The organism is Dyadobacter sp. SG02, assembly GCF_900109045.1.
Taxonomy (GTDB): Bacteria; Bacteroidota; Bacteroidia; order Cytophagales; family Spirosomataceae; genus Dyadobacter.
This window is the reverse complement of record NZ_FNYL01000005.1, coordinates 57,672-288,357: the sequence shown is the minus strand read 5'-3', so window position 1 is coordinate 288,357 and position 230,686 is coordinate 57,672. Positions and strand designations below refer to the sequence as shown.

Sequence of the window (230,686 nt, the reverse complement as noted above, 5' to 3'; positions counted from 1 at the left end):
GACGAGTTCTTTCACTGGGAAATGTAAATCGAAAAATGGCATGTGGCCCGCTAATGCTATCGAAAATGCTGGCAAAAACTTGAATTCATAGCCCAGCTGCAACGAGGTATTATTCAGTATTTTATCGTCCCGTAGCGGAAATGCAATCGCCTGGTAATACTGCGACAGCCCGATTTTGAACATGTGCCGCGTCGGGACTTTTGTCATAAATACATTCTCATATCGGTCCAGAAAGCGCTGTTTGATCAGCGTGTCGCTCTCTTCGGAATATGATATGCTCACGGTATCCTGCGCTTTGGCCGCAGAAATGGCACAAAGCAGCAGGAGCATCAGTACGCCTTTTTGCATTGATTTACAATCGGGATTAGGATGAATTAATGTAAATGTGCTGTCAAAGAGGCGTCGGTATGTTGAGGTTTTGGTTGAGTTGAGTGAGCTGAGGAATGAGGAGGGTTATTTTACTTTCATGACTAATAGTTAAGCACCCGTTTTATTTAATCGTAACCCTTCCGAACTCGGCGTTGATGTCGACGCTGGCGAGCTGGTTGCGGGAAAAAAATGCTTCTTTAAAATCGGCCGTATTGCGCTTCCATTTGAAACCGTTGGGAAGTTTCATGGTGGCATACGCGCCATTGATGGTGTAATCGAAATGCTGCCAGTTCTTTGCCAGAAGCGTTACTTCGGCCTTTTTGGAATGGATTCCCAGGCTGGTGAGGCCCACGGTAGGGAAAATTTCGACGTTACCATATGAGGCGTCGATGCGGATCGCCCCGGCGATCTGTTCGAGACGGACGTTGGTATGGTCGCTTGAAAAAGTAAAGGTACCCGCCAGTTCGGTGCCGGAAAGCACACCGAATGTCGTTTGGAGGGCCCCTTTACCGCTCAATCCAGTCAGGTTTGTTGTACAGAAATCCGCTTTGAGGTTCAGTTGGTTGGTAAGCCCGCGCAGGGTGATCGTGCCGAACGAATTTTTGAGATCCACGGCGCAGGATGGGGGCAAATGGATCGTATAGCGCGCTTTCAGGTTCGAAACGGGCTTGCTTTCACCATCTTTCAATACAATATAATTGCGCAGGAAATAGTCCTTGCCGTTACGGTCGGCGATATACTGCAATTTGGAAAGGTCCTGCGTAGCCGTGGCGCGGTCGGGGTGGCGGGCAGAAAGCTCCATGATCACCGTAATATCGGCATTGTCCCAGGTCACAATCTCGATATCGGCCTTTTCGGCGCTGATGTACAGCGTGCGCACGGTCGGCGCACTCACCGTCTTTTCGATCCTTTTCGTGGCCACCTGCAATTTCCCCTGCGCGTACGCGGGCAGATCCCCGAGCGCCCACGCAAGCAGTGCGAGCAACGGTAGTTTTCGGATATTTTTAAGGTACATTTTCATTGTTCTGGTGCTTAAATCATTTTGGCCATTGCATTCAGAATGTCCGTTTTTTGTCTTTCAATTTCATTAAACTGCCTCAGCAGCTCCGGCTCGGTGTTGTAATCGCCGATCGCCTGCGCCAGCAGGTCCGACGCCGAGCTCAACCGTTCGTATTCCTGCTGCAACGACCGGTACTCGGTGCTGTTGCATACCAGCGTCTCCGTTTCACAATAGGTTTTCAGGACGCGGTACTGCTGGTCGGTCTTCACCTCGCCGTCCATTTGCAGGCGCTCGTCGACGGCTTCCTGCGAGTAGGCAATGCGTTGCGGGCCGCGGGGTAGTATCATCCAGGAAATGCCTGCTGCCAATGCAAGAATGGCTGCCGCGTAACCCCATTTCCAGCGCCGATGCCGCACATTTTTCCGGTCGATCAGTTCCCAGAGCTTATTGTCGGGCTCGTAATCAGGCATTTCGGAAAGCGCCTCGCGCAGCGGTTGCGCCAGCAGGTTTTCGTTGATAGTATTCCAAACCTCGTTGCCCGGTTCGTAGGCGGGGAAGCGGCGGATCGCATTTTGCAGGTTTGTATGATTCTTTTCCATTGGAATCGGTGTCAGTTCGCCGAAAGCATCGCGCGGAGCTTTCTTTTGGCATGAAATAATTGTGATTTCGAAGTACCTTCCGAAATATTGAGCATCACCGCGATTTCCCGGTGCGTGTAGCCCTCGACTTCGGCCAGTACAAAAATGGTCCGGAAACCGTCCGGCAATGATAAGATCGCCGTTTCAAGATGCGCCGCATTGATCTCCGATTCGCCCCAGTCGATCCCTTCGCCCACATAATCGTCCACATTCTGCCATATCACCACCCGTTTCTTCTTCGTCGATTTTCTGACCACGATCTGTTTGACCCACGCACCGAGTGTCGACTCGCCCCGGAACTGGTTCAAATGTTTGAATACTTCCAGAAACGCGTCCTGCAATACATCGTTGGCATCGTCGAAATCACCGGTAATGCGGTAAGCGAGGGTGTACATCGCTTTTTTGTAGCGGTCGTACAGCTGTCGCTGGGCAATGCGGTCATTTAAAAGGCAACCAGTGATTAAATCGGCTTCCGAAGTCATGCGGGGATTTTTAGCGTATTCGTATCAAAGAGGCCGCAAGATGCGGAAATGGTTGTATGGGAGAAGAAAATTTGGACGAAAGTTATTTGCTGACGGCGGATAGTCGCGGCTTTGCAAAGTATTAGATCGGTAAATAAAAACTATTTTGACATTTGATTGAATTGTGCTAAGATTATGGTATTTACAACCTTACCTCTTATGGCGCGATATTTACTCCTCCTGGTTTTGTTCTTTGTGTTCTCCTGCAAAAAGGACAACGATCCCGCTCCTGATCTAACCCGTGACCTTGTTGGCGTTTATCAGACGACGAATTCTCAGGAGATGATTGACAAGATTATCGTGACGATCACGGTTCGTTGGACAATTGATAAACTATCCGAGAAAAAGATTAGGCTGACACACGACGAGGAGACACTTATTGAAGGAGAGGACTGGCAGGATTTCATCGATTCAATACCGCCCAGGAAGGTGATTTTCGACAACATTGAATTGACTGAACCCAACAAATTCCAGGTAAAGCAGAAGATAGAATCGACGATCGACGGCATTCTTCAATCCTCGGATGTCGAAATCAAAGCCGAGCTCGCAGGCAAGCATTTAGACGTGAACATCAAAGAGACATTCGAAGGTGGCAGTTATCAGGGCGATGTGTTGTTGAAAAGGCAGTAGGGTAGTTCGCAGTCATTGCCGCGCATTCCTGAGCCGGTATACAAACCAGTACCTTGCGATCTTCCCGTTGCGCCGCTGCGTTATGGTTCCGGCCTTTTCAAACCGTTCGAATTGTCCTTCATATAGCTCCGCAGGATCGCTGAAATTGTTGGATGGGGAAATGTACCAGGCGTCCGAACCGGCCGCGACCTGGCCGTAAATCCGGTTCAGCCAGGCAAACTGGTGAAGATCTTCCAGCTTCCCGACGCCCACCGTGCGCATCCCGAGCGGGTAAGCGACGTGGTAGTAAATATGCGAGCCCGGAAACCATTTATGCACGACCATCGGCGCATCCGGCGCCATTTTGCCGGCGGCGATGTCGTCGTTGCGCAGCTTCTCGAATGCGGGTAGCAATTGTTCCCAGCCGGTAATGTCCAAGGTAGCGTCGCCCGCGCCCGTATGGGGGGAGGGTTTGGAACTCATGGTGCCGGGGTAGCAGCGGATAAGGAGCGGCCCGGCCGTGAAAACGAACAAGATCAGTCCTGCGGAAGCTAAGAGCAGCTTTTTGGGGAGGTTATGGCGGTTTGGGGAAATAAATTGGTCGGTCCAGGCTGCCCCTAGTAACATGAGCCCCAGGAAACCGGGTCCGCTCCAATGCGGCAGGGTGTCACGAAAAAGCGAAATGAGCGTGGTACAGACGATAATGGGCAAGCTGCACCATAACAACAATGCCGCTGAGGTAGCGTCGACGGCCGTGGCAGTGTGAATGGAAAGTCTCCGCGCTATTGTTTTGCCGGTTAGTATAAATAGGACAATCTGGAATGGATTGGCATACAAAACCTGCCCGATGGTTGTCCTGAAAAAGGATTTGATATTCATGCCGCTGTCGCTCACCGTCACGCGTTCGCTGTGAAACCGCCAGGTAATGAAGTCGTTGCCGATATTCCAGAACAATATCGGAGAGGCCAGTAACACGGTAAGGCCGATAGCCAGGTATAAATAAGGACTTTTGAGCAGCCCGCGGCGATCGGAAACGATAAATCCCAGAAAGCCGAACCATAGAAATACACCATGCACTTTGCTCATCGTTGCAAGGCCGATAAAAAGTCCGGTAAGCAGCAGATACCGGCGAATGTCGGTCAGCGCTGTGGCTTTGATGCAATGCAGCATTGTGTATAATGCGGCCAGCCAGAAGGTGAGCTGTACGGAGTCGGGCAGGATGAAAATGCCGGAAAGAATGCTGGTGTAAACAGAAGAGTTGTAAAGTATGGCAGCGATGAGACCCGTGTTCCGGTTTTTGATGGAGGCTCCCAGCCGCGCTATGAGCCAGGTATTGATGGCCGCCGCGACAATGCCCGGCATGCGCACGAACACCTCGGCATTACAATGCAGGTTGAATGTAAAAAGGCGGATGAAAATCCCGACCAGCGGCGGGTGATCGAAATGATTCCAGTCGGGCAGGACGGCGTAGGTGAAGTAATACACCTCGTCGTTGCCGAGGTTGATCAGGTTGGCGATGAGGAGGCGGATGATCGTAAAAACGACCACCAGCACGGTTACGGGGTGTTTTTGGAGATGTTCTATCACCATGAGAGTCTGCGTCGGCCGTAGCGCTGCGGCCGTTGGCCGGTTATCAAACGTACCACCAGCAGCAGCCACACGCCCAGGATGCACGTGCCTATGCTCCGAAAAAACATCGTCTCATTGAAATCCTCATAAACGGGCATCGGCTGATACCCGTTTTGGGGCGTGAAGAAAACCGGGTTCAAGAATATCTCCGTCCCATTCGCATACTTGAACGTCGCCCGCGCGTAACGTTCTTCGGGCGTAATGCGGTGGCTGATCCGGTCCGTGTGGCGTGCCAGGGCGAGTACTTTGCCGTTCTGACCGGTTAGGGTCACTTCGCTGGCGATGTGCGTCATGAGGGCGGTAATGGTATCGTTTCGTACCGAAAGACTTATCAGCTGCGGGATGGAATCGTGCCTTTGGTTTTCGCCGATGATCACCCCATAACTTTGCCCGGTTTTCAATGCGCGGATTACCTCGCGGGCCGAGTTGTTTCGGACATTCACAAACGTACACCTCGTACCGAGCCGCTTTTTGGAGATCACGTCATGAATATCGTCGTCGCCTACGATAAATACCCGCTTACCGGCTGATAATGCGGCATCCCATTGTGCGGTGGAGGTAACCGACGGGTTCAGTACTTCCATGCAGTCGTAATGCGTGAGCTCGGCGAGGTCTTCGGCCGTATAACCGTTTTTTAGGGCAGGATGGTTGAGTATTACCACATTATTAGGGCCGTTGAGGTGGCTGAGTACGTGCTGTTTGTTATGGGTTGTTTGCGGAAAAAGGTAATCCAGCCATTGCACTTCGTTGCTTCCCAATACGAGCTGGTGCGTTTTTCGGATATTATAACCGTGCTCATAAGCCGACAGATAATTGGCGCTGGTAGAATGGGTAGTGTCAATGTGGTGATAGTTTGACACGCAATGCACGCCGTAATGCAATGCTTTATAAGCATTATGAATGTCGGCTGCCGTTCCGTGACCATTCGTAACGCCTTCCCATGCGTGCGAATGGGCGTGAAAGTTGCATTTGACCCATGCAGTTTTGGCGATCGAGTCGTAGGGGTTGTAAAGAGCGGCCCCCTCGAATGGAATAGGGGCGTTGAACTGGTAGCGGGGGCAGAAGAAGAACTGGGACACCAGCAGCCAGATTACCCAGGAGGAAAACGCGAGCAGTATTATGCGGAGTATCTTCATATGTGCCGCAAAGATGCCCCGTCGGTGTTAAGTCATTATTAGGGGAATGAAAAGTTTTGATTTGTTCTCAAATACTTAACAATGGTCGTCGCTGCCGTGCACGGCGCAGTCCGATATGTCAAGAAGTCTTGCGGCGGGCTCTAAAAGTTAAATATTAATTAACATTAAGATAAATTGTTTCTGGTGGCTTGCAAATATCTTTGTATCGTAAGGCTGAAATATAGAGTATTTGTAAACCTTCAAAGATGTGGTCGAGCACATTTGGCAAAATTTTGAGATAAATATTGCAAAATCCTTTTGGATTGTTTAATTATACTTTACTTTTAGGTTTCAGCCGCAGAATGTTTTGAAGTTAGTGCTAATCTAAGATTGTTTAGTATTTGTTCACAAGCCTGACTGTACATGAAATAACAGCAAACCTTTATTCTTGAACAACGCAGCAAGGATCTGATACCTCGCCGCTTCGGACGTCAGCCGTCAGCTAGTACTGCCCCGCGCACATTTGCAAAAAAGGCCTTTCCGCCTTTCGATGGAACCGTATTGACCTTGAAATACCAGCTAATTAACAATCACTTATGAAAAAAAACATTACGTTTTTAGAACGGAAGCGCCCCGGAGGGTGCTGGTCTGTTGCGCTCTCGCTGTGCCTGGGGCTCTCGGCAATGCTCCCCGGTGAAGCGCATGCCGATGTAACCGCGGCTATGCGGGGAAAAGCCTTTGCCAACGCACATACGTATAAACTTGTACGTTCGACATTTAATGCGGCCGAGAATGAACGTACTATCAGCGGGAAAGTAACCGAAGGCGCCGGAAAGGAAGGGCTCGTGGGTGTGAATATCCTCATCAAAGGCAGCTCGCGCGGGACGGTTACCGATGCGACGGGTAACTATGTTCTGAGGGTTGATAGTGAGAAAGATACACTGGTATTTTCCTTTCTCGGCTTCCTCTCGCAGGAAATGGCCGTGGGGAACAGGACGGTGATTAATGTTGCATTGACAGCCGATCAGCGGCAGCTCAACGAGGTGGTAGTCACGGCGTTGGGTATCAAAAAGGAGAAGAAGGCCGTCGGATATGCGGTGTCGGAGGTGAAAGGTGCTACCATGGTGAAAGCGCGGGAACCGAATGCGATCAGCTCGCTGACGGGTAAAGTAGCGGGCCTCACGATCGCACAGAGCCCCGATTTGCTTTCGAGCCCGCAGGTGACGCTGCGCGGCCGGGACAGGGTGTTGTATGTGGTAGACGGCGTACCGATGAACACCGATTCGTGGAACCTCAGCCCGGATGATATCGAGACCTATTCGGTACTGAAAGGCGCGAGTGCGGCGGCATTGTACGGTAACCGCGGCCAGAACGGGGCGATTATCATCACCACCAAAAAGGGCAGCGGCTCGAAAAAAGGCTTCACAGTCGATTTCAATTCCAGTACGCAATTGCAAACGGGTTTTAATGCAATCCCAAAATATCAGTCGGAATATGGCCCCGGCAGCGATTATGAATATGCATTCAAGGACGGTCGCGGCGGCGGGATCAACGACAACGACTACAATATCTGGGGCCCGCGTTTCGAAGGGCAGCCCATTACCCAGTACAATAGTCCCAAAGACCCGCAAACCGGCGAACTGGTGCCCATTCCGTGGCTCGCGAGAGGCAAGAACAACCTCACCAACTTCCTCCGCAACGGCTTGCTGAGCACCAATAACCTGGCCATTTCCAGCAAAAACGATTTCGGCGATTTCCGCCTCTCGCTTTCGCAGACATTCCAGCGCGGCCAGATGCCGAATACCAAGCTCGGCGGCACCAATGTGAACATTTCGGGAGGGATCAATGCGGGTAAAAAAATGCGTTTCGACGCGAGTATCAACTACAACCGTCAGTACTCGCCCAACTACCCGACGCTCGATTACGGCCCTGCAAGCCCGATCTACATATTTACCGTGTGGGGCGGTGTGGATTACGATGTGAACGATCTGCGCAACTATTGGCAGCCGGGCAAGGAAGGCGCACAGCAGTTCAACCGCGAATATACCATTTACGATAACCCGTGGATGACCGCCTACGAAGCATTGAAAACCTATTACAAAAACGATGTTTACGGCTTCGCGCAGATGAATTACAAGATCAGCGACAAGCTGACCTTCAATGCCCGCACCAATGTGAGTACCTGGAACCGCAACCGCAGCACGCGCGCCCCGATCTCGTCTAACCTGTACAACTTTGGCTTCCCGAACCAGGCGGGCGGCTATTCCGAAACGTATGATACATTCTTTGAAAACAACACCGAAAGTTCATTGAAGTACGAAAACCGTTTCGGCCCCGATTTCGGATTGAATGCCTCGCTTTACGGTAACCTCCGTTCGGTCAAAGTGACGTCGCTTACGGGTAAGACCACCAAAGGGCTGCTCGTGCCGGGTGTATACGATCTTTCGAACTCGGTACAGCCTTCCACTTCGACCAACGACTATGCAAAACGCTGGGTAGGAAGTGTGTACGGTTTTGTGGATATGGATTACAAAGATTTCCTCTTCCTGAGCCTTACCGGCCGGGTCGACCGTTCGAGCACGATGCCGAAGAAGAACAATACCTATTTCTATCCCTCTGCTTCGTTGAGCGCAGTGCTTTCGGAGGTGATCGATTTGCCGCAGGCTGTCTCGTTCGCGAAGCTGCGCGGTTCTTACGCCAACGTAGCGAGCGATTTTGTGGATGAGAACTTCCAATACGACATTTACAAACTGCTCCCGACCTACACGAGCTCCGCACCCTGGAACAACTCCTACACCGGCGTGAGCTACACGGGCACACTTTACAGTGATAATCTCGAAGCGGCGCGTGTGAAAACACTCGAACTTGGTTTGGAAATGCGTTTCCTGCACAACCGGTTAGGCTTTGACGCGGCGGTGTTCCGCAATGTCGAAGGGCCTGGCATCGTGAGCGTGCCTACGTCCGTGACCTCGGGTGTGTCGGGCGTGCAGCGCAATGCGTTCACGTATGTACGCAAGGGAATCGAGCTGGGAATCGACGGAACGGCTGTGAAAAATGCGAACCTCACCTGGAACGTGTCGGCCAACTGGTCGGTGAACCACAAATGGCTCGACAAGATCGACGGCGTGCAGCAGCGCGACGGCAATATCCACGTCGGCGAACGGGCGGATGCCTATTATATCAAGGATTTCCAGCGCGACGAAACCGGCAGCATTATCGTAGGCTCCAACGGGATGCCGGCTTACAATCCGTACAATTCCAGGATCGGCTATTACGACAACAACTTCACCGCGGGAATCAATAACACCTTCACGCACAAGTCGTTCACGTTGAGCTTCCAGGTGGATGGGCGCTTTGGTGGAAAGGTTAATAACTATATGTATACCAAGCAGTTCGGTAGCGGAACGGCACCGGAATCGGCGAATGAATACCGCCTGAAAGACTGGCAGAACCGGGATAACTCGGATTATAAAGGCTCGGTAATGACCACCGGAAAACGCATCGTAAAAGGCCAGCTGAATACCGATCAGGATGGTAATGTGATCTCGGATACCCGCGAATTTGCGGCGAACGACGTGCCGGTACTTTGGCAGGCATGGGCGACGAACTACTATCAATCGAATTACATCGCTGCCAAGAACCGCACTTACGTAAAGCTCCGCGAAGTTGTGCTAACCTACAATTTCCCCGCGAAACTGCTTTCGAAAACCCGTTTCGCATCAGCCGCCAGCCTCTCGCTCGTGGGACGTAACCTGCTGTATTTTACGGGAAAATATACCAAAAACATCGACCTCGACCAGTTTACAGGCACGATCACGAGCTTCCAGACGCCGTCTGTGAAGAGTTTCGGGGCCAATTTGAATGTGACTTTCTAACCGGAATTACCAATGAAAAAGATCAGATACATGATATTATCGCTGGCGCTCGGCCTGGGAAGCTGCCAGGACATCGACACCCTGCAAAAGGACCCCGGCGCGATCACCAACCCGTCCGCGGACCTCATCCTCACGGGCATTCTCACCAACGCATGGGACGCGCCTTGGAGCACGGACCACCGTCATAACCAGTTCATGACGCAGAATGAGGCCTATTACGACGGTCAGGCCTACGGCTGGACTACCGGTTCGTACGACACTTACTACAACTCGCTCCGCAATGTGAGCCGGATGGAAATCGAAGCGGCCAAAACCGGCGACGTAGGCACGCATTACCTTACGCTCGCGAAGTTTTTCAAAGCGTATTTTTACAGCCGCGCTACCGAAATGTTCGGCGACGTGCCGATGTCGGAGGCGATCAAAGGCGTAAGCGACGAGGTTTTCAAGCCTAAATATGACAGCCAGAAGGACATTTACATCCAGGTTTTGAAATGGTTGGACGAAGCCAATGCAGAAATGCCTGCATTGATCGCGAAAAAACCGGCGATTTCGGGCGATTACCTCTACGGCGGCGACCTCGTGAAATGGCAGAAGCTCATCAACTCGTACCGCCTGCGCGTGCTGATCAGCCTTAGCAAACGTGCCGACGACACGCCCGACCTGAACGTAAAACAGCAGTTCGCGGCGATTGTGAACGATCCTGCCAAATACCCGCTCATTACGACGAATGCGGACAATTTCCAGGTGGTTTACAACACCGTCAACACTTACCCGCTTTGGCCGAGCAATGGGGTTGTGGTGAAAAACGATAAGCGCAACACCCTGGGCGCCACTTTTGTAAATATCGCCAAAGCCACCCGCGATCCACGGCTACTCGTGGTTGCATTGCCCGCCGATGCATTGAAGGGTAATGCCGACCAATACCTGCGCTACGGCGGCGGGAAAACCGGCGACCTGCAATCGACATTGCTGGAAGATGCAGGAAAAGGGTTACTTTCGATGATCAATTTCGATTATTGGGAAGCGTCGGCCGCCGGCGTGCCTGCGATTCAGCTCGGTGCGCATGAGGTCAATTTCAGCATTGCGGAGGCCATTAACCGTGGCTGGCTCACGGGCAATGGAGCAGATTATTACAACAAGGGTGTTACGGAGTCGATGAAGTTTTACAACATCGGCCAAACGGAAATCGACAAGTTCCTTGCTGCTAACCCTTATCCGGGCAATACCGAAAAAGGTTTGCAGAAAATACTCGAACAGAAGTATATGGCATTCTTTGAAAACTCGGGTCGCCAGGCATTCTACAACTACCGTCGCACGGGCATTCCGGCATTCGACATCGGGCTATCCAATGCGAATAACAACCAGATCCCCGTCCGCTGGGCCTATCCGACCGCGGAATACACGACGAACGAGGTGAATGTAAAGGCCTCGCTTAAAACGCAGTTTAATGGTGCGGACACGCAGAATGGCGTAATGTGGTTGATTAAATAGATTTTTCGTTCTCCCGGGGTAATGCTCCGGGAGCTTTTTACTTTTCCGGCTCTTAACCTTAACATCATGAAAACCTTTGTACTTACCTCGATACTGGCGGCCTTATCCACCGCTCTGAGCATTGTGGCAGTGGCCCAAACCAAAACCCAAAATGTAGTCATGATCTCCGTCGACGGCTGTCGCTGGCAGGAAATCTTCCGCGGCGCGGATTCGGTTTTGTTTTATACCAAAAAATACCGCCAGCAGGACTCGGCAGCGATGAGCACGAAATACTGGGGCAAAACCGTCGCCGAACGCCGCAACAAGCTGATGCCGTTCTTTTGGAATACTATTGTTAAACAGGGGCAACTTTATGGTAACCGCGATTTGGGCAACCTGATGAATGTGCGGAACAAATACTGGTTTTCCTACCCCGGCCGGAGCGAAACGCTTTGCGGCTATTACGACGAGAAAATCAACAGCAACGATTACCCCAACAACCCGAACGAGAATGTGCTCGAATTCTTCAACAAACAAAAGGGGTTCGAAGGTAAAGTGGTGACGTTCGCTTCCTGGGACGCGCTTTCGCGCATTCTCAACCGCGACCGTAACGGCATGCTCGTCAACATTCCCGGTGAAAAAGTGAAGGCGGGTAAACTTACCGAAGCCCAGAAACTGGCCAACGAGCTGCAAAATTACCTGCCCGAATATTTTGGAAAAACCGTCCGATTCGACGCCCATACGTACGCGCTCACGCGATCATACATAGAGGCGAACCACCCGCGCGTGGTGCATATCGACTTCGCGGATATGGACGAATTCGGTCACCACGGCCAGTACGACTCCTTCCTCGACGGTGCGCATTACGTGGACGCGATGGTCGAGAGCCTCTGGACATACATGCAGGCCGATCCGTTTTACAAAGACAAAACGACCATTATCGTTTACCCCGATCACGGTCGCGGCCTCGGCGACCGCTGGACCAGCCACGGTACCTCCGCACCCGGCTCCAACGAAACCTGGATGGCGATCATCGGCCCGGACACTCCGGCAAGCGGCGAAATGAAAAGCCAGTCGCAGCTGTATCAGGACCAGTTCGCGCAGACGGTTGCGCAGTTAATGGGATTCAAATTCACGGCAAACCATCCCATAGGCGAACCGGTTAAAACTGTTTTTAAATAATGCAGCGAAGAGATTTTTTCAAAAATCTGGGGGTAGCGGCGGGAAGCGTCGCTATTTACCAGAACTCGTATTCGATCCCCGCCACGGGTGCCGGCCGTGCACAGAAGATCCGTTTCGGCATGATTACCGACCTGCATCATTTGCAATTCGGGCAGGAGGAAGTGAGGAGGCTGGGCGGGTTTATGGATGATGTAGTTAAAACGAACCCGGACTTTATCATTCAATGCGGTGACTTTTGTCGGCATACCCGCTCCGAAGGCATTATGGCGCAATGGAACCGTTTTAAAGGCCCGAAATACCATGTGCTCGGCAACCACGATATGGACTATTGCAGCAAGGAAACCATCATGGAATTTTGGGGTATGCCGAAGCGGTATTATTCGTTTGATCAGGGCGGCTTCCATTTCGTGATCATGGACCGCAACTTCCTGAAAGAAGACGACGGCCGCCTCACGCATTACGACACTTCCAACTGGGGCAAACTCCCGTCGCCCAAGCGCAGCTTCACCGACCAGGAACAGCTCGACTGGCTGCGAACCGACCTGCTTCAAGCCCGGTTCCCGGTGGTCGTATTCATGCACCAGCCCGTTTACCTGACTGATTTTTATGATGAAATCGGCAATGCGGACGAAATTTTGAAAATTTTCGATGAGGTAAATTTCAAAGCATCCCAAAGCGGAAGCGCGGCAAAAGTAGTGACGGTATTCATGGGCCACGACCACGACGACCGCTACGGCCAGCGCAACGGCGTCCATTATTTCATCGTTAACAGCGCCACGTACGTCTACACCAAAGGCGGGGCCTACTACTACAAAGACCCACTCTACGCATTCGTAACACTCGACACCACCGGTAAAATGACCCTCGAAGGCCGCAGCACCATTTACGCCCCCGCGGCCGCGGAAAACGTAACATCGAGGTTCCCGACGCGGATTAGCGATCATGAGGTCAGGTTGTAAGGGATTGTTACCGTTTATTCATTTATGCCGGGAGTTTGGTAAGTATGCGTTTTTCGGGTGAATGTTTTTGGTGTTGAATGTCTTATTTTTGAATATTCAATAACAAACGCTGTCACGATGAAGTACACAGGTAACACAATATCGAAACCAGTGGTGGGAAAAGAAGCAAAAGCGTTGGTGAAAGCTGTAAAGTCAGGCGGCTATATCGCAAATGAACAGGGCATCGCCACTGCAAAAAGAATTGCTGAACAGATTGTTAAGAGAGAAACCGATGCCGGAGACAAGATTTGAAGGAGTAGACTTTTCCACTTTTAACGTGGTAGAAATGAACCCTGACTTAGAGGAACTAGGTCAGGGTTTTAAATGCGTCAGAAATGACTTTGCTACCTATATTAAAGGAAGGAAGATCCGACTTGAATGCAAATCCCTCACCAGCAAATGCTGGGTTATCGAGCATGAAAATAAAATCGCCGGTTATATCACATTGATGGCAGACAAGTTGACAACCGATTATCCGCTGCTTAAAGATGAAGGGGTAGGATATAACACCTTTCCGGCGATAAAAATAGGATGGCTTGCCGCCGACAAGCGGGCGAAAGGAGCCGGGCGCAGGCTATTGGAGTGGGCTTTGGACTATGTAACAACGAATTTGGTCAACCGAGTAGGAGCGCGTTTTGTAACAGTCGATGCCCTTTACGATGCCGATACAGGTTATGATATTGCCGGATATTATGCGAGGTTCGGCTTCAAATTTGTTGATCCCTTCGAAGCAACACCACCAACATGTAATTTCAGAACTATGTATTTTGATATCAAAATGATAGTCCAAGAGCTGCAAGCATTGCGACACGCACAGTCTAATTAATGCAAATTTTACAGTTCCAAGCTCCTTTTTTGCTAGCTTGCCATCAGTAAGATACCAAAAGGCTGATAAATGGCAGCCAACCGTAATGAAATCAGATTTTTTCAAGAAATTCTCCAAACCCGTTTTCAAAAGAGACGTTCCCGACGATAGCTTCAAGTACCTGCCTGCTCCGGAACCGTCCGGGAAATATCCTTATCATTTAGACCTCGAAGCCATTGATCCGGTGCCGGATCAGCACAAGCTCGCATTCCATATGGTGGGCGATACGGGGAGCATTCGAACGCCGGATTTTCAGAAACTGGTCGTGGGAGAGATGGTGAAGCAGTTTGAAGCAGCCGAGAAAACCGGCTACGAGCCGCAGTTTCTCTTTCACCTGGGCGATGTGGTGTACAACCACGGCGAAGCGAGCCAATACCAACGGCAGTTTTTTGAACCCTACCAAAAATATCCCGGCCCGATTTTCGCGATACCGGGCAACCACGATAGCGACATTAACCCCGACAGCCCCGTGCGTTACAACAGCCTGGACGCATTCAAGGCTGTTTTTTGTGATACCGAACGCCGTACGGTTTCTTTCAGCGGTAATGCGGCGCGCAAAAGTATGGTGCAGCCCAATGTGTACTGGACGCTCCTCACGCCGCTCGCGAATATGATCGGCTTGTATTCCAATGTGACAAAATTTGGGGCGGTGACCGACGAGCAGCGAAAATGGCTGATCAACGAGCTCAAAAGGGCCGATAGCGAACGTCCAGAAAAAGCCGTGATCCTTTGCCTGCACCATTCGCCCTATTCGGCCGATATTAACCACGGGTCGAGTATGCCGATGATCGAGTTGCTGGAAGGCGTTTTTGAAGAAACCGGCATTTATCCCGATATCGTTTTCAGCGGCCACGTACATAATTATCAGCGTTTCGGCCGGCATTATGGCCACAATGGGCGCGTGTTGCCATTTATAGTGGCCGGTAGCGGCGGTTACGACGAGCTCCACCCGGTGGCTTACACGAACGATTACCGCTTCGACAGCAATTTGCCCGAGTTTGAAGGAATCAACCTCGAACACAGCTGCGATACCAAACATGGCTTCCTGAAAGTGCTTCTCGAAAGGACTTCGGGCGGCATTACGATTACGGTGGAATTCTACACGCTCCCGCACGAGCGACGCGTGGAGGCAGGTGTGAACGCAGCGCTGGAAGACCGGCTAGTGCTGAAAATTTGACCTATTTACCCATCCAAACCTTAAAATCGCCTACTTTTTCCCTGCTCACGAGCGCTTCTTTGTTATGCGCGGGGCGCAATGTAAGTGCGAGGCGGTTGCCGAAATAGGGGTCGATTTTGCCGACTGAGCGGTGGGTGACCATCATGCCGCGGTTGATCCTGAAAAACCGCGCTGGATCGAGGGACTCGGCGAGTTCGTCGAGGGTGTAGTCAACGAGCATTTTCTGGTTCGAATCGGTCATGAAAAAGCTGTATCGGTCGTCGGTGAAGAAGTAGGCGATCTCGCTGACTTCTATCGAAAGCATTTTTTGCCCTTGCTTCACTAAAAAACGTTGGCGATACTCGACCGAAGATGCTTTTTTGAAATCTTCGAGCAATTTCCGGATACCGGCCAGGGATTGGTCACCCGCAGGTTGCACCTTCATTTTTTCGTATTTCTGCAATGCCCGTTGGAGGTCGTCGCGGTGCACCGGTTTCAGGAGGTAATCGATGCTGTTGTGTTTGAATGCCTGCAATGCGTATTCGTCGTAGGAAGTAGTGAAGATGATCGCGCTCGACACTTCGATACGGTTGAAGATTTCGAAGCTCTGGCCATCGGATAATTCAATATCGAGGAAAATCAGGTCCGGGTCGGCTTTACCGGCGGCGCGGTTTTCAAGTACCCATTCGACCGTTTGCTCGATACTGTCGGTGACACCTGCAATTTGCAGCGACGGTGCTACTTCTCCGATCATTTTTTTGAGGCGGCGGACCGACAAATCTTCATCTTCAACGATAAGCGCATTCATGCTTTTCAGGAAATCAATGGTAAGGTTACTGTAAAAAACTCGTGGTTACTTTCGATCAACGGCTCGGGCAGGCCCGGGCGGTACTCGCTCAAAAGCTGGTATTTGGTGATGATATTGATCAGCCCTACGTGGGTGGATTCGATGTTCTCGGCACCGGCGGTCAGGTTTTTCTTCTGCAAATTATTGCGTACCATCAGTTGCCCGTCCACTGTACTTAATATAAAAATCGTGAGCGGCCTGCTGGCTCGTATCACATTGTGTTTCACTGCGTTTTCAACCAATAGTTGCAATGTCAACGGCGGAATGCGGCTGTCCAGGAAGCTTTCTTCCACATGAATGTATAGCTTCATACCGTCGCCGTAACGCGTTTTCAACAGGTGTCCGTATGATTCTATGAACGACAATTCTTTTTTTAACGTCGTTAACTGCCCGAAATCGCCCTGATCAACCGACGAATGGTTCGTTTGCAAAAGGTACCGGTACACGCGCGCCATTTCGTCCACAAACTGTTCGGCTTTCTCCGGGTCTTCACCGATCAACGCGGAAAGGGAGTTTAATGTATTGAATAAAAAATGCGGGCTGACCTGCGCTTTCAGGCTTTCGAGCTGGCCATTGACATTCTCTTTCATCAAGCGTTCGGTGTTGATCTCGTGCTGCCGCCAGCGCGCCAGCGCGTCGAATGTCTCCCAAAGGCCGGTAAACAGCACAATAGCCGACAGATTTACAACATAAACAATCACCAATGTATGAACGGTCAGTGTGGAGCCGAAGAGCCTTTGATCGATATAAACCCAGGCCGTCAGCAGTACGAAACAGCCGGATACCAAAGCAAGCGCGGAAATGGTCAACGCGACACGGATAAGCGTTTTCTGTAACTCGCCATAATGCGTTGTAATGTAGCGAGTCACGCGCGATTGTGCGTAACAGGCGCTCGCGAGAATGACGGCATTCAGCAAGGTCGCTCCCAGGAAAAGGATCAGGTCGCCGAATGCATGTACGCCGACTGTTATATAATTGAAAAACAGCAGGAACACCAACGCAGCTACGGCGTAAGCGGGCGTGCTTGCCGAAGGGATTTTGTCCGGAAGTTTTTCAAATAATGCTCTTTTCTTCATGGTTAGGCAGCCGCGTGTTCCGTGCGGGCAGCGGCAATTTCATTGCGACTATTTCCAAAATTAGGGTAATGTGCGAAACGGCAAGCGCCGAAGTTGCACCAACTGTATTTTTATTGGCATGAATTGTCATTGCACTGGAACCTGGGCGGGCATTGCGTCGGGCAGGAGCGGGATGGTCACGGAGAAAATATCGTTGTTTTCCTGAATGGTCAATTTCCGGGGAGTAAATGTGAGCAGCTTGGCCGAAAGTCCCCGCAGGCCCGTTCCGGTAGCGCCGAGGGTGCGGTGGCGCATTTGAACATTGTTGGTAACCCGGATGGCCCGGTCGTCGGTAAGGGCGATCGTTACGATAAGCGGGCGGGTGGCCGATAATACATTGTACTGCACCGCATTGTCGACCAGTATCTGCAACATCAGCGGCGGGATCGTCAGCTCGGGCGGGCAGCGATCGGGGAGGTGCACGACGAGCGCATCGTGGTAACGCACTTTCAGCAATCGTACGTACACTTCCAGGAAACTGAGCTCGGATTGGAGCGGTACCAGTTCGGTGCGGCCGCCTTGCAGCATATACCGGTAAATGCGCGCAAGGTCTTCCACAAAATCCTCGGCCTGTTCGGGATCGGGGCCAATGAGCGAGGAAAGGGTATTGAGACTATTGAATAAAAAATGCGGATTAACCTGGCCTTTCAATGCATCGAACTCCACTTCCAGCGACTGCCGGGCCAGTTTCTCGTCGTCGGCCTGATCGTTTTTCCATTGCTGCAATGCGTAGAACAAACCGAGCAATGCACAAATGAATGCGTCGCATAGCAACCCCACCAGCACCATCGGCCCGATTTTCGACCAGCTGAAATCCACATCGAGACCGGGCACGAGGCTGTACATCCAGCTGTCGAACAGCATCAGTACGATCGTAGCCGCCGCCAGTTTCCAGAGCATTTTCAGCATCTGTCGGGTAATGTGCCCCTCTGCCGAACTGCCTGCGGTTTTGCGGATCACGACCGTCAGTATAACCACCGAAAACCAATAGAGCACCGACGCGAGTGCCGTGGCAACAAGGAACGTGGGCAAATGCAGAAAGTATTGTTCGCCCAGCAAATAGTAGTTGCCCAGCGCGAAGCAGACGGGCATCATCGCGAGATGGTACCACCATTCATACTTTGAAAAAAAGGCGGGCTTCATGGTTTGGCGTCGGGTAATGGGCTGAACAGCGTGCAAAATTAAAAGAAATAGGAAAGCGGTGGGCAATACGGTTTTGCCAGCTAGTTTCCGGTAGCCGGCAATTCCCTATTTTTATTTTGAATGAAAATAATCAGCATTGCGCGGTTTAATAATTTGTAATTAAACTAAATAGGGTTTTTCTTTGCTGCAAAAGCGTTCAGATACGTTTTTGAGCAAATCAAGCGCCTTTTTGGCGGCTATCAAACCCAAACTGATTCATGTCTCAGAAAAAGACAGCCCTTGGCAAGCTTATCGGAACGTTACACCTCTGGCTGGGGCTGGCGTCCGGGATTGTGATCATCGTCATCGGTCTCACCGGCGCCACTTACGTGTTTACAGATGAGATCAAACCGTTGGTTTACCAGGATCGTCTTTTTATTCAACCTGAAAATAAACCCAAACTGCCGTTGAGCCAATTGCAGGCCGCCGCACAAAAAGCGGTAGGAGAAAAGCGGCCCGTTACGCGGGTTGAAATATCCTCTCAACCCGACCGGACGTACATTTTCAGGGCTTTGAAGGTGGATAAGGAGGGTTTTTCGCATTGGGATTACTACAAATATTACATGCGGTCGTACGTGAACCCGTACACCGGCGAGGTAGTGAAACTCGAAGATTCGAGAAACGAGTTTTTTACGCTCGTGCTCGGGTTGCACATGCGGATGTTGTTTGGCGAAAAGATTGGCCATACGGTGGTCAGTTACTCGGTACTGGCCTTTGTATTGATCCTTATTTCCGGGCTGGTACTTTGGTGGCCGACCAAATGGAATAAGTCGGGCACGGATAAGAGCTTCAAAATCAAATGGAATGCCAAATTGAAACGCGTGAACTACGACCTGCACAATGTGCTGGGCTTCTATGCGTGCGCACTCTTGTTCATGAGCGCGGTTACCGGGCTGGTATGGGCGTTCGACTGGTTTGAAAAAGGGGTTAAAACAGTCGCCGACGGCGGAAAGCTGGCCGATGTACCTGCCGTTTTCTCCGATACGACGCAGAGCAGGGACGTGAAGGCCGTCGATCGCGTATTTGCCACCTTGCGAGCCGACCAACCCAATGCATATGGCTACCTGATCAACTTCCCGGTGGCTGGCAAATTGCCCATCAATGCGACCACTTATCTGACCGGAAGCAACCGCTACGACCGTATTCAGGGTCAATACGACCAGTTTAGCGGCACGAAACTGCGTTCGCGTTCTTTCGTAGAACTGACCAATGGAGAGAAAGCCTACGCCATGAATTTCGACCTGCACGTAGGCGCCTGGGCGGGTTTGCCGAGCAAGATACTCACTTTCTTTGCGGGGCTCATCTGCGCCAGTCTGCCCATTACCGGTTTTGTGATCTGGTGGGGACGCAGGAAAAAAGGGGGAAAGGGAAAACAGGGAGAAAAGAGTGGGAATGGAGTGGCTCTGCCCCGGAAGACGAGCGTTTCCGTGAAGGCAAAGCCTGTTTACGCATCCATATCATCCCGCCTGTCCGAGGAAGAAAAATAAGCCGATTACAGCCGAAGAAAATATCAGCCAGCCCCAGAACAGTCTCGCGGGCGGCATGCTTCCGTGTGCGAGTACCCGTACGCCCAGGGGCAGGAGCGCAATGCAAAGGCAAGCCGTAGCGATCACCGACATTACGGTTCCGCCCTTCAACACCCCGATCATCAGCGCAGACATCATGGCCAGTGCCACGACCTGAAACGGCCGCAATGTGCCCGAAATCCAGGCTCCCACCGCCAACACTGCCCAGCCGAACAAGATAGCGCCGGAAAGCGTCGAAACGATGTGAAATGCACCGTACGATTGCGCTACCACTTCCGTGGCTTTCGGCAGGGTCAGGATATTGACGAGCTGGAATGCCAGGTGGTTGATCCCCGAATGGAAAGTCCGCGCAAAAAGCCCGAATAGTACCAGACTGCCGCCCCATACCGCCCACACAGGCTTTGTGCGCCCGATGAGGTTTGCGAGAGTGATAATGGCCGGCCAGAGCAGCATATTACCGGCCAGGAACAGGCTATAAGCGGTGAACATCAATGTAGGATGGCTCTGATACGCCCTCAGTTGCTCCGGAAAGAAAAAATCGAACCGGAATTTCAACAACTCGCCCGCGAGCAGCAAAACGGGCGCCAGCATAAGCGAAATACCGCCTAGCCAGCGCCCGGGAAATGGTAATTGATCTTCTTCAAAAGTGTTCATGGCTAATGTTTTTTACAAAGCTATGTAATGTTAGGTACTATGCATTACATACTACATGATTGGTGCTATAAATGTGTGTACGGCAGGACAAGGCACTGCCGACAAAACAAAGCAACCGCATCCCGTCAGTTTTGCCAAATATTGTAGATCAGCAACAGAAATAGTAGATAACCGCTCACTGCCGCCGTAGCCGTACCAAATACCCGCCGCCCGGTGCCATACGGATTTTCAAATTATCTCCTGGGGTGAGCAGCGCTTCGGAAAGGCGGTAATCGGCGGGGTAGCGATCGGCGTTGACCCCGTCCTCACAGATGGTAGCCTGGTAATTGCCCGCGGGGAGGAAATCCAGTGGAATGGCGAGTTCTCGGGCTGTCGAGTCATTCAATGCACCGATGTACCATTCGGTGCCCTTTTTTCGGGCTGTGACGACATAATCGCCCAGACGCGCGTCGAGGATGCGGGTCGTGTCCCAGACGGTCGGTATACTGCCGAGCAGCTCCATGAATGCAGGTTCGTTCATGCCCTGCGAGGGATTACCGGCGAAAAACTGGATCGGGCTTTCATATACGAGGAACATGGCCAGTTGCTGCGTCCGTGTAGTAAGCGACATCACGTTCTCGGGCATCGCGTGGAAGCCTTTGGGTGTCGCGTTGTTGAGCATTCCCGGCTCGTAATCGAGCGGGCCGCCGAGCATGCGGATGAATGCGAGCAGCACATTATGCTCCGGCGTCGCTTTGGCGCTCCACATATTGTATTCCGATCCCAGCACCGCCTCGCGTGCGATCGCGTGCGGGAACGTGCGGTTGAATCCGGCGGGTTTGAATGCCCCGTGAAACATGAGCATGATCTTATGCCGGGCGCAGGCTTCCGCTATTTTGTAAAAGAACTGCACCGCTTTCTGGTCGTCGCGGTTGATGAAATCGGTCATTATGAAGTCCACGCCCCATTTGCTGAACTGTTCCAGGGCCGGTTCGAGCTGCTTGTCGAGGGTAAGCGCGAGCGTCCACATACTCACGCCCACGCCTTTGCTTTTGGCATAGGCCATGATTTCGTCCATATCGATGTCCGGGTTGATTTTGAACAGATCATTGTTGTCGCTCCAACCGGCGTCCATCATAATGCGTTCGAAACCAAATCGTTTGGCAAAATCGATGTAGTATTTGTAGGTGGCGGTATTGATGCCGCTTTTGAAAGGCACATTGAAAATATTGGAAGTAATGATCCACTCGTCCGTTGCCTTGCCGGGCCTCACCCATGATATATCCGCCACGCGCGACGGGCTCGCGAGCCTGTAAACCAGGTCGTTACCGGGTAAGTCCTTGTCCTCCGGCGCGATGATCAGCACCCGCCACGGAAATGCCCGCGTCCCTTTGGTTTTTGCGAGAAAATCGGCCCGTTTGGACACGTAGCGCGTGGAGTAGAGCTCTTTCGTTTCCGTTTCTTCGGCCGGGTAGGGGGCGAAATGTCCGAACAGCGCCTTTTCCGCATTGCCGCTGAGGAACATGCCGGGATAGTCTTCGAGGTCCGATTCGGTAATGCCGATTTTAGGCGAATCTTTCGGTGCAACGAGCACCGGGGAGAAGAGCAGATTCTTCGAATGAATGTGTTCCAGCGGCTTGATCGTGTACGGTTCTTCGAAGCTCGTATGGTAAATGTCCATGTTCGACGGCGGGGCCACTTCCGGGAAATACACCGGATGGTTGGCCGGAAAACGGAATGCTGCCGTTTCGGAGCGAACGGTCATGTCGCCGGGGAGCAAAGTGGCAATGCGATAGGCAACCCCATCATCGTACACCCTGAAAATGACGGCGAATCCATTGCGCAGGGTGATTTTGAGTTCCTTGTAGCGGTCGGGAATGCGGATGCGCTTCTCGGGTACCGGCGAAATAATAGTTTCGTTAACACTCCTTTCCGCGAATTGCGGCCTGGAAAGCCCATTCGAAAGTTTCTTGCCATCGCTGAGCGCCATGTCGATTTCCGACGGCGAGAGGATCAGCCGGTTTTTGAAATAGACACTGTACCGGAGCTGGTCATTCATATAAGCCACGAGCCGTATGGTGCCGTCGGGCGAGGAAATCTCACGCGTAGCCTGTGCACGAACACAGGTGAATAAAAGCGACAGAAAATGGAGGAGTAGCAGTTTTTTCATCGACTGTGATTGGGGTTGGGCAATTGCAATGTACGCGATTAATGCGCCCGACGAAAGTTTAGAAAGACTAAAAATCGTAGCTAAGGCATTTGAACCGTGTAATAATAATTGCTACAAGTAACTGTTTAAGTACTTATTGTAACCGATACGTAAAAATGAAAACCGGTTAATCCCACGCTCCAATTATTTTCGTATTAATCATTGATGGAGAGTTAGTTTTCTCTCTGCCCGTCCGGACGCATTCGATTTTTTAGGGAGATATAATTAATATAACTTAAATCTTAGGTGAAATTGTCTCCGCCCAACTACTTCTACGGTCGATGAATCGGCCGTGTCGTTATTTCTTACGATCGGTACAAATACCGGAATAATCGTTTTTTTTTACCCAATCAAATGGGGACGTATAACCGGTTAAGCCGGCAGGGATTGCTAATTGCAAATCTAATTTTGTAACCGTATGAGACATATTTATTCTCAAAGTGGATTTTCAATAGGAAGGGAAAACCCTGATTATTTGCACCGCATTAGCGCGGGGCCGGTAGGAAGCCGGCACTTCAAGATCCGATCACATATTGGAAATAGACGGCAATTGAACGGGTGTTAAAAACGGTGGCGGGTTAGGTTTTATTTAAAATTGATTTCGAAATCCGGGCGGGAAAAACGTTTAATAAAAATGGCACCACGGGTATTAACACCGTAATTTTTTTTCACGAGTTTTAGCCCATTATTTATTATGGAAAGTATTTTAATAAAATGTTAACTTCATTACTTTTGCGAAAGTAATAATCCACCAGCAACCCGTAATTTATTTATGAAAGCAAGAGCAATTAAATTCTTTTCTCCCGAGGATAATGTTTCGGTAACGAAAAAACCCCAGGAGCAACCAAAGCCTACCGGTTATGTTTCCTCTTCGGGCAAGCTTGTTCTTCCTCCAAAAACTTTGGAAGAATTAGGTATCGAACCTGAAACAGCCCGATTTAAAATTGGAGCACAGCAAGGAAAAAGAACCTTGAAACATCTTTATCTGATCCCGAGCTCGGATGAAAACGGAACATTTGTCCTTACCAGAAGCGGCCGTGGATATTCTATCCCACTGGAACTGATTCTTCGTAAAGGCGGTGTGGATTTTGAAAGTACGAAGTATATTTTTGAGGTAACCCTTTTCAATTATGAAGAAGGCGTTGTCGGTTTTGAACTCACTTTGGGAACAGAAGAACCCAAGCCGGCGTACACGGGCAAGCCCAGAGGCCGGAAGCCGAAGAATGCAGTGGTTGCTTAATAATACAAGAAAGGGTCCGCAAAACGGACCCTTTCTTGTTAAGTACTGGTAAACAGGAATTCACGCGTCAGTTGTTCAATGCATTCCGGACAAGCTCCGGTATTCCGAACAGATTTTTACGGCTGTCGGTCGCGAAACGCCGCTCCGCAAAGCCGGCAACCACCAGCCAGTTGAGCGATTCGTAAACAGTCGCAGGACTGATTTTAATCCCGCGACTGCGCATGTCGCGCCATAATTTATCACCATCTGTAAATTCGTTCGCCACCAGCAATTGATCGGCCACGATCACCCGCTTTTCGGCCAGCCTAATTTTGTGACGGATGCAATAGGCACTGATTTGTTCGTACAGGGACATGCAAATGAATAACGCTTTGAAAGACTATTTTCCAACTTCTACGAGCAAAGTAGCGCTACGCCAGAATGCTTTGTATTCTTTTCCGTTCAGGTTTCCGGTTTCTTTCCAGCTTTTCGATGCCTCGATGTAATAGGTACCCGGCCAAAGCGGAACGAATTCGGCCAATCCTTTTTCGTCGGTACTGATTTGTTTGCTCCATCCCGATGGCGAAGCCACCGTCACGTAAAGCTTTTCGTTCCCATTATTCTTGAAGAGTCCGCGCAGGTTGAGGGCACTGTTTACTTTATAAGCTTTCGCAGGGTCTGCAAAAACGTTCAGTTCGTTGGCATTCGCGCCCGGATTGTTGCCCGCATCGGCCTTGCCGACAGTTACTAATGCGCTGGCATTGAACTGATAAACCGTAGTCCCACCCAGGTCTTTCGACGTGTGGCCTACCGATAGCGTGTATACGCCCTGCTGGTCGGGTGTGAACTCTGCCGTAAAATGATCTTCACCTGCAACCGTGGCCAGTTTGGTGCGTTTCTGGTCGGGAGCGGTAAGCCAGAGCTCAAAATCCTTCACGTCGGAATACCATTCGCCCAACTTTTCAGGCTTGTCGCCGGGCTCCGCATAAATGATTTTAACGTCCTGTTTCTGACCGGCTTTGCCTTTCGGGGCAGTCTGGATCCAGAGGGCATGAGCAAAGAGTTGCGCCGAGCAGCAAAGCAGGAAAGCGGCGATAAGAAGTTGTTTTTTAAACATGATTTGAGAAAATGAGTAGTAAAATGCGAGCTGCAAATATAATTTATTTATAATAAGTCCAAATAATATTTAAACTTAAATTCTAACTGAAAAGCATTCCTGCGTCACTTTCGGGCACAAAAAAAGCCTCCGGAGCGATCCGGAGGCTTTTGAATACCAAATGGTCGTTTAATGTTTGACCGCAATTTTGCTGGTGGTTACGGAGCCGTCGGTATTTGTCACAATGATCAGGTACAAACCGGCTTCCAGGCCGCTGACATCGAGCGATCCGCCTTCCAGCTTACGCGTGCCGAGTACGTGTGCGCCCGAGAGGTTACGTACGCTCACTTCGCGAATTTGCGCGGCGTTTTTAAATGTAATGAACGCATTGGCCGGATTGGGATACACCGGTACAAGGTTGCCCTCGCCGAATGTGAGGCTTTGCAGGCTGCTATATGCGAATGTGCCGTCAAAATCGATCATTTTCAAACGGTACAGGTTTTCGCCGGCGGCCGGATTAGCGTCGGTAAAATCGTACCGCACCAGCACCGAACTTTCGCCTCTTGAACGTTTGGTCCCGATTTTAACCCAGCTGCGGCCATTCTGGCTGCGCTCGATCTCGAAACGGTCGCTATTCGTTTCCATGGTCGTTGCCCAGTTGAGCAAGGCGGTTTGTCCCTCGGCTTTCGCCTCGAACGACACGAGCGTGACAGGCATCGGGCATGCCGTGGTTACATTGATCGTCGCATCCGTGGCAAGGCCATTTTCGTCTTCCACCGTGTAGCGTACCGATGCCACGCCGTTGAAACCATTGAATGGCGTGAATCTGACAACCCCGGTAGCGGTGTTCACTTCGAATTTGCCACCGGCAACATCCAGTGTGGTCACGAGCACGAGCGTTCCCGGTGTGATGAGGCGTACCGTGGATGCCACGAGCGGACTGCTGCCCGGCTGATCGTTGGAAAGCACGTTAACGTCGATCGCCGAACAGGTTGTATTTACATCGTCGTCCAGCGCACCCGGGCCGACCGCCGAATTGGGGCAGCGTGCGCCGTCGTTGATGCTCGACAAATCCAGCTTTTTGAATGGCGTCGCCACGGGCGCTTGTGTGAACGGATCGGGGATTTTGTACATCGTCTGGTTGTCGTTGTTGCCCACATACATATTACCCAATGCATCGAAGAAAACGGCGCCGTAGTTGCCGGAGGGCAGATTGGTAACCGTTCCGAGGCTGGTGCGAACGCCATTGGCGCTGTTATGCTTGTATAATGTGTTGCCAATAACCGAGTAAAGCTGGCCGTCGGCGGAGTTATAGGCCCAGTCGTTTCCGGCCTGCGAGGCAGGGAAGGAGGTTACCTGGAGAAAGTTCGGCCCAGCATTCAGGTTGACCTTCTTCATCGTGCCGGATGCATAATAGAGGTACATGAAGCCGTCTGTACCGACGTCGCCGGTAAAGCTGGTTTGGTCGGAAGGTAATGCGGGAACGGCGTAAGTCTGTGCCGAACCGTCCGCGCCAAGTCGTACCACACGGTTACTGTTGCTGTAAACCTTGCCCCACAGGTAGTTATCGACCACATTGTACCCGAATGCATTCACCATTTTGCCCGAACCTACATTAATGGTCGATACGAGCGTGTTTTCTCCCGTGGAAATATCGAGGCGGTACAGGTTGGTGGCGCTGATGATGTACGACATACCGTCCTCGCAAGTGAGTGGGGCGGGGGAGTCGATGAGCGCGGACGGGCAGCGCGCGCCGTCGTTGATGCTCGCCAGGTCCAGGTTACGGAACAATGTCGCCGATAATGTGGCGCCGTCGGGGTTCAGGATTTTGTAAACGTTCTGGTTGTCGTTGTTACCGGCGTACAAAGTACCGTTTGCGTCAAAGAAAATCGCCCCGTAGTTCCCGACTGGCAATCCGGACACGACACCGCGGGTGGTCCGCGTACCGTTGATCGGGTTGTGTGAGTATAGTGTATTGTCAATCACGGAATACAGCTGGCCGTCAACCGGGTTGAAACCCCAGTCGTTACCCGACGCGGGCGAGGAGAACGAGGTTACCTGCAGGAAATTAGGCCCCGCGTTGAGGTTTACTTTCCGCATAAAGCCGGAGTAATGCAAATACAGGAAACCGTCGGAACCCACATCGCCGGTAAATGCGGTGGCGTCGTCGGGCAGGGTAGTGGCAAAAGTCTGCGTAGAGCCGTCGGCACCCACGCGGGCGATCTGGTTGGTGTTGCTGATCACCGTTCCCCAGATGTAATTATCGACCGTATTGTAACCCATCGCATTCAGGTTATTCCCGTCACCTACCACGAGCCTTTTCACGAGCGACGTGGTACCCGAGGTCATATCGAGCTGGAACAGGTTGAAACTATTGAGCACATAGGATACGCCCGGTTCGCAGGTAAACGGCACCTGGTCGGTAATGGCAGGCAATGCACCGCGGCAGCCGGCGCCGTCGGCAGGAGCGGTGATGGTGCTGTTGCCGGACGAATATACCGTTGCTACTTTGTCGGTATTGCTGGCGACACCGGTGATTTTGTAGGTAGCTTCCGTGCCGGAGGCGTACATATTGCCCGCCGCGTCGAAGAATACATTCGAACCGGCATCGCCCGTCAGGCCAGCTACGGCGCCCACCAGCACCCTTGTACCGTTTGCCGGGGCGTAGCGGTAAAGGTTGCCCGCAATGATCGAATAAAGCTGGTTATCGACCGGGTTAAAGGCAACGTCCTGCACGGCGCTGACAACGGATGACAACACCGACAGGCGTTGCGGAGTAGTTGCCGGAGGCGTCGGAGTGAGGTCTACGCGCTCGATATCCCCTGTGGCGGTGTTATACAAATACATTACACCACTCGGAGTCACATCGCCGGCTACATAGGTCGCCGCGGGCAGACCGGAAATGGCAAATGAATCATAAGTACCATCGCTGCCGATCCGGACGATTTCGTTGGTCCCCGACCGGTGCGCCCACAGGTAATTGTCGTGGACATTGTATCCGAGCGCGCTCAGCGCGGTATTGGTAACACCGGAGATGATCTGGTCTTTGATCAGCGTGGCGGTACTGGTCCGTGGGTCGTAGGAGTACAGCGCCGACGGCGATCCCTGGATCATGTAGAAGGGCGAATTGCCGTCACAGGTGAACGCGGGCGGCTGCGCTTGCGCGCGTAAAGCGGTGAGGAGGCATAGGACTATCAGCCAGGTAGAAAGTTTCTTCATGTTTAACAGATCGTTATGTATGTATTGATTGGCATTCCCGGTGCGGTATGAAAGAGGAGGTTCGCCGGGGAACAATCAAAGCTATACACAACCTTAATCACGCATTGTACACGCGTGATATGATCCTTGAAGAAATATTTCTACAAAAAAAACGGATGCCGGTTATCGGCGGGAGTATTTAATTTACTATTTGATACACAATTCCCAACCGCAGCGCGCGAAGCCCGCTCAGCCCCTGCAAATCTTCCAGTTCGAGCTCTTCGGTAGCCTGTTCGAGCGCTTTGGTTTCCTGCAAATAATGAATGAAAGGCAGGTAATCCTCGATGTCGCGGTGGTGCAGGTAAATGAGGGCGATCTTGTCGGGCTGCGTGAGGCGCTCCTGCGAATTCTTGATCCGTACCTTGTCTATGCGCTTCTTGATCATCTGGTAGCGGATATTGTAGGCGCCTTCCACGTCAAACTTCCGCTCATCGTTGCGGAAACTGATGTCGATCATGTGGTTATGGACAAAAATCAGTTGGGTGGTATGCAGCTCCTTCGGCATTTCTCCCAGCAGTCCGCGGGTAAGTTTCGCCACTTCGATCATGGACGACAGTTGCCACAACCGGAGGTTTTTGAGGTGGAAATGGTTAAATGGCTTGTCCGGCGCAATGGATTGGCCGATATAAATATCGTATTCAATCCCGTCGGTCCTGAACTTCTCGAAGTAGCAGGGGTACGAATCCTGCAGCGTATCTTTCTGGTCTTCAAAATACCGGTTCACCGCCTCATTAATCAACTCCATGGAGCGGTCTAGCTCCTGCCGGTGCCGGTGTACCTCGCCCTGTACGGGGTGGGTAATGCCAATGTATTCGTCGATCAGCGGCGTAGTGCGCGCGTCCTGCTGCGATAAATGCATGAGGTACTGGCGGGCATCCTCATTCAGGAAGGTATTCAGATTGTTCTCCGAAGTGCTGTTCAGCTCACCCTGCGTGACGACCTGCTGCCACTTGCTACAATGGAACCGCAGTTCCTGCATGAGCGAAGAACGATCGAATGCCGCCAGCGCGTTCAATAGTTCGTCCAGTAAATTCAGGTAATGGCCAAGGTCGGCGCGGATGGATGTGTTACGTTCATTGGTAGAATTCCGGATATCGATCGCGCCATACAGGGGATACACGTCGAAAAACGCGATGTTTTCGTTCACTTCGGGCAGGCCTTTCTTCCTGCGGTGCAGGTAATGCCAGGCCGCTTCGTTGAATTTCCATTGCACGGCGGGCTGTATGGAGGTGAATTTCTCCTTAATAATGCCTTCCAGTTGCAGGTTGAATTCCTCTATATAAATGTTGAGCAGCTGAGCCACCGGCGCGAATGCCATTTCAAGTGAAGCCATTTTCTTTTCGTCGAAACGTTCGTCTTCCCAGGTATGCATGCAAAGCACGCCCACCATTTTCTGTTCGTAAAACAGTGGTACCAATGCCAGGGAGCGCACATTGAGGTTGCGGAACGGTGCCAGCCAGCCTATCTGCTGTTCATCCTCCCCCTGAATGTCCGGAGAAAAGAACGAGTTGGGATTAGCCGCATAGCCCTCTGCCTGCCGCCGGAATTCTTCGGGCGTGAGCCGGTTTTCGCCCCAGATCTGAAAAAGCACACCCGTACCCGTCTGCCCGTACCCGTACACCGCCTGCCCATTCACACGTACGATCGGGAACAGGTCGAACTCGATGCGGTTGTTCTGCACGAGGGTTTTCAACGATTGGATAATGCGCTGGTAGCGGTTCGGACTATCGCCCGGCACCCGGTTGAACTGTACCTTTTTGATATTTTCAACCGCCATTCTGGCCGTCACGTCCGACACCGTGATCACCGCAAAGCCCCGGAACCGGAACATATGGAGCGGCAGCACCTTTTGCAGCTGCAAATGCCCGTCTTTCTCGCTGAAATGCGCATATATTTCCACGAAATTGAGCTCCGGCAAATCTCCTTTGGCCGTCACTTCCACGAATTCGGGGCTCACGAGCACTTCGTAGTAGCGGTACAACCCCGTTTGGGTGTCGGTCCAGGCATGGTACTGCTGTATTTTCACCGGCACCTGGAAATTGTAAAGCCTTTGCAGGATCAATGTGTAAATCAAATGCAGTCGCTCGCGCTGGTAATCTTCCGGACTTTTTTGAAGTTCAAACTGCGTCTCGGCCGGCTTCATATTCAGCATTTCGAAAAGGAGGTCGGTACCGTAGAAAATATGCGGGTACAATGGCTGGCACATACCCCAGGCGAGCTTATGCTCCGATGCGAGCGGGGCCGAAAGGCTGCTGTAAATGTATTCGAGAAAATCGCAGTAGCGGTGCGCTTCATCGAGCGGTATATCTCCCTCGGGCAGCTGGTGCTCGTGGAAATAGGTGAGTATATTCTTGTAAAACGTGGATTTCAACGTCTTCTCTTCGGCCACACGCTGTTCGAGAAAGCGGATGTAAGGCATAAAAGAAACGGCGGAGTCAAGGTCGAGGGGCAGTGCCCTCATTCCGGAGACGTCGAGTACTTCGTTTTTCATGGTGCTATGGCTGGCAATGGAAGCCTAAATATACGACACACCGTTTGAAAAAAGTGCGCCCCCGCACGGTAGCCGGGACGCACTCGCAAATTCGATCACCATGTCACCTGGTAATCAGCCCCGATCTTCGCGGAATAGCCCCGGTTCCATTTTGATATTGAGCTTTTGCAGCATTTCGGCACGGTTGAACCCGGTCCGCTGGTTTTCGGCATTCACCGCCTCCCTGGCATTGCCCACCGACTCTTCACTGACCCAGGTGGCGATGGTAATGTATTCGGTATCGCCGGTTTCGGTCACGCGCTCGTACGCGTGGCTGCTGATGAGGCCATCCAGCTTACGAATGAATGCCGCCGCTATTTGCTGACGTTCGAGAAAGGGGGCTTTGGAGGCCGCGGGAATCAGGTATTTGCTGATGAATGCGATCTGGTTGTCTGGTTGTGGTTCCATGATTTTTGAATAGAATGTAAAAACAGCTTTTGGTTTTGGTTGATACAAAATTCCAAAGCAGCTGCCCGCCATTCTTGTAAAAAATCATTGATTTACCAGAGCACCGGAGACTTGAAGAACTCGGTAGGAGTGACGCCGGTGAAGAGTTTGAAGTCCTTATTGAAATGCGGCTGATCGAAATAACCGGCGTCCAGCGCTATTTGGGCCAGCGTCCTGCCGGCCCGGCCATTTGCCACTACCGACTTCATTTTAACAATATAAGAGAATTGCTTGGCAGAAAGTCCTGCCACCCGCCTGAAACGCTTTTCAAATGCATCCTGACTAACATTGAGCGACGCGGCCAATTCTTTGATCCGCATTTGCCCGCCTGCCCCGTGAATCTTTTGAATGGCCGCCAATACCATATGATCGGGCGCCTTACCGCTCAGCCGATCGAGCAGAAAGCGTTCGATCAATGCAATGCGCGCTTCGTGCGAGGGCTGCTCCGCCAGTTGCTCTTCCAGCAGGCCGGTATGCTGAAAACCGTCGAGACTATCCATGGGAATATTCGTATCGCTCAGCTCATGCAGCGGTTCGCGGACGAACGGCGCAATGCCGCCCTCCCGGAATGTGGCCAGAATATTAATAGTACCCGACTCGTACTGCATTGCCCGCCCCGACTTCCGCAAACCTGAAACAGTAATCGGTTCAAGCGCACTGATACCGCCGTTGTAATTGACACAAACCTGCCCGCTAAGCCTGAACACCATCACCGGCGATGTTTCGGGCAGCACATGGTTCACCACCTCCGCAGGCGTTTCGATCACCTTGTAGGATTTGATAAACGGGCTGAGCTCCGGCGTCGGAAAAAAGGTTTGAATAGTCATTAATCCCGCAACCGCGATGAGGTGCTAACGGTTCCCGCGGACCTGGAAACCGCTTGAACGGAACTACGTAAAACTGTATCGCATTTCCGGATTTTTGTATAAGTCGCCGGCGGGAGCGACCCGGTAAATTTGTAGCATCAAAACACCAAAACAATTGTCAATCATGTCAAAAACAATTTTTATCACCGGCGCTTCCAAGGGATTCGGCCGTATATGGGCAGAAGCTTTTTTGAAAAGAGGGGACAAAGTAGCGGCTACCGCCCGCAACACTGAAACGCTGAAAGACCTCGCAGTGCAATATCCCGACACCCTTTTGACTATTCAACTGGACGTGAACGACCGCGCGGCAAGTTTTGCCGCCATAGAGCAAACCAGCAAACATTTCGGTCGCGTAGACGTCGTGATCAACAATGCAGGTTACGGCTTGTTCGGCGCGATCGAAGAAACCAGTGAAAAAGAAGCCCGCGACCAGATCGAAACCAACGTTTTCGGCTTGCTATGGGTTACACAAGCTGCCATTCCCGTGATGCGGGCACAAGGCGGCGGCCATATTATCCAGGTTTCCAGCGTGCTGGGCGTGGCTACACTGCCGGTACTGGGCCTTTACAATGCTTCCAAATGGGCTGTTGAAGGGCTGAGCGAAACGCTGGCTTCGGAAGTGAAAGACTTCGGCATTAACGTAACGATCGTAGAACCCAACGGCTTCTCGACCGACTGGGGCGGCGCTTCGGCCATCCACACCGAACCTAACCCATTGTACGACGGCGTGAAGGAAGCGCTTTACGCAGGCTTAACCCCCGACACCATCGGCGATCCGCAGGCGACTCCCGACGCGATCCTGAAAGTGGTCGACGAAGAAAACCCGCCATTGCGAATTTTCCTTGGTAAAGTTGGGTTCCCTTGGTTGAACCAGGTATACGCCAACCGCATTGCGACATGGGAAGAGTGGAAAGAAGTTGCTGACGCTGCGCACGGTACTCAGGTTACTGCTTGATTTTAGATAAATTTGATTAGTTTGTTGTCAGCCTGAGCGGCCCGGTCCGCTCAGGCTGACAACTTAACCGTTTTCAAAACCATGGATCATTACAAAACCATCAGTGAGTTGCATCGCGCCAGTAATATGCCGGCGCCGGAGCATCCGATGATCAGCATGTTCACCTGCGACGACCTGAAAAGCTGTACGCTGGGCCGCCGGGAGTTTACGACGGATTTTTACATGATCGCATTCAAAAAGATCAGGGCCGGGCATATCCTCTACGGCCGTACGAAATACGACCACGAAAATGGCTCGATGATTTTTTCCAAGCCGCGACAGGTAATTGAAATCAATAATGTGGAGCTGGAAGAGAAGGGATTTATGCTTTACGTGCACGAGGATTTCCTGAACGGCCATCCGCTGCATGCGGAAATCCGCAAATATGGTTTCTTCGATTATGAAGCGAATGAGGCGTTGCATTTGTCGGAACGCGAGGAGCAGATTATCTGGGACCTTTTCACCCGCATTCAAAGCGAATATTTCAATAACACCGACGAGTACAGCCGCGACATCATGCTCACGCACCTGGATTCGATGCTGAAATATTCGCAGCGCTTTTACAAACGTCAGTTCATCAACCGAACACAGCTTTCCGGCACCACGGTTTCGCGTTTCAACGCAAGCCTCGCGACCTATTTCGAAGATGGCAATTTCCAGGAAAAAGGACTGCCGTCCGTCAAACTGATGGCCGATCTGCTCAATACCTCGCCACGTTACCTGAGCGACCTGCTTAAACAGGAAACTGGCAAAACGGCCATCGAGCTGATCCACATTTTCCTCGTTTCGGAAGCTAAAAATATGCTGTTGAGCACGGACAAAACCGTCGCTGAAACGGCCTATCTGCTGGGATTCGAAAACCCGCCTTACTTTTCGAGATTGTTTAAAAAGGAAACCGGTTTCACCCCGAACGAATATAAGAAGCGGATTGAATTTTCGGGGCAACCGGGCATTGCTTAGGTAACTGAACGGTTTTGTTGTTACATGCCTACGGCATTACCGTTGACTATCAACGTGCTACCGATATGACACGCGATTCAGATAAGCCCCGGCTATGGACGCAAAGACACAGTGCCGTTAGGCACGCAATATTTGTAGCAAACGAGTTCACGGTTGTAGTGAAGTCCCGTCGGGACGCAACAACAAAATAGTTCGGATATTTTCCTCCAAAAAATAGCAAATACAGCCCCATTCACGTTCTAATAGCTGATTTGTGGATCAAATTCGTTTATTTGGTCGGTTTATTGGACGTTACTCTGGAAAATACATGATTCAATTCAAACCCGGGAAATACCGGCGTCGCATTCTTTTACTCTGGCGTGCCTTCGGCATTGGGGTGGCCCTGCTGATATTTTATATTGCTGCCGTCAACTACAATTTTTTCTGGCTTTTCGGCGGGATGCCCGATCTGAAAGCATTGGAAAACCCTAAAAGCGAGATCGCTTCCGAGCTGATTTCGCAAGATGGTAAGTCGATCGGCAAATACCTCATCGAGAACCGCTCACCAGCTGAAATCTCCGAAATTTCGCCTAACCTTATCAATGCATTGCTGGCTACGGAGGATACCCGCTTCATCAGCCATTCGGGCATCGACCCGCGCAGCCTTTTGCGCGTGGTGAAGGGTATTTTGACGGGCAATTCGAGTTCGGGAGGCGGTAGTACCCTAACACAACAGGTTGCGAAAAACCTGTTCAATACGCGTTCGGAAGAGTTTGAAGGCAGTTTAAGCAAGATCCCCGGCGTGCGGATCGTGATCGCCAAAACCAAGGAGTGGATTCTTTCAATCATCCTCGAACGGAAATATACCAAGCAGGAAATCATGCAAATGTACCTGAACACGGTATCGTTCGGGAACAACGCGTATGGTATAAAGGTCGCTTCCAAAACGTATTTCGATACCGACGTGCGTGACCTGGATATTCCGCAGTCAGCATTGCTGGTAGGGATGTTGCAAAATCCGACGATTTATAACCCGATGCGGTTCCCGCAAAATGCCCTTAACCGCCGTAATACGGTGCTGGCGCAAATGGCGAAGTATAACGATATCACGGAGGACGATTTTAACCAGCTGAAAGAGAAACCTTTGGGGTTGCATTTTGCGATGGAAACGCATGCCAATGGCCCGGCACCGTACTTTCAGGAGTCGATGCGCGGGTACATGAAGGCCTGGGTGAAACTGTACAACGAAGAAAACGGCACGGACCTGAACCTCTACACGAGCGGCTTGCGCATTTACACGACCATCGACTCTCGCATGCAGGAGTACATGGAAGAGGCGCTTACGCGTCACATGAGCGAACAGCAGAAGACTTTCAATGCGCACTGGAAAGGCCGGAACCCGTGGATCGACGAGAACGGGAAGGAAATTCCAGGTTTCATCAATACGGCCGTGCGTCGTCTGCCGTATTTCAATGTTTTGAAAAGCAAACTGGGCGAGGAGGAAGCCTGGAAAGTGATGAACAGGCCCTATAAAATGAAGGTATTCTCGTGGGACGGCGAAAAAGAAGTGACCATGAGCCCCATCGATTCCATCAAATACTACAAACGCTTCCTGCGTGCGGGCATGATGGCCATGGACCCTCGTAACGGGCACGTGAAGGCGTGGGTAGGAGGGATCAACTTCAAATATTTCCAGTACGACCACGTGAAGCAGGGCAAAAGACAGCCCGGCTCGACGTTCAAGCCGTTTGTTTACACGGCAGGTTTGGACAAAAACTTCATTACCCCTTGCGAGAAGATCATGGATTCACCCGTGACTTTCCAGGCAGGTATCGACGATGTGAACGAAGATTATACGCCCAAAAACTCCAATGGCGTCTATTCCGAGCAGCCGCTGTCGCTCCGGCAGGCATTGGGGAAATCGGTGAACTCGGTGACGGCGAATATCATGAAAATGGTGAAAGCCAACACCGTGGTCGATTACGCGCATAAGCTGGGTATTACCAGCGACTTGCCCGCCACTCCGGCGCTTTGTCTCGGGACGGGCGACGTGTCGATCTACGAAATGGTATCGGCCTATTCGTCGTTTGCCAATGGCGGGTACAAAGTAATGCCCATGACGATCCTGCGTATCGAAGACCGCCACGGCAAGCTGCTGGCCGAGTTTCACGAACAGCAAAGCCAGGAGCTCAGCGAGAATATGGCCTACAATATGCTATACCTCATGCGCGGCGCCGTGGAAGATCCGGGAGGTACCGCCGGTCGATTGCGGCAATACGGCGTTACAGATGGCAATGAAATCGCAGCCAAAACCGGTACTTCACAAAACCATTCCGACGGCTGGTTTATGGGTATGACGCACAACCTCGTTGCAGGTGTGTGGGTAGGTGGTGAGGACCGCAGCATTCACTACCGGAGCCTCGCGCTCGGGCAGGGCGGGCGCGTAGCCATGCCCGCATGGGGCGCGTTCATGCAAAAGGTTTACAACGACCAAACCCTCGTTCAATACCGGAAAGGCCCGTTCCCACGCCCCGAAGGCTACACCGGCGAATGCGCCACCGACTCGACCCAGGTTTCCGAGGATGTGTACACGCCTCCGGCGAAATCGGATGATGAAGGGGTGTTGTTTTAAAAGATTGTCAGCCTGAGCGGACCAGGCCGCTCAGGCTGACAGTTACATTACGCCGGTTTGATATTCTGATTTACGCAGAACACATTATCCGGGTCGTATTTGGTTTTTATCCTTACGAGCTTTTCATAGTTACTTCCGTACGTTGCCTTCACGCGGTCGGCGCCTTCTTCCATCATGAAATTGATATAGGCCCCGCCAGCTCCGTGGGGGTGAAGTTCCTGCCAGTAATCGCGGGCGAAAGTGGTAACCAGTTCTTTTTCCGCAGGATCAGGCGAAACACCGGCGATCACCATCGACCAGGTGGCATCGCGGTAGTTCCAGGCGGTAGCGTCGTTCGGGACCCTGCCGGCGGCGCCATTGATGGGGTAGAGGTGCATGCCCGAGAAGAAGGTGGGGATTCTCTGGGCGTGCTTGATATGCACATCGATGACTTCGGAGGTCAGGTGTTTCACAAAATCACCTTTCCAATACCATTGCAGGCCGGGCACGAAAAGATCGTCGAACATGGTTTGCAACGCCGGAATGGGCAGTGGCCCCACGGCGTCGATCAGCGGCGTGCGGAATTTGCGTACCAATTCAAAGACTTCCGCTGCTTCGTCCTCGTCGACGCAGCACCAGACAATGCCGCACATCAGGTGAAGATGGTATTGCTCGGGAAATATGGGGGCAGGAGGAATTTTGTGGAAATTGAAGAAACCACTGACGCTGTCCGGTGCCTGCTTGATAAAATCCTGGTACCATTCCATCATGGCCTTGGCGTCGTCCATGTGCCAGAACATCGGTCCGCCATAGACGGTGTGCACGCTATGCGCCCGGAAAAGAAAGGAGGTAACCACGCCGAAATTGCCCCCACCGCCGCGGATAGCCCAAAACAAGTCCTCGTTTTCGGTGGGCGATGCTTTGACCAGTCTGCCATCAGCCAGTACCACATCCGCTTCGAGCAGGTTATCGATGGTCAGCCCGCCGAAGCGCGTCAAATGCCCCAAACCTCCTCCAAGGGTAAGCCCTCCGATGCCCGTGGTGGCATTGATACCCGTGGGCACGGCCAGCCCGTGCGGGTGGCCGGCTTTGTCCAGGTCGCCCAGCAGGCACCCGCCTTGCGCACGGATCGTTTTGGCTTCGGGATCGACGCTCACGTCCCGCATGGCAGCTAAATCAATGACTAACCCTCGGTCACATACGCCGAGGCCGGCGCCATTGTGGCCGCCGCCGCGTACGGCAACCAGCAGATCGTTTTCGCGCGCAAACTGAATGGCTTTGACGACATCTGTCTCGTCTGCACAACGTACAATGAATTCGGGGCTTTTGTCCACCATGCCATTGTGGACTTTTCTGGCGGTTTCGTAGTCAGCATCACCGGGTGTAATAACCCTGCCCTTGAAATGGGGGATTGTTTTTGAGGCACTGTTTGCTTCCATCTGAAAAGGAGTTAAAATGAAACAAGAAAATCTTGCCGGCCCGGGGCAGGCCGCCTTTCAGTTGTTTGTGGTGTAGCAAAGCGTAAGAATGCGCAGTAAGCCGGGATTTACGTGATTGGGCGTATGGAACTTCCGGCGATTATAAATATAACATATATTTGGAATATTAATCGCGTTCCTCTCTAATCTGCCGGTATCCAATTGAAAAATCCTTCGCAATGGAAATGGTTCCGTCCGCTCGTGATCCTGGTGTGGACATTTTTGCTGAACCTTTTTCTTGTTCAGAAATTTATCGGAAGCAACTGGAAGAGCCTCACCATCACGCTGGCATGGCTCGGATGCACCCTCATTACCTGGCAATTGATGGCGCTATGGAGTGAGAAGTGGCGCGCACGGTACCCTGATATTATGCAAACCCGGCAGCGCATTCTCGGGACTTTTTCCGGTTACCTGGTGATTGAAGTGCTCAGCCAGGCATTCTTTTTCCTGCTCATGTATTTCGCACGCTGGGACTGGGAGGTTTTTACATTGAAAGAATACAGCATTTACATTACCCTCTGCGTGGTGACGCTCTTCGCGGTGGGTGCCATTTATGAGCTGATCTACTCGCTGAGCCAATATGGCATTGCATTGCAGGAAGAGGAAGCGATTAAGAAAAAGGCATTGCAAAACCAGTTTGACAACCTCAAAAACCAGGTTAACCCGCATTTTTTGTTCAATAGCCTCAACTCCCTCTCTGCGCTTGTCGAAGAAGATCGTGTGCAGGCCGGGGCGTTCCTCGACGAACTTTCGAGCGTTTACCGCTATTTGCTCCATACCAGCGAAAACGGGCTGGCGTCGCTTAAAAACGAAAGCGAGTTTATCCATTCCTATCTTTTCCTGACGAGCACCCGCTACGGTTCGGCGATCCAGGTGGAAATGAATATCGACGACAGCTGCGCCAATTGCCAGGTACCGATGCTCACATTGCAGACGCTGGTCGACAATGCGATCCGGAACAATGTGGTGATGAAACAAAAACCGCTGAAACTGTCGATCACGACGCAGGGCAGGCAGCTCGAAGTCCGTAACTCTATCCAGCCGAAGCAGGTAAATGCGGCCCGAGAAGGCCTGGAAACGCTGATCACCCGCTTTCGTGACCTGAACCTGGAAGAGCCCATGCTTTTCGACGACGGGGAGACATTCACCGTCAGAATACCCGTAGGAGCACCACGCAACCAGTTCGAAACGATATGAAGCTGCTGGTTACCTACACCAAACAGGACATCTGGATCGCCCTCGCGCTCCTGCCGGCGTACATTCTCCTGATGAATTACCTGTTGGTGGGTAATATTTATTTCTCGGATATCTCGGTTTTCGCGAAGGCGACGATTGTGTCTACGGTCGTTTTCGGGCTTGCCTATCAGCTGGTCCATGCCCGCATCGGTTTCTGGTTCCGCAAGCAGTATTCGCATTTCAAACAAACGCCCAAACGGATGCTGCTCATGATCCCGGCGCATATTGTGTGCAATGTAACCATTATCAGCGGACTGTTTTTCTTCTACAAAGCAGCAGGTTTTCGGGGCTATGTCTACGACCTTACGAGCTTCGAATGGGCGCTGGGGTTGGGTGCGCTCATGAACATCGTGGTTACGTGCATACACGAAGGCGTGTACGCGTTCGAGCTGTGGCAGCAAAAACTGGTCGAAACCGAGAAGCTGCGCAAGGCCAACCTGCAAAGCCAGTTCGAAAGTTTAAAGCAGCAGATCAACCCGCATTTCCTGTTCAATTGCCTCAACTCGCTCTCTTCGCTGATCGAGGAAGATGCCGAACTCGCCACGCAGTTTATCGATGAAATGAGTAATGTGTACCGGTATCTGCTGCGGAGCAACGAGTCGGAACTCACGACGCTGGAATCCGAGCTGAATTTTGCAAGTTCCTATTTTCACCTGCTCAGCACGCGGTATGGGAGCAATTTGCAGTTGGAGGAGGAAATCGATCCGGCTTACCGGGGCCATATGTTGCCGCCGCTTACATTGCAGTTGCTGATGGAAAACGTGGTGAAGCACAATGTGATCATGCCGCAGCAGCCGCTGTACATTCGCCTCAATACCACTGCCGAAGGAAGGCTCGTAGTATCGAACAACCTGCAAAGACGCTCGGTCAAAATCCCTTCCAGCCGCATTGGCCTGGCCAATATCGCCACGAAATACAGCCTGCTGGGACAGGGAGAGATCCATATCGACGAAAATCCGCAGACTTTTTCGGTGAGTTTGCCGCTGCTGGAATCGGCCTAATGACTTGTTTGCCGGGCGGGTAGCGGGCCCTGCCGTTTCATTGCCCGCAAATACCGTTTGATCATGCGTTTATGCGTTTCCGTTTCCCGCGGGTTTCGGGAATTGGTTATCTTGACCTAACTTTTGACCTTAAAACATGAACAGCAAAACCGATTTATGAAGGTATTATTGATTGAAGACGAGGACCTGGCCGTTCGCAAGCTTTCCAAACTACTGACTGAAATTGACGGCAATATAGAAATCGTGGGAAAGGCCGCGAGCGTGCAGGAATCGGTGGATTTTTTGAAAGAAAATGACGTTCCGGACCTGATCCTGATGGATATCGAACTTGCCGACGGACAGAGTTTCGAGATTTTCGACCAGGTGAAAGTGGAATCGCCGGTGATATTCACTACGTCTTATGATGAGTACGCACTCCGCGCATTCAAAGTCAATAGTATCGATTACCTGCTTAAACCGATCAAACGGCAGGAACTGGAAGCCAGCCTGGCAAAATACAACCGCCTTACGAAAGGTGCCGATAGCGAAGCGTCCAAAAATGCCGCTAACGTCGACCGCGACGCGATCGATTCGCTCGTGAAACAGCTCCGGCAGCAGATGCAGCCGGTGGAATACCGCAAAAGGTTTCTGGTTAAACACGTACAACAATGGGTGCCTGTGGAAGTGAGCGATATCGCCTATTTCTATTCGGAAGAGGGTACAAGCCTTTTTAAATCGAAGAATAACCAGAAATACCCGGTTGATTATACCCTCGACGAGCTCGAAAAGATGCTCGACCCGGACTGCTTTTTCCGCGCGAACCGACAGTTTATCATCAGCGTGCATTGTGTACAGCAGATTAACCCGTATTTCAACAACAAAATCAAACTCTCGCTCGCGCCCGTTCCTGAAAGTGAGGTGATTATCAGTCGCGAAAAGGCGATGGACTTCAAAAAGTGGCTTGGTAAATAGCTTTTTGCAATTCATGCAGCTAATATGACGTTTCAGGGGATTTGACAATGGAAATAGCTGGCCGACGGGGCATTTTTGCAACGTCGGCATTGCCGGCAGTTTTTTCAACTGTTATTTTCAAAAGCCATGTTAAAGAAAATCCTGAAATGGACCGGCCGTGCGCTGCTGGTCGTGCTCCTGCTTGCCATCGGTTATTACACCAAGGCCTACATTACGATAGGCAGCCGCAAAAACAAAGTGTATGCGGTAAAGCCCGTCAAACTCGACATTCCAACCGATTCCGCCACCATTGCCATGGGTAAGCGCCTGGTGACCGTCAAAGGCTGTACCGATTGTCACGGCAAAGATCTGGGTGGTAAAGTCCTTTTCGAACAAAAAGGAATTGGTCGGCTGACAGGCCGGAACCTGACCAAAGGAAAGGGCGGGGTACCCCGGGATTTCGATACCGAAGACTGGGTGCGGGCAATCCGCCACGGCTTGCAACGGAACGGTACACCGCTTATCTACATGCCCTCGGCCGGTTTTAATCAACTTAGCGAAACAGATTTGAAAGCGGTGATCGCTTATTGCGCGCAGGCGCCTTCGGTAGACCGCGAAGTTCCGCCGAGCGAGATTGGCGTCGGCGCAACCATTCTCGCCGACCTCGGAGAACTGGAACTGTTCGAGGCCGAAAAGATCGATCACACCTTGGCACCTCCATTAGCGATCCGCGAAGGAGTTACCGCCGATTTTGGGAAATATGTGTCACAAATCTGCACAGGTTGCCATAAGCCCGACATGAAGGGTACGCCGGGAGATGGCGGAACGCCTAACATCTCGTCTTCCGGCCCAAGCGCGCACTGGACCGACGAACAGTTTTTCCAGACGCTTCGCACCGGGAAGCGTCCCGACGGTACCGAACTGAAAGCGCCTATGCCCTGGCAGATGACCGCCGCATTTTCAGACACGGAAATGCGTGCATTGAGGGTTTATCTGAAAAGCATCTGATCGCAGGTACGCTAATGCAACACCGTCACAACCCCTTGCCGGATCAGCTTGCCTTCTAACTGAACTTTGTAAGGATAGGAGCCCGCCGCGACTACTTCGTTCTGGTACGTACCTTCCCACGGGGTTTGATAGTCGTTGGAATGGAAAATTATCTCGCCCCACCGATTGTAAACCGTTACGCTAAGTTGCGGCAGTGATTCGGCATTGAAGAATTGCCAGTTATCGTTTTTACCATCGCGGTTCGGTGTGAATGCCATAGGAATAATCAGTCGCCCGTGGTCGACGGGCGGCTGGCAATTTTTGATCATGACCGTTTTTTCAGCCGAAACCGGTTTTGTCGGAAAGCATGAATTTTCATAGGCAATATCCACGGTTACCTTCGATTGATAACTGCCAGGCTGTTCGGGCCATTTGAAGGTAAAATGCGGGTCGGGGCCGGATGCTTGTGAGATACCATTTACTTTCCAGTTATAAACTGCGGGAGCGCCGTCGGCTTCGGCCGTAAAGGATACGTCCGCACCGGCGCAGGGATTGTCTTCCGAGGCGATGCGGGCGGAGCCGGCAGGGATATCCACGGAGCCTGCGTACAAGGCCTGCACTTCATCGGAGGTAAGTGGCCTGTCATACAAATGGACGTCGTCTATCGTTGCGTCGATACCTCCTCCGAAGTTGTTTCGCGAACCGATCGTCGCATGCACAGTACCCATGCCATAGTACGCGGACGAGCCGTCGGTTGAATTTGTACAAATCCGTTTCCCATTGATATAGAAATAGTAGGTGCCCGCATCTTTGACCAGTACCAGGTGGTACCATTTCGATAAAGCCGGGATTTGTCCGGTCATGCATCTGACATTGTAATCATAGCCCATATAACTGCTATGTCCGAAGCCATTCATAACATTCCGGGCATAGTTCCATGCGAGCATCATATGCTGGTCGCCATGTGTGCTTCCCACCGAAATCATGAAGAAGGCCTGATTCTCGCCGGGCGCAACCCGCGGGTAAACCCATAGCGAATAGGAAAATGCATTTCCCTGAAGATCGGCCGGGTCTATTTCAATATAGTCGTCGATTCCGTCAAAGCTATAAGCGGAATTGGGGGTGCCGAACCGGTCTTCGGCAAGAGTGGCGCCATTTACGCGGCCGTGGTTTTGTTTTTCGCTCAGGTCGCCGGCGTTACCGGAGAAAGGGTAGCAGCCTACGAGACCGTTTTCGAGGTTTACCTGGGCGGATGCTGGTTTGCAGGAAAAAAGGGTAATGAAGAATGCTGATAATACGCTGGTTACAAATCTCAGACGTAAAAATAGAATCATACTGATAATGCAGAACTAGATAACTGTGGCGGAAATAAGGCCAAAGGCGCAAGATAAATTATCAGCCGGTATAATCAGGACAAATACCGGAATATTCTTTCCTTTTTAACCCATATGGTACGGCCTCGAAGCCGTTGGAGTTTTCCCGAATTATTTGGAAATTGAGCGCTATCCTACTCAAATCGTTCTTCTCATTACTTAACCGGTCTCTCGAAATATATCATTCACCGGATTACTTCTATGAGTAGAATCAAATGCTTGATTATCGACGACGAGCCGCACACCGCGAGCGTGCTCGAATCCTACATTGGCGAGCTGGACAAGCTGGAACATGTAGGGACTTTCTATCACGCCATCGACGGGCTGATGTACTTGCAGCGGAACAAGATCGACCTCCTTTTCCTGGACATCCTGCTTCCAAAAGTGACGGGAGAGGCTTTCCTGCGGATGTTGCCTTGCCGGCCGAGGGTCATTTTACTGTCCAACAAGAAAAGGAAATGGGTGCCGGGCGATGACGACTATATCCTTGGCTGCCTGGTGAAGCCCGTAGCGTTCGAAGATTTTCTCGAACATATCGAAAGGTGCTTTGCGGCCATACCGGCAGTGAAACGGAGCTCCCGGACAAGAGGCAAGCGGAAAGCGGCAGACCGCGGTCCGTTCATTTTTCTTTTCTCGGGCAAGTCGGTGGTGAAAGTATTTCTTCAGGAGGTGATTTATATCGAAGGCGTGCGGAATTTTGCGAAGATCAGGACCGCAGAAAAGGAGATCACGATCTACCAGGGCATGTCGTCGATCGAAACGCATTTCGCCGGGAAGGGCTTTATGAGGATTCACCGGTCGCTGATCGTCGCGATCGACCGGGTGACGGCATTTTCCGGGCAAACGATCGAGATCGGGACGCATATCCTGCCCGTGAGCGCGCCTTACCGCGAGCGGGTCGCCCGGACGATCCGTGCGGGCCTGCGAGACGTATAGCGCAATTTCGATAACGTATAGGTTTGCATTAAGAAAAGATAGTCGTACTTTGAAAGCCTAATCCAATCTTTTCAAACATGGGAAAATTCGTAATTACAAAAAGGGCCAACGGAGAATTTCAATTTAACCTGAAAGCCGGAAACGGCCAGGTAATCCTCGCAAGCGAAGGTTATACGACCAAAGCAGCTTGTGAAAACGGTATCGAGTCGGTAAAAAAGAATTCGCAGGACGATGCCCGTTTCGAACGCCTTACTTCGAAAAATGACAAATTCTATTTCCTTTTGAAAGCTACCAACGGGCAATCGATCGGAAGCAGCGAAATGTACGAAAGCGTAGCAAGCCGGGACAACGGGATTGAATCCGTGAAGAAAAATGCGCCGGAGGCAGAGGTAGATGATCAATCGGCGGCATAAGCCGTCCAGAATATACGGAAAAGCGCAGGATGTCTGGATGTCCTGCGCTTTTCTTTTGCCTTTTGGCGAGTGGTACGATAATTGCATTACGTATATTGATCAAATATCAATATTGCATGGTCCCGGACTTCAACAACCGCATTCGCCAGGTAGCCTTTCTGCTGATTGTCACGGCATTGGCACTCATCGTTTTCAAGCAACTTTACATTTTCTTCCCCGGCTTTCTCGGGGCGCTCACACTTTACATATTATGCCGGAGGTATTACTTCCACCTCACCGAACAGCGCAAGTGGAAAAAAGGCCTCACCGCTATTCTTTTCATGGTGCTGTTCATGGCCTGCATTGTAGCGCCGGTTTATTTCGCATTGCAAATGATCTTTCAAAAGGTAGAAGCGATTGTAGAAAATCCTGAGCAAGTCAATCAGGTGATCGATGCGATTTCCGCCCAGCTCCGCGAATGGACCGGCCAGGACCTCCTTACCAAAGAAGCTACGACCGATATCCGCAAAAAGGCCACGAGTTTCATCCCCGGAATTCTCAACAGCTCTGCGACCATGCTCGGTAACCTGCTGATGATCCTTTTCCTGGCCTTTTTTATGTTCAAAAACGGCCGGTTGATGGAAAAAACGCTGGAACACTACATTCCCCTGAAACATAAGAACATCCAATCCCTGGCCGATGAAACCTGCGGCATGGTCCGCGCGAATGCGCTGGGCATACCGCTCATTTCGCTCATCCAGGGGCTGGTGGCATTGCTGGGTTACTGGATCGTCGGGATCGACGATTTCGTGTTGCTCGGCCTGATCACCGGTTTGTGTGCATTCTTCCCGGTGATCGGTACGGCGATGATCTGGCTCCCGCTGGTGATCTTCCTGTTTTCAAAAGGTGAAAGTGGGAAAGCGATCGGTCTGGCCGCGTACAGCGTAACGATCATCGGAAACATCGACTACGTGGCGCGCATTTCATTTTTACAGAAAGTCGGCAATGTGCATCCGGTCATCACCATTCTCGGCCTGATCGCAGGCCTGAGACTGTTCGGTTTCTGGGGTTTTATCTTCGGCCCGCTGCTGATCAGCCTCCTGCTGCTGCTGGTGAGGATCTACCGGAATGAGTTTGGCGGAGCGGTCAAATCTCCGAGTCCCCCTTCGATTTAATCTCGTAATTGTGATGCCCGTCGGGGTTGTCGGACCATTTGTATACTATTTTCTTAAACCGCAGGTCGCTTGCGATCCCGTAAATATTCTTCATGAAATCTTTCCGGACCTGTTCCGGCTGGAACATCTGGCCTTCGAATGTCAGCACATCCTGATGGTCGCCGGTAAGGCCGATTGCTACGTGCTGCTCGTCGAGCGCTTCCTTCTTGGATTCCACATAAGCGGTGCGCAATTCGGGGAAGTCGCGCTGCTGTACTTGCACCATTTTCTTTTTCAAGACCTCGCGTTGCTGCACGATCTTTTTGTCGGAATTATCCTTTGCCTCGTTGTATAATGCCGTGTTCGACTTGTGCCACGAAAGCCGTGTCGCGAGGTCGGTGTTGTTGTCACCGTTTTTAAGTTTCAGATCGATGTCGCTGATCGTGTTTTGCAGGAAAAGCGACATATTCTGGTTGGCAGCCTTGTTCACCGGCTTGGGTGAATAGAAGTAGAAGCTTATACCCACGGCGATGGCGGCAAGTACTGCATACACGATGTATCTGGCGCGGTTGCGGCTGCGATGGGTGGCCAGCTCCTCGCCGATGATTTTTGCTTGTTGTTGATGATGGATTTCCATGTCTGTTGGGTTTTTTCCTTAACTAAATGGGAAAAAGAGGATCAAAAAATATGCCAGCGGGCTTTGGAACAGATTTTTTTCGCGAGGCGGGTATTTCAGCAATGCATTTAAATCATGAAAATTCAGCAATTTTATAACAAGGCTTACACATGGATATTGGAAACCGGGCCTTCCGTTCTGTTAGGTATAGGCATATTGATAGCGGGCTTCTGGCTCATCCGCCTGCTCTCGCGCTGGCTCAATGCACACATGTACAAGCGCGACATCGACCCGTCGCTCACGCCCTTCCTCCTCAGCCTGGCCGTGACCACGCTGCGGGTACTGCTTATCGTGTCGGTAATGCAGATCGTAGGCATCCAAATGACCGTTTTTGCGGCGTTAATCGGTGCCATCGGCGTTGCGGCGGGTTTGGCATTGTCGGGGACTTTGCAGAACTTCGCAAGTGGGGTACTTATCCTGATCCTCAAACCTTTTCACGTCGGCGATAACATCGTGGCGCAAGGGCAGGAGGGTACCGTGGAGGCGATCAAGATCTTTTATACGGTAGTCAAAACTTACGACAACCGCATGGTGGTGATCCCCAACAGCAAGCTATCGAACGAGGTCATCATCAACATCAGTGGTTCGGGCAACAGGCGGCTCGATGTGGAGATGAAATTCAGTAACGCCATCGATTTCACGGAGGTTAAAAACATCGTCAACAGTGTCCTCGATCATGCCCAAAGTGCCCTTAAAGTCCCCGCAAGGCGCATCGGAATATCATCTATCGAGCCGGATGGCTACAAAGTAATGGTGAATGTGTGGCTCGATGCGCACGGTTTCGTAGATACTAAAATGGAGATACAGGAGAAACTGATGGAGGCCCTGAAAGGCTCCGGCCTCAAACTGCCCGGCATGGGTTAGAATTTTTTTTCGCCCGGTGCAGCGGTTTTGTTAGCCTGCGTGTCTTCCTGCTTGATTTCTAAAAAGAGCCCCGTCGACAGGGCAAATAAATTGAATCTCAGATGGTAATGAAGCATGGAAAAGCCGGTCGCGAACGGCAATTCGGGATGTGCTTGATGAACAGTCTTCTGTTTGTTACGCTTGCATTGTTATCCTGTGGTACGGATAACGAAATGAAGCCGGTGTCTGGTCAGGGCCTTACCAAGGCCGAGTTTCTGGGCAGAATGATCGTACAGGAGAGGTATTGGCGCATCGAGGAAATAACCCGTCAGGACGAAGATCAGATAGCCACGGTGAACGTCAGGGAAAAACCCACGTTGCTGAACAGCCATTTTCTGAACGACGTGATACCGTTCGTAGCGGTGCAATTCGGGCGGGGGTATTTTGGCAAAGGTACCGTCACCGAATCGCAAATGACCGGCGCGTATGGCAATGTCCCTTTTGGTGAGTTTAAATGCACCGTCATGCTGAAATCCACGAAGGAAAGTGGCGAATGGATGTGGGACAACGACCGCAAAATGATGAAACTCCCTTTGCCGGAAAGTATCCAGTCGCTTGCGGCGGCGCTGTCGGGCACCGACTGGCGGCCGGACACCGGCTACGTGGCCAGCGAACCTGCTCCGTTGTACAGGGGCGTCGAGGAAGCGCGCAGGGCCGCGAGTGCAGAGCGGATCAGGATTGTGGCAGAGGAAAAAACGGCGGATGGCAAAATAACTTACGCTTTTATCATGCGGGCAGCCTGGATCACCGATGTCGAATACCGGGATGCGGACCACAAACTTGGAGTATCCTTATATTAAATACATAACTGGCACCCCGGCGATCAATGATTTGATGCTATGAATGAAAAAACGTTTACTGACAAATTGCTGCTTTTAATTGTTTTGGTCCTTTTTCTGAATGGATGCAGCAATTATAAAGATCAACAGGCGGCCCCGCAGGAAACATTACCGGAATCCATTATCAAGGTAATGTCGAGTGCCTATCCGGATGCTACCGATGCCACTTTTCAAGCCATAGAAAAGGATAAGCTTTATGAAGTTTATTATAAATTGAACGGCAATCCTTTTTACGCAGCTTTAAATACCAAAAAAATATTGAGCGTGTACCGCATGCATGGCGGGCTGCCCGATTCATTGAAACAGTCACTGCCCGTAAGGAGCGTGAGTGGCGGGGAGGTTGATACCTTTAAGGAGTCGGAACCCAGGGTGGTTAATCCCAAAGTGTTCTTTGCCAGGTATATATGGAATAGTCGCGATTATCTGCTGACGTGGGTGGAGCATGTTCCAGTCAATGACTTCTCTAAATATGCTGTGCAGTTGGAACCTTATTTCAAGTTTGCCTATATTATCGGAAAAGATGATTTGAGTGCCTTACCTGCTCGTGCGGGCAGTTTTCTGGAACGGGAAAAGCTGCGGTTTGCTACTGCCAGGATTTCGGTTAATGAAAAAAATGAAAAAGAATATAAAGTAAATGCCCTTACCGCATCGAGTACGAGTTACGATTTTACTTTCGATGCGTCGGGCAATCTGATCAATACGATTTACAGGGCCGAAGCATTTTATTACAATATTGATGAATACCCTGAAAAAATACAGAACTTTGTAAAGAGTTCACCGGCATTTGCTTCGATGAAAATATTGGAAGGATATAAGTTTTCGGACCCGATCGGGACTGGCTATGGAATGACTTTGCAGGGGACGAATGAAAATTGCCAGTTGGTTTTCGATCAGGGTGGAAATTTTGTGAGCATGACTTACAATACCACGATATTGCGATGAACGGGAAATAATTATTTCAACGATACACTTCATATCCCCTCTGAATGACCTTTTTCCGCAATAAAAAATACAGTTCGCTTGCCGATCTGGTTCGGGCCTGCCAGGCCGGCGATCCCAGGGCACAAACGGCATTCTACGAACGGTACAAATCCAGGTTGCTGGGGCTTTGCCTGCGCTATGCGAAAACCAAAGCGGAAGCGGAGGACATTTTTCAGGACGGGTTTATCAAGGTTTTTAAGAATATCAATGAATTACGGAATGTGGAGGTGATCGATGCGTGGGTGAAATCGGTGGTGATCAGGACAGCGATCAATTATTATCACCGGACTACCAAGGAACAGCAGCTCCACTCGAACCTCGAAGATTTTCAGCGGGAAATCGATTCGGGGGATTACGGAAAGATTATCACGCAGATAGACATGAACGTACTGCTGAATGTGATCAATACACTGCCGGACGGATACCGGATGATCATCAACCTGCATTTGATAGACGGTTATACCCACAGCGAAATCGGCGAAATGCTTTCGATCTCCGACAGCACTTCCCGTTCGCAATTTTTAAGAGGAAGGAATTTATTAATGAGGAAGTTACAGGAAAAAGGAATTACGCAATATGAAATCTTCTGACGAGCAAATCGACGAGGAGTTGCGTAAAGCTCTCCGGGAACGATTCGATAATTTTGAAAGGCTACCCGACCCGAACCTGAGGGAAAAAATCTTCAAAGGGCTTGGCGGAGGGACCAGCATGGTGCAAACGGGCCTCGTTGCGGCGCTGTTGCTGCTCATCACGCTGACGGCCGCCGTGTACATTGTATCGTACTCGTTGCAGCAGAAAAAAGACATGGTAACCAACGTGCGCCAGGCTACGCAAGCTTTTTCAGAGGCTATGGCGGCTAAGCCTGGTTCCGAAGTGCAGGAAGAAGGTCAGCCGCCCGCGGCCCGGCCGATCGCGGCCCGGCCTGTCGCGGCCCGGCCGATCGCGGCCCGGGCTGTCGTGGCCCAGTCAGTCGTGACCCGACCAGTCGTGGCCCGGCCGATCGCGGCCCGACCATTCGTGGCGCGGGAAGGCGATGTGGTTAATGCTGAAAACCTCGGTAATGCAGTGAATGCCGGTAATGTCGGGAATACGGGTAATGCGGAAAATACAGGCAATGCGGATTTGATAGCACCGAAACGTTCTCCGGCAGCCGCTCCCCGTCATGATAGCCCGGAAGTCGTGCCTGCGCGTACCGTACGCGCAACCCGCGCGGTTGTGCAGCCGTATAGGTATAAGCGAGCGGACGTTGTGAAGTTGATCGAAATGATCCGGTCGAACCCGTCCTCTTTTGGTTCGCTCTGGATCAGTGATGACCAGATGTCTCCGGCCGACAGGGCATTTCTGGACTCGGAATTGGAGAAAATGGACTTCGGGAGTGCAGTACCCGACAGCGCAGAAAACAATATCAAGGAACTGGAAGGGCCCACGTTGGCCGATCAAGACATCGGGGTGCTGGATCACAGGCCAATGGCCCTTCCACATTATAACTGGCAGCCCGACAGCCTCATCACGCCCGGCGAACCCCAAAAACGTTACGAATATCTTTTCAAAGAGCATTGGACCTTTATCGCGGGGCTTACACCTTTGCGCACATTCCAGATCCTGACCGTGAGGCCGGGCAATGGTGTCGTTTACCAGAATTTCGTATTACCTGCCAAGATCTCGGCGGCAACGGTCGGATACAAGTTCTCGGCCGGTGTAGAACGTAAAGGTTTCCAGCTGTCGCTCAACTATGGCCAGTTCAAGCAGTCGTACCGTTACGAGATCGCTACCAGTGAATTTACCGTGGGGCCGGACCTCACCGGGAACTACCAGGTCGTTCGGAAAGGCATCCCGCAGGAAGAGAACAGCACGGTTCGATTGGTCGGAATGGCTGTGAAAAAGCATGTGGTACGCCGCTCGCATTTCCTGCGTGACTATTACGGGGATGTCGGTGCGGAATACAGCCGCGATCTCACTTCAAAAAGGAACCTGGTTTGGTTGAATGCAGGTTTTGGCAAAGAGCTTTTTGCGGGTAACAATGTGGCGATGACCGTCGGGCCGTATTTTGAATACAGCCTATCGAAACTACGCAATCCCGATAACCCTTTTAAAATACAACCGTACCAGATCGGGCTTTCCGTGGGATTGCGGTATACTAAAAAATAAGGTCTACACTTCCGATTTGAGGATATCCGCCAGTTCCCGGCGGAATTCCTCCCCGTAAATGTTGTTGTACTCGCGCGTAAAGCTCTCAAACGTACTTTTGGCGAGTGAATGCTTGCCGAGCAACGCGAACGACTTGCATTTAAGGATCATCGCTTCTTCATTGGCCGGGTCGAAATACGAAATGTTGCCGGCCAGTCGGATCACAAATTCAGGATCGTCGGATACTGAAATGCTCCCCGCGTAATTCAGGAAGGTATTGACCACGATATTCGAAATCTCCGATTTGAAAGGGTCGAGCCATTCGAATTCCAGATTGGATAAAAAACTTCCTTTGTTGGTAATGCCGATCAGCGCCTCGATCATCGGCCTGTCTATGATTTTGGAAGAAGTGATATTCATGAAATCGAGGTAATCGACGTGTACTTCGTTTTCGTCGAAATCCAGCTTCCAATGCCCGGCATTCATCACGATCTGGCAATGCGGCATTTTGGTAAGGATCGCTTTCAGTTTCGTAAGGTTCACCGACCGGTTGTTCCGCGCACTCTCCGCCGTTTTATCCGACCATAACAATTCCCTCAGTTTATCCGAATTAATACCCCTTTTCCAGCGGATGGTGTACAGTAAAATGACGAGGAAAAGCTCCTTGATCAACGGCGTCAGCGCCTGGGTAATGTCGGTTCCGCTGTTATCGACAAGCTGTAAATCTCCAAAAAGGGAAATGCTGTTTTTCTCCTGCGGCGGCGCCTGGCTGGTACTTTTGCGTAGTGGCGCCAGGGCCGGATGCGCTTCCGGCGCCGGCTCGCCCTGCGGTTGGGAAGCGGTCGTCTCCATGCCCCGTCGGCGAAAATACAGCCATGCCGCACCCATTAGTAAGCCGGTGCCACCTGCTACAAACGGCCAGACTGGCAACGGCTCGCTTTCGGCGGTTGCCACCTCTGCATGCGCCTCGCGTACGGGCGAGAGCAATGTATAAACTTGCATGACCGTCTGCTTATCGTCTTCGGCGCGAGTCATGGTGAATGCTACCAGCTGCTTGCTGTCGGGGCAATAGAAAAGATCGGCGAAGGAATGCGTATCGTGAAAAGAGTAGGGGATCGGGGTCGCCATCGCCTTGAATTCCGGTTTATCGAGCGAGCCGCGTACGAGTTGCAACTCGGAATTGTAGCGGTTTTTAGGAAAACTCAATGCATAGAAGTAACCGTCCGGGAAAACCAGCGAGTTGGCAAAATTCAGCTGGGCAAGGTCCGTACCGGTGTCGTATACTTTCTTCCAGGTTCTTGTTTTGGGATCGAAACGCAGCAAATCGTTCCAGTTTCTGGGGTTGAGGATTTGCTGGCCCGTAAGGCTGCCGTAACCACCGAGTACGTACATACCACGCGGCCCCACACCGCCTGCGGCCAGGTATCGGGGTGTGTAAATGCCCGCTATGGCCGCTGTACTATCGACTGCCCATCGGCCGGTAGGCAAATGGTAGCGATGCACCTTGTTTTTGTAAGTCAAATGCCCATAGCCTCCGAAAATGTAAAGAGAGGAATCGGCGGCGGAATAAAACTTGTTGGAATGCCAGTATTCCGTAGAGCTTTCGGGAATAGGGAAAATAAAGTTGTTGTCCCATTTCCGGCTGGCAAAATTGAAGCGTGCAATGCGTTGCTGGTCAGCATTGTAAGTATACAGGTTGCCCGAAACCGTATCTACGAAAGCCTGATTACCTTTCGCTAAATGCAGCCTGCCCGATTGATAAGGATACGAAACGGTTACCTGGCTCGCGACCGAGTAGGTATGGAGGCTGTCCTCGCCGATGAGGTAGAGCATTTCGCGCTTCTGATCCAGGGCCGAGCAGGCAAAACCGCTGGTAACCATTCGTTTGCGCGGTTGCCATGCCTCATGCAGTTTTTCGATCCAAACCGGATTTTTGGTTACCGCAGTTACTTTGCCTTTCTGGTTATGTGCCGTTTCCCCCGAATGCTCGTCCAGCGGCCAGAGCCCGGCGGGCTTGCCATCCTGCGAAAGCTGAATATTGGCCAGGTTCATCGGCGGTACGTCCGTCGTTTGGAAGGACTTGTGCTGGTTGGCCCCGAAAAGCAGCTGGTAGCACCCACCGGGCGCAATATCCAATGTGTGCGTGTAGGTCTTACCGCCTGCGGTAATGCTCAATTTCCGGCTTTTCGCGTCCAGTTTGACGAGGAATTTGTTCCAGCCGGCAAAAAGCGCCTGATCGGAAATATTGAAAGCGATTCCGGAGAGTTTATCGCCCGCAATGACCCGGAAACGACCATTGGCCGCGGCGATTCCATTGTCATAAATGAGGTCGATATTGTTTTTATCGTCGCCGATCAGCCTGAAAATATAGCCGAAATAGGTTTTTTGTTTGGGTACAAAGGAAAGATCGAATGCGAATTCGAGGCTTTCCGAAATGCAAACGGGCTTCGCCGGCGTTAGGTCCAGCGTGGTCCGGTGGTCCTGCAAGGCCTCGTAGCTCGCAAAGCGCAGGCCGTACGATTGGGCATTTGCCGGGTTGTCGGCGGTAATGGGAATAACAAAAAGGAATGTCAGGAGGAAAAAAGGCAATTTCATCGGCCCGGTTCAGGTATACGCAGTCAGTAGTAATAATTTACAAAAGTTAAAAAAAACTTGAAATAATATAAGGTCGCGCGTGCCGGGGCCGTAAAAATATGCGCCCCGGCCGTTTCCGACCGGGGCGCTGTTTCAAGTAATATGCCGAACTGGATTTAAGGTTTTACGATTTTTCGTTCGACGCCGTCGACCTTCACAACATAAATCCCAGAAGGCCAGGTGGCAATATTCAACTCAAAACTCGGCTTGCCGGGCGTGGATGAATGCATCTTCCTTCCCGCGGAATTTACGATATCCACCTGCAAAATGCGCGCATCGGACTGGATAGCAAGCACATTCGCCGCCGGGTTTGGAAATACGTTCACAGCGATCGATCTTTCGATTTCCACTGTTGCAATGCTGCTGTAAGCAAAAGCGCCGTTCGCAGAGTGCCCATCCGACGGTAGGTCGACCATTTTCAAACGGTAATAGAAACGCCCCGCGGGCAGGTTGGTGTCCGTATACCGGTAGTCGTTGTTCGCATTGGAATTTTGGTGTGAATTGATTTTTCCAATAGTGATAAATGATTTGGCGTCGGCACTCCGCTGTATTTCAAAATGCGAGCTGTTGGTTTCCTGTGAGGTGCGCCAGGTTAGCAATGCATTATTCTGCTCGGTGTGGGCGGCGAAGCTCACCAGTGTAACGGGTAACGGCTGACCGGCCGTGGTACTCAGCGCATTCGGGAATAGCGGAACCGACAGGCTGTTTGTCGCTTTTCCTGCGAGTACTTTTTTGGTATAACCGGCAATGCCCATGTACCAGTCGGGCGTAAGGTCGAAACCGTCGGCGTCGAGCGAGAGGAACCAGGTATCGCCGCCTTTCGGGGTGTGGTCGGCGAATTTCTCCATTTTGAAGAAAGAAGTCGCCTCGTCCACTTCGTCGAACATCGCCAGGTAAATCATATTCGCGCCTTCGTTGATCACATTCTGGGACTGTTGCCACAAAAAGCTGCCGCCATTGCGCGGAATGGAGTTTTTAATGGCCGCCGACGGGTTGTTCCGAACGGTTTGCAGGTTAAACCAGGAAAAACCCGGGAAGATAACCGGCATGTAATCGATGTTTTTAGGCTGCAAATACGCCATATCCGGCCGCACGGAGTTGATCGCGAATGCATTGGCGCCGCTTTCGTTGCTGTACCGTCCCACCGACCACGGGCTGATCACATCGAGCTGGTCGTATACCGCGAGCCATTCTGCGGTATGTGTGCGCCAGTTATTGTTGAGGCCGCCCATGATGGTCGCACGGTATTTGGGATCGTCGGTCGGGTCGGTAGGATCGCCGTCGCGGAACCATTTCACGAGCTTGTCGGAACGTTCCGCGGTGGCGTCGGGGCTGGAAGCCAGGCCGAGGCCCCACAATGCTACCAGCGGACGGCCCTTGTGCCAGAGGTAATTGCTTTCGGAAGTGACGCCCATTTCGTCCACGAGGCGCTTCCAGTCGGCGATCACGGCCTCGGTAGATGTCGCGTCCGCGCCCGAGAGGTCGTACATGATCGCATACACGCGACCGTATTTCAGGCTGGCGGTCTGCACGTTTTCAATCACTTTTTCGAAATGCCGTGGTACGCGCGAATCGCCTGTGCGGAAGTTTTGGAGAAACCGCTGCTGGAAAACGCCGTCGACTTCATGCTCGCGCATCCATTTGAAATGCTGGTCGACGGTATTGTAATTGTAGCTCGAAAACAGCTTCGCGGGCGAGCCGTTGCTATACACCATATTCGTCGCCACGAGCTCACTGGAAGGGTAATCGCCCAGGTAAGGCCACATATCCACGGTTGCATTGGCATGGTCGGGCGCGCCGCCGAACCAGTGCAGCCACCAGTTGTGGGTAGGGCTGCCGTCCGTCGGAAGTCCGAACCAGCCCTGATAACCGAACATCACCTTGCCGTTCAATGTGTTGGCCGATGGGACGGGCGTGGCAACGTCGGCAGGTTCGTAAAACTCGATCTCGTCGACCCGGGCGGTAATAGACGCGCTTAGCGGCTGGCTGATCTGGAAGAAATTAATGGCGGACAAATTCGGATTACCTGTTTTTACGGCACCCGGCAAATGCAGGATCACGTGGTTCCATCCATTTTGTATTTTCTGGTTGGCCAGGTTCCAGCGATATTCGTCCGTCCCCGCCTGGCCCGAAGACGAGAACACAATGCTTCCGCTACCGTTCATTTGGGACGCATCCGAAACGAAAAGCCAGAATTTCACGATACCATCGGCTTCCGTCACAGTAGTATTGAATGGCGCGGGATTGAATGTAAACCAGTTGGTACCCGAGCCGGTTTTAACGATGGACGCGCTGCCGAGGATCTTGTTGCCCGTATCGGTGCCCGGCGCGTCGCTCCCCGACCAGCCGGTAGCATCGTCGGCCGCGCTGAAAATGTGCGCACCGCTGAGCACGCTGCCTTCATAGCCTTTTGTAAAACGGACATTATCGATCTTGATAATCACCGATTCACCCGCATTAATAGGCTTGTAATACCTGAAAAAATTAATGGCCGCCAGGTTCGGGTTACCCTGCTTGCCCGCCGCGCTCAGGCGAAGTACCACGTTGTTCCAGCCATTGCGGAGGTTCACACTCGCCGTGCCCCAGTTGTACTCGTCGGTATCCGGGTTGCCCGAACTGGTAATTTCGAACTGCCCGCCCGAGGCGCTGAACTTCGTAACGTCCGAAACGTAGAGCGAGAATTGCAGGTAGGCGATATTCAACTCCGTGGGGCCGATGCCGGTGTTGATCGGCGTGGTGAATGTCCGGCGGAGGCGTTCGGTATTGCCGCCTTCGGATTTGATCGAATAGGTGCCCTGCACGGGCGCATCGCTGTCGAGGCTCAGCGCATTGCCGCCACCGCCCCAGCCGGTAAGCGATTCGCAGTCGTCGACGGGCGTCACCTGCGCAAGCGAGGGCAGGGTCGCCGCCAGTAACAGGAGCAACAGTAAACAGTTGGTCTTCATTCAGTTTTGGATTAAGGTGAAAAGATTTGAGTAAAAGCCCACGGTGCCGGGAGTGGCTGGCGGATTGGTCCAAAACTAGACGGGCACCTATAATTTTAGATTAACTATGACTTAATAAAGAATAAATGGGAAAAAATGTCGGCTAAAAAGCGGCAATTAAGTCCAAATTAAGTCTGCGTTAACGCCCTGCACGTTACTTAGCACCCGGATTTACAATTACCTCCGTGTAACTTTTTCTTTCAAAAAAACAATTATGAACAAAACTCTATCCATCCCCTTATGGGCGATGAGCATGGCATTGCTGTGCCATTTCAACCCACCTGCGTATGCGCTCGGGAGTGGCAGCCGACCAGCCGGGGACCCGCCCGCTGCTAACCGGCCACCCGCCGCCACCGATGTTTCAGGAACAGTTAAAGATGAAAAAGGCGAGGGTATCCCGGGCGTGAATGTGCTCGTGAAAGGTACCGCCACGGGCACGACCACCGATGTGAATGGCAAGTTTTCAATCCAGATCGGGTCGGCGGCTGATGTGTTGGTCTTTTCATTTGTAGGTTATGCCAAACAGGAAGTCGCGGTGGGTAGCCAGACGACCATTAACATTACCCTGGCCGAAGACAACAAGAACCTCGACGAAGTAGTGGTGGTAGGGTATGGTACCCAGAAGAAAGTGACGCTGACGGGAGCCGTCGTTTCCGTGAACAGCCAGGAGATCGTCACTACCAAAAACCAGAACGTGCAGAATATGCTCACGGGCAAGCTGCCGGGCCTGCGGGTGGTGCAGAAATCGTCGGAGCCGGGTGATTTCAACTCCAACCAGTTCGATATCCGGGGCTTTGGTAATCCGCTGATCGTGATAGACGGCGTGCCGCGCGACAATATCTCCCGCATCGACCCGAATGAAATCGAAAGCATTTCCATTCTGAAAGACGCCGCGGCGGCCATTTACGGCGTGCGTGCGGCCAATGGCGTGGTGCTCGTGACGACCAAACGCGGCGCGAGCGGACGGGCGAAGATCGAGTATTCGATGTATTACGGCAGCCAGACTGCATTGGGTTTGCCGAAACCCGTGGGCGCGATCGAACGCTACACGCTCATGAACGAGAAGAGCATGCACAATGTGAACAGTCCGACGATCCGCTATTCCGAATCGGATTTTGCCCCATATCGTGAAGGGAAGCTGCAAAGCACGGATTGGTACGATCTCGTGATGCAGAAACGCGCACCCCAGCAACAGCATAACCTCAGCGCGAGCGGCGGTACTGCTGACGGCAAGATCGATTATTTTATCAATATGGGTTATATGTACCAGGAAGGTTTCTGGAAAAGCAAGGATCTCAATTATGATAAATACAACCTGCGGTCGAATATTAATGCGCAGATTACGAAGCAGTTGCGTGCCTCGCTGAAACTGAGCGGTATTATCGATACCAAAAACAACCAGCAGGCGGGCGGTATGCACGAAATATACGGGCCGCTCTGGCGCGCACAGCCGAACGAGACCAATTATGCCAACAATAATCCCGATTACCTTTTCAAAATGGCCGCCGGGCACCCGGTTGCATTGACGACCGCCGATATTTCGGGTTACCAGCAGGACAATAACAAATGGCTCCAAAGCCAGTTTCAGCTCGAATACACGGTGCCGCAGGTAGAAGGGTTGATGGCGAAAGGGATGTTCAGCTACGACACGCGGATCAACTCCAACACCAATTATAAAAAGTCTTACAATTTGTACGATTACAATGCGTCCAGCGACACCTATGCGCCGTTCGCGAACAACCTGCCCGACCAGCTGACCAAGACTTACAATATGCTGCCGTCCACTTTGATGCAGGTTTCATTGAACTATAACCGCTCTTTCAAGGAGACGCACAATGTGGGCGCATTGGTACTTTATGAAGAAAGCACCCGCAGCAGCGACAACTTCTTCGCGAGCCGCGAGCTGGGGATTCCGATGGAGTATCTTTTTGCCGGAAAAGCGCAAAATCAGGTCGGGAACAGCAATATCAACAACATCTGGAAGAATGCGAACAAAGGGCTGGTAGGGCGTTTGAACTACGATTTCAAGGGCAAATACATCGCCGATTTCAGCTTCCGCTACGATGGTTCGTCCAAATTCCCTCCCGGCAAGCAGTGGGGTTTCTTCCCGGCGGTTTCGGCTGGCTGGCGATTGTCCGAGGAAGGTTTTATCAAAAACAATGCAGCCTTCCGTTTCCTGGATAACCTGAAAATCCGCGGTTCTTATGGAACAATGGGGGATGATGGTGCTTCTTCCTACCAGTTTGTGTCGGGTTATGACTATCCGTTCAATGGCAACAGCCAGGCGCTGGCCGGCGGGTACATGTTCGGCGGGTCGTTTGTGAATTCGCTGGGCTTCCGCAATTCGCCGAACCCCAATATTACCTGGTATACCGTGAAAACTGCCAATGCGGGCCTGGACGCAGGTTTCTGGAATGGTTTGGTGGAGGTTACCTTCGATATTTTCCGTCGTAACCGCACCGGTTTGCTGGCAAACCGCCTCATGTCGCTCCCCGGTACATTCGGCGCGACGATGCCGCAGGAAAACCTGAACAGCGATCAGACAAGCGGTTTCGAAATTTCAGTTTCCCACCGCAAGCGAATCAATGAGATTCGATACAATGTGTCGGGTAACCTTTCGCTCACCCGTACCCGCAACATTTACATCGAAAGAGGCCGGTCCGGTAACTCCTACGACGACTGGCGGAACAACCGCAGCAACCGTTACAACGACGTATGGTTTGGCTGGGGTTACGAAGGCCAGTTCCAATCCTATGAGCAGATCGCCCAACACAACGCATTCGTAGGCCGTGCCACATTACCGGGTGACTACATCTACGAAGACTGGAACGGCGACGGTACGATCGACGACATGGACCGTCATCCGATTGCGACCACCATTAACCCGGCCAGCACCACCACCGTCGGCGGCGATGCGAAAAAGAACCACCCGCTCATGAATTTCGGTTTCTCAGGCTCTATCGATTACAAGGGATTTGACTTCAATATCCTCTTCCAGGGCGCGGCGCTTTCATATGTCGCTTACGGCGAACAGCTGCGCGAACCGCTGGCCTGGGATGGTAATGCATTGGAATTCTTCATGGATCGCTGGCATCCCAACGACCCGACGGCCGACCCTTACAATCCTTCAACCCAATGGACAAAAGGTTACTATGCCTACACCGGCACCACGGCCGACGAAAACTCGGCCCGTAACATTCAGAATGGCGCTTACCTGCGTCTGAAAAGTGCCGAGATCGGCTATTCGTTGCCGAAGGATTTGCTGAAAAGGGTAGGCGTGCAGGGGCTGCGCGTGTATGTGAACGGCTATAACCTCCACACATTCACAAAGGTGAAAGGGCTCGATCCGGAGCACCCTTCGGAGTTGTACGGGTATATGTACCCGATCAACCGGACGATCAATGTGGGCGCAAGTATCAGTTTTTAAATCAGATTCAGAATGGTATTTCAAATTAAAAATATAAAATATGCCCTCGCGCTGATGCTGCTGGGCGGCACGTATGCATGTAACGAACTCGATATTCCACCGATCAACGTCGTACAGGACAAGGATGCATTCACCGACGCCGGTATGCAGGCCTACATGGCCGCATTGTACAGCCGGATGCCGATCGAGGATTTCAAATACAGCGCACAGGAAGGAACCGAAGGGTTTGATACCTGGAACAACATCGCGACCCCGGCGCTGAATACCGGCGAAAATGCAAACCGGAATAATGGCGGCTTCGTGAACCCGGCGCGGGGTTACTGGAAAAGCGGCTACCAGGTGATCCGCAATGCGAATTACCTGATCCGCGAACTGCCGAAATATACGCCGTCGCTCACCCAGCCGAAGGTCGATAAATGGATCGCGGAGGCGCGTTTCGTCCGTGCATTCACCTATTTCGCATTGGCGAAGCGCTATGGCGGCGTGCCTATCACGCAGGATGTGCAGTCGCTGGATGGTACCACGCTCGAATCGCTGCAAATCCCGCGCAGCAGCGAGCAGGAGATTTACGATTTCATCCTCGCCGACCTCGATTTCGTGATCGCGAACATGCCGGAAGCGAGCGAGCAGTCGGGCAGGGTGAACAAGAACATCGCGGCCGCATTCAAATCGCGGGTGGCGCTCACGGCCGGTTCCATTGCACGTTATGCCAATCCGTTTATAAAAGACGGGGTAATGATTTGTGGTATTCCAAAAGAAAAGGCTAACGACTATTTCAAAGCGGCATTTCAGGCGGCGAAGTCGATCGAGGGAAAGTATTCTTTATATATGAAAAAATGGTCGGCAAGCGATAAAATCTCAACCGCCGATAACTACGCCGACCTTTTCCTCGACACCAGCAGCCCTGAAACCATTTTCGCCAAAGGTTATTCGTACCCCGAATCCGTGCACAGCTTCGACGCCGTGTATGCGCCGCCGCACATGACTTCCACCTACGGCGACCGCTTCAACCCGACGCTCGATTACGTGGAGCTTTTCGATGGCTTGCCCAAGAATGCCAAAGGTCAGCTGAAAACGACCGATGACAAAGGCAACTACATCGTGTACGATTACGTGGAACAACTTTTCGAGAACTGCGAACCGCGTCTGCGTGGAACGGTACTGCTGCCGGGTCAGCCGATCAAAGGTGTCCGCACCGACCTGCGCCGGGGTACGTTGGTTGAAACTGTCGATCCAACGGTGCCTATTCCGAAGTTTATCCCGGAAGACATGACTAGCGGTTACAATTCCAATGCGTTTTATAATTCCAATGTAAAGCAATCGGGTACCTGGAACAACCAGACGCCCATTGTGCTCTCGAATGGCCAGTCGATCAACCCGAGCGGGCTGGACGGGCCTACTTCCGCCAACAATGCCACTATTACCGGCTTCCATGGCCGCAAATGGCTGATGCCGAACCTCGCTCCGTCGGCCACTGCATTGCACCGCTCGAACCAGTCGTGGATTGAAATGCGGTATGCCGAAGTGCTCCTGAACCGTGCCGAGGCTGCATTGGAACTGCATCAGAACGGGGTTACCGAGGTGGATGGTACAGCATTGCTGAACGACGCATTCGAAAATATCAACCAGGTTCGTAACCGTGCAGGCGCTGTGTTGCTTAAAACGGCGGCAGAACTTTCGTCCGCGCAGCCGCTCGCACCGGGTACGGGTGTAGGCGCGTACGTACTCGCACCTACACGGGGGTTGCAGCTCGTGCGCATCGAGCGCAGGAAGGAGCTGGCGTTCGAGAACAAGCTCTGGTGGGATATGCTCCGCTGGCGCACGGCAGATGCCGAAGTGAATGCGCGTATCTGGCGCAAATGCAACCCGTTCCTGTTCGCGAAAGGCGCCATTGCCGAGAGCAGCGATTACGTCCGGGGCAAATACATTTTCGACTGCCGTTTCGAGGAAAGAAGTTCGCGTTTTACCGTCGCCACCAAAAACTATTACGAAGCCATTCCGGGCGCCGAGCTGATCGCAAACCCGAAACTGGTTCAGAATGAGCAATATTGATCACTGAAAATGAATCTAACAATGAAAAGTCTTTTGTATATTTTAATAATTCCACTAATGCTTTGCGCCTGCAAAATCGACGACGTGGATGCGCCGGATTCGACATTCGAAGGCCGACTGGTGGACGCAAGCGGCGCGGGAATCCAGCTCGAACAGGGTGCTTCCAGCGCGCGGCTCAAAATGGAGGAATTGAGTTGGAGCAATACACCGCTGCCGCTTTTCCTCAACCTGAAACAGGACGGATCTTTTATCAATAACAAACTCTTCCCGGGCAACTATAAAGTAACGCCGGTCGAAGGCCCGTTCTACCCGGTAGCCGAGAAGGTGCTCGACATCAAAGGCGCTACGAAACAGGATTTTACGGTAATACCTTTTCTGAATGTGGAATGGGCGGCCGAGCCGGTGATCAATGCCGACAAGAAGCTTTCGGTAAGCTTCAAATTCACCAGCAATGCCGCGCCGGAAGGCCTCACAAAGCCCAATCCGCTCGATTACCAGCTGTTTATTTCAACCAATCAATATGTGGGGAATAATAACTGGGACAATACCGCAGTAGGAGCGGTGGTGCCGGTAACGGTGGATAAAGAAGGGCAGGACATCACCATTTCGTCGTCCGTGCCTATGAAATACAGTACCACTTACTACGTGCGCGTCGGCGTGCGGGTGAATGATACTTATAAAAAGTACAACTATACGACGATCAAGACGGTGACAGTTCCATAATGTACGAAGCGCGGGATCTGCGATATTCATGAGAACGGCCAAATGCCGTCAGGCATGTTCGTCGGCCATCGTGTTGCTACCGATGTTGCATCGCTACGTGATTGGGATGCCGGATTTTCCGGACCCTGCCAATCTGGAAAATAGCGCGAAACTTTATACGCAGAGGTAGTGTGAGCCCCCGGGACCATTGGTCTTTTGGGGGCTTGTTTTTTAGAGCGTGTTGTCGTCGCGGATGTAAAGGAGGTAACGCGGTTCTACGACGGCGCTGCGTTTTTTTTCATCCAAAAAACCATATTTCAATTTCGTGACGTGGAAATGCTGGGGCGAAGCCTGCACTTCCGCGTCGACGCCCGAGCGGATGAGGCTGTCGGCGATGGCGGCAGTGGTGTACAGGTAACAGGGCGCGGTGTCGATGAAATCGTCGAGATATTTGCCGCTTTTGATCAGTTTGACTTCTCCCGGAGAATAGAATTCGAAGCTGTAAGAGAACGAGCCATAGGCCGCCACGGGCAAGTGGCTGTTCTTTGCAGATATGACCCTTGCGGCCTGCATACCCGATTGATATTGTAGTAAAAAAGGGTAAAAGAACTGGAACAGGAAGATATACAGGATCGCGGCCATCGCATATCCTTTGAAAAGGAGCTGCTGCATGGCGTTGCGGTAATGGATAATGCTCGTCGCAAAAACAATCCCCAGCGCGATGACCGCCGCGATAATGCCGTTTTCGATACGGGTAATGTAAAGCAAGCCGGAAATGAACACCAGCGCGACGACGAGCAACACGGTTTGGATCGTAACGAAATGGTTCAGTTTCGACCGCCTGGCCAGCTCGGTAAAGAAGTAGGCGGTGATCATCGAGAAATAGGGGAATTCGATGACGAGGTAATGCGGGAGCTGGAATTTGGATAATGAAAATAAGAGGAAAGTTACCAGCGTGCTGCCATAAATTACCCAGCGGATCGCGTCGCGGTTTTTCTCGAAGCGGAGCAGGTATATGATGCCGCCCACCAGTCCCACGGACCACGGCAGGAACGCCCATAATGTCGTATGCAGGAAGAAAGTAACATTGCCACTCCCTTTAATAGGCCCCGTGTTGAAAAACCGGCCGAACTGGCTGTCCCAGAAAAAGAACCGCAGCCCGGAGACGTTCGTGCGGCCGAATACCACTTTCTCGGGATGCAGATCGAATTGTACGTACAAGCTGTAAAGTTCCGGCAGGATGAATACGAAGCATAATACCAGTACCAGCCACCAGCGGTAGTTGACGAACTCGCGGAACTGCTTCGTAATGAGCCAGTAAATGACCCATCCGCCGCCGAGGGTTATGAGCACGAAAACGCCTTTCGTCATGATAGCGCAGGCGGCAAACAATGCGGCCCATACAATATGCGACCAATGTGCCCGTGCATGTACGCGCAACATATGCCAGGCCGAGCCGGTAATGCAGGCCGTGAGGTAAGGTTCGGCACGCACGTCGAAGTTAGCCAATGTACTGTGCAGGGCGACCGTGTAGATCAGTACCGCTATTTTGGCCACGTCTTCATTGTATAAATCCCTCGCAATGAGAAAAGTATATCGCAGGCTTAACAGCCAGAAAAGAAATGCGGGCAACTTATAGGCAAAACCCGTGATCCCGAATACCTTATAGCTGATCGCGGCCATCCAGAAGGGGAAATGCGGCTTGTCGAGCCAGTCGTGGCCGTCCCCATAGAGATTTACCCAATCATTGTGCAACACAATGTGCTTGGCGATGGTGGCGTAAAGCGCGCCGTCGGGTTCGATGATATCGAGCCAGAGGCCGGGGATGTTGAGCAAAATACCGGCCAGCAATAGCCAGGGGAAATAACGGTGCAAAAACGGGTCACGGTTGTTCATAACGTTGCGTATTTCGGGGATGCGGCAACAGGGCCAATATGATGCCTGCCAAAACCGATGTACGCACGAAGGTTTGAACTTGTGTCGGGTATACGCTGTAAATGCGTGTTATTTAATTGTTAATATCGGGCAACGCACCTTTCTTTTTTCGGAACCCGGGCGGTTTTCGGCGCCCCAGTCGGTGAGGATGTTGATCACCGGTTCGAGGCTTTTGCCGAGGTCCGTAAGCTGGTATTCAACCCGCGGCGGCACTTCGGGGTACACTTTGCGGCTGATGAGCCCGTCGCTTTCCATTTCTCGTAATTGGAGGATCAGGATGCGCTCGGATACGGCCGGAAGGCTGCGGCGGAGATCGCTGTACCGCATGGCGCCGTAAGCCAGGCGCCAGAGGATCGAGGGCTTCCAGCGGCCGCCGATCAGGTCCAGGGTGTAAGCCATGTCACAATTTCCATTGATCATTATTTCGTTTTCAAGGTTCGTGGAGCTCTGTTTTCGCATAACTTACATTTATGTTAGTACTTGATAATTATGTTAGTACCTGTAAAATTATGAGTAGCGGGGTAATTTTGCAATGAAATCAAAAACCAATTTATCATCATGCAAAATCTGAAAGACAAAGTCGCATTCGTAACAGGCGGTAGCCGGGGTATAGGGGCAGCCATTGTGAAAAGGCTGGCAGCCGAAGGGGCGAAAGTGACTTTTACTTACGTCAACAGCAAAGATCAGGCGGACGCGCTCGTGAGCGAGCTCGCGCAGGAAGGACTGAATGCCGTAGCGATTCAATCCGACAATAGTAAGGAAGGCGCGGTTTCGGCGGCGATAGACCAGACGATCGGGCATTACGGGAAGCTGGACATCCTTGTAAACAGCGCCGGTGTGTTTATCGGCGGCAAGGCATTTGAAGAGCACACGGTGTCGGAATACGATTACGTCATGAATGTGAATGTAAAATCCGTTTTCGAGGCATGTCTGACGGCTTCGCGCAAAATGGAGAATGGCGGACGTATCATTACCATCGGCAGCTGTATGGCCGATCGCTCCGCGGTACCGCAGGCGACATTGTATTCGGCGAGCAAATCCGCATTATCGGGTTTTACAAGAGGGCTTTCCCGCGACCTTGGGCCGAAAGACATCACGGTAAACCTGATCCAGCCCGGCCCGGTGGATACCGACATGAACCCGGCAGATTCGCAGTACTCCGATTTCCAGCGGGGCATGATGGCGATCCCGAAATACGGCCGTCCGGAGCACATTGCCGATGCGGTCGCATTCCTGGCCAGCCCGACCAACAGCTACACCACCGGTTCGGTGATCACCATCGACGGCGGCACGCTGAGCTAGTTTCGGATCGTACCGGTAGGATCGGATCGATTAGTTTCCAATATTTGCCGCGACACCAGTTCGCGAAATCCATTGGAAAAAGACCCTGCATTGCAAAGGATGATCCTCGACCATGTCCTGCGCCGCATCGAGCTCACGGCGGCGGAACAGGCCCATTTTGTTTCTCTTCTGAAAGTCAGGAAGCTGCTTGCGCGGCAATACCTCGTCCAGCAGGGCGACGTGTGCCAGTACGAAAGCTATGTCTGTAAAGGATTTCTCCGTTCATTTTTTGTGGACGGGAAGGGGAACGAGCATACCCTGCATTTCGCGATGGAAGACTGGTGGATCAGCGATTCCACCAGTTTCCATTTACAGGTTCCTGCCACACGGAACATCGTGGCGCTCGAAGCGTCGGTTTTATTACAAATAGAAAAGAACGACCTCGAACAGCTCTACAAAGACATTCCCGCATTCGAACGTTTCTGGCGCATTCTCGAACAAAAGAGCGGCATCGCCCAGGACCAACGCATCCTGAACGCCATTTCCATGACCGGCGCCGAACGGTACGAAGCGCTCATCACCAAATATCCCACCCTGGAACAGCGCATGCCCCAACGGTATATCGCGTCCTATTTAGGCATTACCCCGGTGTTTCTGAGCCAGATACGGAAGCAGTTGTCGCGGCCACCGTTGTGAGATCATTACTAATGTTAAACAACTTTAAGCCCTTTTATTAAAATACTTATACGCCCCGTCCCTGACCGTCCCGGTACTTTTGTAAGCAAAAAACAAAGTATGGAAACGATCAGCAAAACGATATTTGACGCCACGGAAATACGGGGGAGAAAACTGGCGAACCGCCTCGTGGTGGCGCCTATGACGCGTGTGAGCGCGACGGCTGCGGGTGTACCTACGCAGGAGATGACCGATTATTATGAAGCATTCGCAGCGGGCGGCTTTGGAATGATTATCACCGAAGGCACCTACACCGACGCGCTTTTCAGTAAAACCAATCACCACCAGCCGGGCATTGCCAATGGGGAACAAATGAATGGCTGGAAGCGTGTGGTGACCGCCGTTCATCGTCATCATGCACTTATTATAAATCAATTGATGCATGGCGGTGCATTGTCCGAGCGCAGTGAGGAAACGATCGCGCCTTCCGCGGTACAGCCGATCGGTTTGCGTTCGACGGATAGTTCCGTACCGGCCAGTGCGTTTCCAATGCCGCGCGCAATGGAGGCGGAGGATTTTGAGCATGTGAAAAGCGGCTACGTCAATGCCGCATTGCTGGCGTACGAGGCGGGGTTCGATGGGGTGGAGCTGCACGCAGCCAATGGTTACCTGTTCGACCAGTTTATTACGCCGCATACCAATCTTCGAACTGACGAATACGGCGGCGACGAGCGGAACCGGCTGCGGTTTTTAATGGAAGTTTATCAAGCCGTGAAAACGGCATTGCCGGACGGTTTTATCGTCGGTATCAGGGTTTCTGAAAGCAAGGTCAACGACCTCGCGTACCGCTGGCCGGGCGGAGCGGATACCGCGCGGCGAATTTTTGAGGTATTGGCCGAAATCGATCCGGATTATGTGCATATCGCAGCCGAAGGTGGTCGCTGGGAACGGGAATGCCGGTACCCCGACGGTACTTCTTCCAACAGCATCGCCAAAAGCATTCTGAAATCGCCCGTGATAGCGAACGGCGGAATGCATGATGTGGCATTAGCCGGGACGTTGCTGAACAGCAATGCGGCCGACCTGGTATCGATCGGCCGCGCAGCCATTGCCTCACCCGACTGGCCGAAATTGATGGCAGCGGGAGAACCCGTGGTACCTTTTTTCAAAGAGCTGATCAAGCCCAGCCTCACGCTTTCGCATACACGGCAGGTACGCGAGCAATGCCGCGAGTCCGCATTGTGCTGATCAGCAGGCATTGTTATTTGGCAGCGAAATCCGGCCGTTCGAAAACTTCATTGACCGGCCGGGTCTCGATCCACCAGATTTCTCTAAGCGAAGGATCGTAATATCTAGCGAGCTGGCCTTTGAGGAGCATTACCCTTTTGACTTCCTGCTTTTCGGGGATCAGGTTGCTGCTGGCGCCGTAAACCTGCCGGAAGCCATCGAGTAGGTAGGGCTCGTTTTTCAAGCGGGCCGGGTCAAAGGATTTTGCATCGATCATCTGCACATTACCTTTTATTAATGCGGCTGGTGGCGCGTCGCGGTAAATTGGGAAGGTGAGGTAAGTTATTTCGGTACAGAAGTTGCCCGGTCCCCAGTTCCTCTTTTCCTGACTTTCGTTAAGGAAATACGGATAGTTTTTGAATGCTTCGTTGATTTCGCGCGGCGTTGCTCGCTTGCCGTCGAGAAAGAGCGTCAACTCGCCTTCATAGCCTACCAGCTGTTTTTTCCGGTCGAAATACCCGCCTTTGTACAAAGTGATTACATCTTTTGACCATCGATGCGTATTGATATAACTCACCCTCAGATCCATTTCCTTTTGATGCGGTGCGAGATTTGCGAACAGATAGGCTTTGAGCTCTTCCCGGGTTTCCGACGGATCGTATCTGTCGTAAAAAGACTTTGAATCGATTGAGTACGAGTGGTTTAGCAATTCCGGGATTGCCCGCTTACGAATAAAATAATACATGAAGCTTTCTCCAAAGTCGAATCCGCCGTGATATTCCTCGCCGGTGTGGAAACTCAGGAAATGCTCAGGGTCCTCAAATCCGATGGAATACCTGTGGGTAATGCCTTTTTCGGGCTTGACAGGCAATTCAGCAAAGTAAAAACCGTCCTTGTCTGTTTTGATAGTTTTGATGTAAATGTCGTCGTGTTTGACTTCCAGTGGCAAACCCGCAATAGGCTTCCCGGTTTCGTCGAGCAGGAGCCCGGCCATATGCAGGAGATTCTTCGGTTTCCTTTTACTTACCTCCACCGGCGTACGATAGAAATTGATCACCTTTTTTCCCTTTCCCGGCACGTCCCACCGGAATGCCGCCAGTGTCACGGTCAGCAGCGGCAGAATGAACAGGAAACACGCCAGCAATACCCGCGGACTCGCATTTTTGTTCATCATCACAAATCTTTGTTTTAAAGAGTGATAACCAAACTGATTCACCAGCGAAAACTCGGGGCCGACGGCCGCTTTCAGGAGCAAATACTGATAGGCTTTTGTGTCCGGGTGGTTTTCCAATACTTTCTGATCGGCAATGTATTCCAGGTTCTGGCGGATGGCGCTGCGGATGAGCCAGGCGAAAGGGTTAAACCAGTTGATAATGCACAATATCTCCGACCAGATCACATCCAATGTATGCCACTGCTGCACGTGAATGTATTCATGCAGGATCATATCCTGCAACTCGTCGGGCTTATGCAGGTGGGGGTTGTAAAATATAGCCTTGCCGAATGAGAAGGGGCTCATTTCGAGGTCGAAATGGAAGATTTTAACGCCGTCGTCATGCGAAACAAGGCGCGATTGCGAACGTATGCGCAAATACGAGCGGACGTGTCCAAGCAAGCGCAATGTCATGAGCGCCGCGCCCGCGAGCCAGAGGTAGAAAATCCATTCGGCAAAGGTTGGTATCCATGGTTCGGAAGCTTCCGTTGGCTTGCCCGGAAAACCCGGAGGGAAGCCCGGATATTCAGGCGCGGCGATGCGGGTAATGGCAGGCACGCTTTGTACGAACGTACGTGCGGGCGTGGGCTCGGGAGCGATATAATGATTGATGTTGATGAGCGGTATCAGGAAGCAAAGCATCGAGTAAAACCGCAGGAAATGCCGGTTGCTGTCGTGAAATGTTAGCTTACGCAGTACCAGGTGGTAAAAAAGGGCGATCACGCCGAGGCTGACCGACAGTTTGAGCAGGTAATCCGGGAATGCCGACATAGCTGGAATAGTTTGGATGAATTACTTCTTTCCTTCGATCAGGCCGATGATCTCCCTCAGATCGTCGGCTGAAATCTTGTTCTTCTGCGCGAAAAAGCTCACGAGCTCCTTGTAGGAATTTTCGAAATAATCCTTCACCACACTTCCCATGAACTTTTGCTTGTAAGCCTCCTCGCTGATGGCCGGCGCATACAAATAGGCGTTGCCGATCATCCGGCTGCTTAGGTACCCTTTCTTTTCGAGGTTTTTGATAGTCGAAGCGACTGTCGTATAGGGTGGGACGGGAGGCGCCATGGCCTCCATGAATGATTTTACGCTTCCTTCGCCGGTTTTCCAGATGGCCAGCATGGCGTCCTGCTCCTGAATGGTCAATTTTTCCATAGCTACGATTTTTTCGTAAGTCTACGAATCTTTCGTAGTTATGTCAAATATTTCAACTAAAAAATTAATTGAAACTTGATAACCCATTAAATGCCAGGATTTTGACTTTTGTAGAACTGGACTTTCTTGAACATTTCGATCAGCGTCGATACTTTCAGTTTTTCGAAAATGCGCGCCTTGTAGGTGCTTACCGAGCTTTCGGTGAGGTTGAGCTTGATCGCGATTTCCTTTGTCCAATAACCTTCGATCAGCATGTCCATTACTTCCAGTTCCCGCTGCGACAGATGTTCTAGCGGGTTTTCGCCGTTGGGTTTGTTTTCGAGGGTATTGCGGAGTAGTTGCTGCTGAACGGCCGTGCTGATGTAGTTGCCGACTTCCAGCATGGACAATATTGCTTTTTTGATCTCCTCCTGGGAAGCATTTTTCGAGAGGAAGCCGTTCGCGCCCGCTTTGATATAATGTAGTGCGTAAATCTCTTCTTCGAGGCTCGAAAAGATCATGATCAAAACTTTGGGCTGTATTTCCCGGATTTTCGGGATCATGTTGAAACCTTCGCCGTCGGGAATATTGATATCGAGCACAACCAGGTCGATCTGGTTATTGGTCAGTTGGGCGAGCGTCTCACTGAAAGAGCCAGCTTCATGAACGACCACCGGGTTCAGCAAATCAAGAATCAAGAACCGGGTGGCGAGCCTGACAATCGCATGGTCTTCAACCAGTAAGATTTTTTTCATTTTTTTAAGGAGGACTTGTATTCAGTTTCCGACCGTATATAACCTTTTGTCATTCAATGGCTATCAAATAAATGCAGTAAATATTGAGTAAAACTCCTATTATTTAATGTAAAACTTATTCAGCGGTCTGTACAAGTTTACAGTTAATTAACCGCTTCGGCAAAAAAAGTTTTATCTGTCGGTGCAAAATTTCTTCTGTAAGAAGCACGGGAAAGGGGTTTTCAGGCCATTTTGGGCGCAGTTTAACGCCCTGTGGTTCATCGGCATTCTCGCGGACAGAAGATTTGAATAGAGTTTGTTTGAGATATGTTAGAGAAATTTCTACATTTACATGTAGCGACAAATGTGTAATATTTATTCTTAAATTTACATCTTTGAATTTCGAACTACTTCCATATTCGAAATAAGCAGAGTTATGACAGTTGTGACAGGGCGCGGATTGCCCTGCTGCTGTCCGCCAATCAGCCATTTTATGAATATACTCATTATCGAGGACGAACCGCTAACCGTGCTGGGATTAAAGCAGAAGATCGGCGAGATCAATCCCGTCACGACGGTGGACAACGCTTCGTCAGTCGAGAGGGCTTATGACCTCGCGAGCCGCAATATTTACGAACTGGTCATTCTGGACATCGACATCAAAGGCAAAGCCGGGGCGGGGGCGGTGGAACGCATGAAAGCATTGTATCCCGGGACGGCCATCCTGGTCATCACCGACCTCGAAGAAGGCATTTATGGTTTGCCCTATATGAAGGCGGGTGCCGACGGCTTTTTGTCCAAACTGGCCTCGTCGGCGCAGTTCGACGAGGCGATCCGCGCCATGATGGTGATGGGTAAGTATGCCAGCACAGCGTTGCAGCAGCAGATCATCCAGGAAAGCCAGATCAGCCGGTCGCTGCGGTACGTGAATCCACTCATGAGTATATCGGAAAGGGAGCGCCAGGTAATGAACCACCTGATAGCCGGTAAATCGACGGGAGAGATCGCGACCATTCTCAATATCAACAAGACCACCGTCGGAACGCACAAGATGCGCATACTTAAAAAGATGCAGGTAAATAGCCTGATTAAGCTGATCGAGAAGGTGACGATGCTGAGCTAAGCGGTTTTGCAAAAGCGCTGCCGTCGGAATATCGATATATTTCTACAAAACGGTAAGAATCTCCTTTCTGATAATATTCCTAATATTGTATGAAATAATATCAAACCCTGTCTATATCGGTTAGCACTTCTATGAAATTTCTATGTATTGAGGACCACCCGCTCATCCTGCTGGGGCTTAAAATGGTATTTGCCGAATTTTATCCCCGGGCCGTTGTAAGTCATGCCGAATCCTTCCAGGGAGCCCTGGCAATCCTGGAAAACGAGCGTTTCGACCTGGCCGTACTGGATATCGACATTCCGGGCGGCGAGAACGTAAGGATGATGAAAATGATGCGCGAAAAGCAGGCCGGTCTTCCGATCCTGATCCATTCAGCATTCGATGAGAAGGTATATGCACTGCCGTACCTCCAAGCGGGCGCGGATGGTTTCATTTCCAAACAGGCGCCGCAGGACGAGTTCCTCGTTGCCGTGCAGGCCATCCTCGACCACGGCCGTTATGTGAGTTACGACGTTCAGCAGATCTTTCTGTCCAGCTTTACCGACGTCAGCGGCCGCACCACAGGCAGTAACCCGATCGTCACGCTCTCGCCCCGCGAGCGCCGCGTAATGCAACTCATGACGGAAGGGAAATGGACGAAGGAGATCGCCGCGATCATGAACCTTAAAGAAAACACGATCAGCACTTACAAGCGGCGCATTTACGACAAAATGGAAGTAAAAGACCCGATCGAATTGTCCAAAAAAATAGCGCTGTTCAGGTGAGCAGCGCTATCGGGTATGGTGCGGATCGGGAAGTTGACCACGGTCAGCGCCGCAGGCGCTACTTCGTCGGCTTCTTGAATATCGCCGGATCTACCGGTGTGTTTACCGTTATCTTGTTCGTAATGAACGACATCGTGCCCATTTGCGCGTTGCTGATTTCCATTGTATTGGCAAATTTCACACCGTCTACTTCCTTGTAGTCGGAAAGGTCGATTTCGCCTTCATTGCCATTCATCGATACTTTCACCTTCGTGACGAGATAGGTGGCTGCATCGACGAACTCGTCGATCACCTGGCCATCGCTCGTGGTGAGTTTCAGGTGGAAAACATCCTTTTTATCGACCTGTTCTTTCCCTACGAGTTCTACTTTATTGCCTTTTTCTTTATAACTCACGAGCCCCCCGAATGGGTCAAGCGAGCTCAGTTGTTGTTTCAATTGGTCGGCGGGCATGTCCTCCGGCTCGCCGGTACCGCCCATCATGGTCGGGCGGATCATCCAGCCCTGGCCGTTATCCACGACCTGCACCATCGTATTGCCCATCACAGTCGATTCGTTGCGAACGGATTTGCCTACGACGAGCGTCGTTTTATTCGGTATTTCCATGCCTTGTACGGCCAGCGAACGATCGGTGACCACCGTGTTGATGGCCTTGATCTTGTCGAGCCCGCCGAGGGCGGCCACGTGTTTATCTACGATTTCATCCACAGTCTGCGCGTAAGAGGCAGCGGAGACGAGCGCCACCGCCATTGTCCAGATTAGTTTGTTTGTTTTCATACCGGAGTTTGAATTTGAGTTTAAACAGGCTTGTGTAAGTTTTTCGATCTATCGCTGCATGAGGAAAGTTACGTCTAGCGGGGCGTGTTTCCGCCGCCGCCCTGGCCGCCACCACCTCCTTGTTGTCCGCCGCCATCGCTTTTCACGTCGTCGTTGTTCACCGATTTGGCCTTTCTTTTCGGCTGTTCCATTGTCATTTTACCGATTTTGTAGGTAAATGTGAGGCGGAAGCCGCGATTGTAAAGATATACGTCATTTACCTGGTTGAACTGCAAGGAAGTCAATTCGGTATGCATTTTAAACCTTTTGCTCAGGAAGTTTTCAGCGGCGAGGCCAAGGCTGGCCTTTTTGTTGGCAAATTCCTTCTTCACGCCGATCGTGTAAAAGCCGAAGCCGCCCTGCTTGCCCTGCAACTGGATCTGCTGGCCCTGCATAAACCCGAAAGCCTGCGCGCCCCAGCCATTTCCGAAGGTTGCCTGGGAAAAAATACCGCCGCTCACGTTCACGCCGTCGTTATCGATTTCCTGCGAAAGACCATTCTGGCCGATTGTCTGGCCGGTAAGCTGGGTATAAAACACGTTCGCGAAAACCCCGAAGTTGATTTTGGAAGTGGCAGCGATATTGGCGAAAATGTTGGCGCCAAATGCGTGCTGCTTACCGATGTTCTCATAGGTGGTCACGATCGCTCCCGCGAGGGTATCCGAGGGCTGGCGTACCTGCGAGATCGCATTGTTGGTGAAACGGCCGAAGAATGTCGCATTCACGTACGTTTTCTTGATATTCTTGCTCAGGCCCAGCTCGTAGTTGTTGGTCAGTTCAGGGCGGAGTTCGGGGTTACCGATGGTGATGTTCTGTGGGTTGGCCGAGTTGAAGTTCGGGTTGAGTTGTTGCAAGCCCGGACGTTGGATACGGCGGTTGTAGCCCAGTTTCACCGTTGTTCCTTTGAATGTCTTCGAAGCGTTCACGCTCGGTACCAGCACACCGTAGTTACCGACACCCACAACGCCTTCGTTGGTACTCGCGTCGATGAACGTGTGTTCGTACCGCAAACCTCCTTTGATCGTATACCGTTTTTTAGTGGTATAGGTATAGGAAGAGTAGGCTGCCGCGATATTCTGATGGTAAGTCAGGTCACCGGCCGGCTGGTCCGTTTCGGGGCGGTAATCTCCGGTTGGTTCGGCGATCAGGAAGCTGTATTTACTTGTAACCTCCCGGAAAATGCCTTTTCCACCGAACTCCAGCATTTGGTTTTTCTTGATAGGTGTCTGGTAATCCGATTGAAACGTGAATTCCTGGTTAATGCTCTTGTTGAGGTTACGCTGGCGCGAAGTCAGTTGTTTTTCCTCGAAAATATCGGCGTCGAAATCGTTGGTCAGGTCGTTGCGGCTGTACAGGGTCGACACGCTCCATTCCTGCTGCGGTTTGAATGTATGCAGGTAATCGACGTTCACGTCCACGGTTCCTGAAAGGTTGTCGGCCGCCACGTTGCGTGCAGAAGTGGCATCCGTAGTACCGGTTTTCATCAGGCGTGTCGCCAGATCCTGCTGGTTGGAGAAGTTTCGCACACCATATTTCACACCGGCCGTGAGGCTCTGATTTTTGGCAATGTCGTAGTCGAAGCCAAGGTTATAGTTTCCGAACAAACCGTGGCTTGAACCATCGCCTGTCTGCTGCGTGGTGGTGGTAATGCCTTCTACGGTACTGGTTTGTTCCAATGTGGTTTTGGTAACCGTGTTATACATGCCGCGTCCGAACCCGCCGATCGTAAAACCGGCTTTGCCTTTGCGGTAACCGCCGTTCAATGCGAGCATCGAGCCGCGGTTGCCGACACCTGCATCGATGTTCAGGTTAAGGCCTTGGAGCGAGTTCTTTTTGGTAATAATATTGATAATACCGCCCGAGCCTTCCGCGTCGTATTTCGCCGAAGGACTGGTAATCACTTCCACCGACTTGATCTGATCGGCCGGGATTTGCTTCAATGCGTCGGCCACGCTGTTGGCGATGATGGTACTGGGCTTGTTATTGATCAAAACGCGGATATTCTGGCTGCCGCGGAGTGATACGTTGCCGTCGAGGTCGACGGTAAGCAATGGTACCTTGCGCAATATATCGGTAGCGTCGCCGCCTTTCGCGGTAATGTCCTTTTCCGCATTATACACCAGCCTGTCCACCTTTTCTTCGATCAATGCGGCCTGGCCGGTTACGGTCACTTCGTTGAGGGTTTTGGTATTAGAGCCGAGGCTGATCGTACCGAGATCCACATCCTGGCCTTTGCCGAGCTTGATGTTGTCGATCGTTTTATTGGCATAACCAATGAAGGAAATAAGTACTTTATAGTCGCCGGCGGCAAGTTTGGTTAATGCGAACTTCCCTTTTTCATCGGCTACCGTTCCGTCCACAGCCTTGTTGTTGACCTTGTCGTACAATGCAACACTCACAAATTCAATGGCTTTCGAAGATGCTGAATCTACAACGGAACCGCTTATCTTGGCTGATCCCTTCGGGCTTTGGTCGCCGGCGGTACCCGGCAGGGCTTTCGGTTGGCTGCTTCCTGCTGCGGGAAACTGGGCAAATGCCGGTGACAGGAGTGAGCTGGCGAGGATGGAAACAATGAGGAGAATTCTTAGCATTTTCATGGTTTTAGTAAATGACCCGACAAAAATGGGTGCGCGCACGCAGGCCTGAAAGGAAAATATGACAAAGGCCGGAATATAGGGGATGGATGAAGGGATCGGCACGATGGGCGAAAAGTGAAACCATTGCCCGAATCCTTCCGCTGACTAAGAAAAGCGGCAACTTACTGAACGGTTTTTCCATTCGTGTTTTAAATTGTAAAACTTGCATCAGTCGAAATAACTTTTGTCCCGTCCGAATCAGGTGGATTTTGTGAAACGTATCTGTGTGAGTCTACTAATGCTGCTGGCAGCACGCTTCGGTTGCTACGGGCAGCTGCCGGGTTTTAATGTCCAGCTGTTGGGCGACAAAAACGGCATCCAGACCGCCAATGCGTCGAGGATCGTCCGCGACCGTTATGGTTTCCTGTGGATTCTTTCGCCCAGGCATATCCAGCGTTTCGACGGGCAGGATGTGCGCAGGATCGAAACGGAGGGCGAAAACCTGCTCGATATCGCTTCCGACAGCTCCGGTACGATCTGGACGACATCGGACAGCGGGATACGGAAGTACCGGATCGGCGACCGCTCGCTCCGCAAGGTACCGACCACAGGCCCTGCCATGGCGCCCCTCAACAAGCTGGCCCGGTTGCAGGTGACGCCCGACAACCAAATCTGGGCCAATGCAGGCCGCGGGCTGTACCGCTACGACCCGCGCACCGATTCATTCCGTTTCCAGGGATTGCCCGGATTGTCCGACCATTACTATTACCGGCGCATTTTCAGCCGGAGGGGTTATCAGTTGTATCTGGCGGACATCAAAACCTTATTTTGTTTTGATACTAAAAATAATCGGGTCCGGCAGGTGCCGCTTGCCGACGTGCGTTCGGTGGTGCCCGTGAGCGAGGACGTGGCCTGGGCGAGTAACAACCTTTTGCAGACATTCGAAATCAATTTTGCTACGGGTTCGGTCACGCGTATAGCGCCCGCAAGCGTGCAAAACCCTAAGGGCATTCCGCTGGCCGAACTGATCAGCATTACACCGCTCGGTGCCGGTCGCAAACTGGTGAATACGACCAAGGGCTGCTATCTGTACGATAATAAAAGCCGGATATTCAGCCGTGCCATCCTTTTCGATTCGGGCAAGGTGCTGCCTAACGATGAAAATTATGCGGATTTTCATGATCATGACGGCACGCAATGGATACTGGGCCAGGACGGGGTATTGTTTTTCAGGCCGCAGGCGCACACGATCGGCTGGCTCAACGGCTTCCCGGGGGCTGACCCGAATCTTAGTAACAGCATTAAATCCATTGCCGAGGACGGCCTGGGCAATATATGGCTAGGCACCGTGCGGGGTGTTGCCGTGCTCGATATCCGTACCGGGAAAATGAGTGCAGTGAGGCCGGCGGCGTGGGAATCGGTGCAGGCGCGCGAGGTGAGGGGCCTCGCTTTTGACGGGAAAAATCTGCTGGTTGTTCCGAGTGGCGATTTGCCCCAAATCCTCGACCCGCTTCGCAGGACATTCACGGGCATGCGTTACCCGGCCGGTGAGGCAGGCGAAGCGCTGCGGAAAAAGTTGATGAATGAGACGATCGGCACGCTCGTTTCCATACCGGGCGGCCATTTCCTGATTACGGGTGAGCTCGGTTGCTACAAAGTGGAGGCAGGCTTATACCGCATTACCGAAATGCCGGTGGAAGGATTTGAGAAATTGATCCAGACGGCAGTGCGCGATGCGCGGGGCAATTACTGGATGGGTACTTACGATGGACTGCTTGTGGCTAGTCCCGGGTTCGGGAATGTGGCTGCCGACAGCGATTTCGCGCCCGGGAAGCTGGTAGGAGCTGTTTTGATGCAAAACGATTCCACGGCCTGGTGCGGTTCGGTGGGTCTTTATGAGGTGGTTAGAAGAGGTAATGTGTTGAAAAAGAAGAAGATCTTCCCGGAATTGGCCAATCAACGCATTTCGACGATTCACCGGGATCAGGCCGGCCGGATCTGGATCGGGGCGGACGACGGCCTGTACCTGCTCAACCGGAACACCAGCAAGCTGCAATGGTTCGATTTCAGGGATAATATTCAAAACAAACCTTTTAATACGAATGCATTACTGGAAGCGTCCGATGGTCGCTTGTACGTGGGCGGGCTGAACGGGTTAAACTACTTTGACCCCAACCTGCTCAAACACCGCGAAGAAAAGCTGAATGTGCTCATCGCCAACGTGCGGGTGAACCAGGACGATTCGCTGCTCACCGAGAACCAGAAGCCGCTCACCTTGAACTGGACGCAAAATTCCGTAGAGATCCAGTATTTGACGCCCTATTTCCGCAACCCGGAGAAACTGATGTACCGCTACCGGCTCACGGGCCTGGATGATAGCTGGGTAGATAATGCACGCAACAGCCGCGTCAGGTTTTCGTCGCTGCCTCCCGGGCAATATGTGTTTTCGGTCGCGGCCAGCCTGGATGGCGTCGCCTGGTCGGAAACGGCGACGCCGCTCTCTTTTGTCATCTTGCAGCCCTGGTGGCAGACGTGGTGGTTTATCGTAACGATCGTGGCCATGGTAACGGCGCTGGCTTACTGGCTTTTCAAACGGCGCGTAAAGGTGATCAGGCGGCAAACCGAGTTGCGCGAGCACATGGCAGACCTCGAAATGCGTGCGTTACGGGCTCAGATGAACCCGCATTTCATCTTCAACTGCCTCAACTCTATTAACCGGTACATTGTCAAGAGCGATAATGCGACGGCGTCGCTTTACCTGACGCGTTTCGCGAAGCTGATCCGCCTGATACTCGATAATTCCAACAGTAAGAAAGTGCTGTTATCGAACGAGTTGGAGGCATTGAGGTTGTACATTGAAATGGAGCGCATCCGCTTCGACAACAAGTTTGACTACCACATGATCGTCGACGAGGACGTCCATACCGATTCGATCGGTGTGCCGTCGCTGATCATCCAGCCTTATGTCGAGAATGCGATCTGGCATGGCTTGCTGCATAAGGAAGGCAAGGGTAGCCTGTGGGTGCGGATACGGATGCTGGACGAGAACACGCTGGAATGCGTGATCGAAGATAATGGGGTAGGGCGGGAGAAAGCCGCGGAGTTCCGGAGCAAATCGGCAACCGGCAAGAAATCGCTCGGAATGAAGCTGACCGAAGACCGCATTGCCGTGCTGAACCAGTATGCGCAAACCAATGCGAGCGTCGAGATCGTGGACCTGGAAGACGATAACCGCGTGGCCGCCGGTACCCGGGTCGTGGTGGTGATTCCGGTGTGAAGATATGGAATGAAGGAAAATCTGAAAAAAGAAAAGATATGATCAAATGTGTTATCATCGATGACGAGAACAATTGTCTCGAAATGCTGGAATGGCTGCTGAAAACCTACGCGCCGTCGGTGTCGGTGGAGGCCATGTGCAGTTCGGCGGAAAAGGGGATCGAGGCGATCCGCGAGCACCGGCCGGAACTGGTTTTCCTCGATATCGAAATGCCCCGTATGAACGGCTTCGATATGCTCGAAAAGTTTGACAAACTGCATTTCGATGTGGTTTTCACGACAGCTTACGACCAGTTTGCCATCAAGGCATTTAAATACAGTGCATTGAATTACCTGCTGAAACCGATCGACCCCGAAGATCTGATCGAAACGATCAGGCGGGTGGACGAAAAGCGGAATGTTCCCTCGCGCGAACAGATCGATCTGCTGTTTCAGAGCATGCGCCAGGTCAAAAACACCCCGCAGCGTATCGCGCTCACAACCGGCGACGGGATGATTTTCGTGCCTACACAGGATATTCTCTATTGCGAAGCCGAAAGCAACTACACGAGCGTGGTGCTCGCCAACGGCAAAAAGGTGGTAGTGTCGAAAGTGTTGAAGGACATCGACGAGGCGCTGAGCGGCCCCGATTTTTACCGGGTACATAACTCGTTTCTCATCAATCTCAACCGGATCAAGAAATTTGTACGCGGCGAAGGCGGCTATGTCGTGATGGACAACGATGTAGCGATCAGTATTTCGCGTTCGAGGCGGCAGGAGTTTATGGAAATGTTCGCGCGTTTTTGACCGGTTAATCAGTTGAATTTTAGTTAACGGTTTTAATTATTCGATTAATAATCAGTGAGTTGTAAATCTGTTTTTGAGCTAAATGCCCTGTTTTTTGCAGGGCATTTTTGGTTTTGGTCGATTGGCTCAATAAAAATGCAGACCACTCAACAACGCGGTGAAGCGGCGGGAGCGAAATATAATTTTGTCGTGTCAGTCAGCCAGAGTAGGCGGCGCTGCAAGTCAAATCAATCCCAATCATATATCCGTATTAGCCATGAAAAATTCAGTGAACAACACCCGTTTAGGCAGCTACGTTTTCGCCATGCTTTTGCTTCTTGTCTTCTCCTGTAAAGACGATAAAGAGCCGGTACCACAGGGGAACCTGCTTTTTTACACCAATTACACCCCTGAAAAATACGACCGTATCGACGTCATTATCGACGGTAAGGTGATGGGTTCGATTTCCGAAACGGCCGCTATCAGGCCGGAATGCAATGCGGCAGGCAGCACGGCGGTGGTGAGCCTGATGCTCCCGGTGGGCACCTACGCGGTGTCGGGAAAACGCTACAAAGGCGGAGAGCAGGTGGGCAACTGGAAAGCCAGCTCGGCGAGCGTCACCGTGGAGGAATGTAAACGTATAAGATTTGTAGAATAGATTAGTGGAAAGGACGGGCGGAACCCGGCAGTTGCATGTAATACAGTCCCGTAGCATTGCTGCGGGATTGTTTATTTTTTGCATTAATCCTGTGTTTTAAGTAGAATTTATTTTTCATTTTTAATGATTTTGTAGAAATTCTGTTAAAAATATTATCCTTTTGTACCAATATTTACTACAAAAGCGATTTCTTTGTGTAACATTACAAAGCACCCTTCACGATACTAATTTCATTGAAATACCCCAAAACAAACCCGGTGGTGAGTTATGATCTTGCAATGGATCTGTGTCATGGTTCTGACAGTGGTGTCGCTGCTGGCTTTCTTTCTGTGGGTGCGGGATCGCTATTTCCGCCTCGACCTTGCCAAAAGAGCGCTTGAACAACAGGTGGAAGACCTGTCGCGCAAGCTCGAATACAGCAATGGGCTCAAACAGAAGATTACGATGATGATCGCCCACGATCTTCAATCGCCCCTGCATTTCCTGAATGTGCTTTCCGATCACGTATCGCGTTTCGCGGCCAACAACCAGCTTCCCGAAGTGAAAGCGGGTACCGAGGAGATCAAAAAGGCGACGGGCAATATTCATGCATTCGTGAAGGAGGTCAACCTGTGGGCGCGCTCGCAGCACGAAAATTTCCAGCCTGCGCAACACTCGTTTTCATTCAACGAGCTGGCAGGCGAGTTGCAACAGTTTTTCGAGGATATGGTGCAGCTCAACAAGAATACGCTCGTGGTGGAATGCCCGGACGACGTCTTTGTGTATACCAACCGCGATATCCTCAAAGCCATCCTGCGTAACCTGATCGACAACGCCAACAAGCATACGCGCGGGGGCGAAGTGCGTCTTATTTTCAGCCAGAATGAAAACGGCCCTATGCTTACCGTTTCGGACAACGGTAGCGGCATGCTGTCCGGAGACCTCCAAAAGATCCGCCGGCGGCTGTCCAACCCGGTGGTGAATGCACCGGTAGAGCCGAATAGCCGCCTGGGGTACCAGCTGATCGCCGACTTTGCGCACACGCTCGGCTTCACGATGGCCATCAAAAGCACGAAAGGTGCAGGCACGTCGGTGAGCATCGGCGGTCTGGTGTGTCACAGCCCGTTTACGACAAAACTGGATCTAGCCGAGGTTATAAGCATCTGCCAGCCTGACTAACGCACTTTTGTTCTCGACATTGAGCTTCTTGAAGATCCTGCGCTTGAAGGTATTGACGGATGTATACTGGACTTGCAGTATTTCGCTGATCTGCGTGACGGAATAGTCTTTGGCTAGGTAAATGGCCACCTGGAACTCCCTGGCCGTAAGCTGGTCGAAAGGATTGCCCGAGCTGCCCCTCAGCGTGTCGTTGATCAGGATATTGGCCAGATTAGGGCTCGCATAGCGTTTGCCGTTCATGATGGTCGTTACCGCCTTCATAAGTTCTTCCGGCGAAGAATCTTTTTCAAGGTAACCGTGCGCGCCCTGTTGCAGCGACCGCTTCCCGAAAATGCTTTCGTCATTCATCGATACGACAAGCACCTTCGTGTCGGTATGATATTCCCTGATCCATTGCAGCAGGATCGTCGAATCCGTCTCAGGCATATTCAGGTCGAGGAGCAACAGGTCGTAGGCATGCATGGCAAACTGAGCCTTGACCGACGCCCCGTCCCAGCTTTCGTCGATCTGACTGTCCTTGAAATAGTTGTGAAGTGCTAATCTAAGCCCATACCGCACCAGCGAATGGTCGTCGGCTATTAATATTTTCATCATTATCGAACGTCGAGAAATTAAAGAATGGCAATATCGCAACATTTCGCGCGGTTCTGCAAATAAACGTGAGCGCGGAAATGGCGACATACGGCTTCCGTGTCACGAATTCTCCCTCGTTTTGGCATGTAATTCCGTCCTTTCATTGTCCGGCCGAAATCCGGAATGTCCGCAAATGAACAGCCAGTTTTTTTAGATACTTTATTTAAATATTTGATTTTGAATAAATTAACTAAGGGTGCTAAAATTGGCTCGACATTTGTACGATAAAATGTAAACAAATAACCCCGCCCATCCTATGCAAAGAGCGTATCCCGGAGAATTTGCGGAAACAGGGCCGGTAATGAGCAGGCCGTCATGAAAAATCACCCGATACCACCACGCTGGGCGCAGCGGCTGTTCCAATGGCTGCACCCCGAAGACACCCGCGAGGAAGTCGGTGGGGACCTCGACGAGCTTTACGATTACTGGTACGCCAGAAGCGGGCGTTTCCAGGCTACGTTGCGCTATGTGCTCAATGTGTTTTCGGTATTACCGCCATTTGTGCGGCGTCGCCGCAGGACCGAACCATATTCCCGATCTTCCAATCTCAGTATGACCATGATCAGCAACTATTTCAAAGTCGCCCGGCGGAACCTCGCCAAAAACAAAATGTACTCGTTCATCAACATCACCGGCCTTGCGAGCGGCATGGCTGTGGCGATGCTGATCGGCCTGTGGCTTTACGACGAGCTTTCTTTCAACCGATCATTCCAAAATCACACGCGTATCGCGCGGGTAATGCAAACCCAAAATCTCGGAGGCATTATTTTTACGCATAACGAGGTGCCCGCGCCCATGGGAAAGGAACTGAGGCTTTCGTATGGAGGATATTTCCGGCATATTGTGAGCAGTACGACGGAGGAAAAGCATATTTTGGCATATAAAGACTTGAAATTCAACAACCCTGGTCGCTTTATGGAGCCGGGAATAGCTGAAATGTTGTCGCTCGACATGATTAGCGGTACCAGGGCCGGACTCTCTGATCCGGCTTCGGTACTGCTGTCCGAATCCACGGCGAAGACCTTGTTCGGAGGTCGCAATGCGCTTAACCAGATCGTTAAAATCGATAACGAACTGGCAGTAAAGGTAACCGGCGTGTACCGCGATTTGCCCTATAACACGGCCTTCGCGAACACCGCGTTCATCGCGCCATGGGAATTGTTCATCACACGCGTGCCATACGGGAAAAAGAACCAGGACCAGTGGAACAACAATTTCACCGAAGTTTTTGTACAACTCGGCGACCAGGCTGACCTGAACGCGGCTTCGTCGGCTATCGGCCCGGCAAGGCTCAACAAGCTCACCGGAACCGACCGTGATACCAAAGCATTGGCTTTCCTGCATCCGATGGACCAATGGCATTTGTATTCCAACTGGAAAGACGGTTTCAATGTGGGAGGGCGCATTCAATATGTGTGGCTGTTCGGGATCGTAGGCGCATTCGTGTTAATCCTGGCCTGCATTAATTTTATGAATCTCAGCACCGCCCGCTCGGAGAAGCGCGCACGTGAGGTGGGCGTGCGGAAGGCGGTAGGTTCGCTGCGCGGACAACTGATCGGGCAGTTTTTCAGTGAGTCGTTTCTCGTCGTTTTTATCGGTTTCGTGATCGCGATCGGGCTGGCCCAGCTGGCGATGCCGTATTTTAATAATATGGCTGATAAAAAAATAGCTATTCTGTGGGCCAACGCTGTGTTCTGGGCATTGGCGCTGGCATTTTGTGTGTTCACGGGCTTCCTGGCAGGAAGCTATCCGGCTTTTTACCTGTCGTCTTTCAAGGCCGTGAATGTGCTTAAAGGCACTTTTCGCGCGGGACGGTTGGCATATATTCCACGGCAAGTGCTGGTAGTGATCCAATTTACAGTCTCGGTAACCCTGATCATCGGTACGGTAATGGTTTTCAAGCAAATCAGTTATACCAAAGACCGTCCCGTGGGTTACGATCGCACCGGACTGGTGATGATCGACATGCCTACGCTCGATATCAACAATCATTTCGAATCGATCCGCAACGAGCTGCTGGAAACCGGCGCCATCGTGGAAGTGACCAAAACGACCACGCCGCTTACCGAGAAACGGAACAATGAAACCGGTTTTACCTGGCGCGGAAAGGATATGAACCGTGACCAGCCGTTTGTGACTTTCGGTGTTACGGAAGAATTCGGCAAGACCGTCGGCTGGAAAGTCAAGCAGGGGAGGGACTTCTCACGGCAGTACTCCACGGACAAACTTGCGGTGATACTGAATGAAGAGGCAGTAAAGTTCATGGGTCTGGAAAATCCCGTGGGCGAGACCGTGAAATGGGGCGACCAGCCATTGCAAGTGGTGGGCGTGGTAGAAGGAATGGTGATGGAATCGCCGTACGAGCCGGTGCAGCATGCCATTTATTACATTGCCCCCTGGCCCGCGCGGGTGGTTACGATGCGTCTGCGCCCGGGCATGAGTGCGCCAGACGCGCTCGCGAAAGTGGAAACGGTATTTCGCAAATATGCCCCGGCGGTTCCGTTCGACTACCGTTTTCTGGATCAGGAGTATGATGCCAAGTTTCGCGCCGAAGAGCGTATCGGGAAACTGGCGGGGTTCTTTACGGTGCTGGCGGTATTCATTTCCTGCCTGGGCCTGTTCGGGTTGGCGTCGTTCGTAGCCGCGCAACGCACGCGCGAAATCGGCGTCAGGAAAGTGCTGGGGGCCTCGGTATGGAACGTTTGGACGTTGCTATCGCGGGATTTTGCGTTGCTGGTGATCGTGGCGATGATCATCGCGTCGCCGGTGGCTTATTACATTCTCACATCCTGGTTACAAAAATACGAATACCATACCGGGCTTCCCTGGTCGGTATTCGTATGGACGGGCGTCGGCGCATTGGTCATTACATTGCTGACGGTGAGCTTCCAGAGCCTCAAAGCGGCATTGATGAACCCCGTAAAGAGCCTTCGGACCGATTGATTTTACGATTAAAACAATGTCCCGGAATAGCTTGAAAACTTCTCGGGCACGTCCGTATCGTCGATCATTTCTTTGAGGTCTATTTCAATATTGCGGATAATGGTGCTGATCGGCGTGTCGTTGAGCAGCCCCTCGAACGGGTTTTCGCTGATATCGCCCACGTATTCCATAAACATGAAAACCCAGGAGACGATCATGTTGAACGGGATCAGCAGGAACATGTATTTCTCGCCCAGGTCGACAAACTGGGGCAGCAAGCCAAAGGGCAGCAATGTCATGAAAACGAATATGAAAAGCGTCGAAGTCGTCGCGTACTGGCGGGGGAAAGGCGTGTTTTTGATCCTTTCGCTCTTGCCTTGCTCGTCGTAAAGCTTGGAGATAAGGTCCTGCAACGCCACGTGCTGGTAGGTATCCAGCGAGCCGGCGCGGCGCAGGTCGCGAATGTGTTGCGATTGCAGGTCGAGGATTTGAGTCGCCTGGTTCTTTTTGTGTTTGATCGATTCGAGGTCTGCTTCCGGCAGGTGTTTCGCAATTTCTACGTCGCAGGGCACTTGTGAGCGACGGAATGCTTTGCGCTGCCGCTCGCTCGCGCGGTCTTTGTGCTCCCAGTTGGTGCGTTGGACCATCGTGTTTTTCAGCGCGTACAGCCACGCAATGTGCCTGTATATGATGATCCGGTTCTCTTTGGCGGCCGAAATATTATCGGAGTCGGGTGAGCAGGTGGTGAACGAACGCACCGCCGCGCTGAACGAGCGGCTATGGTTGGTAATGGCGCCCCACACTTTGCGCGCCTCCCAGCTGCGGTCGTACGACTGGTTGTTCTTAAAACCGACAAAAAACGCGGTAGCCGTACCGACGAGCGACACCGGGAGCCACGGTATCGCCACCCATTTCCAGTCGAGGTAGTCGTACACAAAAATGGCGATGGAGCCAGTAGCGATCGAAAACAGGACCATCCGCCAGGAATAGTAGTAGACGATAATGGGGGAAAGGTAGCGGTTGACGTACATAAGGAGCTATTGAGTGATTGGAGTGAGTAGTTTTCGGCTCCTAAAATGCAAACAAATCGCTTCCGAGGCAATCGTTATCGCGATTCGGCGACTTCTTTCAGCAAATGCAGTGCTGTTTTCCAGTAAAATTCCAGGTGCTTGAAAATCTCGAAGGTTAGCAGATTTTCAATAGTAAGTACTAAAAGTGTCTCATTTTGAGACTCTTGCAGGTTGAAGCGTGCAATGGAATAATTTCCGGGTGTATCGGGAAGAATAGAAAGCGTGCTCCAATGCGTGTATTCCAATGTTTCGGGAGGGTCGAACCGGGTGATTTTTCCTTTGTTTTCAAATGGTAACCCATGTAAATCGCCCCTTTCGAGACGCTTCCCACCCTCGCGCCAGTCCGTCAGGATCTCTACGGGCGTATCGAGCATCCATTGAGCGATCAGCCCGGGTTCGGTGAGCGCGGCCCAAACATTCGTTGCGGACGTGTTTATTGCTATTTCAAGACGAATGGTTTTATTTTCTTGCACGGGTGTAATGTTTGCGGAACCATCCCGGGGAACAACCAGCGAACTTTTTGAATTCCTTAGAAAAGTGGTTTTGATCGTAAAAAGCATTTTCGAAGGCGATTTCAGGCAAGTCCTTGTCCGGTCCGTTCACCAGATCGAAGTAGGTATGGAGGAACCGTTGTTGTCGGGCAAATTCTTTCGGAGATACACCCGTAAATTGTAAAAAATTGCGTTCCAGCCATTTGTAGCTTACGTTGAGCGTTTTCGCCAGCCCGTCGATCTGCACGTTTCCTTTTTGGCAAATAATATTTTGAATGGCTTCTTGCAGCAAATAGTTGACGGTGATATTCGTGGGCCTTTGTTGTAAAATATATTCCAATACCTCCAATTTTTTTAATGGATTCCCGCAAATGTCCGGATCGGTCAGCATTCTCATCAAAGTCTTACCAAAAACTTCCTGGAAACTCCAGATCAACCGATTACGAAGTTTGTGGGTCGGTATCGCGGAAATGTGATTGAAATAAAAAGGATTGAACCTGATTATCAGCAATTCCTCTCCGGGATTGGCAACTTCAAATTGAACATTTTCGAGATACTGCCCGCTCAACCATGCGTATGCAATCGTGTACACCTGCCCACGCGAGCGAAAAGTAGCCTCGCCATAAGAAGTGCCGAGCATTACAGCCGTTGGAATGCCGTCGCTGAACGCCAGGCCGGCCTGCGGAAATGCGGTTGCGCGTACTGCGAAACATTCAAGCAGAATTTCACGGAGTCCCTCCGGTAGCTCCACTTGCCTGCCCAAGGGCATTGAGTCCGGCCTCATTATTATATGTTCAAAAAGACTGATCGGCATAGGCTGCAAAGTTAGCCATTGCCTGATTAGGAGAGCATAAGAATGGGTGTCTAATTTTTACTAAGTAAATGGATTTAACGCCAGGAACTTTGTGCGAAAAAACAGTTATGATATTATCCATTGTCAAATTCGGCGCACCCATTTTGCGCCGACACAATACCTGGGCCGACTTAGCGGCTCCGGGCTTTCAAAATCTGATTGCGGATATGTGGGAAACCATGTATGACGCCAACGGTTGCGGCCTGGCCGCGCCGCAGGTAAATCATTCGATTCGGCTTTTCATTGTCGATAGTATCCCTACTTATTTGCAAATGGAAGAGGCGGATCGGAAAATTTATTTTGAAGGGGATCAGGGAATTAGGGAAGCATTTGTAAACCCGCTGATGATTCAAAAATCCGAACGCACATGGAAGGACGAGGAGGGGTGTTTGAGCATACCGGGCGTTTCGTTACGCATTTCCCGGCCATGGTCCATCACCATTCGGTATTCCGACGCTCAATTTCGGGAACATACGCGCGTCTTCTCAGGCATGACCGCGCGGATGATCCAGCATGAGTACGATCACATTGAAGGGAAATTATTTCTGGATTATCTGGATGCCGGGAAGAGGTTGTTGCTGAAGACTAAGTTGAACAGAATTAAGGCAGGCAAGTGAGGCCGCCCGCACCTAGCCGTTAGCAGTGTTAGGCCGTCCGAAATACAGCAAATATCCATCCGCATCCTTCACCTCAAACCCGCGCAAATTATCGTCATTGTTGCCCAGCGGAAGAAAGAAATCCACGTTCCGCGACGCGAACTCGGCCGCGAGCGCGTCGGGATCGGGGACGTACATATAGGCATCCCAGCGCATAATGCCCTGTTTTACATCTCGGGTATGGTTTGGGACCGGTTCCACGCCGACTGCTTTCATCATGATCATCGCCGCGCCGCGCTCTACAATCCCGAAGAAAATGTCGTCTTCGCTCGGCCCCTGGTAGGTGATTTCAAACCCCAGGAAATCGCGGTAAAAAGCCAATGCCGCCGGAACATCTTTGACGATGAAACAGGGGGCGATACAGTTGATGGCGGGTTTGGACATAGGATTTGGGTCAGGTTAAATTCGTAATCAATTTAGCGTTTTTTGCAGCCAAATCAGATCAAAATACCTGCCATTCTTGTAACCGATCTTTTCGAAATTCCCGCATTCTTTATATCCTATTGTTTTATGAAAGTTTAGACTGGCCACATTTTCAGATGAAATGTTGACGAGGATGTTGGCTATTTTCAGCCTCCTGAGCTCACTTTCCAGCATATTGTAGAGCTGGCTTCCTATATTGGCATTCAGAAACCTATCTTATGCCCGATCAGCTTTTCAACCGCCGCGATCTTATTGCTTATTTCGTCGTGGCCGCTACTGGTGCCGTTTCCAATTTGCTGGTTGCTACAATTTTACAGGAATGGTTTCCCATTTCCTATAAGTCGGCGCTGTTTGCGGGTTACTGGTTTTCATTTGTGGTCGGGTATTTTCTGACAAGACTTTTTGCATTCAATGCCCGGAATACAACGCAGAGCAGGCGACAAATTGTGAAGTTTATAATGGTTTCGGTTTGGTCTTGTCTGATCACCGTTTACGGCTCTGCTATTTTGTATGATATTTCCAATCAATGGCTTGGTACATTTACTTTTCTGATTCCGTTTTCAGTGAAAGAAGTGAATTTGAACAAGCTCTTTTCCCAGGTTATGGCCATGGGGGCCAGCTTTTTAAGCAATTATATTTTACATAAACAATTCACGTTTCGCGATACCGGGTTTTACGTCCGGTTGAAGCGGTTGTTGGGCATTTGACCAGCGTTTCCCTGGCATGTCTGACGGTAAATGCCCCTGATAATCACCTTTAAAGCCCAACGGGTGATGGTGTGCGCGGTCATTTTCTTGCAGGAATGGCAGGGCAACGCCTATATTTATCTCTTCGAACGAACCTTTGAATGGAAAAAGAGAACGAATTGTTCGGCGTGAAGGAAATCGCCAGACGCGCCAATGTCTCCACGGCTACCGTCGATCGGGTGCTGCATAACCGGACGGGTGTTTCGGAGAAGACCAAGGCGAGGATCAATGCGATCATCAAGGAAATGGATTACCAGCCCAATATCCTTGCGAGCAGGCTGGCATCGCGGAAGATCATCAACCTCGCCGCATTGCTGCCCGACGTGTCGGAGGAAACGGATTTCTGGTCGGCGCCGCTGAACGGCATACGTCGTGCGGAGTCTGAAATGAAGCAGTATGGCGTGCAAGTGCAGGTTTTTTTGTTCGATTTGAATGATAAGGACTCGTTCGCCACGCAGATCGGGCACGTTTTGGAGGGTGGTTTCCACGGTATCCTGGTTTCACCTTCGTTCATTGAGGAAACCCGGAAATTCGCTGCGGAATGCTCGCGGCGCAAAATTCCCTACGTTTTTATCGATTCGGATATTCCCGGCCTGCATAGCCTCTCGTACATAGGCCCGCACCTGCGCAAGAGCGGGTACGTGGGCGCGAAACTGCTTACCTACCGCCTCGAACCGGAGAAAAAGGTATTGATTATCAACATTTCGAAAGAGATCGATAATTTCAATTACCTGGAAATCGAGGATGGGTTCAGGGCTTATTTCAATGACAATAACCAGCCGAATGAAATTGTCCGCATCGATATCCGTGAGACGGATTATCAATCGGTGGCGCGGCACCTTACTTATGTGTTCCATTTGAATAAGGATATCGGGGCCGCATTTGTAACCAATTCGCGCGTTCACACGGTGGCGTCGTTCCTGAAAAACAGCCACCGGACGCACGTTTCGCTGATCGGGTACGATTTTGTGAAAGAGAATGTGGATTACCTCGAAGACAATGTGATCGATTTCCTGATCTGCCACCGCCCCGACGACCAGGGATACCGGGGTATGATGGCACTTTACCAGACGCTCGTCGTCAATGCGCCCGTCACGAAGCAGAATTATATGCCCATCGATATTGTGACGAAGGAGAATTACGAGTTTTACCAGAATTAATTTCCATGAAAATAGATTTTAAAAATTCTTTTCTACCTTTACGGGCACGTGCCCGTAATTCCATCATTATTCATATTTCACTCAAACCCAAACCCTTTTACCTTGGAAAACTTTAAAGAGAAATTTCTCAAATGGCTTGGGTCGCTTGGACCCGGCATGATCACGGCCGCGCTGGTATTCGGGCCCAGCAAGATGACGATTACCTCGAAAATGGGCGCTATTTACGGCTATTCTCTGCTATGGCTGGTGGTGGTGGCCATCTTCTTTATGGCGATTTTTACCGGTATGGCGACGCGGATCGGCGTCGCTACCGAGCAGTCGCTGCTGGCGACCGTCCGGCAGAAATGGGGCAAAGGGGCGGCCGTCGCCATGGGTATCGGGGTATTTCTGGTTGCTTCCTCGTTTCAGGCGGGCAATTCGGTGGGAGTGGGCATTGCGGCGGGGGAGCTGTTCCATACTTCGCCGGTGCCGTGGATATTGTTCTTCAATTTGTTCGCGATCGGCCTGCTATTTTTCAGGAGCTTTTATCCGGTCCTTGAAAAAACAATGATTTTCCTGATTGTCCTGATGTTGCTTTCGTTCATCACAACGCTTTTCTGGGCGAAACCGGGTGTCGTGGAGATGTCGGAGGGGCTCGTGACGCCGAGGGTGCCCGATGGTTCGCTCGGGTTGATTATAGCCTTTACGGCGTCCTGCTTCTCTATTGTGGGTGCATTGTACCAATCCTATCTGATTCAGGAACGCATCCGGATCAATCCTGCCGTTCGCAATGGGCGTAACGACAGCAGTACGGGTATTGTCCTGCTGGGCGTGATGTGCCTGATCGTTATCGTTTGTGCGGCGGCGATCCTGAAACCGAAGGGGATCGCCGTCAATTCGGCGTCCGACATGGCCAAGGCACTTGAACCCCTTTTTGGGAGCAATGCGTCGGCTGTTTTCCTGATCGGTCTTTTTGGTGCCGCATTCTCTTCCGTGATCGGCAATGCGTCGGTGGGCGGCACATTATTAGGCGATGCATTGGGTTTGGGTAGTAATTTTTCTTCCAAACAGGTTCGTTACCTGGTGGCGCTCGTGATGGTGATCGGGGCGTTCGTAGCGATCCGCTTCGGAAAACTGCCGCTCGAACTGATCGTTTTCGCGCAAAGCGTGACCATCTTCGTCGTGCCGTTTATCGGTACGGTTATGTACCTGGTGGCTAACGACGCGGGTGTCATGGGCGACAAAGTCAACAAGCCTTTCGTCAAAATTTTCGCGGGGCTGGGGTTGCTGATCATTTTCGCCCTGGCACTGGTCAATGTCAAAGAATTATTTTTCAACAATCCGCTTTTTAAATAAAATGAACGGTAGCAAATCTTTTGAGGAACAGTGGCTTAGCCCGTCCGACGCGCTGATCGGGGATATCAAGCGCATCGATGGCGACATTATGATCCTGGGAGCGGGTGGAAAAATCGGTCCGAGCATTGCCAGGCTTACCATGCAGGCGATCCAACGCGCCGGGCTCGACAAACGCGTAATCGCCGTGTCGAGGTTCAGCGAAGAAGGACTGACAGACGAACTGAATGCGGAGGGTATCGAGACGATAGTGGCGAATGTGCTGGATGACAATCAGTTGCAAGGCCTTCCGGAGGTCGAAAATGTGTTGTACCTGGCCGGTCAGAAATTCGGGACTTCGAATAACGAGCCTTATACCTGGGCGATGAACACCTATCTGCCCGGGCGCGTGGCAGAGAAGTTCCGTAAATCGCGCATTGTGGTTTATTCAACGGGTAATGTGTACCCGTTCACGCCTGTGGGCTCGGGCGGGGCGACGGAGGAAATGCGCGCCGATCCGATAGGGGAGTACGGGCAATCGTGCCTGGGGCGCGAGCGCATGTTCCAGTACTTTTCGTCGGTTTACGGCACACCGATCCTGCTTTACCGGTTGAATTACGCGATTGATTTTAAATACGGCGTATTGCTGGAAGTGGCGAAATCGGTGCTGAACGGCAAACCGCTCGACGTAACAATGGGGCACGTAAATGTAATCTGGCAGGGCGACGCCAACGAAATGGCGATCCGGTCGCTGCTGCATTGCGATGCGCCTTCGAAAATCCTGAACATTACCGGCCCCGAGACGGTTTCGCTGCGCTGGCTCGCGAAAGAGTTCGGACGTATATTCAATATCGAACCGCAGTTTACCGGCGAGGAGCAGCCTACGGCGCTGCTGAGCAATGCGGCAGAATCGTTCCGTTTGTTTGGGTATCCGCGCACGACGTTGAAGCAAATGATTGGTATCACTGCGCAATGGCTGCTGGAAGGCGGGAAGACGATTAACAAGCCGACGCACTTTCAGGAGCGGAAGGGGGAGTTTTGACGGGGCCATGGGGTCAGGTGTTTATTTTATAATAGTTTGATATTTAAGTAGTTAATTTAAATATGTTAAAAGAGAATATAAAAAAGCTGCTGTTTGAAGGGACGGTGATTCCGGCGCATCCGCTGGCGCTAACGCGCGAGTTGCAGCTCGATGAACAGAAGCAGCGCGGGTTAACGCGCTATTATATGGCCAGCGGGGCCGGGGGAGTGGCGATCGGCGTGCATACGACGCAGTTTGAGATCCGCGATCCGGAGGTCAATTTGTTTGAGAAGGTACTCGCTATCGCGGCGGAAGAAATCGATCGCGCCGCATTGCAGCGGCCATTCATCAAGGTCGCGGGCATTTGCGGGTTGACGGAGCAGGCTTTGAAAGAGGCTGAAATCGCCGTGAAATATGGTTATGACCTGGGACTTGTCAGTATGGCGGCATTCAAAACGCAGCCGGAGTCGGAGATCATCATACATGTGAAAAAGGTTGCGGAAGTGATTCCGGTATTCGGGTTTTATTTACAGTCGGCCATCGGAGGACGGGTTTACAGCTACGATTTCTGGCAGCAATTTGCGGAAATACCGAATGTATGCGCCATTAAAGTGGCTGCATTCAACCGCTACCAGACATTGGACGTAGTTCGCGCCGTAGCGCATTCGCAACGCCGTGACGAGATCGCACTGTACACGGGCAACGACGACAATATCGTGGCCGATCTTCTGACGCCTTATCGTTTTGAAATAGAAGGTAAAACCATTGAAAAGCGTTTTGTGGGCGGCCTGCTCGGGCACTGGGCCGTCTGGACCGCGAAAGCCGTGGAACTACTCGCTGCCGTCAAGCACACGTTGGCAACCGGTTATGCCGATAGTGCTTCGATGCTCAGTACGAATATTGCCGTCACCGACATGAACGCCGCGATTTTCGATCCCGCCCACGCATTCCACGGCTGCATTACCGGCGTACACGAAGTCCTCCGCCGCCAGGGCCTGCTGGACGGCATCTGGACCCTGAACCCGGAAGAGACTTTATCGCCCGGACAGTATGATGAAATAACCCGGGTTATTGAGGCCTATCCGGATTTAATTGACGATGCGTTTGTCGCGCGGTTTTTGGAAAATGAGGTGAATGCATTGTGATTCGAATTAAGTTTGCAAGCGGATTTTATTCTTGTAAGTAAAAGATAACCAGCATTATAACTGTGGTTATATTTTCACTTACCTCTTTACTTTCTCGGGAAAGTTTTGTTCGTTTGTGGGAGAACACTGTACCACAACACTATGATCAACCCTCAATCCATAAGGGCAATCGCGAGGCAAAGACTTAAAGAGGCGGTCGTCCTTTACAACGAGCGAATGTTCGATGGCGCCTTTTACCTTGCTGGTTACAGCGCTGAGCTAACACTGAAAGCGAAAATCTCCGAGCGATTCGGGATTCCCAATCTCTTCGATGAGGCTGCTACGCATTCATTGCCAGGAATCAGGGATATTCGGAGCGCGGTTAAAACGCATAATCTGATTAACTTGCTTATTTTTAGTGGGTTGAAAAACAAATTTGAGGAGGGAAAGGCGCTGCATCCGGCGCTTGCCAAAGCAAACGGGTTGCTTTTCGATGCCTGGAATGAAAAGGCAAGATACATGCCGTGCGGGCACGTCGAGGAAGAGGATATGAGAAATTTGCTGAACTTATTGTCAAACCATAACGGAATACTAGCATGGATAGAGCAGAATTGATAAAAGCTTTGAAGCCATTCAGCGTGCGTTGCGCGGAGTTGGGAAGGCCACTGGATAATATCACACTCGAAGAAGCCTATCCCGGCGATTCTTCTACTTCTTATATCGTTCAGGTGGAGGCTGTGTGGGCGAACGGGCGTTCGCTTTGGTATGCGATCGATTTCTTGTTTGACGTCCTTTTTGAAACAGTGTCTTACAAAATGAGGACGAAGGTTTTTACAATTCAGATGATTCGTCAGCAGATTGTATGTCCCGACAGGGAAATCGAACCGATTGATACGCTAATGGCGATGAGCTTTACCGAGTAACCGCCGAGAAGTTCTATTTTTCCGCAATGCATTCCCGCAAACCTTTGCGAAACGCATTGCGGAAATTTTTTAAGTTATTTGTTTGCAGTGGGTTAAATATTGCGGCATATTCAGTTTTCAATCTTCTAAACCTGAATATGACAAAACGATACCTCCGAGGCCTCTTTGCGGGCTTTCTGATCAGCTTTTCCCAGTTACCCGCCTTCGCACAAAATACGTCCACGCCGATTCCGGCGCTGGTTTCTAAAAATGGCCGCCATACGCTGATGGTGGATGGAAAACCATACCTGATACTCGGCGCGCAGATGTGGAATTCCAGCGGGTGGCCGGATATTCTGGATAAAACGTGGCCGCAATTGAAGGAGCTGGGCTGCAATACCCTCGAAGTTCCGATTTATTGGGAGAATATCGAAAAGGAGCAGGGGAAATACGATTTCGCAGACCTTGATAAGCTAATCCTGGATGCCCGGCGGGAGCATATCCGGCTGGTGTTACTGTGGTTTGCTTCGTTCAAGAACGGCAGCTCGCAGTACATTCCGGTGTGGATGAAGGAAAACACGAAGGAGTACCCGCGAATGCGCAATGCGGGTGGACAGCCGATCCAGGTACAAGCGACTATCTCCGAAAGCAACCGCAATGCCGATGCGAAAGCATTCTCCGCCGTAATGGCACATATCCGGCAGATAGACGAGGCACACCGGACGGTCATTATGATGCAGGTTGAGAATGAGCCGGGATCGCTGGGGACGGACAGGGATTATTCACCCGAGGCGACGAAGCTGTTCAATAGCCAGGTTCCGGCCAAGCTGGTCTCCGCATTGAAAAAGAAGGCCGGTACCTGGTCCCAGGTGTTCGGTTTTGATGCGCCGGAGACGTTTTCGGCTTATTATATGGCGCAATACATCAATTACATTACGGCCGAAGGTAAAAAACAATACCCGCTTCCCATGTACGTCAACGCGTGGCTGCGGGAGAACCGTTTCGAGCGGGCGGGCGAGCATCCGAGCGGTGGGCCTACGTCGAATATGATCGACGTTTACAAAGCAGCGGGGCCGGATATCGATTTGCTGGCGGTCGATATTTATAACCGGAATTACGTGCAGTTCAGGGATTTGTGCGAGAAATACGCGCGGCCGGATAATGCGTTGTTCGTGCCGGAAACAGGCAAAGGAATGCTGTTTGCCCGGTTTCACTTTTATGCAATAGGTGATTATAACACCATTGGCGTCGCGCCGTACGGCGTCGATCCGTTCCATGGCGATCCGCACGACCAGCGCGACAAAACGAAACTGGATGAAAAATTCTCCCCCATTGCGGCCAATTACCGGCTGCTGACGCCCGCCATCCCGCTGATTACATCCTTACAAGGCACCGGTAAATTAAAGGCAGCCGTCGAGGAAGATGGGCTGGGAGAGAAGCTGTTGCATTTTTCAAACTATGATCTGCTCCTCACCTTTGGTTTTCCTTCCTATAAAACCAACAAGGAACCCAGTGGCCGTGTATTGGTCGGAGAAACGGCGCCGGATGAGTTTTACCTGATCGGTTTCGATACGAAATTCCAGTTCCGTCCGCGGCTGGGCTCGGGTTTTTCGGCCTCGGAGCTGATTTACATGGAGGAAGGTACGTTCGAGAACGGAACCTGGAAACGACGGAGAATCTGGAACGGCGACGAGGTGTACCATTCGACGCTGACGCCCGACGGCGTGATCCTGAAAGTCAAGCTACGGGGGCTGCAATCGGATCAGTACAATACCAAGCCCAATTTCGAGCAATAGGTTGAATGCCAGGTTTTGCAAGCCTGGCATTTTTGTTTTCAGAAAGGTATGTTTTAAAGAAAATATTCAAAAAGTTATATATCTGTTCAGCCGGGAGTTCGGGTTCCTTTTGGCTAATCCTACCCAAAATGCATGCACGATGAATGCAGGCCGGTTTCTGCAAAGGATTGCGGAAAGGTTTGCGGAAATTTTTTAACTGTTTTAGCAACAGATAGTTAAATATTATTTCATCTTAACATCAAAGTGTGTGATTGACACAATTGATTGCTGGGGCTTTTCCCGGCAGAGTCCAATCATACATCGCCTAGTCCTTATCATTTTTCAAACCGGGGTTTCCAGCCGCAAGCGGAGACCGAAAACCTTCTGTTTATTTATGAATTTAAAAAACTACTCACCAGGAAAACGGGCGCTGTGTTTCGCTTTGGCGGCGTTCGCGGGCTGTCAGACGGTTGTGGCAGCGGCTTCGTTACACGCGGAACCGACCGTCACGCACACTTTGTATGCGGATGCGCAAGTGAAAGGCAAAGTGACTTCCGACAAGAATGAGCCGCTTGTGGGCGTGAACGTGATCGTGAAAGGAACGTCCGTCGGCACTACCACCGATCCGGAAGGGAATTTCAGCCTGGTCGTTCCGGAGAATGGTACGTTAACCTTCTCGTTTATAGGCTATTTGTCGCAGGAAATAGCAGTTGGTTCCCGTTCGGAGATCGATGTCCGGCTGTTGCCCGACACGAAAATCCTCAGCGAAGTGGTGGTGACGGCCTACGCTACGCAGAAGAAAAAGGATATTACCGGTGCGGTGTCGGTGGTGGATGTGAAGAACATTACCAAACAGCCCAGCGGCCTCGTTTCCGGGCTCTTGCAGGGGCAGGCTTCGGGCGTTACCGTCATTTCCTCCGGGCAGCCGGGGGCGGAGCCGCAGGTACGCATACGAGGGATCAACACATTCGGCAACAACACCCCGTTGTATGTGGTCGACGGTGTGCCGACGCAGAACAGTACCAACCTGAATCCCAACGACATCGCGTCCATTCAGGTGCTGAAAGATGCCGGCGCGGCGTCGATTTATGGTTCGCGGGCTTCGAACGGGGTGATTATCATAACCACGAAAAAAGGTACGGGCAAGGTTTCGGTGCAATATGATGCCTGGTACGGCGTGCAGGTACCGAAATCCGGGAATGTGTGGGATTTGCTGAGTCCGGCGGAGGAGGCCAAATTGCGCTGGATCGCGAACAAAAACTCCGGACTGCCGATCAACGATCCGATCTATGGTTCAGGGCCCGAACCTGTGATCCCGGATTACATTTACCCGCTCGGGAAAATGGAGGGTGATCCGGCGGTAGACCCATCCAAATATTACATCAATCCAAACTACAAATCCGACGACGATTACAACAAGTTTTACCGCATAATCCGCGCCAATAAGGCGGGTACCGACTGGTACCACGAAGTTTTCAAGCCTGCCGTGAATACGAGCCACAACCTGTCCGTCAGCGGCGGCACGGATAAGGGTAATTACATGATCTCGCTCAATTACCTCAACCAGCAAGGTACCATGCTTTCGACTTACCTGAAACGCTACAATCTCCGGGCAAATACGCTTTTCAATGTCAATAAGCACATTCGCATCGGTGAAAATTTGACCTACACGATCACCAGTAACCCCCAGCAGACCGAACTGGCTGACCTGAATATTGTTCAAACAGCGTCCCAAATGTCGCCGATCTTTCCGGTACGGGACATTGTGGGCAATTACGCGGGTATTTTCGGGACTGGTTACAATGGGAATAACCCGGTAGGCACATTGGAGCGTTTAAAGGACAACCGTACGCTCGGGAACCGGCTATTTGGCAATATGTTTGCCGAGGTGGATGTGCTTAACGGACTGACATTCAGGACAAATTTCGGGGGCGAAATGTATTCGGGCACCTCCCGCTCGTTCGTGTACCCGACTTTCGAAAACAACGAGAATACCAAGTACAACGCATTCTCGCAGGGTTCTTCGAGCGGTTATGCTTGGACGTGGACCAATACATTGACCTACAAGAGAATGATAGGCAGCATGCACGACATTACCGTGGTATTGGGTAATGAGGCTTACAAGTCCTATTTCGAAAACCTGGGCGGTACCACGCGGGATTACTACACGTTTGACCCCAATTATACGACATTATCAACCGGTTCGGGCATTCAGAGCAATTACAGTGGCCGGAGCTTCGAGTCGCTGAATTCGCAATTCGGGCGGGTTGATTATGCATTCAAAGGTAAATACCTGCTCAGCGGGACATTGCGCCGCGATGGTTCTTCGAAGTTTGTGAAATACCAATATGGCTGGTTCCCGTCGGTAAGTGCGGGTTGGCGGCTGTCCGAGGAAGGTTTTATGCAGGGGATCAAATGGCTGGCCGATCTGAAAGTGCGCGGAAGCTGGGGTGTGATGGGTAATCAGTTGAATGTCAATGCAAACAATGGGTATTATACATTCATTATGGACAAGGCCGCTTCCTATTACGACATCGGGCGGACGAACAATTCCAACCAGCCGGGCTTCCAGGTGGGCCAGATCGGTAACCCGGATGCGAAATGGGAGCGGAATATCAATGCGAATATCGGTATCGACGCGACGTTCCTGAACGGGATGGTCGACGTTTCCATCGATTATTTCAGGAAGGATATCAGGGATTTGCTCTACAATCCGGCCGTTCCGGGGACGCAGGGGCCTGGTACGGTACCATTTGTAAATATCGCGGGTACCACCAACCGCGGTATCGACCTGTCCGCTAATTTTCACAAAATCCTGGCACCCGACCTGCGACTGGACCTTGGCGCCACATTTACCTCGTACAGAAACAAGGTTACCCGCGTGACCGACAACACGAATTATTTCTTCTCCACCGGTCGCGCATTGAACGGCGTTAACTATGTGCGCAATGAAGTAGGCCACCCGATCGGATCGTTTTATGGCTACCAGATTACCGGTTTCTGGAATACCAACGAAGAGCTGGAACAAGCCAACGAGCAGGCCCGGCAAGTCAGCGGTGATCCTGCCAAGGTGTACCAGGCCGAGCAGGCATTGGGCCGTTTCCGCTTTAAGGACGTCAATGGCGACGGCATTATCACCGCAGACGACCGGACTTTTCTCGGAAACCCGAACCCTGATTTCAACTACGGGCTGAACATCGGATTGACCTATAAACAATTCGATTTCAGCGCATTCTTCTACGGCGTGCAGGGGGCGGATATCTGGAACCAACTGCGGTACACGACCGATTTCTACGCTTCGTTTGTGCAGGCGAAAAGCAAGCGTGCATTGTACGATTCATGGACGCCGGAAAACAAAAATGCGACTTTACCGATCCAGGAAACCAAGGCGAGCGTGGCCACAAACACCTCACCTACATCCTATTACGTAGAGGATGGCTCTTATCTGCGGCTCAAAAATATCCAACTGGGCTACAATCTCCCCGCGAAGATGCTCTCCAAAATCAATGTATCGAACCTTCGCGTTTACGTGCAGGCGGCCAATGTGTTTACCATTACCAAATACATCGGGCTGGACCCTGAAATAGGCGGCTCGGCGACGAGTTTTGGCGTGGACAAGGGAATGTATCCCAATGATCGTCAGTTTCTTGGCGGAATTCAGGTTAGTTTCTAATTTTTTTCAGAACCCATATGAAAGCATTTAAAACAATACTGCTGACTTGTCTGGCGGCCAGCCTGTCGCTGCAATCCTGTAAAGAAGAATTTCTTGATTATACACCACAGGGCGCATTAGGCGAAGATCTGCTGGCGACCAAAGACGGCGTCAACTCGTTGCTGATCGGCGCTTATGCGGCGCTTGACGGGCAGGGAAATTACGGCGCGAATATCAATGGCGGCACCGCCTGGGCTGTGGGGCCCGACAATGCGATTTACGGGAGCGGGTACGGCGGCGAGTCGCATGCGATGCCGCTCTCGACGAGCGTCGAGCCGATCAACGAGTTCCTGAACGAGCGCTGGAAGGCCAGCTATGCGGGCGTGAGCCGTTGCAACGCGGTTTTACGCGTGGCGGCAAAAACGAAGGAGCTGAGTGACGCCGAATTGAAAAATATCATTGGCCAGGCCCGATTCCTGCGGGGGCATTACTATTTCGAATTGAAACGGATGTACAATATGGTGCCGTGGATCGACGAAAACACGACGGATTTCAAACAGCCGAATGACAAAGATATCTGGCCGCAGATCGAAGACGATTTCAAATATGCGGCAGAGAATGTAACCGCTACGCAGCCGGAAGCGGGCCGGATCAACAAAACGACGGTACAGGCCTACCTGGGCAAGGTTTATTTATACCAAAAGAAATACCCGGAAGCCAAGACCAATTTCGATCTGGTGATCAATGGCGGCATTACCAGTAGGGGTAAAAAAGTGGATTTAAACCCTGAATTTGAAGATAACCATCGCCCTGAGAAAGAATTGGAAAGCCCCGAAGCATTGTTTTCGATCGATATGGCGGCGAATGTGGGTAATGGCACGATCGCTACGGCCAATCAGGGTAGTATGCTGAACTTCCCGATCAACAGCCCGTTTGGCTGCTGCGGCAACTTTCTGCCGTCGATCGACCTCGTGAATTCTTTCCGCACCAATCCGGCGACCGGCTTGCCTTACCTCGACGATTACAATAAGCACGAGGTGAAGGCGGATATCGGCATATTGTCGAGCCAGCCGTTTACACCCGACGCGGGCACGCTCGATCCGCGGCTCGACTGGACGGCGGGCAGACGGGGTATTCCGTTTAAAGACTGGGGATTGATGCCGGGAAATAACTGGATACGCAATTCAGTGGCGACCGGGCCATATGTCAACTTGAAAAACATTTACTGGAATGCGACTAAAAGCCTCTATTACGACGGTACCGCCTGGGCGCCGGGCTCAGCGATCAATTACAATGTGATCAGTTTCGCCGACGTGCTGCTGCTGGCCGCCGAAGCCGAAGCGCAGCTGGGTAACCTGGACGTCGCGCAGGCGTATGTGAACCGTATCCGCACGCGCGCGGCCAATCCGAAAGGCTTTTTGTACAAATACAAGGATGATACCAAGCCGGAACTGGGTTTTTCGACCACGCCGGCCGCCAATTACCTGATCAAACTTTATCCTGAGGGTAGTTTCAAGGCGGGAGGGAAGGAATACGCCTTGAAAGCGATCTATTTCGAACGGAAGATCGAGCTGGCTATGCAGGGCCACCGGTTCTTCGACCTTGTGCGCTGGGGCCTGGCCAACAGTTTTCTGAATGCCTATTATGCCTACGAAGTGACGAAAGTAACAGAGGTAACGGGCCTGAAATTCACTCCAGACAAGAACGAGTATTACCCTATTCCGCAAACGCAGATCGATATCAGCACCGTGAATGGCAAGGCGACCTTGAAGCAGAACCCGGGGTACCAATGAGCCGCCGGTAAATTTTTGTTAGATTCTCATAGTGTATTACCGATCAGCCGGTCTCCCTGGAAACCGGCTGATTTTGTTTTGTATTTGGTATTTTGATTTACTAAAACTGGATAAAATTCAGATATTGGGTCAGGGTAGTGGCGTGTTATGAAGTCTGACCATTTGAAACACATTCCTAAATCATGATTTCCGGAAAACCTGAACATTTCTCCCGCCGCGAATTCGCCCGTCGCGCGGGTATGCTGGCGGCCGCCGGTATATTTGCGCCTGAAAACAACATCCTGAACCCGTTTCCGCAGCCAGCCGTGAAAAAGATCACCATCAAAAATGTCAGCGCCAACTTCGAGCGGGAGCCGCTGAACCCGTACCGTTTCAAAGGCAGCGCCATCACCGACAGCTGGCAGGCCATTGCGATGCTGGAATCCGATTCGGGCATCCGTAAAGTGGGCCTCGGCACGCAGGGCGTGTTATGGTCGGATTCGAAGGTTTTTGCGGCACATTCCGAAAGTGCGGGAAATGCATTGATGTACGCAATGAGCGAACGGGCTTTGCAAATGATCAAAGGAACGTCGTTCAACGACCCGGTGCAGTTGCTTGACGATATGCTTCCGGAAGTGCTCGCATATGGCAAAAAAATCACCGGCAATGCGGAATTAAGGAAAACGTTCGCGCTGAATGCACTCGTGTGCGTGGATAACGCCGCGTGGTTGCTCTACGCGCAGGAGAACGGCATGAAGCAGTTCGATGAAATGGTACCTGCCGCTTACCGGCCCGGACTTTCCTACCGGCACGAGAAGGTGGCGAGCATTCCGTCGTTCGCTGTCGGTACTTCTCCCGAGCGCATTAAGCAAGCCGCTGATGAAGGATATTTTATATTAAAACTCAAAACCGGTGCGGCCGGAACGCAACAGGAAATGATCGAAAAAGACATCGCTTTCCTGACGGCCGTGCACAGAGCGATCGGGCATTATGAAACACCCTATACCCAAAACGGGAAGATTCCTTATTATTTCGACGCGAATGGCCGGTACGAGAAGAAGGAAACGCTCCTGCGCTTTCTCGACCATGCCAAAAAGATCGGTGCATTCGATCAGATTGCGGTGATCGAGGAGCCGTTCGAGGAAAGTAACGAGGCTTTTGTGGGTGACCTGGGTGTGCGCGTGGCCGCGGACGAAAGCGCGCACACCGTCGAGGACGCCGCGCACCGCATTGAACTCGGATATTCGGCTATTGCGGTGAAAGCGATTGCTAAGACGTTGAGTATGACCATGAAAATCACGCAATTGGCTTACGAAAAGAAGGTGCCATGCTTCTGCGCCGATCTCACCGTAAACCCCATCCTGGTCGATTGGAACAAAAATGTGGCCGCCCGTTTGCAGCCTTTCCCCGGAATGTCGGTAGGCTTGCAGGAAACGAACGGCCATCAATATTACAAGAACTGGGACAAGCTCGTGACTTTTCACCCGATGCCGAATGGAAGCTGGACGAAAACGCAAAAGGGCGTTTATCTGACGGACAAGTCGTTTTATGTGGAAAGCGGCGGCATTCTGGCGCCCTCGGCACATTATGAGGCGATGTTTGCCGGTTGAAACAAACTTTAAATCTGCTTCAAAGCTTTAAAGATTTCCGAGTGTGGCTGTTCACCTTCAAACGTTCTTACGAGGTTGCCCTTTTTGTCGTAAATGGCAATGTAAGGAAACGAGCGGATCTGATAATAGCGCTGCACCAGGTAGGACGTGCCCTCCGTTCCGACCTTGAAATTGGGATAGCTGCCGAGGCTGTACTGGCTAACGAAGGGTTTCAGCATGTCCATCGCCTGGAAAGTGACCATGACCACCTGTTTGTTAGCTACTACGCTTGAATTTTTCAGGAGGTCTTTGGTAAAGCTCTGGCAATGTTCGCAATCCGGGGAAAAATAGATGAGCACCACCGGTCCGGCCGCGAGTTGCGACGACGTGTATTGCTGGCCATTCACCAGCCTGATCTGAAACGGGGCAATTTTTTTGGCAGTGGCGGCAACCTGGGCATAGCCATTGGACATGCCGACTATTAATAATAACAAGAATGATAACTTACGGAACATAGCACTGGGTAGTAAAAATGAGTCCGCAAGTTATCAATCTTTGCGCTATCAGCTGTCGCTCCGGTTGCTAACTTTTTCGGAAATATTCTGCAACTGGCGCGTATGCCTTTTCGAATGGCAGAGCACAAATTGCAACCATTCCCAGCGGGTGAGGTTGGCAATCTGCGGGAATTCGAAATCGGTGCAGGTAAGCGTGAGGTCTTCGTTAGCGGCAATGTCGCGGATAGCCGCTCGTTCTGCCTTGAACGCTTCGAGCAATTGATGCTGGTCGTGAGGGCCGTCCGACGGGATAATGAATTCCGGCGACTGGTATTTGGCCGTGAAGTCAAGGAAAATGGATTCGATGACGGGCACGTATTGGCTTACCGGGCGCTCCGTTTCCTCGGTGGAGCCGAGAACGGTCTCGGGAATGCCGGATTCGGCCATCAGAATGTGTTCGGTGACTTGCCCGGCGGTCCAGCTTCCTTCGAAAGGCACCGTATTCACCTGCTCGGGCGTGAGCGATGCGAGTGTCGTGTAAAAATCCTGCTCGGTTTGGTCGAGCTCCTGCAAGAGTTGATTCCGGTCCACAGTTTCCGCTGTTTTAGTTTCGGTCGTTGATGGGTTAGTCGACATGGCTTTATTGGTATTTAGTATTGATGAATGAATAAAATGCGTGCTTATTTTTCCAGGATACCTTTCAGTGTTTGAAGGCTTTCCTGGAGATCGGCGCCCAACATGCCGTCCATAACGGTGTTCATCAGGTTCATAGGGTAGGCGCTTTCGCCGCTCATGCCCCACGAAACCCTTGTTTGCGTAGGTGAAATAGCTTCGGTAGTCATTTCAGTCACGGCAATGCCTTCAAAAGGTTTTATAAACCGTACTTCGAGATTGATCTTCCTGTTTTCGTCGAGCATCTTAATTTCTTCCTCACCCTTCCCGACATCGTCCTTTTGACTATCCCAGGCGTACACGAAACCCACGGTGCCGTCGGTGCCTTTATATTCTTTTTTCATGTTCGGGTCCATCATCACCCATTTGTTATAATGCTCCTGGTTTTTGATGAATTTGACATACCCGTAAACTTCGTGGCTGGGTTTATCGATGGTGATCTCCCGTCTGACGCTGTATTCTTTGCTTACGAAAAGCGCAACAACCAGCGCAAGCACGATGATGCCCACGATGACGAACAGGATTTTTTTAAGAATCTTCATTTCTAGAAATGTTTAGATAAAGGGATGAGCATTGAATCATGCATGTAACGCGGAGCACTAAACGGTAGCAAATGTTTGCCGCTGCAACTTGTGGTAATAGATATAAGAGACGGCGATTAGTACAAATCCGATGATGAAACCTACCCACATGTCAGGGCCGTCGCCGAATGCGATGTGTGAATAGAATGCGCCGAACAGATCGTAGAAGATACCCGCATAAGCCCATTCTTTTATTCTCGGGTAACCGGGAACGAGGATCGCAATGATACCCAGGATTTTGGCCACGCCCAGGAAAGGGACAATATAAGCCGGATACCCGATCCGCGTCACATGCTCCACTGCCTCAGGTGCGGAAATAGCGTCGTACACGGCACCGATGCCCAGCATGGCGGCCAGCAGGCCCGTGACTACCCAGAAGATAATTTTTGTCTTTTTCATAGTTGATGTAGTTTAAATGGTTATAGAATGGATAGGATTTGAATTGACCGTGGTATACGTATTTTCGGAGTAAAGATCTTGCAAGACGGCCGCCGCATATCCGAAGCTTTCCAATAATCCGATCACGCTGGCGTTGCATATCCCCGCGCTTTCGCAGCTGATCCGCAATACCTTATCGCAATCTTCGAGGTCGAAACTGGCCTGGTAACCAGTGAATGCAAGGCAAATCAAATCGACCAGCAATCTTGCCTGGCTTTGTTTCTCTACGTCTGTTTTGAATACCTCTACCATGCGTTTCGATCCATTTTGAAGGTGCTTTTTGGCGCCAGGTTTGTCATTATTCCGATGATACAAACTAAGCGGGTTCAGTCAAGAAATACAGTTGCGATTTGCGACATTATCAGGGGGGGATTGTGACAAAGGGGGGCAGGGGAAGGAGGAAAGAAGGGAATGAGTGAATGAGTGAATTTCGAATGAGTGAATGAAAAATTTGAATAAGTGAATGACCAGACGGATCGCCGGAAGCGGGGCTATGCGGAGCTCAATACCGGGCAACGAAGTTGGGCATACTAAAAGGTTGAGCATAGCAAACTGGTGGATGTAGTCACAATGTTGGGCGTAGTCTCAGACTACGTCCGAGCGCCATGCGGTCTCCGACCGCACAACCTGTTACCAAATGACAAACTCAGCGTATCAATAGGAAAACGAAACCATGAGCCAAGCCTACAAAATCGCAGACCAAGACGCCGCGCACTACATGACCTTTCAGGTCATCGATTGGGTCGACACGTTTTCCAGAAAAATTTACCGCGACATTTTAATGGACAGCATGAAATTCTGTCAAAAGAGAATGGGCCTTGAAATTTATGCCTACGTGGTTATGACCAACCACGTACACGTGATCTGGCGCGCCAGTAAAGGTAACCTCTCGGAGGTTGTTAGAGAATTCAAAAAGTTTACCGGTCGAACGATCATTGAAACGATTCAGAATGAGCCGGAAAGTCGCCGGGACTGGATGTTGAAAAGGTTTGAATTTGCTGCGAGGAGAAATGTGAGGAATAGTTTTCATCAATTCTGGACGCATGAGAATCATCCTGTTGAGTTGTTCTCAAACAAATTTATCAAGCAAAAACTGGATTACATTCATATGAACCCGGTCCGGGCCGGGTGGGTGGAAAGGCCGGAGGAGTATTTGTATTCCAGCGCGGGGTGTTACGCGGGGCTGGGAGGGTTAATAGATGTAGCGTTTGTTTAGGCTTTTTGTTGTTGTGGTTGGGGGACTTTTTGTTGTTGCGGTCGGAGACCGCTTGGCGCTCGGACGTAGTCCGAGACTACGCCCAACGCTTTGCTTCCAACGGTTTGCTACGCCCAACCATTTTGTAACGCCCACATTGCACCGATCGCTAACCCATACCATTCGCATGCTCATCCGCAGACGCTTGGCGCATTTTCTTCTGATACCTTGCCTTTCTCAGCTATTTACGGGCATTCTTTAAATCAGAGGAACCAACAATGACAGACGACAGCGCAATGATCACCCAGGTCTTGCAGGCCACTCATTACCGTGCATTGGCCGAGGGAACGGCGATGACCTACCGGGAAATGTTGAAAACCGTTCATCCCGATAAATGTAAACACCCGCGAGCCCAGGACGCCACGAACCGCTTGCTCGAAATGTTCCGGCATTTTACGAGCGGGACCACTTTTACCGACGATTCGGGCAGCTTCCTGACCAACGATCACTGGGTACTCTTTCAGGGAGACAAGCAGGCCGTAGCGCAGGCGAGGCGGAATCAGCTGGAAATTGCCGTCGGCGCTACCGAACATTTGAAAAGGTATATGCCGTATAGCTGGGATTCGGATGACAGTTTTTTGCTTTCCCAGAGAGCAATACCACTGGTTAACCTGACATTACCGCAGGATCATGTCAATTGGGTCGTATCGAGGCTGCTGGAATTCTGTATGCTGCTTCACAGGCACACGGGACGCACGCACCTGGGCCTTACGCCCGCGCAGGTAATGCTGGTGCCCGAAACGCATGGGATTGTCGTGGCGGGTTTCTATCACACGTCCGAATTGGGTGGCCGTGTACAGACCATATCGGCCGCTTACCGGCACTGGTACCCGGGCCAATTGCTGAGGGACAAAAAAGCAGCTGAAAATGCGGACCTCGAAATGGTGAAACGCCTGGGCGCGTACCTGCTCGGCGACCGCTCTGGACTGGGTACCGCCTTGCGTAAAACACATCACCGGGAGTTTGTCGATTTCCTTCTGAGCTCCGACGACGATTCCCTCGCATGCTACGAAAAGTACCGCGAAATGCTCGACAAAAACTTTCCATCTCAATTCATACACTTAAATATCTGAAATAATGGGCTACTCATCTTGGAGTGATGATGCTTACGACAGCGTAAGCCGGATGCGTAGGACGCAATCGATCGACGACAACTTTACGCAAAACAAACTCGGCGTGATCCACCCGGACCTTTCCCCGGAAGGTGTCGACGTCCGGGAGTCGAGGGACTCGCATTTGCATCCCGACTCCGTGCCGATCATCGTGGCGCTGGATGTTACCGGTTCTATGGGCTCGATTCCTGAGAACCTGATCAAAAATAAACTGGGTGCTTTGATGAACACATTAATAAGCAATGGTATTCTCGATCCGCAAATCATGTTCATGGCCGTCGGCGATCACATTTCGGACGATTACCCCTTGCAGGTCGGCCAGTTTGAATCAGGTACGGTGGAACTCGACGCATGCCTCTCTAAAATTTTCATCGAGCGGGGCGGGGGAGGGCAAAACCGCGAAAGCTATCCGCTGGCCTGGTACTTCGCTGCGCGGCATACGTCCATAGATTCTTTCGAGAAAAGGCAGGAAAAAGGGTTCCTTTTTACGATTGGCGACGAGGGATTTCACGATGTCATGGCAGCGGACCTGATGGAGGCCAAATGCGGGTACCGGGGAAAGGAAAATCTCACCGCGCCGTCGTTGCTGAATGAAGCATGCCGGTCGTACTTCGTTTTCCATATCCACGCCAACGAAGCCAGTTACCACAATGATCACTTTGTGTTTTCACAATGGAAGACATTGCTGGGCGAGCGTTTTCTAGTGCTCGAAGACCAGAACAACATCGCCGAACTCATTGCTACAACGATCGCGCTGGTGAAAGGGGTAAATGCCGACATTGCGATGAGTGGTTTCGACAGTAAAACAAGGCAATCGGTTTCGAATGCATTGGTGGCAGTTAAAGATTCGCTCGTCCGCCGCGACCACGGTATTTCCGGCATTATCGCATTGTAGATGGGGGAAACTCATATTGTATTAGGCATGGGCTATGGCGATGAAGGAAAGGGGGTTTTCACAGACTACCTTTCCGCCAGGCTGGCTTATCCCGTCGTGATCAGGTTTAATGGCGGTCACCAGTGCGGGCACACGGTTATGCATGCCGATGGCCATCTTCATGTTTTTTCGAACTTCGGCGCAGGCTCTTTCAGGCAGGTTCCCACATTTTTCTCCCGTTTCTGTACGATCGATCCCACGGGCATTGTCAGGGAGTTGAGCGCATTGCAGCGGTCAGGAACGAGCCCCGTGCTGTTTGTGGACCCGCTGGCGATGGTCACAACGCCATTTGATAAGTTCTATAACGTAAACGACCGGGCCAACCTCGCGCACGGTACCGTGGGTGTGGGGTTCGGCGCGACTATCGAGCGAAACCAGGGCCCGTCCAAGCTTTATGCACAGGACCTTTTCTTTCCCGCCGTCTTTCACCGAAAACTGGAAGCGGTACGCGACTATTACAGGACCAAATTCAAGGCGCGGGGACTGGAAAGCTGTCTGGAAGCACTCGAACTGGAAATTATGCGGGTAGATCATTTTCTGCGTGACGTGGAGGCGGCCCGCGACAGTATCCGCCTGCTTACAGAGAGCCAATTGTTCCAAATGGGTTTTGAAAACCATATTTTCGAAGGCGGTCAGGGGATTTTGCTGGATATGGATTTCGGTATATTTCCCAATGTCACACGTTCCAATACCACCAGCAGAAATGCCTTTGAAATGCTTCGCCGGAACGATCAGCAAGCTGCCGCAACGGTCTATTACCTCACAAGAGCCTACCAGACCCGCCATGGCAATGGTTGGATGTCCGCCGAAAATTACCCGGTATCACTTATCAATAATTTTGATGAAATGAACCGTTCGCAGGGGCATCAGGGCGAATTCAGGACGGGCATTCTCGATACGGATATGCTTCGGTACGCGTTACAATGCGACGCCAGTTTTTCGGGAAATGCAGAAAAACAAATGGTTATTTCCTGCCTGGATCAGCTAACCAGCTATCAATACCTCTCAGGAGAAAATGTGCTGACGGCGCCCGATAAGGATTCGTTTTTAAAGCAAATCGCATTGTGTGACAGCGTGTTGATAAACTCCGGGCCAAGCTCCGACACAGTAAGACAATGGCGTTGAGCATTCTGCGGGCACTATTTATTTCCCGGCACTGTAAATGCTCATTAAAAATGCCTTACTGACTTTGGCAGCTGCCGCTTCGCACAAATGGCCCTGACCTTCCGGCGCATCCACGCCCTGGCTTTTGCTCGGGCAGGATGCCGTGGAGCGATATTCGTCACAAATCCGCCATACATTGCCCAGCTTGCAGGCGCCGTCGTTGGATTCAACGGATTGAAGATCGAACACGACGTCCTTGTCTGCAAATGTGGTTTTCATCCATTGGCCCGTTTTCATTTTGGCCTCATTCCCTTCGTCTCTGGTTGCGATGTAAACCAGCGGCGGGGTTATATGAACAAACCGCAAACCCGGAAGCTGCGCGCGAAGGTCGTCGATCATCTGTTTATAGGTAGTCTGGACGGCCTCCCTATCGTCGTCGCGGATATCGGCATATCCGAATTTGAAGATGGCGATTTTGAAGATGTCTTTGTGTGCCAATGCGTTTCTTTTAAACTCCGCGATTTTTTCCAACGGCATACCATTCGATGCGCTGAACACATTGCCGCTCAGGCCTTTGTCCGGTTTTTCATTCAGATCGAAATATTCGAACCGGAATCCATTCGCCGAGGAGCCGTCTTCGAGATCTGTACCGACTGACTGGTGCATGAAAATCGTGTTCCATCCCTTGATTTTGTCTTTTTCGGAAGCCGGGAGGTCGTCCCATGATTTGATGCCCGCAGTACCCACTACGCCGGGCGATCCTTTTCCGGGTGGTGTAACCGTGGTGGGGTCGGGGTCTTTGTCGGTGCCTCCCGGGGCAGGCGCATCTTTCGAAGAATCGGAACAGCTGAGTATGACGCTGATTAACAGGAATATAAGGAGCTTTTTCATAGAATTGGATTTGAAACCGATACGTGTTCAAATGTACCGGACGGCGGCAGCGGCTGCAATGGGCGTTCGACGAGCGACATTTTAAATAGACCAGTAACTAAAACAGGCAGTAGTAAACCTGCTTTTCTGACAAAGTCTTTTAAATTTGGTAAACAAAAATTTCGCTTCTCCCACTATGCCCGATGCCCCGGTTTATCGCTGTGTGATCGTTGACGACGACGAAATCGACCGGCTCACGACGCTCATGTATGCGCGCAAATACCCTTTTCTGGAAATCGCGGGCATATTCTCTTCTGCTACGGAAGCCTCGGCGGCAATGCAGCAAATGGAGGTAGATGTATTACTCAGCGATATCGATATGCCCGACGTGAGCGGCCTCGAATTCCGCGCGGGCATGATGCAGGTCCCCGTTTGCATTTTCATCACCGCCTATCCCGATTACGCCGCCGAAAGTTTCGAGCTCGAAGCATTTGATTTTTTGGTAAAACCCATCAAAGCAGCGCGTTTTGAGCATTCCATGCAACGGGTACAACACTATTTTGACATGAAACGCAAGGCCGAACTCTTCGAATACAGCCTCGGAAGCGACAGCACGGTATTTATCAAGGACGGTCATCAGCAAATTAAACTGAACCTGCACGATATCGTATACCTCGAAGCGTTGAAGGATTATACCCGCATCGTAACGACGACCAGGAAGTACAGTGTATTGTCGTCCATCGGGAACCTTTTGCTGGAAAAGGCGTTCCAGTCATTCCTCCGCATTCATCGCAGTTACGCGGTACAGCGGCATTATATCGAGAAAATTACGCCTCAGGAAGTACATATCGGCAGCTACACATTACCGGTAGGCCGGAGTTTCAAGCATTCGTTGACTAACCTCAAATAGCTCCCATGCGCATTCTGACCGTCATTCTGGCTTTGCTATTGACCTCTTTTTATGCAAATGGCCAGAAAGAGGGGCAGGCGCTGATCGATTCGCTGGTCGCGGAACTGCCGAAGGCGAAAAACGACACATTGAAGGGGCGACTCTACAAACGGATCGCGGAGGAGTACTTTTTCATCGATACAAAAAGTGCCATCGCCTATGCAAGGCGTGGGCTCGCGCATGTGCAGGCGATGCGGTGGGAAAGGGGGATCGGCGTTTTCAACCTGGCGATGGCACGTGCATTCAGCGATATGGGTAATGTAGATTCCTGCATGTATTACAACCAGCGCGCATTAGAGGTGTTTCGTCATATGGGAGATACTTTTAATATGGCCACTACTTATAATAATATCGGAGTGGCACAGGCAAATATCGCATCCAACTATCCAGAGGCCATTCGCTATTATTTGCTGGGACTAAAAGAAGCAGAAAAACAGGGAGATAAATACCTGATGGCCAATGCGAATGACAATGTCGGGTCTATTTACCTTATTCAGAAAAATTACCCGAAAGCATTGCTTTACAGTACCAGGGCATTAAAACTGCGGGAGCAACTCGAAAAGTCGGACATTTACAATACTTCGAGGGAAGTAGGCAACTCGCTGAATTCGCTTGGGAGCATTTATTACCAAATGAAGGATACGGCCACATCCCGCACGTATTTTGGAAAAGCGGTACTCATGCACGAGCGTGCGGGTAATGTGGAAGGGCTTGCAAAGGCGTACGGAAGCCTGGCAGTATTGGAAAAGCACAATTACAATACAAAGCTGATTTATGCCCGCAAATCTGAGAAGCTCTGGAACGAAGTAAATCCGGCCCATATCGAGGCTGCCAATAACCTGGGTAATATCGGAAGTACATACCTGGAAATGTACAAAAGTAATTTTCTTCCCGAAGGCATTTCCGATAAATCCTGGTTGCTGAAAGAGGCGGAGCGCTACCTGCGGAAGGCCATTAAAGTCAGTGAAGAAAATGGTGATATCAGCTATAAATCGCATTTCACAGGCACCTTGGCGGAGGTGCAGGAGCAAAGCGGCGATTTCCGGAATGCCTATTATAATTTCAGGACCTATAAACAGGTCGAGGATTCGCTTTATTCGCAGGAAGAAAAGAACAAGATCGCCGGGCTGGAAGGGGAGCGGGAAATCGCATTGCGCGACAAACAGATCCGGATCAATACCCTCGAACTGGAAGCGCGAAAAAGGCAACAATGGCTACTGACAGGTGGTGTCCTGGTACTTGCAGCGATAGGAGGGCTGCTCTACCGCCAAAGCCGCCTGCGGAAGCGTACCAATGTCCAACTGCTGCATTTGAACAACGAGCTCGACGAAGCCAACCAGGTGAAGGCGCGTTTTTTTGCCATATTGAGCCATGACCTGCGCAGCCCGGTGGCCAACCTGGTCAATTTCCTGCATTTGCAAAAAGAGGCCCCCGACCTGATGAGTGGCGCGGCGGCTGAAATGCATCAGAAACGTTTGACCGACTCGGCGGAGTCGCTGCTCGAAACCATGGAATCGATGCTGCTGTGGAGCAAAAGCCAGATGCAGCAGTTCAGGCCACAGGCCCGGCGCATTGCCGTCGACGACCTTTTTGAATATATACGAAAGTTTTTTTCAGGGACCGAGCACATTGCATTTACATTCGAGAATGCGGACGGCCTGGCGGTCGTGACGGACGAGGATTACCTGCGTACGATCATGCAGAATCTTACCCATAACGCGGTGAAGGCATTAAAAACGACCAATAATCCACAAATCCACTGGGCCGCGCGGGCGGAAGGCAGCCAAGTCGTATTGTCGGTCACCGATAATGGACCCGGCGCTTCGGAAGAACAATTGAATGCTTTGTACGACGACCATGCCGCGATGGGTATCAAGTCAGGCCTGGGATTGCATCTGATCCGCGACCTCGCGAGGGCCATCTCCTGCCAGATTTCAGCGCAGCCTAATGCCGGGAACGGAATGAAGTTCAGCCTGTCGCTAACCAATATTTAAATACCCCATGCTGTGACCACGAGGTTCCGTGGTCCGCCGTAATCGCGGTGCTCGCAGAGATAAATGCCCTGCCAGGTGCCGAGTGCGAGCCGGCCGTTCCGCACAGGGATCATCACCGAACTGCCGAGCAGCGAGGCTTTCAAATGCGCCGGCATGTCGTCAGAGCCCTCATAGTCGTGGCGGTAGTCGGGATCGTTTTCCGGGACCGATTTATTGAAATACATTTCAAAATCGATACGCACCGTCGGATCGGCGTTCTCGTTGATCGTCAGCGAAGCCGAGGTGTGCTGGATGAATACCTGGCACATCCCGGCCTTGATTTCGCTGATCGATGGTAATGCATGCAGAATTTCTCCGGTAATGAGGTGGAAACCGCGGCTTCTTGCTTTAAGCTGAATGCCTTGCTGGTACATTTTCATAAAATGCTGATCACTATTTGGCCCGCAAGAAAGCACAATTCCGCCTGTTTTTACATATACCGCATACCCGGATGGCCTAGTAACCGCCGCCAAAGGGCGATTTGTCCGATGATATTCGCTTCGCGATAGATCGTGAACGTGATCAGCTCATACAGCGACATCGAAAACTCAGGACCCATATCGATGCGCCGTTCCAGCTCTTCGTCGCTGAGCTTGCTCAGGGATTCTTTCAGGATCGGCGATATTTTGTTCCAATCCTCCTGATAGGACGAAATTTGCGGATATTCCACGCCATCCTGAATTCCCTTGTACTCCTTGAAAAGCTCGTTGGCTTGCTGATACCCGTCGTAGCCCAGGTTACGCGCGAGGTCGAAGCGTTGCTCCACGAGCGCTCCTGCGAGCCAGCCGATGTTATTGGCCTTGGTATCCAGCCGCTTTTGCGTGTCTTCGTGCGGGATTTTCTCCGTTACAAACTCAAAAAAAGGCGTTTGTAGATCATACATAGCGATAATGCCCTGCATTCTGGTGCTTTTTACATTTTCCATGTTTTCAGTTGAAGGTTAAGGATCATTAGTTTTCAGTTTCAATGACCGACAGGATATTGCCGGCCGGATCGGTGAACCAGGCGATGGTCGGGCCGTTTCCGCGCATGATATTGTCCGGGTCGGTCTTAAACCCCGGCCAGTCGTAGCTTTCGAATTGCACACCTTTGGATTTGAGTGCTTTAACGGTTTCTTCGATGTTTTTTACGGGAAAATTAAGCACGGTAAATGTCGCCGGCTCGTGGTTTGGTTTTTCATACAAAATCACCTCATACCCTCCGTAAATGTGCAAATGAAGCACCGGCATTTCCTCTTTTTGCGAAACTTCGATACCGAGTGTTTCGCCGTAAAACTGTCTCGCTTTCTGCAAGTTATCTACCGAATACCCGCTGAATGCTTTGGTTTGTCCAAACATAGCTGTGTTGATTAGTTGTTGATTGAAAAATATAAAATCTAAGCGTCCTCTCTGACAGGGACTTCGCCGGTATCATATTCGGGCGCTGGTTTTTGATAAACGAGCGACAATTTCCGGTACGCCGCCGACTGCATGGCAATCAGCGTGACAATGAGCCCGACAATGCCCGTCACAATAAATAAAAGTGCCAGGCCACGCGCCGTACCAGTCCCGAACCACGAACCGATCAGCCGCACGCCCGCGCCGGTGGTCATGAAGGGGATGAATACAAACTTGGCAATCGGCCCGATCATGAATGCTGTGATGGGAGACGCCGCCTGCTCGATGCTTTGGGCAAACCCGAATACGCGTCCCTGCCTTTCCGGCGGTATTACCTTTTGAAGGATCGTCTGCTCCGTCGCTTCCACCACCGGGATCAGGCAGAGGTACACGAACATTCCGATGCCCAGCAAAACAATGGACGACTGGATCGGGAAGATCATGCAGATTATCCACATCACGATATTGGCCGTAAACAAGGTTTTCAAAGGCATTTTCCCCAAACCCCGCTTCGCTACCACCAACCCGCCGACGATAAATCCGAGGCTTAATACGCCCCAGAGAATGCCCCACGCCTGCACGGACACGAGCGAGAGGCCGTAGGCGTCCATGAGGGACATAAATACACCGCCGAGGAAGTTGTTGAAGGTGTTAAAGAAAATCAATCCGAAAAGACCCGGTACCATACCCACTGCGGCAATGGTGCCACGGATGTCGACCTTTTGTCTATTCGATTCAGTATGAACGATTTCTTTTTCAGGAATGGAGACCGTCAGCAAATGCAGGATCACCAGCACGCTCAGCCCCACTGCGAGTACCATCATCCACAATACGCCCAGGTACCCGATCACGAGCCCGCTAAAGATCGAAGCGACCAGGAACGACACGCCGTTGGCAGTACCCACCATTCCATTGGCTTTGTCGCGGTTTTCCTCTTCGATCAGAATGGTAACCACCGTCGATAATGCAATCGTCCGTATGTTCCCCGTAATGGCCCCGAAAAGGCAAAGCGTGATAAACAACCACAGGCTGACGCTCGAATCGCTTTTAAAAGCAGCTTCCGGTGTAGTGATGTAAATGATCAGGGCGATGATGTAGAGCACCAGCGTAATGCTCGCGGCGAGCATCATCGAGGTCTTTTTCCGGTACCGGTCGACGATGGAGCCTAGAAAAAAGCCCGAAACCGCCACCGTTGCCAGGTAAACCCCGGCCATGACCGAAGTGGCGAGTACCGATTTGGTTTCGAGGTAGACCCAGAATGTGACGGCAAACCAGACAAACGTGTTGGTAAGCGCGGCCGCCAGCGAGTTGGCTAAAACCGCATAAAAGGTTTTCATAACGATATGGCTTAATGACCGGACGCCGGACCGCCGGACCGCCGGATCGCCGGATCGCCGGACAGTCGAACAGTCGGATAATCACCGGCTTGCGAAGTGTTGATACAAAAATACGGCCCTCCCCACAGTTTTCCGGGGTGGGTATAGGACAATTTAAGGGTGTGATTGTGCCAAACGAAGTTCTGGCAGGGAGGAGCGTACTTAAAAAAAGAAAAGCCCCGGAAGAACCGGGGCCTGTGTTATCTCGGAGCCACGCGTTGAACCGCGGGCCTGGTAGTGCCCGATGGCGTGGTTTGTGGTGTCGCCGACTGTGTATTAGCCTGCCCTTGTTGTGGTACAGCCTGACCGTTCGTTGCGTTGGATTGATTAGGAGATACTTGCGTTGCCGGTGCATACGCACCTGTACCTGTCGCAGGCGATCCTGCGGTGGGCGCGACGGGTACCTGCTGCGTTTGTACCTGAACCTCTCCCGAGGCAGTGGCCGATGGCTGACCGATCACCTGTGGCTGGTAGCGTTCCGGCATCGTTCTCGGGTCTTGCGATGTGGTTACTTTAGGCACCATACCCTGCTGGTTAACCGGCCGGGTATTGACTTCGAAACCCAGATCCTGTACATCGGATACTTTTTGAACGGGAGCTGCGGCCGGCGCGGGCTGCACGATGGTACCAAGTTGTCCCGGCGCTTCCGGCGCTATCTGGCCGGTAGGTTTTGGCTTGTATGAAGCGGCAGGGGCCGATTGCGCGCCGGAATAGGCTTTCGGGACTTGTCCGGTTGGCGCGGGCTGGCGTACCTGCGCATCGGCCTGGTTTAATACAAACAGCAGACCCGCAGTCGCGGCTACTGTCAATACTTTGGATTTTATGTGCGGCATAGTTCTCATAGTCATGTGTTTCAATCCTGCTAAGGTAGGTACTAAAACCATTCCATGAAAATCGAAGCCCCATTTCTCCTTTCGGCCCCGGTTGGCGCAAGCATAGCCGGGAAAAGGGAAATGGGGCGTGTATTATCAGTTATTAGTAACGGTCCCAGAAAGCCGGCGGCTCTACGCCCAGCGCGCGCAGGTACACGTAGCCCTGTGCCCGGTGGTGGATTTCATTGTCGATCAGGTACTGGATCGTGCCTACGATCGTGTTTTCGTACATGCCGAATGCTGCTTCCCGTTCCTGGAAACGCTGCGGCTGAATCTGCGGCCAGAGGGTATCGATGTACTCGGTCACAAGGTCCCAGAGGTGGAGTACCTCCGCTTTCGTAGCCGGTGCGGGTGTTGAATAGTCGAGTACGGGCTCGCTGAATGTCCAGTCGCCGAACACCACGCCGCGGATACCAGGAGCGGCCAGGCCGATCATCTCCATGGTGAGCTGGGCGTAAGTACGCATGCCGCCGATCGAAAAAGTATAAAACTGATCCTCAGGGAATGCCTCAATAACCTTGCGGCTGAGCCTGCGGTGGCCTTGCCAATGATCCAGCAAAGCTTCGGCTGAGATAACGTTCGTTGTAGTGGTTGCCATTTCCTGCTCGGTGTTGTTAGTTTCCATGTCAAAGGTTTTTTTAGTTTATTGTTTGATTACATTACAAACTAAACATCGCCGAGTGACAGCAGTATGTCAGCAGCATTTTCGTACTTCTGAAAAAAGGTGATTTTTATTTCAAAATCTTCAAATCAGGTCCGAAACGATAGGTTTTGCCTTTCGTTGTGTTCACCGATACCACTTTGTCGCCATAGCGCAGCTTGCATGGGTTACCGGCTTTCGAGCGGACGGTCAACTCTTCGAGTTTGCCTTTTTTCCAATGCATATCCAATTCAAAACCTCCACGCGTGCATAGTCCCGTAACATGTCCGTCGGGCAAAGCTTTGGGTAATGCAGGCAGGAGATTGATGTCGCCCAGATGGCTTTGTACCAATGTTTCGAGGATACCAGCGGCACCGCCAAAGTTGCCGTCGATCTGGAACGGCGGGTGTGCGTCGAACAGGTTGGGGTAAGAACCCCCGCCGCTCATTTTCTGCCCGGCGTCGTAAACCGGGTTGAACAGCTTGCGGATCATCGTGTAGGCATGTTCGCCGTCGAGGAACCTCGCCCAGTAGTTGATTTTCCAGGCCAGACTCCATCCCGTACCGTCATCGCCCCGGTAATTGAGGGATTTCATCGCGGCTTTAAGCAACTCAGGCGTGCCTGCCGGTGTGATTTCCTCGCCCGGGTACACGCCCCACAGGTGCGAAACGTGGCGGTGATGACTGGTGGTGTCGTCGATGTCGGTCATCCATTCCTGCAACTGCCCGTAGCGGCCAATGCGGTTCGGAGCGATTTGGGTTGCGGTTTCGGCCAGCTTTTGGGCAAATGCGGCGTCTGTTTTCAAAATACCGGCTGTTTCGATGCAGGCTTTGAACAATGCGCGGATGATCTGGTGGTCCATCGTCGGCCCAGCCACTAATCCGCCGTTTTCAGGGGAGTTAGAGGGGCTGCTAATCAGCAGGCCTGTTTTAGGGTCCTTCACGAGAAAATCGAGGAAGAATTCCGCTGCGCCTTTCATAAGCGGGTAGGCGGCGTTTTGCAGGAATGCTTTGTCCTGCGTAAACCGGTAATGCTCCCACAAATGCAGGCTCAGCCATGCGCCGCCCGTTACCCAAATGCCGTGATTCGCCCCATTAATAGGTGCCGCGCCGCGCCAGACGTCGGTATTATGGTGCAGTACCCAGCCTTTCGCATTGTAATGCTCCTTCGCTACTTCCGCACCGGTTTCAGAAACTTCCCTGACCATTTGAAACAGCGGCTCGTGGCATTCGCCGAGGTTAGTCATTTCCACCGGCCAGTAGTTCATTTCCGTATTGATATTCACGGTGTATTTGCTATCCCATGACGGATTGAGCTTGTGGTTCCATTTACCCTGCAAATTGGCCGGATGCGTTCCCGGGCGGCTGCTCGCGATGAGCAGGTAGCGCGCAAATTGTACATACAATGCAAGTAATGCCGGATCGTCCGGATTTTTCTTGAACTGACTGAGGCGCTCGTCGGTAGGGAGCGCGGAGGCTTTGCTGGCTGGAAGATCCAATGCAAACCGGCTGTAAAGCTTTTGATAATCCGCCGAATGCGCGGCGAATGCTTTTTCAAATACGGGAGCGTTTCGGAGAATTTCGGCTGTTTTTGCAGCAGGATCGCCGCTTACGTTTTTGTAATCGATGTAGTTGGTAGCGGCGGCAAGTACCAGGGTCGCATTCGTGGCTTTTGAAATCAGCAGTTTCCCATCGGCTTGTTTTACCTCTCCATCCGTGATAACTTTTAGCCTGGCAATACCTTGCAGCGCGCCTTTATCGACATAAACTTCCAGTTCAATCTGTTTTTCTCCGACCTTCACTTCCCTTTTCGAGTGAATGGCGTCCATACGCACCGAGAAATCCAGTTTGCCTTTTTGCGAGCTGTTAATACGATAATAAACCGCTTTCGCGGGATAGCTCGCAAATGCTTCGCGTGTATAATGCACGCCGCCGGATTGGTAGCTGCTTTTTACAGTGGCGCCCCGGAGGTCGAGTTCACGCACGTACGCAGTATGTTGCCCGTGCCCCGGAAAGTCTACATACACATCACCGAAAGCCTGATAAGCCATTTGCCGTAACGGCTGGCTCATAAATTGCTCGTTGGCCAGTTTTTCCGCTTCTTTTTGTTTGCCCTCGTTCAGAAGCCGCCGGATCTCGTCCAGGTAAGCGGATGCGCCCTTATGTGCGTAACTTCTTGGTTGGCCGGTCCATAGGGTTTCCTCGTTAAACTGGATCTGCTCGGTTTCAACGCCGCCGAAAATCATAGCCGCCAATGCGCCGTTTCCGATCGGCAATGCTTCTTCCCATTGTTTTGCAGGTTGTTTGTACCAGAGTTTTGAGTTGACGCTACCCTGTGCTCCGCATCTGGAGATAATGAGTACAGCCAGGATAACAGTCTGAATTAAAGGCTTCATGCCGGTTTTGGATAGAGTGAATAACGATGGCGGATGAGCAAAAATGCACCGCTGCTGCCTAGCTGACGTGTTTTCGGCCACATTGCCCGTACAAAAAAGCCGGCTGAGTCTTCGTTTTTCCTGCAACGCAACTAGTTTTTTTCACACGATTACACTACCTTATTACCCGATTACCCCCACACTATGCGAGTCAGTATTTCCAAAATCGGACTGGATGGGATCAGGGATTTGCGCACGATGTTCCTGCATGAAAACCACTTCCAGTTTGTCTGCAACAAGTGCCACGATTATGGCTGGGCCGATACCTGGCTGTTCCGGGTCGATAATGTCCGTATCGGTTATGGTTCCGTTTGGGGGACCGACCGCCGGCAGGACCGGGATACGATCTTCGAGTTTTACCTGCTGCCGCCGTACCGCAAACATGCCAGCATTGTTTTCGAGGAATTTCAAAGGGCCTGCAAACCGACCTGGATCGAGAGCCAGAGTAATGATATTTTCCTGACCACCATGCTGTACCGTTTCTGCGAAAACTCGTTCGCGGAAGCCATTCTGTTCGAAGACGATTTTCAGACTGCGTTCGAAATGCCGGGCGCAATTTTCCGCAAACGCTCAGAGCACGACCCGATGAACGGCGACGACAGCGAATATGTGGTCGATGTGAATGGCGAGATCGTGGCCAGCGGCGGCTTAATGCTCAATTACAACATTCCTTACGCCGACATTTACATGCAAACGCGGGAAACGTACCGCGAGAAGGGTTATGCGACGTACATCGTGCAGGAGCTGAAACGTATGGCGTACAAAATGGGGCGGGTGCCCGCAGCACGTTGCAATATCGGCAACCGCATTTCCCAGGCCACGTTGGAGAAGGCCGGCATGCGGGTTTGTGGTTTCAGGCTGAAAGGGGCGATCAGGGTTTTGGAAGATTAGCGTGCCCGGCACTCGGTGCCCGGCACGCTTTTTGAAGTCGTTGGGGTTCAAATCAAACAACTGAAAACCATGGCTACTACGACAAAAGGCAATACTAAGGAAGCCACTTCAAAAACGAAGGCTGATACCGAAAAGGGAGCGTCTGCAAAAAGTACGGCCGCGAAGGCTACGACCAAAAGCACTACAAAAACAACGGCTTCGAAGACAACAGCATCGAAAACCAGTGCGCCGAAACCGGCTGCTTCGAAAGCTAGTGCTTCAAAGGCAGCTGATTCGAAAACGACTGCGAATAAAACAACCGGTACCAAAAAGTCGGCCGGCAGCTCCAAATCCAATACTTCGACGCGTGATCACGACACGATCCGCGCGTGGGTAGAGAAGCGTGGCGGCGTGCCTTCGATGGTGAAGAGCACGGGCAAGAAAAAGGATGAAGTAGGTATTCTGCGCATTGACTTTCCTGGTTATAGCGGAGGGGATTCGTTGCAGGAAATCAGCTGGGACGAATTTTTCCAGAAGTTCGACGAAAGCAAGCTGGAATTTCTGTACCAGGAAAAAACGGCGGACGGCAAGGAAAGCCGGTTTAACAAGTTCGTATCGAGTAATTAGTAAGGTATTATGCGAAAGAAGCGGCCGGGATATGGATTTGTCCCGGCCGTTTTTATAATGTCCAGAGGCTATCGGTAAAGTAAGCCTTGCAATCCTGGAAATGCTCCACGACGCGGAAGCCGTTCGCCGCAGCCACTTCTTCGATCTCAGTTAAGGTATATTTCTTCGAAAGCTCCGTCCAGATCAGCTCGTTCCGGTCGAAATCGTAGCATTTGTCGGTCTGGCTTACGTGCACTTTTTGCGGGACGAGACTCACCAGATAGCTCCTTACTTCGCCATTGACAGGGTTGTAGTGAGAGTAGAAGTCGAACTGGTTGGTTTTGAAGCTTCCGCCCAGCTCTCTGTTGATCCTGTGTAATAAATTGATATTGAATGCTTTCGTAATGCCTTTCGGGTCGTCGTACGCGCAGCGTACCGTCGCCGGGTTCTTTTGCAGGTCGAAGCCTGTTAGCAGGTAATCGCCGGGGTTCATGCATTTGCGGAAATCGGCGAGGAGGCTGGTGACCTCGTGTGCTTCGTAGTTGCCGATATTGCCACCGAGAAAAAGCAAAAGGCTCGGAACGCCCGACGCGGCCAGCTCCTCCATCATCGTGAAATAGTTGCCGATCATCGGGCTGATCTTCAAACCCGGCAAATGGGCATGCATATTGGTCGTGAGCTCCTCGATGGCTTTGGAGGAAATATCAATGGGTACGTAAGTAAAATCGACCTGCCGCTCGACCAGCTTTTTCAGTAACTGACGGGTTTTGATACCATCCCCCGCGCCAAATTCCACGATCTGGAACGGTCCGTCGAATTGCAATTTCCGGAGGATATTCTCCCCTTGGAGCGACAAAATTTCGAATTCACAGGGGGTGGGGTAGTACTCCGGCATTTTCATGATGTCCTGAAAAATCCCGCTGCCGATGTCGTCGTAAAAGTATTTGCTCGAAATGTGCTTCTGTGGTGCGGACAATCCCCGGTGGATGTCTTTGGCAAATGTTTGTAAATCTGTCATAACCAATAAATTATCGCGCAAGCCGGATGCCCGTGTATTGCCAGCGCTCGTGTGTGTGAAAGAAGTTGCGGTAAGTTTTGCGTGCATGTCCGGGTGAGGTCGCTACCGATGCGCCGCGCAGCACCATCTGGTTGACCATGAACTTACCATTATACTCGCCCACGGCTCCGGGAGCTTTCGAAAACCCCGGGTAGGGCAGGTAAGCACTATTGGTCCATTCCCAGCGCTGGCCCCAGTCGAGGTTGGCGGAGGCGACCTCCCATTCGAATTCCGTCGGCAGGCGCATGCCTTTCCATTGGGCAAATGCAGCTGCTTCGAAAAAGCTGATATGACTCAGAATTGCCTCGGGATCCACTTTTTGCAGGCCATTCAATGTAAAATAATGCCATTCGCCGTCGATCAAGTGCCAGTACATCGGGGCTGAAATGTGGTTTTGATTTACCCATGACCAGCCTTCATCCAGCCAGAGGTTGAAATCTTCGTAACCGCCCGCTTCCATGAACCCGATGTATTCGCCGTTGGTTACGAGCCCTTTGGCGATTTCGAATTCATGCAGATAGACCTTATGTCTGCCCAGCTCATTGTCAAAACAAAATCCTTCGCCCTGATGCCCGATGTCGTAGATACCTTCGGGGATGGTTAAAAAGCCGGTTTCGGTATTTCGGCCGTTGACCATATTCTGGCCTTCGCGGTACACGGGGAAGAGCGGGTTATGCCCGAGAATGTATTTGATGTCGGTCACCAGAAGCTCCTGATGCTGCTGCTCGTGGTGCAGTCCGAGTTCTACCAATGCCAGGATTTCCGGATCGGCGAGCTCTTCGAGCAATGCGTCCATTTGCTCGTCTACATACCGGCGGTAGGCATATACCGCTTTTGTGGTCGGGCGCGTGACGTTGCCGCGGTCGGTGCGGAGCGTGCGCTCGCCCACGTTGTTGTAATAGCTGTTGAACAAATAGTTGAAATCGGGATCGTAAACGCGATAACCCGGGACATTGGGTTTGAGGATGAATGTTTCAAAAAACCAGGTGGAATGTGCCAGGTGCCACTTGGGCGGGCTCACGAATGCGACCGGTTGGGGTACGTAATCTTCCGTTTCAAGTGGTTCGCAGATGTTTTCCGAGTGTTTTCTGACATTTTGAAATGCTTCCCTAATGCCGGTGGTTTCCATTAGTTGCATAATTTTTCAGGTCGGTGATGGATTGGATATTCAAGGATTGTGCCTGCGCACGACGCATCATCAGCGCATAGGCGTTATTGAAGCCGATAGGCCGCAGCCATTGCAGCTTGTATTGTTTTAAAAATTCATTTTTGACATACACATAAACCTTTTCCCGGTCGCCGCCGAGGCTTTTCAGCTGTGCGCGGCCGGGTTTGAGGATCGCCAGCAGGCCCGTGCCCGTGTACTCGGGATACATATCGATTTCGGCATTGGTTAATGCGTCGAAACAGATTTTGGTTCCGCCGAGGCCGGTTTTGGTCATGGCTTTCAGCTCTGTATTTCCTTCGATCAGCTCTTTATACATTTGAACAAGAATGTATTGCTCGGCGAAAATCTTCGAACCCAGGCGTATGGTGCCTTTGTTTCCGCTACGGGGCGATTGATAGAGATTTTTGGATACCAGAAAATCATGTGCCACACGCTCGGGCGCCTGTTTGAGGTAATCGACCCGGTAGTTCAGCTCGGTCATCACCGAATCATTGATATAACCCGATAATTTTTCCAAAACAGGTTGTAATTCAGGGTATTGTATGAGGATTTCGCTCCTCACGACCGGGGCGGCGTAATAAGGCGGGAAAATATGCTGGTCATCGGTCAATGTTACCAGGTCGAATGCTTTCAGCCGGCCATCGGTACTGTACCCGCTGATGACGTCGAGCTTTTCTTCAAATGCGGCCTTATACATTACCGCGTCACTGATCACGACAGTCGGAATATCGAGCCCGTATATCGATTTCAGACCCAGGTAACCATCTTCCCGGCCCATGAATTCCGGCGTGAAACCGGCGAGGATATTGCCTTTAGTATAGGGTATGAGGTAAAATGAGGATAGCAAAAGCAGCAAAACCGGCAACACGACCGAGATTTTGCGCATTCTTTTCAAACCTGTTTTTTGGAGTAGAGAGAGCAAAAAGTCGAGCAACACAGCCAGCAATGCAGCCGGAATAGCCCCGGCCAGGATCATCTGGGTATTGTTCAATGCAATTCCCCCGAAAATAAACTCGCCCAGACCACCCGCGGCAATATAAGCGGCCAGGGTAGCCACACCCACATTAATGACCGTCGCGGTACGGATTCCGGCCAGGATCACCGGCATGGCCAGCGGCAGCTCTACGCCCGTCAGTATTTGCCACGCGCTCATACCCATTCCGCGCGCGGATTCGGTTATGGCCGGGTCGACGCCCGTAATGCCTGTGTAAGTATTGCGGATAATGGGGAGCAATGCATACAGGAACAGCGCGGTAATCGCGGGCAATGCGCCAATCCCCAGCAGCGGGATCATAAAACCCAGCAATGCAATGCTGGGAATGGTTTGTAGTACGCCCGCGATGCCGAGTACCAGCCAGGCGGCCTTTTTTCGGCGCGCGATCCAGATGCCCAGCGGAAGCCCGACGGCAATGGCGATCAGCAGCGAGATGCAGGTAAGGCCGATGTGGGCCACGGTCTGGCTCCACAGCTTTCCCGATTGCTGCGTCATGAATGCCCACAAGCTTTGCTGCTCTTCCATTATCTTTCCGTTCTGATACGTTCGTAAATGCGGGAAATATCTTCGAGTTGCTGGCCGAAAAAGGCGTGCACGAACTCATTCACAGGCCTAAGCAGCAGATCGCCCGGCTTGCCCTGCTGCACAATGCTGCCTTTGTCCATCAGGCAAATATGGTCGCCCATTTGAAGCGCTTCGTGCACGTCGTGGGTGACGAGCACGATGGTAGTCTCCCGCAGCACGGGTAGCTCGGCAAAGTCTTTCCGTACGCTGGCGCGCGTCACGGGATCGAGCGCGCCGAAAGGTTCGTCGAGGAGTAAAATGGGCGGATTGGCGATGAGCGCGCGGGCAATGGCGACGCGCTGCTGCTGGCCTCCGCTCAGTTCGTCGGGATATTTGCTTTTGAAATGCGCGGGAAGTTTCAGCTGTTCGAGCCAGCGGCCCGTGTGATTTTGAATGTCGCCGGGTTGCCAGCCGAGCAGCTTCGGCACCACCGCGATGTTTTCAGCCACCGTGAAATGCGGGAAAAGGCCATTGTTTTGGGAAACATAGCCGATCGACCGCCTGAGTATTTCCGGTTTTTCTTCCGAGATATTCCTGCCTGAAATTTCAATCCGGCCGGAAGTTGCTTCTATCAGCCGGTTGAGCATTTTGAGCGTGGTGGTTTTGCCGCAACCGCTCGTACCCAGCAGCACCATCGTTTCGCCTTCACCGACCTGGAAGGAAACATCTTTAACTGCCTCGATACCATTAAAATGCTTGCTGATGTGGTCGGCAATGATCATGATGTTTGTTGACGGGTACGTGGTTCAGGTCCGCAAAAAGCAAATGCGTATTCCTTCTGTACATAATTAAGCGGCAAAACGATCCATTATGGTGTGAAAAAGCGACGCTACCTCACGCTTCGAGCGTCATGAACAGGTTGTTCAGCGATTCGGCATAGGTCGGGTGCGCAAACACACCGTTCAGGATGCGATCATAAGTAACGCCGCCCATCATGGCCATTTGCAGGATCGTAACGATCTCGCCGCCCTGCTCGGCCAGTACCGCCGCTCCGAGGATCTGGCCTGTTTGGGCATCTACAATGGCTTTCATCATGCCCCGCTCGTCGCCTGTTTCGATGGCACGTGCCACGCTGTCGTTTTTCAGTACCGCTACTTTAATATCGAGCCCTTTTTCCCGGGCCTCCTGTTCGGTCATGCCCACCCGGCCGAGCTGCGGATCGATGAACATGCAATAGGGGATGAGCCGGTCGGCCGTACTGATTGGTTTTTTCTCCACAACATGCTGAATGATCAACCGGTAATCGTCGTAGGAAACGTGTGTAAATGCCGGGCCGCCTTTGATGTCGCCTAATGCGTAAATGCCTTCCACCGAGGTTTCAAGCTGTGCATTGACCTTAATGTAGCCCTTTGCATCCGTTTCGATACCCGCTATTTCAAGGCCAAATTCTTTCAGTTGAGGCTTCCTTCCTGCGGCTACGAGCACGTGCGTACACGAGCGCTGACTTTTAATATCCCCGGTTTGGAGCGCCACTCCGATGATATGGCCGCTTTGCGAGAACCGGACGGCTTTGGTATTTGTCAGTATTTCAATGTCTTCCTGCGCCAGGATTTTCACGATTTCGCCGGCTATATCCTCGTCCTCTTTCTTTAAAATCCGCTCGGCAGGTTCGATGAGCGTTACTTTGCTGCCAAACCGCGCAAACATTTGCCCGAATTCCAGCGCGATGTACCCGCTGCCCAGAATGAGCAAATGCTCGGGAATCTCCGACAGTTCCATAATGGTGGTCGAAGTGAGATAGGGAATGCTTTGAATGCCTTCAATGTCCGGAATAACAGGTTGCAGGCCGGTGTTGAGGAAAAACTTGTCTGCGGTCAGTGTTTCGGTTCCGCCATCCTTTAATGAAACTGTAATCTCCTTTTGCCCGCTGAATCTTGCCGTACCATAAATAAGGTCGAGCCCGGCGGTGTCGCGGATACGCTTTTCGGAGTTGCCGCGCATTAGCTGTACAATGCTGCTTTTGCGGTGGAGGATTTCATCGAGATCGACGGTAATGCCGCCGACGTGCACGCCCAGCGTTTCGTTGTGCCGAGCCGACCATGCCGCTTTTGCGGACGCTACCATGGCTTTGGTAGGCGAGCAGCCGTCGTTCACGCAGGTCCCGCCGACCCATCTTTTTTCTATTAATGCAGTTTTAAGCCCTGATTCGGCCAGTTTGCGGCAAAGCGGCGTGCCTGCCTGGCCTGCACCGATTACAATAGCGTCGTAATGTTTCATATAGGAAAAGGATTGGCTGTCGGAACACGTTACAGAAAGCATGTTTGGTCCCGATTTTACGTATAGGCATAATAAAAGCGTGCCGGGTAGGGCACGCTTTACGCAAAAGCAAACTGTATGAGTAGGTAAAAGAGTTCGGGGTAGGTCAGGCGAACCAGGCAAGGGTGTTTTCCTTGTCGATTCCGATCTGTTTCACGAGCATATCCAGCCCGTTGAATTTCTGTTCGGGGCGAAGATAATGAAGCAATTCCAATTTGAGATCTTCGCCGTAAATTTCTTTGTCAAAGTCGAATAGGTTCGCTTCGATTGTCCGCACGGTGCCGTCCACGGTAGGGCGTACGCCGATATTGAGCATTCCCCGGAATACCTCGTCCTGGTAAATGGCATTGATCACATACACGCCGTTCATGGGGATCAGCTTGTAGGGCTCGTGGACGTACAGGTTGGCCGTCGGGAAGCCGATCGTCCGGCCCAGTTGTTTCCCTTTTACCACAGTTCCCGAAAGCGAATAGGAGCGGCCCAGCAGCTCGTTGGCTTCGTGGATGTGGCCGGTAATCAATGCTTTACGGATGCGCGACGAGCTGATGGCCGTGTGTTCGATATCTTCTCTGGGAATTTCTTCCACTTCAAAACCGTATTCAGAGCAGTTTTTTTGCAAAAACTCGAAACTACCCTCGCGGTTGCGGCCAAAGCGGTGGTCGTAGCCGATCACCAGCTTTTTGGTACCGATTTTTTCCACCAGGATCTGTTTGATAAACTCGTCGGAAGTGAGTTCGGAGAACGAGCGGGTGAAGGGGACGATCGCCAGATGCTGGATACCGAGCTTCGAAAACAGCTCTATTTTCTCCTCGATCGTGGAAAGCAGTTGCAGGTCCTGGCTATCCTCCGACACCACGGTGCGGGGGTGCGGCCAGAAAGTGAGTACCACCGATTCACCACCGGATTGCGCGGTGATTTCTTTCAGGCGGGTTAGTATTTTTTGATGTCCCAGGTGCACCCCGTCGAAAGTGCCGCTGGTTACGACGCCATATTCCAGTTTTTGAAAGGAATCCAGGCTATGATAAATGTTCATTCGTCAACTTCCAAATTCAACGCTACTCGTTTCTGATGAATGAAAGCTGTCAGCTCCCACGCATCTTTCAGTTCGAAATCACCGATCCTGGTCCTGCACAGCTTGCTCATGTAAGCGCCACTGCCCGCCAGCTCGCCGAAATCGCGAACCATACTGCGAATATAAGTACCTTTTGAGCAAATGATCCTAAAATCAATGGAAGGAAAGTGGGTCGCGTCTATTTCAAACAGTTTGATCTCCACCGCCCGCTTCTTGATCTCGGCTTCCTCGCCGCGCCGCGCGAGCTTGTACGCACGCACGCCGTCGATTTTGATGGCGGAGAAAAGTGGCGGAACTTGTTCGATATTTCCGGTAAGCTGCTGCCGTGCGCTTTCGAGTATTTCCGGTGTAATATGGTCAGTCGGGTATTCAGCGTCAAAATCGCTTTCCAGATCAATGGAAGGCGTTGTTTTGCCCAATACCAATGTGCCAGTGTACTCTTTCTCCTGCGCCTGGAAACTGTCGATCTGCTTGGTTTTTTTACCGGTACAGAGGATCAGCAAGCCGGTGGCAAGCGGGTCCAGCGTACCGGCATGGCCTATTTTCTTGAATTTGCAAGCCCTTTTGAGCTTGTTGGCCACGTCAAATGAAGTCCACGTCAAGGGCTTGTCGATCAGGATCACCTCGCCTTCGTCGGGTATGTTTTCTTGTTGGTTCAAATTGGGGGGAGTTTGGGGGCCTTCGGCCGACCATGGAAGATGGACCACGGCTCTGAATTATTAATGGACGATAGACCATGGACCATAGCATATCATAATGGTCAATGGTCTATCGTCGGCCAAAGGCCATTTAAACAACATCCAGCTGATAGCCCGACGCCAGCAAACCTAGCAGGATCAGGCCGAGGATAATGCGGTAATAACCGAAAACTTTGAAACCGTATTTCGTGAGGAAGCTGATGAAGAACTTGATCGCCAGCATTGCCACGACGAAGGCGACGGCGTTACCGATCAGCAAAGTCTGGATATCTTCCTTTTGAATGGTATCGTAAGTTTTTAAAAGCTTGTAACCTCCCGCAGCGGCCATGGTAGGCACGGCGAGGAAGAACGAAAATTCGGCAGCCTGCTTTCTCGACAAGCCGTTGAGCATCCCGCCGATGATCGTCGAAGCCGAGCGCGAAACGCCGGGGATCATCGCGATACATTGGAAAAAGCCGATTTTCAATGCGGTAGGAAATGTAATTTCCTTTTCGCGGGTATCGTTCGCAATGCGGTCGATGAAAATCAGTACAAAACCTCCAAGGAGCAACGAAATGGCTACTACCCACACGTTTTCGAGCAATGTGTCTATGAAATCGTTCAGCAGGAAGCCGATCACGGCTGCCGGCAGAAATGCCACGAAAAGTTTGAAATAGAAATCGGTAGTCTGGAAAAAGCGCTTCCAGTAAAGAACGAGTACGGAAAGTATAGCCCCGAACTGGATATTGACCGTGAACATTTTGGTAAATTCCAGATGGCTGATCCCCATGAACGAGGAGGCTATGATCATGTGCCCGGTAGATGAGATGGGCAAAAACTCGGTAATTCCTTCAACAATTGCTAAAATGATGGCCTGCCAGATACTCATGAATTAGCGGGTTTACGGAGGATCGCCCAGAACTCGATGATGAAGCCCGTAATGGTGATGAGGGGGCCGAGGGTAAGGCCCAGAAAGCCGAAACCAAACTCTTCGCCATCGAAAGTCATGATCAGGAAGCCTGCGAGGATTACCGCGATACCGACCAGCATCATCACGTAGTTGGATGATGAAAATGGAAGTTCATTTTTTGAAGTACTCATAACGTTTATTTATCGGTTACTGTTCTTGAATGTCTGATAAGAGGTGTCATGGGTGCGCCGGCGGATCAGTACAGATCGTCGAGCGCCATGCGCAGGTAACGCGCCAGTGACTGGTAAGTGCTCGCTACACCGATTGCCACGCCAAGGCCCAGCACGGAAGCAATGAGGATTACGATTTTGTCGTATTCCTGCAACATAGCCAATCCTTCTACATTGCGGATCGCGAGTTGTTGCAAGCCGATCAGCAACAGGGCGGCGACAACACCGCCAATAAGACCCTGAATGGCCCCGCGCATCACGTAAGGCTTCTGGATAAAGCCATTGGTAGCGCCTACGAGTTGCATACTGCGGATCAGGAAGCGCTGCGAGTAAATGGCAAGCTTGATGGTATTATTGACCAGCAACACAATGATAATCAACATGATCAACGCGAAGCTCGCCAGTACGATGTAGATTTTGGTCACGTTGCGGTTGATATTGTCGGCCAGGTCTTCCTGGTAAACCACTTCGTATACGCCTTTCACCTGGTCCAGCTCTTTCTTGATCTGTGCGAGCTTGGCTTCTTCGAAATAATCTTCCTGGATCTTTACGCGATAGCTGTCGCGCAAAGGGTTTTCGCCGAGGAAAGTAGCAAAATCCTCCTTGGTGCCTTCGATGAATTCCTTGGCGGCCTCCTCTTTTGAAACAAATGTAATAGCCTTTGTTTCAGCGGATTTCAATACAAAAGGTCTCGCCTGAATGATATTGAGTATCGAGTCCTGCCCGGCTTTGGAAACTTCTTTGTTAATGAACACCCGGACCTCGATGTTCTGCCGGATAATGGAAACCAGCTTTTTGGATTGGATCACCAGGAGCCCGCAAAAGCCGATCAGAAACAATGCAGCCGTGAGGCTCATGACGATCATTGCGTTGGGGTAACTCCCGATCTTCTTTTTTTTAGGCATACAGCGTAGGATTTCGCTCGTCGTTGGTTCGGTTTTCTGGAATACGACCCGGGCAAAAATAAGGATTAAAATTTCAAAACAGCCCTTTTGGGGACAATCCTTAACTATTTTTAACTATAAAGGCGCTTTTAGTTCCTTCTTCCCATTTCGTCGCGGATCTTCGCTGCCTTCTCGTAATCCTCTTTTGACAGGGCGTCGTCGAGCATACGTTGCAACTCGTCGAAGGTAAGGTCGCGGAGCGAATCTTTGGAACCGGAAGGGCGGATTGTTTCACGAACAGCGTCCTCGTCCTCATCTTCTTCCTCGGTTACGGAGCTGGAAACGATGCCTGCTTCCGACAAAATAGTTTCGTAGGTATAAATAGGAATGTCGAACCGCAAGCCGATCGCGATCGCGTCCGAAGGGCGGGCGTCGATCTCTACTTCACGGAGATTATCGGTACAAACGATTTTGGCGTAGAAAATGCCTTCTTTGAGGTCGGAAATGACGATTTCCTTCAATGTATAATTCATACCGTCGGCGAACGACTTGAACAGGTCGTGCGTCATCGGGCGGTTGGGTACTATGTTTTCAATCTGGACTGCAATCGCCTGAGCTTCGAATACGCCAATAATGATAGGCAGCCTGCGGTTGCCGAGTTCTTCTCCAAGTACCAATGCAAACGAACCGGCTTGGGATTGGCTTGGTGAAAGCCCCAGAATTTCTAACTTGATTTTTTTCACGTTTAAATTAAATGCGCAAATGGTTAACAGTCGTGGTGAATGGTCTTTCGGGCTGATTCTTGATTTTCAACGGATTAACAAGTAAACCCTTTAAAGTGTTCCTGTTTGAAAAGCGCCATTGGCGGATCAAAGGTGCAAAAATAAATAACCCTTACTGCATAAAAAAATGCTGTAAGGGTTAAGATTCGGCGGGCGTTGCCGGGGCTAAAATTAAATTAAGGTAATCAACTGATTTTAAGCTCTTTTTTTAAGAAGTAGTCTTTCAAGTAATTTGAAAAAATAGCCTTCAAACCACTATTTAAGGCTTTTTGCAGCTTCTGTCAGTTTGGGCAGGATTTCAAAAACATCTCCCACGATGCCGTAATCGGCCGCTTTGAAGAACGGTGCTTCCGGGTCTTTGTTGATCACGACAATGCATTTGGAGCCGTTTACGCCCGCCAGATGCTGGATTGCACCCGAAATGCCACAGGCAATGTACAGGTTCGGAGCTACTTTAATGCCCGTCTGCCCGATATGCTCGTGATGCGGGCGCCAGTCGAGGTCGGAAACCGGTTTGGAACAACCGGTGGCGGCGCCCAATGCCCTGGCAAGGTCGATCAGCGGCTGCCAGTGTTCGGGGCCCTTCATGCCGCGACCGCCTGAAACGATGATCCCCGCTTCGGCAAGCGACAATTCGGAATCCGCTTTGTCGACGCTCACGACGCTGGCCGTAAAATCGCTCTCACGCAATGCAGGCTGGAATGCCTCCACCGTTGCATTGGCGCTGCTTAAAGCTGCTTCGTCTATTTCAATGGCGTTTTTGCGGATCACCAGCACCTTAATGTCGGATTTGATTTCCGTCGTCGCGAATGCCTTGCCGGTGAAAATGGCACGTGTTACTTTAAAACCGCCGTCGGTTTCGGGCAATGCCGTCACACCGGAAACGATCCCGGCTTTCAGTTTAGCGGCTGCCCGGGCGGCCATCGCATCACCCAGGCCGGATTTGGAAAGGATGATGATTTTGCTGCCTTCCTGTGTGGCCGCTTGCACGAGCGCGTCCGCGTACGCAAGACTGTTTTCATGGTCCAGTTTGGCATCGGCTGCATGAAGTACTTTGACCGCGCCGTATTGTCCGGCTTTTTCGAGTTCCGCATTGTCGGCTTTGCCCAATGCGAGGACCACGGCCTGACCGCCCGTTTGGGATGCTACTTTTGCACCGTAAGCTACCGCTTCCAGCGAAGTTTTCTTGATCGAACCGTTATCGAGTTCTACATATATAAGGATAGACATGATCGTTTTCGTTTAAATGAGAAAAATAAGCCGCGTGTTAAAGGACCTTTGCCTCGGTCTGCAATAGTTTGATGAGCGTTTCCGCTTCGCTGGCGGGAATCATCTTGCAGGCGCCTTTCGGAGCGGGCAGTTTGTAGGTCTGCGGAACGGTCATATCGTCGACAGAAACCGGCTCTACTACATTCAACGGCTTGGTACGCGCCGTCATAATGCCGCGCATATTGGGTATTTTCCATTCCGCGATCGGTTCCTGGCAGCCTAAAACCAATGGTAAATGCGCTTTGAGCACTTCCTTGCCGCCATCGATCTCGCGGGTGATCGTCGCATTGTTTCCTTCCAGATCGAGCTTCATTACTGGTGAGTAGGAGGGGATGCCGAGCATTTCACCCACCAGCCCGTGCACCACGCCGCTGTTGTAGTCGATGGACTCGCGGCCCATCAGGATGAGGTCGTAGCTGTTTTGGCTGGCAATGTGCGCAATTTGCGCTGCCACGAAATAGGAATCCTGGGGATCGGCATTCACGCGGATGGCGTCGTCGGCACCGATCGCGAGCGCTTTGCGGATCTGTGGCTCGGCGTCGGCTTCGCCTACGTGCAGGACGGTGAGGCTGCCGCCGTTTTGCTCTTTGATCTCCACGCCACGGGCGAGCGCGTAGTCGTCGTAAGGGCCGATGATGAACTGGACACCGTTTTTGTTCAGCTTGGTGTCGTTGTCGGTGAAGCTTATCTTGGCGGTTGTATCGGGGACATTAGTTATACAAACGAGTATTTTCATAATGGTATGGTTACTTTTCTTTACGTTTGATGAGAATAACTTTGTCCGGGCAAATTAACGGAAAAGTAAACAGTATGCAAGCATAATAATATCGATGAATAACTCCCTACTCGCCAATTTACTCGCTTTTTACGAAGAGGACCCGGCCGATCCGTTCAATGCCTATGCGCTCGCCATCGAGTATTCCAAATCGGAGCCGACAGAGGCCGGGCGCTTTTTCGACCTCCTGCTCGAAAAACATCCCGATTACCTGCCGACTTATTACCACGCTGGCGCATTTTTTGCTGCGATGGAAAAAATAGAAAAGGCTGAGGAAATTTATCAGAGAGGCGTGGAACTGGCACAGATTCAGAAGAATGGCAAAGCACACCGCGAATTGCTCTCGGCCTATAACAATTTTAAGGACGAACAGGAAGACTGACCTCGTCGGTCGCTGATTTGGGGTTTTGCGGAAAATGGGCTATCTTTAACAAAGATTCTGCACCACCGGGAATATCGCTCCTATCGTATCCCCTCTGCTCGGTCAAGATTTGTATTGTAGGAACTGCCGGTAAGAGCAGAAAATTATTCATGATATTATGGAAAAGGAAGCATTCATCCCGCTTGTAGTAAAGTGGGCACAGTCGCACGGGTTCAAGGAAATCCAGGCCAATATGGAAGGGTACGAAACGCCTAAATCTTACGAAAGGGCGGCTGACAACACCCGTTTTACACCCGATGTGACCGGGGTAAATATGTTTAACCGGCATTATCTGGAGGTTTGCATTAAAACCGACCAGATGCGCGGCCACATCTCCAAATGGAAGCTGCTAAGCGAGCTGGCGGGCATGAAGGGCGCCAAATTGTACCTGATGGCCCCCCGCGGGCACGTACGGTTCGCACGCGAGGCAGTGGATCAGTATAACATCCCTGCGGAAGTTGTTAAGATCGATTAGTTGTCAGGTGGTCAGGTGTTGTCATTGATAGTTTGTGTAGTCATTGTAATGTTTTGAAATAACGATCTTACAATGCCTGACAACATTTGACAATACCTGACCACACCTGACCAACCCTGACTACACCTGACAATATCCGACCCGCTTTACGCCTGCGGATATTTCCACTCCCCGCGGTAGTTCCGGCTCAGTAACTTGTTAGCCTCTTCGTCTCCGGGAATGATTTCTTTCTCGCCATCCCACACAATGCTCCTTCCCAGTTTGTAGGAAAGCATCCCCAACAGCGCCACATTCGTGGAACGCTGTCCCACTTCTATTTCGCAGATCGGCGGTTTGTTGCTTTTAATGGATTCCAGGAAATTGGCCCAGAGCTGCTGGATGTTTTGGTCGTCGGGCTTGTTGAGCTGCGCGTCCTGATGAACCACCGGCTTGTTTGGGTTGGTCGGGTAGAATGTCCAGCCGTCGAGCCAGCCCATGTGGAATGTGCCTTCGGTGCCGTAGAAATAGACGCCTACCGCCTGGTTGGGATGCGTTTTTTCGGCATTGTTAGCTGCGAAATTGCGGTGCTCCCATTCCAGTGTAAAACCGTCGAAATCGTAGACTGCCACCTGGTGATCCGGTGCGTCGGTATTGTCCTGGCGGATCGCGCGGCCGCCGGTGGAGTAAATTTTCTTCGGGTATTTCTGCTCCGACCACCATAACACCTGGTCGAGCCAGTGAATGCCCCAGTCGCCCAAAGTGCCGTTGGCGAAATTGAGGTAGTTCCGGAAGCCTTTCGGATGGATGGTCTTATTGTAAGGCACCAACGGTGCCGGGCCGCAGTAGAAATCCCAGTCGAGGCCCTGCGGCGGTTCCGCATCCGGCGTTTTCTGGCCGGGACCGCCGCCATAATGCACAAATGCCCGCGCCATACCGATTTTTCCCGCCTTCCCCGATTTCAGGAACTCCATACCCGATACGTTGTGCGGGGACACGCGCCTGTGCGTACCTACCTGTACGATACGTCCGTGCTTGCGCGTGGCATTCACCATCGCGCGGCCTTCTTTAATGGTATGCGAAATGGGTTTTTCAACATAAACGTGTGCACCGGACTCGATCGCCGCAATGCAACATAATGCATGCCAGTGGTCGGGCGTGGCCACGATCACGATTTCCGGCTTTTCCTTAGCCAGCATCTCGCGGTAATCCTTGTAAAGTTTCGGCTTGTCCGGGGTCAGTTTGGAGAAAACTTCGGAGCAGATTTTCAGCTGGTTCTGGTCCACGTCGCATAGTGCGACCAGCTTCGATTCTCCTGCCTGAATAGCGCACCGAAGGATATTCGTACCCCACCAGCCCGCGCCAATGAGGGCGGTGCGGTACGGCGCCGCCCGTTTCAACGCCGTCAGCAGCGGAAGCGAGGAGAATGCCGCACCCGCAAGCGCCGACTTTTCAATAAATGTTCTGCGATCCATAAATGTATGTTCCGGTTTTGGTGAGATTACTTGCCTTTCAGTTTGTCGACGAGCCAGTTGTTCATCAAGTCGCGCTCGTCGGAATAGGTCCAGTGGCCGGTGTCGAGGTACAATTTCAGCTCTTTCGGCGCTGTGGTCACATTATAGGCTGCGTACATGGAAGTTGGAGGACAGGTTTCGTCGTTGAAACCCCACATATAAAGCCCCGGAGCCTTCACACGCCGCGCGAAGTTGACCACATCGTAATAGGAAACGGTATTCAGTTTTTCCTTGGTATTATTGGTTTTGACGCCGTTTTTATCAAAATAATGCGGCCATCCGCCTGCGCGGCCGTGCAGGTAGCCTGTTACGTCGCTCAATGCGGGATAGAATGCGCCGAGCCATTTCACGCGCGGGTCGAGACCTGCGGTAATGATCGACAATGCGCCGCCCTGGCTTCCGCCGGTGACGGCCAGATTGGTGCCGTCGTATTGAGGCAGGCTTGTCAGGAAGTCGTTCGCGCGTACGCAACCGAGATATACGCGTTTGTAGTAGAATTTATCTTTATCATCCAGATTATAAGCGGGATAGCCATTCAGTACGCCCTGGCCCATATCAAGGTAAACGGACGGGTCCATAATGACCGGAATGCCGTGGATACCGATTTCAAGGGTGATAATGTCCTTGTCGGCAGTCACCACATCGCCATAATAGGCACGTACGCCCGCACCGGGCACGCGCAGGAGTGCGGGATATTTTCCTTCTTTTTTAGGTACACTTAAAATGCCGTACACGCGCACGCCCGGACGGTTATTTTGCAAACTCAGGTGGTAAACATTCGTCTTTTCGGTGCAGCGGTCGGGTAGCAAAGTCATTTTAGCATCCATCGGTACCGAGGCCAGTTCTTTCTTTGCATTGGCCCAGAATGTGTCAAAATCTTCGGGGTTTGCCACGGTCGGCTGTATTTTCAAAGGCTCGAAACCGGCGGTAGCAAGGCCGCGGAACTCCACGCCGTCGACAGTCGCCCAGGCAATGCACCGGAGGAAACCCGGCGTTTTGAGCGTGCCACCGTCTATTTTCAATGTTCCATCGGCGGCGGTTTTGGTTTCCTTAATCGTCGGTTCGAGTTTTTCCAAACCGATTTCATAGCGAACCTGTGCGTTTTTGACCGGGTTGCCATTGCGCAACACACTGATGATGAATTGTACTTTATCCCCGGGTTTGTAGGTCCAGTCGTCGCGGTCGGCGGTGACGATCACCTCCACGGGCCTGCGCGCGGGCTGCGCATGCAGGGCAAGAATGGTTATCCAGAAGAAGATTTGACTTAGTAAAAGGCGATTTTTCATAGACCGGCAATTTGTTCTATTTTGTGTTCGGATATAATGAGCATTGAAGAGGTAAAGGGCAAAAACACGCGAATCTTTATATGTAACCACGATTTTTTTGCGATTTGAAGTAATTTGCCGCTTAGTAAGCCAAATAAGCATTGGAAAAAGCATAGAAAGCATTGGAGCCAGTCAGGATCAATAAGTTTATCAGTGAAACCGGGTTTTGTTCGCGGCGCGAGGCCGACAAGCTCGTGGAGCAAGGCCGCGTGACCCTCAATGGCCGGAAGGCAGTTTTGGGAGACAAAGCAACCGACGGCGACGACGTACGCGTGGATGGCAAGCCGCTTAAAGTAAAAAAGGCAGGCGTTTACATCGCATTCAACAAGCCGGTAGGCATTACCTGCACCACCGAGCGGCATATCAAGGGCAATATCATCGATTACATTCGCCATAAGGAACGCATTTTCCCCATCGGCCGACTCGACAAGCCTTCGGAAGGGTTGATATTCCTCACGAGTGACGGGGATATCGTGAACAAGATCCTGCGGGCGGGGAATAATCACGAAAAGGAATATGTGGTAACGGTAAACAAACCCATTACCCCAGATTTTATCCAGAAAATGGCATCGGGCGTGCCCATATTAGGGATTATTACAAAAAAATGCTTTGTACGGAAAGATGGCCCTTTTGTGTTCACGATCATTCTCACACAAGGTCTCAACCGCCAGATCCGCCGGATGTGCGAGTATCTGGGCTACAATGTGACGAAGCTGAAACGCGTCCGGATTATGAATGTAGCATTGGATGACTTGCCGGTCGGAAAGTGGAGAAACCTCACTGCCGCCGAAATGCGGGACATCAATGAGGCGGTGGCGCAATCGACCAAGACTGAGGAGGGATCTTATTTGGATGAATTTGATGAATAGGAGGAAAGGGAAACGGTTACTGTCTGTACACGCCATTCTCCCTTCCCTCCCAATTCATATTTTGATATCGTTAGCAGCCGCCCAGGTCGCGATGTCCTGTTTGTTTAATGCCGTTGCCATCAGGTCGGGGAATTGATCGGGTGTGCAGGCGAAAACGGGAATTCCAAGGCTGGCAAAGAACTCGGCATTTTTGTGATCGTAAAAGGGAGCACCCTCGTCGTTAAGCGCCAGTAAGGTGATTACCTGAACGCCTGTATCGACCAGTTGCGCTACTTTTTTGCGCATTTCGATTTCATTACCGCCTTCATATAAGTCGCTGATGAGTACCAGTACCGTGTCGAGCGGGCGGGTGACGAGCTGCTGGCAATAGCTAAGCGCCTTGTGAATATCGGTACCGCCCCCCAGCTGCACACCGAAAAGCAGGTCGACCGGATCTTTGAGCTCTTCCGTGAGGTCGGCTACGGACGTATCGAACACAACCATTTTGGTCGTAACCGCGGGCATAGAGGTCATGACCGATCCGAAAATGCCGGAGTAAATCACCGACGTTCCCATTGATCCACTTTGGTCGATACATAACACGACGTCTTTTAATGCTTTTCGTTTTCTTCCGTAGCCGATCCTTACTTCGGGAATAATCGTCTGGTAATCCGGCTGGTAATGTTTCAGATTCTTGCGGATCGTTTCGTGCCAGTTGATCTCGTTGTGACGCGGGCGTCTGTTGCGCGCCGCGCGGTTGAGGCTGCCCGTAATGGCCTGTTGTGTCGGACCAGCCAGTTTTTGTATCAATTGGTCCACCACCTTGCGGATCACTTCACGGGCCGTAGCCTTTGTTTTTTCAGGAATAAGTTTGCCCAGCGTCATCAGATTGGCGACGAGCTGGATATCCGGTACAATGGTTTCGAGCATTTCGGGCTCGGTGAGCATGGAAGTCAGTTTCAGTCGCTTCAATGCATCCTGTTGCATAACCTTCACAATCGACGTCGGGAAATACTCCCGGATGTCGCCAAGCCAGCGCGATACATTGGGAGAGGAGGCACCGAGCCCACCTTTTTTCTCTGAGTTGTAAAGTGCTTCCAGGGTACGGTCTATCCCGGCCTCCTCTTTGGTGAGCGTGTATTCAAGTTCGTCCTGCGTTTCCTTACCCAGCACGAGCCGCCATCTTTTTACCGTATTATCATCCATTGCATTTGTATTAAAAACCCATAAGCAGTTCCAGTACCGGCAATACCTGTGAAGCTCTCTGGTGGTCTATATCAATTGTTTGAGGGATTAATGCGTCCGACTTACCCTGTTTTGCCCGTCCGGCGATTTTTCTTTTTTCTACATTACTGAAATTGGAGAAAGTGCGCCGGAGCAGGGGTACCACTTGCAAAAACATCTCGTCGTCCAGCGATTGCAGCCAGTTATTCACCACCGCCCAGATCACGTCGTCCAGGATCAGTACCGTGGCTGCGTCTTTCAGGAAACCTTCCAGCCAGTGGGCCGAGGCCGATGGCTCATTATTAAATGATAATGCTTTTGAAAATGCGCTGAATGTACCGTCCATATCGAGCAATCGGCTGTCGTACAATGCCTTGCAGCAATATCCCTGAATCAAGGGTGCGGTGCGGTCGGAGTGGAATATGGTTTCGAGCGCCGCGGTCCAACTCTCTGTTAGTTCCTTCCTTTCGAGCATCCGGATCGCCTGGTTAACCTCTCTGATCTTGTCGGTCGTCGCCACCGCCTGTTCGTCGTCGATACCGGTGCAGCCCGCAGGCAAGCCCGCAACGATCCGGTAGAAAATGGTGGTCATGATGAGGTCGATGCTCTCCCGGTCCGTTTTCCGCACATTACCGTACCGGCTGACCTGTGCAAGCGGCGTGAATGCGTCCATCAACATCGCAATATCGGAGGTACTGGCCGCCAGCTCGTCCATTTTCCGCATCACCACGCCGAGCGCGATTGGCAGATCGGCGGGAATTGCATTTTGTACCAGCGGTGTGATCTCGTCCAGCCGCGTGCATTTCTTCGCGCTGTTTTCGAGGTATTTGGTGGCGGCTTCCCCGATGGTGTTGCCCCAGGGGGCTTTTTCCAGGAGCTTGATCGTCAGTTCGGGGTACCATCTCAGCGTCCATTCTTCTTTGAATGTGCCTTTTCCACTCACGGTTTCCATGGTACCCCAGTCAATGCCGAGCAATTGCAGGCGGTGCAGTAAAATGCTTTTTTGCAAATCATTTTCCTCCCGCAAATCCAGTTTTAAGGCTTTTTCTTCCGGTATAATCTTCATCCTGAACCGCCTGGCGAGCATATCGAGGTCGCGTTGGAGCGGTACCTGTGGGGTGCCTTCCGGAATTTGCCCGAATGCCTTTCCGACGATCAGCTCGCGGTAAATGACTTTCATGAGCACGGGCTCGCCCATACACATGACGGCGATTGTAGCTTCATTTAGCTCTTTCAATCCCGGGCGCGGCAGTTCCCGCAACCCCGCCAATGCACCCGCCAGTCGTACGGCCTCGATGATGTGCGCCGAAGAAATATCCACGCGGTTCTCGCGGAAGACGTGCGCGGTATGCGAAAGCCAGAGCGTACCATGGTCGTCGGGGTGCTGCCAGTGGTGCATATACCAGCCCGGCGATTCCACGCCCGCTCCGTAACCGCTTTCAAATGCCATCCGGTCGTTTGTCCAGGGAATCCAGGTGCTTTCCACTTTGGTTTTCGGAAGATTTTTTAAAAGCGCGTCGTCTTCCTTCGCGTTGGGTAAATGCATGAGTGCCGGTACATGCCACGCGCCGCACACGACTGCGATGCGCTCAAAACGCTCTTTTTGCGCAACGCGAATAGATTTTCGCATAAACGCCTCCCGAATGTCTTCTCGATGGTCGCTCCTTTGTGGTAACGCTTGCCGCAACGCGCTCATACTTTCGGCAATCGCCTCGAAAACTTCATAAGGTTGCTGCGCGATCTCGAAACGATGCTCCCACCATTCTTCCGGATCGTCAAACCCCGCGATTTCGGCCAGGTAGGAGATCGGGTTTTTCCGGACTTGCTCAGCGAACGCCGATGCTTCGCCCGGCTGCCTGGTTTCTTTCCCTTCCATGGCAAAGCCGTGCGCAAGCGGCATATCGATGAAACGGACGGGAATCCGGTTCTCTAATCCATACCGAATAGCATTCCATTCCGGACTGTGAATGGTAAATGGGTAAAATACAGCTTGTTGCGGATTGTCTGGCACGTACGCCAGCAATGCAACCGGCGGCTGCATATCTGCGTGCGTCGTCCACGACAACATCGTTTCGCCCTCGGGCGGACCTTCGATCAGGATTACATCCGGCTGTATTTCCGCCAATGCATTCAATACGTGCCGTGACGAGCCGGGGCCGTGATGCCTGATCCCTAAAAGATGAACGGACATAGAATAGCGGTCAGATAATTTCCCTGCAAGCCCTGTAAACATCTTTCCAACCGTCGCGTTGTTTCAGAACGGTTTCCATGTATTCCTGGAAAACGATTTTGTCCTGCACGGGGTCCTTGATAATGGCCCCGATCAGACCGCTGGCCAGGTCGTCGGCTTTGAGGCTGGCGTCTCCGAAATGATATGCCAGCGATAACCCGCTGTTCATCACCGAAATAGCTTCCGCGGTGCTCAACGAGCCCGAAGGGGATTTTAGTTTTGTCTTACCATCCGCAGAAACCCCGTTCCGCAACTCCCGGAAGACAGTAACAATTCGGTTAATCTCTTCCAGAATCGGTTTTTCGATAGGCAGGTCAATGGATTTGCTAAAACTCGCGACGCGCTGCTGTACAATTTCCACTTCTTCTTCGATCGTCTCCGGCACCGGCAGGATAACCGTATTGAACCGCCGCTTCAATGCACTCGAAAGGTCGTTGACGCCCTTGTCGCGGTTGTTGGCCGTTGCGATGATATTGAAACCGCGGACCGCCATTACCTTGGTATTCAGCTCCGGAATGGGCAACATTTTTTCCGAAAGAATCGTGATAAGGCTGTCTTGCACATCCGAGCCGATGCGGGTCAGTTCCTCCACGCGCACAATTTTGCCTTCTTTCATCCCACGCATTACCGGTGTTTCCACAATCGCCTCGGGGACAGGCCCGGCGGAAAGCAATTGCGCGTAGTTCCATCCGTAGCGCACGGAATCCTCGCCCGTGCCCGCCGTTCCCTGGATCACCAGACCGGAATCGCCGGAAATAGCCGCGCTGATATGCTCTGAAACCCATGATTTGGCCGTTCCGGGCAAGCCGTACAGTAGCAATGCCCGGTCGGTCGTGAGCGTTGCTACGGCAATTTCCATGAGCCGGCGGTTGCCGATGTATTTAGGAGATACGGTAAATCCATTATCGAGCTGTCCGCCCATCAGGTAGGTAACCACTGCGTGTGGTGAGAGCAGCCAGTTCTCCGGCCGCGCGTGCTTGTCCTGTTTTTTTAATTCCTCGATTTCCTGTGCAAACTGCACTTCGGCCGCCTGCCGTAAAATGTTTTGTGACATACTTTAAGCTATGTTTTTTTTGAGTTCTACCAGGCGCATCATTTCGGACATCTGGTTTTTGAAATATCTCAACTGGTAATCCTGACGCGGGTCTTCCGCGTATTTTTTCAGAACGGGCATGATGCCTGCCGGTAGTTGCAATGCAAGCCGTTGGTAAACAGGTTGTGTAATATGGTAAGGGAATTTCGACAGGTGGTCAAGCAACTGTTCCGCCAGTCGGATAGGCAATGGCGAGTAAGCATCGTCCAGCAAGTAGGCAAACAGGTTCGAGGCATTACCGTTCAGGAATTGCAGATAGAATGGCAAGCGCTCGACAGGCGTCAGCGCGTTCAGTAGGCCGATGTCCCTGGCGTCGCCCCGGTGCAGTAACGCCAGCGCCCAGGCTTTGTTCCGGAACTGCACCGCCGCGGACGTGAGGAATGGTAGCAATGCTTTGGCGGCGGGATGTTCGAGGAACAATCCAATTGATTGTTGATCAGTAAGTTCCATGCTTTCGGAAAGCGCGGCCGGGTCTATCGCCGATAGTAATTGCCCGGCGATAAACACATGGTCCTGAACACCTTTTTCGGTACTGACTCTCTCCACACCGGTTTTGAAAATACTTTCATCGGGCATTACGGCATCGGAAATGACCAGCTTCTTTTTCTTCGTTACCAGTAAATGCCGTTCCTCCTGCACCCCGATCATCCGGAGGAGCCATTCGAAATGGCTACGGTTCACCGCCGAGCCCTGGATCTGCCGAAGCATTCCAACAACAGTTTCCCGCACTTTCTGACTCTTGTCGGTCAGGAGCTTTTGAAGAAACGGCTCGTCTGAGAGCGAAAGCCCATCGTTCAACAGTTGCAGAAATGCCAGCCGGTTATTGGCATTTTCCTGGCTCAATGTGCCTTCCAGCAACGCAATGGCCGCATTCGGATCAGTTTTGCGCAATGCGGTTAAGAATGTCTTCCTGCTTTCGGTCGAGCCTGTTTCCCACACATTTTCCTCATCCCGCGTGCCATCCCGCAACACCTTCCATTGCGGATTCAGGTCGCAAAGCCATTGGCCCGTCATACCACAAATACCCAGTAACTGCTCCTTGTCGTTCTTTCTTTCAAGCGCCTTGTTGAGCAAGGCAGGAACCAGTTGTGGCTGAACCACTTCGTTCCGTTGTACAATCCTGAATACGAGAAATCCGAACAATACATCGTTCTGGTCCTTCATCGCCGATTGCAACAACGCAGCGAGCTGGCCGGTAACAACCGTCCGCGATTCGGCGGGGCATTCGGGTAAATGGGCATCTATGGTAACCGGTTTAGTACCCGCTTCTTCATAAATGATAGAAGTAAACGCCATTTTAAGGAAACGATCCTCTTTGCTGGTCGGCAAGGCATTTATTCTGGTATAAATTTCCGGCGCCTCCTTCGATATGTCCGGCATATGCCTGTCGGTGCCCAGCAATGCGGCCTTCAATATTTCTGTATTCATGATTTGAGGAAAATACCTTGCCGGTTTGCCGATATGAAATGTAAATCGAACTGGCCCTGCTCGCAAACGCCAAAGGCTGAAAACCGGCGCCCACCGGAAAACGCGAGCATATTCCAGCATTCGTCTTCGGGATTCGCTATGGGAACGCTCAGCCCTTCAAGGTCAGTCACAAACCATCGATCGTTCGCGAAAGTCGCCCTGATGCCTTCGATCATAAATGGTATCTGTTCTGTAAACGGGTTTTGGCTTAATGTACCTGAAATGTTTTTGTATATGGTTGAAAATGAATCGGGTATGTCAATTTGTCCCGGATGGCCTGTCACAGGGCGTTGTTGTCGTATCATCGCACGCATTGGCACGGAGGCGGGGTAGTACACGATATCGGCGTCTATTTGAATGCCCGGTACAAGCATCGTTTGGTAGGGTTGATTTCCGGCGTAAAAATTCAATAGCAATGCGAAGCGACTGCTTCCGAGACCGTACAGCCATATCCGTTCCGTAGTCACATTGCCCTCGTCCGACATCGTCACCGACAGCACGATCCAGTGATCCGTAACGGGTTCGGTTTGTAAAACTTCCTCTTTCGGAATCGTCCAGCCAATCAGCGTTGCAATGTCGCGGGCAGTCGCAGCCGGAAGGCTATCGCGATTAGTATAACCCTCCGAGATGATGTAAAGTGCTGATAATCTTTTCAAAAGCTGCTTTTGCCATCCTTCGTTGAAAAAGTTGATCTGATTGATCTGCCGGAGTTGACCGGCCAGTCCGCCTGCCTGGGCGTCGACCATCCGGGCGGTAATGTTGTTGTGAAACTGGTACGCCTGCTGAGGTACCTGTGCGATGCCTGCGCGTATGACGTCGCTCAGCCAGGCGCGCAATTCTTCCATGCCGCCAGCCACCTTCTTCTCCCGCGATTCCACGCGTTTGGCGCGGGCGGTTTCGTCCACCGGTTTTTCCTCTTTGGTTTCCTGCGTTGTTTCGCGGGCTTGTCGTTTGGAAAGCCATTCTGAAACGTAAGCAGGCATTTCCTGGGTTACGTGAAATGTTCCCTGATCTTCGGCATATAGTAAAAACAACCCCAAACCGTGCTTGCACGGAAACTTCCTGCTGGGACAGTTGCATTTGAATGCAATATTGGTCAAATCGATGGCGGTCTGATAAGGATTCCTGCCGCTGCCCTGGCATTCTCCCCAGATAGCCAGCTCGTTAGCAGCCCTGACCATCCATTTCCCCGGGGTAGCCAGCTGCCGGCCTGCTTTTGCGGAAGCGTCGTCGGGTGCAAGTTGAAGGATCTGTTCGCGGTTATATTGCATTAAAAAAATAATGTTCTCTGATTCGAAAATCAAAAATAGGTAATGCAGGGAATAAAAGAAGACAAATGTGCATACGTACATTCTCTGCGATCAGAAGGGGAAAAAGCACTATATTAGGTCTTCCTAAACCAAACATTTTGATGATGCCCCCTTATTCCCCCTCGCTCCGCCTGGATTCGATCGACGTATTCAGGGCGGTCACCATGTTTTTAATGATTTTTGTGAACGACCTGTGGACGCTCGAAGACGTTCCCGACTGGTTGAAGCACAGTAAAGCAGCGGAAGATGCCATGGGTCTTTCGGACGTCGTATTTCCCGGTTTTCTGTTTATCGTCGGCCTTTCGATTCCCTTCGCCATTGCCAACCGCAAGAAGAAAGGCGATTCTGATGCATTGATTATCAGGCATATCGCCGAGCGAACGTTCGCATTGTTGCTCATGGGCGTATTCATTGTAAACTATGAAAACATCGCGGGCGAAGCGATGATTGTGAGTAAATATGTCTGGGAAATCGGGATGGTGATCGCCTTTTTGCTGATCTGGAATGTTTACCCCGATAACCCTGAAAAGAAAGGACTTTACACAGCTTTGAAAGTTGCGGGTTATCTGTTACTCGTGGGGCTGGCCGTGATTTACAAAGGTGGCGATGTGGAGAATCCGTCGTGGATGGAGACGCATTGGTATGGTATCCTGGGGCTGATCGGCTGGTCGTACCTGCTGGGCGCGCTCGCGTACCTGCCCACGCGCGACCGCCTCACGTGGGCGATTGCGGGCTGGCTGTTTTTTGTACTCTTCAACCTCGCCGCGTTCGCCGGTATGCTCGGTTTTCTCGACCCGGTAAAAAAGTACGTATGGATTGTCGGCAGCGGGTCCATGCCTGCTTTTGTGATGGGGGGCGTCGTGGCTTCGGTCATTTATAGGAACAATGCGGGCCGTAACGCGATTGGAAGTACTTTTCTCGCGATACTGATTGTTTTGGGAGTGCTATCCCTTGTGTATGGTTTTGGTACCCGGCCGTTTTGGGGTATTTCAAAAATCAGGGCCACACCTGCCTGGGTAGGCGTCTGTTCGGGGATCAGCTTTTTGGCTTTTGCGTTCCTGTTCTGGCTGGTCGATTTAAAAAAGATCAAAAGCTGGGCGAACGTGATCAAACCCGCCGGAACCGCCACACTCACCTGCTACCTTATTCCTTATATATGGTATGCCATCATTACGCTGGCGGGTATCAGCCTGCCGATGTACCTGCGCACGGGATGGATCGGACTTGTAAAGTCCGCCTGTTTCTCGTTGCTCGTGATATTGCTCACGGGCGCCATTAACCGCGTTGGGATAAAACTTAAGATTTGAGTGGATAGGTGGTAAATCCGCGACTCTTCGTCTTTTACCTGTACAGTATTTAATTTAATATAAACAGAATGAATTCGAGAAGAACATTTGTCAAGAAAGGCATCGCCGGACTGATGGCCGGCAGCTTCATTTCGCTTCCGGAGCAAAGCAATGCAGCCACGGCTAAAAAGGAGGATACTTTCAAGCTTGGTATGGCCGGTTACAGTTTTGTGCATTTCAAACTCGACGAGGCGCTCGAAATGATGAAGAAGACAGATGTTCATTATTTGTGTATCAAGGATTTCCATTTGCCCTACAATAGTACCGCCGAGCAGATCACTGCATTTCACCAGAAGTTGAAAGACGCGGGCGTGACTGGTTACGCGGTCGGCCCGATTTATACCAAAACTCACCAGGAGATCGACAATGCATTCGATTATGCCAAACGGGTAGGGGTGGACCTGATTGTCGGTATTCCGAATCACGACGACCTGAAATATGTGGAGCAAAAAGTGAAGGAGTACAATATCCGCTACGCGATCCATAACCACGGGCCGGAGGATAAGTTGTATCCCAATGCGACTTCGGTATACAATCACGTGAAGGACCTCGACCCGCGCGTGGGGCTCTGTTTTGATATGGGCCACAACCGCCGCGACAACCAGGACTCGGTGGCGGATCTGGGTAAATACAGCAAACGCATTTTTGACATTCACCTCAAAAATGTGACGGCCGCGACGAAGGATGGCAAGACCTGCGAATTGGGACGAGGAATTATTGATATTCCTGCATTTGTAAAAATGCTCCGTAAAGTGAAATACACCGGGTCGTGCAGCCTTGAATATGAGAAAGATATGAAGGAACCACTGGCCGGGATCGCCGAGTCGGTGGGGTATTTCCGGGGAGTTTGCCAGGCGAGTTAATGCGAAAAACGCGCATTAAGTGCCGTAAAACCCTATTTTTGCATGACCAAGGTTTGATTTTTTACCATAACGCCTGAAACAATGCTATCAAACGTCCCCTTTGATCAGTTGGCGGCTTATAAAAAGCTGAAAACGCATCACAAAACCATTTCGCAAAAGCATTTAAAGACCCTTTTCGAAGAAGACACCGACCGCCATAAGAAGTTCTCTATCCGTTTCGGGGATATATTACTGGATTATTCCAAAAACCGCATTACCTCCCGTACGCGCTCGTACCTGGTCCAGCTCGCCGAAGAGGCTGGTCTGGCAGAGGCGATCGAGGCGATGTTCACTGGCGCGAAGATCAATGCGACCGAAGGACGTGCCGTTTTGCATACTGCATTGCGGAACCGTTCCAATGAGCCCGTGCTCGTGGATGGCAAGGATGTCATGCCCGATGTGAACGAGGTACTCGCGAAAATGAAAGATTTTTCGACACGGGTAAGATCGGGTGCGTGGAAAGGTTATACCGGAAAGGAAATCACCGACATCGTAAATATCGGTATCGGCGGTAGCGACCTGGGCCCCGTAATGGTGACCGAGGCGTTGAAAGCCTACGCGAAGAATGGATTGAATGTGCATTTCGTCTCGAACGTGGACGGTACGCATATTGCTGAAACCGTGAAGTCGCTGAACCCGGAAACGACGTTGTTCATGATCGCTTCGAAAACTTTCACTACCCAGGAAACAATGGCGAATGCGCACAGCGCGCGCAGCTGGTTCCTGGAAAAAGCTTCGGATGAAGGGCATGTTAAAAAGCATTTCGTCGCGATTTCGACCAACCGTTCGGAAGTTGAGAAATTTGGTATCGATCCCGAAAACATGTTTGGGTTCTGGGATTGGGTAGGAGGCCGTTACTCGCTGTGGTCGGCAATCGGTTTGTCGATTGCATGCTACGTAGGTTTCCAGAATTTCGAACAACTGCTCGCGGGCGCACACGAGATGGACAAGCATTTCCGTACAACCAAGCTGGAACGCAATATTCCGGTGATCCTCGCATTGATCGGGATCTGGTACAACGATTTCTTCGACGCGCAAACGCAGGCGATCCTTCCTTACGACCAATACATGCACCGTTTCGCGGCTTACTTCCAGCAAGGTGATATGGAAAGTAACGGAAAGAGCACAGGTCGCGACGGCAAGGCGGTAGGTTACCAAACTGGTCCGGTGATCTGGGGCGAGCCGGGTACCAATGGCCAGCACGCATTTTACCAGTTGATCCACCAGGGAACCAAACTGATCCCTTGCGATTTTATCGCTCCGGCTGTTAGCCACAATCCCCTGGGCGAGCACCACAAAATGTTGCTATCCAATTTCTTCGCACAAACCGAAGCGTTGATGAATGGTAAGACCGACGAGGAAGTGCGCGCCGAATTGAAAGCAGCCGGAAAGAGCGATGCGGAGATCGGGCAGATCGCGCCATTCAAAGTTTTCTCGGGTAACCGCCCTACCAACTCGATCCTCGTAAAGAAGATCACCCCGAAAGTGCTGGGCAGCCTGATCGCGATGTACGAACACAAGATTTTCGTGCAAGGGATCATCTGGAACATTTACAGTTTCGACCAATGGGGTGTTGAACTCGGCAAGCAGCTTGCTAACAAAATTTACCCCGAGTTGCAAAATGACTGGCCGGTTACCAACCACGACAGTTCGACCAACGGTTTGATCAACCAATACAAACGCTGGCGTTAGTTTTTCAGCACCAGTTTTGTAAAAAGATAACCGATTAATACACCAGCAGCATCTGCCACGGCGTCCCACCAGTCAAAAGTGCGGTCAAAAGGCAGAAGCTGCTGGTAAAATTCCAGCCCCAGCCCGTAAGCCATCCCAAGTCCTACCACGAAGCGGCTTTTTTCAGGGTAAATAATCAGCGCGAGAATCGCCCATACCGTAAAGAGTCCCGAGTGGACAATTTTATCAAAACCTAAGACGGGTGCCGCAGGCAGATCTTTGCCCGGCCAAGTGCACGCAACCAAGATTAGAAAACTCCATAACCAGATAAGCCATTGACGTTGAGCAATAAATTGAATTGTCGATTGTGAAAATTTTGAGGTCATAGTTGTGAGTTTGTACACCGAAAGTTACGTTTGATTTTTTTAATTCTGATTGCGTGATCGTTAAAAATGGGCTATTTGAGCCACATTTAAGCACATTTCTGGTTAATCATGAGTTAATTAAAAATTATGGCCATTATTATTAATATTTTTTATTAAGTTTAGTTTTTATCAAATCACTAAACCTCTTTCGATGAAAAGGATTTTTGCGACACTCTCATTACTATTTGTTTTTTCTCAAAACCAGGCGCAGTCTGTTTACCATTTTGAGGACGGGCTGGCCGTCGGGCCGTGTCACCAGTATGGACGGGAAGCTTTGTACACCGACCAGCTGGCTTACCAACTTTACAAAGGTACGCTCAAACCGCAAGAAGGAAGTATTTTATTGACCGATCCCAAAGCGGGAGAAGTGAAATGGAAGAAAGTACAGGCTGATTCGACACACCGTTTTCGCGGCGACTCTTTTTCGAACGGTTATGTGTATTTAACCTATGAATCTAAAAAAGAGCAAACGGCCATTCTGACAATTACAGGGCAGGACATGATTTTCCTGAATGGCGTGCCGCGCGGCGGAGATATGTACCGGTATGGCTGGATGCATTTGCCGGTTATTCTGAAAAAAGGGAAGAACGAAATTTACGCAAGAGTAGCGCGGTTCGGTCGGTTCGGCGGCATTACCGCCAATCTGACTTTTCCCGAAAAGTCGGTTTCCATTAATACAGAGGATCTTACGATTTCCGATGTAGTTCCAGGTTTCAAAAACGACTCGCTCTGGACGGGCGTAGTTGTTTCAAACATGACCAAAAAGGCATTGACCGGTCTGGAAATGAAAACCACTGTGGCCGGAAAGGGTATTGTTACCAAACTGCCTTCGGTTCCTGCTATGACATTGCGCAAAGTAGGCGTGCTTATTGACGGCAGCGGCGTAACTGGTGTGGGGAAAAACGAGGTTTCGCTCAGCCTGCTACAAGGCGGCAGGGTTACCGATCAGTCGAAAATCGCGATCCAGTCGGTAGAGGCGGGGAAGCAATACAGCCGCACATTTGTGAGCGAGCTGGACGGCAGCGTGCAGTACTTTGCCGTTTCGCCGCAAATTAAAGGCGGCCCGGATGCCCAACCGGCGCTCTTTTTCTCGGTGCATGGTGCAGAGGTTCAGGCGATTAGCCAGGCACGTGCTTATAAGCCGAAAGATTGGGGTGTGTTGGTAGCGCCTACAAACCGCCGTCCGCGTGGCTTCAACTGGGAGGATTGGGGCAGGATGGATGCATTGGAGGTACTGGGTATCGCGAAGAAGCAATTCAATCCGGATCCATCGCGTATATATTTGACCGGTCATTCGATGGGCGGGCACGGTACCTGGTTCCTGGGTGCAACTTATCCCGAAAAATGGGCGGCGATCGCGCCATCGGCCGGGTACCCGACACTGGCCGCGTATGGTTCCCACGACGGCGTAATTCCGGATAGTGCGGGGTCGCCGGTTGAAGCTATGTTGCTGAGAGCCAGTAATCCAAGTAATGTTCTGGCACTCACATCCAATTACAAAAGCCTGGGCGTGTACGTCGCGCACGGGGACGCGGACAGGACTGTACCCGTTACGTACGCGCGCCAGATGCGCGACATTCTCGGAAAATTCCACCGTGATTTCAGCTATTACGAACACATTGGCGGGGAGCATTGGTATGGTGATATCAGTGTAGACTGGCCGCCGATCTTTAACTTTTTTAGCTGGCATTCTATTCCGAAGGATACTACCGTCACTTCTATCGATTTCAAAACGGCGAACCCCGGTGTTTCCTCCCGCATGCGCTGGGTAGGCGTGCATCAGCAGGTTAATGCATTGAAGTACAGCCGTATCCAGCTTGTCAGTAGCAAAAAGGATTTGAAAATAGAGGGTACCACCGAGAATGTGGCATTACTTTTACTGGATCTCGCGGCCTTTGCGGCTGGTTCAAAATTGAAGATTGTGCTGGACGGGAAACCGCAGGTTGAGTATGCGGTGAAGGGAAATGAAACCATTTATCTGAAAAACGATGGCGATTGGAAACTGGCGACGGCGCCTGCGGCTACTGAGAAGAACCCGGACCGGAGCGGCACATTGAAAGATGCATTCAGAAACCGTATGGTGTATGTGTACGCGACGGGCGGTAGCGCCGAAGAAAAAGCCTGGGCATTTGAAAAGGCGACGTTCGACGCCGAATCGTGGTACTACCGCGGTAACGGTGCGGTGGATATTGTTTCGGATAAAGACTTTGATCCACAGCAGTTTAAAGACAGGGGTGTAATCCTCTATGGTAACAAAAACACGAACCTTGCCTGGGATAAGGTGTTGAAAGACTGTCCGGTAACCGTCACGAGCGGGAAGATCGATGTAGGAGGGAAGGAGTTTGCAGGCAACGATCTGGCCGCCTATTTTATTTACCCAAGGTCGGATAGCAAGACTGCATCGGTAACCGTCATTTCGGGAACGGGCAAGGCCGGTTTTCAGGCAGCTAATGCCAATCAGTATTTCAGCGGCGGCAGTGGTTTTCCCGATTTGATGATATTCTCAGCGGATATGTTGAAGAACGGGATCAAAGAGGTGAAAATGTCCGGATTCTTCGGTAACGACTGGTCGGTTGAGCGCGGGGAGTTTGTGACGCAGTGATGGTCAGGTGTGGTCAAGTTTGGTCAGGTGTTGTCAGGTGTGGTCAAGTTTGGTCAGGTGTTGTCAAGCGTAGTCAGGTGTGGTCAAGTTTGGTCAGGAATGGTTGGTTGATTGATGGAATGGTTACCGATTATTCAATAGCCAGCTTACAAAAAAACGTCAGGCATAACCGCCTGACGTTTTTTATTGGCCTAATGACAATCCCTGACCGCACTTGACCAAAAATGACAAATCCTGACTACACTTGACTATCCCTGACCACACTTGACCAATAATGACAAATCCTGACTACACTTGACTATCCATTGTCGGCAAACTCGGGGTACAGCGTCATGCCGCCATCGATATATAATGTCTCACCATTTACATAATCGGAATCATCCGATGCGAGCCAGGCGACCGCCTTCGCAACATCTTGCGCAGTTCCAATTCTTTTGTACGGAATCAGGTGCAGCAGGTCCTGGTATTTCTGCGGGTCCGACCATACTTCCTTATTGATGGGCGTTTTGATTGCGCCGGGGCTTACCGAGTTTACGCGGATTTTGTGTGGCGCAAGCTCCTGCGATATGGATTTCATGAACATCATGATCCCGCCTTTCGAGGCAGCGTAGTTGACATGCCCCGCCCAGGGAATCACATCATGCACGGAACTCATCAGTATGATTTTGCCGATCGCCAGTTCGCTGTGATTCGGCTCGTTAACTGACTGTTGCTGAGCGATAAACTGCCTCGCTGCTTCACGACAGGCGAGGAACTGTCCCGTCAGGTTGACGTCGATTACCTTTTGCCACTGCTCCAACGTCATTTCCAGAAACGACGAATCTTTTTGCAAACCCGCATTGCTGACAAGTACATCGACACGTCCGAACTGGTTGACCGTTTCGGCAAAAAGTGCCTTCACTTCATCCTCCTTACTCACGTCGGCTTTGACCAGAATGGCGCTTCCGCCATTGGCCTTGATTTCGTCGACTACTTCCTGGCCGGCGGCTGCATTGGAACTATAATTCACAACCACATGCGCGCCGTTGTTACCGAAATGCAATGCACACGCTTTACCGATCCCGGAACTGGATCCCGTAACGATGACGACCTGACCTTTGAATTTCAGTTCGATCATATCATTTCTTTTTCAACAGCTTTTAATTTTTTCCAAACGCGGCGGTTGATATTTTTGACCGCCCAATTTTTCGCAATCAGAATTGCCTTGGAAACCGCCTCACGTGGGGAAATGTTTGTTGATCTTAAAAGTTCCTGAGCGACGGCCACCGCTTTTTCGCGGGTAGTGGGAGATAAGTACATTAATTCTGGTAATGCGATTCTTGCGTCCATAGGAGATAAATTTTTGAGTGGTTTGATTAGATTGATGAAGATTTGTTTTGATTTGAAAAAATCAGTGCCAGTGATTTAACGGCTGATTTTCTATTTTTATATACGCTATGTCACCCCAAAATGTAACACTGCGTGTAAAAAAAATCCCCATCTGTTTAACGGACGGGGATTTTTTCTAATCTCATTCTTATTTCACTTCTTCGAAATTGACGTCCGTCACATCGTCAGTCGAACCGTTGTTGCCAGCGCCCGCACCAGGATTTCCGGTTGGGTCACCTGCACCTGGTTGACCTTCGCCACCTTGCGCATACATTTCCTGAGCGGAAGCCTGCCATGCGGCATTCAGTTTCTCCGATGCAGCGTCGATAGCTGTAATATCCTGAGACTGGTGAGCCGTTTTCAGTTCTGCCAATGCAGCTTCGATGCTCGATTTGTTGCTGTCAGAAAGTTTGTCACCATATTCTTTCAACTGTTTTTCAGTCGAGAAGATCAGGCTGTCAGCTCCGTTGATTTTTTCGATTTTCTCACGTTCCGCTTTGTCAGCAGCTTCGTTAGCTTTCGCTTCTTCACGCATTCTGGTGATTTCCTCGTCGGTCAAACCGCTGGAAGCTTCGATACGGATCTTCTGCTCTTTGCCGGTTCCTTTGTCTTTCGCGGAAACGTGCAGGATACCGTTCGCATCCACGTCGAATGTCACTTCGATCTGAGGTACTCCGCGTTGTGCCGGTGGGATGTCTGCCAGGTGGAAACGACCGAGTGTACGGTTGTTCGAGGCCTGCGGACGCTCGCCTTGCAACACGTGGATTTCCACAGAAGGTTGATTATCAGCAGCAGTCGAGAATGTTTCAGTTTTCTTCGAAGGAATAGTAGTGTTCGCTTCGATCAGCTTGGTGAACACACCACCCAATGTTTCGATACCGAGAGACAAAGGAATAACGTCCAAAAGAAGTACGTCTTTCACTTCGCCGGTGAGTACACCACCCTGGATTGCAGCACCTACGGCCACAGCTTCGTCAGGGTTAACGTTTTTCGAAGGTTTTTTACCAAAGAATTTCTCAACTTCTTCCTGTACGCGAGGGATACGCGTCGAGCCACCTACGAGGATCACTTCATCGATGTCGCTGTTCGAATAGTTCGCGTTTTTCATCGCTCTCTTGCAAGGCTCCATCATACGTTGGAACAGAGAATCAGCGAGTTGCTCGAATTTCGCACGGGTCAAAGTGCGAACCAGGTGTTTTGGAATACCGTCCACCGGGAAGATATATGGCAGGTTGATTTCAGTCTGAGCGGAGCTCGACAATTCAACTTTCGCTTTTTCGGCAGCTTCTTTCAAACGCTGCAATGCCATAGGATCTTTTCTCAGGTCTACGCCTTCGTCTTTCACGAATTCGTCGGCCAACCAGTTGATAATCACCTGGTCGAAGTCGTCACCACCCAGGTGGGTATCACCGTCGGTAGATTTTACTTCGAATACACCGTCGCCCAGTTCAAGGATGGATACGTCGAAAGTACCACCACCCAAGTCGAACACGGCAATTTTCATATCCTTGTGCTGTTTGTCGAGGCCGTAAGCCAGGGCGGCAGCAGTAGGTTCGTTGATGATCCGTTTTACATCCAGACCGGCAATCTGCCCAGCTTCTTTGGTAGCCTGACGTTCCGCATCGTTAAAATAGGCAGGAACGGTGATCACCGCTTCGGTAACTTCCTGACCCAGATAGTCTTCCGCAGTTTGTCTCATTTTTTGAAGAATGAATGCAGAAACTTCCTGTGGTGTGTAAAGGCGGTCACCGATAGGAATGCGCGGGGTATTGTTGGGGCCTTTTTCTACGCTGTACGCAACGGTCTTCATTTCAGACGTTGTGTCATCGTATTTTTTACCCATGAAACGTTTGATGGAGCTAATAGTATGCTTGGGATTCGTAATCGCCTGACGTTTGGCCGGTGCTCCGATTTTGCGTTCACCATTATCCATGAAAGCAACTACGGAAGGGGTAGTGCGGGCACCTTCGCTGTTGGCTATTACAACCGGCTCGTTACCCTCCATGACAGCCACGCAGGAGTTCGTTGTTCCTAAGTCTATGCCAATAATTTTTCCCATTTTTCTATTTTATAAGTTAAGTATGATTTGATTCTGGACTTCGGACCGGTCTTTTCGGCCGGTCACTGGGAGTTCTATTAAAAACCCCGTACCAGCAACTTTCCTATAAAACAGGAATGACAAAGTGTCAGGCCAAATATCGGCCTGACACTGGGAGCAGGTATCAGCTCATCATCTGGCCCATGTAAGGGTCGCTCTGGCTCGCAGCGCCGGTTTCGACGTGGCCCGCAAACCGGGAGAATGCATTTTCAGAGCCCTCGATCGCGACCGTGAAATCGTACCAATTGAAGCTTTTCGCGAGGTTAAGCACGATAGTCTTGTTCGATTTAGAACCGGCAGGGGCTTTTTCAAGTGTAATGCTTTGAACAGCAGCACCATAAGCATTGTCGGTGATCTTCAAAACTGCTTTTTGGCTGGGATGCAGGTTGCTGATTCTCAATTCTATATGACCAGTCGGTTTTTTGCTGCGGTCGAGCTGGTAGGCACATTCTACTTTCAAAAGGCCGGTCTCTTTGTTGCCATTGTATTCGCGCAAGAAGCCATTCGGGCCGTACACCTTTAAATGATAATGCTGATTTTCGAAATCGGCGAGTTGGAAGGAGCCGGTTAACGCATCTCCTGCTTTCACCGCATAATTCCAGACTTTCACATTTTCGTTTTTGTATTTTCCCGGGGCATACACGATAAATGGCGAACCGGCAGATTTGTCGTGAAATATGCCATTTCTGGCTTCCAGCTTAATTTCAAATGCATTTTTGGCAGAGTTAAACGCGCCGTCAGCATATAATTCATACGGGATGGCACATGCAGGGCGAGTTCCTTTTTCCTGGTTAGGCAAAATAGGGGAGGTAAGCGGGTTACTGTTCACCTCTTCGATCTCGCCTTTGGATAATGCCTTATAACCATTCGGAAGTTTTTTAAACTTCGCGTTGAAAATGCTTTCCATGAATTCTTCCCTTTCCAGGAAGGTAGGCAGCTTGATTTCCTGGCCGTCGTAAGGCGTGAAGGTCGAGGTAAGGTCGCCGCAAATGGTCCGCCGCCATTCGGTGATATTCGTTTCCTTCACCTGTTTGCCCGATTTCAGGCTCACAAATTTTTCAAGGAACTGTAAAATGGAAGTATGGTCAAATACCTCCGAACATACATTACCGCCCCGGTTCCATGGTGAAGCTACGATCAGCGGCACCCGGTAACCCAGGCCGATCGGGCTTTCGCGGCATTCCTCTTTCTTTTTCTTTTGCATATCCTGCTCCAACGTCACGAATTCCGTCTTGCAATCGATGCCCGCGGAAACGGCGCCGGTGTCTTCCTTGTAAGGGTTCGGCACCACATATGGCGGCACGTGATCGAAATAGCCGTCGTTTTCATCGTAACAGAGAATGAAAATCGTCTTTTTCCAAACCTCGGGGTCCGCTGTCAGTATATCGATTACCTCCGAAACATACCACGCACCATACCACGGCGCGCCCGGGTGGTCGGAGAAGTTTTCAGGCGCAACCAGCCAGGATACGGTCGGTAATGCGCCGGTTTTTACATCGGAACGGAATTGATGAAGCGTGTCGCCCATCGGCGCCTTGGCCTCGTGTTCGATATCGCCGTCGTGGTATTTTACCGTGGTGATCTTCCGATAGTCCGGATCATTCTTGTTGACGGTGAATGCCTTGTTGTGAATATTCTTCTGGCGTTGGGACAATTGTTCAAACTTTTCAGGGCTCCAACGGATCAGTTCTTCATTTGCCAGTTTCAGCAAAGCACGTTTCTCTTTTAATACTTTTTCAAGATCAGCGGCTTCCTTGCCCGAAAGGTCTTTCAACTTCGCCTGCGCCGCCTCGATCTCGCCGGGCAGCATTTGCTGACGTTCCTTTAAATAACGCTGATATCCCGTGTGATAACGAATATTGTACTGGGTGAACCATTCAATCGGGTTGTCGGTGAAATTGGCAAGCCATGCATCTTCCTCACCAGTGAAACCTGTATTGATACTCAGCTCATTCTGGTAAATCCGCCACGAAATGCCGTTGTCCTCCAAACGTTCCGGGAATGTCGTCCAGGACGCCTCGCGGTCGTCGGTCACGTTCTCATTGCGAATGTTTGCGTAATGCTTGTTGGGATCGGTGTTTTCACGGACGTTGCCCGTCCATAGGTAAAGCCGGTTAGGCGTCGTGCCGGTGAGCGAGGAGCAAAAATTCTGATCGCAAACCGTGAACGCATCCGCCATTGCATAATAGAAAGGAATATCCTCGCGGTTGTAAAAGCCTTGGGTTAAAGGCATTTTGGCGTAATCCTTGTTGCCTGGCTGCTTGGCAATGAGCCACTTATCGTACTTCCCGTCGTTGCGTGCGTCCACCTGGTTGGGCCACGAATGCGGAAGAGAGCCCATCCAGGTCGCTTTGGATTCCTTGATATTCAACCGGAATGGCGCGTAGGTTTCGCCGAATGCGTTGGTTTGCAGCCAGACGAGGTTATTGTTCGGCAGGGTGATGGCCCGCGGATCGTTGAAACCGCGCACACCACGGAGCGTTCCGTAGGAATGATCGAACGAGCGGTTTTCCTGCATGAGTATGACCACATGCTCGGCATCTTTCCAGGTCGTGCCCTTGGGCGGATTGATGGCCAGTGCTTTCTGAATGGAAGCGGGTAGGGTGCTGAACAATCCGGCCGCTCCTGTGAGCATGGTGGCTTTCCGGATAAATTCTCTTCTTGAGTCCATGGGTAAGGTGAGTTATTAAAAGGAAAAAGGGCTTTTACGATAGTACATCATTTTGTGCAAATGTACTATCGTTTCAAAGCCCTTACTTTAATCTGCTGTTATTCTTTGCAATTACTTTCCGCCAAAGAGGCCGCCCAGCATTCCGCCAAGGTCGATACCACCGGAAGCCGGTTTGCCGCCTTGTTGCTCGTTACCACCGCCGAACAGGCCACCGCCCATTTGAATGAGTGATCCGAGATCGAAGCCACCAGCTCCATTACCTGCACCGCCAGCACCGCCTCCGCCGTTCAACTGACCGATTACCGCGCCAAGTACTCCCGGTAACACCGAGTTTACAATGCTTCCGGCCACCTGGCTGTTCAACCCGAATTTCTGAACGATGGCGCCGATTGCATTGGTCGCGATGGATGCGACGATTGGATTGTTGAGCAACGATGCGGCCGAGGTACCGCTCTCACCGCCGAAAAGGCTCATCAGCCCGCCAATGTTGCCGCTTTGTACCTGCTCCTGCAAGCCACCGGTGATGGAGCTCGTTAATGTGTTTATCACTTCCTCGTTGTGCTCGTTGGGCACAGCGGGATTTTGAACGACAGCTTGTTGAGAATTTTGTTGTACGAGGTCGAAGAGTTGTTCGAGCATTTCTATTTGGTTTTGAGGTACGATAAGTTGATTGTCGCCTGCAATATCCAAATTTTATGCAAAAAAAATCCCGCCGGAGAGGCGGGATGCTGTTTTATTTTACTTGATCAACGATCGCTTTGAATGCGTCAGGATGGTTCATCGCGAGATCCGCTAGCACTTTCCTGTTTAGCTCGATGCCTTTTGCATTAAGTTTGCCGATGAAAGCAGAATAAGACAATCCGTGCTGACGGGTTCCTGCGTTGATACGCTGAATCCACAATGCGCGGAAATTACGTTTCTTCTGTTTACGGCCTTCGTATGCGTAAGCCAAACCGCGCTCAACGGCGTTCTTGGCAACGGTCCATACATTTTTGCGACGGCCGAAATAGCCTTTCGCGAGTTTTAAAACTTTTTTACGTCTTGCACGTGACGCAACGTGATTTACTGAACGTGGCATAATTTAACTGTTTTTGATAATCGGCGCTCTGCTGAGACTTTAATGCCTTCTATCGGGTTGAACAAAAAACCAGAATTTAATTTCTGAATTGGCTTTTTACGGATTATTTCCGAAGCATTGCCAATACTTGCTTCTCGTTAGACACATCGATCAGACCAGTCTTAACCAAACCACGCTTGCGCTTGTTCGATTTTTTGGTCAGGATGTGGCTGTGGAAAGCGTGCTTACGTTTGATTTTTCCGGTGCCAGTCAGCGCGAAACGCTTTTTAGCCCCAGAGTTGGTTTTCATTTTAGGCATGATTCAAAAAACTAATAGTTGATAAAATATAAAACAGCCCGCAAAATTAGCCATAATCTCTACAAAATAAAAATCGTGTCCCCGACAAGACGCCGAAAACACGATTTTCTATCGATATGCTTTGCGAATAAGCGTATTATTTAGCGCCTTTTGCAGGTGCGGGAGCGAGGATGATCGTCATCCGTTTTCCTTCCAGCTTAGGTTCCATTTCCAGCTTGCCGTATTCAGACAATGCTTCGGAAAATTTCTTCAAAAGGTTCACACCGCGTTCTTTGAAGACGATCGTACGCCCTACAAAATGCACGTATGCTTTCACTTTCGAACCTTCTTTCAGAAAGTTGGTCGCATGCTTCAATTTGAAATCGAAGTCGTGGTCGTCCGTGTTCGGGCCGAAACGGATTTCCTTGATAACCACTTTCTGCGCTTTCGCCTTGATCTCCTTTTGTTTCTTTTTCTGCTCGTATTTGAACTTCGAGTAGTCAACCACTTTGCAGACTGGTGGAACCGCTGTTGGTGCAATCTCCACTAGGTCAAGCCCTTGTGCCTTTGCCAAAGCTCGGGCGGTATTGATATCGACGATGCCCGGCTCGATATTTTCGCCGACCAATCGTACTTCTTTTGCTGTAATTCGTTCGTTAATTTTGTAAGGTTCTTCGGGAATCCTCATCCGTCCACTAGGGGGTCTTAATGCCATATAATTCGTATTGGTGTTTTTTTGTTTTTGGTGGAAATCGAAAAAATTAACACTAGCTCCACAAAAATAGTGCCTTATTGCTGGAATAATACTAAAATCTTACAAAAACATCAAGCAATGGCGGCTTCCTTTTTGAAAAATGCGGCGAACTCCTCGATCGTCATACTTCCTAAATCGCCCTCACCTTTGCGGCGTACCGACAGCTTTCCTTCTGCCGCTTCCTTCTCGCCCACGATGAGCATGAACGGCACTTTGGTAACTTCCGCATCCCGGATTTTCCGTCCGATCTTTTCATCGCGGTGGTCTACAAACCCGCGAATGTCATGATCCTGCAACTGGAAGAACACATCCTCCGCATAATCAGCGAATTTCTCCGAGATCGGCAGAATGGCGATCTGGTCCGGCGAGAGCCACAACGGGAACTGGCCTGCGGTGTTTTCGATCAGAATCGCGATAAAACGCTCCATTGAACCAAACGGCGCACGGTGGATCATCACGGGTTGATGCTTCTGGTTGTCGGAACCGGTGTATTCCAGACCGAAACGCTTCGGCATCTGGTAGTCGACCTGGATCGTACCAAGCTGCCATTTGCGGCCCAATGCGTCACGTACCATGAAGTCGAGCTTCGGGCCGTAGAATGCGGCTTCTCCGAGTTCGGTCACGGTTTTAAGACCACGTTCAGCGGCTGCTTCCACGATCGCATTCTCCGCCTTTTCCCAATCCTCGTCTTTCCCGATGTACTTCACTTTATCGTTAGGATCGCGAAGTGACACCTGGGCACTGTAATCGTCAAATCCAAGAGATTTGAATACATACAATACGAGATCGATCACACGGATAAACTCTTCTTTCACCTGGTCGGGGCGGCAGAAAATATGGGCATCGTCCTGCGTGAACCCGCGTACACGGGTCAAACCGTGTAGCTCGCCACTTTGCTCGTACCGGTATACTGTTCCAAACTCCGAGAACCGCAGCGGCAAATCCTTGTAGGAGCGGGGAGAAGTCTTGTAAATCTCGCAGTGGTGCGGGCAGTTCATCGGTTTCAGCAGGTACTCTTCGCCCGGGTTAGGGGTTTTAATGGGTTGGAAAGAATCCTTGCCATATTTTTCCCAGTGTCCCGAAGTAACGTACAGCTCTTTGCTACCAATATTGGGCGTTACCACGGGTGTGTAACCCGCGCGCGACTGCGCCTTGCTCAGGAACGCCTGCAAGCGCTCGCGCAGCATGGCACCTTTCGGCAACCAAAGCGGCAAACCTTGTCCTACCTTTTCCGAGAATGCAAAAAGCTCCAACTCCTTGCCAAGGCGGCGGTGGTCACGTTTTTTAGCTTCCTCCATCAGGGTTACGTACTCTTCCAGCTCTTTCTGTTTTGGAAAGGTAATGCCGTAAATGCGGGTCAACATCTTGTTTTCCTGCTTGTTACGCCAGTATGCGCCTGCGATATTGGTTAGTTTGGCGGCTTTGATGAAACCGGTATTCGGGATATGCGGCCCGCGGCAGAGGTCGGTAAACCCGCCTTGCTCATATAACGTAATGGAGCCGTCTTCCAGCCCGTCGATCAGTTCCAGCTTGTACTCGTCGCCTTTTTGGGTAAAGTATTCCAAAGCTTCGGCTTTGCTGATCGGCTTGCGGATATATTCGTTTTTCTGGCGCGCCAGTTCCAGCATTTTCGCTTCGATTTTCGGGAAATCTTCCTGCGAAATGGTCTGTCCGCCCAAGTCCACATCATAGTAAAAGCCCTTTTCGATCGAAGGCCCCGTTCCGAATTTGATTCCCGGATACAGCGCTTCCAATGCTTCGGCCAGCAAGTGGGCCGAAGAGTGCCAGAACGTAGCTTTACCGTCTTCGTCGTTCCACGTCAGCAGTTTTACCAGGGAGTCCTCCGTGATCTGGCGCGTAGGGTCCCAGACTTCATTATTGACTTTGGCAGCTATCACATTTCGTGCAAGCCCTTCACTGATACTGAGCGCGATTTCGAGAGCGGTTACCCCTTTTGGGTAAAAACGTTCGCTACCATCGGGCAGGGTAATTTTTACTTGAGACTCGTCTTTCATTCAAAAAAATAATTCTGTGACTATGGTTCAATGGCAATGCGGCAAGCCGCAAAACACAAAGCTATTCAATTTTAGCTTTGCGCGATGAGTCCACGCGGATATTTGTAGTACCACGCGGTTGGATAATATTAATTTTAACCCGCGCCGTATCGAGTAATTTGTATCCCTGGTTGGTATTTTCCTCAGGATAGTAGGAGGGGTAGAGCCCTTCCGACTCGATTTTCCGGATGCGGAACATGCCGTAACGTGCATCCTGGTCGCCCGGGGCGATCGTCAGGGACGTCTCGTAATAGGTTTTGGCCAGGTCCAGTTCGCCGCTTTTTTCGTAGGCATAACCCAGCATATTGTTGATTTCCTTTGATTGCGGTTTCTTTCTCAAAAGCGTTTTCAAGGCCGGGATCGCCTGCGGGTAGGCGCGGAGCTGCATGGCGACCGTCGCGAGCTGGTTGAGCGCTTCGTCGTAATCCGGCTGGATCGCTACCGCTTTTTGGTAGAAGATCAATGCAGTATCCGGCTGGGCCAATGCATTCAGGATTTCTCCTCTTCCGAAAAACAGGCTCGCGCGCTCGGGAAAACGTTGCAGCGCTCTTTCGTTAATAGCGAGCGCCTCGGCCGTATTTTTCAGTTTGAGATTGATCATCGTACCCTGCTCGTAGGCGCGCAGCAGCCTCGGATTCACGTTCATCGCATAGTTAAGGCTCGATAAACTAGCCAGCGAATCGCCCTGCTTTGCCTGCAACATTCCTTTCACGTAATAGGCCGACCCGTCGTAAGGGGCCATTTTCAATGCCTGGTTGAGGTACCCTGCCGCTTCGCCGAAACGGTTTTTGGCTTGCAGAATATCCGCAATCAATATGTATAGCTCGGGGCTGCTCTGCTGCAATGCTTCCGCACGTTGCGCATCTTCCAGCGCATTGTCGATCTTACCGAGCTCGCGGTTGATCTTGCCGCGCAGGAGGAAATATTCGCTTACGTTATCCTGCTCGTAAATAGATTCGTTAATGTCGTCCAGCGCCTGCGCGTATTGCTCGCGCTCAAAGTAAATGCGGGCCCTTTTGAAATAATTCAGGTCCGAATCGATTCCCCGGTTAATCAGGTCGGTGAGCGACAGCAGGGCGTCGTTCTGCCATTGTGCCTTGCCTTTTTTGATCACGGGCGGGATGCGCGTGGACGTGCGTGCGTCGCTCTGGCACGACTGTTCAAGCCCACCGAGCGCGATGAGTAATGCAAATGGTAAATATTTCAGATTGTCAGACTTCATTCGCCTCTAAACATTCTGGTCTGAAAAACGCGAAAATACGCCCAGCGGCAGCTTTTTGCCAAACGAATCGGGGATGAAGAGTTCGCCGAACTCGTGTTTGATCTCCGTTCCGAAATGCGCCTTGATCAGGTTTTCGACGATCAACGCCGAGAAACCAAGCGAGTACAGGTTAATGATGAAAAAGAAGTTTTTCTCCTTTAATAACAGTGCACACAGCCTCAGCAGTTCATTCAAACTCTCTTCCAAAAGCCACTTCTCACCGTCAGGCCCGCGTCCGTATGCGGGAGGATCGAGAATGAGGCCATTGTATTTGTTACCGCGACGAACCTCGCGCTGCACGAATTTCAATGCATCTTCAACCACCCAGCGGATATTGCTCAGCCCGCTGAGGTCCATATTCTCGCGCGACCAGCTGATCACCTGTTTCACCGAATCGACGTGTGTGACATCCGCGCCGACGGCTTTGGCTGCCAGCGAGGCAATGCCGGTATAGGCAAAGAGGTTCAGTACCGACGGCTTTTCCTCGGGCATTTGTTTCAAAGTCCGCGCGATGAAATCCCAGTTGGTAGCCTGCTCGGGGAACACACCCACGTGTTTGAAGGACGACAATGCGAGCTTGGTACGCAAATGCAGTTCCTTGGTCCGGTATTGGAATACCCATTTATCGGGCATATCGCCCTTGGTGATCCATTGGCCCTTTTCCTGCGAATTCTTATCCTTTTTGAAAACCGCATTCGAGCGCTTGTCCCATTCGGCCTCCGAAAGCGATTTGTCCCAGATGGCCTGTGGCTCGGGGCGCGAAAGAATGTAAGGGCCGAATTTTTCGAGCTTCTCAAATCCGCCGCTATCGATCAGTTGGTAGTCGGTATGTTGGTCTGGTGAAAGTAGTATCAAGGTGGTGTTGGTTTAAATTTTTGACCATGGACAATAGATCATCGACCATGGCTGCATTCTGGTGTAGCGTACCATGGTCGATGGTCTGCTATCCATGGTCAATAAGAAATCTTGTTCAAATAAAACACATTCCGCCGTCCCCGCGTGTTCGGGTCGCCCGCGGCGTTCACAATGCGTTGTTCGCCCCAGGCGAGGTAGAAGTTGTCGTACCAGTAGTCGATATCGTCGGTGCTGGTTTTCCGGACTTTGTCGCCTTCGACGTAGGTATCGTTCGGGATCACACGGTCGCTGTCGATCACCTGGTCGCCTTTGATGATCTTGCTGCGAATGGCGCCGTTGTGACTGTAAATCAGTTTGGAATTTCCGTTTGTAAAGGATTGTACCTTAATCTTTTCCTTCAATTCCATGCTTTTTACATTGTCGAAACTAATGCTGTTGTCCCAAAGCAGGTTACCGTTCTGGTCCACGTCGGCCACGACCGCGTGCGTGTACGTGAAGCCGTCGAACACCTGCGAGTTGTAGCCGCGGCCACCATACATCGGGTTCCAGAGGTACGGATTGTAAAGCCCCATCCCGAATGGATAACCATAGCCGCCGTACCCGTAACCGAAACCGCCCATCATGCTCGGGTTCTGATAGCGGTATTCGGGGTAAAAGACCTCCGCTACGAGAAGGAAATTGTTGGTTTTGGGGACAATATCATGTACTAAAAGGCGGTAGTTCAGTTTCAGGTCGTCGCCGCTTTCCTTTTTCTTACGGATACGCTTCTCCATTTTCTCCTGCTGGCGGTCGCTGAGGAAGTTGAAGAAGTTTTTGAAATCGGTGAAACTGTGGTATTTGGTGAAAACGGTCTCGTCACCAACGATTTTGCTGATATACAAACCCTGCGAAGCCGCTACCGTGCTGCTTTGCATATTCCGGTAGCCATAAGTACCGATCACAATGCGAACAGAATCATTCAGGACTTGCAAACGACCGCTGAGTAACGAGAAATCATCTTCCGGCTCGACGCTTACCTGCGTATATAACTCGCCGGTTTCTTCATAGGAGCGCGCCACGATCTTGGTCTGGCGGCCTTTTTTAACCGCGAAACATACATTCACCAAATGCTGCGCCGTGTCCACTTCGACGGTCTGAATAGCGTTAGATCCTTTAATGGCCGAAGGTAACACCCTGGTTTGCTGGGTAGTAAGCTGGGTGTGGATCAAAACCGGCTCGTTACGCACCATTCCGGCCATGAAAACGGAATAACCAAGCGTCTTGAAATCGGTGATCTCGAAACGGTCGACGGTATTAATGGTAAAAGTCTCTACGAAACCCGGGCCGACATTTACCTTTACAATCTGGTACAAAGAGCTCCGGTATTTGCTGAAAAGCAGGAAAACGGCCTGCCCGTCGTAGGAGGAAGCGATGTAATCGAGGTTCGATTCGATCGGGCCGTCGATGGACCACACCCGTTCGAGGTTCGTATCGAATTTCTGGACATTGAACGTGCCTTTGTCGGGCTTGGAAATGAGCAGTACGCCCTGTTTGCCAAGCGGCACAGCCTGATAGGCAGTGTTACCGGGCAAAGGAAGTTCAATCCGTTTCACTCCCTGGGCGAATACCGGCGTGCCGAAGACGCCCAGGAAGAGTAACGGTAAGACCAGCCGAAAAACGGATCGCTTATTTTTTGTCATGTGCCAGGGCAACGATATGGTCGAATTCTTCGCGTTTGACCGGAACGACGGACAGTCTCGACAAACGAACGAGATCCATTTGTTTCAGGAGCTCATCCTTCTTGATCTGCGCAAGCGTAACGGTACCGGGAAATTTCTCAACGGGAACGAGGTTCACCACCACCCATCCCGGTTCGTCGGTAGTGGGGTCCGGGTAATGTTCCTTTGAAACCTTGGCCAGCCCAACGACCTCCTTGCCCTCGTTGCTGTGGTAAAACAGCACGGGGTCGCCTACTTTCATTGCCATCAGGTTGTTGCGTGCGGCGTAGTTACGGACGCCGTCCCACATCCCTTCACCCTCGGCAACGAGGTGGTCCCAGGAGTATTTAAATGGTTCTGATTTTACAAGCCAATGGTTCATTCGTGAATTTTTGTAATGGTAATAGTTAAAATGTTAATCTTTCTGGACTAAATCAAGGGAATTTCGGGAATTTGCTGAAATCCGGCTTTCTTTTTTCCAAAAACGAGCGCTGGCCTTCCTTCGCTTCTTCGCTGAGGTAATAAAGCAGCGTGGCATTGCCCGCGAGCTCCTGGATACCGGCCTGTCCGTCGAGTTCGGCATTGAATGCGCTTTTGAGCATACGGATCGACAGCGGGCTTTTTTCCTGGATCTTTTTCGCCCATTCCAATGTAACGGGTTCCAGTTGCTCCAATGGAACTACTTTGTTCACGAGGCCCATCTGCAATGCTTCGTCCGCATCGTATTGGTCGCATAGGAACCATATTTCACGCGCTTTTTTCTGGCCCACCACACGGGCGAGGTAGGAAGCGCCGAAGCCGCCGTCGAAGCTGCCGACTTTCGGGCCGGTTTGTCCGAAACGTGCATTATCCGCAGCGATGGTAATGTCGCAGATCACGTGCAGCACGTGGCCGCCGCCGATCGCCCAGCCGGCAACCATCGCGATAACGGCCTTTGGAATGGAACGGATCATTTTTTGCAGGTCGAGCACGTTCAGGCGTGGCACATGGTCGTCGCCGATGTAGCCCCCGTGGCCGCGTACCGACTGGTCGCCGCCTGAGCAGAATGCATTGCCACCTTCGCCAGTGAGGATAATGACGTCGATCCGGGTGTCTTCGCGGCAGATGTGCATCGCGTCGATCATTTCGGTTACCGTAAGCGGTGTGAATGCGTTATGCTTGTGCGGGCGGTTGATGCTGATTTTGGCAATTCCTTCGTGAAGTGTAAAGAGAATTTCTTCGTATTCTTTAATGGTTTCCCATTGAACTGTATTGGACATAAATCGGATAGGTAAAATTGAAATAAATGCAATGCAGTGCATTGCCCTAATGCGCGAAATTACTCATTGTTTGGGTTACGTTCAAAAACAAATGAATAACTTTCCACCGCATTAGAAACGGTTATTCTCCACCGGAAGCATTGAATTCGCATAAATTACAGGTATGATCTGGACAACGGGCAAAACGCACTGGCAAACGCAGAAAAGGCCGCGAAATCCCTATTTCGCACAGGCTTACGACTTTATGGGAAAGTGGCTGGAAGGTACCCGCGAATTTGTGCTGCATACCTCCGGCTCCACGGGCATGCCCAAGCCCGTTAGCATCACACGCAGGCAGCTCGAAGCGAGCGCGGCCATGACGGGAAAGGCGCTCTCGCTCGGGGGCGGCACGCGCGCCCTCGTATGCCTGAACGTAGGCTACATTGCAGGCCTGATGATGCTCGTACGCGGACTGGAACTGAACTGGGAGCTGACCATTACCGAGCCGACTTCCAATCCCATTAGCAGCCTGGATGCTGTCGATTTCGATTTCGTATCGATGGTACCGATGCAGTTACAGGCCATGCTGGAAAATTCCGCTACGGATAACCAGGTTAGCAGGTTGGGTAAAATACTGCTTGGCGGTGCGCCCGTTAATCTGGCATTAGCAGAACGGATCAAAGCGTTGAATGTGCCGGTTTTCCAAAGCTATGGTATGACGGAAACTGTTTCGCACGTGGCCTTGAAAGCACTGAACGGGTCCGCAGCGAGCGACTCGTATATGTTTTTGCCGGGTATTGAATTTGGTACGGATGAGCGTGGATGCCTGTTTGTTTCGGGAGCGGTTACTGATCATCAAAAGGTCCAGACAAATGATTTAGTAGAAATCCAGGGAAATGCATTCAAATGGATCGGCCGGGCGGATAATGTGATCAATTCGGGAGGGGTGAAAATTGTGCTGGATCAGGCCGATCAACGCATTGCATCGGTTTTTCATGAATTGGGTATTTTAAATGCATTTTTCTGCTGGTGGGAAGCGGATGAAAAACTGGGTCAAAAACTGGTGCTGGTGGTTGAAAATGCATTGCATCAAGAAGGGGCGGAGAAGCTCGCGGCAGAAATTAGAAGCCGTGTTTCGGCCTATGAGAACCCGAAACATATTTACTTTGCAAAAGCGTTTGTCAAAACTGCCACCGACAAGATCGATAAACGCGCTACATTTCAACAGCTTTTAAATTTTCCGAATGGATAAAAATCTTCAAATACCCGGTCAGTATATTGTTCGCTATCAGACAGCTCCGGTGGTTCCGGCGCCGTTTGCCCACTTTTACACCCTGAAACTGGACATTCAATCCGCTGAGGACCTGCGTGTGGATTTCGACATTGTTTATAACGACCGCGTAGGACTGACTGACGACGAAATCTATGACGAAGGTTTTTCCAAAGACGACGATTACAAATGGAAGGGTGCTTTGCCGGCGGTTTGGATCAGCGAGTTTGAGGGAATTTTTGTCAGTTCTAAAATCATTCGCAAGCGCGAGGAAAGCGAATTCGAAGACTTCATCGAAATCGAGCTCGATGAAGATGACAAGCGCGTGACCATTTACCCGGTAGATAAGGAGCGCTGGTCGTACTTTTTGCAGGAAATGATGCAGGCGATTTTCGAAACTGCCGGCCGCGAAAAACCTTTCGAACTGACTTATGTCGACATCGATAATGAGGGAAAAACGACCATCGACCTGAAAGCGTCTTTCGGGAAAAAGGAATTTACATTAAGCAAGAATGCCGGTGTTGCCCGCAAGCTGGACTGGAATCAGTTGCAAAAAATAATGGATACGATTTACAAAGCTGAATTCGTGCCCGACAATGCATCGGAAAGTAAACCTTCGAAAAAAGGCAAATACATTACGGCGGGCGATGGCTTATGGTATCAGATAGGTGTCGCGGTGCTCGAAACTACGAACAAAAGTAAAGACCTTGCCAAAATCGAGGCCTTGTTCAATACCCTTTCAAAGTAATTTACTGACGGTACTGGCTCAGCTCCATCTGCAATTCGTCGACGAGCTGGGCCACCCTTTCCAATGAAGGCTGCGGCACTGGCATTTGTACGCTCACGAATGCCTTCACTTCCCACACTTCCAGCACATCCTGCAAGGGAATTTCGAGCTCTGCGATCTCCGCATTATCAGAAGTCAGCAGCAGAATCCCCACCGTTTTCACCTGGTTGAATACGGTACGGTAAATCAGGCCGTGGTTTCTCAGGAGAAAAACGTACTGCATTCCATCCTTGATATCGTACCAGTTTCGGATGAATGTGCCTACGAGAATAGATCCCGGATAGGTAAAATCTTCACCGCTTTCAAATGCACGGTAATATCCTGACGGCAGGTTCGGCAACTGGAACAACGGTAGACTGTTCAGGTAACCGGGATTCTGGAAATTGGCAATGTATTCGGCCTGCTTGTTACGCGCTACCCATTGAATGGTAGGGAAGTGCTGCGCAGGCTGCTCGACGGCCGCATTGAATTGCGGGTTTTGAAACTGGTTGTTAAATGTGGGTATGCCAGTTGTCGGTTGAGATGCCACCGGCTGAGGTGTTGCCTGGTGGGGCGCTACGGGTTGCGGTGCCGGATGTTGCGGCGCGGCCGGTTGCCGGGTAGCGGGTTGCTGAAATACCTCTTGCTGAGGCGCACCCGATGGATTGTAATGCGATGTCGGCTGGTGTGTTTCGCCACTAACCGGTTTTAAACTGATCTGCCGGGATACCTGCCTGAGCGGCTGCTCGGGTTGCTGGTATGTTTCGATGATTTTGGACAATGGCTGCGGCTCCGTGTACCCGGGCGTGCGGGTAGGCGTGGGCTGCGGCATACCCGAGTGCGAGACGGTCATTTGCCGCGAAGTTGTCAGCGGGAGCGACATTTCGGGTGTTTCCCTTAGCCGTCGCAGGTCGTTTTTTAGCAAATTGTCAACACTAACGCCGAATGCGGCCGCCATGTTTTTGAGATTAGTAAGGTTCGGATTGGCCCGGGCCTCCTCGTAAGCGCCCAGTAACGACCTCTTGATCGCGATCTTACGGGCAAACTGTTCCTGCGTAAGGCCGTTGAGCCTTCTGAGATACTTGATGTTGTTGCTGACGATGCTCATAGTACAACCGATCCGTTCAAACTGCCTGCTAATTAGACAAATCTTTTAGTAAAAAACGAATTGAGCAACATTCTTACCTGTTTTTTTAATTTTTTAACATAAAAAAGCCGGATCATCAGGATTTGCACACTCCTGTCGATCCGGCTTTTATGGAAACGGATTATATCCTAATTAAACGATCGGCCGTCGGTAGTAAACGGTCGGCCGTCACTATTTATAAATCTCTTTCTTGGCAGCTTTGAATGTATTGGTAAGAAGACCGCAAATGGTCATCAATCCCACACCACCCGGAACCGGGGTAATGAAGCTCGCCTTAGGCGCCACGTCGTTAAAATCGACGTCGCCTTTGATGGAGAAGCCACTCTTCTTGGTAGCATCCGCCACGCGGGTAATACCCACGTCGACAACTACCGCACCTTCTTTCACGTAATCCGCCTTCACGAATTCCGGCCGACCCAATGCGACGATCAGGATATCGGCCGACTGGCAGATTTCTTTCAGGTTTTGCGTTTTGCTGTGCGTGATCGTCACGGTAGCGTTGCCCGGGTAGGTGTTGCGTTGCATGAGAATGCTCATCGGCAAACCTACGATCTGACTCCGGCCGATTACCACGCAATGCTTGCCACTGGTTTCGATTCCCGCACGGATCAGCATTTCGAGGATACCGAACGGCGTTGCGGAAATGTAAGCAGGCAAACCTTTGCACATTCTGCCCACGTTGATCGGGTGGAAGCCGTCCACATCTTTTGCGGGGTTCACCGCTTCCATCACCGTGTTTTCGGAGATATGCTTCGGCAGCGGCAACTGAACGATAAAACCGTCCACATCGGGATCGTTGTTCAGCGATTCTACGGCTTCCAGGAGCTGGGCTTCGGTAATGTCGGCTTCGAAGCGGAGCAGGGTAGAGGTAAACCCGATTTCCTCACAGCTCCGGATTTTGGACGCCACGTAAGTTTCGCTGGCACCGTCCTGACCCACGAGTATCGCGGCCAGATGTGGCTTTTTGCCACCGCCTGCGACCCATTGTTCAACCTCGGCCTTGATTTCAGATTTTATTTGGGAAGAAATAGCTTTCCCGTCGAGTAGTTGCATTATTATTCAGGTAGTAAATATTTCTTGATCAAAGTTTGCATTCCGGTGGTTGCTTTTTCCTGAATGAAAATCATATTCGATTTCAATGTAATGTCCGGTTTGGCCGGGTCTACAATGTAAATGCGCTTGCCGATGGGGACATAATGCACCAGTCCGGCAGCCGGGTAAACCGCGAGCGACGTCCCGATCACGAGGAACATATCCGCCTGCTCGGTCACGTCCACCGCCACTTCCATCATCGGCACTTCTTCGCCAAACCACACGATATGCGGCCGCAACTGGCTGCCCAGCTCGCACAAGTCGCCCGTTTTCAATTCCCAGCCAGTCATTTCATAAACCAGCTTCGGGTCTTTGGTACTCCGCGATTTGAATAGCTCCCCGTGCAAATGGATCACTTTCGTGGAGCCGGCGATTTCATGCAGGTTATCGACATTCTGCGTCACGATCGTCACGTCGAAATGCTTTTCCAGCTCGGCCAGCGCGTAATGTGCCGCATTAGGCTTTACATCCGCCGCTTGTTTCCGGCGCTGGTTGTAAAAATCCAGCACCAGCTCCTGGTTACGAACCCATGCTTCGGGCGTAGCCACGTCCTCGATGCGGAAATTATCCCAAAGCCCATTGTTATCTCTAAAAGTACTGATCCCGCTCTCAGCGCTGATCCCTGCTCCGGAAAGTACAACCAGTTTTTTCATGGGCTTCTTCGTGTTTATCGTGGACATTTATTTTTCAATGCCACGATGAAATGCGTGGCGGTTATTTTTTTGCTGCCTTCTTGGCTGCCGGCTTCTTCGCAGCCGGCGCTTTCGCCGTTGTCGCCTTCGCGGCGGCAGGCTTCTTAGCACCCCGCCCCGCAGGCTTATCCGGCGTTTCGGCGGCCAGCTTCAATACTTGTTCGTAGGTCAGCGAGGCAGGTTCGGTGCCTTTCGGGATCTTTACATTTTTCTTTCCAAAAGCAATGTAAGGTCCGTACCGGCCATTCAACACCTTCGCTTCCGGATCTTCCGCAAATTCTTTAATGGTGCGGTTGGAATCCTGCAAACGCTTTTCTTCGATAATTTCGACGAGCCGGTCCTCGGTAACAGCCATCGGATCGTCTGTCTTTGCCAGCGAATAATATTTGCCGTCGTGCTTCACATAAGGACCGAATTTGCCGACGTTCACCACCATATCCTTTTCTTCGAAGAAACCCACCTGACGCGGCAGTTTGAACAGCTCGAATGCTTCATCCAACGTAATGGTTTCCATCAGCTGCCCCTTCTGCAAGCTCGCGAAACGGGGTTTTTCTTCATCTTCCACATCGCCGATCTGCACATAAGGCCCATATTTACCGATTCTCACAGATACCTTTTTGCCCGTTGCCGGGTCTTCACCCAGGTCGCGGGAAGTAAGGCTTTTATCGATTGCTTCTTCGCGTGCTTCGGCTACTTTCTTTTGGAATGGCGTATAAAAGTCTTTGATCATCTGCTGCCAGCCGAGCTGGCCTTCGGCAATGTGGTCAAAATCTTTTTCTACATTCGCCGTGAACGAGTAGTCGACAATGTCCTGGAAATGGCTTACCAAAAAGTCGTTCACCACCATTCCGGTGCTGGTAGGGAAGAGTTTAGACTTTTCCGAACCGTATACTTCTTTATTTACCTTGCTCTTGATCTGCTCGTTGGCCAGGGTCATTTCTTTGAATTCCCTTTCAAAACCCTGACGGTCTTCCTTGACAATGTATTCCCGTTTCAGGATCGTCGAGATCGTCGGCGCGTAGGTAGACGGGCGTCCGATCCCCATTTCTTCCAGTTTCTTCACCAGGCTCGCCTCCGTATAGCGGGGCGGGTTACGGGTAAATCTTTCTGTCGCTTTCATATCCGCCAGTTTCAGGATCTGACCGATATTGAGCGGAGGTAGCATTCCTTTTTGTTCTTCGTCTCCTTCATCGTCGCTGGATTCGAGGTAAACTTTCAGGAACCCTTCGAATTTGATCACTTCACCCTGTGCTACCAGCTCTTCCGAAGTGGTCGAAATGCCGATCGTTGCCGTGGTACGCTCCAATTGCGCGTCCGACATTTGCGAGGCTATGGCCCGTTTCCAGATCAGTTCGTACAAGCGTTGCTCGTTGCGGTCGCTGCTGCCTACCAGCGTAGAGAAATCGGTAGGACGGATCGCTTCGTGGGCCTCTTGCGCCGATTCGGACTTGGTTTTGAATATACGGCGGTTATAATATTCGTCCCCATATTCTTTCGTGATCTGCTGCTTTGACTTATCCAGCGCTTCTTCCGACAGGTTGGTGGAGTCGGTACGCATGTAGGAAATCTTACCGGCTTCGTACAGGCGTTGCGCGACGGTCATTGTCTGCGCGACCGAAAAGCTGAGCTTGCGGGATGCTTCCTGTTGTAATGTAGAAGTTGTAAATGGCGGTGCTGGCGTTTTTTTAGCAGGTTTTACTTCAAGATTACGGATCGAGAACTGTGCCCCGATACATTTTTCCAGAAACTGGTAAGCCTCCTGTTCGGTAGGGAAGTTTTTGGCCAGTTCGGCATTCAATACCTTTCCATTACCTAAATCGAAATGCGCTGTTACTTTAAAGCTGCTCTTCGACCTGAACGCGTCGATTTCCCGTTCCCGCTCTACAATAATACGTACGGCTACCGATTGTACCCGGCCGGCCGAAAGGTTCGATTTGCCGATCCGGATCTTTTTCCAAAGCACCGGCGAAAGTTCGTAACCCACGAGGCGGTCGAGGATACGGCGTGCCTGCTGGGCGTCTACCAGGTCTGCATCGATGGTCCGCGGTTTGGCGATAGCATTCTGAAGAGCGGTTTTGGTAATCTCACGAAATACGATCCGCTTGGTATTGTCGGGCAGGCCCAGGGCCTCCTTCAAATGCCAGGAAATAGCTTCTCCCTCGCGGTCATCATCGGTTGCGAGCCATACTTCGGCATCTTTTGCCAGTTTTTTGAGCTCTGAAATGACTTTGACTTTATCGGAGGAGATTTCGTAAGAGGGTTGGAAATCATGCTCAACATCAACACCCATATCGTGTTCCGGGAGGTCACGCACATGTCCGAAGCTGGACTTGACAGTGAAATCCTGCCCTAGGTAACTTTCAATGGTTTTGGCCTTCGCCGGTGACTCAACGATCACCAGATTTTTTGACATAACTTTCGATTTAAGGGACCTGCTAGCACTTTGAATGTCCAAATATAGGGCACAATCCGAGAAAAAATCAAAGCGTAAATAAAAGGTGAACGAAAAACGGAGCGTGCCATTGAACCTCCCGTAGGGGGTGTTTCAAATTATTTCCTCAATATACAGGTTGTCAGAACAAAAAAAATTTTGAGGCGGTTATCTTAATGAACGACTAGAATATACTGGTTTTAAATAGTAGCGAAAATCGGCCGAAGTACCTCCGTATATTCCGTAATTTCGTACTTTCGCCCGTTTTATTGACAACAGATATTGCCTTTAACATCGAAAAGATTTCATCATGAATATCTATCAGGACTACATTAACGAGATTGAAGAAAGAAAAACCCAGGGGCTTCACCCGAAGCCGATTGATGGTGCCGAATTGTTGGGAGAAATCATTGCACAGATTAAAGATTCCGGCAACGAGCACAGGGAAGACTCTCTTAAATTTTTTATTTACAACACTTTACCAGGAACGACGAGTGCTGCCGGTGTGAAAGCCAGGTTTTTAAAAGAGATCATTCTGGGAGAATTCGTAGTAGAAGAAATAACCCCCGCATTCGCATTTGAGCTGCTGTCGCACATGAAAGGCGGCCCTTCCATTGGTGTATTGCTGGATCTCGCCCTGGGCGAAGATGCCGCTATCGCAAAACAAGCTGCGGAGGTTCTTAAAACACAGGTTTACCTTTATGATGCGGACACGGACCGTCTGAAAGAAGCATTCAAAAGCGGTAATGAAATCGCCATAGAGATTCTTGAAAGCTATGCCAAGGCCGAGTTCTTCACCAAACTACCCGAAGTACCGGAAGAAATCCAAATAGTGACTTTTATCGCCGGTGAGGGGGATATCTCGACGGACTTGCTCTCTCCGGGCAACCAGGCGCATTCGCGGTCGGACCGTGAATTGCATGGTCTTTGTATGATTACTCCAAAAGCACAGCAGGAAATCAGGCTGTTGCAGGAAGAACATCCCGGCAAGAGCGTAATGCTCATTGCAGAAAAGGGTACGATGGGCGTGGGATCATCCCGGATGTCGGGCGTGAACAACGTGGCGCTTTGGACCGGCAAGCAGGCAAGCCCATACGTTCCGTTCGTGAATATTGCGCCGATCGTAGGCGGTACCAATGGTATTTCCCCGATTTTCCTTACCACGGTTGACGTTACCGGCGGTATCGGTATCGACCTGAAAAACTGGGTTAAAAAGGTGGATGAAAACGGCACTATCGTTCGTAACGAAAACGGAGACCCTATTTTGGAGGAAGTTTACTCTGTTGCGACGGGCACTGTTTTGACCATTAATACCCAAACAAAGAAACTTTATAATGGTGAAAAGGAGCTGATCGACATTTCGAAAGCCCTTACGCCGCAGAAAAAGGAATTTATCAGAGCCGGCGGTTCCTACGCGATTGTATTTGGTAAAAAAATCCAGACAGTTGCTGCGAAAATCCTCGGTATCGAACCTACGCCTGTATTTGCGCCTTCCAAAGAGATTTCCAATGAAGGTCAAGGCCTGACGGCAGTAGAAAAAATCTTCAACAGAAACGCGGTCGGAACCACGCCGGGCAAAGTGTTGCACGCGGGTTCGGATGTTCGTGTAGAAGTTAATATCGTCGGTTCACAGGATACGACAGGGCTTATGACGGCTCAGGAACTGGAATCGATGGCCGCGACGGTCATTTCGCCGATCGTCGACGGTGCGTACCAGTCGGGTTGCCACACGGCTTCGGTTTGGGATAAAAAGGCACAGGCCAACATTCCGAAACTGATGAAGTTCATGAACGACTTCGGTTTGATCACCGCCCGTGACCCGAAAGGCGAATACCACTCGATGACCGACGTAATCCATAAGGTGCTAAACGACATCACCATCGACGAATGGGCGATCATCATCGGTGGGGACTCGCACACAAGGATGTCCAAAGGCGTCGCATTCGGTGCCGACTCAGGAACCGTTGCCCTGGCCTTGGCGACCGGTGAAGCATCCATGCCGATCCCTGAATCCGTGAAAGTGACTTTCAAGGGCGACATGAAGGAGCATATGGATTTCCGTGACGTGGTTCATGCTACCCAGGCGCAGATGCTGCAACAGTTTGGCGGAGAGAACGTATTCCAGGGCCGCATTATCGAGGTCCATATCGGAACGCTTCCTGCCGACCAGGCATTTACTTTTACCGACTGGACCGCGGAAATGAAGGCTAAGGCTTCCATTAATATTTCCGAGGACGATACGCTGATCGAATCACTGGAAATCGCGAAAAACCGCATCCAGATCATGATCGACAAAGGTATGGACAACCACAAACAGGTTCTTCAAGGCTTGATCAACAAAGCGGATAAGCGTATCGCCGAGATTAAGTCGGGTGAAAAACCGGCTTTGACTCCGGATGCGAATGCAAAATACTATGCGGAAGTGGTCATCGACCTCGACGTGATCGTAGAGCCAATGATCGCCGACCCGGACGTTAACAACAAAGACGTTTCCAAAAGATATACCCACGATACGATCCGCCCGATCTCTTTCTACGGCGACGATAAAAAGGTAGATCTTGGATTTGTAGGTTCTTGTATGGTCCACAAAGGCGATTTGAAGATTGTTTCTCAAATGCTTAAAAACCTGGAAGAGCAAAAGGGAAAGGTGGAATTCCATGCACCGCTTGTGGTGGCAGCACCTACCTATAACATTATCGAAGAGCTAAAAAGCGAAGGTGACTGGGATGTATTGCAGAAGTACTCCGGTTTCGAATTCGACGACAATGCTCCGAAAGTAGCGGCACGTACAGAATACGAAAACATGATGTACCTCGAACGCCCGGGCTGTAACCTCTGCATGGGTAACCAGGAAAAGGCTGCCAAAGGCGATACCGTTCTGGCTACTTCAACGCGTCTTTTCCAGGGGAGGGTAGTGGAAGATTCGGAACGTAAAAAAGGGGAGTCGTTGCTCGCATCTACTCCGGTGGTTGTGCTGTCGGCCATCCTGGGTCGCATTCCTAGTGTGGATGAATACAAAGCTGCGGTGGTAGGCATAGACCTGACCAAGTTCGCGCCGCCCATCAAGACGCTCAGCAGATAGTCACCGGTGGTACAGTTGTTGATAAGTATAAATGTGTAATCATTAATTTGAGAGATATGGCGTTTGACTTAGATATGATCAAGGGTGTTTATGCCCGAATGGAAGAAAGAGTAAAAGCCGCCCGCAAGGTTGTTGGGCGGCCTTTGACCCTCGCAGAGAAAATTTTATACTCCCACCTCTGGGAAGGAACCCCCACCCAGAGTTTTGAACGTGGTAAGACTTACGTAGACTTCGCCCCCGACCGCGTAGCCATGCAGGATGCGACGGCGCAAATGGCGCTTTTGCAATTCATGCAGGCCGGTCGCCCGAAAGTAGCGGTGCCGTCTACCGTACACTGCGATCACCTGATTCAGGCCGAAGTGGGTGCTGCGCAGGATTTGAAAAATGCCGTAGATAAGAATAAAGAAGTATACGATTTCCTTTCGTCGGTGTCCAATAAATATGGCCTCGGCTTCTGGCGTGCCGGTGCGGGGATCATTCACCAGGTGGTGCTCGAAAACTATGCATTTCCCGGCGGTATGATGATCGGTACCGACTCGCACACGCCTAACGCGGGCGGGTTGGGTATGATCGCGATCGGTGTTGGTGGCGCGGATGCTTCCGATGTAATGTCCGGCCTTGCCTGGGAGCTGAAAATGCCCCGTTTGATCGGTGTGAAGCTGACCGGCAAACTGAGCGGATGGACTGCCGCGAAGGACGTGATCCTTTGGGTTGCGGGACAGCTTACTGTAAAAGGAGGAACCGGCTATGTGGTTGAATATTTTGGCGAAGGCGCTGAAAGCCTTTCTGCAACGGGTAAAGGTACCATTTGTAATATGGGCGCTGAAATTGGCGCTACGACTTCGATTTTCGCTTACGACGACAAGAGCGCCGCTTACCTGAGAGCAACGGAGCGGGCGGATGTTGCCGATGCGGCGGATGCCGTTAAGCAGTATCTTCGGTCGGACGATGAAGTTTATGCAGATCCCGCGACGTACTACGATCAGTTGCTGGAACTTGACCTTTCTACCCTAGAACCACATATCAACGGACCATTCACACCGGATCTGGCATGGCCGCTTTCCAAATTCGCTACGGCAGTAAGGGAGAACGGATGGCCGGAAGTTCTTTCGGTCGGTCTGATCGGTTCATGCACCAATTCTTCCTATGAAGACGTGAGCCGAGCGGCCTCTCTTGCCAAACAGGCTGTTGATAAAAAATTGCAGGTTACCTCCGAATATACCATCACGCCAGGTTCGGAACAGGTGCGCTACACGGTAGAACGCGACGGCTTCCTCGATACTTTCGAGCAAATTGGCGGGGTAGTGCTCGCGAATGCTTGTGGACCTTGTATCGGTCAATGGGCGCGCCACGGTGCTGAAAAGGGAGAGAAAAATTCCATTATCACCTCATTCAACCGTAACTTCTCGAAACGTGCCGACGGTAACCCCAACACGCACTCTTTCGTGGCTTCTCCGGAGATTGTAACCGCCATGGCCATTGCCGGACGCCTTACATTCGACCCGCGTGTCGACAAACTGGTGAATACCGACGGCGTTGAAGTATTGCTCGACGAACCAAGCGGCCTCGAATTGCCGACCAAAGGTTTCGCGGTAGAAGATGCCGGTTTCCAGGCCCCTGCCGAGGACGGTAGCGGAGTTCAGGTGTTGGTAAGCCCGACGTCCGATCGTCTGCAACTCCTCGCACCATTCCCTGAGTGGGAAGGGACGGATTTGGTGGGTTTGAAACTGCTCATCAAAGCAAAAGGAAAATGCACCACCGACCACATTTCAATGGCAGGCCCGTGGTTGAAATACCGGGGACACCTCGACAATATCTCGAATAACATGCTGATCGGTGCGGTCAATTTTTACAACGAGAAGACCAACACCATTAAAAACCAGCTTACCAACCAATACTCCGAAGTACCGGCGGTTCAACGTGACTACAAAGCGCACGGGATCGGTACGATCGTGGTAGGTGATGAAAACTACGGGGAAGGCTCCTCACGCGAGCACGCGGCCATGGAGCCGCGTTTCCTGGGCGTACGCGCGATTTTGACCAAATCATTCGCCCGTATCCACGAAACCAACCTGAAAAAGCAAGGTATGCTGGCGCTTACATTCGTGAATACTGCGGATTACGACAAAATCCAGGAGGACGATACGATCGATATCCTTGGTCTGGAAACATTTGCAGAAGGACAACCTCTCACGATCGTGTTGCACCACAACGACGGTACCAACGAGGAATTCCCTGTAAACCATACCTACAATGCCCAGCAGATCGAATGGTTCAAGGCAGGCTCTGCGTTGAATATCATTCGTAAGTCGGTTGGCGCTGCGTAAGCACATTGTTATTCCAAAATGTAAGAATGGCTCCTGATTACTCGGGAGCCATTTTTGCTTTTCGGGGTTCTTAACCAAGTGTATTGATGTGGCCGGTTTGCGATTTCGTCGGCCGGAGGGTCATCCGGTTTGCAGCACAGTGAATTCTCCGGATTTGCCGACCTCGGCGGGGCCTCCTGCGTTCACGACGTTGTTACATGCCTGACGGCATTTTTCCGGGCAATGGATGCGGTTGGATACCACCAATGTTGCGTGCGTGTCGGCACTTCCGATGTATATGGTTTTGAAAATGCGCAATTCTACAAGTATTGCGCGCCGCTGGCGCTTGGCGGGGTGCGGTTTGGTTGACGAATTGGAAACTCGATTTTCATGGCATTATGTGCGTCGTGCCGCAAGGGGACAAGGCCCACGCTAATGGCTACTCCAATGCGGTCCGGTTCGAGGGCCCCGGAGGGGCTCACTGTTTGTAGCAAACCCGATTTTCCCCGTATGTTTGGCCCCGGCGGGGCCTCCTGCGTTCAAGACGTTGTTACATGCCTGACGGCATTTTAACGGGCAATGGATGCGGTTGAATACTGCTAATGTTGCGTGCCTGACGGCATTTCCGATGTATATGGTTTTGAAAATGCGCAAGCTCTACAAGTATTGCGCGCCGCTGGCGCTTGGCGGGGTGCGGTTTGGTTAGCGAATTGGAAACGCGATTTTCATGGAATTATATGCGTCGTGCCGCAAGGGGACAATGCCCCCGCTGATGGCTATTCCAATGCGGTCCGGTTCGAGGGCCCCGAAGGGGCTCACTGTTTGTAGCAAACCCGATTTTGCCCGTATGTTTGGCCTCGGCGGGGCCTCCTGCGTTTACGACGTTGTTACATGCCTGACGGCATTTTAACGGGCAATGGATGCGATTGAATACTGCTAATGTTGCGTGCCTGACGGCACTTCCGATGTTATATGGTTTTGAAAATGCGCAATTCTACAAGTATTGCGCGCCGCTGGCGCTTAGCGGGGTGCGGTTTTGGTTGACGAATTGGAAACGGGATTTTCATGGGCATTATGTGCGTCGTGCGGAAAGGGGATAACAATGCTCCCGCTGATGGCTATTCCAATGCGGTCCGGTTCGAGGGCTCCGGAGGGGCATCCGGTTTGTCGCAAACCAGATTTTGCCCAGATGCTTGGCCCCGGCGGGGCCTCCTGCGTTCACGACGCTGTTACATGCCTGACGGCATTTTTCCGGGCAATGGATGCGATTGAATGCTACCAACGTTGCGTGCCTGACGGCACTTCCGATGTATATGGTTTTGAAAATGCGCAAACTACAAGTATTGCGCGCCGCTGGCGCTTGGCGGGGTGCGGTTTGGTTGACGAATTGGAAACGCGATTTTCATGGGCATTATATGCGTCGTGCGGAAAGGGGATAACAATGCTCCCGCTGATGGCTATTCCAATGCGGTCCGGTTCGAGGACTCGGAGGGGTACACTGTTTGTAGCAAACCCGATTTTCCCCGTATGTTTGGCCCCGGCGGGGCCTCCTGCGTTCACGACGCTGTTACATGCCTGACGGCATTTTTCCGGGCAATGGATGCGGTTGAATACTGCCAATGTTGCGTGCCTGACGGCACTTCCGATGTCTATGGTTTTAAAAATGCGCAAACTCTACAAGTATTGCGTGCCGCTGGCGCTTGGCGGGGTGCGGTTTTGGTAAGCGAATTGGAAACGCGATTTTCATGGCATTATGTGCGTCGTGCTGCAACGGGATAACAATGCTCCCGCTGATGGCTATTCCAATGCGGTCCGGTTCGAGGGCTCCGGAGGGGCATCCGGTTTGTCGCAAACCAGATTTTGCCCAGATGCTTGGCCCCGGCGGGGCCTCCTGCGTTCACGACGCTGTTACATGCCTGACGGCATTTTTCCGGGCAATGGATGCGATTGAATGCTACCAACGTTGCGTGCATGACGGCACTTCCGATATATCTGGTTTTGAAAATGCGCAAACTCTACAAGTATTGCGCGCCGCTGGCGCTTGGCGGGGTGCGGTTTGGTGGATGGCGGAAATTGTACCAATGTTGTGAACCTTATGCACACTTCTACGCCAAATCGCGGTAACGATGTAACATTGGTGGCAAAATAAATGATTACCCGTGTTTGGAAATGCAGCCAGGCATGTAACGACAATGCGGGCGTTAAATACCATCGTCAATGATCAATACGTTGCTACAACATTACCTCAAAGCCCCGGAAACCGTGATTTTTGCCGGCTGTATGACTGGTACAGGAAGATAAACATCCCAGTCATGATCGAAACGTCAGCCATATTGAATATGCCCGTTTGGAATAGCCCGAAATTAATGTGCATGAAGTCGGTTACCGAACCGTGGACTAGGCGGTCGTAAATGTTGCCGATGCCGCCGCCGATCGCAAAACTCAGCGCGAGGGCACTCAGCCAGGTCAGATTCTTTTTGGTGAGTAAATAAATAATGCCGAAAAGCAGCGCGATCAGCGGGATGACGGACAACACAAAAATTTTGACGGAGTCGGGTAGCGAGCTGCCGATGCTGAGGAACGCGCCGGTGTTTTCGACATAGGTAATGGTCACGTAATCCTTGATCACGTGGATAGTTTGGTAAAAGCCCACATTTTCCCGGACCACGCTTTTCGATATCTGATCGCAGCCGATATTGGCGACCAGCACCACGATAATGGCAATATTCCTGACCAGGCGGTTTGATTTAAGGTTCATTACTTGGAAAGCGCTTTAATCGGCGTCAGTTTAACATCTTTGAACTCAACTTCGGAGCCTTCGGACTGCAATGCTATCTGGCCTTTGGAAGCCGTCGCGTCATAGCCGTAGTTGACGAGTACACCGTTGAGCCATACTTTGATTGAATTCTTAACACATTCTATCACCATCGAATTCCATTCGCCCAGCGGCTTTTCGGTGCCGTCAGTGAGGTTGGGAATGCGGCGGAGCTTGTCGCCGTTGACGCCCCATTTTTCCTTGGGCCCGCGACGCTTTTCCATGTCGGGTACGGTAATGTCCTCCTGAATGCACCAGAAATCACCGGCGTTCTGGTTCATGAGCTGTACTTCAATGGATTTGGGAAACATTTCATACAAATCGCGCGGCTTGGAAACGAATACCAGCGCGCCGCAATTGCCCGGTTTGCCTGCAAAACGATACTGGAATGTAAAGCGGAAATTCTCGTGCTGCGCGTCCGTGATCAGGTGTCCGCCGGGCGTACCCAGGCTTACGAGCAGGCCATTGCGTACGAGAAACGGGTTGATCGCCTTCGGGTCTTTGTCCATTTCCGGCACGTCGATGTGCCAGCCTTTGAGGTCCTTGCCGTTGAAAAGAGCTTTCGTTTGGCTGTAAGCGTATTGCGAGGTGATAGCGAGGGTCAGGGCCAGGGGTAGTAAGCGTTTCTTCATGGACGGTCGATACTATTTTGAGTTTTAATGGGATTTGAACCGGAAAAATTAAGCAATAATCGGGTTAGTAGCGGTATGGTGGCTTCAAATGTTCGGTTATTCGGTTAAATTGGCGGCTTGTCACTTCAAAATCATTTCATCAATCCATGAAAAAACTGGCCGCTTTGCTCGCCACGCCCATGATGTGCTCGTACGCGTTTGCGCAAACGATCCGCTACGATGTATCCTTTCCTAATATCGTCCACCACGAGGCCCGCATTGCGTTGAGCGTTGCTGATGCACCTCAAAAAGAGCTGCATTTCAGAATGTCGCGCTCTTCTCCGGGCAGGTACGCTACGCACGAGTACGGGAAGAATATCTATGACGTGGTGGCTTTTGACAAATCGGGCAAGCCGGTTCCTGTGCAGCGCGTGGATGGTGATGTTTACAAAATCTCCGGTATCAATGGATTCGTGAAGGTCGAATACACTTTATATGCCAACCATGCCGACGGTACCTACGCCGGCATCGACGCCAGTAGCGTGCATCTGAATATGCCCGCGACATTCATGTGGGTAAAAGAGCTGGAAAAAGCGCCGATCACGGTTGCATTTAACCTGCCCAAGCCGAACCAATGGACGATTGCTACCCAGCTCAAAACCACCAGCGACGCCAACGTCTTCACAGCGCCGGATTTGCAATACTTCATGGATTCACCCACGAAAATCGGGCAACTGACGATTAAAGAATGGACGGTTCCTAATGCCGACAACAGGCCGTCGCAGTTCAGATTGGCATTGGAAGCGAAAGGCAGCGATTCGCTCGCCACCGCATTTGCCGGCAAGGTGAAACGCATTACGGAAGAGGCGCGGATGGTTTTCGGCGAGTTTCCCGCATTCGACAACGGCAGCTACACCTTCCTTGCGAGCATCAATCCCTATGTCAGAGGCGATGGTATGGAGCACCGGAACAGCACGATGATAACCCTGCCGGTCGCATTCGACGGTTCCGACAACCTGCTGGGCGTATTTTCCCATGAGTTTTTCCACACCTGGAATGTCGAGCGCATTCGTCCTAAAACGCTCGAACCTTTCAATTTTGAAAAGAGCAATATGAGTTTCGAGCTCTGGTTTGCCGAAGGTTTTACCCAATACTATGGTGATCTGATCCTCGAAAGGGCGGGGTTCGATCCGCTGGAAGAGTATTGCAGGACCTTGACTTCCCTGGTTAATACCAAAGAGAATACAGCCGGTACCAAACGCATTTCGCCCGTGCAGGCCAGTACCAATGCGGTTTTCGTCGATGCGGGCGTGGCCATCGACAAAACCAATTATCCCAATATTTATACTTCCTATTACCCTTACGGCGCGTCGATAGCGCTCGCATTGGACCTTCAATTGCGGAGTAAAGGATTGAATCTCGACGATTTTATGAAAGCCGTTTGGGCAAAACACGGGAAACCGGAAGTAGCTTACAATGTGGCGGATCTTGAAACTGTTTTGGCCACTTATACGAAGGACAAGGTTTTTGCACAGCAGTTTTTTACCAAATACATCAACGGGCATGAGCCACTTGATTACACGCCGCTGCTGGCCAATGCGGGATTGTTGTTGAAAAAACAGTTTGAAGGACAAGCCTGGATCGGCGATATCCGGTATAAAGAAGGTCCCGGCTTGACGATCACTTCAAATACCATTATCGGAAGCCCGCTTTATAAGGCCGGGCTGGACATCGACGACGAAATCCAGAAATTGGATGGAAAGTTGGTATCGAAAAACGACGAACTGGTTTCAATTCTTAAAAATCATAAACCCGGAGATCAGATTGCCGTGGAATACAAGCACCGCGATGAGCAGAAGACGGCTATGCTGGAACTGATCGAAAACCCGCGCTTGCAGGTAATGACTTACGAGGAGGCAGGAAAGACGGTTTCGGAAGCGATGCAGGCGTTCCGAAAGTCCTGGTTGGGAAGCAAATGGAAATAAGAAAAGCGGTTGCCCGGGAACAGGCAACCGCTTTTTGCATTTAATGCGTGAGTAAAATCTTTTTCGTTTCCACCGAATCCGGCTTCTTCACTTGGAGGAGGTAAATGCCTGCCGGTGCATTGCCGAGGGTTATGCGCTCTTCGTGCGGGCCTTTTCCGCTGACATTGCGGGTATGCCAGACTTTGCCCTGAACGTCCGTCACGCGGATGGTAGCCGCTTCACCGGTTTTCAAATGGAAGCTCGCTTTGAACTCGCCGGGTGCAGGGTTAGGATAAGCTTGGAGCAGCGGCGTATCATTTTGAAGCGCATTAAGCTCCGGTACGGCCATCCGGGCATTGCTCAGGATGTTTCCAACACAAATTTTGTCCTGGCGGCATGCGGCGCCCGGCAATCCCTGAATGCGGATGGTGTTGTTACCTGCGGACAATGGTACGTTGATGATTTCTTCGCGGGCTACAATGTTCCAGCTGTTGCTGGCAGGTAGCTGTGCGGACCCAATCGCAGCGTTCCCGTTAACCGACACGCTTACCTGCGCATTCGCTTCGGCGTAGTAACGCAAAGTCACGGGATAGACGCCCGCCGCAGGTACGTCGGCGATATAATAGTCGACATAATAATCATAGTTATTTTGCGCCCCTCTTGTTTGTCCGTTCGATGCGTTCGGGTCGCTGCTGGTAGGGCCGTTGCTGCCCGACCACTCTGCTTCCGCACATGCGCTGAATGGCCCGGACGGTTCACAGCCATTAACGGTGATATCGATCGTTTTGACCACCGATGCGCAGCCGTTTTTAGAAGCAGTCAAAGTGTAGGTATAAGTACCGTTGGCGCGCGGAGGAAGGATGGTGGCATAACTGAATGATGAATTTGTACCGTTTCCGCTCCATTGATACGATACCGACTGGCAATCGAAACCGGAACAACCGGCGCCGGCGGATACGGTTGTCGAACATGCGGGAGTAGTCGTGGAGACACCCGTAGTGATATTGAAGTCACACGATGGCGGATTTCCCGTTCCGCCGGGGCCGGTCACACAAATTTTGTCCTGACGGATAACCGGGTAACCAAATCCACTCCAGATGCGGATTTTATTATTGCCTTCCTTCAAGTTGAAATTGTAGGTTTTCTCAGCCCATACAATATTCCACGAACCCGACGCGGCCAGGCCGGTCAGCGGCGCGGTTTCTTCACCGTTGACGCTGATCGTAATGCCGGTAGGCTGCGTGGAGTAATAGCGCAGCGTTACCTGATGCAATCCCGTTACCTTCACACCATTGACTTGATATTCTACGAAATAACTCGGGCCATTCTGCGTGCCGCGTGTCTTGCCGTTCGATGCATTGGGATCGTCGGTGACTTCTCCGTCACTATTCGAATTTTCGGCTTCCACACACGCGCTGAACGGCTCTGTGGGGTTTGACTCGCAGCTAACCGTGACAACCACGCCCGAGGACTTGCCGCGGCAGCCTTCTTTGTTGGCAAAAACAAAATAGTTGTAAGTGCCACTTACCGACGGTGCAGGCACAGTGACGGACGAGCCCGATACATTAAGTCCCCCGCCGGACCAGCCGTATGTGATGCCGGCGCAATCCGGCCCTGTGCATTGCGAACTAAGCGTAATGGGCTCGGAGCAGGCCGGTGTCGCATTGGATACCGCCGCGGATACATCATAATCGCAACCCGGCGGGATTATAACTTGCACCGTCACAGATGCGGTTTTGCCGCCGCATCCGGGTTTTGTCGCCATAAGATCGTAAATGTAAGTACCCGGCGTGGCAGGAGCTTCGACACCAATGTTGCGACCTTCCCGCAAAATGCCGTTTCCGGACCATATGAACTGAACCTCGTCGCAGTCGCCACCCGAGCAATTAGCGCTGAAACCGATGGTTGCCCCGACCTCGTAAGTGCTCGCGGCAGAGGTAGGTGCAATCTGGAAATCGCATTCGGCCGACGCGTTTTGTACGCGGATCGTCACATTTACGGTAGTGTCTTTCGCACAACCATACCTGGTAGCGATCAAGCGATAGATGTAGTCGCCTGGTGTTGACGGAGCAGGGAACGAGGCCACGGGGCCTGGAATAATGATATCGTCGCCGATCCATGCCTGCGAGGCGGCGTCGCAATCGGCACCGGAGCACCGGGAATCAAGCGTTACCGTCTGGCCGGGCAAGTAGCTTGCAGGGTTGCCCACTGCCCAGGGATTCACCGAGAAATCGCAGGAAATCGGCCATTCGGTTCCGGGGATTTCGGTCCAGCATACCTTATCCTGCCTCACATCGTAGCCCGGAAGTTCCTGAATGCGGATGCGGTTGGTACTCCCGATCAGATTCACTTCGAAGGTATGTTCCGTAGACACGATATTCCAGGAATGCGAGGCGGGGAGTTCCACCTGGAAGGGCTTCCCGCCATTGACGGACACATTCACTAGCGAGTTCCGTTCAGCATAATACCGGAGGGTTACCTTGTATCTTACCGTAGAAGGAACATTAGTCACATATTCTACAAAATACTCCGGACCATTCTGCCCGCCGCGGGTCACGCCATTGGAAGCATTCGGGTCCGAGGAAAGGGGGCCGTCGCCATTGCTGTTTTCGGCTTCCAGACAAACGGTAAACGGCACAGGGTTAGCGGCTTTACCGCTCGCGGGAGCAGTAGCAAAGGAGGCAATCGCTGAGAGCAAAAAGCAAATAACGAACGTACAAGTTTTCATAGCATGCTGGAAAATGTGGATGAATAGGACATTCCAACGATCGTTGGAAAAGACAATTCAAACTCCGAATGTCTACATTTCCAGAAGACACCACGCGTTGACAAAACCGTGGCGACGTGCACTAAAAAAATATTGAAAATTATTAAAATCTATCCCTGCTTCTCCGAAAGGTATTTCCAATAGCGACGCGGTACGTGCCTCACGTGCAGGCGCGTGTTCTTGCGCGCCTGAATGTTGGTACTTTTGAAATAATCCTGCCATAGCAACGTGTACAACCGCTCTTTCTCATCGAGCAGATCGGAAGGAAGCGCATTGATGATTGACATTTGCGGTGCGGCATCGAGCTCGATTTCGTCCGTTTTTTCGAGATCGTAATAGAGCCCGTATTTTCTTTTTAAATCATAAATAATCCAGCGCTGGTCGGCGTAACGATTCTGGAAATGCTCGGGCAGGAGAGGGAGTACATCGAAATCGGGTTCGATGTGGGCGTAGTAAATGTCGTCCGCCGTTTTCTGGAACCGCACAAATGCTTCCATCCGGTGCTTTTCGCGATGGACCTTCTGTGCGGTCTGGGAAATAGCCAGCACGTCGGGATGCGCGAAGTTTTCGGAAGCGCCTGGCGGCTGGTCGATGATGTAGCGGGCGAAGTTCAGTAAATGCTGGAAAACCTCCGGCTGTTCGGAAAGAAATGCCTTGTAAAACCGCAGCTGCCATTCTTTCCCGAGTTTTTTACAAAGACCTTTCCAGACCCGCTTACCCTTCTCGCGATCGGAAACGACCCGGTAACCCGAATCGAAGACATCCGGGACGTAACGCAATTCGGTCACGAGTTTTACAACCGGCGATTTCCGCTTATAGCACTCGAAAACGGCCGTCAGCAATCCTTCCAGCGATCCGTCGAAAATATAGAGCTCCATCAGAAAAGCGACAGTTGGTTGTTCGGGTTCGAGACGTATTTGCTTTTGCTTTCGGCAAGAATCAGCCCCTTGATATGGCCGGCTTCGTATTCTTTGAGCTGGATTGGGCTGTCTGCATACCTGATGAAATGTCGCGCTTTGCGGAATGCAATGCCTAATCTGCGCAAATGGCTTTCATACAGCCTGTTAAACTTGCGCGCCTGAACGATTTTCAATGCGGAGCTTACGCCAATGCCAGGCACGCGCAGGATCATGTGATAATCGGCCGTGTTGATGTCGACGGGAAACTGGTCGAGGTTGCGCAATGCCCAGCTGAGCTTCGGATCGACGTCCGCTTCCAGGTTCGGATGAATGTCGTTGAGGATTTCCTGCACTTTAAATCCGTAGAAACGCATGAGCCAATCGGCCTGGTACAGCCGGTTTTCGCGGATCAAAGGCGGCTGCGAGCCGATGACCGGCAACCGCGCATCATTACTGATCGGAATGTAGCCGGAATAGTAAACCCGTTTCAGCGAAAAATTCTGATAAAATGCATTGGCAGTATACAATATCTCCTTGTCCGACTCCGGCGTGGCCCCGACGACAATCTGCGTGCTCTGCCCGGCCGGTACGAATCTGGGCACGCTTTTGATCAGCGCCTTCTCGCTTTCAAACTGGGTAATGCTGTTCTGAATGTATTTCAAAGGCTTTTTCACTTCCGCGTGCGACTTTTCGGGCGCCAGTAGTTTCAGGCCGGTTTCCGTCGGCATTTCGAGGTTAATGCTCATGCGGTCCGCGTACATGCCCGCCTCGCGAAGCAACTCGTCGCTTGCGCCGGGGATCGTTTTTAAATGGATATACCCATTGAAGCGCTCCTCGTGCCTGAGCTTTTTCACAATGCGAACGAGTCGTTCCATCGTATAATCCGCATCTTTGAATATGCCCGAACTCAGAAAAAGCCCCTCGATGTAGTTGCGCCGGTAGAAGTTCATCGTTAGTTCCACCACCTCCTCGACAGTGAATGCCGCCCGCTTAACATCGTTGCTACGCCTCGAAACACAGAATGCGCAGTCGAAAATGCAATGGTTGGTCAGCAGAATCTTCAATAGCGACACACACCGGCCGTCTTCGGTGTACGTGTGGCAGATGCCCGTTCCCTCCGCGTCCCCGATCCCCTTGTTCTCATTTTTCCGGTTGCTGCCGCTCGACGAGCATGACACATCGTATTTCGCAGCATCGGCCAGAATCCCCAACTTCTCCCGGATCCGCTCGTACATATCAGAATTTGCAATTAGTTAAATTTGCCTAAAATATTGAACGGCTTTAACCAGTTATTAAGAGGTCATGCCGGATTATTATTTGTGCATGAAAATACCAAATATTTGATACTAATACAATCTTTCGAGGCAGAATGTTGGTGAGCCGTTTGAGTAAATTTTCCGTTTGTTTGCTGGCGATTGTCGGATTTGCCAGATTATCAGCATTTTGCCAGTCCGACGAACCAAAAGTGGTAAGGTACAATGGCAAGGTGAGCCAGCAGATCGTTATGACGCGCGACTCGCCCATTATCGATCACGCCACCGGCAAGCGGATCAGTTACGAGACCTACGACAACATGCTCAAACGAAGCCCGGGCCAATACAAAACCCAGCCTATATTCGATAAATACGGCAAGGCTTCATCCTTTGAAATCATTAAAAAAAGCCAATTGTACATTCAGCAGGATGGCTCGGTCATGAACAATCCCGACCTGATGCCGGAAGTAGGAGAGCCCATCGCGCCGTTCGTCATGCGCGGGCTCGACGGGCGGGAATATGATTCCGAGAGGCTGAGGGGCAAATACATTCTGCTGGGCTTCTGGGTGCGCTACGAAAAGCCACTGTACACCTTAGCAAGCACCAAGGTGATTTCAGCCTTTATAGATGAGAGTAAAAGGAAGGGGATCGAGATAATTTCACTTGGTACCACCCTTAATACAGAGGAGGAATGCCTGGAAGCGATTCCGAAACGGAATTGCGGTTTCATTCCCGTTCCGGAATCGTACGGTTTCAATCACCGCTACAAGATCAGCGAGACGCCCTATTTCATATTGGTTGACCGCAAGGGGATCGTAAAAGCCATGGCGCCGCACACCGAATTCTCGAAAATCAGCGAACTGGTACTGCGCTGATCACCCCAATGCACCGCTGATGCGGTTGTGGAGCCGCTCCGGCTGCCATACCCTGCTCGGCCCGAGGATCATGCGTCGGGACGTCCGGTACATATTATACCCAATTTCTTGGAGGTATTTCAAACCTTCGGTATTACTCAGCGGCAGGATTGCCACCGGCCGCACCTGCGCGCGTAATCTGATCAATGCGAACCCCGCTTCATCGTTGGCCGCGATGATGGGCCCGTCGCTCCATGAGGGCAGGTAAACGCCCTGCAAATCTCCTTTCGAGCCCAAATACACGATTGCGTCCGCCAGGAATTCGGCCATAACGCCGCGCCTGTCTTCGCCGGATACCATGCGGTCGAGTGCGTAGGCCGCTTCGCGGAAATTTTCGGTAAATGGCTGGATGTTGGCGGAATGGGTAAGTTCCGGAACGTTGTCCTCCCTTCTTAAATGCGCATACTGGCCTTCCACCTCAAAACCTTGTTTCAAATATACCGGGTAGCCGAATTCGGTTGCGTCGAGGTAAATGGTCGGGTAGCGGTTCCGGTCGACGTTTTCGATCAAATGTCTCGTAATAGCAGCTCCGAGGCCCTTTTTCCGGTGTTCCGCGTGCGTAATGATGCACGCGAGCCATACGGTATCGGCATGAAAAATGGAGGTGCCGACCGCAACGGGTTGGCCGTTTTCCTCAATTTTAATGGGCTTGCAGCATTCGGATCTTAAAAAGTATTCGAACCGGGGGCGGATATCGCCCCAGCCCTCGGGTTCGAGGGCGGGAAGGTAGGCAATGTCACCTTCTGTAAATTCCTGGCAAATCATGGCATGGATCGTTATTCCTGCAAAATGTCAAAAATCTGCTTCCAGTTGTCGGAAATGCACTATTTTTCTTTGCCAGCTGATCCACGAGTAATAGAACAGCAGGAAGGTTAAGAGAATTAATGCGCTCAAAATGATGTATTTGCGCTGTGTGAAAGCCGTTTGGTAAGTAAAGAAGACCATGAGAGCGATCGCATACACCACCGACGACGTTAATGAAAATACGGCTAACCGCTTCAACGAACGGGCCTGTTTGGCCAGTGCCTCTCTCATATTCCCGCTTACCGACGGATTTTGTAATTGGAAATATCCCAATGCATTATTAAAAATATAGAGCACAATGCTTATAACCAGCAATATATTGAGCAATAAAGGTTTCCCGGCTCCATCGAAGCCATCATAATACAAAAGAAGGAAGGCGGTGAGAGCCACCATTTCCGTCATGAACTTGAACCGCAATTTGCGGAGCGAAGGATGGTTGCGAACGCGCGTCATCATGGCCAGCTCCTTTTCAGAAAGCGATCCATCGCCGGCACGGCGCCAGTCGGATTTCAAATCATCGATATTCATCATTTTTTGGGAGTTAAAAGTAATTTGAGTTTTTCCTTAATGCGGTTGAGCTTTACGCCCACATAGTTTTCCGAAATGCCTGTCACCGAGGCGATTTCAGCGTAGGAATAGTCTTCCAGATAAAGGGAAATCAGGGCCCGTTCCGGTTCGCTCAGGGTGCGCAGCGCGCGGAAAAGCCATTCTTCGCGTTCGGAAGTCGTTTCATTGGCATCGGCGAGGTCGGGCGGATGCTCGGAGAGGGAGATTGAAGGTCGGCGCTTTCGGTAGGAGGCCATCGCGGTATTGAGGGCAATGCGGTAGATCCAGGTCGTGATCTTCGACTCCTGCCGGAAGCCCGGGAAAGCGCGCCATAGCTGGTAGACGATTTCCTGAAAAAGGTCCTGCTGATCTTCCGGCGTATTGCGGTACATCCTGCTCACCTTAAAAATGATCCGCTGATGCGCCCCGATCGTTTCAAGAAAAATTTTCTCCATAAAAAATCAAATCTTTCCCAATAGGTTGCTGAGATTGGGAAAAACTTACAGCACAATATTTATAGCGTGCAAAACAGTTCAACATCGACCATTTAGACGCTACATTTCAGGAAAAGTAACGTTATTTACCAAAGTTTTTTCAAAAGACCCGGACATGAATATCATTACGACAGACCAGCTTAAAACCATTCTGGAAAATGAAGACCCCATTGTGATCGATGCACGGGGAGGGACGGATGCCCTGGAACGGTACAACCAGGCGCATCTCGCAAATGCACAGTTTGTAGACCTCGAAACCGATTTGTCGGAGAAAACCGGCGATCCGTCTGTCGGCGGGCGGCACCCGTTGCCTGAACCGGATGATTTCGGACGGTTTTTAGGCATTCTGGGCATCAGTCCTGCTTCGACGGTGGTTGTATATGATGATAAAAAAGGCGCCAATGCAGCCGCGCGTTTCTGGTGGATGCTCAAAGCCGCCGGTCATGAGAAAGTATATGTAGTGAGCGGCGGGCTGGATGCGATCGTCGAAGCTGGAATCGATTTAACCCAAAAAACGGCTTTGCTGCACGATTTGGAAGAATATCCGATTCGTGGATGGCAAATGCCGCTGGTGGATGCCGACGACGTGGCGCTGGCTGCGGCCGATCCGGAATCGATGGTGATCGACGTGCGCGAGCATTACCGGTACCTGGGAGAAAGCGAGCCGATCGACCTCGTGGCCGGGCATATTCCGGGGGCTGTGAATATCCCTTATACCTCGAATATGGATGAAAAAGGCGAATTTATGCCGCCTGCCGACCTGGCCGCCAAATACAAGGAAGCATTGGCCGATAAGGACCCGCGCAAGGTGATCGTGCATTGCGGATCGGGCGTGACGGCGTGCCACACGTTGCTCGCGCTCGCGGAGGCAGGCCTGCACGGAGCGAGCCTGTACGTGGGCTCGTGGAGCGAATGGTCGCGTACGGAACGGCCAATCGCGACAGGCGAGGAATGATACAAGCAGCGGGCCGGACATCAAAATCCGGCCCGTTCGTTTATTGAATGGATCGCAGGTAGTCGTAAAGTGAAGAAAGCTCGCCACGTGTGTACTGGGCAGTCATTTTCCAAGGCATATCTTCATTTTTAAGCACATGGCCTTCGGGTGTCTTTCCCGAGGTCAGTGTCGCGATGAACTGTGCTTTGCTCCATTTACCGACGTGGCCCGCCCGAGTAATGTCCGGCACCGGTGGAAATCCGGGTGCAAGTGGCTCCCCACCCTTGAAGTTTTCGCGATGACAGCCAGAGCACGATACGGCCAGGTATTTCCCTTGCGCGGCACCCTCCGTCGAATCGGCCCGCGCAATCATGGGTTTGTCGTGATCGATTTTCTCTACCGATAATAGCGGCATTTTGTCAAGATAACTCATGATGATGGCAACCGGGCCGAGATCATTGGCGGGAAGTACATTGTCCACTTGCGGAATCTGGCGGCAGTAGGCAATGAGCGTGGCCATATCCTGCTGCGAAAGCAATGTCGTTTCATGCGAAGGCATAAAAAGAAGCGGTTTGCCGTCCTGATCAACACCGTGCCGCATTGCCGCAAGCCAGTCCGGTACTTCATAACTACTTGGTAACCCGCCTTTTCCGTGTGTGAGGTTACCGGCAACGAGCCGACCTATGGCACCGTCGTCGCTCATGATTTTGCCTTCCAGCTGGTTACCATGGCAATCCTGGCAGCCTTTGATGGCCACCAGGTGCTTACCCCGGGCAATTGTCGCACTATCCGACGGGATTTCAATGCTTTCTTTTTCGAAAACATAGGACTTATTCATGCGCCTTTTCATGGAAACCGACATGTAAGTGTAGGTGCAAACGGCTGCGAGAAGAATTCCGGCCAGGACAATGCCTGTCCATTTCAAGATTTTTCTGATCATGGCTTTGAAGTTTTTGGCAAAAATGCAGGGCCTGGATTTGCATTAGCCTACGTCAAACGGATTAAAACCTACGACAAACGGATTTCGTCGATTAATTGGGCCGTTCACTCACTAGGAAGCACGCGGGAGGGTTGGGAGGCTGTATTTTCGCGATGTGTTAAACCTGTTCCGTCCTATGGCAGCTGTACTCATCCACCCGGCCGACATTCTCGATTTCAACCCTGTACCTAATCCGCAATCGGTTATTCCGGGTGTGCGTACGAACAATCCTGGTGAATTTCTGACGCGCTATCATCCCAAAGCGGGCGCGATGAAATTCAAAAGTCTGCTGTTCCCGCATATGCACGTAATGAACCTGCATTGGACGTCGCACGAGCAGGATGTGGTCCTTCACGATAGCACGCCGGTTGACACTATTAACATTAATTTTCATATGGCCGGAAGGCTCGATACCACATTCGAGGGGCTTTCGCACGAGCTGAACATGCGCGCCGGCAAACACAATCTCGTCTTTTCGCCCGAAGGCGGCGATACCAACCGGGTGGCAGCCCGCGAATCGCTCGAAATGTTCCATATCAGCCTGGATAAGGCCTTTTTTGCGGACATCATTGGCTGCGACGACCATTGGAGCGAACGTGTTCAGAAAAATCTGCTTCATAACAGGCCATTTTCAGGCATTACCGGCACGGCGGATACCACGCCATTCATGCAAAGCCTGATCCGCGAAGTGAAACAATGCACGCAGACAGGGGCGACGAGGAATCTGATCGTTCAGTCAAAAGTGCTGGAATTGCTGGCTTTGCAAATCGAGCAGTTCCGCGGGCCGGAGCGGGTTGACACCATTTCAGCAGCCGATGCGGACAAACTTCACCAGTTGAAATACTTCCTGGACACGCACTTTTTGGAAGAATTTTCGCTGGCAGAGTTGTCGAGGATTTGCCTTTTGAATGAGTTTAAAGTAAAAAAAGGGTTTAAGGAACTGTTCGGTACCACCGTTTTCGGCTATCTCCGCAAAATGCGGATGGACTATGCCGAGCAACTGCTGCTTGACGCCTCACGGTCCGTGGAGGAGGTTTCGGACCTGCTCGGGTATGAGCACGCGCAGCATTTTTCCATTGCATTCAAAAAATACCGCGGGGTTAATCCTTCTGCCATCAAAACCAGGCGTGTGTTGGCCTGAATATGTTAAAATTCACAATGAGAAAGTATTTAACAGTGATCAGTTTATTGATATTGAGTGCATTTGCATTTTCTGTGATCACAGGCTGGAAAATCGCGGAAGGATATCAGATCCGGTTCGACGGCAAATATGCGCATGGATCTTTCAGGAAAATGGAAGGGAATATCCGTTTTGATCCCGCACACCCCGAGGAATCCAGGTTCGAGGTTTTGGTAGATGTCGCTTCGATCGATACGGGCATCGAACTTAAAAACAAACACGCCCGAAGCGACAAGTGGTTCGATGCGGAAAAGTACCCGCGCATTCTTTTCGTTTCCCAGTCGGTAAGCCGGACGGATACCGGGTTTGTCGTGCATGGTGAACTGGAACTGAAAGGGATTAAAAAGAATTTAGCGATTCCTTTTGCATTCAGGAGCTCTGGCGACCAGCATTCATTTTATGGAAAGTTTAAAGTTAACCGCGCCGATTTCGGAATCGGGAAGGTGAATGGCAAGGAGTCCGACTCGACTGCCGTGGAAGTATCCGTTCCCGTGCTGTCTCTGGACTAACCTTATTTACTCCCGCAACGCTTCAAGTTGCCGGAGCAATTCTTCCAGCTCGCCTTCGGCCGCTTTCAGCGCCCGCATTTCCGCACTTTCGACGACGTTTTGTGCGGGGTCGTCGAAATTCTTCATTTCTTCCATCACTTCCGGGTTCTCGCGGTTTTCCGCCGAGAAAGCGACGGTTTCTTCAAGGTTCGTTCGCTCGAAATCGATTTGCTGCCTTTTCGCCAGTATTTTATCTTCCAGTTCTTGCCTTTCCAAGGTGCTCATAGTGATTATTGTTTTTAAATTTACCTTGCAATAACTGAGCCAGTCATTTTACACATTTGAGGAGGGTAATTTCAATCTGTGAATTACTTTGCTTTTCTTTGAACGAACTATATATTACTCGATAAACAACTCACACAGGACTATGGATTATGTAAGTGCTTCATCTGATTATCTGAGCGCCAATCCCAGCTGGCATATCGAAGACTCGCCCTGGAAAGCCACTCAGGTGATCAAAATGCTGAAAAAGAATAACCTGCATCCCAAATCCATCGTAGAGATCGGTTGCGGCGCAGGGGAAATCCTCAACCAGCTTTATGAACGTTGGGAGGACAAGGCCGTGAAGCTTTACGGTTACGATATTTCGCCGGACGCCTATGAATTCTGTAAGCCGCGGGAAAAAGATCGTTTGAAATTCTTCAATGATGATCTGTTGCAAACAACGGAAAAGTTCGATCTCCTGCTGATGATCGATGTATTTGAGCACGTGGAAGACTATTTCGAGTTTATCCGGAAAAGCTCCCGACATGCCGAATACAAGATTTTCCATATTCCACTCGATTTTTCTGCGCTGGCCGCATTTACCGGCCACTTGATGAAGTTGCGGCATTCCGTGGGCCACATTCATCATTTTACCCGCGAAATGGCGATCAATACCTTGAAAGACTGCGGCCTGGAAGTGGTCGACTGGTTTTACACGCTTTCAGAACTGGAATTGAACTATGGCAGGCACAACTTCAATGGGAAGGTGGTCAATTCATTCCGAAAGGTACTATATACTGTCAATCCCGAGCTTGCGGTAAAAGCCTTGGGTGGGTTTTCACTGATGGTCCTGGCAAAGTAAGATAATAACACGTGACTTTTACGCATGCGCGGCCCGCTCGTTCGGGCTGCGCTTTTTTTTATTACTGCCGTTTGGTCATTGTTTGCTAACCGGTCGGACAACGTATTTGAATTGGGTGGGTGCTATTTTCAAATTGCACACATTCGTAATGCGCTTTTATCCGAGCGCGTTCAGCATCCAGACGGAATTCAGATATGAAGAAAAAAGAAGATTTGAAGCGCGAGGTCATTCTACATCCTAATCCTGCCACAGACGAAGTGCGCATCAGCGGGATGGCAAGGATGGAGGTTGCAACGATCGTGGCCTGGACGCGCTCCGGCCACGCGATTTCATTGAGGGAAAAACAAAATGGTACCGTCGATGTGTCGCATTTGAAGCGCGGACTTTATTCGCTGGTGATAACCTGCTGGGACGGGTCAATGATTTCCAAACGGATTTCGATCCGCAAGTAATGCCGCCGCGAATGACGGGCCGGTACATTCGTTGTGCCGGCCTGCTACTTCATATTCAAAGCCCGTTTCAGAAATCCTCCGAGAAAACTGGCGGCGAAAGTCAGGATCATGGAGCCGTACAGGCTGAAATTTTCCAGCTCCTGCCTCGCCTGGTCGTCCGGGCGTGTAGTGAACAGGAAGTAGCCGGCCAGCAAAAGAACACATTGCATGATGGCCAGCAGCCAGCCCTTGTAAGGTTCGACAAAGCCAATGCAAATGGCCGCAAAGACGGCAACGAGGTAGGGCAGGTGAATGCTTTCAGCGTTTTTGACGACGTACACCAATAATGCGCTGGTTAGGATAATTATTACCATGTTGATAGCCAATCGCTTATCAAAAAATGGTATTTTGGATGCGGAGGATGCCATAGGGCCGGTTTTTAGAAGTTGGCTTAATTCGTTTTCATGATGAACGTCCCGCATTGCCTCGGTTTCGCGGCCAAGTTGCGAAAATGCTTTTGCACGCCACTGGTAAGGCGCAGCGCTGGTTTCTTCTGAAAGCGCAACGGCTTTATTGAGCGATGCCAGGGCCGTTTCAGGTTGGTTTTGTTCGAGGTACAGCTTCCCGAGTTCGAGATGGAGCGTGTAAACCTGATCGTCGTAACTGAGGCCAGATTGCATATCGGCTTTTGCAGCTTCGAAATTTCCACGCCTTTTCTGGCAAAGGCCCCTGTAAAGATAGGCAATGCAGGATTTGGGTTTTTGCCTGATCCTGGAATCGAAATAGGCGAAGGCGTCGTCGGTTTGCTCGTTTTCGTAAAGCTTAATCCCTTCCGAGAGTGCCGCTGCTTCCTTTTCGCTGGGTGTGCGGAGGTCGGCGTAGTTGCGCAGGTAGTAGATGTAGCCGAAAAAGGCGATGACGACCAGGAATTCCATATTGTTTGCTAAATCAGCGCTTGGCACTCAATTGATGATGCCAAAATTCGGTACCGATCTCCGTAAATCAAAAAGGAACTTAGTGGTTTGTTGAATGAAAGGTGTGAATGGTTGTGATAGCGGGGTCAGACGAGGATCACGAGATTGGGTTCGTCGCCGTTTTCGGTATTGAGCGCGGAGTAGGCCAGGGCAATGCGTTTACCGGTATTTTCAGCCAATTCAAGCAATTGAAAGACCTTTTCTTCACCCTCGATCCGCAGCGCCTGGTACAAAATGTTCCCGTAATTGAACTCGTGGGAACCCAGTCCGTTTTTCAAAGCCGCCAGTTGATACCGGTCGAATATTTCCTTTCCTGACATGAAGTGCAACATTTGGGTGTGATATTGCAGGTGAATTTGCCCGAAAGATGCTCGAACCGGTATCAAGGTTGCATGCGGTTAACTTAAATGTTGAGGAAGTGGAATATTTTGACTCGTTTCGTCGGCGATAGGCTTGCCCCGCAATGTTTGCAAGGGAATAAGTCCCGACCAGATGGGCAATTCCAAGTCCTCCGGCTCGTCCTTGGGCATTCCGTGACGCATTTTAGCCGACGCTTCATCAAATGAGAAGGCCAGTGCGGTGGTTTTTCTGACCTCGCTATCGGTCATCGGGCGCAGGTAATCCCAGCTGTTGGGTACGATTTTATTGGTAAGCCATTCAAATGCAGCCCGTTTCGTTTCAATATCTTCTATTTTCTCCGCTTGGGAAAAAATAATCACCGACCGGTAATTGACCGAATGGCTGAATGCCGATTTCGCCACAACGAGTGAATCGGTAAGCATTACCGAGATGCAAACCGGGATTCCCTTCTCGATTTCCCTGATAAAATGACTACCCACCGAGCCGTGAATGTAAATTTTGTCTTCATAGCGGACAAAAGCCGTCGGAATGGAGAACGGCTTGTTGTCCACTGCATAGCTAATAGTGCAAAACAGTGCCTCGTCGAGGATAGTACAGATCGTTTCGTGATCATAATGCGCGCGCTTCGCTGAGCGGCTGGGTACGAGATAGGGTGGTGGTGTGTTCATCTGCTTTGTTTTTCGTCAAAATTATGCTTTAATTGGCCTATCTCTTTAATCCAATATTTCAAATAGTGGTGGTCCAATTATGATGAACGTGCTGTCTACGCTGATCACCCCTGAAAAAGGCGGTAAGCAGCCGGTATACCTTCAAATCGCCAACCAACTGATGTCGCTGATTAAAAACGGTACATTGCAATCCGGTTATCGGTTATTGAGTACCAGGCAGTTGTCTGCTATCCTGAAAGTACATCGGCGGACGGTCGTGCAGGCGTATGACGAGCTGCTGGCGCAAGGTTGGCTGGAAAGTCAGACCGGTAACGGCACATTCGTCGCCCGGAACCTGCCCGACCTTCGGCCTATTCCGGTGCCGGTGGCGGTAGCGCCAGACCGGGACCCGCTAAAAAAAGCGGGTTTTCAGTTTGAAAAACCTGCTCATCTCGACAGGGCAGTCTTGAAGGCAGGCTTCCGGCTTCACCTGGACGACGGCTTTCCCGATCCCAGGCTCGCGCCGCTTGAAGACCTGTCGCGCGCGTACCGAAGCCAGTTGCTGCATGGCAATGCCTATACGCGGCTCGGCTACGGCGAGACCTGCGGCACCGCGTGGCTGAGGCAGGAGCTATCGGCGCATTTGAACGAAACTCGCGGGCTTAAAACTTCGCCAGCCAATATACTGATTGTGAGGGGCATGATTATGGGAATGTACCTGGCCGTGACGAGCCTGGTGAAGCCTGGCGATTGTGTGATAACTGATTCGCCGGGCTGGTTCGGGGCTTCGATGAACTTTGTGCAGGCGGGGGCGAATGTGAGTCATGTGCCTGTGGATGAGCATGGTATGGATATCGATGCCGTCGAAGAAATATGTTTGAAAAAGCGGGTCAGAATGGTGTACGTGACTTCCCACCATCAATATCCTACAACCGTCGCATTGCGCCCCGATCGTCGGATCAAGCTGCTGCAACTCGCTGAAAAATATGGTTTTGTAATTTTTGAGGATGATTATGATTACGATTTTCACTATCTCAGCAAACCGCTCCTTCCGCTTTTCGGCGCCGATCAGGCCGGAATGGTGCTTTATTGCGGCTCGTTCACCAAAACGATCTCGCCCGCATTCCGGATCGGTTACCTCGTAGGTCCGGAAGATGTAATCGCGCACCTGGCCTCGCTGCGGCGCATTGTCGATCGGCAAGGCGACACGATGCTTGAAAATGCGATTGCCGAGCTGTTTCAAACCGGCGTCATTCAACGGCATTTGCGAAAATCGGTTCGGGTGTACAAGCAGCGCCGGGATTTGTTCTGCGAGCTTTTAAAAAATGAGTTGCCGGATCACATCAGCTTCGATATTCCTGACGGCGGAATGGCGGTATGGGCACGTTTCGACCCGAAAATAGACATTTCAAGGCTCTCCGAAAGGGCGGCGCAGAGAGATTTGTACTTCTCGAATGGAAAAGTTGCAGGATATCCATCCCCATTCAGGAACTATATACGCCTCGGATTCGCTTCTTCTGATCCGGGAGAACTGGAAGAGAGCGTAAAGATTATCAGGAATTTACTATGATCAGGAAAGTTATTGATGCTTACAAGGCATCTTTCACGGGGCTCAGCAGGGAAACCTGGTTGCTGAGCCTTGTGATTTTGGTAAACCGCTGTGGGTATATGGCCGTACCGTTTATGAGTATGTACATTACCCAAAGCCTGCACCGGAGCATCGAGGACGCGGGGCTTATCATTACGTTGTTTGGTGTCGGGTCCGTGCTGGGTGCCATGGCAGGCGGCTATCTCACCGACAAGCTGGGTTTTCAGCCCGTGCAGATCGGGAGTCTCGTGTTAAGCGGGATATTCTTCGTCCTTTTCAGCTTTGTTACCGATTTTGCCATGCTTTGCGCGCTGATCGTCGTCCTTAGCTTTTTTGTGGAGGCATTCAAACCCGCCAACCAGACGGCCATCGCGGCCTATTCTTCGCCTGAACGCCTCATACGCTCATACGCGCTCAACCGACTGGCGACGAATATCGGCTTCGGGTTCGGTACCGGGGTGGGTGGGTTGCTGGCGGCGATCAATTACCACCTGTTGTTCTGGGTTGACGGTATAGTGTATGTGCTGGCCGGTTTGATGATCGTGCTGCTGTTGCCTAAAAGAAAGCCCGTTACAAAAAGCGACTTCCCCGCCGAGGCCGCCGTGAGCACAGCTTCACCCTGGAGAGATGCGTTCTTTGTCCGCTTCCTCGTACTGGTTACATTATATATGTTGTGTTTTGTAGTGCTTTTCAGGCTGGTGCCCGTATACTGGAAGGAAGAAATGGGGATCGGGGAGTCTACCATTGGGATTGTGCTCGGCATGAACGGGCTGATCATCGCGCTCTTCGAAATGGTGCTTGTGCAGAGCCTGGCCAATCGCAAACCTGATTATTTTTACATGGTATCAGGCCCACTTTTCAGTGCGATGGCATTTCTGGCGCTTGTCGTGCCGGATGTTTTGCCGATAATCCTTGCCGTGGCGACCGTCGTGCTGTTTACAACGGGCGAAATGCTGGCCTTTCCTTACCTGAGCACGTTCGTGATGAACCGCGCGAGTGATCTGAACCGGGGTAAATACTCCGCGGCGTACTCGGTGTCTCAGGCTGTCGCACAAATCATTGGTCCGGTTATAGGTGCTTATGTGGCCGGGCATTGGGGTTACAGCGCATTATGGACCCTGCTGATCGTCACGAGCTGCATTTGTGCGTTGGGGTTCCGGACGTTGTTCCAGCGGAACCTGGCATTATGATGCAGGTTCATCGCCGGGTTCTTCCATTTTCTGTGCTTGTTCCAGCTGCTCTCTGAGCTGGCTGATCCGGTCCGCTTCGAGTTCGAGCGCCTTGCGCTGGAGATCGATGAGGTCGTCCTTTTTGATCATAATATACTGTTCGCGGGGTTCTTCAAACATCGGTACTTCGCCCACCAGCTGGGCTACCGTGGTATCGAAGAGTTCGGCCATCATCCTGAGCTCGGCCAGCGACGGATCGTTCCTTCCGTTTTCCCAGTTTGATATCACGGCTTTGCCGGATTTTTTCAAAGCCTTGGCCAGCTTATGCTGGTTCCAACCCGCCAATTCGCGGCATTTCCTTATTCTTTCGCCAACAATTGACATTACTTATAAGATTAATATAAAATTACTTGACTATTGTCTATTAATTCTGTACTTTTGAATATTCTTTGCTTTACAGGATTTGTAAAGCGCAAATTACAATTTTTCCACACACGCTTTACAGTAACATGATCGAGCTCCAAGCAAGAGTCTCCGAATTTGGTGGCCTGACCATCAAGGAGCGCCTGTTAAGCAGGTTCATCAAGTCCCGTAGCATTGTAGGTAAAAACTGGCGCGTAGTGCTCGCTGCTAACGACCCGTTTTTCAACACCAAATTAGGCGGGGACTTCTTAACCTCAGTTGCACAGGCAGTTTCAGACAGCAGTCGCGGCAACGTAGACCGCATCGAAAGGGTCACCGTTGCCCTGGAAAAGGTAGCAGGTATTACTCCTGTTTCCGTCGTTTGACCAATTATTTTTCGGTAGGTTTCACTGAGTAGCCGGGGCTATTGCAGCTCGTCTGTACACTGATACTATCGAAGAAAGTGGATTGGTTTTCGCATCCGATGATTCGTTTGCGTGGGGAAGTCTGTGTTTAAACACGTGGCAGGTTCAGTACTGCTGTACCTGCCACGTGCTTATTTTCCTTCATCCAATGGCGTGGAGGCTAAGGTACTTGTGTCGAAACCGTCGATGCTGGCTCCGTTTTTCCTTATCCGGTGGTTTTGGATGTCGGTGGTACCTGTTTATTGGCTCGTGCGTTTAGCTCTTCTCGTTCGGCGTCGGCCGGATGGCAGTGTTTACCGTGCCCGGATCAACTTAAATTTTCCTCCCTTGAATACGGTAGGCATTCAAAATGGCGAGGAGCGCTACGCCGACGTCGGCAAACACGGCTTCCCAAAGTGTGGCAACGCCGCCCGCGCCGAGTGCCATGACGGCGACTTTAACCCCCATGGCAAGGGAAATGTTCTGGTATACAACGGATTTGGTGATTTTTCCGATCCGTACCGCCGCGGCAATGCGGGAGGGCTGATCGTTCTGGATCACAATATCGGCAGTTTCGATGGTAGCATCGGAGCCGAGCGCGCCCATGGCTATCCCCGTGTCCGCGAGGGCGATCACCGGCGCGTCGTTCACACCATCGCCAACAAATGCAATGCGTCGACCCTGGTCTTTCAACTCCTGCACGATCCTGACTTTGTCTTCGGGTAACAATCCACCGTAACTTTGGGCAATACCAAGCTCCCCGGCCACTTTTTTGACGACAGCCTCCTTATCACCCGACAGCATAATGGTCGAAATGCCGAGGCTTTTCAATTCACCGACGGCTTGCGCAGCGTCGTCTTTGATTTCATCGGCGATCAGGAAATAGCCCGCGTAGTTGTTATCGATCGCGACCATTACGAGTGTTTCGACCAGGGAAGCCAGTTCGGCGGGGTAGGTAACCGAGTGCTTATCAAGTAGTTTGGAATTGCCTGCCAGCACATCCCTGCCATCGACCTTTCCTTTCAAACCATGCCCGGCGATTTCCTCGACGTCAGTTGGTTTGTTTAATGCAATATCCCCAACCGACGCTACCACCGCCTTGGCGACCGGGTGTGTCGAATAGCTTTCCAATGAAGCGGCGATACGGATAAAATCTGTTTTCGCTATGTTTGACTCAATTTTCTGAACCTGGAATACCCCTTTCGTCAGTGTACCCGTCTTGTCCGAGACAACCGTATCGATTTTGGTGATAACATCCAGAAAATTAGCGCCTTTGACCAAAATGCCATTCCTCGAAGCCAGGCCAATGCCGCCGAAATAACCGAGCGGAATGGAGATCGTCAGTGCGCACGGACACGCGATCACGAGGAACACCATGCCGCGGTAGAGCCATTGATCAAAATTGTAATCGGCTACAAAAAGTGCGGGAATGACGATAATGAGCAACGCGAGCAAAAAGACCGCGGGCGTGTATATGCGTGCGAGACGGCTGATCAGCAGTTGGGTAGGGGCCTTGCGGGCGCTTGCCTCCTGTACCATTTCCAGTATTCGCGAAAGTTTTGAATCTCTGAAAAGCGCCTGAACCTCAATTTCGACCGACTTGTCGATCGCGATCATGCCCGCGAGTGCTTTCTCGCCTCTTTCGATGATCTGCGGCTTCGGTTCACCAGTCAATGCGGCGGTGTTGAAAGTACCTGAGGCGGATAGCATCTCGCCGTCCAGCGCCACTTTTTCACCGGCTTTTACCAATATTTTCTCACCAATCCGAACAGCGTCCGGCGTGACCTGGAGTGCTTTGTCGTCGCGTAAAACCGTCACCGTATCCGGGCGGATATCGAGCAGTGCCTTGATGGACCGTTTGGACCGGCTCACGGCAATGTCCTGAAACAGCTCGCCGATTTCGTAAAAAATCATCACCGCAACGCCCTCGCTGAACTCGCCGATATAAAAAGCGCCGAAAGTGGCGATTGTCATCAGCGTGAATTCATTGAAAAAATCGCCGCGGCTGGCTTTACGTAATGCGAGTGCCACGGTTTTATTCCCCGCCAGCACATACGCGACCAGCATCAGACCAATTTCGACGGTGCGCGGAAGCTCGATTTTCAGAACGTAGGTCAAAACAAGGAACACAGCAAGGATTGTCAAGCTCAGCCACAGCATCCAGCGGCTTTTGAGAATACCCGCGTCAGCCGATCCGTGGCTATGGTCTCCATGATCGTGGTCATGATCATGGTCGTGACTGTGGTCGTTGTGTTTGCTGTGCGTATCGGTTTTGGCCGAACAGCAATCGTCATGTGTATGTGTGGAGGTATTTTCGTCGAGTTTCATAATGCGATTAATCAAATTCAAAACAGATACCTGTCCGGCATTCCGGCCAACGCGCCGCAGGATCATTACAAAGGTAGGTTACAAAGCCATGCAACAGGGTTACAGGTCCTGAAAATCAGGTAATTGCAATATCGTTGCGTGTGTTTGTAAACTCTCGGTCAGGCACTTGGACTGTAAATCTTCACAAGCATTGCCCTCTTACCAACTCCCCCAACTTCCTCAAACCCGCGTCGATCACCGCATTGTAAGGTGCGCCGAAACTGATGCGGATGTAGTTGCTGAACCGGGCGTCGGTACTGAAAATCTGGCCGGGCGCGATGCTGATGCGTTCCTGAATGGCGCTCTCGAAGAGCTCGAATGCATTGACATGCTTGTTCAGCTCGACCCACAGCACATAGCCACCTTGCGGCCTGACTAGCCGGGTGTCGGGAGGGAAGTAGTCGCTGATCGCCTGCACATAGCGCAGGCATTGTGTGTGAAGTGCTTTCCGTAAATGCCTCATATGTAGGTCGTAACGACCGGTTTCGAAGAAGTTCGCTACGGCCGCCTGGGTTGGTGTAGCCGATGAAACGGTGTGCGTGATCTTGTGGCTCAGTACTTTGTCCCTGAACTTTCCGGGAAGGCACCAGCCCACCCGGTAACCCGGCGCCAGCGTCTTGGAAACCGACCCGCAGAGCATGACCAGGCCGTTTTTATCGTAACTTTTACAGGTACCGGGCCTGGTTTTGCCGAAATACATTTCACCATAAATATCATCCTCGATCAGCGGAATTTTCCGTGCAGCCAGCATTTCTACCAGCTTTTTCTTCCGGTGATCCGGCATCAGCGCGCCGGTAGGGTTGGAAAAATTCGGTACAAACAGCACCGCTTTCACGGGAGTGGTTTCGAGCGCATTTTCCAGGTATTCGAGATCGGCACCTTCGTCGGGGTGACACGGGATTTCGAGGATTTTCAGTCCGAGACTCTTCATGATATTGAAAATTCCGAAATAGATCGGGTTCTCGATCGCGACGGTGTCGCCGGGCTCGGTAACGGCTTTCAGGCAAAAAATCAGTGCTTCCATGCAGCCTTGCGTGGTAATGACCTCGTCCTCGCTCACATTTCCCTTCCAGTTGAAAGCGTATTTGGCGATCTGTTTCCGCAATGCGGCATTTCCTTGCACTTCCTCATATTGGGTACAACTGTGCGGACTTTTCCTGAGCGCCTCGATCATCGCTTTGTTCAGCTTGGCTTCCGGGATCAGCTCGGCGGAAGGTGCGGCCACCGATAACCGGACGATCCGCTCGTGCGTCATCGTTTTATACACCGTTCGGATCATTTCGTCGACATTCGCCTTTTCGATCAGCGGGCCAGGTGAAGGGATTTGTACTCTTTCGGGTGCATTAAGCGGTGAAAAACGCACAAAATAGCCCGATTTAGGCCGCGCTTCGATAATGCCTTTGTTTTCCAGTTCCACATAAGCCTTGAACGCCGTGCTGAGGCTGATGCCCTGTTCTTTGCTTAGCGCCCGCAACGATATCAGTTTGTCGCCGGCTTTCAGAATGCCTTTTTCGATCTGCACCGCGAGCCGGTCGGCGATTTGTGAGTAAAGAAAATCTTCCCGGATATGCTCTTCGATCATGTTATTTAAAATTTCTAATCTGTTATGCCTCAAAATAACAAAAGTGAATCTGTTTTATTAAATTTAATGACAGGAATTTTGTGGCGTTCAATGTAAAACGGTTATGAAAAGCAATCTGACGGCATATTTCGCATTAATCATGGTGTGTTTCTTTTGGGGTACCACCTACCTGGCGGCGCGCATAGGCGTGGCGGGTTTTCCGGCCCTTTTCTTCATGGGTTTCAGGAATGTAGTGGCGGGCGCATTATTGCTGGGTTTCCTGGTTCTCCGGAACAGGTCGTTTCCGTGGACATTGGCCGATATTGGTTTGCAACTGGTTCCGGGCTGGTGTATGATCACGTTCGGTACCGGGTTGGTGGGTTGGTGCGTACAGTTCATTCCAAGCGGTCTGGCGGCGTTGCTGTATGCCACGGTGCCGCTTTTTACTATTATGATCAACATGCTGGCGCGGAAGGAAGAGCGTATCAATGCGCACGTGGCCGCCGGTATGGTGCTGGGATTGGCGGGTGTAATGCTCGTCTTCAGGGATAACCTCGATTACCTGGCGGACCGAAACTCGTTCCTGGGGATCTGCGTGACATTGGCCTCGTGCGTGTCGTGGTGCCTGGGTGGGTTGTATACCAAAAGTTTTACGGGCAGAACAGATTCGTTTTTCAATGCGGCGATCCAGATGATGGCCGGCGGGGTGGGGCTCTTTGTGCTGAGTGCTTTCAACGAGGATTGGACGCATTTGCCTGCAATGCAACCACAGTCGCTGATGGCACTGCTTTACCTGATCTTTTTCGGCTCTATTCTCGCCTATGCTTCGTATCTGTTTGCCATGTCCAGGTTGCCGGCTGGATTGGTGTCGATTTATGCGTACATTAATCCGCTGGTAGCGTTGGTATTAGGCTTTTTTATATTGGATGAAAAGATTACGTGGCTGACCGTGCTCGCATTCACCGTGACGCTGGGCGGGGTTTTTCTGGTCAACCGGGGCTATCAGCTTCAAAAGCGTAAAAGTTCACTAACCTTGATAAACAGTCATGAATAGCGAGGTATTCGTCACATTGTTCAGCCGGGATCTCAAAAAGCTCCGCAAGGAAATCGAACAATACCATTCGGAAAGTGCATTATGGGTGCAGCTTCCGGGCACGATCAATCCGGGCGGTAATTTATGTCAGCATTTGATCGGGAATTTACGCACATATGTAGGCCTTACGCTGGGCGGTCATACATACGAGCGCGACCGCGATGCCGAGTTCAATAAAAGGACATTCACGCGAATCCAGATGCTCGCCGAGATCGACCGGTTGCATGAGATTGTGGTCGATACGCTGGAAAAACTTGCCGAGCCGGAAATGGACAATGAATATCCCCGGACTGTCCTGGATATGTTTCCCGACCAATCCGTTCGGCTGATCCTCACGCATTTGCTGGCGCATCTTTCGTGGCATTTAGGACACATTAACTATCACCGCCGCTGGATTACGCAGGTTCTGGCGGCACAACAATAACTGATATGCTTTTGACAGAAGAAGTAGCGCAATCCTTTGCCAGACAATGGATTGCAGCGTGGAATAGCCATGACCTTGCGGCTATCATGGCGATGTATTCCAAAGATATCCGGTTCTACTCTCCCTATATTATCAAACTGGAAATGAATGCGGAAGGCGTGATTACCAGCAAGGAAGAGCTTGAAAAGTATTTCGGAAAGGCGCTCGGTATTTATACGGACCTGCATTTCGGATTGCAGCAGGTGCTTACGGGGGCAGATTCGGTGGTTATATATTACAAAAGCGTCGCTAACCGGATGGCGGCGGAAATGATGGAGCTCGACGAGTCCGGAAAAATCAGTTTAGTGAAGGCGCATTATCATGGATAGTTTATGTTTGAATTGTTTGAAAATGAATTGAATAACCTGGAATCGATATTGGATCGGGTTAAAAGTACCAGTTTGAATTTTCTGAATAACCTCGGTGAAGTGCCGACCTATGTTTCGGATCAGTCTGCGGCTTCCCAGGATCTGGCCGATACAGGGATCGGTGCGGTGGGCAGCCTGGAAGTTTTCCGGAAACATTATGAAAAACTAATGGTAGCCAGCCCTGGGCCCCGGTATTGGGGCTTCGTGACGGGTGGGGCTACACCCGCCGCGATTGCCGGTGATTGGCTCACAGCGGTTTACGATCAGAATACGCAATCCACACAAGGCGCGGGAGACGTTTCGGCGATCGTCGAAAAGGAAACGATCAGGTTGCTGTGCCAACTCCTGTATTTGCCGGAGGACTTTAACGGCGGCTTCGTAACGGGCGCTACGATGTCGAATTTCACGGGGCTCGCCGTAGCCAGGCAATGGGCCGGTGATCAATCGGGTCGTGATATTTCGCGGGAGGGCGTGTCTGACGATCTGGTGGTAATGGCCGCTACGCCGCACTCTTCGGTTATCAAGTCGCTGGCCATGCTGGGGATAGGCAGTAAGAATGTGTTACGCATTCAGACGTTGGCAGGGAGAGAGGCCATGGATCTGGCTGATTTTGAGCAAAAACTCATTGATAATCAGGGTAGACCGGTAATCGTGAATTGCAGCGCAGGAACTGTGAATACCGTCGACTTCGACGACATTCAGGCCATCGTAGCGCTGAAACGAAAGTACCGTTTCTGGTTGCATATCGACGCTGCATTCGGCGGATTTGCGGCTTGTGTACCATCCCAGCGGCATTTGCTCGAAGGTTGGGAGCATGCCGACAGCATTACCATCGATTGTCATAAATGGATGAACGTGCCTTACGACAGCGCGGTTTCACTGGTTCGGAAGGAACATAGCCGCTTGCAGGTGAGCACTTTTCAGAATTCCAACGCACCCTATCTCGGGGACCCGTCCGAGAATTTTTCCTACCTCAATTTCCTTCCTGAAAACTCGCGCCGGTTCCGCGCATTACCTGCCTGGTTCAGTCTGACGGCGTATGGCCGGAACGGTTTTGAATCGATCGTGCAGCATAGCATAGACCGCGCGCAGGAGTTCGGGAATTACATCCAATCCAGCGAACATTTTGAATTACTCGCGCCCGTCCGTCTGAATGTAGTTTGCTTTCGTCTGAAAACCGGACCTGAAAGAATGGCTGTTTTTCTGGAAAAATTGAACCGCCGTGGAAAAGTTTTCATGACGCCTACTTTGTTATCGGGCGAATCATCTATACGAGCTGCGTTTGTAAATTATCGAACGGAAAAAAAGGATATTTTGATAGCTATCCGCGAAATGGAGGAAGTGATGCAGGTGCTGTGAAATTCGTTAATAAAGCTGTACATTGACTCTCGTACAGCTTTTTTTGAATCACACATGCTACGTTTATTTCCCTCGGTCGCCATTGCGCTCGCCGGCTTGCTGATGCTCGGTTGCCGGTCCGGGCGCTCTGTGCTGACGGTCAGTGAACTCCCCAATTACGATACACGATCTCCCGACCACATTCTCTTCCTGAACTTCCGCATTACCGGCAAGCCGGGCGGCAATGAGCGCGTCGAACTTGCGAGCGCGAATGTCGGCAACGGAAAGATGAAGGACCTCCATCGCCCCGTACATTTCCCGACCCACATAAAAGCCATACCACTTTATAACACGAGTACTGTGGAGCGTGAAATGCTATTTGAGCATCCGCTTTACCATTCGGCTGAGGTGAGTGATCCTTCGGGCCATATGAGGCGTGAGGAAATCCGTGCGAACGAGGGTACGCTATTCATCCGCATGCCGATGTATCCCGGACTCAACCGTTTAGAGCTTTTTAGTGTCACACCTGAAAGCGGTTCCGTGAAAATTTATACGCTCAGTTTTAATTAGCCATGAAAAGAATTTTAACCACATTATACGCCATTTGCATTACTGCGGCCAGTTTTGGTCAGCAATATCAGGTTGACACACTTTACAAAACAGGGCCGCTGGATAACCGGATCAATGTCGTGATCCTGGGCGATGGATTTACGGAGGGGCAAATGCCGAAGTTTGCCGCCGAAGCGAAAAAGTTTGCCGATTTCTTCCTTGCCTATAATCCTTATAAAAGGTATCGCAACTATTTCAACTTTTTCGCCATTCGTACGCCGTCCAAAGAGAGCGGTGTAACCAATCCTGGCGACGCGCCGGACGCTTACAAAGACCAGCCGGTTGGTAACAAGGATACCTTTTTTGGTACTTCTTTCGGGCATCAGATACACCGGTTGGTGGAGGTTACCAAGTTAGATGTCCTTTACGGCCTGATGACCACGCAATTTCCAACTTACGACCTGGTCGTGGTGCTTGCCAATACCGATTATTACGGAGGTTCCGGCGGGCAGATTGCCGTGCATACCTTGCATAAGGATGCGAACACGATTGGTGTGCACGAGATCGGGCACACGTTTGGGCATTTGAGCGACGAGTACTGGGCGGGTTCGAGCTATGGTATGGAAGCTGCTAATATGACGACCAACAGTGATCCGACGACAGTGAGATGGAAAAACTGGCTAAACAACCCACCGATCGGCATTTATAAGCATGGTTCTGACGGTGACGCGGCAAAATGGCACAAGCCCGCCAATGGAACTTGCCTGATGGAATATCTGAACCAGGAGTTTTGCGCTGTTTGCAGCGAGGCTACTGTCGAAAGGCTGTTGGAACTTGTCAACCCGATCGAAAAATTTGAACCTGAGACTGGTGGGAGAGTGGATGTGGCCCATAACAATACATTCAAACTGAAACTGTTAAATCCTGACCCATACACCCTGCAGGTACAATGGCGCCTGAATGGGAGACTACTGCCTTTTTCGGGGGAGGAGGTCATTCTCAAAAGTAACGAGGTGCCGGATTCGGCCTCACTCACGGTATCGGTTTTCGACAGCACCAAGGACAGTCGCCGTAATGAAGCCCGCGCGAATCGGACGCGCGAGATAACATGGTCACTTAAATCGTCTGCTCCTGTCGAATTCAGAATCGCCTCGTCGGCAGATTCCGTGTGTGCGGGCGGCGAGGTAGTGCTCACCGCATTTGGTTGTCCGGTAGTGCCAAGTTGGTCTACCGGCGAAAACGGCAAGTCCATCACAGTAAAACCCGGGCAAACGGCCACCTATTCGGCAACATGTGACTTACAAGGTTCGCCGACCAGAAAAGCGGAGGCGATTGTCAAAGCAATGCCCTTGCCAAACGCCACCGCCACGAACGGCGGCCCATACACCGAGGGGCAGGCCATCGAACTTACCGCGACCGGAGGTGTCACCTATTTGTGGCGGGGACCCATGTTTTTTGCATCTGCACGGGCACATGTTATCCTGAACGACGCGAAGCCCGAACAGGCGGGACTTTACGAAGTTGAAGTGACAGATGTAAACGGCTGTTCCAAAACGGTTCAGACGGAAGTGAAAGTCGATCCGATCCTTTCCGTACCGAACGATCCGACTGTTCTGTTAACTGTCTCGCCCAACCCTGCGCGGGATTACATTTCTGTGGAAACCGGTTTGGGAGGTAAATCCAATATTAAACTGTACGACCAGGCGGGACGGGAAATGCTATCGCGGATTTTTGAGAAACATACGGAAATCAAGCTGAATGTGGCGGCGGGGATGTATTTGTACCGGTTTACAAATGGGGGTAGGGAGGTTTCCGGGAAGATCGCCGTTCAATAGTGAAGCATTTTCTTATGCATGTATAGAAAACAAAAAGTCTCCCTCACAGGAGACTTTCGTTTTTTATACCAGTGCCGATTTCGGCTTGCGGCCGACTTTGGTGCGGTTGCGTATCTTATCGGGGCGGGGACGGATTTCTTTGTCCTGGAAATACAGCTTTAAGGATTCGATGATGATGTCTTTTTGCGTGAGTCCTTCCCAGTAACCGTAATCCTTCATATTTTCCATCAGCACAAAATCACAATCGAAGGTAACCTTGGTGGGTGCGCCGTCAGTGACATCGGCAGGAGCCGGGGTGATCGCAATGACGGGTTCATCTTCCTGTACTTCGGGTAGCGGTAGTGGCGCAAAATCAAACTTCCTTTCCTTTGCCATACGTGTCAGTTATTTATTCGTTCCAGTATTTCTTTTGTTAACTTATAATAATCTTCTGCTCCGTTGCTATGTGGTGCATACTCAAAGATCGTTGTTCCGCTGGCCTGCGCTTCCGACAATGCGATGTTATCGCGGATGTACGCTTCCATAAAAACCTCACCCAGTTGCTCCCTGGTCGCCATGATCAGTTCGTGGCTGATCTTCTTCCGGATCTTCGGGTTGTAGCGCGTTGCGAACACGCCGCCGAGATTGGTGCTGGGGCTGATCTTCTTGATCTCCGCCGAGTACACCAGGAAGTTCCGTAAACCCTCGTAGCTCAAAAACTCCGCCTGCAACGGGACATAATACTGGTGGCAAGAAACCAATGCCAGCCTCGTGTTTCCGTAGAGGGCGGGAGGGCAGTCGATGATCACGAAGTCGTAGCGGTCCTTCACTTTTTCCAACGCAATTTTCAGGTTGAAAGGAAAAACGGGCGCCGACTTGATCGTGTCTTCCCGGTGGATCATTTCGGCTGATCCGGGCAAAACATCAATGTCTCCAACTCGTTTGACGATCTCATCAAATTCGTATTCGCCGGTGATGAACGAGCCGCTGTCTTTTTTAAGTCCCGCATGGTGAATGCCGAAACTTTTGGTAAGACTGGCCTGTGCATCCAGGTCAATTACCAGTACACGTGCATTGGCAAATTTGCTGAGACCGGCAGCAATACTCTGGGCAGATGTAGTCTTTCCCACACCACCTTTGTTGTTGACAATACTGATGATTTTCATTTAAAAGTATTATAAGTATAAAAAGTTAATAGTTTATTTCACGTCAGATACGTAAATAAACGTAAAATATTTTTAACCCTAATCCTTATAAATAGAAAGTCGTAAAAGTTTTTGTCGTGGTAAATGTATCAATCATTTTAAATGAATAAAAAGTATTAAAAGAATTTTTTTGTAATTATTTTATAATGATTTGATAATCAATGTAAATGAAATATTAGTAACGTCCCTTAATGCATTTGTCACGCTGAGCGCGGTCGAAGCGCGGTACAATACCGCGCTTCGACCGCGCCCAGCGTGACAAAATGATTGACCCAAAAAGTATCAGACCGCCGGATTGGGAGCGTTAGCAGGCGCTACTGCCGCCAATTTCACAGCTACATACTTATGAATACGGTACATCAGCAATGCAGTTACGATCACCGCGAACACAACGACGTCGCCCAGCAACGGGTAGTTTTCAATGAAGCCTGTGCTCGTTTCGGAGACAATGAATCCGGCAAGCAGCGAAGCGAGCCCGCCGGCGATTTGCTGGATCGACGAGTTGATGCCCATGTAAGCGCCGCGGTCCGCCGGGTCGGGAACGGCGGTCATGAGCGCCGATGCGGAGATCATCCGGCCGGTGATGCCGACAAAAAGCAGGACGTTCAAACCGATGATAATCCAGAGCGGTGTTACGCTGAGGTTGCAATAGATGAGGGTCATGATGCAGGTCACGGTCGAGCCCATCAGGAAGACTTTGTACTTCCCGGTTTTGTCACTCAGCTTTCCGATCATCGGGCTGAACACGAGCATCGAGATACCGGTTACCATATACAACGTCGGGAGCGAGGCTTCCGCAATGCCCAGGTTGTGCACGCCGAAAGCGGTACCGAATGGCATGAGCATAAACCCGCCGGTGGCAAGGAGCGCAGTGGCCGCGAAGCCCTGGAGGTAATCGGGACGGGCGAGTGTTTTGGCCAGGTGCTGGAATGCATTGCCTTTCCGCGGGTTCTTCAAATGCGCATCGATCGGTTTCATTTGGGTTACGATCAGCACGCCGACGATCAACCCGAGTCCAACGATCATCAGGAACGGCGCGTGCCAGTTGAACTTATTCGCGAGGTACAACCCAATTGGGATACCCAAAACCTGGCTGCTCGCAAATGCCATTTGTACAAATCCCATCACCCGCCCGCGAACATCGATTTCAAAAAGATCGGTGATAATGGCGAAGCTGATCGAGCCGATGACCCCGCCGAAGATGCCCGTGAACACCCGGGCCGCCAGCAACAAATGGTAAGTAGGGGCGATGCCGCAGAACAATGTGCCGACGAGGAAGCCTACATAAAAGAAAAGCAGCAGCTTCTTACGGTCGAATTTGTCGGCAAATCCGGCGGTAAGAAGGCCGGAACCGCCCGCGCTGAATGCATAGGCGGACACGACGAGCCCGAATTGGCTGGTGGTAATGGATAATTTGTCGAGCAGGATGTACCCCAGGGGTGATAGCACCATGAAATCGAGCACAACTGTAAACTGCAAAGTGGCTAAAAGGGCTATGATAAACTTTTCATAGCCGGTAAAAGTGGGTTTGGATTCGGACATAGAGTTTGATTTTGTAAATTTTTAGTCTGTTAATTCTTCGCATGCGTACCCCGCGCGGGTGACCAGCTCGATCAGGGGCCCGCATTTCGCGTGTGTGGCCTCGATGCGCAACACCTTGTCGATATCCCCCAGGTCGACGTTCCATTTCAGGATGTCGGGGCAATTATCCAGCGTATTGGCGATCAATTTGACTTGTCTTGGGTTGTTGATGTTGGTTTTGAAAACCAGCACAAACGCCTCGGTAATTCTATGGTCGTTCATGGCAAACAAATTAGGATGCGGACCGGTTTCAGCTTTTTGTTAAGGTTTTAAGGCTTTTAATACCAATCCGAGTGTCAGGTTGATTTTCTCTTCATCGAAAACAAAAGGAGGGCGGCCGGGCATGCTTTTGCCTGCGATATGGAACTTCACAAGCTGGTAAAGCGGGGCGAATGCGATGGACCAGTATATTTCTACCGGCAATGGCATAATTTCCTTCCGGTCGATGGCATTATGCACAAACCGCTGCATTGCCTGCAAAAACCGCGTATCCACCGTCGAACGCTCCACGAGCGGCGAATGCTTCACCTGCTCCATGAACGTCATGCTGTACGGATTTTCGAGGCAATAATTCATGCGGTTGATCCACTGCCGCTTCAAACCTTCGTCGAAATGCGCGTCCGGGTCAAAGTTCAGCAATGTCGCTTCCGTCATTTTGCGCGATTCGTCGGTGTAAACTTGCTGGATCAGGTCTTCACGGTCTTTGAAATAAATGTAAATAGTAGCAACCGATACGCCTGCGGCTTTGGCAAGTTTATGCATGCTTAGCCCGTCGAAACCGTGGTTTACAATTAGTTCAATGGCTTTTTCCCGGATCAGGGCCTCTTTGTTCGCGTCTCTGAGTCTCAATGTAACAGGTCATTTTCTACGATGCAAATATAAATGAACGTTCGTTTATTTATAGATTATTTGGTTTATAAATTCGCAAAACCTTCGGTTAATAAGCTACAATTTGTCTCAGATGGTGCTCCATATGGTCGACATAATCGTCAAAGTACCATTTCAGCGTGTGTGGCTGACCATCCCTGCCTACGCCGCTCCGCGACAGGTTTTCAGGTGCAATCGCTTTCGCAATGGCTGCCAGGTGAAGATTATAGTGTTTCCAGGTCGCAACCAGCTGTTCCGCGGCGATATCGTTGTACCGGCTCAGTCCGACCCAATCGTCCTGGTTATAAAAAATCACGGGCTCGTGTTCGGACTGGATCCTGATAAAACGCTGATGGTTGTTCGCCGCGCTGTCGATTAAGTGGCCGAGAATCTCTTTTTTGCTCCATTTTTCGGGTGCAGGCTTACTTTCCAGTTCTGCAACGGGAATAGCCTCGATCAGCGCGGGAATGTGCTGACAAAGCCAGGTTAATCGGTCGATAGCGGTAGTAATATCCATAGTTCAGGAGTGATTGGTGACAATAAAATTCTCGATCACCTTTTTGTTATAGCCTTTGTACCCGCCTTGGAAATCCCGACCTGCAATAGCCACAAAATCGGCCATTCGTTGCGAATTGAGCTGTTCCAGAAGCGTTTGATAATCACCATCGTATTTAATAAAATAACCTGAATAAACCGTTACGTCCGGATTTTCGTACAAAATGAAATTGGGCTCGCGGTTCATAGGAGAGAAAATGATCTTCTTGCCGAATGCATTGTCCAGCCCCTGTGCCCGCCCGAATGCATACCAAGCCACTGCATTAGGCTTCCCATTATCACGACGATCCAGTTCCGATTTTACTTTAAGCAGGTAGGAATATGTTTGAGGAAATTCAGTTTTGAGCGTTTCCTCCGGAATAATACGCTGTTTATCAGACTCGTTCTTTTGGTAGGGAAACAAAATATATTCCGTAACCGCGTCGTCCGCAGCTTTCAGTTTAGAGCCTTTGATAATGGGTTTGAGCAAATCCTTTTCCAGGTGTGTGAAAAAGCCATTCTTGTTTTTGGCATAGACCAAGCCATTCTTTTCGCTGATGATATTGAATAAATAGCAGCCATCCGCAAGCGTCGTCAGCCCGACGGAGATTTTACAAATGTCACCCAGCCGCCGGCCTTCGTGCTCAGTCTGCTCATTGACCGAAAGCTGCCAGGGCATATCGCTTTTCAATTCTAAATGTGGAATATCGCGTCCCTCGTATTCAAAACGGTTGTTAATGCATTGCTCGAAATGGAAAGCATTCGTGCGGAGCCCGCCGAACACCGTAATCGCCGGATACGTCGAGGCCGCGCCAAAAACTGCTATATCACGGTAATTAGTGATGTGCTTTAAATTCTGATTCTTAAAAAAATACTTCCGCAACGGTCCGCCGGACTCCGAAACGAGGTAGGAGTTGGGCGTAATCATCCCGCATACGCCATCGTTTGTGAGTAGCCTGGTCGCGAGCTGAAAAAAAGCAATAAATGCATCGGTGGAACCCGTGCTGCAAAATGAGTAATGCTTCTGAATGTATTTCCGCTGTATTTCAGGCAAATGCTGAATGCGGATGTAAGGCGGATTCCCGACGATCAGGTCAAACTTTTCTTTGGATCGCCATTGTTTCAAAGCATCGCATTTGCGCAAATTCCAGTTGACAGAGATGCCAAGCGGCCCAACGAGCGCGTCGAGGTTCTCACGGCATTGCTGCAATGCTTTCGGATCGACATCCCAGCCATGTAACTGTTGCAATTTGTCTGCAATTTGCTCTGAAGGCGTGTTCCGAATGATAAACTCCGCCATCGGAACCAGAAAACGCCCGTCACCGCAAGCCGGATCCAGCATTCGCTTTTCGGTTATAGCGGCTTCATAAAAGCCGCAATGCCGCAATATCTTGTCGACAATATGAAGCGGCGTATAAACCTGGCCCAGCAATTTTTTGCGCGCATACGTGCGGGTTTGTGAAGCCATTTAGAAGTCGATGCCTTTTTGCTTTTTGAGCTTATCAGTTATAAAATGAAGGGGGGACATTATTATCATATTCTCTTCATTTTGAGCTCGATAATCGCGCAGATTATTCGTGATAAGATAATCGCAGTTGTTTTTCAATGCACACTGATATTGAAATGCGTCCTCTACATCTCGAAAGTTGCGGACGAGGGCGCTCCGGAGGCTTCCCAGGTCGTGTTCCGCCACCTGAAATATGTGCAGATACGACAACAATCTTTTGGTAAGTTCACTGCTTCGGATGCCATTTTTGTGCATCATGTAAGCAAAAGTGTATATGCTTCCGATAGACACAAACATAGGCACGCGCTGCTGATCTGCCCACGAAAGTATGTATTTTGCTTCATAAGGTTGTCCTGTCGTACGCGAAAAGGCATGGTCGAGCACAACATTGGTATCTATAAACAACCTCATAGACCATACTTATCCTTTATCATCATATCCCTGATTTCCCGGTCGGTCATATTGCTCATGGGGCTGTCTTTCAGGAAACCAAACATCTCGTTGATGCTATAAGGGGGCTTAGTCTTCTGTGCTTTTGGCTGGAAATTGCTTAGATAACTGTCTACCAGAAAGGAGAGGGAGGTGCCGTGTTGTTCGGCAAATTTTCTGGCGTTTTCCAAGTTGGACTTACTGACGCTCAATGTCAGCTTGCTCTTCGTTTCGCTCGACGTTTTCATAAGTTAGCGCAAACAGTTGATGAATGTTAAATCAAATTTACGCACAAAACATACTCATTTCAATTCACACAACTTGAATCCCTTTATCCTGCGGAGCGAATTAGTTACTACCGGCGGTGCAATGTCTGAAAACAGCACTTCGTAAGTCGGTTCATTGAAGCAAAATACAGTTCCGTCGGCGCGGGTGCGCTTCGTGCCTGCGCGATATAGCATTCCGGTTTCGCCATTTTCCAATGCCTGCTTATCTATAAACCCGAGCAGGGAGGCAATAGTACCTTCGGTTTCGGACTGGTGGAAGGAAATGCAGAAGTAATGCGAGGTCTTGGAGCCGGGTTTGTGGAGCTGGGAGGAAGGGATGTTCAGAACGTAGTCACCAGCGAGAATGCCGGACCGGCGTTTCATGGACTTGATGTCGACGGCGAAATCTCCGGTGTCGGAGCGGATGAGGAAATCCTGGCCCCAGTCCTGGCCGTCGGTGGCGCCAAAGGAGCGGGCGGGGCGGGGCAGATGATAACAGTCGGCGAAGACGATCTCCCCGAGCGTACCCGTAAACCGCATCATGCGCGTTTGCGCGAGGCGGTCGGCATGCTTATCCCAAATGTTCGAAATGTGGTGATGGATTATCGAATGGTTGACCAGTTCACGGGCGAAAAGTTTCTGCTCGTCGCTGACGGAGATTTGAATATACGTGCCGTTGTTCAGAACAATTTGCTCCATGCAAACCTGATGGCTAGCAAAGTGAGTACAAAACCGATTAGAATGACCGAAAAGGGAACGTAAGTGAATGCTACTAAGTGGATTCTGTCGAAAAACCACATCACGCCGATGAGCGCGGCTATTAAGGTAAGAAATCCTGAAATTTTCCCAAAACCGGGAATGAGGGAGAATGGGATTTTGCTTTTGATCAACATCAGGGTAACGGCCATGGAAATGACAGGCAAATACTGCAAAACGACGTCGGCTTTCCAAATACTCTGGCGTTCGAAAAGGAAAAGGTAAATGTTGAGGGTAACCGCGAAAATGCCGGGAATGCAAACCGCATAAACGAGAATGGCGTAAACGATACTCCAGAATTTAATATCCCGGCTCCCGTCCGCCGCCATACCCACCACCCAAGCCGCAAATGGCAATATCAAAAAGTAAACTACTGCCGGCCAGGGATTGGATGAAACGGAGTCGAAGAATTGTTGTAGCGTCATTTTTAGTTTAGGGGAACGGGGGAAGGGGAGATAATGCGTCATGTCATGGTGTGCGCCGGGCGGCCCCGTGCGCTCACCATGACATTCTGTATATTCTTATTTTATGATAATCAAAGCCCCAACAAAAACCCGATCGTAAAATTAGCATCCCAGTCGAATACGAATTGCTGGCAGCCTGTGGCGTCGGTTACGGCTTTATAAATGTTAACACCCGCTTTGGATTTGGCATTGGTCAATTTGGAGTAGGCCAGGGGAGCGCTCAAAGTGGTGTAGCGTTCCTTGCCTTTGCGTACTTCTTTCGCCATTTCGAAAGGCACACCACCGATGATAAAGCAGGTATTACGCAGGCTGGCAGGCACTTGCTTCGCTTTGGCGCTTACTTCCTGATACACTTTCGAGTCGTCCGTGCCGTCCTGGAAGTATTTCGCCCCGTAGGATTCCAGCGCGGAGATCTTGCCACCGGCAATCCAGGAGATTTTAGTATTACCTGAGCCAATGTCCACAACAAACGCCTTATCAGCATATTCGGTTGGTAGCACGGATTTCAATGCCAGCTGGCCTTCCTGTTCTGCCGTTACCTGGTTTACTACATAACCCAGCGACTTCAAAACGCGGGTAATTTTGGTAGTTACGTCGGCTTTCGCGGCGCCGGAGCTTACCACGAAATGGATGTCTTTGTTACCGACGCCATAGTCGAGCATGCTACCGATATACTTTTTCAGACCAATGCGTACGTCCTCGTCCGTAGCCATATTCTCCGTTACGAGGCTGTTTCCGAACTCCGATTTTTCCAGTTTCCAGCGTTTTTCCTTGTCGACTGTGATGATAAATGAATTGAAACCGCTGGCGCCGAGTTCTACCACACCCTTCAATTTCCCGTCCACAGGCGCGGGTGATGTGTACGTGAATGCGCCCTCGCCCGAGGTAGTGGCTTCGCTGCTTGATGAAGTGCCTGGATCAGACGCGGTGCTTTCCGTGGTGTCGGTCGTGGCTTCTGTCTGAGGGCTTTGTGCCTGATCTTCGGCCATTTGGTTCAAAGCTTTCTGCCCGCCGAGGTATTTGTACCCTACGAAAATGGCCCCCAAAATGAGCGCGGTGATGATCAACCGGCCGGCAACTGTTAGTCTTTTCATGTGTTATGATATGTAAATTGGAAAATATGAAGCGAATAAATGAAGAATTATCAATCCAGTAAGCCTTTGTAGCTCGAATCTTTCGGCGTATCGATCGAACGGGTGACAGGCTGCGGCGAATCCAGCTGGATCAGTTTAAACTGGCCCGAGTTGTAAGCTTCCAGCATGGCCTGGCCTTTGTCCGATAGCAAACCATTCTGCACATCCACACCATTGATAAAGTCCAGCGACAAATCCATCGCACGTTTCATCTCGCCCAGTTTCTGGCTCATATCGTCCTGAATGTATTCCATCGACTCATCGAAGTAAAACTTCTTATCGGGATTACCCTTGAAAATGCTGATTGCCGTACGCAATGCATTGGAGCTTTCCTTTACAATTCTATACTCAGCCTCTTTGAGTTTAACTTTAATCTCGGTTTCTTTAATAATGTAATCCGCGCTCTTGTTTACTTTTTCCATAAATTCCAGCACAGTCTTCATATTCCGTTGCAAGGGGAGCAATTTCTCGTTCATTTCCTGCAAACCAGCACCTTCAATCGTCGCAAGCGAAGCCGTTTCCTTCATACCCGGGCGGTCGAGCATTGTGCTTGCCTTGTTGGCTTCCGCGAATTTCTGCTTGATACGCTCGTTGTTTTCGTTGATATTCTTATTCAGCTTCACCAATTGGCCGGCCAGCGTGTTGATCTGTCCCTGCATTTTCTCACGCTTCTCTTTCAGGTCGTCGACATAAATCTTCATGATTGCGATCGGGTCCAGTTTGATGATCAGCCCGGTAATGCTGCGCATCAGTGATTTGAAGAGGAAGAACGCTGCCGTACGGACATCTTTGCTCGTCAACAGGAATATCACGAGCGCGAGTACGGCCATCAGGAAGCCGAGGTACAAGGTGTTCTGGGTCACTTCGATCAGGAAAGCCGCGATTTTATTCCAGAAATAGAGGGCTACGGCCCCTACGCCTCCCATAAAGAGGAGCGAAGTAATGCCTTCCGGTCGGCTCCAATAGGACTTTTTGGAGTTGTCCTCCTGCGAGCCGCCGATTTGGGTGAAATCTGGTGTTGCCATTGTGATTTAGTTGTCAGGTTTATTGAAGATATTGATTGATTTTCGCCAGATCGGATTGGATCTGGTCTACAAAACTTACATAGGTCACCTCAAAGCTGTCCTTATTGGTATTGATCTTGGCCGTTTGTTCCGAAACTTCGCCGGAAATCTGGCCCAGACGGTTCTTATTATCGTCGATTTTCTTTTGTAAGTCAATGATTTGCTGCGCATAGGCCGCATTGGTGTCTTCCAGCTTCTTGTGCTCGTCCTGCAACGCGCCCACACGCTCTTTAATCGCCTTTTCGACGTCTTTCAGGAACGAATCGCGGTCTTTGCCCAGGATTCCCAGATACTGATCGGCGGAAGTTTTCAGAACGGCGGTATCTTTTGCGCCACCCATGGCCTTAAAGCTCGCCCAGGCCGCCTGAAACTGCTTTTCTTCGCCCAAACCGAGCCCTTCCATACTTTGCAGTGCCTGTTTGTATTCGAAATAGTCGGGGCCGGGCAGATTGGCTTTTTCGAGTAGATTGACGAAATGCTCCGTAAACTTCTTGTCGATCTGGCCTGTGCCTGCTGCATTCGTAACCGTGGCGGACGCTGGTGCTGATTTGGACGGTTCGGGAGCGGGATTTGCGGTTGCCGGCTTCTGAGCTTGCCCCTGTGGGGCCGTTTCGTCGGCATCCTTGATAAAAAAGTTGAGTATCTTTTTACCAATACCCGGTTCGGAATCTGCCATAAGTGATAAAGTGTTTAGGTTCATTGTTTTTGTCGGATCAATATTACTAAAATTCGCAGGATTTCATAGGGGCCGATATTTACCGGCGGTGCCCTGTGTTGATGAAGCCTCTGAAATTTTGGATGGGAATTTCCCCTAATCCTTGAAACCCGGTCGTTTTTTGCGGATGTTTGCCAAAAAACTAAATCCTTATGCTCAAATTAGGTTTTAACAGTGCAATCCTGGCCGATTTCAGCTTTGAACACGTCGTTCAATTTGCCGGGAATAATGGCTTTTCATGTGTAGAGATGATGTGTTGGCCGGCAGATAACGCCGACAGCCGCCGGTACGCGGGCGTGACACATATCGATGTCAATGACCTTACCGACCAGAAGATCTCGTCGATCAAACACACGCTGAAAGAAGCGGGCGTCTTCATTTCGGCATTGGGCTACTATCCCAATCCGCTCGACCCCGATCCGAACCGCTCCGAGTATTATATAGAACACATCAAGCAGGTGATCCGCGGGGCGGCGAAGCTCGGTATCCCTGTCGTAACAACATTCATAGGCCGCGATCCTTCCAAAAGCATTAAGGACAACCTGGCACAATTCGCCGATGTATGGCCGGCGATCGTGAAGGTGGCCGGGGAAAACAATGTGAAAATAGGCATCGAAAACTGCCCCATGTTCTTTACCGACGACGAATGGCCGGGAGGTAAGAACCTCGCGATCAGCCCCGCGGTTTGGGACCGGATGTTCGAAATCATTCCCGATCCACTGTTCGGCCTGAATTACGATCCGTCGCACATGATATGGCAGATGATGGACGAGTTACTGCCAATTTATAATTATAAATCACGTTTGCATCACGTTCATTTGAAAGATGCGAAAGTTTATAAAAATGAATTGAACAATGTGGGTATTCTGGCAAACCCGCTGGAATACCATTCTCCCAAGCTTCCGGGTCTCGGAGATGTAAACTGGCGAGGTTTCTTCGCGGCATTGACAGACGTACGCTACCGTGGTCCCGTCGTAATCGAAGTAGAAGATAAGGCTTATGAAGGCAATATTACAGATGTTAAAAGCGCCATTCTCACCAGCCGTAACTATGTCAGCCAGTTTTTGGGGTGATTAATTTGCCTTCGCACGAGGTGGGGCGCTTGCTGTTACACGCCTGACGACATTGACATCCTTCATGCGTTCATTGCCTTTGCTATCAATGTTACGTACCTAAGAGCATTGGATTGTGATGACCCAATCGCATAGCGACGTAACCTTGGTAGCGTCCGTAGCCTCCGGTGAGTGAGGGAAATGCCGTCAGGCATGTAACGGCAGCGATGGGGCGGCAGAACGTTACGTTTCATTCTGACTCGAAACGCACTGACCGGTGTAATCGTCGCCTGCCTGCCTGCGGACGAAAAATGCCGCACTGTTCGCGGTAGGTACGGCATTTAGTAATGTAATTTATATTTGTAATTTACATTATTAATAATTGTAAACTATCTATTAATGCTTCTCCAAAAACAGAATCAACGGCGTAATAAATCGGTTGAAATCCTCGATATGCGGCAAATGACCGATATTATCCAGCTCCACTAATTCACTATTCGGGATCTTCGCCTTGGTTTGCTTACCGAGTTCCGGGTAGTTTCCGAGTGTTTTTCGCAGATTCTCAGGCGCCAGGTTCTTGCCGACGGCACTCCGGTCGCGCTGGCCGATGATGAGCAGCGTAGGGGCCTTAATTTGCCCGAATTCGTAACATACGGGCTGTGTATAGATCATGTCGTACGTCAATGCGCTGTTCCAGGCCACTCTCGGGTAGTCTTTTCCAAGCGTCCAGCCAGCCAGCAAGTTTGCCCATTTATTATAAGCATCCTTCCATTTGCCATCATAGTAACTATTCAGCTGGTAGTTTTTAATAGAATTGAAATCGCTTTTCAACTCGCTCATGTACCATTTATCCACCGGCTGGAACGGCACTTTCACCTTATAATCTTCAAGACCTATCGGGTTTTCAAGAATGAATTTTTCGACCGTTTCCGGGTACATCAATGTAAAGCGGGTAGCCAGCATTCCGCCCATCGAATGCCCAAGGACAGCTACTTTCGTAATGCCGAGCTTATCAAGGATCTTTTTGGTATTGGCAGCCAGATCATGAAATGAATACTGGTAATGCAGGGGTTTGGTCGACTTCCCGAAGCCGATCTGATCGGGAATGATCACACGGAATCCTTTTCCGGACAGCGCTTTGGCGGTTTCTTCCCAGTAGGCACCGTTGAAATTTTTCCCGTGCAGGAGCATGACCGCCCGTCCGTTCGCGCGCGCGGGGCGCACGTCCATGTACGCCATGCGAAGCTTTTCGCCCTGTGATTCGAATTCCAGATATTTGACGGGAAAAGGGTAGGTATACGCTTCCAAATTCATATCCAGCGGCCGCAGCGTGTCGTTTTGCGCGTTTACCGCGGTGAGCGACAGGAGCAGAAGGCCAATGCCCAGGCTGAGTTTTTTCATAGGTTTTGAGCTTTACAAACGAAAAAGAGGATAACGTTGCCGCTATCCTCTTCCGGGAGTGAAAAATATATACCAGTAGGTCTTAGTCGATCAAACGGGCCTTTGTTGACAAGTAAGCGGTCAGCGTCGCCAGCACACCCACGATCGCGAACGACCAGCGAAGGTTGGCAAATTGCGCCACGATACCGATCAACGGCGGGCCGATCAGGAAGCCGATGAAGCTGATAGAAGAGACCGCCGCCAGTGCCATGCCTGCCGACATGGTTTTCGAACGTCCGGTGGCGCTGTAAACGAGCGGAACAACCGACGATACACCGAAACCTACCAGCAGAAAACCGATTGTAGCAGTGATCAGTGTCGGGAAAACGACCGCAATCGCCAGGCCGGTACCCATCAAAGTGCCGCTCAGTTGCAACATTTTACGACGTCCGAGGCGGTTGGCCAACCAGTCGCCGGCGAAACGTCCGCCCGTCATGGTACCCATAAAGGCCACATAACCAAGGGTTGTCATCGAAGCAGGCACATGCACCGCTTCCTGGAAGTAAACGCCGCTCCAATCGAACATGGCGCCTTCGCAGACCATCGCACAGAACCCGATCAGGCCCAGTATAAGCAGGTCACGGTCGGGCTTTACGAACATGGGCTGCTCTTCGCCTGCTTCTTTTTCCGTATCCGGCATTGTGTGTTTGTAGGCCGTGAAAATGATGGCAAAGGCGATCAATGCTATCACGAGAAAATGGATATGCGGAGGAACGTGCACCGAAATGAACAGCGAGCCGATCATCGCGCTCACGAAGCCCGCGAGGCTCCACAAACCGTGAAATGAGGCCATAATGGACTTCCCGTAAACCTGTTCTACTGCTACGGCCTGGGTATTTACCGCGATGTTGGTGAGGTTACCCCACAGCCCAAATGCGAACAAAGCGATCACAAGCTGCTCAGTGCGGGTGACGAAACCAATGAATGTCAATGTAATAGCATAGAGAATCGCGCCGATCAGCACCATTTTTTTGCTGCCGTAATGCGTTACCATCCAGCCGGAAATGGGC

The 230,686-nt window shown here is 51.1% G+C and carries 206 protein-coding genes (2 of these 206 only partly in view); 87 read left to right on the top strand and 119 right to left on the bottom strand.

What is annotated here, in order from left to right; translation table 11 throughout:
* The 4 genes from BMW93_RS14145 to BMW93_RS14130 form a co-directional block, all read right to left on the bottom strand.
* Positions 1-348, bottom strand: the 5' end (the start) of a protein-coding gene (locus BMW93_RS14145) for a hypothetical protein (RefSeq protein WP_090376998.1). It extends 891 nt beyond the left edge of the window; 348 of the gene's 1,239 nt are visible here — the first part of the coding sequence; it begins with the start codon at positions 346-348; the stop codon falls past the left edge of the window.
* Between the two features lie 142 nt (positions 349-490).
* On the bottom strand, positions 491-1,390 hold the full coding sequence (locus tag BMW93_RS14140; protein WP_090376996.1) for a hypothetical protein: 900 nt from the start codon (positions 1,388-1,390) through the stop codon (positions 491-493).
* 11 nt (positions 1,391-1,401) lie between these two features.
* Positions 1,402-1,968 (bottom strand): hypothetical protein, encoded by a 567-nt coding sequence (locus tag BMW93_RS14135; protein ID WP_090376993.1) that lies wholly within the window; start codon positions 1,966-1,968, stop codon positions 1,402-1,404.
* 11 nt (positions 1,969-1,979) lie between these two features.
* A complete protein-coding gene (locus tag BMW93_RS14130; protein WP_090376990.1) occupies positions 1,980-2,489 on the bottom strand; it encodes an RNA polymerase sigma factor in 510 nt (169 codons plus the stop codon).
* A gap of 198 nt (positions 2,490-2,687) precedes the next feature.
* Here BMW93_RS14130 and BMW93_RS14125 point away from each other — a divergent pair, with 198 nt between their 5' ends.
* Positions 2,688-3,158 carry a hypothetical protein gene (locus BMW93_RS14125; protein ID WP_090376987.1) on the top strand — a complete coding sequence of 157 codons (471 nt, stop codon included), beginning with the start codon at positions 2,688-2,690 and terminating at the stop codon, positions 3,156-3,158.
* Between the two features lie 12 nt (positions 3,159-3,170).
* On the opposite strand, the gene BMW93_RS14120 is transcribed toward BMW93_RS14125, so the two are convergent.
* Together BMW93_RS14120 and BMW93_RS14115 are read right to left on the bottom strand one after the other, a co-directional pair.
* Positions 3,171-4,727, bottom strand: a complete 1,557-nt coding sequence (locus BMW93_RS14120; protein WP_090376984.1) for a glycosyltransferase family 39 protein — start codon at positions 4,725-4,727, stop codon at positions 3,171-3,173.
* Complete coding sequence (locus BMW93_RS14115; RefSeq protein ID WP_090376982.1) at positions 4,721-5,902, bottom strand: hypothetical protein; 1,182 nt, start codon at positions 5,900-5,902, stop codon at positions 4,721-4,723. The genes BMW93_RS14120 and BMW93_RS14115 overlap by 7 nt, the downstream gene beginning before the upstream one ends.
* Before the next feature lie 575 nt (positions 5,903-6,477).
* Here BMW93_RS14115 and BMW93_RS14110 point away from each other — a divergent pair.
* The 7 genes from BMW93_RS14110 (at position 6,478) to BMW93_RS14085 (ending at position 15,448) form a co-directional block, all read left to right on the top strand.
* The gene (locus BMW93_RS14110; RefSeq protein WP_090376978.1) at positions 6,478-9,756 is read left to right on the top strand and encodes a SusC/RagA family TonB-linked outer membrane protein; all 3,279 of its coding nucleotides are present in this window, start codon (positions 6,478-6,480) and stop codon (positions 9,754-9,756) included.
* Between the two features lie 12 nt (positions 9,757-9,768).
* Positions 9,769-11,247 (top strand): SusD/RagB family nutrient-binding outer membrane lipoprotein, encoded by a 1,479-nt coding sequence (locus BMW93_RS14105; protein ID WP_090376975.1) that lies wholly within the window; start codon positions 9,769-9,771, stop codon positions 11,245-11,247.
* Positions 11,248-11,313: 66 nt separating this feature from the next.
* Positions 11,314-12,408, top strand: coding sequence for an alkaline phosphatase family protein (locus BMW93_RS14100; RefSeq protein ID WP_177194086.1), 1,095 nt, complete (start codon positions 11,314-11,316; stop codon positions 12,406-12,408).
* Positions 12,408-13,367 (top strand): metallophosphoesterase, encoded by a 960-nt coding sequence (locus BMW93_RS14095; RefSeq protein ID WP_090376969.1) that lies wholly within the window; start codon positions 12,408-12,410, stop codon positions 13,365-13,367. The genes BMW93_RS14100 and BMW93_RS14095 overlap by 1 nt, the downstream gene beginning before the upstream one ends.
* 117 nt (positions 13,368-13,484) lie before the next feature.
* Positions 13,485-13,658 carry a hypothetical protein gene (locus BMW93_RS35435; protein WP_177194085.1) on the top strand — a complete coding sequence of 58 codons (174 nt, stop codon included), beginning with the start codon at positions 13,485-13,487 and terminating at the stop codon, positions 13,656-13,658.
* Positions 13,659-13,692: 34 nt separating this feature from the next.
* Positions 13,693-14,232, top strand: coding sequence for a GNAT family N-acetyltransferase (locus BMW93_RS14090; protein WP_229240431.1), 540 nt, complete (start codon positions 13,693-13,695; stop codon positions 14,230-14,232).
* An 85-nt stretch (positions 14,233-14,317) separates the two neighbouring features.
* Complete coding sequence (locus BMW93_RS14085; RefSeq protein WP_090376962.1) at positions 14,318-15,448, top strand: metallophosphoesterase; 1,131 nt, start codon at positions 14,318-14,320, stop codon at positions 15,446-15,448.
* A 1-nt stretch (position 15,449) separates the two neighbouring features.
* Here the strand turns inward: BMW93_RS14085 and BMW93_RS14080 are convergent, their stop codons facing one another.
* From BMW93_RS14080 to BMW93_RS14070, 3 genes are all read right to left on the bottom strand, one after another.
* Positions 15,450-16,235 (bottom strand): LytTR family DNA-binding domain-containing protein, encoded by a 786-nt coding sequence (locus tag BMW93_RS14080; RefSeq protein ID WP_090376959.1) that lies wholly within the window; start codon positions 16,233-16,235, stop codon positions 15,450-15,452.
* Positions 16,236-16,240: 5 nt separating this feature from the next.
* The gene (locus tag BMW93_RS14075; RefSeq protein WP_090376956.1) at positions 16,241-17,350 is read right to left on the bottom strand and encodes a sensor histidine kinase; all 1,110 of its coding nucleotides are present in this window, start codon (positions 17,348-17,350) and stop codon (positions 16,241-16,243) included.
* A 126-nt stretch (positions 17,351-17,476) separates the two neighbouring features.
* Positions 17,477-18,532, bottom strand: a complete 1,056-nt coding sequence (locus BMW93_RS14070) for a sensor histidine kinase (RefSeq protein WP_229240430.1) — start codon at positions 18,530-18,532, stop codon at positions 17,477-17,479.
* A gap of 257 nt (positions 18,533-18,789) precedes the next feature.
* Here BMW93_RS14070 and BMW93_RS14065 point away from each other — a divergent pair, with 257 nt between their 5' ends.
* Entirely contained in the window at positions 18,790-20,058 is a 1,269-nt protein-coding gene (locus tag BMW93_RS14065; RefSeq protein ID WP_090376953.1) for a PepSY domain-containing protein, read from the top strand.
* Here the strand turns inward: BMW93_RS14065 and BMW93_RS14060 are convergent.
* Together BMW93_RS14060 and BMW93_RS14055 are read right to left on the bottom strand one after the other, a co-directional pair.
* Positions 20,029-20,751: a hypothetical protein gene (locus BMW93_RS14060; RefSeq protein ID WP_218147692.1), complete on the bottom strand. Its 723-nt coding sequence runs from the start codon at positions 20,749-20,751 to the stop codon at positions 20,029-20,031. The two genes, BMW93_RS14065 and BMW93_RS14060, sit on opposite strands and share 30 nt — an antisense overlap.
* Before the next feature lie 175 nt (positions 20,752-20,926).
* Positions 20,927-22,900, bottom strand: a complete 1,974-nt coding sequence (locus tag BMW93_RS14055) for a glycoside hydrolase family 97 protein (protein ID WP_090376950.1) — start codon at positions 22,898-22,900, stop codon at positions 20,927-20,929.
* A gap of 811 nt (positions 22,901-23,711) precedes the next feature.
* Between BMW93_RS14055 and BMW93_RS14050 the strand changes: the two genes are divergently transcribed.
* Positions 23,712-24,179 carry a hypothetical protein gene (locus BMW93_RS14050; protein ID WP_090376947.1) on the top strand — a complete coding sequence of 156 codons (468 nt, stop codon included), beginning with the start codon at positions 23,712-23,714 and terminating at the stop codon, positions 24,177-24,179.
* Between the two features lie 67 nt (positions 24,180-24,246).
* On the opposite strand, the gene BMW93_RS14045 is transcribed toward BMW93_RS14050, so the two are convergent.
* The 6 genes from BMW93_RS14045 to BMW93_RS14020 form a co-directional block, all read right to left on the bottom strand.
* Positions 24,247-24,534, bottom strand: coding sequence for a transcriptional repressor (locus BMW93_RS14045; RefSeq protein ID WP_090376944.1), 288 nt, complete (start codon positions 24,532-24,534; stop codon positions 24,247-24,249).
* A gap of 24 nt (positions 24,535-24,558) precedes the next feature.
* Positions 24,559-25,275, bottom strand: coding sequence for a DUF4198 domain-containing protein (locus tag BMW93_RS14040; protein ID WP_090377681.1), 717 nt, complete (start codon positions 25,273-25,275; stop codon positions 24,559-24,561).
* 168 nt (positions 25,276-25,443) lie between these two features.
* Positions 25,444-28,473, bottom strand: coding sequence for a DUF6923 family protein (locus BMW93_RS14035; RefSeq protein ID WP_090376942.1), 3,030 nt, complete (start codon positions 28,471-28,473; stop codon positions 25,444-25,446).
* Positions 28,474-28,651: 178 nt separating this feature from the next.
* Positions 28,652-31,003, bottom strand: a complete 2,352-nt coding sequence (locus tag BMW93_RS14030) for a GAF domain-containing protein (RefSeq protein WP_090376939.1) — start codon at positions 31,001-31,003, stop codon at positions 28,652-28,654.
* A gap of 114 nt (positions 31,004-31,117) precedes the next feature.
* Positions 31,118-31,450 (bottom strand): hypothetical protein, encoded by a 333-nt coding sequence (locus BMW93_RS14025; RefSeq protein ID WP_090376936.1) that lies wholly within the window; start codon positions 31,448-31,450, stop codon positions 31,118-31,120.
* 92 nt (positions 31,451-31,542) lie between these two features.
* Positions 31,543-32,316, bottom strand: coding sequence for a helix-turn-helix domain-containing protein (locus BMW93_RS14020; protein WP_090376933.1), 774 nt, complete (start codon positions 32,314-32,316; stop codon positions 31,543-31,545).
* Between the two features lie 163 nt (positions 32,317-32,479).
* Here BMW93_RS14020 and BMW93_RS14015 point away from each other — a divergent pair, with 163 nt between their 5' ends.
* The 3 genes from BMW93_RS14015 to BMW93_RS14005 all read left to right on the top strand — a co-directional run bounded on the left by BMW93_RS14015 (position 32,480) and on the right by BMW93_RS14005 (position 36,920).
* Positions 32,480-33,310 carry an SDR family oxidoreductase gene (locus BMW93_RS14015; protein WP_090376930.1) on the top strand — a complete coding sequence of 277 codons (831 nt, stop codon included), beginning with the start codon at positions 32,480-32,482 and terminating at the stop codon, positions 33,308-33,310.
* An 81-nt stretch (positions 33,311-33,391) separates the two neighbouring features.
* Positions 33,392-34,309 (top strand): AraC family transcriptional regulator, encoded by a 918-nt coding sequence (locus BMW93_RS14010; RefSeq protein WP_090376927.1) that lies wholly within the window; start codon positions 33,392-33,394, stop codon positions 34,307-34,309.
* A gap of 307 nt (positions 34,310-34,616) precedes the next feature.
* The gene (locus BMW93_RS14005) at positions 34,617-36,920 is read left to right on the top strand and encodes a penicillin-binding protein 1A (RefSeq protein WP_090376924.1); all 2,304 of its coding nucleotides are present in this window, start codon (positions 34,617-34,619) and stop codon (positions 36,918-36,920) included.
* 47 nt (positions 36,921-36,967) lie between these two features.
* On the opposite strand, the gene BMW93_RS14000 is transcribed toward BMW93_RS14005, so the two are convergent.
* Positions 36,968-38,338 carry an FAD-binding oxidoreductase gene (locus BMW93_RS14000; protein WP_090376921.1) on the bottom strand — a complete coding sequence of 457 codons (1,371 nt, stop codon included), beginning with the start codon at positions 38,336-38,338 and terminating at the stop codon, positions 36,968-36,970.
* 201 nt (positions 38,339-38,539) lie between these two features.
* Between BMW93_RS14000 and BMW93_RS13995 the strand changes: the two genes are divergently transcribed.
* The 4 genes from BMW93_RS13995 to BMW93_RS13980 all read left to right on the top strand — a co-directional run bounded on the left by BMW93_RS13995 (position 38,540) and on the right by BMW93_RS13980 (position 42,552).
* Complete coding sequence (locus tag BMW93_RS13995) at positions 38,540-39,574, top strand: sensor histidine kinase (RefSeq protein ID WP_090376918.1); 1,035 nt, start codon at positions 38,540-38,542, stop codon at positions 39,572-39,574.
* Positions 39,571-40,614 (top strand): sensor histidine kinase, encoded by a 1,044-nt coding sequence (locus BMW93_RS13990; protein ID WP_090376915.1) that lies wholly within the window; start codon positions 39,571-39,573, stop codon positions 40,612-40,614. The genes BMW93_RS13995 and BMW93_RS13990 overlap by 4 nt, the downstream gene beginning before the upstream one ends.
* A gap of 156 nt (positions 40,615-40,770) precedes the next feature.
* Complete coding sequence (locus BMW93_RS13985) at positions 40,771-41,565, top strand: LytTR family DNA-binding domain-containing protein (protein WP_090376912.1); 795 nt, start codon at positions 40,771-40,773, stop codon at positions 41,563-41,565.
* 126 nt (positions 41,566-41,691) lie between these two features.
* On the top strand, positions 41,692-42,552 hold the full coding sequence (locus tag BMW93_RS13980) for a cytochrome c (protein WP_090376908.1): 861 nt from the start codon (positions 41,692-41,694) through the stop codon (positions 42,550-42,552).
* An 11-nt stretch (positions 42,553-42,563) separates the two neighbouring features.
* Here the strand turns inward: BMW93_RS13980 and BMW93_RS13975 are convergent, their stop codons facing one another.
* Positions 42,564-43,865 carry a LamG-like jellyroll fold domain-containing protein gene (locus BMW93_RS13975; RefSeq protein WP_090376905.1) on the bottom strand — a complete coding sequence of 434 codons (1,302 nt, stop codon included), beginning with the start codon at positions 43,863-43,865 and terminating at the stop codon, positions 42,564-42,566.
* A 240-nt stretch (positions 43,866-44,105) separates the two neighbouring features.
* Here BMW93_RS13975 and BMW93_RS13970 point away from each other — a divergent pair, with 240 nt between their 5' ends.
* From BMW93_RS13970 to BMW93_RS13960, 3 genes are all read left to right on the top strand, one after another.
* Positions 44,106-44,840, top strand: a complete 735-nt coding sequence (locus tag BMW93_RS13970) for a LytTR family DNA-binding domain-containing protein (protein ID WP_090376902.1) — start codon at positions 44,106-44,108, stop codon at positions 44,838-44,840.
* 77 nt (positions 44,841-44,917) lie between these two features.
* A complete protein-coding gene (locus BMW93_RS13965) occupies positions 44,918-45,253 on the top strand; it encodes a YegP family protein (protein ID WP_090376899.1) in 336 nt (111 codons plus the stop codon).
* 116 nt (positions 45,254-45,369) lie between these two features.
* The gene (locus BMW93_RS13960) at positions 45,370-46,407 is read left to right on the top strand and encodes an AI-2E family transporter (protein WP_090376896.1); all 1,038 of its coding nucleotides are present in this window, start codon (positions 45,370-45,372) and stop codon (positions 46,405-46,407) included.
* On the opposite strand, the gene BMW93_RS13955 is transcribed toward BMW93_RS13960, so the two are convergent.
* Positions 46,379-47,023 (bottom strand): hypothetical protein, encoded by a 645-nt coding sequence (locus BMW93_RS13955; RefSeq protein ID WP_090376893.1) that lies wholly within the window; start codon positions 47,021-47,023, stop codon positions 46,379-46,381. The genes BMW93_RS13960 and BMW93_RS13955 overlap by 29 nt on opposite strands.
* A 114-nt stretch (positions 47,024-47,137) precedes the next feature.
* Between BMW93_RS13955 and BMW93_RS13950 the strand changes: the two genes are divergently transcribed.
* The 5 genes from BMW93_RS13950 to BMW93_RS35830 all read left to right on the top strand — a co-directional run bounded on the left by BMW93_RS13950 (position 47,138) and on the right by BMW93_RS35830 (position 51,933).
* A complete protein-coding gene (locus BMW93_RS13950) occupies positions 47,138-47,926 on the top strand; it encodes a mechanosensitive ion channel family protein (RefSeq protein WP_090376891.1) in 789 nt (262 codons plus the stop codon).
* A 107-nt stretch (positions 47,927-48,033) separates the two neighbouring features.
* Entirely contained in the window at positions 48,034-48,765 is a 732-nt protein-coding gene (locus BMW93_RS13945; protein WP_229240429.1) for a hypothetical protein, read from the top strand.
* Positions 48,766-48,804: 39 nt separating this feature from the next.
* Positions 48,805-49,746: a hypothetical protein gene (locus tag BMW93_RS13940; protein ID WP_090376886.1), complete on the top strand. Its 942-nt coding sequence runs from the start codon at positions 48,805-48,807 to the stop codon at positions 49,744-49,746.
* A gap of 44 nt (positions 49,747-49,790) precedes the next feature.
* Complete coding sequence (locus BMW93_RS13935) at positions 49,791-50,375, top strand: RNA polymerase sigma factor (protein ID WP_090376883.1); 585 nt, start codon at positions 49,791-49,793, stop codon at positions 50,373-50,375.
* The gene (locus BMW93_RS35830; protein WP_229240428.1) at positions 50,362-51,933 is read left to right on the top strand and encodes a hypothetical protein; all 1,572 of its coding nucleotides are present in this window, start codon (positions 50,362-50,364) and stop codon (positions 51,931-51,933) included. Before BMW93_RS13935 ends, BMW93_RS35830 begins: the two co-directional genes overlap by 14 nt.
* Before the next feature lie 3 nt (positions 51,934-51,936).
* On the opposite strand, the gene BMW93_RS13920 is transcribed toward BMW93_RS35830, so the two are convergent.
* Positions 51,937-54,507 carry a hypothetical protein gene (locus BMW93_RS13920; protein ID WP_090376880.1) on the bottom strand — a complete coding sequence of 857 codons (2,571 nt, stop codon included), beginning with the start codon at positions 54,505-54,507 and terminating at the stop codon, positions 51,937-51,939.
* Between the two features lie 155 nt (positions 54,508-54,662).
* Positions 54,663-57,491 carry a T9SS type A sorting domain-containing protein gene (locus tag BMW93_RS13915; protein ID WP_090376878.1) on the bottom strand — a complete coding sequence of 943 codons (2,829 nt, stop codon included), beginning with the start codon at positions 57,489-57,491 and terminating at the stop codon, positions 54,663-54,665.
* Positions 57,492-57,744: 253 nt separating this feature from the next.
* Here BMW93_RS13915 and BMW93_RS13910 point away from each other — a divergent pair, with 253 nt between their 5' ends.
* Genes BMW93_RS13910 through BMW93_RS13900 form a run of 3 tightly spaced genes read left to right on the top strand, consistent with a single transcriptional unit; the run spans position 57,745 to position 63,732 of the window.
* Positions 57,745-60,957, top strand: a complete 3,213-nt coding sequence (locus BMW93_RS13910; RefSeq protein ID WP_090376875.1) for a TonB-dependent receptor — start codon at positions 57,745-57,747, stop codon at positions 60,955-60,957.
* Positions 60,958-60,969: 12 nt separating this feature from the next.
* The gene (locus tag BMW93_RS13905; protein WP_218147691.1) at positions 60,970-63,009 is read left to right on the top strand and encodes a RagB/SusD family nutrient uptake outer membrane protein; all 2,040 of its coding nucleotides are present in this window, start codon (positions 60,970-60,972) and stop codon (positions 63,007-63,009) included.
* Between the two features lie 57 nt (positions 63,010-63,066).
* Entirely contained in the window at positions 63,067-63,732 is a 666-nt protein-coding gene (locus BMW93_RS13900) for a DUF3823 domain-containing protein (RefSeq protein ID WP_177194084.1), read from the top strand.
* 210 nt (positions 63,733-63,942) lie between these two features.
* Here BMW93_RS13900 and BMW93_RS13895 read toward each other — a convergent pair whose 3' ends face one another.
* Positions 63,943-65,607 carry a glycosyltransferase family 39 protein gene (locus BMW93_RS13895; RefSeq protein WP_090376869.1) on the bottom strand — a complete coding sequence of 555 codons (1,665 nt, stop codon included), beginning with the start codon at positions 65,605-65,607 and terminating at the stop codon, positions 63,943-63,945.
* A 108-nt stretch (positions 65,608-65,715) separates the two neighbouring features.
* Positions 65,716-66,105: a helix-turn-helix domain-containing protein gene (locus BMW93_RS13890; protein WP_090376866.1), complete on the bottom strand. Its 390-nt coding sequence runs from the start codon at positions 66,103-66,105 to the stop codon at positions 65,716-65,718.
* 99 nt (positions 66,106-66,204) lie between these two features.
* Here BMW93_RS13890 and BMW93_RS13885 point away from each other — a divergent pair, with 99 nt between their 5' ends.
* From BMW93_RS13885 to BMW93_RS13875, 3 genes are all read left to right on the top strand, one after another.
* Positions 66,205-66,948, top strand: a complete 744-nt coding sequence (locus BMW93_RS13885; RefSeq protein ID WP_090376864.1) for an SDR family NAD(P)-dependent oxidoreductase — start codon at positions 66,205-66,207, stop codon at positions 66,946-66,948.
* A gap of 72 nt (positions 66,949-67,020) precedes the next feature.
* Positions 67,021-67,623, top strand: a complete 603-nt coding sequence (locus BMW93_RS13880) for a Crp/Fnr family transcriptional regulator (RefSeq protein ID WP_229240427.1) — start codon at positions 67,021-67,023, stop codon at positions 67,621-67,623.
* 99 nt (positions 67,624-67,722) lie between these two features.
* Positions 67,723-68,850 (top strand): NADH:flavin oxidoreductase, encoded by a 1,128-nt coding sequence (locus BMW93_RS13875; RefSeq protein WP_090376858.1) that lies wholly within the window; start codon positions 67,723-67,725, stop codon positions 68,848-68,850.
* A 13-nt stretch (positions 68,851-68,863) separates the two neighbouring features.
* On the opposite strand, the gene BMW93_RS13870 is transcribed toward BMW93_RS13875, so the two are convergent.
* The 3 genes from BMW93_RS13870 to BMW93_RS13860 form a co-directional block, all read right to left on the bottom strand.
* Positions 68,864-70,813, bottom strand: a complete 1,950-nt coding sequence (locus tag BMW93_RS13870; protein WP_090376855.1) for a M56 family metallopeptidase — start codon at positions 70,811-70,813, stop codon at positions 68,864-68,866.
* 21 nt (positions 70,814-70,834) lie between these two features.
* Positions 70,835-71,194 carry a BlaI/MecI/CopY family transcriptional regulator gene (locus tag BMW93_RS13865; RefSeq protein ID WP_090376852.1) on the bottom strand — a complete coding sequence of 120 codons (360 nt, stop codon included), beginning with the start codon at positions 71,192-71,194 and terminating at the stop codon, positions 70,835-70,837.
* Between the two features lie 86 nt (positions 71,195-71,280).
* Positions 71,281-71,928 carry a response regulator transcription factor gene (locus tag BMW93_RS13860; RefSeq protein WP_090376849.1) on the bottom strand — a complete coding sequence of 216 codons (648 nt, stop codon included), beginning with the start codon at positions 71,926-71,928 and terminating at the stop codon, positions 71,281-71,283.
* Positions 71,929-72,400: 472 nt separating this feature from the next.
* Here BMW93_RS13860 and BMW93_RS13855 point away from each other — a divergent pair, with 472 nt between their 5' ends.
* The gene (locus tag BMW93_RS13855) at positions 72,401-73,030 is read left to right on the top strand and encodes a response regulator transcription factor (RefSeq protein ID WP_090376846.1); all 630 of its coding nucleotides are present in this window, start codon (positions 72,401-72,403) and stop codon (positions 73,028-73,030) included.
* 131 nt (positions 73,031-73,161) lie between these two features.
* Complete coding sequence (locus BMW93_RS13850; protein ID WP_090376843.1) at positions 73,162-73,794, top strand: response regulator transcription factor; 633 nt, start codon at positions 73,162-73,164, stop codon at positions 73,792-73,794.
* A gap of 58 nt (positions 73,795-73,852) precedes the next feature.
* Here BMW93_RS13850 and BMW93_RS13845 read toward each other — a convergent pair whose 3' ends face one another.
* Both BMW93_RS13845 and BMW93_RS13840 read right to left on the bottom strand, forming a co-directional pair.
* Positions 73,853-74,569 carry an outer membrane lipoprotein-sorting protein gene (locus tag BMW93_RS13845; protein ID WP_090376840.1) on the bottom strand — a complete coding sequence of 239 codons (717 nt, stop codon included), beginning with the start codon at positions 74,567-74,569 and terminating at the stop codon, positions 73,853-73,855.
* A 74-nt stretch (positions 74,570-74,643) separates the two neighbouring features.
* A complete protein-coding gene (locus BMW93_RS13840) occupies positions 74,644-77,205 on the bottom strand; it encodes an outer membrane beta-barrel family protein (RefSeq protein ID WP_090376838.1) in 2,562 nt (853 codons plus the stop codon).
* Positions 77,206-77,455: 250 nt separating this feature from the next.
* Here BMW93_RS13840 and BMW93_RS13835 point away from each other — a divergent pair, with 250 nt between their 5' ends.
* The 4 genes from BMW93_RS13835 (at position 77,456) to BMW93_RS13820 (ending at position 83,041) form a co-directional block, all read left to right on the top strand.
* Positions 77,456-80,461: a sensor histidine kinase gene (locus tag BMW93_RS13835; protein WP_229240426.1), complete on the top strand. Its 3,006-nt coding sequence runs from the start codon at positions 77,456-77,458 to the stop codon at positions 80,459-80,461.
* A 38-nt stretch (positions 80,462-80,499) separates the two neighbouring features.
* Entirely contained in the window at positions 80,500-81,246 is a 747-nt protein-coding gene (locus tag BMW93_RS13830; protein WP_090376832.1) for a LytTR family DNA-binding domain-containing protein, read from the top strand.
* A gap of 256 nt (positions 81,247-81,502) precedes the next feature.
* A complete protein-coding gene (locus BMW93_RS13825) occupies positions 81,503-81,883 on the top strand; it encodes a hypothetical protein (protein ID WP_090376828.1) in 381 nt (126 codons plus the stop codon).
* Positions 81,884-82,150: 267 nt separating this feature from the next.
* On the top strand, positions 82,151-83,041 hold the full coding sequence (locus BMW93_RS13820) for a HAMP domain-containing sensor histidine kinase (protein WP_090376825.1): 891 nt from the start codon (positions 82,151-82,153) through the stop codon (positions 83,039-83,041).
* Here BMW93_RS13820 and BMW93_RS13815 read toward each other — a convergent pair.
* Positions 83,006-83,635, bottom strand: a complete 630-nt coding sequence (locus BMW93_RS13815) for a response regulator transcription factor (protein WP_090376822.1) — start codon at positions 83,633-83,635, stop codon at positions 83,006-83,008. The two genes, BMW93_RS13820 and BMW93_RS13815, sit on opposite strands and share 36 nt — an antisense overlap.
* A 354-nt stretch (positions 83,636-83,989) precedes the next feature.
* Between BMW93_RS13815 and BMW93_RS13810 the strand changes: the two genes are divergently transcribed.
* Positions 83,990-86,617: an ABC transporter permease gene (locus BMW93_RS13810; protein WP_090376819.1), complete on the top strand. Its 2,628-nt coding sequence runs from the start codon at positions 83,990-83,992 to the stop codon at positions 86,615-86,617.
* Between the two features lie 8 nt (positions 86,618-86,625).
* Here BMW93_RS13810 and BMW93_RS13805 read toward each other — a convergent pair whose 3' ends face one another.
* The 3 genes from BMW93_RS13805 to BMW93_RS13795 form a co-directional block, all read right to left on the bottom strand.
* Positions 86,626-87,627: a bestrophin family protein gene (locus BMW93_RS13805; protein WP_090376816.1), complete on the bottom strand. Its 1,002-nt coding sequence runs from the start codon at positions 87,625-87,627 to the stop codon at positions 86,626-86,628.
* Between the two features lie 74 nt (positions 87,628-87,701).
* The gene (locus BMW93_RS13800; protein WP_177194083.1) at positions 87,702-88,139 is read right to left on the bottom strand and encodes an SRPBCC domain-containing protein; all 438 of its coding nucleotides are present in this window, start codon (positions 88,137-88,139) and stop codon (positions 87,702-87,704) included.
* A complete protein-coding gene (locus BMW93_RS13795; protein ID WP_177194082.1) occupies positions 88,126-88,941 on the bottom strand; it encodes a helix-turn-helix domain-containing protein in 816 nt (271 codons plus the stop codon). The genes BMW93_RS13800 and BMW93_RS13795 overlap by 14 nt, the downstream gene beginning before the upstream one ends.
* 98 nt (positions 88,942-89,039) lie before the next feature.
* On the opposite strand from BMW93_RS13795, the gene def reads away from it, so the two are divergent.
* Positions 89,040-89,627, top strand: coding sequence for a peptide deformylase (gene def, locus BMW93_RS13790; protein WP_229240425.1), 588 nt, complete (start codon positions 89,040-89,042; stop codon positions 89,625-89,627).
* 12 nt (positions 89,628-89,639) lie between these two features.
* On the opposite strand, the gene BMW93_RS13785 is transcribed toward def, so the two are convergent.
* Entirely contained in the window at positions 89,640-90,050 is a 411-nt protein-coding gene (locus BMW93_RS13785) for a VOC family protein (RefSeq protein WP_090376805.1), read from the bottom strand.
* Between the two features lie 27 nt (positions 90,051-90,077).
* Positions 90,078-90,284 carry a GNAT family N-acetyltransferase gene (locus BMW93_RS36270; protein WP_409013101.1) on the bottom strand — a complete coding sequence of 69 codons (207 nt, stop codon included), beginning with the start codon at positions 90,282-90,284 and terminating at the stop codon, positions 90,078-90,080.
* A gap of 23 nt (positions 90,285-90,307) precedes the next feature.
* Between BMW93_RS36270 and BMW93_RS13775 the strand changes: the two genes are divergently transcribed.
* The 11 genes from BMW93_RS13775 (at position 90,308) to BMW93_RS13720 (ending at position 105,162) form a co-directional block, all read left to right on the top strand.
* Entirely contained in the window at positions 90,308-90,796 is a 489-nt protein-coding gene (locus BMW93_RS13775) for a GtrA family protein (protein WP_090376800.1), read from the top strand.
* Between the two features lie 140 nt (positions 90,797-90,936).
* Entirely contained in the window at positions 90,937-91,995 is a 1,059-nt protein-coding gene (locus BMW93_RS13770; RefSeq protein WP_090376797.1) for a LacI family DNA-binding transcriptional regulator, read from the top strand.
* A gap of 102 nt (positions 91,996-92,097) precedes the next feature.
* On the top strand, positions 92,098-93,330 hold the full coding sequence (locus BMW93_RS13765; RefSeq protein ID WP_177194081.1) for an Nramp family divalent metal transporter: 1,233 nt from the start codon (positions 92,098-92,100) through the stop codon (positions 93,328-93,330).
* 1 nt (position 93,331) lies between these two features.
* Positions 93,332-94,348, top strand: a complete 1,017-nt coding sequence (locus tag BMW93_RS13760) for an NAD(P)-dependent oxidoreductase (RefSeq protein ID WP_090376792.1) — start codon at positions 93,332-93,334, stop codon at positions 94,346-94,348.
* A gap of 62 nt (positions 94,349-94,410) precedes the next feature.
* A complete protein-coding gene (locus BMW93_RS13755) occupies positions 94,411-95,472 on the top strand; it encodes a dihydrodipicolinate synthase family protein (protein ID WP_090376788.1) in 1,062 nt (353 codons plus the stop codon).
* A 141-nt stretch (positions 95,473-95,613) separates the two neighbouring features.
* On the top strand, positions 95,614-96,066 hold the full coding sequence (locus tag BMW93_RS13750) for a hypothetical protein (RefSeq protein WP_090376785.1): 453 nt from the start codon (positions 95,614-95,616) through the stop codon (positions 96,064-96,066).
* On the top strand, positions 96,048-96,374 hold the full coding sequence (locus tag BMW93_RS13745) for a hypothetical protein (RefSeq protein WP_090376782.1): 327 nt from the start codon (positions 96,048-96,050) through the stop codon (positions 96,372-96,374). The genes BMW93_RS13750 and BMW93_RS13745 overlap by 19 nt, the downstream gene beginning before the upstream one ends.
* A gap of 137 nt (positions 96,375-96,511) precedes the next feature.
* A complete protein-coding gene (locus tag BMW93_RS13740; RefSeq protein ID WP_177194080.1) occupies positions 96,512-98,149 on the top strand; it encodes a DUF5597 domain-containing protein in 1,638 nt (545 codons plus the stop codon).
* A gap of 373 nt (positions 98,150-98,522) precedes the next feature.
* The gene (locus BMW93_RS13730; RefSeq protein WP_090376774.1) at positions 98,523-101,801 is read left to right on the top strand and encodes a TonB-dependent receptor; all 3,279 of its coding nucleotides are present in this window, start codon (positions 98,523-98,525) and stop codon (positions 101,799-101,801) included.
* A gap of 17 nt (positions 101,802-101,818) precedes the next feature.
* Entirely contained in the window at positions 101,819-103,573 is a 1,755-nt protein-coding gene (locus tag BMW93_RS13725; RefSeq protein WP_090376771.1) for a RagB/SusD family nutrient uptake outer membrane protein, read from the top strand.
* Between the two features lie 182 nt (positions 103,574-103,755).
* Positions 103,756-105,162, top strand: coding sequence for a mandelate racemase/muconate lactonizing enzyme family protein (locus tag BMW93_RS13720; protein WP_090376768.1), 1,407 nt, complete (start codon positions 103,756-103,758; stop codon positions 105,160-105,162).
* 8 nt (positions 105,163-105,170) lie between these two features.
* Here the strand turns inward: BMW93_RS13720 and BMW93_RS13715 are convergent, their stop codons facing one another.
* The 5 genes from BMW93_RS13715 to BMW93_RS13695 form a co-directional block, all read right to left on the bottom strand.
* Positions 105,171-105,614, bottom strand: a complete 444-nt coding sequence (locus BMW93_RS13715; RefSeq protein WP_229240423.1) for a thioredoxin fold domain-containing protein — start codon at positions 105,612-105,614, stop codon at positions 105,171-105,173.
* A 90-nt stretch (positions 105,615-105,704) separates the two neighbouring features.
* Positions 105,705-106,226, bottom strand: coding sequence for a DinB family protein (locus tag BMW93_RS13710; RefSeq protein ID WP_229240421.1), 522 nt, complete (start codon positions 106,224-106,226; stop codon positions 105,705-105,707).
* Between the two features lie 89 nt (positions 106,227-106,315).
* Entirely contained in the window at positions 106,316-106,849 is a 534-nt protein-coding gene (locus BMW93_RS13705; RefSeq protein WP_090376758.1) for an SRPBCC family protein, read from the bottom strand.
* Between the two features lie 57 nt (positions 106,850-106,906).
* On the bottom strand, positions 106,907-107,287 hold the full coding sequence (locus BMW93_RS13700) for a DoxX family protein (RefSeq protein ID WP_090376754.1): 381 nt from the start codon (positions 107,285-107,287) through the stop codon (positions 106,907-106,909).
* Positions 107,288-107,299: 12 nt separating this feature from the next.
* On the bottom strand, positions 107,300-107,578 hold the full coding sequence (locus BMW93_RS13695; RefSeq protein WP_090376752.1) for a hypothetical protein: 279 nt from the start codon (positions 107,576-107,578) through the stop codon (positions 107,300-107,302).
* Between the two features lie 421 nt (positions 107,579-107,999).
* On the opposite strand from BMW93_RS13695, the gene BMW93_RS13690 reads away from it, so the two are divergent.
* The 4 genes from BMW93_RS13690 to BMW93_RS13675 all read left to right on the top strand — a co-directional run bounded on the left by BMW93_RS13690 (position 108,000) and on the right by BMW93_RS13675 (position 111,752).
* Complete coding sequence (locus BMW93_RS13690) at positions 108,000-108,542, top strand: REP-associated tyrosine transposase (RefSeq protein WP_090376749.1); 543 nt, start codon at positions 108,000-108,002, stop codon at positions 108,540-108,542.
* A gap of 257 nt (positions 108,543-108,799) precedes the next feature.
* Positions 108,800-109,654 carry a hypothetical protein gene (locus BMW93_RS13685; protein ID WP_090376745.1) on the top strand — a complete coding sequence of 285 codons (855 nt, stop codon included), beginning with the start codon at positions 108,800-108,802 and terminating at the stop codon, positions 109,652-109,654.
* A gap of 4 nt (positions 109,655-109,658) precedes the next feature.
* On the top strand, positions 109,659-110,588 hold the full coding sequence (locus BMW93_RS13680; RefSeq protein WP_090376743.1) for a hypothetical protein: 930 nt from the start codon (positions 109,659-109,661) through the stop codon (positions 110,586-110,588).
* On the top strand, positions 110,589-111,752 hold the full coding sequence (locus BMW93_RS13675) for an adenylosuccinate synthetase (RefSeq protein WP_090376741.1): 1,164 nt from the start codon (positions 110,589-110,591) through the stop codon (positions 111,750-111,752).
* Between the two features lie 18 nt (positions 111,753-111,770).
* Here the strand turns inward: BMW93_RS13675 and BMW93_RS13670 are convergent, their stop codons facing one another.
* Positions 111,771-112,622 carry a hypothetical protein gene (locus BMW93_RS13670; protein ID WP_090376738.1) on the bottom strand — a complete coding sequence of 284 codons (852 nt, stop codon included), beginning with the start codon at positions 112,620-112,622 and terminating at the stop codon, positions 111,771-111,773.
* A 145-nt stretch (positions 112,623-112,767) separates the two neighbouring features.
* Between BMW93_RS13670 and BMW93_RS13665 the strand changes: the two genes are divergently transcribed.
* Together BMW93_RS13665 and BMW93_RS13660 are read left to right on the top strand one after the other, a co-directional pair.
* Positions 112,768-113,511: a LytTR family DNA-binding domain-containing protein gene (locus tag BMW93_RS13665; RefSeq protein WP_229240420.1), complete on the top strand. Its 744-nt coding sequence runs from the start codon at positions 112,768-112,770 to the stop codon at positions 113,509-113,511.
* Between the two features lie 5 nt (positions 113,512-113,516).
* Positions 113,517-115,544, top strand: coding sequence for a tetratricopeptide repeat-containing sensor histidine kinase (locus tag BMW93_RS13660; protein ID WP_090376732.1), 2,028 nt, complete (start codon positions 113,517-113,519; stop codon positions 115,542-115,544).
* On the opposite strand, the gene BMW93_RS13655 is transcribed toward BMW93_RS13660, so the two are convergent.
* The 7 genes from BMW93_RS13655 to BMW93_RS13625 form a co-directional block, all read right to left on the bottom strand.
* Positions 115,541-115,963, bottom strand: coding sequence for a secondary thiamine-phosphate synthase enzyme YjbQ (locus tag BMW93_RS13655; protein ID WP_090376731.1), 423 nt, complete (start codon positions 115,961-115,963; stop codon positions 115,541-115,543). The genes BMW93_RS13660 and BMW93_RS13655 overlap by 4 nt on opposite strands.
* A 50-nt stretch (positions 115,964-116,013) precedes the next feature.
* On the bottom strand, positions 116,014-116,508 hold the full coding sequence (locus tag BMW93_RS13650; protein ID WP_090376728.1) for a hypothetical protein: 495 nt from the start codon (positions 116,506-116,508) through the stop codon (positions 116,014-116,016).
* Between the two features lie 25 nt (positions 116,509-116,533).
* Positions 116,534-116,920 (bottom strand): VOC family protein, encoded by a 387-nt coding sequence (locus BMW93_RS13645; protein WP_090376725.1) that lies wholly within the window; start codon positions 116,918-116,920, stop codon positions 116,534-116,536.
* A 38-nt stretch (positions 116,921-116,958) separates the two neighbouring features.
* Positions 116,959-118,296: an MFS transporter gene (locus BMW93_RS13640; RefSeq protein WP_090376722.1), complete on the bottom strand. Its 1,338-nt coding sequence runs from the start codon at positions 118,294-118,296 to the stop codon at positions 116,959-116,961.
* A gap of 239 nt (positions 118,297-118,535) precedes the next feature.
* Complete coding sequence (locus BMW93_RS13635; RefSeq protein WP_090376719.1) at positions 118,536-119,168, bottom strand: hypothetical protein; 633 nt, start codon at positions 119,166-119,168, stop codon at positions 118,536-118,538.
* A 142-nt stretch (positions 119,169-119,310) separates the two neighbouring features.
* Complete coding sequence (locus BMW93_RS13630; RefSeq protein WP_090376717.1) at positions 119,311-119,832, bottom strand: DinB family protein; 522 nt, start codon at positions 119,830-119,832, stop codon at positions 119,311-119,313.
* Positions 119,833-119,938: 106 nt separating this feature from the next.
* Positions 119,939-122,242, bottom strand: a complete 2,304-nt coding sequence (locus BMW93_RS13625) for a glycosyl hydrolase family 95 catalytic domain-containing protein (RefSeq protein WP_090376714.1) — start codon at positions 122,240-122,242, stop codon at positions 119,939-119,941.
* A gap of 183 nt (positions 122,243-122,425) precedes the next feature.
* Between BMW93_RS13625 and BMW93_RS13620 the strand changes: the two genes are divergently transcribed.
* Positions 122,426-123,172 (top strand): GNAT family N-acetyltransferase, encoded by a 747-nt coding sequence (locus BMW93_RS13620; RefSeq protein ID WP_090376712.1) that lies wholly within the window; start codon positions 122,426-122,428, stop codon positions 123,170-123,172.
* Positions 123,173-123,241: 69 nt separating this feature from the next.
* Positions 123,242-123,778, top strand: a complete 537-nt coding sequence (locus tag BMW93_RS35695) for a hypothetical protein (protein ID WP_218147690.1) — start codon at positions 123,242-123,244, stop codon at positions 123,776-123,778.
* A gap of 52 nt (positions 123,779-123,830) precedes the next feature.
* Here the strand turns inward: BMW93_RS35695 and BMW93_RS13610 are convergent, their stop codons facing one another.
* The 13 genes from BMW93_RS13610 to BMW93_RS13550 all read right to left on the bottom strand — a co-directional run bounded on the left by BMW93_RS13610 (position 123,831) and on the right by BMW93_RS13550 (position 136,356).
* Positions 123,831-124,775, bottom strand: a complete 945-nt coding sequence (locus tag BMW93_RS13610; protein WP_090377671.1) for an L-histidine N(alpha)-methyltransferase — start codon at positions 124,773-124,775, stop codon at positions 123,831-123,833.
* A 10-nt stretch (positions 124,776-124,785) separates the two neighbouring features.
* The gene (gene egtB, locus BMW93_RS13605; protein ID WP_090376708.1) at positions 124,786-125,943 is read right to left on the bottom strand and encodes an ergothioneine biosynthesis protein EgtB; all 1,158 of its coding nucleotides are present in this window, start codon (positions 125,941-125,943) and stop codon (positions 124,786-124,788) included.
* On the bottom strand, positions 125,924-127,501 hold the full coding sequence (locus BMW93_RS13600) for an ABC transporter permease/substrate-binding protein (RefSeq protein WP_090376705.1): 1,578 nt from the start codon (positions 127,499-127,501) through the stop codon (positions 125,924-125,926). Before BMW93_RS13600 ends, egtB begins: the two co-directional genes overlap by 20 nt.
* Positions 127,501-128,262, bottom strand: a complete 762-nt coding sequence (locus tag BMW93_RS13595) for an ABC transporter ATP-binding protein (RefSeq protein ID WP_090376702.1) — start codon at positions 128,260-128,262, stop codon at positions 127,501-127,503. Before BMW93_RS13595 ends, BMW93_RS13600 begins: the two co-directional genes overlap by 1 nt.
* A 112-nt stretch (positions 128,263-128,374) precedes the next feature.
* Entirely contained in the window at positions 128,375-129,757 is a 1,383-nt protein-coding gene (locus BMW93_RS13590; protein WP_090377668.1) for a mercuric reductase, read from the bottom strand.
* Positions 129,758-129,902: 145 nt separating this feature from the next.
* Positions 129,903-130,829, bottom strand: a complete 927-nt coding sequence (locus BMW93_RS13585) for a bifunctional riboflavin kinase/FAD synthetase (RefSeq protein ID WP_090376699.1) — start codon at positions 130,827-130,829, stop codon at positions 129,903-129,905.
* Complete coding sequence (truB, locus tag BMW93_RS13580) at positions 130,826-131,527, bottom strand: tRNA pseudouridine(55) synthase TruB (protein WP_090376695.1); 702 nt, start codon at positions 131,525-131,527, stop codon at positions 130,826-130,828. The genes BMW93_RS13585 and truB overlap by 4 nt, the downstream gene beginning before the upstream one ends.
* Positions 131,528-131,657: 130 nt before the next feature.
* The gene (locus BMW93_RS13575; RefSeq protein ID WP_090376692.1) at positions 131,658-132,434 is read right to left on the bottom strand and encodes an undecaprenyl-diphosphate phosphatase; all 777 of its coding nucleotides are present in this window, start codon (positions 132,432-132,434) and stop codon (positions 131,658-131,660) included.
* Positions 132,431-132,646: a DUF3098 domain-containing protein gene (locus BMW93_RS13570; RefSeq protein ID WP_090376688.1), complete on the bottom strand. Its 216-nt coding sequence runs from the start codon at positions 132,644-132,646 to the stop codon at positions 132,431-132,433. The genes BMW93_RS13575 and BMW93_RS13570 overlap by 4 nt, the downstream gene beginning before the upstream one ends.
* A gap of 65 nt (positions 132,647-132,711) precedes the next feature.
* Entirely contained in the window at positions 132,712-133,590 is an 879-nt protein-coding gene (locus BMW93_RS13565; protein ID WP_090376685.1) for an ABC transporter permease, read from the bottom strand.
* Positions 133,591-133,718: 128 nt separating this feature from the next.
* Positions 133,719-134,312, bottom strand: a complete 594-nt coding sequence (locus BMW93_RS13560; protein ID WP_090376679.1) for a bifunctional nuclease family protein — start codon at positions 134,310-134,312, stop codon at positions 133,719-133,721.
* A gap of 294 nt (positions 134,313-134,606) precedes the next feature.
* Positions 134,607-135,581 carry an electron transfer flavoprotein subunit alpha/FixB family protein gene (locus tag BMW93_RS13555; RefSeq protein WP_090376676.1) on the bottom strand — a complete coding sequence of 325 codons (975 nt, stop codon included), beginning with the start codon at positions 135,579-135,581 and terminating at the stop codon, positions 134,607-134,609.
* A 37-nt stretch (positions 135,582-135,618) separates the two neighbouring features.
* Complete coding sequence (locus tag BMW93_RS13550) at positions 135,619-136,356, bottom strand: electron transfer flavoprotein subunit beta/FixA family protein (protein ID WP_090376673.1); 738 nt, start codon at positions 136,354-136,356, stop codon at positions 135,619-135,621.
* Between the two features lie 94 nt (positions 136,357-136,450).
* Here BMW93_RS13550 and BMW93_RS13545 point away from each other — a divergent pair, with 94 nt between their 5' ends.
* Positions 136,451-136,777: an enzyme of heme biosynthesis gene (locus BMW93_RS13545; RefSeq protein ID WP_090376671.1), complete on the top strand. Its 327-nt coding sequence runs from the start codon at positions 136,451-136,453 to the stop codon at positions 136,775-136,777.
* Positions 136,778-136,934: 157 nt separating this feature from the next.
* Positions 136,935-137,291: a hypothetical protein gene (locus BMW93_RS13540; protein ID WP_090376668.1), complete on the top strand. Its 357-nt coding sequence runs from the start codon at positions 136,935-136,937 to the stop codon at positions 137,289-137,291.
* Between the two features lie 146 nt (positions 137,292-137,437).
* Here BMW93_RS13540 and BMW93_RS13535 read toward each other — a convergent pair whose 3' ends face one another.
* Together BMW93_RS13535 and BMW93_RS13530 are read right to left on the bottom strand one after the other, a co-directional pair.
* Positions 137,438-138,742, bottom strand: a complete 1,305-nt coding sequence (locus BMW93_RS13535; protein ID WP_090376665.1) for a Gfo/Idh/MocA family protein — start codon at positions 138,740-138,742, stop codon at positions 137,438-137,440.
* Between the two features lie 26 nt (positions 138,743-138,768).
* Positions 138,769-140,067 (bottom strand): acetylxylan esterase, encoded by a 1,299-nt coding sequence (locus tag BMW93_RS13530; protein ID WP_090376663.1) that lies wholly within the window; start codon positions 140,065-140,067, stop codon positions 138,769-138,771.
* 161 nt (positions 140,068-140,228) lie between these two features.
* Between BMW93_RS13530 and rluF the strand changes: the two genes are divergently transcribed.
* Entirely contained in the window at positions 140,229-140,975 is a 747-nt protein-coding gene (gene rluF, locus BMW93_RS13525) for a 23S rRNA pseudouridine(2604) synthase RluF (RefSeq protein WP_090376660.1), read from the top strand.
* 54 nt (positions 140,976-141,029) lie between these two features.
* Here rluF and BMW93_RS13520 read toward each other — a convergent pair whose 3' ends face one another.
* The 5 genes from BMW93_RS13520 to BMW93_RS13500 are packed head-to-tail and all read right to left on the bottom strand — an operon-like array spanning position 141,030 to position 148,239.
* Positions 141,030-142,160 carry a VWA domain-containing protein gene (locus BMW93_RS13520; RefSeq protein ID WP_090376658.1) on the bottom strand — a complete coding sequence of 377 codons (1,131 nt, stop codon included), beginning with the start codon at positions 142,158-142,160 and terminating at the stop codon, positions 141,030-141,032.
* Between the two features lie 10 nt (positions 142,161-142,170).
* Complete coding sequence (locus tag BMW93_RS13515) at positions 142,171-144,369, bottom strand: DUF5682 family protein (protein WP_090376655.1); 2,199 nt, start codon at positions 144,367-144,369, stop codon at positions 142,171-142,173.
* Between the two features lie 10 nt (positions 144,370-144,379).
* A complete protein-coding gene (locus BMW93_RS13510) occupies positions 144,380-145,462 on the bottom strand; it encodes an AAA family ATPase (RefSeq protein ID WP_090376652.1) in 1,083 nt (360 codons plus the stop codon).
* Positions 145,463-145,465: 3 nt separating this feature from the next.
* Positions 145,466-146,929, bottom strand: a complete 1,464-nt coding sequence (locus BMW93_RS13505; RefSeq protein ID WP_090376648.1) for a DUF5691 domain-containing protein — start codon at positions 146,927-146,929, stop codon at positions 145,466-145,468.
* Entirely contained in the window at positions 146,926-148,239 is a 1,314-nt protein-coding gene (locus tag BMW93_RS13500) for an SWIM zinc finger domain-containing protein (protein ID WP_143061649.1), read from the bottom strand. Before BMW93_RS13500 ends, BMW93_RS13505 begins: the two co-directional genes overlap by 4 nt.
* A 140-nt stretch (positions 148,240-148,379) precedes the next feature.
* Between BMW93_RS13500 and BMW93_RS13495 the strand changes: the two genes are divergently transcribed.
* From BMW93_RS13495 to pgi, 3 genes are all read left to right on the top strand, one after another.
* On the top strand, positions 148,380-149,585 hold the full coding sequence (locus BMW93_RS13495; RefSeq protein ID WP_218147689.1) for a heparan-alpha-glucosaminide N-acetyltransferase domain-containing protein: 1,206 nt from the start codon (positions 148,380-148,382) through the stop codon (positions 149,583-149,585).
* 68 nt (positions 149,586-149,653) lie between these two features.
* Positions 149,654-150,487, top strand: coding sequence for a sugar phosphate isomerase/epimerase (locus tag BMW93_RS13490; RefSeq protein WP_090376642.1), 834 nt, complete (start codon positions 149,654-149,656; stop codon positions 150,485-150,487).
* Between the two features lie 81 nt (positions 150,488-150,568).
* Positions 150,569-152,218, top strand: coding sequence for a glucose-6-phosphate isomerase (gene pgi, locus BMW93_RS13485; protein WP_090376639.1), 1,650 nt, complete (start codon positions 150,569-150,571; stop codon positions 152,216-152,218).
* Here pgi and BMW93_RS13480 read toward each other — a convergent pair.
* The gene (locus tag BMW93_RS13480) at positions 152,215-152,583 is read right to left on the bottom strand and encodes a VanZ family protein (protein ID WP_090376636.1); all 369 of its coding nucleotides are present in this window, start codon (positions 152,581-152,583) and stop codon (positions 152,215-152,217) included. The two genes, pgi and BMW93_RS13480, sit on opposite strands and share 4 nt — an antisense overlap.
* 190 nt (positions 152,584-152,773) lie before the next feature.
* Here BMW93_RS13480 and BMW93_RS13475 point away from each other — a divergent pair, with 190 nt between their 5' ends.
* Positions 152,774-155,224, top strand: a complete 2,451-nt coding sequence (locus tag BMW93_RS13475) for an alpha/beta hydrolase-fold protein (protein WP_090376633.1) — start codon at positions 152,774-152,776, stop codon at positions 155,222-155,224.
* A gap of 298 nt (positions 155,225-155,522) precedes the next feature.
* Here the strand turns inward: BMW93_RS13475 and BMW93_RS13470 are convergent, their stop codons facing one another.
* From BMW93_RS13470 to menB, 14 genes are all read right to left on the bottom strand, one after another.
* Positions 155,523-156,341, bottom strand: coding sequence for an SDR family oxidoreductase (locus tag BMW93_RS13470; RefSeq protein WP_090376630.1), 819 nt, complete (start codon positions 156,339-156,341; stop codon positions 155,523-155,525).
* Complete coding sequence (locus BMW93_RS13465) at positions 156,338-156,553, bottom strand: hypothetical protein (protein WP_090376627.1); 216 nt, start codon at positions 156,551-156,553, stop codon at positions 156,338-156,340. Before BMW93_RS13465 ends, BMW93_RS13470 begins: the two co-directional genes overlap by 4 nt.
* A 187-nt stretch (positions 156,554-156,740) precedes the next feature.
* Entirely contained in the window at positions 156,741-158,651 is a 1,911-nt protein-coding gene (gene dnaK / locus BMW93_RS13460; RefSeq protein ID WP_090376625.1) for a molecular chaperone DnaK, read from the bottom strand.
* A 163-nt stretch (positions 158,652-158,814) separates the two neighbouring features.
* Positions 158,815-161,361, bottom strand: coding sequence for a phosphocholine-specific phospholipase C (locus tag BMW93_RS13455; RefSeq protein WP_090376622.1), 2,547 nt, complete (start codon positions 161,359-161,361; stop codon positions 158,815-158,817).
* 111 nt (positions 161,362-161,472) lie between these two features.
* Positions 161,473-162,000 carry a hypothetical protein gene (locus BMW93_RS13450; RefSeq protein WP_090376618.1) on the bottom strand — a complete coding sequence of 176 codons (528 nt, stop codon included), beginning with the start codon at positions 161,998-162,000 and terminating at the stop codon, positions 161,473-161,475.
* Positions 162,001-162,094: 94 nt separating this feature from the next.
* Positions 162,095-162,439, bottom strand: a complete 345-nt coding sequence (gene rplT / locus BMW93_RS13445) for a 50S ribosomal protein L20 (RefSeq protein ID WP_015810727.1) — start codon at positions 162,437-162,439, stop codon at positions 162,095-162,097.
* A 103-nt stretch (positions 162,440-162,542) separates the two neighbouring features.
* Positions 162,543-162,737, bottom strand: coding sequence for a 50S ribosomal protein L35 (rpmI, locus tag BMW93_RS13440; RefSeq protein ID WP_090376615.1), 195 nt, complete (start codon positions 162,735-162,737; stop codon positions 162,543-162,545).
* 136 nt (positions 162,738-162,873) lie between these two features.
* Positions 162,874-163,431 (bottom strand): translation initiation factor IF-3, encoded by a 558-nt coding sequence (gene infC / locus BMW93_RS13435; protein WP_090376612.1) that lies wholly within the window; start codon positions 163,429-163,431, stop codon positions 162,874-162,876.
* A gap of 110 nt (positions 163,432-163,541) precedes the next feature.
* Positions 163,542-165,485, bottom strand: coding sequence for a threonine--tRNA ligase (gene thrS / locus BMW93_RS13430; RefSeq protein WP_090376609.1), 1,944 nt, complete (start codon positions 165,483-165,485; stop codon positions 163,542-163,544).
* Positions 165,486-165,546: 61 nt separating this feature from the next.
* Positions 165,547-166,746 (bottom strand): lipopolysaccharide assembly protein LapB, encoded by a 1,200-nt coding sequence (locus BMW93_RS13425; RefSeq protein WP_090376606.1) that lies wholly within the window; start codon positions 166,744-166,746, stop codon positions 165,547-165,549.
* A 6-nt stretch (positions 166,747-166,752) separates the two neighbouring features.
* A complete protein-coding gene (locus tag BMW93_RS13420; RefSeq protein WP_090376603.1) occupies positions 166,753-167,640 on the bottom strand; it encodes a class I SAM-dependent methyltransferase in 888 nt (295 codons plus the stop codon).
* A 98-nt stretch (positions 167,641-167,738) separates the two neighbouring features.
* On the bottom strand, positions 167,739-169,319 hold the full coding sequence (locus BMW93_RS13415; protein ID WP_090376600.1) for a hypothetical protein: 1,581 nt from the start codon (positions 169,317-169,319) through the stop codon (positions 167,739-167,741).
* Complete coding sequence (locus BMW93_RS13410; RefSeq protein WP_090376597.1) at positions 169,306-169,719, bottom strand: EVE domain-containing protein; 414 nt, start codon at positions 169,717-169,719, stop codon at positions 169,306-169,308. The genes BMW93_RS13415 and BMW93_RS13410 overlap by 14 nt, the downstream gene beginning before the upstream one ends.
* A 52-nt stretch (positions 169,720-169,771) precedes the next feature.
* The gene (gene menB, locus BMW93_RS13405) at positions 169,772-170,596 is read right to left on the bottom strand and encodes a 1,4-dihydroxy-2-naphthoyl-CoA synthase (RefSeq protein ID WP_090376594.1); all 825 of its coding nucleotides are present in this window, start codon (positions 170,594-170,596) and stop codon (positions 169,772-169,774) included.
* A gap of 163 nt (positions 170,597-170,759) precedes the next feature.
* On the opposite strand from menB, the gene BMW93_RS13400 reads away from it, so the two are divergent.
* Positions 170,760-171,827 carry an AMP-binding protein gene (locus BMW93_RS13400; RefSeq protein ID WP_090376591.1) on the top strand — a complete coding sequence of 356 codons (1,068 nt, stop codon included), beginning with the start codon at positions 170,760-170,762 and terminating at the stop codon, positions 171,825-171,827.
* Positions 171,820-172,593, top strand: coding sequence for a hypothetical protein (locus BMW93_RS13395; RefSeq protein WP_090376589.1), 774 nt, complete (start codon positions 171,820-171,822; stop codon positions 172,591-172,593). Before BMW93_RS13400 ends, BMW93_RS13395 begins: the two co-directional genes overlap by 8 nt.
* A 1-nt stretch (position 172,594) precedes the next feature.
* On the opposite strand, the gene BMW93_RS13390 is transcribed toward BMW93_RS13395, so the two are convergent.
* The 4 genes from BMW93_RS13390 to topA form a co-directional block, all read right to left on the bottom strand.
* Positions 172,595-173,719: a helix-turn-helix transcriptional regulator gene (locus BMW93_RS13390; protein WP_090376586.1), complete on the bottom strand. Its 1,125-nt coding sequence runs from the start codon at positions 173,717-173,719 to the stop codon at positions 172,595-172,597.
* 210 nt (positions 173,720-173,929) lie between these two features.
* The gene (locus BMW93_RS13385; RefSeq protein WP_090146247.1) at positions 173,930-174,811 is read right to left on the bottom strand and encodes a bifunctional 5,10-methylenetetrahydrofolate dehydrogenase/5,10-methenyltetrahydrofolate cyclohydrolase; all 882 of its coding nucleotides are present in this window, start codon (positions 174,809-174,811) and stop codon (positions 173,930-173,932) included.
* A 2-nt stretch (positions 174,812-174,813) separates the two neighbouring features.
* The gene (locus BMW93_RS13380) at positions 174,814-175,503 is read right to left on the bottom strand and encodes an NAD-dependent deacylase (RefSeq protein WP_090377662.1); all 690 of its coding nucleotides are present in this window, start codon (positions 175,501-175,503) and stop codon (positions 174,814-174,816) included.
* 61 nt (positions 175,504-175,564) lie between these two features.
* A complete protein-coding gene (topA, locus tag BMW93_RS13375; RefSeq protein WP_090376583.1) occupies positions 175,565-177,955 on the bottom strand; it encodes a type I DNA topoisomerase in 2,391 nt (796 codons plus the stop codon).
* 328 nt (positions 177,956-178,283) lie between these two features.
* Here topA and BMW93_RS13370 point away from each other — a divergent pair, with 328 nt between their 5' ends.
* From BMW93_RS13370 to BMW93_RS35160, 3 genes are all read left to right on the top strand, one after another.
* Positions 178,284-181,055 carry a bifunctional aconitate hydratase 2/2-methylisocitrate dehydratase gene (locus BMW93_RS13370; protein WP_090376580.1) on the top strand — a complete coding sequence of 924 codons (2,772 nt, stop codon included), beginning with the start codon at positions 178,284-178,286 and terminating at the stop codon, positions 181,053-181,055.
* Between the two features lie 56 nt (positions 181,056-181,111).
* Complete coding sequence (locus tag BMW93_RS13365) at positions 181,112-183,382, top strand: aconitate hydratase (RefSeq protein WP_090376578.1); 2,271 nt, start codon at positions 181,112-181,114, stop codon at positions 183,380-183,382.
* A 129-nt stretch (positions 183,383-183,511) separates the two neighbouring features.
* Complete coding sequence (locus BMW93_RS35160; RefSeq protein WP_143061648.1) at positions 183,512-183,730, top strand: hypothetical protein; 219 nt, start codon at positions 183,512-183,514, stop codon at positions 183,728-183,730.
* A gap of 1,876 nt (positions 183,731-185,606) precedes the next feature.
* On the opposite strand, the gene lspA is transcribed toward BMW93_RS35160, so the two are convergent.
* Both lspA and BMW93_RS13345 read right to left on the bottom strand, forming a co-directional pair.
* Positions 185,607-186,119 carry a signal peptidase II gene (gene lspA, locus BMW93_RS13350; RefSeq protein WP_090376569.1) on the bottom strand — a complete coding sequence of 171 codons (513 nt, stop codon included), beginning with the start codon at positions 186,117-186,119 and terminating at the stop codon, positions 185,607-185,609.
* Positions 186,119-186,808, bottom strand: coding sequence for a DUF1080 domain-containing protein (locus BMW93_RS13345; RefSeq protein WP_090376566.1), 690 nt, complete (start codon positions 186,806-186,808; stop codon positions 186,119-186,121). The genes lspA and BMW93_RS13345 overlap by 1 nt, the downstream gene beginning before the upstream one ends.
* A 146-nt stretch (positions 186,809-186,954) precedes the next feature.
* On the opposite strand from BMW93_RS13345, the gene BMW93_RS13340 reads away from it, so the two are divergent.
* Positions 186,955-188,772: a M61 family metallopeptidase gene (locus BMW93_RS13340; protein WP_090376563.1), complete on the top strand. Its 1,818-nt coding sequence runs from the start codon at positions 186,955-186,957 to the stop codon at positions 188,770-188,772.
* 40 nt (positions 188,773-188,812) lie between these two features.
* On the opposite strand, the gene BMW93_RS13335 is transcribed toward BMW93_RS13340, so the two are convergent.
* From BMW93_RS13335 to BMW93_RS13325, 3 genes are all read right to left on the bottom strand, one after another.
* A complete protein-coding gene (locus tag BMW93_RS13335; protein ID WP_090376560.1) occupies positions 188,813-191,479 on the bottom strand; it encodes a T9SS type A sorting domain-containing protein in 2,667 nt (888 codons plus the stop codon).
* Positions 191,480-191,628: 149 nt separating this feature from the next.
* The gene (locus BMW93_RS13330) at positions 191,629-192,396 is read right to left on the bottom strand and encodes a TIGR03915 family putative DNA repair protein (RefSeq protein ID WP_090376557.1); all 768 of its coding nucleotides are present in this window, start codon (positions 192,394-192,396) and stop codon (positions 191,629-191,631) included.
* A complete protein-coding gene (locus BMW93_RS13325) occupies positions 192,396-193,652 on the bottom strand; it encodes a putative DNA modification/repair radical SAM protein (RefSeq protein WP_090376554.1) in 1,257 nt (418 codons plus the stop codon). The genes BMW93_RS13330 and BMW93_RS13325 overlap by 1 nt, the downstream gene beginning before the upstream one ends.
* A gap of 170 nt (positions 193,653-193,822) precedes the next feature.
* Between BMW93_RS13325 and BMW93_RS13320 the strand changes: the two genes are divergently transcribed.
* The gene (locus BMW93_RS13320) at positions 193,823-194,545 is read left to right on the top strand and encodes a thioredoxin family protein (protein WP_229240418.1); all 723 of its coding nucleotides are present in this window, start codon (positions 193,823-193,825) and stop codon (positions 194,543-194,545) included.
* On the opposite strand, the gene BMW93_RS13315 is transcribed toward BMW93_RS13320, so the two are convergent.
* The 3 genes from BMW93_RS13315 to BMW93_RS13305 are packed head-to-tail and all read right to left on the bottom strand — an operon-like array spanning position 194,546 to position 196,389.
* Complete coding sequence (locus BMW93_RS13315; protein ID WP_090376548.1) at positions 194,546-195,349, bottom strand: GNAT family N-acetyltransferase; 804 nt, start codon at positions 195,347-195,349, stop codon at positions 194,546-194,548.
* A gap of 27 nt (positions 195,350-195,376) precedes the next feature.
* Positions 195,377-195,919: a hypothetical protein gene (locus BMW93_RS13310; protein WP_090376545.1), complete on the bottom strand. Its 543-nt coding sequence runs from the start codon at positions 195,917-195,919 to the stop codon at positions 195,377-195,379.
* Positions 195,916-196,389: an RNA polymerase sigma factor gene (locus BMW93_RS13305; RefSeq protein WP_090376542.1), complete on the bottom strand. Its 474-nt coding sequence runs from the start codon at positions 196,387-196,389 to the stop codon at positions 195,916-195,918. The genes BMW93_RS13310 and BMW93_RS13305 overlap by 4 nt, the downstream gene beginning before the upstream one ends.
* Before the next feature lie 154 nt (positions 196,390-196,543).
* Here BMW93_RS13305 and BMW93_RS13300 point away from each other — a divergent pair, with 154 nt between their 5' ends.
* Positions 196,544-197,383: a sulfurtransferase gene (locus tag BMW93_RS13300; protein ID WP_090376539.1), complete on the top strand. Its 840-nt coding sequence runs from the start codon at positions 196,544-196,546 to the stop codon at positions 197,381-197,383.
* Between the two features lie 40 nt (positions 197,384-197,423).
* Here BMW93_RS13300 and BMW93_RS13295 read toward each other — a convergent pair whose 3' ends face one another.
* Positions 197,424-198,302, bottom strand: coding sequence for a c-type cytochrome (locus tag BMW93_RS13295; RefSeq protein ID WP_090376536.1), 879 nt, complete (start codon positions 198,300-198,302; stop codon positions 197,424-197,426).
* A 175-nt stretch (positions 198,303-198,477) separates the two neighbouring features.
* Here BMW93_RS13295 and BMW93_RS13290 point away from each other — a divergent pair, with 175 nt between their 5' ends.
* Both BMW93_RS13290 and BMW93_RS13285 read left to right on the top strand, forming a co-directional pair.
* Positions 198,478-199,482, top strand: a complete 1,005-nt coding sequence (locus BMW93_RS13290) for an AraC family transcriptional regulator (RefSeq protein ID WP_090376533.1) — start codon at positions 198,478-198,480, stop codon at positions 199,480-199,482.
* Between the two features lie 17 nt (positions 199,483-199,499).
* Complete coding sequence (locus tag BMW93_RS13285) at positions 199,500-200,030, top strand: YceI family protein (RefSeq protein WP_229240416.1); 531 nt, start codon at positions 199,500-199,502, stop codon at positions 200,028-200,030.
* A 6-nt stretch (positions 200,031-200,036) separates the two neighbouring features.
* Here BMW93_RS13285 and BMW93_RS13280 read toward each other — a convergent pair whose 3' ends face one another.
* Positions 200,037-200,294: a hypothetical protein gene (locus tag BMW93_RS13280; RefSeq protein WP_090376530.1), complete on the bottom strand. Its 258-nt coding sequence runs from the start codon at positions 200,292-200,294 to the stop codon at positions 200,037-200,039.
* A 142-nt stretch (positions 200,295-200,436) separates the two neighbouring features.
* On the opposite strand from BMW93_RS13280, the gene BMW93_RS13275 reads away from it, so the two are divergent.
* Both BMW93_RS13275 and BMW93_RS13270 read left to right on the top strand, forming a co-directional pair.
* Positions 200,437-201,135, top strand: a complete 699-nt coding sequence (locus tag BMW93_RS13275) for a bifunctional 2-polyprenyl-6-hydroxyphenol methylase/3-demethylubiquinol 3-O-methyltransferase UbiG (RefSeq protein ID WP_090376527.1) — start codon at positions 200,437-200,439, stop codon at positions 201,133-201,135.
* A gap of 194 nt (positions 201,136-201,329) precedes the next feature.
* Positions 201,330-201,587: a T9SS type A sorting domain-containing protein gene (locus BMW93_RS13270; protein ID WP_090376524.1), complete on the top strand. Its 258-nt coding sequence runs from the start codon at positions 201,330-201,332 to the stop codon at positions 201,585-201,587.
* A gap of 44 nt (positions 201,588-201,631) precedes the next feature.
* On the opposite strand, the gene BMW93_RS35155 is transcribed toward BMW93_RS13270, so the two are convergent.
* The 3 genes from BMW93_RS35155 to BMW93_RS13255 all read right to left on the bottom strand — a co-directional run bounded on the left by BMW93_RS35155 (position 201,632) and on the right by BMW93_RS13255 (position 203,568).
* Positions 201,632-202,501, bottom strand: a complete 870-nt coding sequence (locus BMW93_RS35155) for a M48 family metallopeptidase (protein WP_143061647.1) — start codon at positions 202,499-202,501, stop codon at positions 201,632-201,634.
* 125 nt (positions 202,502-202,626) lie between these two features.
* Positions 202,627-202,860, bottom strand: a complete 234-nt coding sequence (locus tag BMW93_RS13260; protein ID WP_229240414.1) for a hypothetical protein — start codon at positions 202,858-202,860, stop codon at positions 202,627-202,629.
* 78 nt (positions 202,861-202,938) lie between these two features.
* A complete protein-coding gene (locus BMW93_RS13255; RefSeq protein ID WP_090376518.1) occupies positions 202,939-203,568 on the bottom strand; it encodes a pyridoxamine 5'-phosphate oxidase family protein in 630 nt (209 codons plus the stop codon).
* A gap of 79 nt (positions 203,569-203,647) precedes the next feature.
* Between BMW93_RS13255 and BMW93_RS13250 the strand changes: the two genes are divergently transcribed.
* Both BMW93_RS13250 and BMW93_RS13245 read left to right on the top strand, forming a co-directional pair.
* Positions 203,648-205,117: a PLP-dependent aminotransferase family protein gene (locus tag BMW93_RS13250; protein ID WP_090376515.1), complete on the top strand. Its 1,470-nt coding sequence runs from the start codon at positions 203,648-203,650 to the stop codon at positions 205,115-205,117.
* The gene (locus tag BMW93_RS13245; RefSeq protein ID WP_090376512.1) at positions 205,114-206,325 is read left to right on the top strand and encodes an MFS transporter; all 1,212 of its coding nucleotides are present in this window, start codon (positions 205,114-205,116) and stop codon (positions 206,323-206,325) included. The genes BMW93_RS13250 and BMW93_RS13245 overlap by 4 nt, the downstream gene beginning before the upstream one ends.
* On the opposite strand, the gene BMW93_RS13240 is transcribed toward BMW93_RS13245, so the two are convergent.
* On the bottom strand, positions 206,320-206,688 hold the full coding sequence (locus BMW93_RS13240; protein ID WP_090376510.1) for a helix-turn-helix domain-containing protein: 369 nt from the start codon (positions 206,686-206,688) through the stop codon (positions 206,320-206,322). The two genes, BMW93_RS13245 and BMW93_RS13240, sit on opposite strands and share 6 nt — an antisense overlap.
* A 125-nt stretch (positions 206,689-206,813) precedes the next feature.
* Between BMW93_RS13240 and BMW93_RS13235 the strand changes: the two genes are divergently transcribed.
* A complete protein-coding gene (locus BMW93_RS13235; RefSeq protein ID WP_090376507.1) occupies positions 206,814-207,092 on the top strand; it encodes a hypothetical protein in 279 nt (92 codons plus the stop codon).
* A gap of 351 nt (positions 207,093-207,443) precedes the next feature.
* Here the strand turns inward: BMW93_RS13235 and BMW93_RS13230 are convergent, their stop codons facing one another.
* Entirely contained in the window at positions 207,444-209,438 is a 1,995-nt protein-coding gene (locus BMW93_RS13230) for a heavy metal translocating P-type ATPase (RefSeq protein WP_090377654.1), read from the bottom strand.
* A 181-nt stretch (positions 209,439-209,619) separates the two neighbouring features.
* Positions 209,620-211,059 (bottom strand): PLP-dependent aminotransferase family protein, encoded by a 1,440-nt coding sequence (locus BMW93_RS13225; protein WP_090376505.1) that lies wholly within the window; start codon positions 211,057-211,059, stop codon positions 209,620-209,622.
* Positions 211,060-211,162: 103 nt separating this feature from the next.
* On the opposite strand from BMW93_RS13225, the gene BMW93_RS13220 reads away from it, so the two are divergent.
* From BMW93_RS13220 to BMW93_RS13195, 6 genes are read left to right on the top strand one after another with little or no spacing between them, the layout of a single operon-like run.
* A complete protein-coding gene (locus tag BMW93_RS13220) occupies positions 211,163-212,092 on the top strand; it encodes a DMT family transporter (protein WP_090376502.1) in 930 nt (309 codons plus the stop codon).
* Positions 212,085-212,555: a DUF1572 family protein gene (locus BMW93_RS13215; RefSeq protein WP_090376499.1), complete on the top strand. Its 471-nt coding sequence runs from the start codon at positions 212,085-212,087 to the stop codon at positions 212,553-212,555. Before BMW93_RS13220 ends, BMW93_RS13215 begins: the two co-directional genes overlap by 8 nt.
* A gap of 5 nt (positions 212,556-212,560) precedes the next feature.
* Positions 212,561-212,923 (top strand): nuclear transport factor 2 family protein, encoded by a 363-nt coding sequence (locus tag BMW93_RS13210; RefSeq protein WP_090376497.1) that lies wholly within the window; start codon positions 212,561-212,563, stop codon positions 212,921-212,923.
* 3 nt (positions 212,924-212,926) lie between these two features.
* A complete protein-coding gene (locus tag BMW93_RS13205; RefSeq protein WP_090376494.1) occupies positions 212,927-214,321 on the top strand; it encodes a pyridoxal-dependent decarboxylase in 1,395 nt (464 codons plus the stop codon).
* A gap of 54 nt (positions 214,322-214,375) precedes the next feature.
* On the top strand, positions 214,376-214,870 hold the full coding sequence (locus tag BMW93_RS13200; RefSeq protein ID WP_090376491.1) for a hypothetical protein: 495 nt from the start codon (positions 214,376-214,378) through the stop codon (positions 214,868-214,870).
* A 2-nt stretch (positions 214,871-214,872) separates the two neighbouring features.
* Entirely contained in the window at positions 214,873-216,684 is a 1,812-nt protein-coding gene (locus BMW93_RS13195; protein WP_090376487.1) for a M64 family metallopeptidase, read from the top strand.
* Positions 216,685-216,747: 63 nt separating this feature from the next.
* Here BMW93_RS13195 and BMW93_RS13190 read toward each other — a convergent pair whose 3' ends face one another.
* The 14 genes from BMW93_RS13190 to BMW93_RS13125 form a co-directional block, all read right to left on the bottom strand.
* On the bottom strand, positions 216,748-217,059 hold the full coding sequence (locus tag BMW93_RS13190) for a hypothetical protein (protein ID WP_090376484.1): 312 nt from the start codon (positions 217,057-217,059) through the stop codon (positions 216,748-216,750).
* 5 nt (positions 217,060-217,064) lie between these two features.
* Complete coding sequence (locus BMW93_RS13185; RefSeq protein WP_090376481.1) at positions 217,065-217,829, bottom strand: ParA family protein; 765 nt, start codon at positions 217,827-217,829, stop codon at positions 217,065-217,067.
* A gap of 321 nt (positions 217,830-218,150) precedes the next feature.
* Positions 218,151-219,410: an MFS transporter gene (locus tag BMW93_RS13180; protein WP_090376478.1), complete on the bottom strand. Its 1,260-nt coding sequence runs from the start codon at positions 219,408-219,410 to the stop codon at positions 218,151-218,153.
* 21 nt (positions 219,411-219,431) lie between these two features.
* On the bottom strand, positions 219,432-219,671 hold the full coding sequence (locus BMW93_RS13175; protein WP_090376475.1) for a hypothetical protein: 240 nt from the start codon (positions 219,669-219,671) through the stop codon (positions 219,432-219,434).
* Between the two features lie 39 nt (positions 219,672-219,710).
* Complete coding sequence (locus BMW93_RS13170; RefSeq protein WP_218147688.1) at positions 219,711-220,298, bottom strand: TetR/AcrR family transcriptional regulator; 588 nt, start codon at positions 220,296-220,298, stop codon at positions 219,711-219,713.
* A gap of 88 nt (positions 220,299-220,386) precedes the next feature.
* A complete protein-coding gene (locus BMW93_RS13165; protein WP_090376472.1) occupies positions 220,387-220,833 on the bottom strand; it encodes a DinB family protein in 447 nt (148 codons plus the stop codon).
* A gap of 3 nt (positions 220,834-220,836) precedes the next feature.
* On the bottom strand, positions 220,837-222,318 hold the full coding sequence (locus tag BMW93_RS13160; protein WP_090376468.1) for an Eco57I restriction-modification methylase domain-containing protein: 1,482 nt from the start codon (positions 222,316-222,318) through the stop codon (positions 220,837-220,839).
* Positions 222,319-222,768 carry a PIN domain-containing protein gene (locus BMW93_RS36265; RefSeq protein WP_090376465.1) on the bottom strand — a complete coding sequence of 150 codons (450 nt, stop codon included), beginning with the start codon at positions 222,766-222,768 and terminating at the stop codon, positions 222,319-222,321. It lies immediately after the preceding gene.
* A complete protein-coding gene (locus BMW93_RS13150; RefSeq protein ID WP_090376462.1) occupies positions 222,765-223,034 on the bottom strand; it encodes a DUF6364 family protein in 270 nt (89 codons plus the stop codon). The genes BMW93_RS36265 and BMW93_RS13150 overlap by 4 nt, the downstream gene beginning before the upstream one ends.
* A gap of 54 nt (positions 223,035-223,088) precedes the next feature.
* Positions 223,089-223,751, bottom strand: a complete 663-nt coding sequence (locus BMW93_RS13145) for a hypothetical protein (RefSeq protein WP_090376459.1) — start codon at positions 223,749-223,751, stop codon at positions 223,089-223,091.
* Positions 223,733-224,233 (bottom strand): hypothetical protein, encoded by a 501-nt coding sequence (locus BMW93_RS13140; protein WP_090376456.1) that lies wholly within the window; start codon positions 224,231-224,233, stop codon positions 223,733-223,735. The genes BMW93_RS13145 and BMW93_RS13140 overlap by 19 nt, the downstream gene beginning before the upstream one ends.
* Positions 224,234-224,343: 110 nt before the next feature.
* Complete coding sequence (locus tag BMW93_RS13135; RefSeq protein WP_090376453.1) at positions 224,344-225,366, bottom strand: hypothetical protein; 1,023 nt, start codon at positions 225,364-225,366, stop codon at positions 224,344-224,346.
* Positions 225,367-225,416: 50 nt separating this feature from the next.
* The gene (locus BMW93_RS13130) at positions 225,417-226,430 is read right to left on the bottom strand and encodes a hypothetical protein (RefSeq protein ID WP_090376450.1); all 1,014 of its coding nucleotides are present in this window, start codon (positions 226,428-226,430) and stop codon (positions 225,417-225,419) included.
* Positions 226,431-226,449: 19 nt separating this feature from the next.
* Entirely contained in the window at positions 226,450-227,145 is a 696-nt protein-coding gene (locus BMW93_RS13125) for a hypothetical protein (protein ID WP_090376446.1), read from the bottom strand.
* A 191-nt stretch (positions 227,146-227,336) separates the two neighbouring features.
* Between BMW93_RS13125 and BMW93_RS13120 the strand changes: the two genes are divergently transcribed.
* Complete coding sequence (locus BMW93_RS13120) at positions 227,337-228,257, top strand: sugar phosphate isomerase/epimerase (protein WP_090376440.1); 921 nt, start codon at positions 227,337-227,339, stop codon at positions 228,255-228,257.
* 375 nt (positions 228,258-228,632) lie between these two features.
* Here BMW93_RS13120 and BMW93_RS13115 read toward each other — a convergent pair whose 3' ends face one another.
* Positions 228,633-229,637: an alpha/beta fold hydrolase gene (locus BMW93_RS13115; protein ID WP_090376437.1), complete on the bottom strand. Its 1,005-nt coding sequence runs from the start codon at positions 229,635-229,637 to the stop codon at positions 228,633-228,635.
* Positions 229,638-229,719: 82 nt separating this feature from the next.
* Positions 229,720-230,686: the 3' portion of an MFS transporter gene (locus BMW93_RS13110; RefSeq protein WP_090376434.1), read on the bottom strand. The gene runs 197 nt beyond the window's last position; only the last 967 of its 1,164 coding nucleotides appear in the window; its start codon lies off the right edge, out of view — the gene reads right to left on this strand; it ends in the stop codon at positions 229,720-229,722.

Excerpts from the sequence above, each read along its gene's own strand:
- BMW93_RS14100 (WP_177194086.1), top strand. The coding sequence starts at position 11,314 with ATGAAAACCTTTGTACTTACCTCGATACTGGCGGCCTTATCCACCGCT.
- BMW93_RS14140 (WP_090376996.1), bottom strand. The coding sequence starts at position 1,390 with ATGAAAATGTACCTTAAAAATATCCGAAAACTACCGTTGCTCGCACTG.
- BMW93_RS13725 (WP_090376771.1), top strand. The coding sequence starts at position 101,819 with ATGAAAGCATTTAAAACAATACTGCTGACTTGTCTGGCGGCCAGCCTG.
- BMW93_RS13680 (WP_090376743.1), top strand. The coding sequence starts at position 109,659 with ATGGGCTACTCATCTTGGAGTGATGATGCTTACGACAGCGTAAGCCGG.
- BMW93_RS13140 (WP_090376456.1), bottom strand. The coding sequence starts at position 224,233 with ATGACGCTACAACAATTCTTCGACTCCGTTTCATCCAATCCCTGGCCG.
- BMW93_RS13820 (WP_090376825.1), top strand. The coding sequence starts at position 82,151 with ATGATCTTGCAATGGATCTGTGTCATGGTTCTGACAGTGGTGTCGCTG.
- BMW93_RS13980 (WP_090376908.1), top strand. The coding sequence starts at position 41,692 with ATGTTAAAGAAAATCCTGAAATGGACCGGCCGTGCGCTGCTGGTCGTG.
- BMW93_RS14125 (WP_090376987.1), top strand. The coding sequence starts at position 2,688 with ATGGCGCGATATTTACTCCTCCTGGTTTTGTTCTTTGTGTTCTCCTGC.
- dnaK (WP_090376625.1), bottom strand. The coding sequence starts at position 158,651 with ATGGGAAAAATTATTGGCATAGACTTAGGAACAACGAACTCCTGCGTG.
- BMW93_RS13890 (WP_090376866.1), bottom strand. The coding sequence starts at position 66,105 with ATGCGAAAACAGAGCTCCACGAACCTTGAAAACGAAATAATGATCAAT.
- BMW93_RS13810 (WP_090376819.1), top strand. The coding sequence starts at position 83,990 with ATGAAAAATCACCCGATACCACCACGCTGGGCGCAGCGGCTGTTCCAA.
- BMW93_RS14055 (WP_090376950.1), bottom strand. The coding sequence starts at position 22,900 with ATGAAAAAACTGCTACTCCTCCATTTTCTGTCGCTTTTATTCACCTGT.
- BMW93_RS13705 (WP_090376758.1), bottom strand. The coding sequence starts at position 106,849 with ATGAAGATTCTTAAAAAAATCCTGTTCGTCATCGTGGGCATCATCGTG.
- BMW93_RS13945 (WP_229240429.1), top strand. The coding sequence starts at position 48,034 with ATGAAGCATGGAAAAGCCGGTCGCGAACGGCAATTCGGGATGTGCTTG.
- BMW93_RS13370 (WP_090376580.1), top strand. The coding sequence starts at position 178,284 with ATGAATATCTATCAGGACTACATTAACGAGATTGAAGAAAGAAAAACC.
- BMW93_RS13380 (WP_090377662.1), bottom strand. The coding sequence starts at position 175,503 with ATGAAAAAACTGGTTGTACTTTCCGGAGCAGGGATCAGCGCTGAGAGC.
- BMW93_RS14045 (WP_090376944.1), bottom strand. The coding sequence starts at position 24,534 with ATGTCCCTGTACGAACAAATCAGTGCCTATTGCATCCGTCACAAAATT.
- pgi (WP_090376639.1), top strand. The coding sequence starts at position 150,569 with ATGCTATCAAACGTCCCCTTTGATCAGTTGGCGGCTTATAAAAAGCTG.
- BMW93_RS13985 (WP_090376912.1), top strand. The coding sequence starts at position 40,771 with ATGAAGGTATTATTGATTGAAGACGAGGACCTGGCCGTTCGCAAGCTT.
- BMW93_RS13385 (WP_090146247.1), bottom strand. The coding sequence starts at position 174,811 with ATGCAACTACTCGACGGGAAAGCTATTTCTTCCCAAATAAAATCTGAA.
- BMW93_RS13495 (WP_218147689.1), top strand. The coding sequence starts at position 148,380 with ATGATGCCCCCTTATTCCCCCTCGCTCCGCCTGGATTCGATCGACGTA.
- BMW93_RS13425 (WP_090376606.1), bottom strand. The coding sequence starts at position 166,746 with ATGAAGTCTGACAATCTGAAATATTTACCATTTGCATTACTCATCGCG.
- BMW93_RS14050 (WP_090376947.1), top strand. The coding sequence starts at position 23,712 with ATGAAAGCAAGAGCAATTAAATTCTTTTCTCCCGAGGATAATGTTTCG.
- BMW93_RS13505 (WP_090376648.1), bottom strand. The coding sequence starts at position 146,929 with ATGAATACAGAAATATTGAAGGCCGCATTGCTGGGCACCGACAGGCAT.
- BMW93_RS13290 (WP_090376533.1), top strand. The coding sequence starts at position 198,478 with ATGGCAGCTGTACTCATCCACCCGGCCGACATTCTCGATTTCAACCCT.
- BMW93_RS13740 (WP_177194080.1), top strand. The coding sequence starts at position 96,512 with ATGACAAAACGATACCTCCGAGGCCTCTTTGCGGGCTTTCTGATCAGC.
- BMW93_RS14090 (WP_229240431.1), top strand. The coding sequence starts at position 13,693 with ATGAACCCTGACTTAGAGGAACTAGGTCAGGGTTTTAAATGCGTCAGA.
- BMW93_RS13175 (WP_090376475.1), bottom strand. The coding sequence starts at position 219,671 with ATGAACGACCATAGAATTACCGAGGCGTTTGTGCTGGTTTTCAAAACC.
- BMW93_RS13975 (WP_090376905.1), bottom strand. The coding sequence starts at position 43,865 with ATGATTCTATTTTTACGTCTGAGATTTGTAACCAGCGTATTATCAGCA.
- BMW93_RS13130 (WP_090376450.1), bottom strand. The coding sequence starts at position 226,430 with ATGGCAACACCAGATTTCACCCAAATCGGCGGCTCGCAGGAGGACAAC.
- BMW93_RS13905 (WP_218147691.1), top strand. The coding sequence starts at position 60,970 with ATGGTATTTCAAATTAAAAATATAAAATATGCCCTCGCGCTGATGCTG.
- BMW93_RS13480 (WP_090376636.1), bottom strand. The coding sequence starts at position 152,583 with ATGACCTCAAAATTTTCACAATCGACAATTCAATTTATTGCTCAACGT.
- BMW93_RS13365 (WP_090376578.1), top strand. The coding sequence starts at position 181,112 with ATGGCGTTTGACTTAGATATGATCAAGGGTGTTTATGCCCGAATGGAA.
- BMW93_RS13550 (WP_090376673.1), bottom strand. The coding sequence starts at position 136,356 with ATGAAAATACTCGTTTGTATAACTAATGTCCCCGATACAACCGCCAAG.
- BMW93_RS14095 (WP_090376969.1), top strand. The coding sequence starts at position 12,408 with ATGCAGCGAAGAGATTTTTTCAAAAATCTGGGGGTAGCGGCGGGAAGC.
- BMW93_RS13565 (WP_090376685.1), bottom strand. The coding sequence starts at position 133,590 with ATGCCTAAAAAAAAGAAGATCGGGAGTTACCCCAACGCAATGATCGTC.
- BMW93_RS13575 (WP_090376692.1), bottom strand. The coding sequence starts at position 132,434 with ATGAGTATCTGGCAGGCCATCATTTTAGCAATTGTTGAAGGAATTACC.
- BMW93_RS13150 (WP_090376462.1), bottom strand. The coding sequence starts at position 223,034 with ATGAAAACGTCGAGCGAAACGAAGAGCAAGCTGACATTGAGCGTCAGT.
- BMW93_RS13230 (WP_090377654.1), bottom strand. The coding sequence starts at position 209,438 with ATGAAACTCGACGAAAATACCTCCACACATACACATGACGATTGCTGT.
- BMW93_RS14075 (WP_090376956.1), bottom strand. The coding sequence starts at position 17,350 with ATGAAGAAAAGAGCATTATTTGAAAAACTTCCGGACAAAATCCCTTCG.
- BMW93_RS13825 (WP_090376828.1), top strand. The coding sequence starts at position 81,503 with ATGAAAAATTCAGTGAACAACACCCGTTTAGGCAGCTACGTTTTCGCC.
- BMW93_RS13875 (WP_090376858.1), top strand. The coding sequence starts at position 67,723 with ATGGAAACGATCAGCAAAACGATATTTGACGCCACGGAAATACGGGGG.
- BMW93_RS13220 (WP_090376502.1), top strand. The coding sequence starts at position 211,163 with ATGAAAAGCAATCTGACGGCATATTTCGCATTAATCATGGTGTGTTTC.
- BMW93_RS13965 (WP_090376899.1), top strand. The coding sequence starts at position 44,918 with ATGGGAAAATTCGTAATTACAAAAAGGGCCAACGGAGAATTTCAATTT.
- BMW93_RS13160 (WP_090376468.1), bottom strand. The coding sequence starts at position 222,318 with ATGGCTTCACAAACCCGCACGTATGCGCGCAAAAAATTGCTGGGCCAG.
- BMW93_RS14010 (WP_090376927.1), top strand. The coding sequence starts at position 33,392 with ATGGATCATTACAAAACCATCAGTGAGTTGCATCGCGCCAGTAATATG.
- BMW93_RS13280 (WP_090376530.1), bottom strand. The coding sequence starts at position 200,294 with ATGAGCACCTTGGAAAGGCAAGAACTGGAAGATAAAATACTGGCGAAA.
- BMW93_RS13345 (WP_090376566.1), bottom strand. The coding sequence starts at position 186,808 with ATGAAGAAACGCTTACTACCCCTGGCCCTGACCCTCGCTATCACCTCG.
- BMW93_RS13870 (WP_090376855.1), bottom strand. The coding sequence starts at position 70,813 with ATGTCGGCATTCCCGGATTACCTGCTCAAACTGTCGGTCAGCCTCGGC.
- BMW93_RS13305 (WP_090376542.1), bottom strand. The coding sequence starts at position 196,389 with ATGGAGAAAATTTTTCTTGAAACGATCGGGGCGCATCAGCGGATCATT.
- BMW93_RS13750 (WP_090376785.1), top strand. The coding sequence starts at position 95,614 with ATGATCAACCCTCAATCCATAAGGGCAATCGCGAGGCAAAGACTTAAA.
- BMW93_RS13415 (WP_090376600.1), bottom strand. The coding sequence starts at position 169,319 with ATGACAAAAAATAAGCGATCCGTTTTTCGGCTGGTCTTACCGTTACTC.
- BMW93_RS13935 (WP_090376883.1), top strand. The coding sequence starts at position 49,791 with ATGACCTTTTTCCGCAATAAAAAATACAGTTCGCTTGCCGATCTGGTT.
- BMW93_RS13215 (WP_090376499.1), top strand. The coding sequence starts at position 212,085 with ATGAATAGCGAGGTATTCGTCACATTGTTCAGCCGGGATCTCAAAAAG.
- BMW93_RS14025 (WP_090376936.1), bottom strand. The coding sequence starts at position 31,450 with ATGGAACCACAACCAGACAACCAGATCGCATTCATCAGCAAATACCTG.
- BMW93_RS13520 (WP_090376658.1), bottom strand. The coding sequence starts at position 142,160 with ATGGATGATAATACGGTAAAAAGATGGCGGCTCGTGCTGGGTAAGGAA.
- BMW93_RS13490 (WP_090376642.1), top strand. The coding sequence starts at position 149,654 with ATGAATTCGAGAAGAACATTTGTCAAGAAAGGCATCGCCGGACTGATG.
- BMW93_RS36265 (WP_090376465.1), bottom strand. The coding sequence starts at position 222,768 with ATGAGGTTGTTTATAGATACCAATGTTGTGCTCGACCATGCCTTTTCG.
- BMW93_RS14020 (WP_090376933.1), bottom strand. The coding sequence starts at position 32,316 with ATGACTATTCAAACCTTTTTTCCGACGCCGGAGCTCAGCCCGTTTATC.
- BMW93_RS13335 (WP_090376560.1), bottom strand. The coding sequence starts at position 191,479 with ATGAAAACTTGTACGTTCGTTATTTGCTTTTTGCTCTCAGCGATTGCC.
- BMW93_RS13285 (WP_229240416.1), top strand. The coding sequence starts at position 199,500 with ATGAGAAAGTATTTAACAGTGATCAGTTTATTGATATTGAGTGCATTT.
- BMW93_RS13795 (WP_177194082.1), bottom strand. The coding sequence starts at position 88,941 with ATGAGGCCGGACTCAATGCCCTTGGGCAGGCAAGTGGAGCTACCGGAG.
- BMW93_RS13700 (WP_090376754.1), bottom strand. The coding sequence starts at position 107,287 with ATGAAAAAGACAAAAATTATCTTCTGGGTAGTCACGGGCCTGCTGGCC.
- BMW93_RS13865 (WP_090376852.1), bottom strand. The coding sequence starts at position 71,194 with ATGGAAAAATTGACCATTCAGGAGCAGGACGCCATGCTGGCCATCTGG.
- BMW93_RS13225 (WP_090376505.1), bottom strand. The coding sequence starts at position 211,059 with ATGATCGAAGAGCATATCCGGGAAGATTTTCTTTACTCACAAATCGCC.
- BMW93_RS13590 (WP_090377668.1), bottom strand. The coding sequence starts at position 129,757 with ATGAAACATTACGACGCTATTGTAATCGGTGCAGGCCAGGCAGGCACG.
- BMW93_RS13470 (WP_090376630.1), bottom strand. The coding sequence starts at position 156,341 with ATGATCGAACTGAAATTCAAAGGTCAGGTCGTCATCGTTACGGGATCC.
- BMW93_RS13515 (WP_090376655.1), bottom strand. The coding sequence starts at position 144,369 with ATGTCCGTTCATCTTTTAGGGATCAGGCATCACGGCCCCGGCTCGTCA.
- BMW93_RS13840 (WP_090376838.1), bottom strand. The coding sequence starts at position 77,205 with ATGAAAATGCTAAGAATTCTCCTCATTGTTTCCATCCTCGCCAGCTCA.
- BMW93_RS13245 (WP_090376512.1), top strand. The coding sequence starts at position 205,114 with ATGATCAGGAAAGTTATTGATGCTTACAAGGCATCTTTCACGGGGCTC.
- BMW93_RS14000 (WP_090376921.1), bottom strand. The coding sequence starts at position 38,338 with ATGGAAGCAAACAGTGCCTCAAAAACAATCCCCCATTTCAAGGGCAGG.
- egtB (WP_090376708.1), bottom strand. The coding sequence starts at position 125,943 with ATGGAAACCACCGGCATTAGGGAAGCATTTCAAAATGTCAGAAAACAC.
- BMW93_RS13585 (WP_090376699.1), bottom strand. The coding sequence starts at position 130,829 with ATGAACATTTATCATAGCCTGGATTCCTTTCAAAAACTGGAATATGGC.
- BMW93_RS13950 (WP_090376891.1), top strand. The coding sequence starts at position 47,138 with ATGAAAATTCAGCAATTTTATAACAAGGCTTACACATGGATATTGGAA.
- BMW93_RS13625 (WP_090376714.1), bottom strand. The coding sequence starts at position 122,242 with ATGAAGCCTTTAATTCAGACTGTTATCCTGGCTGTACTCATTATCTCC.
- BMW93_RS13135 (WP_090376453.1), bottom strand. The coding sequence starts at position 225,366 with ATGAAAAGACTAACAGTTGCCGGCCGGTTGATCATCACCGCGCTCATT.
- BMW93_RS13595 (WP_090376702.1), bottom strand. The coding sequence starts at position 128,262 with ATGATCATTGCCGACCACATCAGCAAGCATTTTAATGGTATCGAGGCA.
- BMW93_RS14015 (WP_090376930.1), top strand. The coding sequence starts at position 32,480 with ATGTCAAAAACAATTTTTATCACCGGCGCTTCCAAGGGATTCGGCCGT.
- BMW93_RS13775 (WP_090376800.1), top strand. The coding sequence starts at position 90,308 with ATGCCCGATCAGCTTTTCAACCGCCGCGATCTTATTGCTTATTTCGTC.
- rpmI (WP_090376615.1), bottom strand. The coding sequence starts at position 162,737 with ATGCCTAAAATGAAAACCAACTCTGGGGCTAAAAAGCGTTTCGCGCTG.
- BMW93_RS13475 (WP_090376633.1), top strand. The coding sequence starts at position 152,774 with ATGAAAAGGATTTTTGCGACACTCTCATTACTATTTGTTTTTTCTCAA.
- BMW93_RS13115 (WP_090376437.1), bottom strand. The coding sequence starts at position 229,637 with ATGAAAAAACTCAGCCTGGGCATTGGCCTTCTGCTCCTGTCGCTCACC.
- BMW93_RS13250 (WP_090376515.1), top strand. The coding sequence starts at position 203,648 with ATGATGAACGTGCTGTCTACGCTGATCACCCCTGAAAAAGGCGGTAAG.
- BMW93_RS13530 (WP_090376663.1), bottom strand. The coding sequence starts at position 140,067 with ATGAAAAATCGCCTTTTACTAAGTCAAATCTTCTTCTGGATAACCATT.
- BMW93_RS13310 (WP_090376545.1), bottom strand. The coding sequence starts at position 195,919 with ATGATGAATATCGATGATTTGAAATCCGACTGGCGCCGTGCCGGCGAT.
- BMW93_RS13830 (WP_090376832.1), top strand. The coding sequence starts at position 80,500 with ATGATCAAATGTGTTATCATCGATGACGAGAACAATTGTCTCGAAATG.
- def (WP_229240425.1), top strand. The coding sequence starts at position 89,040 with ATGGATTTAACGCCAGGAACTTTGTGCGAAAAAACAGTTATGATATTA.
- BMW93_RS13720 (WP_090376768.1), top strand. The coding sequence starts at position 103,756 with ATGATTTCCGGAAAACCTGAACATTTCTCCCGCCGCGAATTCGCCCGT.
- BMW93_RS14030 (WP_090376939.1), bottom strand. The coding sequence starts at position 31,003 with ATGAAAAACGAAGTACTCGACGTCTCCGGAATGAGGGCACTGCCCCTC.
- BMW93_RS13960 (WP_090376896.1), top strand. The coding sequence starts at position 45,370 with ATGGTCCCGGACTTCAACAACCGCATTCGCCAGGTAGCCTTTCTGCTG.
- BMW93_RS13815 (WP_090376822.1), bottom strand. The coding sequence starts at position 83,635 with ATGATGAAAATATTAATAGCCGACGACCATTCGCTGGTGCGGTATGGG.
- BMW93_RS13850 (WP_090376843.1), top strand. The coding sequence starts at position 73,162 with ATGAAATTTCTATGTATTGAGGACCACCCGCTCATCCTGCTGGGGCTT.
- BMW93_RS13635 (WP_090376719.1), bottom strand. The coding sequence starts at position 119,168 with ATGCCGCACATAAAATCCAAAGTATTGACAGTAGCCGCGACTGCGGGT.
- BMW93_RS14065 (WP_090376953.1), top strand. The coding sequence starts at position 18,790 with ATGTCTCAGAAAAAGACAGCCCTTGGCAAGCTTATCGGAACGTTACAC.
- BMW93_RS13755 (WP_090376788.1), top strand. The coding sequence starts at position 94,411 with ATGTTAAAAGAGAATATAAAAAAGCTGCTGTTTGAAGGGACGGTGATT.
- BMW93_RS13685 (WP_090376745.1), top strand. The coding sequence starts at position 108,800 with ATGACAGACGACAGCGCAATGATCACCCAGGTCTTGCAGGCCACTCAT.
- lspA (WP_090376569.1), bottom strand. The coding sequence starts at position 186,119 with ATGAACCTTAAATCAAACCGCCTGGTCAGGAATATTGCCATTATCGTG.
- BMW93_RS13195 (WP_090376487.1), top strand. The coding sequence starts at position 214,873 with ATGAAAAGAATTTTAACCACATTATACGCCATTTGCATTACTGCGGCC.
- BMW93_RS13630 (WP_090376717.1), bottom strand. The coding sequence starts at position 119,832 with ATGGAAACTAACAACACCGAGCAGGAAATGGCAACCACTACAACGAAC.
- BMW93_RS14130 (WP_090376990.1), bottom strand. The coding sequence starts at position 2,489 with ATGACTTCGGAAGCCGATTTAATCACTGGTTGCCTTTTAAATGACCGC.
- BMW93_RS13600 (WP_090376705.1), bottom strand. The coding sequence starts at position 127,501 with ATGGAAGAGCAGCAAAGCTTGTGGGCATTCATGACGCAGCAATCGGGA.
- BMW93_RS13205 (WP_090376494.1), top strand. The coding sequence starts at position 212,927 with ATGTTTGAATTGTTTGAAAATGAATTGAATAACCTGGAATCGATATTG.
- BMW93_RS14105 (WP_090376975.1), top strand. The coding sequence starts at position 9,769 with ATGAAAAAGATCAGATACATGATATTATCGCTGGCGCTCGGCCTGGGA.
- topA (WP_090376583.1), bottom strand. The coding sequence starts at position 177,955 with ATGTCAAAAAATCTGGTGATCGTTGAGTCACCGGCGAAGGCCAAAACC.
- BMW93_RS13260 (WP_229240414.1), bottom strand. The coding sequence starts at position 202,860 with ATGTCAGGAAAGGAAATATTCGACCGGTATCAACTGGCGGCTTTGAAA.
- BMW93_RS13315 (WP_090376548.1), bottom strand. The coding sequence starts at position 195,349 with ATGATTTGCCAGGAATTTACAGAAGGTGACATTGCCTACCTTCCCGCC.
- BMW93_RS13845 (WP_090376840.1), bottom strand. The coding sequence starts at position 74,569 with ATGAAAACAAACAAACTAATCTGGACAATGGCGGTGGCGCTCGTCTCC.
- BMW93_RS13920 (WP_090376880.1), bottom strand. The coding sequence starts at position 54,507 with ATGAAATTGCCTTTTTTCCTCCTGACATTCCTTTTTGTTATTCCCATT.
- BMW93_RS13805 (WP_090376816.1), bottom strand. The coding sequence starts at position 87,627 with ATGTACGTCAACCGCTACCTTTCCCCCATTATCGTCTACTACTATTCC.
- BMW93_RS13610 (WP_090377671.1), bottom strand. The coding sequence starts at position 124,775 with ATGACAGATTTACAAACATTTGCCAAAGACATCCACCGGGGATTGTCC.
- BMW93_RS13900 (WP_177194084.1), top strand. The coding sequence starts at position 63,067 with ATGCTTTGCGCCTGCAAAATCGACGACGTGGATGCGCCGGATTCGACA.
- BMW93_RS13255 (WP_090376518.1), bottom strand. The coding sequence starts at position 203,568 with ATGAACACACCACCACCCTATCTCGTACCCAGCCGCTCAGCGAAGCGC.
- BMW93_RS13410 (WP_090376597.1), bottom strand. The coding sequence starts at position 169,719 with ATGAACCATTGGCTTGTAAAATCAGAACCATTTAAATACTCCTGGGAC.
- BMW93_RS14120 (WP_090376984.1), bottom strand. The coding sequence starts at position 4,727 with ATGGTGATAGAACATCTCCAAAAACACCCCGTAACCGTGCTGGTGGTC.
- BMW93_RS13500 (WP_143061649.1), bottom strand. The coding sequence starts at position 148,239 with ATGCAATATAACCGCGAACAGATCCTTCAACTTGCACCCGACGACGCT.
- rplT (WP_015810727.1), bottom strand. The coding sequence starts at position 162,439 with ATGCCACGTTCAGTAAATCACGTTGCGTCACGTGCAAGACGTAAAAAA.
- BMW93_RS13670 (WP_090376738.1), bottom strand. The coding sequence starts at position 112,622 with ATGAAAAAGCTCCTTATATTCCTGTTAATCAGCGTCATACTCAGCTGT.
- BMW93_RS13180 (WP_090376478.1), bottom strand. The coding sequence starts at position 219,410 with ATGTCCGAATCCAAACCCACTTTTACCGGCTATGAAAAGTTTATCATA.
- BMW93_RS13885 (WP_090376864.1), top strand. The coding sequence starts at position 66,205 with ATGCAAAATCTGAAAGACAAAGTCGCATTCGTAACAGGCGGTAGCCGG.
- BMW93_RS13675 (WP_090376741.1), top strand. The coding sequence starts at position 110,589 with ATGGGGGAAACTCATATTGTATTAGGCATGGGCTATGGCGATGAAGGA.
- BMW93_RS14040 (WP_090377681.1), bottom strand. The coding sequence starts at position 25,275 with ATGTTTAAAAAACAACTTCTTATCGCCGCTTTCCTGCTTTGCTGCTCG.
- BMW93_RS13770 (WP_090376797.1), top strand. The coding sequence starts at position 90,937 with ATGGAAAAAGAGAACGAATTGTTCGGCGTGAAGGAAATCGCCAGACGC.
- BMW93_RS13645 (WP_090376725.1), bottom strand. The coding sequence starts at position 116,920 with ATGTTTGGACAAACCAAAGCATTCAGCGGGTATTCGGTAGATAACTTG.
- BMW93_RS13295 (WP_090376536.1), bottom strand. The coding sequence starts at position 198,302 with ATGATCAGAAAAATCTTGAAATGGACAGGCATTGTCCTGGCCGGAATT.
- BMW93_RS13640 (WP_090376722.1), bottom strand. The coding sequence starts at position 118,296 with ATGAAAACCTTTTATGCGGTTTTAGCCAACTCGCTGGCGGCCGCGCTT.
- BMW93_RS13200 (WP_090376491.1), top strand. The coding sequence starts at position 214,376 with ATGCTACGTTTATTTCCCTCGGTCGCCATTGCGCTCGCCGGCTTGCTG.
- BMW93_RS13185 (WP_090376481.1), bottom strand. The coding sequence starts at position 217,829 with ATGAAAATCATCAGTATTGTCAACAACAAAGGTGGTGTGGGAAAGACT.
- BMW93_RS13910 (WP_090376875.1), top strand. The coding sequence starts at position 57,745 with ATGAACAAAACTCTATCCATCCCCTTATGGGCGATGAGCATGGCATTG.
- BMW93_RS13760 (WP_090376792.1), top strand. The coding sequence starts at position 93,332 with ATGAACGGTAGCAAATCTTTTGAGGAACAGTGGCTTAGCCCGTCCGAC.
- BMW93_RS13510 (WP_090376652.1), bottom strand. The coding sequence starts at position 145,462 with ATGTCACAAAACATTTTACGGCAGGCGGCCGAAGTGCAGTTTGCACAG.
- BMW93_RS13340 (WP_090376563.1), top strand. The coding sequence starts at position 186,955 with ATGAAAAAACTGGCCGCTTTGCTCGCCACGCCCATGATGTGCTCGTAC.
- BMW93_RS35435 (WP_177194085.1), top strand. The coding sequence starts at position 13,485 with ATGAAGTACACAGGTAACACAATATCGAAACCAGTGGTGGGAAAAGAA.
- BMW93_RS13745 (WP_090376782.1), top strand. The coding sequence starts at position 96,048 with ATGGATAGAGCAGAATTGATAAAAGCTTTGAAGCCATTCAGCGTGCGT.
- BMW93_RS13240 (WP_090376510.1), bottom strand. The coding sequence starts at position 206,688 with ATGTCAATTGTTGGCGAAAGAATAAGGAAATGCCGCGAATTGGCGGGT.
- BMW93_RS14115 (WP_090376982.1), bottom strand. The coding sequence starts at position 5,902 with ATGAAGATACTCCGCATAATACTGCTCGCGTTTTCCTCCTGGGTAATC.
- BMW93_RS13125 (WP_090376446.1), bottom strand. The coding sequence starts at position 227,145 with ATGGCAGATTCCGAACCGGGTATTGGTAAAAAGATACTCAACTTTTTT.
- BMW93_RS13990 (WP_090376915.1), top strand. The coding sequence starts at position 39,571 with ATGAAGCTGCTGGTTACCTACACCAAACAGGACATCTGGATCGCCCTC.
- BMW93_RS13145 (WP_090376459.1), bottom strand. The coding sequence starts at position 223,751 with ATGGAGCAAATTGTTCTGAACAACGGCACGTATATTCAAATCTCCGTC.
- BMW93_RS13690 (WP_090376749.1), top strand. The coding sequence starts at position 108,000 with ATGAGCCAAGCCTACAAAATCGCAGACCAAGACGCCGCGCACTACATG.
- BMW93_RS13860 (WP_090376849.1), bottom strand. The coding sequence starts at position 71,928 with ATGAAAAAAATCTTACTGGTTGAAGACCATGCGATTGTCAGGCTCGCC.
- BMW93_RS14080 (WP_090376959.1), bottom strand. The coding sequence starts at position 16,235 with ATGAATGCGCTTATCGTTGAAGATGAAGATTTGTCGGTCCGCCGCCTC.
- BMW93_RS13400 (WP_090376591.1), top strand. The coding sequence starts at position 170,760 with ATGATCTGGACAACGGGCAAAACGCACTGGCAAACGCAGAAAAGGCCG.
- BMW93_RS13540 (WP_090376668.1), top strand. The coding sequence starts at position 136,935 with ATGGAAAAGGAAGCATTCATCCCGCTTGTAGTAAAGTGGGCACAGTCG.
- BMW93_RS13650 (WP_090376728.1), bottom strand. The coding sequence starts at position 116,508 with ATGGAAAATGTAAAAAGCACCAGAATGCAGGGCATTATCGCTATGTAT.
- thrS (WP_090376609.1), bottom strand. The coding sequence starts at position 165,485 with ATGAAAGACGAGTCTCAAGTAAAAATTACCCTGCCCGATGGTAGCGAA.
- BMW93_RS13455 (WP_090376622.1), bottom strand. The coding sequence starts at position 161,361 with ATGGACTCAAGAAGAGAATTTATCCGGAAAGCCACCATGCTCACAGGA.
- BMW93_RS13785 (WP_090376805.1), bottom strand. The coding sequence starts at position 90,050 with ATGTCCAAACCCGCCATCAACTGTATCGCCCCCTGTTTCATCGTCAAA.
- BMW93_RS13330 (WP_090376557.1), bottom strand. The coding sequence starts at position 192,396 with ATGGAGCTCTATATTTTCGACGGATCGCTGGAAGGATTGCTGACGGCC.
- BMW93_RS13325 (WP_090376554.1), bottom strand. The coding sequence starts at position 193,652 with ATGTACGAGCGGATCCGGGAGAAGTTGGGGATTCTGGCCGATGCTGCG.
- BMW93_RS14110 (WP_090376978.1), top strand. The coding sequence starts at position 6,478 with ATGAAAAAAAACATTACGTTTTTAGAACGGAAGCGCCCCGGAGGGTGC.
- BMW93_RS13730 (WP_090376774.1), top strand. The coding sequence starts at position 98,523 with ATGAATTTAAAAAACTACTCACCAGGAAAACGGGCGCTGTGTTTCGCT.
- BMW93_RS13275 (WP_090376527.1), top strand. The coding sequence starts at position 200,437 with ATGGATTATGTAAGTGCTTCATCTGATTATCTGAGCGCCAATCCCAGC.
- BMW93_RS13570 (WP_090376688.1), bottom strand. The coding sequence starts at position 132,646 with ATGAGTACTTCAAAAAATGAACTTCCATTTTCATCATCCAACTACGTG.
- BMW93_RS35695 (WP_218147690.1), top strand. The coding sequence starts at position 123,242 with ATGGCTACTACGACAAAAGGCAATACTAAGGAAGCCACTTCAAAAACG.
- menB (WP_090376594.1), bottom strand. The coding sequence starts at position 170,596 with ATGTCCAATACAGTTCAATGGGAAACCATTAAAGAATACGAAGAAATT.
- BMW93_RS14070 (WP_229240430.1), bottom strand. The coding sequence starts at position 18,532 with ATGAAGCCCGCCTTTTTTTCAAAGTATGAATGGTGGTACCATCTCGCG.
- BMW93_RS13970 (WP_090376902.1), top strand. The coding sequence starts at position 44,106 with ATGAGTAGAATCAAATGCTTGATTATCGACGACGAGCCGCACACCGCG.
- BMW93_RS13390 (WP_090376586.1), bottom strand. The coding sequence starts at position 173,719 with ATGAGCATCGTCAGCAACAACATCAAGTATCTCAGAAGGCTCAACGGC.
- BMW93_RS14005 (WP_090376924.1), top strand. The coding sequence starts at position 34,617 with ATGATTCAATTCAAACCCGGGAAATACCGGCGTCGCATTCTTTTACTC.
- BMW93_RS14135 (WP_090376993.1), bottom strand. The coding sequence starts at position 1,968 with ATGGAAAAGAATCATACAAACCTGCAAAATGCGATCCGCCGCTTCCCC.
- BMW93_RS14035 (WP_090376942.1), bottom strand. The coding sequence starts at position 28,473 with ATGAAGAAACTTTCTACCTGGCTGATAGTCCTATGCCTCCTCACCGCT.
- BMW93_RS13395 (WP_090376589.1), top strand. The coding sequence starts at position 171,820 with ATGGATAAAAATCTTCAAATACCCGGTCAGTATATTGTTCGCTATCAG.
- BMW93_RS13715 (WP_229240423.1), bottom strand. The coding sequence starts at position 105,614 with ATGTCCAATGGCTATGCCCAGGTTGCCGCCACTGCCAAAAAAATTGCC.
- BMW93_RS13955 (WP_090376893.1), bottom strand. The coding sequence starts at position 47,023 with ATGGAAATCCATCATCAACAACAAGCAAAAATCATCGGCGAGGAGCTG.
- BMW93_RS13120 (WP_090376440.1), top strand. The coding sequence starts at position 227,337 with ATGCTCAAATTAGGTTTTAACAGTGCAATCCTGGCCGATTTCAGCTTT.
- BMW93_RS35830 (WP_229240428.1), top strand. The coding sequence starts at position 50,362 with ATGAAATCTTCTGACGAGCAAATCGACGAGGAGTTGCGTAAAGCTCTC.
- BMW93_RS13450 (WP_090376618.1), bottom strand. The coding sequence starts at position 162,000 with ATGCTCGAACAACTCTTCGACCTCGTACAACAAAATTCTCAACAAGCT.
- infC (WP_090376612.1), bottom strand. The coding sequence starts at position 163,431 with ATGGCATTAAGACCCCCTAGTGGACGGATGAGGATTCCCGAAGAACCT.
- BMW93_RS13620 (WP_090376712.1), top strand. The coding sequence starts at position 122,426 with ATGCGAGTCAGTATTTCCAAAATCGGACTGGATGGGATCAGGGATTTG.
- BMW93_RS13300 (WP_090376539.1), top strand. The coding sequence starts at position 196,544 with ATGAATATCATTACGACAGACCAGCTTAAAACCATTCTGGAAAATGAA.
- BMW93_RS14085 (WP_090376962.1), top strand. The coding sequence starts at position 14,318 with ATGAAATCAGATTTTTTCAAGAAATTCTCCAAACCCGTTTTCAAAAGA.
- BMW93_RS13165 (WP_090376472.1), bottom strand. The coding sequence starts at position 220,833 with ATGGATATTACTACCGCTATCGACCGATTAACCTGGCTTTGTCAGCAC.
- BMW93_RS13555 (WP_090376676.1), bottom strand. The coding sequence starts at position 135,581 with ATGTCTATCCTTATATATGTAGAACTCGATAACGGTTCGATCAAGAAA.
- BMW93_RS13270 (WP_090376524.1), top strand. The coding sequence starts at position 201,330 with ATGAAGAAAAAAGAAGATTTGAAGCGCGAGGTCATTCTACATCCTAAT.
- BMW93_RS13235 (WP_090376507.1), top strand. The coding sequence starts at position 206,814 with ATGATCGAGCTCCAAGCAAGAGTCTCCGAATTTGGTGGCCTGACCATC.
- BMW93_RS13895 (WP_090376869.1), bottom strand. The coding sequence starts at position 65,607 with ATGAACAACCGTGACCCGTTTTTGCACCGTTATTTCCCCTGGCTATTG.
- BMW93_RS13535 (WP_090376665.1), bottom strand. The coding sequence starts at position 138,742 with ATGGATCGCAGAACATTTATTGAAAAGTCGGCGCTTGCGGGTGCGGCA.
- BMW93_RS13695 (WP_090376752.1), bottom strand. The coding sequence starts at position 107,578 with ATGGTAGAGGTATTCAAAACAGACGTAGAGAAACAAAGCCAGGCAAGA.
- BMW93_RS13210 (WP_090376497.1), top strand. The coding sequence starts at position 212,561 with ATGCTTTTGACAGAAGAAGTAGCGCAATCCTTTGCCAGACAATGGATT.
- BMW93_RS35155 (WP_143061647.1), bottom strand. The coding sequence starts at position 202,501 with ATGGAATTCCTGGTCGTCATCGCCTTTTTCGGCTACATCTACTACCTG.
- BMW93_RS13915 (WP_090376878.1), bottom strand. The coding sequence starts at position 57,491 with ATGAAGACCAACTGTTTACTGTTGCTCCTGTTACTGGCGGCGACCCTG.
- BMW93_RS14060 (WP_218147692.1), bottom strand. The coding sequence starts at position 20,751 with ATGAACACTTTTGAAGAAGATCAATTACCATTTCCCGGGCGCTGGCTA.
- BMW93_RS13940 (WP_090376886.1), top strand. The coding sequence starts at position 48,805 with ATGAATGAAAAAACGTTTACTGACAAATTGCTGCTTTTAATTGTTTTG.
- BMW93_RS13855 (WP_090376846.1), top strand. The coding sequence starts at position 72,401 with ATGAATATACTCATTATCGAGGACGAACCGCTAACCGTGCTGGGATTA.
- BMW93_RS13465 (WP_090376627.1), bottom strand. The coding sequence starts at position 156,553 with ATGGACGCAAGAATCGCATTACCAGAATTAATGTACTTATCTCCCACT.
- BMW93_RS13190 (WP_090376484.1), bottom strand. The coding sequence starts at position 217,059 with ATGGCAAAGGAAAGGAAGTTTGATTTTGCGCCACTACCGCTACCCGAA.
- BMW93_RS13655 (WP_090376731.1), bottom strand. The coding sequence starts at position 115,963 with ATGAAAATGTACCAGCAAGGCATTCAGCTTAAAGCAAGAAGCCGCGGT.
- BMW93_RS13660 (WP_090376732.1), top strand. The coding sequence starts at position 113,517 with ATGCGCATTCTGACCGTCATTCTGGCTTTGCTATTGACCTCTTTTTAT.
- BMW93_RS13545 (WP_090376671.1), top strand. The coding sequence starts at position 136,451 with ATGAATAACTCCCTACTCGCCAATTTACTCGCTTTTTACGAAGAGGAC.